This window comes from Citrobacter sp. Cf116, assembly GCF_030336505.1.
Lineage (GTDB): Bacteria > Pseudomonadota > Gammaproteobacteria > Enterobacterales > Enterobacteriaceae > Citrobacter > Citrobacter freundii.
In genome coordinates, this window is the sequence record NZ_JAOWEQ010000037.1 from 1,209,924 (window position 1) to 1,440,609 (window position 230,686).

Genomic DNA, 230,686 nt, shown 5'->3' on the forward strand with positions numbered 1-230,686 from the left:
GAAACTTTGGATAAAAAAGTGGTCGAACCGCTGAGTTACTTTCTATTTTGCAGCCCGTGACGCAGCACGCTTATGGCGAATTACTTCAATCACCCCCGGCAATACGGAAAGGACGATAATCGCCACAATCAGTAATTTCAGGTTTTCCTGGACGATCGGCAGATCGCCGAACAGGTAGCCTGCGTAGGTGAACAACAATACCCACAGCAATGCACCTACGACGTTATACATCGCAAAGTGACGGTAGGACATATGTCCCATACCGGCAACAAACGGCGCAAATGTGCGCACGATAGGCACGAAACGCGCCAGGATAATCGTCTTACCGCCATGACGCTCGTAGAACGCATGGGTTTTATCCAGGTAGCTGCGGCGGAAAATTTTGGAGTTCGGGTTACTGAAAAGTTTTTCCCCGAACAATCGGCCAATCGTGTAGTTCACTGCATCGCCCACAATCGCCGCCACAATCATCAGTGCCACCATCAGATGAACATTGAGATCATTGGTCGGCAGCGCAGAAAGCGCACCAGCAACAAACAGCAGCGAGTCCCCTGGCAGGAATGGTGTCACCACCAGCCCGGTTTCGCAGAACAGGATCAGAAACAGAATCGCGTATACCCAGATACCGTATTCCGCGACCAGCTCCGCCAGGTGCACATCAATGTGCAGGATAAAATCAATAAGAAAGTAAATCAGGTCCATAGTTATGCCTTTATACGACTCAAATTAGTCCGCCAGAAATAGCGGGCCCATAGGCGGTTTTGGCAGGTCGAACCGGTCCGGGTAATCTACTGCAACCAGATACAGTCCTTCCGCTTTCGCCGTTGCCGCTGCCAGCGTTCTGTCCTTTGCCGCTAACAGTTCTGCTATCCAGCTCTCCGGCTGGTTGTTGGCGCCAACTTCCATCAGGCTGCCGACAATATTCCTGACCATATGATGTACAAAGGCATTCGCTTTAATATCCACCACCACATATGCACCGAAACGTTCGACGTTAATGTGCATCACGTTACGCCACGGTGTGCGCGACTGGCACTGTACCGCACGGAACGAGGTAAAATCATTTTCGCCAATCAGACACTGGGCTGCACGATGCATACGCTCAGCGTCCAGCGGTTCATAATAATGGGTTACCCCTTTACCCAAAACCGCAGGGCGCAACCGATGATTGTAGATGATGTAGCGATAACGGCGAGCCGTAGCGCTAAATCTGGCATGAAAATCATCAGGTACAGCTTTCACCCAGCGCACGGCGATGTCACCAGGTAAATTCGCATTTACCCCCAGTGTCCAGGCCGCATCTTTACGCTGGGCAGTGGTTTCAAAATGCACGACCTGCCCAGTGCCATGAACGCCCGCATCCGTGCGACCTGCACAAAAAACATTAATGCGTTCGTTCGCCACCTGAGAAAGCGCTTTTTCCAGTTTTTCCTGAACGCTACGCACTTCGTTCTGGCGCTGCCAGCCATAATATTTGCTGCCGTCATACTCAATGCCCAGCGCAATTTTATGGGTTGACGGCTGTTGCTGGTCAGACATTAGTACAGGTACTCCTGCACCAGTTTTTCCGCAATTTTCACCGCCATTAACGCGCCGCCAAAGCGTACGTTGTCTGCCACAGACCAGAACTGAACTTGCTCCGGCATACCGTAATCGTTATGCACGCAGCCAATAGAAAGGTGCGGCGTGCCCGATGCATCGCCAACCTGGGTCGGGAAGTCGGTTTCTTCCGACAACACCACGTCTTCGCCGCGTGAAAACGCATCACGTGCTTCTTCCGCCGCCAACGGGCGCAGAGCCTCAAAATTCACCATCTGCGCGTGGCCATAAAACACCGGGGACTGCACGATGCTGGCTGAGATAAGCAGACCGTCATCCTGCATAATTTTGCGCACTTCATCAACAATACGACGCTCTTCACGCACGCTGCCTTCGCGATCGGGCAGCAGCGGCAGCATATTGAACGCCAGCTGACGACCAAAGAAATCATCTTCGTCAATCGGGATGCCGTTAAGCAATTTCGCGCTTTGTCCTGCCAGTGCGTCTACGGCTTTTTTGCCGTGAGCGGAAGCCGAAATAATATTGGTCACCGTAATCCGTGACAGCCCGCCGTCATCAATCAATGGTTTCAGCGCAGACAGCAACTGGCTTGTCAGGCTGTTTGGTACCGCAATCACATTGCGGTTACGGTAATCCGCCAGCACGAACGGGTTAACGTCCGGAACCACCAGCGGAACGTCTGGCTCAAGCGCGAACAGACCGCTGCTGTCAATCACCAAGCAACCCGCATTTGTTGCTTCTTCTACCCATGCGGCGGTGGCTTCAGTGCCCGCAACAAAAAATGCCAACTGTGCCTGCGTCCAGTCAAATTCTGCAACGTCCTGCACTATGACCGATTTACCGTTAAAACGCAGATGCTCACCGGCGCTTTCATTACGCGCCAGCGCATAAATTTCACCGACCGGGAACTGGCGTTCAGCCAGCGTATCGAGCAGGGCTTCGCCTACGGCGCCCGTTGCGCCCAGAATGGCAATATTCCAGCCTTCAGACATGGTGATTTACTCCAAGAAATACGTAAGCGTCCCTGTCGCATTATTCGACAGGGAGCATTAAGAAGACATTAATGTGCCGGATGATGAACAGCGTTAAAACCCAGCTTACACAATAAGGCAGCAGCCGTTGCGTCGTCACACATCACATATAAAGACGACCATTCACGACGCTCAAGGTAATTTTTACGCAGTTTATCAAACTCACCCGGAATTCTAGCGACTTTACGCAGCGGCGCATCATCGCGGCGCACATCATACACTAAATGCACCAGCCTTTTCAGCGTTGGCTGATCTAACGGGCCATGCAGGGTGATACGACCAAATTCCGGCGCGGGTAACAGGGTACTGAGCGCAACGTGCTGCTCGTGACCAATAAACTTACTATAGGCCTCAAAGACCTGCGTGGTGCCACGCGCTTTTCCTTCGAGGGTATACCCGGCAATGTGCGCCGTGCCGATATCGGCTTTCTCCAGCAACGCCACATTGAGATCCGGCTCTCCTTCCCAGACATCCAGCACAACGCTCAGCGACTGACCTGCATTCAGCCGGCTCAGCAATGCTGTATTGTCGATGACCGGCCCACGGCAGGCGTTGATCAGAATAGTGCCCGGCTTCAGTCGGCTAATCAGCGCATCATCCGCCATGTGCAGCGTTTTGTAGGGTCCGTCCTTAAACAGTGGCGTATGGAAAGTCAGCACATCGGCTTGCTCTACCAGTTCGTCCAGTGAGCGGAAATCGCCCTCGTCACCGCGATCGGCTCGCGGTGGATCGCACAGCAGCGTGCGGATCCCCAGCGCGTCCAGACGCGCCTGCAAACGCCCACCCACGTTGCCCACACCCACAATGCCTACGGTGCGATCGCGTAACGCAAACCCATCACGCTCCGCCAGCATCAGCAACGCTGAAAAAACATATTCTACGACCGCTATCGCGTTACAACCGGGCGCGGCGGAAAAACCGATCCCAGCCTGCGCAAGCCAGGCGTCATCCACATGGTCTGTGCCAGCGGTTGCCGTACCGACAAATTTAACCGGTTTGCCTCCAAGCAGTGATTCATTTACTTTCGTCACCGAGCGCACCATTAAAGCATCCGCATCATCCAGTTCAGCAACGGGAATCGGACGACCGGGAACCGCTTTGACCTCCCCCAAACGACTGAACAGTTCGCGGGCATAGGGCATATTTTCATCAACGAGGATTTTCACGTCTTTCGCACCTGTTTGAGAACGAGAGTTAACCGGGCAAGTGTGCCATAATCTCGCCGCCAGGCATACTGCGAGACCTGGTCAGCACAGATTTAAGGAACAGAGATGATGCAGCCCATTTCAGGTACGCCCGCACGCCCTCCCGGTGAAGGCCCAAATGCCCCTTCCGCTGCGGGTGAACAACCGTTATCCACGCAACAACGTACTGTGTTGGAACGACTAATTACCCGTTTGATTTCACTCACCCAGCAGCAAAGTGCTGAGGTGTGGGCCGGAATGAAGCACGATCTGGGCGTCAAAAGTGATACTCCGCTGCAGTCACGTCACTTTCCAGCCGCTGAGCAAAACCTGAACCAACGGCTGGGGGTTGCTCAGCAAAATCATGTTAATCGTCAGGTGCTTTCGCAGCTCACTGAATTACTGAGCCAGGGAAATAATCGCCAGGCGGTGAGTGATTTTATCCGTCAGCAGTATGGGCAAACGGCACTCAGTCAGCTCACGCCTGAGCAGTTGAAAAACGTGCTCACGCTGCTGCAACAAGGGCAGCTGTCGATACCACAGCCGCAGCAGCGCCCGGCAACCGATCGCCCGTTGCTCCCCGCAGAGCACAATACGCTGAACCAGTTAGTTACCAAACTGGCGGCGGCCACGGGAGAATCCGGGAAGATGATCTGGCAGTCGATGCTGGAGTTGTCTGGCGTAAAAAGCGGTGAGCTGATCCCTGCCAAACAGTTTACGCACCTGGTCACCTGGCTGCAGGCGCGCCAGACGCTCAGCCTGCAAAGCGCCCCGACGCTACAAACGCTCCAGGCTGCGCTGAAGCTGCCATTAGAGCCGAATGAGCTGACAGCAATAAAAGAGTACGCGCAGCAGACGTATCAGATCCAACCACAATCGATTCTGACCACGGTGCAGGTACAGGACTTGCTCAATCAAATTTTCCTGCGTCGCGTGGAACGAGAACGCGAGCTCAGCGATCCGCGTCATCTGCAACCCATTTACAGCCCGTTCGCGCCGATGATTGAAACGGTTAAATCTCTGTCGGCACGACCGGGACTGTTGTTTGTTGCATTGATGATTGCGTTAGCCATTTTCTGGCTGGTCGCTTAACCTTTACGCAGCGTAAGCAACGTTACAATAATCCCCACCACGGCTGATATCGCCCCGGCAAGGAACACTGAGGAATAACCGTACGCGGTAGCCAGCACCCCGGCGACCGGACCGCTTATGCCGTAGGAGATATCCTGAAATGCGGCGTAACCGCCCAGCGCCGTACCGCGAACCTGCGCGGGTACTCGCTTCACCACCTCGACGCCCAAGGCCGGGAAGATAAGCGAACACCCGGCCCCGGTTAATGCCGCTCCAAGCAGTGCAACCCAGGCTGTTGGGGCCTGCCACAACAGAATCAGTCCTGCGGTTTCCACCAGCAAAGAGACAACGGCAACCTTCACGCCGCCGAACCGGTCCGGCATCCAGCCAAACAGAATGCGCATCAGCACAAACGCCCCGCCAAACGCGGTCAGGGTGAACCCCGCCATCGTCCAGCCGTTGCTGACAAAATAGAGTGAAATAAATGTACCGATCACCGCAAAGCCAACGCCCTGCAGCGCCAGGCCCAGGCCCGGTTTCCAGATAAGCCCTACCACGCTCCATAACGAAGGACGTTCTCCTGCATGTGCAGGCACTTTACGCACGGTGCCGTTGAATGCCCATGCCAGCAGCGGTAATACCATCGTCGTCCCCGCCAGCGCCGCGAAGCCAAAGTGGCTGTGGATCAACAAGCCCAGCGGCGCACCGGCGGCCAGCGCGCCGTAAATCGCCATTCCGTTCCATGACATCACCTTACCGGAGCGTGTTGGGCCGACCAGCCCCAGCCCCCAGGTCAACGTTCCGGTGAGCAGTTGGCTTTCGCCAAAACCGAGGATCAAACGACCGACGATTAGCAACGCAAATTTTACGGGAACAGAAACAGGTAATAGCGCGGCTAAAAGCCACGCCGCACCCGCCAGCCCACAGGCAAGCATCCCCTGTAGCGCCGAGCGTTTGGCACCATATTGATCGGCTAACCGCCCGGCGTAGCCGCGTGTTAATACCGTCGCCAGAAACTGTACGCCGACGGCGATGCCGACCATGGTATTGCCATAGCCCAGCTCCTGGTGCACAAACAGAGGAATGACGGGCAAAGGTAAACCGACCGTCATATAGGTCAGGAAAACCGCAAAAGCGATGCGAAACAGCGAAACGTTCGCCGAAGGTGTTTTTTCTTGTTGGGTTACAGCTGTCATGCGTTACTCCAAAATGCAGAGTAAGGCGAGGAATGCCCACGCCCCCTCTACCTGACTATCAGGATTAAGGTGCGTTGGATAACGTTAAACGCTTACGCATTATCAAGAGGATAATGTTGAAGCTGGAGTCTGCCTGCGAGTGCCCCCGACTGTCAACTGTGAAAGCACAGGTGCGTATATCAAAATGCTGACTTCTCTACAAACAAAAAGGGAAATACCGCATCAATGCCTTTCGCTCTGAACTTCCCGGTTACCTGCTCACGTTGATGCGGCGTCAGGAGTCGGAACATCATATCCCAAATCTCTTTAGGTTCGGCTTCCTGCGCGATATTGTGGTCTGGTGCTACTGTGTTCTCATTTTCATTCAGATACGAGCGTACATACAGCGGAAACACTGAAATATGAAATTCCTCGGCCTTAGACTTCGCGCGCTTACGTTTGACACCCGCTTTTCCTTCACTGTAGGTATTTAAGCGCAAGCGTACAGCGGGTGCGCTTCTCGGAAACCCTAGCAATTCAAGACACTCCTTCACCGTGAACCACTCTTTTACCATCAGTTTCTTTCCTTTCTGCTGATGAAATAAAAATATTTTTTCTTTTCCGCGAAATTTCAAATTAATTCTGGCAATATTCCTACGATAAAAAGAAAGTAACGTTCTTTTGTCTTTCTAATTTATAACCTGAAAAATATCGGTGCCGATAACACATCTTCTTAGGATTACAGAATGGAACACAAAAGCCAAGACTGGCATCGTGCAGATATTAAAAGTGCACTGGAAAAAAGAGGTATTACGCTCAGAGAGCTTTCGCGTTCAGCGGGGTTATCTCCCGACTCTTTACGCAATGTATTTACCCGCAGTTGGCCTCGGGCGGAGCTGATCATCGCGCAGGCGCTTGAAACTACGCCGGACGTAATTTGGCCATCACGCTATCTCTCTAAATCAGAGAAACAAACCCCCAAAAAAAATAACCATCAATTATAAATAAATTAATAAAAATTCATTCAACCAATTAATTTATATTAAAGGCTAATGTATTAAAGATATTAATAGCATTATCGGTCATTTTTATCAGTTTGAATCCTGTTAAAGAAATACACGTTGTTATTACATAATCAATTAACAGGAACATCGATGAGCTGGAATAAAACAACAGCAGTTAATCACGCTAAATCACACGCGGGGTCACATTCTCAAGGACGCTGTGCGGAATTTACCCGCAAAGCCATTCAGTCAGGAGGTATCTCCCTTGGGAATACCTACCATGCTAAAGATTATGGACCACTGTTAAAAAACGCAGGATTCAGTCCCATCGGCACATTTGAACAACCCCGAGCAGGAGATGTCGTCGTCATTCAACCTTATGAGGGAGGAAACCCAAGCGGACATATGGCGATATTTGACGGTCAGGCGTGGTACTCCGATTTTAGACAACGTGACATGTGGGCCGGACCGGGCTATCGGGCGGCAAAACCGTCATTTACTATTTACAGGAAACCATAATGAAATCGCTCTCGCTGGTTGCTCTGGTTTTGTTACTTTGCGGCTGCTCTGCGGCGCGCCACGACAGCTCCCGGGATGTAAAACTATTCTATCTCGCATGGATGTCCGCTTACACACAAGAGCGGGATACATCCGCACTCATGCAACGCTATGTGGCGAAAGACGTTATCAATCGTCTGGCTCTGATTGACAGCCTTTACGAGCAGGAAATACTGAATTCGGACTACTTTATGTACGTACAGGATTACGACCCAAAATGGATCCCACTGTTACGGGTCAAATCAGCGCAATCCTTTCTCGGTGGCGAAAAGATGGAAGTACAATTAGGTGGGCCGACAGGAGAGGCGCCTATGCAGTTGGAAGTCTATACGCGTTGGGAGGACGGTCACTGGAAAATTTACCGAGTGCGGGATCTGGGTAATCAATTTGAACAGCCAATTTACAGCGCCAGCGATATCGCACACGCCAAAGAATGGTCTCTGGAAATCGCACCGGAGTACGAAAAGTTGAATAAATAAAAAAGGGAGCCATCAGGCTCCCCCTCTTGCATAATCTTTCAGTCTTACGCTTACAGCTTACGCATAACCAGCGTAGCGTTGGTGCCGCCAAAACCGAAGCTGTTGGACATCACGGTAGTCAGCGCCTGCTCGGTCGGTTTGGTCACGATGTTCAGACCCGCCGCCTGCTCGTCCAGCTCTTCAATGTTGATGCTTGGCGCGATAAAGCCGTGTTCCAGCATCAGCAGAGAGTAGATAGCTTCCTGCACGCCAGCCGCACCCAGTGAGTGACCGGTCATGGCTTTGGTTGCGGAGATTGCCGGGCTGTTGTCGCCAAACACTTCACGAATCGCACCCAGCTCTTTCACGTCGCCTACCGGAGTAGAGGTACCGTGGGAGTTCAGGTAGTCGATCGGCGTGTCTACGCCGTGCATCGCCATCTGCATGCAACGTACTGCGCCTTCGCCAGACGGAGCAACCATGTCTGCACCATCGGACGTTGCGCCGTAACCGACGATTTCCGCATAGATGTGCGCGCCACGTGCCAGCGCGTGTTCCAGCTCTTCAACCACGACCATACCGCCGCCGCCTGCAATAACGAAACCGTCACGGTTTGCGTCATAGGTACGGGAAGCTTTCGACGGATCGTCATTATATTTGGTAGACAGCGCGCCCATGGCGTCGAATTCACACGCCATTTCCCAGCACAGCTCTTCGCCGCCGCCAGCGAAAACGATGTCCTGTTTGCCCAGCTGAATTTGCTCTACCGCGTTACCGATACAGTGCGCGGATGTCGCACAGGCAGAGCTGATAGAGTAGTTTACGCCGTGGATTTTGAACGGCGTTGCGAGGCAGGCAGAAACGCCGGACGCCATCGCTTTGGTGACCACATACGGGCCAACCGCTTTCAGACCACGCGGGCTACGCATTGCGTCAGCACCGAACACCTGAAAACGCGGGGAGCCGCCGCCGGAACCTGCAATCAGGCCAACGCGCGGGTTGTTCTGGTAATCTTCTGCTGCAAGGCCGGCATCAGCCACTGCCTGTTCCATAGAAAGGAATGCATAGATGGATGCGTCGCTCATGAAGCGCACTACTTTGCGGTCAATGAGGCCAGTGGTATCCAGTTTTACGTTGCCCCATACGTGGCTACGCATGCCGGAGTCCTTCAGCTCCTGAGAGAAAGTGATCCCTGAACGTCCTTCACGCAGAGATGCCAGGACTTCCTGCTGGTTATTACCGATGCTGGAAACGATGCCCAAGCCAGTAATCACTGCACGTTTCATTCAATACCTCTGTAAGTCGCACTATTTTAAAGTTTCGAGTGGCACAATAGCGTACACTTGTACGCCGAACAAGTCCGATCAGCCATTTAATGTGGAAATTTGCGCAGCCAGGCACTCATCGCTAAGATCGGGGCACAGCCTGCCAGACGAGTAACTTACGTGAAACAATACGCTATACAACCTGCCAACCTTGAATTCAACGCTGAGGGTACACCTGTTTCCCGAGATTTTGACGATGTCTATTTTTCTAATGATAACGGGCTGGAAGAGACACGTTACGTCTTTCTCGGCGGGAATCATCTCGCCCAGCGATTCCCTGCGCATTCACGTCCCCTCTTCGTGGTGGCAGAAAGCGGGTTTGGCACCGGACTTAACTTCCTGACACTCTGGCAGGCATTTGCCGAATTCCGCGATACCCACCCTGACGCTACCCTGGAAAGATTACATTTCATCAGTTTTGAAAAATTTCCGCTGACGCGTGAAGATCTGACCTTAGCCCATCAGCACTGGCCAGAACTTGCCCCGTGGGCCACGGCGCTACAAGAGCAATGGCCGCTGCCGCTGGCGGGATGCCATCGCCTGCTCCTTGATGAAGGACGCGTCACGCTGGATCTGTGGTTTGGTGATATTAATGAACTGACCAGCAAGCTGGATGACTCCCTGAATCAAAAAGTGGATGCCTGGTTTCTGGACGGTTTCGCGCCGGCAAAAAATCCGGATATGTGGACGCCAACGCTGTTTAACGCAATGGCCCGTCTGGCTCGCCCCGGCGGCACGCTGGCGACCTTCACCTCAGCAGGCTTTGTGCGTCGGGGATTGCAGGAAGCCGGATTTACGATGCAAAAATGCAAAGGCTTTGGTCGCAAACGAGAAATGCTTTGTGGCGTAATGGATAAGACGCTGGCGCTCCCCTCCTCGGCACCCTGGTTTGCACGTACCGGAACAGATAAACGCGAAGCCGCCATTATTGGCGGGGGGATTGCCAGCGCATTGCTGTCGTTGGCGTTACTGCGCCGCGGCTGGCAGGTCACGCTCTATTGCGCCGACGATAACCCAGCCGGGGGTGCATCCGGCAATCGCCAGGGCGCTCTTTATCCGCTACTGAGCAAACATGACGCGGCCATTAATCTCTTTTTCCCCACCGCGTTTACCTTCGCCCGCCGGCTGTATGACGCCCTCCCCGTTGAGTTCGCGCATGACTGGTGCGGCGTGACGCAACTGGCGTGGGATGAGAAAAGCCAGCAAAAAATCGACCAAATGTTGTCCCTTGAATTGCCCGATGCGCTCGCCGTCGGGGTTGACGCAGAGCAGGTTTTACAAACGACCGGCGTAAAAACCGGATGCGGCGGGATTCAGTACCCCGCCGGAGGATGGCTGTGTCCGGCACAGTTAACCGCCGCCGTATTCGACTATGCCGCAACGCTGGGATTACGCACCCGGTATCAACATACGCTGGCCTCACTGTCTCGACAGACAGAAAACTGGAAATTGGCGTTTGCCAATGGAGCAACCGCCACTCACGCTGCGGTAGTGCTGGCTAACGGGCATCGCATTAACAGCGTTGAACAGACGCAGTCGCTACCGGTGTACTCCGTAGGCGGTCAGGTGAGTCACATTCCTACTACGCCTTCGCTTTCAGCGCTGCGTCAGGTGCTGTGCTATGACGGCTACCTCACGCCGCACAACCCGCAAAACCAGCAGCACTGCATTGGCGCCAGTTATCATCGCGGAAGTGAAGAAACGGTGTATCGTGCTGACGATCAGCAGCAAAACCGTCAGCGCTTAATAGATTGTTTCCCGAATGCCGCGTGGGCAAAAGAAGTAGACGTTAGTGGCAATGCCGCCCGTTGTGGAGTGCGCTGCGCCACGCGCGATCACATGCCGATGGTCGGCAACGTCGCGGATTATGACACCACGCTCAGCCAGTATGCCACTCTTGCCGAAGACAGAGAGCACGCCGTAAACGCCCCGGTTTATTCCGATTTATTTATGTTGGGTGCGCTGGGCTCGCGCGGGCTGTGTACTGCCCCGCTATGCGCAGAAATTCTGGCATCGCAAATGAGCGATGAACCTATCCCTATGGATGCCAGCACGCTGGCTGCGCTGAATCCGAATCGTCTGTGGGTAAGGAAGTTATTGAAGGGTAAAGCGGTGAAATAAGATACCATCTCATCATTGCCTGATGGCGCTACGCTTATCAGGCCAACAATCCCCGTCCACGTAGGCCGGATAAGACGCCTTCGCGTCGCCATCCGGCACAATCCACTGCAATTATTATTGCGTTGCCTTTTGAAATAAAGTGTCCCACATCTCTTTCACTAACGCCTGGTCACGCGGCGAGAGTTCGCCTGCGCTGATGGCTTTTTCCAGGCTGCTGGTCACATTGGCGTACAATGCCTCAGCGGAATGGTCCTCGCCAGCATCCAACTCAGCCACAGCCAGCGTCAGGTGCCCACGCAAATAGCCACTGGCAAACAACTCATCATCGCTGGCGTGCTCTACCATATCGTCGATTAATGCCAGAATGCGTGATTCAAACTCCGCGATCATCTTCTTTCCTCATTGTAAACGTGGCAGCGGCTTCAGTTGAGCGCTTCGGGCCACGGGAATTGTTCCGCCGTAAGTTCAGGCGTGTGATAATAATTCTGTAACGCGTTAATAAAACGCGCTGGACGTTCAGGGATCCCCTTTTCCAGGTACTCCATTACCTGAGCATGAACACGGCGCTGGAATACCACGCGGTCCGGTTCAAAGTCCCCTTCGAGGTTGTCGCAACTGACGTTAAACGGGTACCCCGCCGCCATGCAAAACAACCAGTCAAACGCCTGCGGCTTCACTTCCACATCTTCAAACTGGCATTGTGTCTTCGCGTCGCGTCCGTCCGGGCAGTACCAGTAACCAAAATCGACCAGCTCACGACGGGCTTTACCGGCGATGCACCAGTGTGAAATTTCGTGTAACGCACTGGCGTAATAACCATGCGCAAAAACGATACGGTGATACGGTAATTCCGCATCCGCAGGAAGATAGATCGGTTCGTCGTCGCCTTTAATCAGACGGGTATTAAATTCATCGGCAAAGCAGCCGTTAAAAATCTCAATTAACTGTTCGTAGTGATGCGTATTATTCATTAGTTCATCCCCAGCCAGTGGAGAATCTCCTGTCCATGATTATCATAAAGTAGCTTGGCGCTCATCACGGCGGAGACAATAACGATCATTGGCCGAATGAGTTTTTGTCCTTTGCTGAGCACCAGTCGAGAGCCCATCCGTGCGCCAATAAACTGGCCAATGAGCATCACAAAACCTGTCGCCCAAATCACTTTGCCACCGAGGGCAAACAGCAACAGCCCACCGATATTCGATGTGGCATTTAATACTTTGGCGTGGGCCGTCGATTTCGCCAGGTTGTATCCGCACAGCATGACAAAGGCCAGCGCGTAGAACGACCCTGCCGCCGGACCAAAAAAGCCATCGTAAAAACCGACGCAGCCTCCCGCCACCAGCGCGAAAGGTAAACCGTGCAATCGACGCTGTCGGTCCTCTTCCCCCACTTTCGGCATCAACAGAAAGTAAAGGCCAATACATATAACCAGAACCGGCAGGATCTGGCGCAGAACATCTGACTGCACGTGCTGAACCAATAGCGCCCCGCTCATTGATCCGACAAACGTCATGAAGATATTGAGCTTCTGATCCGCCAGATTAACCACGCCACGACGAATAAAATAGAGGGAGGAAGAGATAGATCCCCCGCAGGCCTGCAACTTATTGGTCGCCAGCGCTTGCGCAGGTGGCATCCCGGCCGCCATCAATGCCGGGATGGTGAGTAGACCACCGCCTCCGGCCAGAGAATCAATAAAACCTGCCAGCATCGCCACAAAAAACAGCACACCTAGCAGCAGTGGCGACACCATAAACAGAGAGGCAAAATGATCCATTAGAGTACATGTTCGTCCAGTAGCGCCTGGCAGGAAGGCGGCAACGGCGGCGGTGTCTTCTTCTCAGGCTTGGTGGTTCCAGGTTTTGGAGGTTCGAACCAGCTTTGCAGCTCCGCGCCACAGCCGTCACCCGGTGGCGGTAACGGTTGATCTTCGCACTCAAGGCTGTCGGCAGGGCAACGTAACCGCACGTGCATATGCGCACGATGCTGGAACCATGGCCGCACTTTACGCAACCAGTCCCTGTCGGTCCCTGCATCCAGACAAAGTTGTTGCTTAATCGCCGGATTCACGAAAATACGCGTTACTTCATTATCTTTTGCAGCCAGCCTTACCAGGCTAAAAATCTCCGGTTTCCACAGTGATGGCACAACACGTTTGCCGTCCTGTGAGACCAGATCTAACGCCTGCGGCCGCAGCAGTTGCGACTGGGTCCAGCGCGTTTTCGGCAGTTGCAGGAAAATATCAACATCCAGTCCCGTCTGGTGGCTGGCGTGACCGCCATTGAATCGCCCACCGGCCGGCATACCCATATCGCCGATTAACACCGTGCCCAGCCCCTGACTATTAGCCTGATTACTCAGACGCTGGATAAACCTCACCAGATCCGGATGGCCAAAGTAACGACGCTGATCGGTGCGCATCACCTGATAATGTTCTGACTGTACAGGCAGCGTATCTGCGCCAACAATACAGCCATTGGAAAACGCGCCGATAGACTGCGCGCTGCCCGCAACCGGATGGGTAATTTTCTGCCAGGGCGTCGCCGCCAGACAGGCGGTACTGGCAAACAGAGCCAGCGCCGCAAGTGCCGTTTTTTTCATCTCTTACCAGCGTGGAATATCGGTCTTCACGTCCGCATTTTGCGCCCGCTGACGCAGCAGGTGATCCATCAATACGATCGCCAGCATCGCCTCGGCGATCGGTACGGCGCGGATCCCAACGCACGGATCGTGACGACCTTTAGTGATCATTTCGACTTCTTCACCAAAGCGGTTAATGGTGCGCCCTGGAACGGTAATACTGGACGTCGGTTTCAGCGCCATATGAGCAATGATTTGTTGCCCGCTGCTGATCCCACCCAGAATGCCGCCCGCATGGTTACTCTGGAAACCTTCTTTGGTGATTTCATCTCGGTTCTGGCTGCCACGCAGCGCAACAACGTCAAATCCGTCGCCAATCTCAACGCCCTTAACGGCGTTAATGCTCATCAGCGCATGGGCGATGTCGGCATCCAGGCGGTCGAATACAGGTTCGCCAAGACCCGCAGGCACACCGCTTGCAACAACGGTCACCTTCGCCCCGATGGAGTCGCCCTCTTTCTTCAGCCCGCGCATCAGTTCGTCCAGCGCTTCGAGTTTATCCGGGTCCGGACAAAAGAACGGGTTAAGTTCCACCTGGGACCAGTCTTTGATCTCCAAAGGAATATCACCCATCTGCGTCAGGCAACCACGAATCTCAACGCCGAACTTTTCCGCCAGATATTTTTTGGCAATCGCTCCGGCCGCCACGCGCATCGCTGTTTCACGTGCGGACGAACGTCCGCCACCACGGTAGTCGCGCAGGCCATATTTTTGCTCATAGGTATAGTCGGCGTGTCCTGGACGAAAAACGTCCTTAATCGCGCCGTAATCCTGTGAACGCTGATCGGTATTTTCGATCAGCAGGCCAATGCTGGTGCCAGTGGTAACGCCCTCGAACACCCCGGAGAGGATTTTCACCTGATCCGGCTCACGACGCTGCGTAGTGTAGCGCGATGTGCCAGGACGCCGTCTGTCGAGATCGTGCTGCAGGTCAGCTTCTGTCAGAGAAATGCCCGGCGGAACACCATCGACAATACAACCGAGCGCCAGCCCGTGTGATTCGCCGAAAGTGGTTACGCGAAAGAGTTGTCCAATTGTGTTTCCTGCCATCACGGCTCCGTTATGAGTGTTGTGTATGTGCGCGTGTAATTAGTCTTTATAAATGCTGAAGTGCTCACGAGCAGCAACTAACTGCTCTTTGGTCAGCATGAATACGCCGTCACCGCCGTTGTCGAACTCCAGCCAGGTGAACGGTACATCCGGATATTGCTCTATCAGATGTACCATGCTGTTTCCGACTTCACAAATCAGAATACCGTTATCTGACAGGTAGTCTGGGGCGTTCCCCAGAATGCGGCGGGTAAGTTTCAGCCCATCACTGCCGGACGCCAGACCCAGCTCAGGTTCGTGACGATATTCGTTTGGCAGATCGGACATATCTTCCGCATCGACATACGGCGGGTTGGTCACAATCAGGTCATACTGGACTTTCAGCAGATCGCGGAACAGATCGGAACGGATCGGCGTGACGTGATGGATCAGGCCGTGTTCTTCAATATTGTGTTCGGTCACCGCCAGCGCGTCAGTGGAGATATCCACCGCATCAACTTCGGCTTCCGGGAAGGCATACGCGCAGGCAATGGCAATACAACCGCTGCCGGTACACATATCGAGGATATGCTGCGGCTGCTCATTAATAAGGCCCGCAAAGCGGTTATTAATAAGCTCGCCAATCGGTGAACGCGGAACCAGCACGCGTTCATCAACATAAAACTCATGCCCGCAGAACCAGGCTTTGTTGGTCAGATAAGCAACCGGAATGCGCTCGTTGACGCGGCGAATCACGCGTTCAACAATACGATGACGCTCGCTGGAGGTCAGACGCGCTGTACGCATGTCTTCCGGAATATCCAACGGCAAATAAAGTGACGGCAGCACCAGTTGTACGGCCTCGTCCCATGGGTTATCCGTGCCATGGCCATACCAGATGTTCGCCGCGCTAAAACGGCTGACCGCCCAACGCAACATGTCCTGAATGGTATGCAGTTCACTCACTGCTTCATCGACGAAAATTTTATCCACGTATTCCTCCAGGGCATGCTCGTATTAATTTCGGCGGCTAGTTTGCCACGAAGACGGCGATAAATCAGCATTCACACAGGGCCTGAGCGCGAAAATTGCGTTTTAAGCGATCGGATGCCCGCCGAGTCGGGTTAAACTAATGGAAAATAAAAGTTGAGACTCTCGAATGAAAAAGAAAACATCGCTCAGCGAGGAGGATCAGACGCTGTTTCGCCAGCTGATGACCGGCACGCGTAAAATTAAACAGGACACCATTGTTCACCGACCTCCACGTAAAAAAATTGCCGAGGTTCCGGTTAAAAGACTGCTACAGGAGCAAGCTGATGCCAGCCACTATTTCTCGGATGAGTTTCAGCCGCTGCTGAATACGGACGGTCCGGTAAGATACCTGCGTGCCGACGTCAGCCATTTCGAACTGAAGAAAATGCGCCGTGGCGATTACTCTCCGGAGCTGTTTCTCGATCTGCATGGGCTGACCCAGCAGCAGGCCAAACAAGAGTTAGGCGCGCTGATTGCCGCCTGTCGTCGTGAGCATGTATTTTGCGCCTGCGTGATGCATGGCCACGGAAAACATATTCTGAAACAGCAAACGCCGCTTTGGCTGGCCCAGCATCCGCACGTGATGGCTTTTCATCAGGCACCGAAAGAGTACGGTGGCGACGCCGCGCTGCTGGTGCTAATTGAAGTAGAAGAGTGGCTACCGCCCGAACTTCCGTGATGCAGAAAAACAGAAAGAGCCGCGTTTGCGGCTCTTTGCATTTTCGGATGACGGCTGCGCCTTATCCGATACCAACCTTTTTAAATCGCTTTTGCCATTTTCAGGTTACACGGGCTCATCTGCCAGTTAAAAGTACCCTTCCCGCTCTCATCAAGCGTTACGCTGGCAATCGCTGATGTGGTAAACATCGGCGGTGTTTCACCTGGGCAAAGCTCAGACACCAGATACCCCACTAAAGGCAAGTGAGAGATAACCAGTGCCGTGGCAATACCTTCATTGGCCAGAGCCTGTAAATAGGCACTGACCAGACCGACATCGCCGCAGGGAGTCAACTCCGGCAAAACATCCACACCGGTTGGCAGATTCATACATTCCCCCACCACATCCAGCGTTTGTTCGGCTCGTAGGAACGGGCTCACCAGAACACGTTCGATATCCACTTTTTGACCTTTCAGCCAGTTCGCCATCAGGCGAGATTCGTCACAACCACAGGAGGTTAAGGGACGAACCGAATCACTGGCGGCATCGAGGGCCGCGTCGCCGTGACGCATGATAAAAACTTGCATATTGCACCGCTTTTGTTAACCAGAATCACCAATACCTTTATTCACAGCCCCTATTGGCTGTGATAACGATATGGTGGCCGGCATTGTGCCTTATCCATTCACCGAATGAAACGCTGTTTTTTACCTCAACGGCGTAAGTATAGTCAATCTCTGTTTACATTTTGAGCGCGAGCCATACATTCAGTGCGGATTCATCCTACCTTTGACCTCATGAATTCAGGTCAGTTTCCCCAATATTCCAGAATCTTTCACTGTGTGCCGCCATCTGCAATAACTGTTCACACGGCGCAAACCGCGAGCCGTATTGCGTGGTCAGGCGTTGCAGAGTCGCAACCACTTCTCCCGCGCCGAGTGAATCCATATACCGGAACGGGCCGCCGAGGAATGGCGGAAAACCAATACCAAATACAGCGCCGATGTCGCCATCACGTGCGCTACGGACTATCTTCTCGTCGAAACAACGAGCTGCTTCATTGAGCATTAACATGACGCACCGCTCTGCTACCTGCGCAGCGGTAAGTCGGCCCTGCCCCTGGACACCAATAAGCGTATAAATTGCAGGGTCGACCTGTTTTTTGCTTTTACGCCCTTTCACACCATAAAGATAGAAACCCCGACCATTTTTTCTACCTTTGCGATCGTCATTCAAAATTGAAGCAACAACATTTGCAGGCGCGCTAAAACGTTCTCCATATGCAGCCTCAAGCACTGGTATAATTTTAGTGCCCGTATCAATTCCGACCTCATCCAAAAGTTGGATTGGCCCAACTGGAAAACCAAACTTAACCAGCGCGGCGTCTATGGTTTCGACCCGCTCGCCCTCGGTCAACATACGAATCGCTTCGTTAATGTAAGGCGCTAAAATGCGGTTAACGTAAAAGCCGGCCTTATCTCTGACCACTATCGGTGTTTTGCCCTGTTTTTTCGCTAACTTAACGGTAGTTGCAATCGTCTGCTCGGAGGTCGTGGCATGTGGGATCACTTCGACCAACGGCATTTTTTCCACCGGACTAAAAAAGTGTAAACCAATCACTTGTTCAGGCCTGGTAGCATTCGCAGCAATATCGCCAATGGGCAAAGATGAGGTGTTAGAAGCAAAAACGGTATGAGGTGCGCAATTTTGCTCAACTTCTGCCACCATCCGTTGTTTTAGCGACAAATCTTCAAACACGGCTTCAATAATCAAATCGCGATGCGCAAAGCCACGGTAGTCGATCGATCCCGAAATCAGCGCCAGTTGTTTATCGCGTTCGCTGGCTTTGATATGACGGCGACGAACCTTCGTTTCAAGCTGATCCCAGCTATACTTCAGCGCATGGTTGATTCCCTTAGCGTTTATATCTTTGATGCGCACAGGCAAGCCGCCTTTACAGGCCGTCACATAAGCAATACCGCCCCCCATCAGACCGCCGCCCAAAATGCCAACGCTGTCCAGCGGGCCGGGCTTCGCATCACTTCCCGGATCCTTTTTCACGTCGGTGTTGGCAAAAAAGATGTGCCGTAGCGCCTGAGACTGGGATGTCATCGCCAACTCACCAAACGCGCTGGCCTCTGCGTCGTAACCACTACTGCTGCCTTGCGCTAGCCCGGTTTCGATGACCTCAAGGATACGTTCTGTTGCAGGGTAGTTACCTTGCGTTTTTTGCGCCGTCTTTTTACTGGCCATGCGGAACAACAGCGCCCGCCCCAGCGGCCCCGCCAACACTCGCTCTCTCACGGGCAGTGTTCGTTGCGCAGAACTGTCCTTTTTAGCCAGTTCAACGGCCGCTTCCAGCAAAATGGAATGCGGTACAACCTCATCCACTAAACCAACTTTCAGCGCCTGTTTTGCGCGTAATTGTTTTCCGGTGAGGATCATATCCAGTGCGGTACTGACGCCAATCAGGCGCGGCAGCCGCTGCGTACCACCGGAGCCGGGCAACAAGCCAAGTTGTACTTCAGGTAAACCCAGTACGGTTTTAGCATCATCGGTACAAATACGGTTGTGGCACGCCAGCGCCATCTCCAGGCCACCGCCGAGGCATGCACCATGAATCGCGGCGATAACCGGGATCGGTAAAGCATTAATTTCAGCCATCATCTGCTGCCCCTGACGGGCCAGCGTTTCGGCTTCCTGCGCGCTGCGACAGCGACCAATCATGTTGATATCCGCCCCGGCAATGAAGTTATCGGGTTTAGCCGAAATAAACACCACACCACGCAATGCTTTGTTATCGCGGATTTGTTTCAGAATGGCCCGCACCTGAGAAGCAAACTCTGCTTTCAGGGTGTTCATTTTCTCTCCGGGCACATCAATGGTGACAACAGCAACGTTATCCAGACGTACGTTTAGTGTAAAAGCCGATGTCATTTCCATTATTCCGCCTCCAGAACCATTGCCGCACCCAGACCACCAGCTGCACAGGCTGTCACTAAACCAAAACCGCCGCCACGACGACGCAGCTCATGGAGGGTTTGAGTGATCATGCGCGCACCGGTGGCAGCAAAGGGGTGTCCATAGGCAATCGATCCGCCCAGCACGTTAAATTTACTGTCATCAACCTCGCCAGTGGCATGCCCCCTGCCCAGCACGTCGCGGGCAAAACGTTCGCTACCCAACAGCTGAAGATTCGCCAGCGTTTGCGCGGCAAAGGCTTCATGCATATCGATCAGGGTTAAATCTGCCATCGTCAGACCGGCTCTCTCCAGGGCAAGCGGTGTTGACCACGCCGGTCCCAGCAGCATGTCCTGCCAGACATCGATGGCGGTAAAAGCAAAACTACGCAAGTACCCCAGCGGCACCAGCCCCAACTCTTTCGCACGCGACTCTGTCATCATGATCACGGCGGCTGCGCCGTCCGTTAGCGGGGTACTGTTTGCCGCGGTGACGGTGCCGTGCTTGCGGTCAAACGCCGGACGTAGTTTGGCGTAATCGGCCAGCGTAGAGTTACCGCGAATGTTGTTATCTTCTGAAAAAGGATCTTTAAACGGTGGCGCGTAGGTAGTCATTACCTCATCTGCCAGCTTTCCTTCAGCCCATGCCTGAGCAGCACGCTGATGAGAGCGGTGCGCCAGAGCATCCTGCTGCTCTCGGGTAATACCATAGGTTTTGGCCATTTGCTCAGCCGTATCCCCCATACGCAAACCGGTGGAATACTCGGCGACGGCTGGCGGCACAGGCATCAGGTCACGTAAGCGCAATCGGGAAAAGAGTTTAAGGCGTTGACCGGTTGTCCGGGCCTTATTGACATCCACCAGCACCCGCGCCAGCTTTTTACTAACGCCAATAGGCAAGACTGACGAGGAGTCCGCACCACCCGCAATTCCAGCACGAATAGACCCCGCCATCAGGCTTTCCGCGACATTCGCCACCGCCTGGAAACTGGTCGCGCAGGCCCTGCTCACGCTGTATGCATCGGTATGTACATTCATGCCGGTTCCCAGCACAATTTCACGAGCAATATTTGGTGCTTCAGGCATTTGCACCACCTGACCAAAAACCAGTTGCTCGATCACATCGGCAGGAATTTCGCTGCGCGCCAGCAGCTCACCGACGACCATTTTTCCTAAATCAACGGCGGGAATGCCATGAAACGCGGTAGCCTGACGAGCAAATGGCGTACGCAATCCACTTACAATGGCAATACGGTCGCCCTGGCGGGTAACCAGCGGTAAAGCCTGACTCATAACACTCCCCTGTAAAAAAAATAAAATAAGTGGTCTGACCTGATCATAGTCTTAACCAATTTTTTACATTTAGCCAAGCGGGGAGAAAAGAAAGTGGGAGCTAAGACACAGTGAATAATCACTGACAGTTACGAAAAAGCCCTTGCTATCTGATAGCAAGGGCTTTTGCAGAGGGGGATTAACGCAGGCCCAGCTGGAAAATCAGCGTTTCAGCTTCACAGGCAAAAACAAAGTCGATATCCAGACGCACACCTTCTGACTCTTCAGTAAAAGTCGAAGTGATTTGGCAAGGCTCAGATTCCACGCCACGTGCCTTTTCAGTCAGAGCGGCCAGTGTTTCTTCTGCCTCTGCGCGATTCGCGAACACACGGCTGTAGGACGCGGTGCAATCGGAGTTGTCCATGATGGTGCCAACATCCATACAGCAGCAAACCGGGGTTTCATCAGCACTGCATTTACTCATTGTAGATTTCCTCTGTATTCGCACCTGAGGTGCCAGATAAACGATAGGGATATTTTACGCTCCCATTATTCGCCTCTCCAGTCGTTAATTGTACGAAATGCGATAAGTGACCGAAATCACACTTAAAAATGATCTAAAACAAAAATCGCCCAAACAGGTGAGTGCGCACCTCCGCAATTTTGCCAGCTGGATCGCGTTTCTCTGATCAAATTTGAAAATATTTATAAACATACTTGCAACATTCCAGCTGGTCCGACCTATACTCACGCCACTGGTCTGATTTCTAAGTCGTACCTCAGACCCTACACTTCGCGCTCCTGTTACGGTATGTAACATTGTTTGTATAAAAATAAATCTATGAGGTTATGGTCATGAGCCAGAAAACCCTGTTTACAAAGTCTGCTCTCGCAGTCGCAGTGGCAATTATCTCCACACAGGCCTGGTCTGCAGGCTTTCAGTTAAACGAATTTTCTTCCTCTGGCCTTGGCCGGGCATATTCGGGTGAAGGCGCAATTGCAGATGATGCAGGAAACGCCAGTCGTAACCCGGCACTGATTATGATGTTCGATCGCCCTACTTTCTCAGCAGGTGCGGTGTATATCGATCCAGACGTTAATATTTCCGGTAAATCGCCATACACCGGACGCAGCACTGATGCGGACAACATCGCGCCTACGGCGTGGGTTCCCAATGCTCACTTCGTGATGCCTATCAACGAACAGTTTGGTTGGGGTGCTTCCGTTACCTCAAACTATGGTCTGGCTACCGAATTTAACGACAGCTACATCGTTGGTGAATACGGCGGTAAGACCGACCTTAAAACGGTCAACCTTAACCTGAGCGGTGCCTACCGTCTGAATGATAGCTGGAGCTTCGGTCTCGGTTTTAACGCCGTTTATGCTGATGCAAAAATTGAACGTTATTCTGGTGAGCAAACGGCTGCATTACCGAAGGTCAGCAACAAAATTGCCAGCCTGAAAGGGGACGAATGGGGCTACGGCTGGAACGCCGGGATTTTGTACGAACTGGATAAAAATAACCGTTATGGTTTAACGTACCGTTCTGAAGTTAAAATTGATTTTGATGGCGATTATAAGAGTGGCATCCGTACCCAGGCGAACGCCATACCTGGCGCTGGCACTACATTCCCATGGGGAACGACCAATGCCACCGTCCCGGGTTCTCTGACGCTTAACCTGCCTGAAATGTGGGAATTGTCAGGTTATAACCGTATTGCACCACAGTGGGCTATCCACTACAGCATGGCCTATACCAGCTGGAGTCAGTTCCAGGAGCTGAAAGCAACAGGTTCCAATGGACAGACACTGTTCTATAAAGAAGAAGGCTTCAAAGATTCTTACCGCATTGCATTGGGTACGACTTACTATATGGATAAAAGCTGGACGTTCCGTACCGGTATTGCTTATGACGATAGCCCGGTTCCAGCAAGCAAGCGTTCCATCTCGATTCCGGATCAGGATCGCCTGTGGTTGAGTGCAGGTACAACTTATGCGTTCAATGACGATGCCTCTATCGACGTCGGTGTGTCTTACATGCACGGACAAAAAGTAACAGTGCAAGAAGGCAACTATACTTTCGACTCTGAAGGTAAAGCCTGGCTGTTTGGTACAAACTTCAACTACGCATTCTGATTTTCTTCATACGTAAAAAAGGTGAGCTTTTTAGCTCACCTTTTTATTTGCCCAATTCCTTACTCAGAATCGATCTCTTTTAAATCGTCCTGAATGTCTTTCGCGTTCGGGTTTTCTTCTGGTTTGAGTTTCCCACCGTTCGCAATAAAGTCATGACGCTGGAAGTAAGCTTCACGCACCATAATGTAAGGATCGGAAGACTGACGCAGCAGACCGTCAGAGTCGAGCAATTGCGCGCGAGTTTCAATCCCTTCAACCGTCCATTTGCCTATCGACAACGGCCAGGTCAGCCAGGACAGTACCGGATACAGGGTATCGACCATATCGCCGCCGTCATCACGCAGTGTGAAACTACCGTAGAACGGAAGCTGCATATACGGCCCGTAACCCACGTCATAGTGGCCTAACGTACTGCCAAAGCGGTGTGGTTCAACGCGCTGCAACTTCGGATTAGCCATACCTGCCACATCGATAAAGCCGCCCATACCTAACAGGGTATTCAGGAAAAAACGGGTAAAGTGCACCATCCCCTGATAAGGATCGCCTTGCAGGAAATAGTTGACCATGACGGCCGGTTCTTCAAGGTTCCCCGTAAAGTTGCTTAAACCATTACGCGCCGGCTGCGGAACATAATCACGCCAGGCCACTGCTACCGGTCGAACAACATAGGGATCCAACACATTAAAGTTGAAGTTGTACATGGTACGGTTGAACCCTTCAAATGGGTCCGAACGCCCCTGCTGCTCAGTACCGGAGCTCGCACACCCCACCAAAAGTGTGGTTCCCAGCGCAAGCGCCGACAGGCGAAGCTTCATAAGTATCTCCCTGTGTTTTATGGCTATCGCTGATTGCCATCCATGACGGAACGATGACGTATCCGCCTGTTTAGATGTGAGCGATTGTAACAGCACGTCAAATGATGTCTATATACCCTGTCTTACTGATTTGATCATAGCCTGGTAATACGCACTCCGCGGCGGTTCTATTCTAACTAACCCGATAAAAACAAACGTTACCATTTTTGCTATCTCAGACTTTCTCCCGCTGATTTTCAGACAAAAGCCGCTACGCTTTAGCAATACGTGCTTATTCAGGATTCGGCCATGAATGACATCAAGAAAGATAAGATTGATCGACACAGCGACGAACTCGAAGTGGAAAGCGATGAAAAACTAACAGGGAAAAAGATAGAGCTTGATGAGGACAGACTCCCCTCCCGCGCCATGGCGATCCATGAACATATTCGCCAGGATGGGGAGAAAGAGATGGAGCGCGACGCAATGGCCCTGCTGTGGTCAGCCATCGCAGCAGGACTGTCGATGGGCGCCTCGCTACTGGCTAAAGGGATTTTTCACGTACAGCTGGAAGGTGTGCCAGGGGGGTTTTTACTCGAGAACCTCGGTTATACCTTCGGCTTTATTATTGTCATTATGGCCCGCCAACAACTCTTTACCGAAAATACCGTCACCGCCGTACTGCCAGTGATGCAAAACCCTACCCTCGGCAATTTTGGCCTGTTGATGCGCCTGTGGAGCGTGGTACTACTGGGTAATATTATTGGCACCGGGGTTGCAGCATGGGCGTTTGAACATATGCCGATTTTTGATGAAGAGACCCGCGATGCTTTCGTCAAGATTGGCATGGATGTGATGAAAAACTCTCCTGTGGAGATGTTTTCCAACGCCATCATTTCTGGCTGGTTAATTGCCACGATGGTGTGGATGTTCCCCGCTGCCGGGGCGGCAAAAATTGTGGTCATTATTCTGATGACCTGGCTGATTGCGTTAGGCGATACCACGCATATCGTCGTTGGCTCCGTGGAAATTCTCTATCTGGTCTTTAATGGCACGCTGCACTGGAGTGATTTTTTCTGGCCCTTTGCGCTACCAACGCTCGCCGGGAATATCTGTGGCGGAACGTTTATTTTCGCGCTGATGAGCCATGCGCAGATCCGCAATGATATGAGCAACAAACGCAAGGAAGAAGCCCGGTTACAAGCAAAGCGTGATGAGCAAACGCAGAAAAACCAGAAAAAACAGGCCTGAATGGTGACTGTTTGAGCAGTCGGGCGGCCTGAGACTTACCGTTGTGAGTAAAAAACGCTATACTCGTGCCGCTTCGTCCCCTTAGTTAAATGGATATAACGAGCCCCTCCTAAGGGCTAGTTGCAGGTTCGATTCCTGCAGGGGACACTCTGAAATTAATGCATCCTGTTTAAATCCAATCAATTACCAGCCAGTTCATCACTGGGCCAGGCGGTAGAACGGCACATTCCTCACTGTTGCAGTAAGATTGTCGGACACCATTGTCTGCTTGGTAGCTATCCGCATCCCTGCTTTTCTCAGCCTCAACACATCAGCGGCAATACGCTGGCTGCCAAACCAGAAAAGCCCGTCCAGCGCAGTGACATCAAGGCCCGATTCAAGTGCCAGCTTCAGACGTTCGCGTGGTGCTTTTACTGTTTTAGCAATCTGCTGATATGGCGCTTCGCTTGAACCTGCAGGGCTAATGCGCCGGATTCGATGCGACAGGCGGTACTGAAATTCATCCGGTATCCCACCGAGACTCGCTTTCAGGCTGTAAACACAACCAAAGCGTTTACCGTTAAAGATGACGTTTTTCTGACTAAGCTGCAGCTCTTCACGCACGCTGGCAATCAGTTGCGGGGTACGGAGTAATAACAGGCGGAAAGGCAACTCAAAACTGGTCACGTAGTCCACATTCAATAAAGCAATACGCAGACGCTCTTGCGGTCCCGCCTTCAATTCGCGACATTCAGTAATAACATCAGCCCACTGGCCGGTAAGGCGGGAACTCTCAGTCGCCTCAGTAAAGCTGTATTTTTCAGTCTCATAATCAATACGTTCAGTCACACGGAATTCCCTTCTGGCCACATTTCGGTATCGGTTGTTCACTTTACCAGCGACAAGATTGCTATGTCAGGAATCTTTTCTTAACCCGCCCAATATTTGCTTCATACCATCACACTAAGATGACGACAACTGACCGATCCGGCGCGTTTACCGGATCGGTACAGCGGCGTCATGTCAGACAACAAAACGATTGACCAGCCCCTTCATGGTGACCGACAGATTGTCCAGCCGCTGGCTGTCGCTCGCGGCCTGAGAAACCAGCGCCGCATTTTGCTGCGTAACCTGCTCCATCGGTCGCAGAGCCTGGTTTATCTGGGTTACCCCTTGCGACTGTTCCGTCGCCACACGCGCGATATCCGCAATATATTGCTTCATACTGGTGGTATTGTCCGCTGCCGCTTCCAGCGCGGTAGCAGACGCCGTGACCCGCTCAACGCCCTCACTAATTTTAACCATATTCTGCGCAACCAGCTCGCGGATCTGGTTAGCTTCTTTGGCGCAACGCTGTGAAAGATTCCGCACTTCACTGGCCACAACCGCAAACCCCCTGCCCATCTCTCCTGCCCGCGCAGCTTCCACTGCCGCATTCAGCGCCAGTAAGTTAGTCTGAAACGAGATATCATCAATTGAGGTCACAATATTCGATATTTTCTCACTGGAAGCGCGAATATCCCCCATACTCTGGTTCGCCGCAGAGGCAACGTTACTGGCCTGTCGGACCTCTTTTTCCAGCCTGATTGTCAGATGCTCCGCTTCGCGGGCATTATCCGCTGTTTGCGTAATCGCAGTTGATAGCTGCTCCATACTGGCCACGGCTTGTACTATTGATGCAGCCTGTTCATCTGTACGTTGAGCCAAATCCTGATTTCCCACCGTAATACTGCTGCTGGCATCGGACAAAACCACGGCACCTTGTTTAATCTCCTGTACGATATGCTGAATACTTTCCAGCATCGTGTTATAGGCACGATTAAGTGAGGAAAGCTCATCTTTACCCGGCGTCGCCAGACGTTGAGTCAGATCGCCATTCATCCCCGCAATCTTGCGCAGCGTGTCGCTGAATTGGCGATGCATATTGATTGCGATGGCTCCAGCGAAGGTCAATGATGCCAGTAGCGCTAACAAGCTGACGACCATATATATTTGCCAGTTTTTTCGTGCATCCTGCGCGAGTTTTTCTGCATTCGCCAACAGAAGATTTGCCGTCACATTTTCTATCTGCCGCATCACTTCAATACGCTGGGTTTGTACTTTGAACCAGGTAGTAGGATCGACACCAAATCCACCGTTCTCGACATGATTAAACGCGGTTTCACGAAATAAGAGGGCTTTTGACGCTTCTGCAGATTGTAAGCGATTTTTCAACATGGCCGCCTGTTCCGGCGAGCTCAGGCGCAACGATTGTGCCAGCCAGACGTTCTGTTTACTGACGACATCACTGAGCTGATGTAACTGTCCGTCGGCGAAATGACCGGAGGAAAAGATATTTGATAACAGTGCCCGTTCAATACCCGCTTGTTCTTTCAAATTCAGCAGATTGTAGTAGGCGGCGAATGCGTTTGCCATTTCGCCAGAATCCGTCAACTGCCCCAACTTGCCGACAAAACTCAGCACATCAGCAATGACGTTGGTGTAAAACTTAACCACATCTGCGGCCGGAAGCCCCAACTGCGTGACATTTTCCCGGATGGTGGCGAGCGAAAGAATGTTTTTCTTAAACGCAGCGACAGAGGTAGCAACATCCCCTTCCGGTAATGCAGTATCGGACAACGAGCGCACGAATACCTCGATCTCGCGATCGGTCAAAGCCCGCTGCGCGTTTAACTCATCTTTGAACGTAGTCCCTGCAGCCCCCAGAAATCCGACACTCATTCCCCGTTCTTTTTGCAGTTCATGCACCACATTTCCGGCACTGTGTGCGAGCTCTGTCAGTTGGGCAATATTCTCCATCTGCCGTTCTGTCTCAATACGCGTCAATATTCCTGAACCTGCAAACCAACACAACGCCAGTAATAGTGGTTGTAGCGCGATTATTAACTTCATTTTCATCGGCATTCGATAAACCCACCACATGCCACTTCCCTCCATTGTCCATATTTTCATTATGGTTATCGGCGTAAAGAAGCGGCTCTTTAAATTTGAGCAATGGGCAACTGTTTGTTTTTTAGATTAAATATTTACCAAGATAACTCTATTTAATTACTTCAATCAGAATAAAACGCTGTCTAATGTGAATCTGCAAACCTATGCTCCATTTTATTAACTTATTCGGCATATTATTTTTTATTAAAAAAATCAGATAATCATCAACTGATTCAGCAAGGGAGAAAGACTCTGGACAGTGATAGCAGCCGAGATAACAACCGTGACTGCGGCCATCATTATGGCGTCCCGCCGAACGTTAAGGTTATAATCCTTACAACGATTTTTTGGATTAGAAGCGACAATGACAAAACTTACCCTACAAGAACAGATGCTTAAAGCGGGTCTGGTCAGCAGCAAAAAAATGGCGAAAGTGCAGAGAACGGCGAAAAAATCGCGCGTTCAGGCTCGTGAAGCCAGAGAAGCGGTTGAAGAGAATAAAAAAGCGCAGATCGAGCGTGATAAGCAACTCAGCGAACAACAGAAGCAGGCCACGTTGTCTAAAGAGTATAAAGCGCAGATCAAGCAACTAATTGAAATGAATAAAATCACCATTACCCGTGGCGATATTGGTTACAACTTTACTGACAATAATCTGATCAAAAAAGTCTATGTTGATAAAGTGACTCAGTCTCAGTTGATCAAGGGCCGCCTGGCTATTGCCCGTCTGACGGCTGAAAGTGGTAGCGAGAGCGAATACGCCATCATTCCGGCAGTCGTCGCCGACAAGATTGCCCAGCGCGACGCAAGCTATATTGTATTAAATTGCGAGCTGAGCCAGGAAGCGAAGGACGAAGACGATCCGTATGCTGATTTTGTCATCCCTGATGATTTGATGTGGTAAGAAAAAACCAGATATCCGTTATGTATTTCGGTGAACGCTCACGCCGCCACCGAAATACTGTCAACGTCTCTTCATCCCCACATTCCGCCTGCTAAAACTTATAGTGTTCTTTGCTCAGTCCGTATTTTCTCATGCGTAAATAGAGTTTTTTACGCGGGATTTGTAAATACTCCGCGACTTCATTAATACGCCCCTGATGGATATTTAGCGCTTCAGTAATGATCTGCCGCTCGTACTCGTCGACCCGACGATCGAGCGGTGTCGGTTGAGGCAAATGCAGTTGCGGATTCGCGGTTTCAGCCAGTGGCAATAGCCCAACGGCAAAAAGCTCGGCGGCATTGGCCAGTTCCCGAACATTGCTTAACCACACGCGACGCCGCATACCTTTTAGTAATTCCCCGTCAACCTCAGGCACAGGATGGTTCAGACGCAGGCAGGCTTTCTGCAGATAATGGCGAAACAGCGGTTCAATATCATCCGGTCGCTGAGACAACGGCTGGCAACCAATTTGCGTCATCGCAAAACAGTAATATAGTTCGGCCACAATCTGGTTGGTTGCCGCCAGTTCCACCAACGAAGTGGCGCCAATGCCAATTAAGCGAAACGGACGTCGCTCCTGGCTTTGCAAATGCACCAACTGGTGTTGCTGTTCACGCGTCAGGCACTCAATATGGCTCAGAACCAGCGTTCCCCCTTGCGCCTGGGCAATAAGGTCATTGAGTTGTTCCGAGTTCCCGGGCGTCAGTTCACCGCGAATAAACGCGCCTTCAGCGCTGCGCCCAAGTTGATGTAAATAACGGGCCCCGGTCATACGCCCGGTTCCCGGCTCGCCATAAAACCAGACGGCAATATCCGTTTCCGCCAGTTGCCGTAAACGCTGGCGATACTGATTAACCCAGTCACTGTAGCCGACCAGTTCAACTTGTAGCTTTTGCTGGCAATAGTGACGACGTGCAATCACAGATTTTCTCTGACGCAACGCATCCTCTACCAACACCAGCAGTTTGCCAGGATCAACCGGTTTTTGCAGAAAGTCCCACGCCCCTTTCTTCACCGCGTCCACCGCCATCGGAACATCTCCATGCCCGGTGATCAACAGGATCGGAAGCTGATTGTCATCCTGATGAAACAACGTCATCAGGTCGATTCCATTACAGCCAGGCATACACACATCGCTCAGGACAATCCCTGGCCAGTCGGCCTGCAACCAATTTCGGGCATCAAAAGGGTTACTGCATGCGAATACATGATATCCCTCCTGTTCAAGCAACAGGGTGTAAGCGTCGAGAACATCGGCATCATCATCAATAAGCAGAACAGAATATTCATCACTCAACATCGTTTACATCCGTCAGATTAAATTGCAGAACGACACAGGCATTGCGCCCCGGGGTTGACGCCAGGCGCAGTTCGCCGTTCATTTGCATCATTAACGATACACAAATCGATAAGCCAATACCGAGGCCAACATCCTTACTGGTGGTAAACGGTTTTAACAGTGATGGCAATAATGCCCCTGGCCAGCCGGGGCCGTTATCGCTGATAAATACGCACAACCGGCTGCCTTCGGCCTGCCAGTGAACATCTATTTTCGCCGCTACCGGACAGGCATCCAGCGCATTTGCCAGGACGTTTACCAGCACCTGCTGAATACGCACTTCATCACCAGCCACCCACACGCTCCGGTCTGGGAGCGTCAGCGTACCCTGCTGTGGCTTATGCCGCATGGACAACAGTTCCCAGGCAGCGTTGAACGTTTGTCGGAGATCGACCGGATGCAGAGGCGTACCTGGCTCGGCCCGGCGCGCAAACTGACGCAGCGAACGGATAATGGCATCAATGCGAGTAATCAGACCCTTCGCTTTGGTTAATGTGCTTCTGGCCTGAGCGGATTGCCCCTGTTCAATTGCCCTCCCCGCCGTAAACAGGTACATCGACAGCGCATTCAGCGGTTGATTAATCTCGTGCGCCAGCGTGGTCATAGTCTGGCCGACCACCGCCAGTTTTGCGGTTTGGATCAGCTCATCCTGCGTTGCGCGAAGATCGGATTCAATCTCTTTGCGCTCAGTCACTTCCTGCTCCAGCTGATTTTTTTGCGCGCTCAACTGGCCCAGAGTATGGCGCAGCAAGCCTGCGATACGCCCCAGTTCATCGCGTCCATATACCGGGATAGTGGCATCCGTTCTGCCAAGACCAATTTGCACCACGGCCTGGTTGAGCGCAGTAAAACGTTTCACCAGACGCGAACGAATGAAGTAGTGATTAAGCCCCCAGGCGAGAAGTAGCGCCAGCAGCGTCGCCAGCAGGATAAGTCCACCGCTGACACGAACAATTTGTTCCAGCCGTTGATTAAACGTCTGCATTTGCTGATGGCTACTCCCCAGTTGCGCTTCAAGCAGTGTTCGAAAGCGCCCAAGTGTGGCCTCTCTGGCATGGCTGGCATCAACGAGCGCTTTTTGCGCGGCGACATAATCGCGCATGGTATCGGGCATTTTATTTTTCATCATCCCGATTTCCAGCAGCTCATCGATAGTTTGTCGCAGTGTGATAGTGCTGGGCCAGTCATCAAGGGTACGGATATTTTCATCCGCCGTTTTCTTCAGATTTTCCAGGTAGCGGATGTGATTCTCCACCAGCATTCCGTCGTCGCTGCCCGATTTCAGTTCATTAAGCCTGTCGCGTAAATCATCAACGATCTGGTTTTCAATTCTTGCCAGGGTGTAAACCTGCTGCTGCTCGTTTTGCACCTCTCGGGCACGTTTGAGATACAGCACCGCATCACCATTTTTGGCCTCGATTTGATCCAGCAACGTCCCCTGCTGCCAGGTAAAATCCTGCACCAGTGAATTCAGCTCAGTAGTAAAATCATCATGTAGCCAATCAATGCGCGCGGAAAGTTCGCTCACTTTTTCGCGTACAAGGAACATGTTGTAGAGCACCCGGTCCAGTTCTGCCATCAGCGCCCGGCTGTCTTGCAAAATCACCGCCAGCTGCTGCTGTTCTGCTGGTTGCAACCCCCTGCTCAGCACTTCGATTTTATCCAGATGCGAGATTATCTGATTGCGCAGTTGCAGCCTTACCGTCGTATTGGGAGCCAGCAGGAATTCATTAAGCTGGTCCACAACCAGGTTGAGATTCCCTTCAATCAAAAAAGCGGAATGCACGCGCGGGAAGTAATCATCAAGCGAATAGCGTATCTGCGAGCTCTGCTCATGCCAGGAGTACAAACTGACGCAGCTTACGCTCAACGTCAGTAATGCGCCCGTCAGAAAGGCTCCTCGCAGACTGCTGCTGATGCTGAGCTGACGCAGACGGTGCAGTATCGATCCACCTTTCATTTTAATTCTTCCAGTTTTGATATCGCCTGACGCTGATTTTTAAGAAACCAGAGCTGCCACTCCATCATCTGCTGTTCGGCAACGCTTTTATTATCAAACTGCGCAAGCCAGGCTTCATCTTCGCTACTTTTGGCATCTATCGGAACGCTGGTCAGTAAGGCTCTGATTTCGGGTAGCGGGCGTTTCAGGCGAGCTTCAGCACTGTATAGCGCCCGCCATGCATCCTTTAGTTGCGCAAGACGAAAACTGATTGCGGTATCAAACATCCGCTGCACCAACTGTTGCCGCTTAAGGATCAGCCGATAATTAAGCGCAGGCTGGTTCATTAAAATGGCCTGCTGAGCAGCGCGGGGATTATCAGATGCGAGCTGCGTTACCGGGTATTTCCCCGTATTCGCATCCGCAAGGATCCGCTGTCCCTCCGGGCTTAACAAATAGCGGATAAAACGACGCGCTTCATTGGGATGCTGGCTGTTATTGAGAACAGCAACATAGGTTGGCGATACCGCCGAGCGTGGAAAATAGGTAAACGCCAGGTGAGGATCGTTAAGCAACAAGTTGGCATAATTATCAATGACCGGCCCCGCAACGCCAAGGCCGCTCTTAATTTTGTCGGCTACGCCAAAACTGCGTGATGAAATCGTCACCAGATTTCCAGCACTCGCCAGTAATGTCGCCCAGCCCTCTTCCCACCCTTTTTGCTGTAGCAACGACTCAACCATCAGATGGTTGGTATCGGAACGCGACGGGCTACTCATTAACAAAGCGTTCTGATATTTAGGATGCGTTAAATCCCCCCAGTCAGCAGGAGGCGACAAATGACGCGCCGCCAGCGCAGAACGGTTAATCAACAGGCCAAAACCAGATATCGCAACAGCCACGGAGGTAGAACGAATCGAGTCCGGCACCAGCCGCTGGCTTTCCGGCAGCACATTATCGAAGGGCGCCAGCTTCTGATGCTCCTGAAGATGCTGCAACAGCATGGGCGACGAGGTCAAAATCAAATCGACGTTCTCCGCATTGGCTGTATCAAGCAGTTGTTCCAGTGAACTGCTGGTCCGGTTTAATGTGCGAATCATCACCGACCCCGGTTCCGTCTGCCAACGCTGAATAATCCAGGCCGTTGCCCCCGGTGAAAAGGTTGTCGCCATTACCAGCTCTTTACCCTGCGCCAGATAACTCACCGACAGCGACATAAAACAGAGCAAGATCGCCCAACAACGCCCCCGGCCCAAAAGTCTGTTTGTGATCCCGTTCATAAATACCAACATGTGCAAAAAATAATATTGAGACAAAACTTACCCGTTTATCACTGCCAGAGGGAAGAATAAGGTTATTCGTAGAATAACCAAACGGAAAGTGACGGCATCGGTAAAGAATACCCGAAAACGCAGCCTGAATTTGTTAATATCCGCACACGCCGATGATAAAAACGTCCGTAAAAGAATAGAATTGAAAATCCATTATTTAAAAAGAGTCAAAATCAGCCACGCAATCCACAAATTGTGTCAATAGTGACTCATTTCATCAACTTGAGTTTCTCTGCCGCCTATTTCACTCTTCACTGCGAAAAATCCTGATATTCACATCAATATAAATTTAGGTGATGATATGTTATCAATATTTAAAACAGGGCCAGCGGCAAATAAAGTCCCGGCGGAGAAAGTCCAGGAAACGTATGGCCGATACCGCATTCAGGCATTACTCAGCGTATTTCTTGGCTATCTTGCGTACTATATTGTGCGCAATAACTTCACGCTCTCAACACCGTACCTGAAGGAACATCTGGATCTCAGTGCCACACAAATTGGTCTACTCAGCAGCTGCATGCTTATTGCTTATGGGATCAGTAAAGGCATTATGAGCAGCCTGGCAGACAAGGCCAGCCCTAAGGTCTTTATGGCATGCGGCCTGATTCTGTGCGCCATTGTAAACGTCGGTTTAGGATTCAGTACCGGATTCTGGATTTTTGCCGCTCTGGTCGTTTTCAATGGTTTGTTCCAGGGTATGGGCGTTGGCCCTTCATTTATTACCATTGCCAACTGGTTTCCGCGTAAAGAACGTGGACGCGTTGGCGCATTCTGGAATATCTCTCACAATGTTGGCGGTGGTATTGTTGCCCCGATCGTGGGTGCCGCCTTTGCCATTTTGGGGAGCGAGCACTGGCAAAGTGCCAGCTATATTGTTCCGGCCGGTGTGGCCGTCCTGTTCGCTTTTATTGTGCTAATGCTGGGGAAAGGTTCACCCCGCCAGGAAGGCTTACCGGCTCTGGAACAAATGATGCCGGAAGAAAAAGTCGTATTAAATTCCCGACACGCTGTCCAGGCGCCAGAAAATATGAGTGCCTTCCAGATCTTCTGCACTTATGTGCTGCGTAATAAGAATGCCTGGTATGTTTCACTGGTAGATGTCTTCGTCTATATGGTGCGTTTTGGCATGATTAGCTGGTTGCCTATTTATCTGTTAACCGAAAAACATTTTTCGAAAGAGCAAATGAGCATCGCTTTTCTGTTTTTTGAATGGGCGGCAATCCCTTCCACATTACTGGCGGGTTGGCTTACCGATAAACTGTTTAAAGGCCGTCGCATGCCGCTGGCCATGATTTGTATGGCGCTGATTTTCGTCTGTTTGATCGGCTACTGGAAAAGTGAATCCCTGCTGATGGTCACTATTTTTGCCGCCATTGTGGGTTGCCTGATCTATGTTCCACAGTTCCTCGCTTCTGTTCAGACGATGGAAATCGTCCCCAGCTTCGCTGTGGGGTCAGCGGTAGGTTTACGCGGATTTATGAGCTACATTTTTGGCGCGTCGCTGGGAACCAGCCTGTTTGGCGTAATGGTCGACAAAATGGGATGGCATGGCGGATTCTATCTGTTGATGGGTGGAATTGTCTGCTGCATCCTGTTTTGCTACCTCTCTCATCGTGGCGCGCTGGAGCTCGAACAACAGCGAAAAAATGCTCAGCAAGAGGAAGCCTCACTCCAGTTGGCGGATGCCCGGTAATTCATTTCGCTCTCACAAAAAAGTGCCAGCGATGCTGGCACTTCAATAACTCAGATAAATAACAAAAAGCTCAACGTGATAATTTATTGCTAAACGTAACATTCCAAATTATTGCTTACCGTAACCCACCATAAAGCGAATAATCAAACCGCAAGCAGGAGCAAGAAACAGGAATAACCCGGTTACCATTTCGTTACCATTGGTCAATCGCATAGTAAAAAAGTAAATTAATGCCGTAAGGATGGCCATGCCGAGAAAAGCGCTGATTGACGCCGCAGCGCCCATAACCTGCCAGATATAGCAACTGACGCACAAAATGCTCAGAGCGAGAAAGATCCAGAAATAGAGCATAGCGATACCTCCTGTTTGCCGTAAACTTAACGTAAGTCCTTACACTCCCTTAACTTTATATTCTAAGACAATTCCTATCCTCGTGCAATTTCAGCAACATCTTAGTTACAAAAATCCTTCACCTGCATACTATTACTCTATCGGGCAGACATTTATTTAATCTGCATAAAAACAACGGATTATATATAGGTTAATTTTTGTTCTTAATCGCCCTAAAAACATTTACGAATCTTGAGTAATTATTTCTGGCTGACATTAATTTTCGGGTGTACATTGTGCGTCCGATCATTCATGCCCCCTCGTGGTTTTGTCCTGACTCAGTTTTACACTCTTTACAGGAACCAATGTCGTTCATGGCGGCCTAACGATCAGTACAGAGTGTAAAGCGAAAGACAAAGAATCTTCGCGATACATCTATTTCGTATCAACAACAGGTGCTTATGTTCCCCCAATGTAAATTTTCACGCGCGTTTTTGCATCCGCGCTACTGGCTCACGTGGTTTGGTGTTGGAGTGCTCTGGTTACTGGTACAGCTTCCCTATCCCGTATTGTGTTTTCTTGGTACCCGTACAGGAACGCTGGCTCGTCCATTTTTAAAACGCCGTGAATCTATTGCACGTAAAAATCTCGAACTCTGTTTCCCAAATTTGTCGCAGGAAGAAAGAGAGAAACTGGTCGATGAGAATTTCCGTTCACTCGGCATGGGGCTACTTGAAACAGGTATGGCCTGGTTCTGGCCGGACCGTCGAGTGCGTAAATGGTTTGATGTAGAAGGACTGGACAACCTGAAGCGCGCCCAGTTGCAAAATCGTGGCGTGATGGTTGTCGGCGTACACTTTATGTCGCTTGAGTTGGGTGGCCGCGTAATGGGGCTTTGTCAGCCAATGATGGCGACCTATCGCCCGCACAACAATAAGTTGATGGAGTGGATCCAAACCCGTGGTCGTATGCGCTCCAACAAGGCGATGATCGGCAGAAATAATCTGCGTGGTATTGTCGGTGCTCTGAAAAAAGGAGAAGCCGTATGGTTTGCCCCCGATCAGGACTACGGTCGTAAAGGAAGCTCGTTTGCCCCCTTCTTTGCCGTCAAAGATGTGGCAACCACCAACGGTACCTACGTGCTGTCGCGTTTGTCTGGTGCAGCGATGCTGACCGTAACCATGGTGAGAAAAGCAGATAACTCTGGTTATCGCCTGTTCATCACGCCTGAAATGGAAGGTTACCCGTCTGATGAGTGCCAGGCAGCGGCCTATATGAATAAAATTATCGAAAAAGAGATCATGCGCGCCCCCGAGCAGTATCTCTGGATCCACCGTCGCTTCAAAACGCGCCCGATGGGTGAAGCCTCGTTATATATCTGAAAAGAAAGGCCGCAAGGCCTTTCTTTTTTTCTACGGCTGAATTACTTCACGCCCCATTTATTGTGGAGTTCAGTCATTCGTTCGCTATAGCTTCGGGCAATGCAGGCTGGCTCATCATCCTTCTCCTTCCAGCACTCGTTGCGTCCTTTGATCCAACCGCGCTGCTCTGCTTTTAACATCGGATCATTCTTCGATTTAGCCAGTGCCTGTTTAAAAATTTCGTTCAATTTCAGATCCATTGCAGAGAGCGATGGACTCTGGCAAATAATATCTTCCGCACTTCCCTTTTGAACAGCAGAGCAGGAGTAAGACGGACCAGCGTTGGTCGATTTTTTCGCTGGAGAGTAATCAATATTGTCCTCCGGCAGGCAAACCCCGTGCTTACGATTAGGTCCAGTCCAGGATACGTCCGGATTTCCGTCATCTTTGCGGGAGATAGAAACGGTATTTTTACCACTTGTCGCCTCCCAATAGTTTTCATTGAAAGCCTTCACCGTCGCCTTCCCGCCATCAATCCAGACATTGCCTTTACCATCACTATTCACACCACCAATACTTGCGCAGCTGAAATTGAACGCCAGCGGCGAGGCCGCCATCGACGTCAACGGCGTAAGAGCGAGTGCTAACATCATTAACCTGGTCATTTTTAACCTTTTCATTATTAAATTCCGCGAAAAATTAACCGCATTAACATCATGGCGATATGAGAACTATCCGAGTAAGCATTCCGTCGCTCAATAGCAATTTATTACCGAAAGAAATTAAACTGTCGCCGAATCACGACACTTGTAAGTTATTAAAATTAAATAAAAAAATGCCTCTTGTCTCACCTCATTTTTAGGCGTACATTAGCGCCGTCTGGAGCATTAAAGCTCAAAATTCTGAGGTGATGCAGCCAAGTAAACGAGGGGAATTCTCCATTTCGTTTATGCGTGCATCAGCTCTCTGTCAGGTAAGCATATGTTCATTTAGACATACCCAAGGTATGCGGAGAGATGAAAAGTGAAATATTTCTTTATGGGCATTTCTTTTATGGTCATCGTTTGGGCCGGTACTTTCGCCCTGATGATCTAAATTAAAAGACGCAGCAAAAAACAGGAGCCATCAGGCTCCTGTTTGCATTTTGGGGGAACATTCGGTCAGTCGGTACTTTCAGAAGTCGATTTTGCACTGGTCGGTAACAGGCCATCTGCACGGAACATTGCTTTGATACCGCGAATAGCCTGACGGGTACGGTCACGGTTTTCAATTAACGCAAAACGCACATGCGTATCACCATAATCACCAAACCCAATCCCCGGTGAAACGCATACCTTCGCTTCATTCAGCAGTTTCTTGGCAAACTCAAGTGACCCCATCCCGGCGTATTGCTCTGGAATTTTCGCCCAAACGTACATCGAGGCTTTTGGCACCTCGACCATCCAGCCAGCTTCATGCAGCCCTTTGACCAGCACATCACGACGACGTTTATATTGCTCTGCAATATCTCGCACGCACTGCTGATCGCCTTCCAGCGCGGCGATAGCCGCAACCTGTAACGGTGTAAAGGTCCCGTAATCGTGATAGCTCTTAATTCGCGCCAGCGCGTTCACCAGCGTTTTATTGCCCACCATAAAACCGATACGCCAGCCCGCCATGTTGTAGCTTTTCGACAGAGTGAAAAATTCAACTGCGACATCGCGAGCGCCCGGTACCTGCATTATCGATGGCGCTTTCCAGCCGTCATAAACAATATCAGCGTAGGCCAGGTCGTGAACCACCAGCACGTCATAGCGTTTAGCCAGAGCCACAACTTTTTCGAAGAACTCCAGCTCAACGCATTGTGCCGTCGGGTTCGACGGGAAACCTAAGATCATCATCTTCGGTTTCGGATAGCTTTCGCGAATCGCGCGCTCCAGCTCATTAAAGAAATCGACGCCTTCGACCAGCGGCACAGATCGTACCTGCGCGCCGGCAATCACCGCGCCATAAATATGGATGGGATAACTTGGGTTGGGTACGAGGACCGTATCACCGTGATCGAGCGTTGCCAGCATCAGGTGCGCAAGTCCCTCTTTGGAACCGATGGTCACAATGGCTTCGGATTCAGGATCGATCTCAACGTCATAGCGTTCCTGGTACCAGCGGGAAATCGCCCGACGCAGACGCGGAATACCGCGAGAAGTGGAATAACCGTGCGTATCCGGGCGCTGCGCCACGGTACACAGTTTTTCAACAATGTGAGGAGGCGTGGCCCCATCCGGGTTCCCCATGCTGAAGTCGATAATATCTTCGCCGCGCCGACGCGCAGCCATCTTCAGTTCAGCCGTGATGTTAAAAACGTACGGGGGAAGGCGATCAATACGCGTAAAGCGACGTTCAGGGCGGGAGTCAGCCATAATATCCTCAGATTAACGTTAGCGCCCGGACCGTCCGAGCGACGCTGCCACGATGGTGGCACGTTTAGAAAATAGCCTGAATAATTTCCTTCTGTCGAGAGGCAAAACAAAATATTTTTTCCTGACAAAAAAGAGGAACAACATAGTAAAATGAGGAAATATTCATTTTCACAACCCGCTTAAAATTACCATCATTTAACATTTTGTTGTTAAATACATTACCTTGAATGCAGCGCTGACAGGACAGGCATTGTAAATACAACAATCATGCAACAATCCCCTTTTAATATTATGGTTTTTCCTCATTAGGCACAGGCTGCGTGGGCGCTGGTCATCCTGGCCCAGGTTACCTATCATAGAGGTTTAACCCTTGCGCAAGAGTCACCCGTGCACGAAATATTCAATATGCTGCTGGCGGTATTTGACCGGGCAGCACTGATGCTGTTCTGTCTGTTTTTCCTGATTCGTATCCGTCTGTTCCGCGAACTGTTGCACAAATCAGCCCACTCCCCAAAAGAGCTGCTCGCCGTTACCGCGATTTTCTCAATGTTTGCCCTGTTCAGTACCTGGTCCGGCGTACCGGTTGAAGGCTCACTGGTTAACGTGCGTATTATCGCGGTCATGTCAGGGGGGATTCTGTTTGGCCCGTGGGTCGGTATCATTACGGGCCTCATCGCGGGTACCCACCGCTATCTGATCGACATCGGCGGCGTCACCGCCCTGCCCTGTTTTATCACCAGTATTCTGGCAGGCTGTATTGCCGGGTGGATCAACCGTAAGATCCCTAAAGCGCAGCACTGGCGAGCGGGCATTTTAGGCGGAATGCTGTGCGAATCCCTGACGATGATCCTCGTCGTCGTCTGGGCCCCCTCTACCGCACTGGGGCTGGATATTGTCTCAAAAATCGGTATCCCAATGATCCTGGGCAGCGTCTGCATTGGCTTTATCGTCATGCTAGTGCAAAGCGTGGAGGGCGAGAAAGAGGCCAGCGCCGCGAAGCAGGCCAAGCTGGCGCTGGATATTGCCAACAAAACCTTGCCGCTTTTTCGGCAGGTTAACAGCGAGTCGCTCCGCCAGGTATGCGAAATTATTCGCCATGACATCCATGCGGACGCCGTCGCGATTACCAATACCCAGCACGTTCTGGCCTACGTTGGCGTGGGGGAACTTAACTACCGTGATAACGATGATTTCGTCAGTCCTACCACGCAGCAGGCGATCAATTACGGAAAAATCATCATTAAAAACAATGATGAAGCGCATCGCACACCGGAAATACACTCCATGCTGGTGATCCCGCTGTGGGAGAAAGGTGTTGTCACCGGTACGCTAAAAATCTACTACTGTCACGCCCACCAGATAACCTCATCGCTGCAGGAAATGGCTATTGGCCTGTCGCAAATTATCTCGACTCAGCTTGAAGTTTCCCGGGCGGAACAGCTACGCGAAATGGCAAATAAGGCAGAGCTACGCGCACTACAAAGTAAAATAAATCCTCATTTCCTGTTTAACGCCCTGAACGCGATTTCATCCTCGGTACGACTTAACCCAGACACCGCACGCCAGCTCATTTTTAATTTGTCGCGTTATCTTCGCTACAATATCGAATTAAAAGACGATGAGCAGATCGACATCAAAAAAGAGCTGTATCAAATCAAGGATTACATCGCCATCGAACAAGCGCGTTTTGGCGACAAACTAACGGTTATTTATGATATCGATGAAGAGGTAAGCTGTTATATTCCCAGCCTGCTGATTCAGCCGCTGGTAGAAAACGCTATCGTCCATGGGATTCAGCCCTGCAAAGGGAAAGGTGTGGTCACCATCAGCGTGGCGGAGTGTGGTAACCGGGTACGGATAGCCGTGCGGGATACGGGCCACGGTATCGATCCAAAAGTGATTGAACGGGTCGAATCCAATGAAATGCCGGGCAATAAAATTGGTCTATTGAATGTGCACCATCGCGTTAAGCTGCTCTACGGTGAGGGATTACATATCCGCCGTCTGGAGCCCGGCACTGAGATTGCCTTTTATGTACCGAATCAGCATTCGCCCGCAGCCGCACCGGCCACATTGTTGCTTTAACCAGGAGTGAAGTCGTGAAAGTCATCATTGTTGAAGATGAATTCCTGGCCCAACAGGAACTGAGCTGGCTGATAAAAGAGCACAGCCAGATGGAGATTGTCGGCACGTTTGACGATGGTCTGGACGTGCTGAAATATCTCCAGCACAACCGCGTTGACGCCATTTTTCTGGATATTAATATTCCCTCGCTGGACGGCGTATTGCTGGCACAAAATATCAGCCAGTTCGCGCATAAACCCTTTATTGTGTTTATTACCGCGTGGAAAGAACACGCCGTTGAAGCCTTCGAACTGGAAGCTTTTGACTACATTCTGAAGCCGTACCAGGAATCACGCATTGTCAGCATGCTGCAAAAGCTGGAAGCCGCCTGGCAACAGCAGCAAACGGGAACTTCGCTCGCCAGTCCGGTGGCCCGCGAAAACGATACGATCAACCTGATCAAAGATGAGCGGATCATCGTGACCCCGATCAACGACATCTACTACGCAGAAGCCCATGAAAAGATGACGTTTGTCTACACCCGGCGCGAATCGTACGTGATGCCGATGAACATCACCGAATTTTGCAGCAAACTGCCGGCTTCGCATTTCTTCCGCTGCCACCGCTCGTTCTGCGTGAATCTGAATAAAATCCGCGAGATCGAACCCTGGTTTAACAATACCTATATTTTGCGCTTAAAAGATCTGGAATTTGAAATCCCGGTTAGTCGGAGTAAAGTGAAAGAGTTCAGACAGTTAATGCACTTATAGCGCAGAGAAAGAGCGATGAAAGAGCCAGGCCTTCCCGCAGACCAACAGTTTTTCGCCGATCTGTTCAGTGGCCTGGTGTTAAACCCACAGCGTCTGGGGCACGTGTGGTTCGCAACCCAGCCCGCCACGTTACCGACCGGCAGTTTATGTATTGATCTTCCGCGCCTTGATATCGTGCTACGTGGGGAATACAGCAACCAACTGCAAAAACAGCAGCATAACCTGGCAGAAGGCGACATGCTGTTTATCCCGGCGAAAGCGGCCAATCTGCCCGGCGGCGACAAACCCGTGATGCTGCTGAGCCTGGTTTTTTCTCCGGCATGGCTGGGACTCTCTTTTTACGATAATCGAACCGCATCGCTGCTTCGTCCGGTACGCCGTATTGAGTTACCCCATCCACAGCGCGGCGAAGGCGAGGCGATGCTCACCGCATTAACGCATTTAAGCCGCTCACCTCAGGCCCAGGATATCATTCAGCCGTTGGTGCTTAGTCTGCTGCATCTGTTTCGTAGCGTGGTGAATACCCGCCCAGACACAGAGCGCCCACGCGCTGAATTTCTCTATCATAGTATGTGTAATTGGATACAAGATAACTATGCCCAGCCGCTGACTCGCGAAAGCGTGGCGCAGTTTTTTAATATCACACCCAATCACCTGTCAAAAGTGTTTGCCCAGCACGGCACTATGGGGTTCGTCGAGTATCTGCGGTGGGTAAGAATGGCGAAGGCGCGCATTATCTTGCAGAAATACCATCTGTCGATTAGCGAAGTCGCACAGCGGTGTGGATACCATGACAGTGATTATTTCTGCCGCCTGTTCCGGCGTCAGTTTGGCCTGACGCCGGGAGAGTACGGCGCGCGTTTTCAGTCAGCGCGTTGATTATGTCAACACCTGCCAAGGCCGCCGCATCTTTGCTTTATGGTGAGTCGTTACAGCCGATGTCTGTGTGTTTAGCCCAATTGACCATTCCCTGGAAATCAACAATCACCACGGATTCATCGCCAACCACCCAGGCATCATGGCCTGGAGGAATGCGCGACAGCTCACCGGGCTTACAATCAAATTCGCTGCCATCATCCATTTTTATCCGCAGCACACCGGAAACGTGGTACTGAAAATGAGGGGCTTCGCAACTCTTCGTTCCAGCGATAGGTTGAACTGACGTAGACCACCGCCAGCCTGGTTCCAGGACCGCACGGCCGACAATTGCACCTCCCACATCGAGAAGCTCCAGTCGCCCGTGAGGGAACTCACGAACTTCGTCTGGAAGACCAAATGACTTCACTTCTGCTTTGTCCATTGCGCACCTCCTTAGGTTGATTACGCGCATGGCCGCTCTTAAATTATATCAGCAGCGGTCATTTATTGTACGATTCGTAATCTCAGCCAGGATCGTTGTAAAATAACGGCCTTTAGCTAAACCCTGCAGGCTTACTCAATAAAGTGAATATACGATGAAGAACAGACGTGCACTCTCCCTGATGTGTTTTCAGATGCTGGAATCAGGTGCGGATCGTCGGACCGTGAAAAGAGCCCTGACCTCCCGCCGTGTTAAAGGTCGCCAGGCGGTAGTGCTGCTCTGCAAACAAGAGATGACGTTGTTGAGGGCCGGGAAACTACCGTTCTCTGATTGATAATTTCCCTTTCTGACCCTCTTATCCACTCTTGCTGTCAAACTTAAAACGTCAGTTCTGCCTCCAGCAGCGCAAGAATACTCTCAGCATTTTCAGCGGCAAACAACGACTGGCGGAACTGCTTGTTCACCAGCTTGCGCGCCAGCTGCGAAAAGACCTTCACGTGGTTTATGCCTTCATCGGCACCCAGCGTCAGCATGATCACCAGTTCCACATCACCCATCTCAGACTGCCAGTCAACGGGCTGCAGAAGCCGGGCAATGCTGATGCTGGAATGGCGGATCCACTGGGATTTCGTGTGCGGAATAGCCACGCCGAAGCCGACGGCGGTGGTGACGATCTCTTCACGCTGCCAGACATCCTCTTCCAGTTCAAACGGATGTTCAGTCCGTCCATTAACGCCAAGATTGCCGCACAGGAACTGGATCACCTGCTCTTTGTTTCTCAGAGATTCGCCGACAAAGATGTTCTCCAGCGCCAGCAGCGGACGCACATCTTTCTGCGGTGCAAACTGGTTTAGCAGATCTTCTATCTCCTGAGCGCTACGGCATTCGCAGGCCTGCATGGCGAGCTCACGACATGCCCGGCCGTCCAGTTGACGAAGCTGGCTTTTTACCGCCGGAATACGTGGGCTGCTCATGCTCAGCTCATCCAGCCCGAGGCCCAGAAGCAGCGGTAAATAACGTCCTTCACCGCCCAGTTCGCCGCAAATACCCACCCATTTACCGCGTTCGTGCGCCACGCGAACAATCTGCTGTAACATACGCAGGAACGACGGCGTAATCGGGTTGTACAGCGGCGAAACGCGCGGGTTATTGCGATCAACGGCGTACAAATACTGGGTCATGTCATTTGAGCCAATACTGAAGAAATCCACCTCATCACAGAAATGGTCGATGATGTAACACACCGAAGGGACTTCAACCATAATCCCCAATGAGATTGTCGGAGCATGACGTAAGCCATCCGCTTTCAGTGCCACCAACGCTTTTTGCAGTTCGCTTTTTACCCATAAAATCTGGTCGAGGCTGTGCACCATCGGGATCATCAGTTGCGCATTGCCGAAGGTCGCCGCCCGTAAAATCGCGCGCAATTGAGTGCGAAAAAGCCCGGCAAACTCCGGATAAATCCGCACCGCGCGATAGCCCAGGAACGGATTCTCTTCCTGCGGAATATTAAGATAGCGGATGTTCTTATCGCCGCCGATATCCATGGTGCGAAAGATAACCGGCTTGTCGCCCGCGGCCAGTAAGACCTGCTGGTAGGCTTCAAACTGTTCCTGCTCATCAGGTGCGCTGTCGCGGTCCATAAACAGCATTTCAGTACGAAACAGCCCAATCCCTTCCGCACCATTGGCAAACGCTCCCGGCGCTTCCAGCGCGGTACCGATATTCGCTGCAACGTCAATACGCTGATGATCTTTGGTCAACGCAGGCTGGGCGGCATCAAGCGCCTGCCGCCGCTGGCATTCATCGGCCAGCTTCTGCGCAATCGCGTAATAGCCGCGAACGGCATCGTCTGGATTGATGGCTAATACCCCACATCGGGCATCCAGTACCGCATGCTGCCCGGAATACCGGTTAATGGCCGCCAGCGGCAAGCCGCTAAGTACCGGAATAGCTGACGCACGGGCAAGGATCAAGGTATGCGAAGTGCGCCCCGTTTTCTCCAGGATCATGCCAGACAGATGCTGCAAATCGAGGCTTAAAAACTGGCTGGGCGTCAAATCCTCAGCAACCAGAATCGTCGGTTTATTCAGCACCAGCGCATTACGCGGTCGTCTTTCAGGCCAGGTGATGTGCAGCAACTGTTCGCTGATATCACGGATATCACTGACGCGTTCGCGCAGGTAATCACTACCGGAGGCCGACAGCTTGTCGCACACCAGCTCCATATTGGCAACAATTGCCGCCCCTAGCCCCAGATGTTGCTCCAGCATTAAGCGGCGAATATTCCCGGCAAACTCGTCATCCTGAATCAGAGACAGATGCGCGCTAAGGATGGTTTTACTCTCGCCGTCGCGCTCGCGCAGCTGCTGATTGAGCTGTTCGGCAAGCGTCGCCAGACTATGCTCCAGCCGGGTATTGTCTTCCGCACTCGCCGCAATCGCACGATAACTTTCCAGGTTATCACTCTGCCAAAGCGTGAGCGTACCTGCTCCCACGCCCCCTGCCAGCACGCTGCCGTACAGCAGGTCCGGGTTGAGGCGAATCAGCGAACGCGGCAACGGGTGCGCCGCCAGTTCCGCCGGGGTCGGCTGAACGCTATCGCTGTCAATAAACCGGTGCTGCAGGTACTCCTCCAGCGCTCGCCGGGCCTGTTCTTCATCGCGACCAGTAATGGACAGGCTGCAACTGTCGTTAAAAAGCGTTCCGGTACCTATCAGCGCCAGCGAGCTTTTCGCATCCGCCCGCGCATTCTGGCGATGATTAATAAATACCACCTCACTTTGCCACTGGCTGCACTGTTCTTTCAGCTCCCACGCCGGACGCGCATGCAGACCATTGGGTAACGGGCAAAGAAATTGAATCGTTAGCATAACAACTCCTGATTAGCGCGAAATCAGCACCTGAAATCCGTCAGATGAGCCACGGTTTCGCACGTAAGATGTGAAATAAGAGCCGACAACAGCTGCTGCGTCTGGATGATGTCCCGGCAGTCGGCAATCGACGCCGCGCAATGTCCATACCGTGTGGCGGGTCCCATGACAACCGTTGGGATCCCTGTGCCGCTTACGTGCACCGCCCCGCCGTCGGTGCCGCCGTTACTGAACATATCGAGCTGCAGGGAAATACCCGCGTCAGCGGCCACGCTTTCAACCCACGCCGTCAGCTTTGGTGGTGCAATCAGCGATTTATCGCTTAACACCAGCATCGGGCCTTTACCGAGCTGTCGGTGATTGGCCGCACTGTAATCAAAGTTTTTGGCCCAGCAGGCAGTATCCAGCACAAATGCCACATCCGGTGCGACAACGCGTGCAGCCGTTTGTCCTCCGCGCAGTCCCACTTCTTCACTGGAACTGGCCACCAGCCAGACCTCGCAAGGAAGTATGGCGTTATGCCATTCACGCAGTAGCGCCACCAGCAAATAACATCCAAGACGGTCATCAAAGGCTTTGCCCATGATTCGCTGGTGCGGCAAGACCTGAAAGGTTGTGTCGAATGTGACGCGATCGCCGGGGCGTACGCCGGCCTGGAGTACCTCATCATAAGATCGCGCGCCAATATCTACCCGCAGCGTATTGACCTCATTACCGCAGCGCTCTCCGTCGAGCAGACCGGGAATTTTGCTCTCTTCACGGGTGGTGATCCGCACCGGCCGCAGTTGTCTGACCGCCATACGCACATTTCCCACCGGCAATACATCGATCGCCCCTTCGCTGGAAATACTACGCACGATAAATCCCACTTCATCCATATGCGCGCAGATCATCACCTTCGGACCGGTTGATTCATTGAGACGGATCAGCACCGATCCCAGACCATCGAAGCGCACCTCTTTATTAAGACGATCCGCCTCCTCAAGCAGGATCTGCCGCACTTCCTGTTCTGACGAGGCGATCGCGTCCGCCTCGCTCAGCGCCTTTAGTAACGATAAATCCATTACGCCTCTCCCGTGTGTAGCAATGTTTTCGCCATGGTATAGAGCACCTCGCCGCCGTCAGGCGTAACCAGCACAACATCTTCAATACGCACACCCCCCTGCCCCGGCAGATAAATACCCGGCTCAACGGTGAGCAGCATGCCAGCGACCAGAGGTGTTGTGTCGTCGGAGGAAAAACGTGGGTTTTCATGCACTTCAATACCGATAGCATGTCCGGTGTTGTGACCAAATGCATCGCCATAGCCCGCCTGGGTAATGACCCGCCTGGCTGCGGCGTCTACCTCATTGCATCGCGCACCTGGTCGAATTGCCGCCACCGCGGCACGCTGCGCCGCAAGGACAATCTGGTACACGGCAAACAGCGCGCTTTCTTCCTCTGGCTGGTTCGCATCGGGGATGCGAAAGGTTCGCGTCATATCCGAGCAATAACCCTGATACAGCGCGCCAAAATCCAGCGTGATGAACTCACCCGCCTCAACACGTTTGTCGCTGGCTTTGCCGTGTGGCAGCGCACCGCGCCAGCCGCTGGCGACAATGGTGTCAAAAGAAGCTTTATCTGCGCCGAGCGTGCGCATAAACCACTCCAGTTCAGCGGCAATTTCGCGCTCACTGAGACCGGGTTGAATAAAGCGTCGTATATGTTCCGCGCTGAGGTCAGCTATCCGGCAGGCTTCGCGGATGCAGGCTATTTCCTGCGCCGTTTTCACCTGCCGGAGCACATCCGGTACGGCGCTCACCAGTCGGGCGCGCAGTTTGTCCGACCACGCGTTCGCCGTTTCCCAGCTTACTTGCTCACCTTCGAATCCCACCGTCTGCAGCTTTTCGTGCGCAATAATGTGATTCACCTGCGAAAATAGCGTCTGCGCTCCATCGAGCCGATGGATCTGATAGCCCTGAGTACGCGTGGCAATATCGGTGTAGTAACGGGCATCAACCAGGATATGCGCACTTTCATGGCTGATAAACACAAACCCTGAACTGCTGGAGATCCCCATATGCGGCTGTTTGTTCTGCCGTGATGACAACAGCATCGCGTCGAGTTGTTGCGCCGTTAACCAGTCGCGAAGTGAAGCAAGTAAGCTCATAGTTACAATCCTTTTAATCAGAGGCTTTCAATCAGCAACTTGCCTTTGCGATACATCAGATGGCGAAGGAACACCACCATCAGCGCCGTAATCACCGCACCTAACAGGATCCCCGCCATATAGACGCCGAGGTTAGTCACCAGCGGCCACGCCCAGATAGCGGATTCCGGGAACCACTGCACGGCCCCCAGCCAGACGGCAGCCGTCGACCCAACAATGGCGCCAACCATATAAGAAGGAATTGCGGTGATGGGGCTTTCCAGTGCAAACGGGATCGCCCCTTCGCTGATTCCCATAAATGCGAGGAACATTGCCGTTTTCCCCTGCGGGTAAAGCTGTGCGCTGAACAGGCGTTTGCCGGTTAAGCGACGGTCAATAAGCGTGGCCAGTCCGAGGCCAATCGGCGGAATGACAATCGCAATAGAGCGCGCGGTGACCGGCAGAACGTGATCGGTAGTAAAGCTGAAGGCGACAAAACCTGCGGCTTTATTAATCGGGCCGCCGAGGTCAATCGCCGTTGCCGCGGAAATCCCCATCGCGTACATCAGCGTGCCTTTCTCGCCAGCCGCCGTCAGCAAAGTACGGATCCCGCCGTTAATCCAGCCGCCAAACGGCGTTATCACGTAATACATCGCCAGCATGACGAAAATGGCGGAGAGAATGGGCAGTAAAAAGGTGGTTTTGAATGCCAGCAGGAAATCAGGCAGCTGGATTTTTTGGTTCATCCACTTCACCAGATACCCGGCGACAATCGAGATAATCAGCGCACCAATAAAGGTTGACGGAACCGGAGCACTGGTTACCCATTGCAGCGTTGATGGGTCAAAATTCAGTATCTGTGTCGGCTGAGTAGACATCAGCCCGCCGATGAACCCCGCCGGAAACGCCAGCTTGCCGCCTATGGAGTTGGCAACGAACGCGGCAAACATCGGAATAGCAAAACCAAACAGCACGCCGCCAAAAGATTGCGACAGCCAGGCAAACTTCAGTAATGAGAGATTAAAACCGGTAAATTTTCCGCTGTTCAGCGCATCCATGATGCCAGTGTCAGCAGGAATATCGAGCCAGCTATAGGCGATCAGTTGCGAGAAGGCGAGAATTACCCCGCCCATAATTAACGTCGGCACCATGCGTGAAATACCCGACATCACATGTTGCGGAAGTTCGCCCCAGAAGCTATTGCGGGAGGCCGGTGGATTTTTTATTGCCGCTGCCGCACCAGATGCGCCAGGCACAACGGTTGCACTGCGTTTTTTAATGGCCATACGTAATTCCCTGTCGATGATTATTGTTGTTCAGCGGCAACCATCTCTTCGATCTCTTTAATGATGCCGGCAGCATTTTTTATCGCGTCCTGTAGCGTAATTTCGTAGACATCACGCGACTCAAAACGCTCGTTATCTTCCGGAGTTACGGCAACTGAATGGATGATTAACGTCGCCTCAGCAATATCCTGCGCCGTCAGGCGATTTTGTATTCCGTCAGCGCCTTGGGTTTCGATTTTCACTTCATAACCGGCTTCAACCGCGGCTTCTTCCAGCGCCTGAGCCGCCATAAAGGTGTGGGCCAGCCCCATTGGGCACGCGCAGACGGCAATTAATTTTTTGCTCATAATTATTTCCTCGTAATAGTTAACGAGTGAAATTATGGTCCGAGGAAAGTAACAACCGTTATCAGACAAATAATGCTTTTACTGGACAAATAATCCAGCAATCAGGAAGTGTGACGAAGGTCGGAAAGGTGGGCGGCAGGCATAAAAAAACCGCGTGATTTACGCGGTTTTGCAGATTTCTGATTGAAGAATTAAAGAATATGGCCCAGCGTCTGACGCAAATGCGCACCTGCGCCAAGTAGTCCAGGATTATCGTGCACAATCAGGTACACCGGAATATCCTGCACGTAGGCTTTAAAACGGCCTTTATCTTCAAAACCACCGCGGAAGCCTGAAGCCTTAAAGAAGTCGAGGAAGCGCGGTACGATACCACCGGCGATGTACACACCGCCAAACGTCCCAAGGGTTAACGCCAGATCGCCACCAAAACGCCCCATAATGACGCAGAACAGCGACAGCGCCCGACGACAGTCAATGCAGGAATCTTCCAGCGCCCGTGCGGTGATATCCTTCGGCTGCAGATTTTCCGGCAACCGCCCGTCTGATTTGACGATGGCGCGATACAGATTCACCAGCCCCGGACCAGACAGCACACGTTCTGCGGAAACATGACCAATTTCGGCGCGCAGGACTTCAAGGATAATTCCTTCTTCTTCGCTGTTAGGCGCAAAATCTACATGACCGCCTTCACCGGGCAGGCTCACCCAGCGTTTGTCCACGTGCACCAGATGCGCCACGCCGAGCCCGGTTCCTGCGCCATAGACGGCTATCGGTTTACCTTCAACAGGTTCCGCGCCACCAAACTGGATCAAATGCTCTTTTTTCAGCATCGGGATCGCCATCGACACGGCGGTGAAATCATTGATGATTTCCAGATGGCTAAAGCCCAGATTTTTTTTCATCTCAGCAATAGAGAATGCCCAGGTATGGTTGGTCATTGCCACCCAGTCGCCAGTAATCGGACAGGCAATGGCAATGCAGCCATCTTCGACGCTGACGCTATGCTCATCCAGGTACACGCGCACCACGGCTTCCAGACTGGGGTAATCAAGCCCGGAATAGGTTTTTGCCTGCGAAATCTCGCCGCTGGCAATATCGCACAGAGCAAGACGCGCGTTGGTGCCGCCAACATCCCCTACTAAAGCATATTTTGTCATTCTTCCACTGCTCCGCTAAAGTCAGATTAAATCTTTGCCACACTGTAAATTCATGGGGACATAACAACAACGGTCTGAAAGCTGATGCCCGTGGAAAATCGATCCAGATCACACAATTACTTTATCGTTTCAGCACCATTTGCAGCGATGCCGTCAGGCAGGCTGTGCAAACTATGTCTATGACTCTGTTTTAAGGAATAGAAAATGCTCCATCCGCGAGCCAGAACGATGCTCTTGCTATCAACCCCAGCGCTAATCATTGGCATAGCGTCCAGCCTGGTGTTGATCGTTGTGATGAAAGTGGCTTCCGTTTTACAGCAGTTTTTGTGGGAACGTCTGCCTGTTAGCATCGGTATAGCCCAGGACTCTCCGGTCTGGATTATCGGTATGCTGACGCTCACGGGGATCATGGTCGGGTTAGTTATCCGTTACAGCCATGGTCACGCAGGTCCGGATCCGGCCTGTGAACCGTTAATTGGTATGCCGGTGCCAACGTCAGCACTACCGGGCCTGCTGGCAGCGCTAATCCTTGGCCTCGCGGGTGGCGTCAGTCTGGGTCCGGAACACCCCATCATGACCGTAAATATCGCTCTGGCAGTGGCACTTGGTAGCCGCATGTTTCCCCGCATTGCGAAACTGGACTGGACCATTCTCGCCTCTGCCGGCACCATCGGCGCGCTATTTGGCACCCCCGTTGCCGCTGCGCTGATATTTTCGCAAACGCTGAATAGCTCAAACGATGTGCCCTTGTGGGATCGCCTGTTCGCGCCGTTAATGGCCGCGGCAGCGGGTTCGCTAACCACCAGCCTGTTTTTTCACCCCCATTTTTCACTGCCCATCGCGCACTACACGCAGATGCACTTGATCGATATCCTCAGCGGCGCGGTTGTTGCCGCAATCGCTATTGCAGCCGGAATGGTAGCCGTCTGGTGTCTGCCACGTTTGCACCATTTAATGCATCGATTAAAACACCCGGTACTGATCCTCGGGGCAGGCGGTTTTATCCTTGGAATTTTGGGTGTTATCGGCGGGCCGCTTACCTTGTTTAAGGGACTGGACGAAATGCAGCAGATGGCGTTTAGCCAAACGCTGGGGACATCGGATTATTTCATGCTCGCCGTAATTAAGCTGGCGGCGTTAGTAGTTGCGGCAGCGAGTGGTTTTCGCGGAGGGCGAATCTTCCCGGCGGTATTCGTTGGTGTCGCCTTGGGTCTGATGCTGCACGCCCATGTTGAAGCGGTGCCGGCTGCCATCACGGTTTCTTGCTCTATCCTCGGGCTGGTGCTGGTCGTCACCCGCGACGCCTGGCTGAGCCTGTTTATGGCAGCAGTGGTGGTACCAGATACCACCCTGCTGCCGCTGCTGTGCATCGTCATGCTGCCCGCCTGGCTGCTGCTGGCAGGCAAGCCGTTGATGGTCGCTGAGCGCCCTGATAAATAGCTATCCGCTGTTGCGAGATTCCAGCGCACGGGTCACCGTGCGCAATAATTCAGGAAGATCGGCTTTCGGTAGCACCACCTCAATTAACGATAATCGTTGCGGATGGGACAGCCTGGCCAAAACTTCCTCCAGCTGTACCGCCTGCGTCACCCGCCAGCATTCCGCCTGACATTCACGACTAAACGCCTGCGGCACCAACGTCCAACTCCAGGCGGCGATATCGTTATAGCGCTGATTTGCCCCGTGTATGGCCCGCTCCACGGTATAGCCGTCATTGTTGAGGAGTAAAATAACGGGTGATTGCCCGTCTCTGAGCATGGAGCCCAGCTCCTGAATGGTGAGCTGCGCCGCGCCATCGCCAATAATCAGGATCACCCGACGGTCCGGACAGGCCGTTTGCGCGCCGAATGCCGCCGGTAGCGCGTAGCCAATAGATCCCCACAACGGTTGGACCAGTACTTCCGCCCCGCAAGGTAATGAGAGCGCAGCCGCGCCAAAGGCGGCGGTTCCCTGATCGACGAGGATAATGTCATTAGGCGCCAGATACTGCTGCACCGTATACCAGAAGTTTTCCTGCGTCAGAGGCCCCTTCTCAACCTGAATGCGCGCAACTGGCGGACGTTCTGGCGGCAGTGAAAACGACATTTCCAGACACAGCTCCCGCAATGTGGTGACCGCCTGCTCCATCGGGATGTTAAACCAGCTGGTTCCAATCCGTGAGGCATGTGGCTGAACATCAATGGTGCGCTCCTGCGGTAGCTGTTGCGTAAACCCGGCGGTCAGGGTGTCGACAAATTGTGTGCCGACACAAAATATCGTGTCAGCATCTTCGATAGCCAGACGAACATAATCGCTACTGGCTCCGGCACTGTACGTGCCAACAAACGCCGGATGACGTTCATCGAACAGCCCTTTGCCCATCAACAACGTAGCGTGGGCCATCGGCGTTTCCGCCATCCAGCGCTGTAAAACCGGCTGCAGACCAAAACGTAGCGCGAGAAAGTCCGCGAGCAGCGCGACGCGCGGGCTGTCCAGCAATCGTTCACGGGCATGGTAGCGAAACGCTTCTGCCACACTGCTCTCCGGCTCGCTCAGAGGAACAATCAGGATGTCATTCGGTGGTGTGGCGGGCTGTTTTGCCACATCAGCAGGTAACATCAGATAGCCCGGTCTGCGTTCGATGAGCATTGCTCGCAACACGCGGTCAATTTCATAACAGGCGTTTTGTTCATCCAGTACCGCGCTCGCCGTCGTCACCGCCTGCTGCATACGGTAAAAATGTTGAAAGTCACCATCACCCAGCGTGTGATGCATCAACTCCCCACGACGCTGTGCACCGCGACAGGGCGCGCCAACAATATGCAAAACAGGAACATATTCCGCATAACTTCCTGCGATACCGTTAATCGCACTTAACTCGCCCACACCAAACGTGGTGAGCAGCGCCCCTACCCCAGAGACCCGTGCATAGCCATCTGCCGCATAAGCCGCATTCAACTCGTTCGCACACCCGACCCAACATACGTTGGGATGTTCAATCACGTGGTCAAGAAACTGCAAATTATAATCGCCTGGCACACCAAAGAGATGGCCGACGCCACAGCCTGCCAGCCTGTCCAGCAGATAATCAGCAACGGAATACGGGGTTTGCATGACAGCTATCCTTCTGACGGTAACCTCATGTTGAGTATCGAAGAACTGTGATGACTGTCCAGGAAAGTCGCTGTGAAGGGGTGGAAAGCAGGATTTACAGTTTTGGCGGTAAAAATTCATTGAAGAATAGACGGTGTAACCGTATACACTGAAAGACACACGCATTGTGGAAGGGGGTGACATGGTTTATCACGCAGATGAAAATCGTTATCAGACAATGGAGTACCGCCGCTGCGGTCAGAGCGGCCTTAAACTGCCGATTGTCTCGCTGGGTTTGTGGCACAATTTTGGCGATACCACACAGGTCGAAAACAGTCGGGCATTATTACAGCGCGCATTCGATCTGGGGATCAACCATTTTGATCTGGCAAATAACTATGGTCCACCGCCGGGTTCGGCAGAACGGAATTTTGGTCGGATCCTGCAGGAAGATTTTTTACCGTGGCGAGATGAGCTTATTATCTCCACTAAAGCGGGCTACACCATGTGGGAAGGTCCCTACGGTGACTGGGGTTCACGCAAATATCTGATTGCCAGTCTCGATCAAAGCCTGAAGCGCCTGGGACTGGAGTATGTCGATATTTTCTACCACCATCGCCCCGACCCTGAAACACCGCTCAAAGAAACCATGCGCGCACTGGATCACATCGTCCGTCAGGGCAAAGCCCTGTACGTCGGGTTGTCTAACTATCCAGCAGATCTTGCCAGACAGGCGATTGAAATACTCGACGATTTAGGTACGCCATGCCTTATTCACCAGCCCAAATATTCCATGTTTGAACGTTGGGTCGAAGGCGGTCTGCTGTCGTTGTTACAGGAAAAAGGTGTCGGCAGCATCGCCTTCTCACCGCTGGCTGGCGGACAGTTAACCGACCGCTACCTGAACGGCATTCCTGCGGATTCTCGTGCGGCAAGCGGCAGCCGTTTCCTGAACCCGGATCAAATTACGCCAGAGAAACTGGAGAAGGTGCGGGCGCTGAATGCGCTGGCAGAACGACGCGGGCAAAAGCTTTCCCAGATGGCGCTGGCATGGGTGTTACGGGATGACAAAGTCACGTCAGTGCTGATTGGCGCGAGTAAAACGGCGCAGATTGAAGACGCTGTCGGCATGCTGGCAAACCGTCACTTTACGTCTGAAGAGTGCGCGGAGATTGATGCTATCCTGAGTTGATTGAAATAAAGACACATTTATTAACAAAAAGTGCTCTCACTTACGATTTAAGAGTTAAGGCGATGAAACGGGGCTTTACTGCCCCGTAATATTACGTTAACAGGCCGGCTACGGCTCGATCGTGAAGGAGAGAAAACATGTTCAGGTCACTGATTCTGGCGGCAGTCTTATTGGCTTTTACACCGCTGGCCGCGAACGCTGGCGAAATCACCCTGCTGCCATCAATAAAATTGCAAATTGGCGATCGCGATAACTACGGTAACTACTGGGATGGCGGCCGCTGGCGCGACCGGGATTACTGGCACAATAACTATGAGTGGCGTAAAAATCGCTGGTGGCGTCATGACAATGGCTATCATCGGGGCTGGGATAAACGCAAAGCTTATGAGCGCGGCTACCGTGAAGGCTGGAATGACCGTGACGACCACCGCGGTCGCGGGCGTGGTCACGGACACCACCATTAATGTAACAAAAGGGCCTGTGGGCCCTTTTGTTTTTACAAACCGAGTGCAGTTCCTACCAACAGCCAGATATTGAGCGTCACCACCAGCACAACAATCACCCAGCCTACCTGTTTTACCCATCGGGTATTCACCAAATCGCCCATCAGCTGACTGTTGCTGGTGAAAATCAACAGCGGCACCAGCGCCAGTGCAATACCAAAACTGAGCAACACCTGGCTCATCACCAGAATACGCGTTGGATCTAATCCCATCAGAATCACAATAAAGGATGGCATCATGGTGACCGTACGGCGAACCCAAAGCGGAATGTGAAAACGGATAAACCCTTGCATCACCACCTGCCCCGCCAGCGTACCGACCACGGTAGAGGAAAGTCCCGCAGCCACCAGGCTTAAACCGAACACTGTCGCCGCAGCGTGACTCAACAGCGGTTCAAGTGTCAGATACGCTTGATCGAGATCGGCAATACCGGTATGCCCGCTAAAATGAAATGCAGCGGCAGCCGTCGCCATCATCGCCAGATTGACAAATCCGGCAATCGTCATGGCGATAGCCACATCCCATTTCGTGGCCGCATAGCGCTGTTGACGTGTTCCGCCGTGCAGATGCTGGGTTAAGGAAGAGTGCAGATAAATGACATGCGGCATGATAGTCGCACCGAGCACGCCAGCGGCGAGGAACACCGCTTCGGAATTAGGTAGGCTCGGGATAACCATCCCCTTGCTAAGTTGCGCGAAGTTCGGCTGGGAAAAGATCAATTCCACAATGTAAGCCGCAGCCACAAACAGTAGCAAGCCGCCAATCACTTTTTCCAGCGGTTTTTGCCCGCGGCGCTGCAACATCAGAATCAAAAAAGTCGCGATACCGGTGAGCACGGCACCCTGCAATAACGACACGCCGAGGATCAACTTAAAGCCAATCGCGGCACCAATGAATTCAGCAAGGTCTGTCGCCATGGCGATAATTTCGGCCTGCACCCAGTAGAACCACACCACCGGACGAGGATAGTGATCGCGAATTTGCTCCGCCAGATTTTTACCCGTGGCAATGCCAAGCTTTGCCGATAGCACCTGGATCAGCATCGCCATCAGATTTGCCCAGACCACCACCCACAACAGTTTATAGCCAAAGCTGGCCCCTGCCTGGATGTTGGTGGCGAAGTTGCCCGGATCGATATAGCCGATCGCCGCGATGAACGCAGGTCCCATTAATGCGAGCTTCAACTTGCGCGCTGCCCGTCCACTGCTACTCTCAACGCGATCGTTAGTCATTTTAGTGCCTCAGAAACATAGCCTTTGCTATGTTTCAAGCTACGCCTATTGAGAATGATTATCAAATTCATTTTGATGGGTGAAGTTGATTTCTCTGATAGTGTTTGTCTATGGATCGATAAGGATTCTGGGAAAAACGGTAAGATGTTTAATTATTGTTATAGATTAGCACAATGACATAACTTTTCACTTCGATACTAAGCATAACGGAAGTGTATCACCGATCACTAATTTTGAATCTCGTCACAGGTCCTTATTATAGTGTGTGTTTGATCTCGTTTTCTTTATGGTTGTTACATAGAATGTGCACGAAAACTAAACCTGCCTCATATTTGGAGCAAATATGGACCGCGTCCTTCATTTTGTATTGGCATTGGCCGTTGTTGCGATCCTTGCGCTGCTGGTAAGCAGTGACCGTAAAAAGATTCGCATTCGTTATGTTATTCAACTGCTTGTTATTGAAGTGTTACTGGCGTGGTTCTTCCTGAACTCCAACGTCGGCTTGGGCTTCGTAAAAGGCTTCTCCGAAATGTTCGAAAAACTGCTCGGTTTTGCCAACGAGGGGACGAACTTCGTCTTCGGCAGCATGAATGATCAAGGCCTGGCATTTTTCTTCCTGAAAGTGCTGTGCCCTATCGTCTTTATCTCCGCCCTGATCGGTATCCTTCAGCATATCCGTGTGCTGCCGGTTATCATCCGCGCAATTGGTTACCTGCTTTCCAAAGTGAACGGTATGGGCAAGCTGGAATCCTTCAACGCCGTCAGCTCTCTGATCCTGGGTCAGTCCGAGAACTTTATCGCCTATAAAGATATTCTCGGCAAAATGTCTCGCAACCGTATGTACACCATGGCTGCAACGGCGATGTCTACCGTTTCCATGTCTATCGTCGGCGCGTACATGACCATGCTGGAGCCGAAGTACGTTGTTGCGGCGCTGGTACTGAACATGTTCAGCACCTTTATCGTGCTGTCGCTGATCAACCCTTACCGCGTTGATGCCAGCGAAGAAAATATCCAGATGTCTAACCTGCATGAAGGTCAGAGCTTCTTCGAAATGCTGGGTGAATACATCCTGGCGGGTTTCAAAGTGGCAATTATCGTTGCGGCGATGCTGATTGGTTTCATCGCGTTAATCGCTGCCCTGAACGCCCTGTTTGCCACCGTGACCGGCTGGTTTGGTTACAGCATCTCCTTCCAGGGCATCCTGGGTTACATCTTCTACCCGGTTGCATGGGTAATGGGTGTACCGTCCAGCGAAGCGCTGCAGGTGGGCAGTATCATGGCGACAAAACTGGTTTCCAACGAATTCGTTGCGATGATGGACCTGCAGAAAATCGCCTCTACGCTCTCTCCGCGCGCTGAAGGCATCATCTCTGTGTTCCTGGTCTCCTTCGCTAACTTCTCTTCTATCGGTATTATCGCCGGTGCGATTAAAGGTCTGAACGAAGAGCAAGGTAACGTAGTTTCCCGCTTTGGTCTGAAGCTGGTGTACGGCTCTACGCTGGTGAGCGTACTGTCTGCATCTATCGCGGCACTGGTGCTGTAAGCGTAAGACAACATCGTAGTGATGAGGCCGGGGAATTTCCCCGGCTTTTTTATGCCTGCTATTTAGCAGAGCAGAGAGATATCGGTAAGAATCGACAGGATGCAGAAACAAAAAACCCCCGCTTTTCAGCGAGGGTTTAAATTTTGGTGGAGCTAAGCGGGATCGAACCGCTGACCTCTTGCATGCCATGCAAGCGCTCTCCCAGCTGAGCTATAGCCCCACGATGCTTTTACGTATATACCAAATTCGTTGGGATAAAATTTGGTGGAGCTAAGCGGGATCGAACCGCTGACCTCTTGCATGCCATGCAAGCGCTCTCCCAGCTGAGCTATAGCCCCATTACGTAAAGCTTGTCGAGTTGACGGGCGGCATCATATGAATTCCCTTCGCGTGTGTCAACGGCAAAATTAACTCATAGAATTCAATCGCTGAAAAAGCAATCAAATGAAGAACATTGCGTAACAACTCGCATTCAGTAGTTAAACGCGTCACGGTTTCTACTAAAATGGTGCTATAAAATGAGCCACTAATTAACCCCACGACTATTCAGGGAATCGTTATGTTCAAGGAACGGATGACGCCAGAAGAACTTGCTAATCTGACCGGATACAGCCGACAGACCATCAATAAATGGGTGCGCAAGGAGGGTTGGGCTACATCACCAAAACCAGGCGTTCAGGGCGGTAAAGCGCGTCTGGTTCACGTCACCGAACAAGTTCGTGAATACATTCGCAGTGCTGAGCGTTCAGCCGAAGGTTTATCAGATAATTTATCGTTATCAGGCGATACCTCTATCGAAGCTCTACTGATTAGGCTCGCCAAAGAGATGACTCCGTCAGAACAGAAAATGTTTACGTCACTGATCCTGCGTGAAGGCATTACGGGTTTATTACAACGCTTAGGGATCCGCGACAACAAATAATATGAAAAAATTACGCAGCAAAATGACGACCGAAGAACTGGCGGACTGTCTCGGAGTTGCCAAACAAACCGTCAATCGTTGGATCAGAGAACAAAACTGGACCACCGAAAAGTTTCCCGGCGTTAAAGGGGGTCGTGCAAGGCTGATTCATATCGACTCCAGCGTCCGCACGTTTCTGCTCAATATTCCGGCTTTTCGTAAAGTCCCTGAAATTTATCAGGCAGAGGAACCGTTGGCAGAATACAACCACGTGGTGCGTAGCCACGCCTGTCGCCAAATAATTAGCGCACTGGACAACATGTCCCCAACGGAACAAGAAAAGCTGGCAATGTATATTTCTCGCGAAGGTATTCGCACTTTCCTTACCCGTCTGGGTATTGATGAGTCTGAATAACAGGCAAAAAAAACGGCAGGATGCGCTCCTGCCGTTGTTTCATCGCTCAACCGATCTTACTGCTGGCTTTCACGCTCAGCAATAAACGCCAGCGCTTTATTAATACGCTCAATGCTGCGGGATTTACCAATCGCATGCACTGTGACGTCTAACGCCGGAGACTGACCCGCACCGGTTACGGCTACGCGCAGCGGCATCCCAACTTTACCCATCCCCACTTCCAGCTCATCAGCGGTCGCCTGAATCGCGTGGTGCACGTTTTCTGCCGTCCACTCGCTGATAACAGCCAGTTTATCGCGAACCACTTCCAGCGGCTGACGTGCTACCGGACGCAGGTGTTTCTTCGCGGCGTCCGCGTCGAACTCAGCAAAATCTTCGTAGAAGTAACGGCAGCTCTGCGCCATCTCTTTCAGCGTTTTGCAGCGCTCACCCAGCAGTTTAACCAGCTCCGACAGCTGCGGGCCGACGCGAGTATCGATATTTTCCTGCTCAATGTGCCATTGCAGATGCGTTGCCACATATTCCGGTGCCAGCGCATTAATGTAGTGATGGTTCAGCCACTGCAGTTTTTCGGTGTTGAACGCACTGGCAGACTTGCTCACCGCACCAAGGGAGAACAGTTTGATCATCTCTTCACGGGTGAAGATTTCCTGATCGCCGCTGGACCAGCCCAGACGCACCAGATAGTTCAGCAGCGCTTCCGGAAGATAACCGTCGTCGCGATACTGCATAACGCTGACCGCACCGTGACGTTTAGAAAGTTTTTTACCATCGTCGCCGTTGATCATCGACACGTGTGCATAAACCGGCACCGGCGCATTCAGCGCTTTCAGGATGTTTATCTGACGCGGAGTGTTGTTGATATGGTCTTCACCACGAATAACGTGAGTGATTTCCATATCCCAGTCGTCGACCACCACACAGAAGTTGTAGGTCGGGGAACCGTCGGTACGGCGGATGATCAGATCGTCCAGTTCCTGGTTGCTGAATTCGATCGGCCCACGGATCTGGTCATCAAAAATAACGGATCCATCCTGCGGGTTGGCAAAACGCACCACGCATGGTTCATCAGCAGCATGATGTTCATGACCGTGGCGGCAGCGACCGTCGTAACGAGGCTTCTCACCGTTTGCCATCTGCTCTTCACGCAACGCGTCCAGACGTTCTTTGGAGCAGTAACATTTATACGCGGTACCGGCTTCCAGCATCTCATCAATCACTGCGTTGTAGCGATCAAAACGTTTGGTCTGGAAGTACGGGCCTTCATCCCATTCCAGATTCAGCCAGTTCATGCCATCCATAATGGCTTCAATAGCTTCCGGAGTGGAGCGTTCGAGATCGGTGTCTTCAATACGCAGCACAAACTCACCGTCATGGTTACGTGCAAAAAGCCAGGAATATAGAGCAGTACGCGCACCACCGACGTGCAGGTAACCTGTCGGGCTTGGCGCGAAGCGAGTTTTGATTTTCATGAAATGGCCTTACGTTTATAAAGATGCCGACAACCGGCAAATCCTGGGAAGATTATCAGGCTCGTATTCTATCACTGTGGTCTGATTCCTCAATGTTGTTCAGGTTGGAACATCACGCTTTGCCATTTTCGTATACAAATCATGCTGCATGGATTGATTTGCGATCGTTTTGTTTAAATTTACGACGAACGAACAAATTCTTTAGAAAATGCGTTGACTCATTTTCAACTCTCCCTATAATGCGACTCCACACAGCGGGGGTGATTAGCTCAGCTGGGAGAGCACCTCCCTTACAAGGAGGGGGTCGGCGGTTCGATCCCGTCATCACCCACCAACTACTTTATGTAGTCTCCGCCGTGTAGAGTAAGAAATTGAGAAGTGGGTGATTAGCTCAGCTGGGAGAGCACCTCCCTTACAAGGAGGGGGTCGGCGGTTCGATCCCGTCATCACCCACCACTTTCTCGCCAGCTGGATTTCTTACAATAAAATTGAAGTACCGAAGTGGGTGATTAGCTCAGCTGGGAGAGCACCTCCCTTACAAGGAGGGGGTCGGCGGTTCGATCCCGTCATCACCCACCACTTCGGGTCGTTAGCTCAGTTGGTAGAGCAGTTGACTTTTAATCAATTGGTCGCAGGTTCGAATCCTGCACGACCCACCAATGTAAAAAGGCGCCCTAAAGGCGCCTTTTTGCTATCTGCGATTTATACAACTGCCTGATGCGCTACGCTTATCAGGCCTACCGACAATACTCCCCTCGTAGGCCGGATAAGACGTTAGTCGCCATCCGGCACAGATATCACATCGTCAATGCCGCTACCAGTTTCTCCAGCGCGGGTGTCGCCTGCTGCTGGTCATACACAATATATAAATCCGCCGGAATACGTTCCTCTAACGGTCGGAATACCACGCCTGGCCAACTCATCTGCGCATAACTGTCAGCAATTAACGTAATACCAATCCCCATGCTGATCATCGCCAGCACCGTTTGCGGCTCCCTCACCTCACGGATAATCATCGGGGAAAATCCAGCGCTCAGGCAAACTCGCTGCAAAAATGCCCAGTCGGTATGAATGGAGGGCATCGTGACAAAATATTCATTTCTCAACGCTTCCAGCGGTACGGATTCACAGGCGGTAAGAGCATGTTCTTCTGGTATGGCCACTAAAAATGAGGACTCATGTAAGCGCAGGCTGGTAAATCCGGGAGAGGGTTCAGTAGCCATGCGCCAAATCCCCGCATCCAGTTCACGTCTTTCCAGCATCGTCATCTGCATTGCGGGCATGTTCTCGCGAAACTGCACCTCAACGTTGGGATTTTCCTTCAGAAAACGCCGCATCACCGGACGCATTTTTCCCCACATTGCGGTACCAATGACGCCTAGCTCAATTCGCCCTGCCTCACCGCGACCAATCTGTTCCACTCTTGCCAGCGCCTGATTAGCACTAGATAACAGTCTGCGCGATTCTTCCATCAAAATTTTTCCGGCGTGGGTTAACGCCACGCTGCGGGAATGACGGATAAATAGCAACGTGCCGAGCTGTTGTTCCAGCTCTTTAATATGCGTACTGAGGGGCGGTTGCGACATATTCAGGCGAGCAGCAGCGCGTCCAAAATGCAGTTCTTCTGCGACGGCAAGAAAATAACGCAGTAACTTCAGATCGATGCGGTGCGTGCGTTCCATGGATAATGCGCTCCTGAGTGAAGATTAATGCGCAAAGTTACCACATTGCATCGCAGAAAATGAAACGGCGGGTATCAGAACCCGCCGCTAAAGGAGCATTAATGTGCCAGTGATTTCTGCGCCAGTCGTTCAGGCTCATGCTTATATTTAAAGAACAATGCAAAGATAACTGCCAGGACCAGCGCGTAAGCGGCAAACACCAGCCAGATAGTTTGCCAATCCTTGACGCCATCGACAGAAAAATAGTCCACCGCCATCCCGCTCAGGATTGAACCCACCCATGCGCCAATGCCATTTACCATCGTCATAAACAACCCTTGGGCGCTGGCGCGAATGCTTGAGTCAACTTCCTGCTCGACAAATACCGATCCGGAGATGTTGAAGAAATCAAACGCGCAGCCGTAAACGATCATCGACATCAGCAGCAGCACAAAGCCAAACGGAGACGGATCGCCAAAGGCAAAGAAGCCAAAGCGCAGCGTCCACGCCAGCATACTCATCAGCATCACTATTTTAATGCCAAAGCGTTTAAGGAAGAATGGAATAGTGAGGATAAAACCCACTTCCGCCATCTGCGAAACTGACAGCAAAATGGAGGGATATTTCACCACAAAGCTGTTGGCAAACTCAGGGTTACGGGCAAAATCATGCAGGAACGGATTGCCAAAGACGTTGGTGATTTGCAGCACCGCCCCCAGCATCATGGCAAACAAAAAGAAAATTGCCATACGCGGATTTTTAAACAAAACAAACGCATCCAGCCCCAGTTTACTGGCCAGCGTGGCGGACTCTTTTTTCTCCGCAACCGGTATTTTTGGTAACGTCAGCGCATACAGAGCCAGCAGCAGCGATGCGCCTGAAGCGATATAAAGCTGTGCGCTGCTCAGTTCCAGTCCCATTAAGCTGACCGTCCACATCGCCACAATAAAACCTATCGTGCCAAATACACGAATTGGCGGGAACGCGGTGGCCGGATCCTGACCCGATTGTGCAAGGCATGAATATGAGACGCTGTTCGATAACGCAATCGTCGGCATATACGCCATCGCGTTAACCAACATTACCCAGAACATAGTCTGTGGATCGGTAACGGTTGTGGCGTACAGCAACACGCCAGCACACACCAGATGGCACAGCATATAAGCGCGCTCGGCACGCAGCCACTTATCGGCGATGATCCCCATAATGCCCGGCATAATAATCGCTGCCAGCCCTTTCGAGCTGTATACCATACCCACGTTCGCGCCGGTAAAATCCAGGGTGTTAATCATGTAAGAACCCAGGGTTACCAGCCAGCTTCCCCAGATGAAATATTGCAAAAACGACATGAGCTTTAAGCGAGATGCGATACCCATTTTTCCGTTCCTTGCCATAAAGTAAGACCCCGCAAGCGGGGTCATGTTTTAATTATTCAGGCCAGTTTGCGCAAGAAGCCACAGATCAGATTGATGAAGTTCTGCCGGGAGAGTTCCGCTGCAGCCAACGTCTGTGCGTGAGATAACTTCACATCCCCCAAACCTTCAGCCAGGTTGGTGATGGCAGCCACCGCAACCACTTTCAGACCGCAGTGGCGCGCGGAGATAACTTCAGGCACTACCGACATCCCCACCACGTCGCCGCCAATAATTTGCATCATGCGAATTTCTGCCGCCGTTTCAAAGTTCGGTCCCGGATAAGAAACAAACACCCCTTCGCTCAGCGGAAACCCTTCTTCTGCGGCGACGGTTTGCAGGATCGCACGATAGTCAGCATCATAGGCATTCGCCAGCGAAAAGAATCGCTCACCAAAACGCTCATCGTTTAGTCCGACCAGTGGTGTACCTGGCATCGTATTAATGTGATCGCTAAGCGCAACGAGACTACCTGGTCCGACTTCGGGGCGCAAAGAACCTGCGGCATTAGTACAAAATAACAGTTCGCAGCCCAGCAGCTTCAGGGTGCGAATGGCGTCGGTCATCACCGTCATGCCGCGACCTTCATAAAAATGCCCACGCCCTTTCATACAAGCCACCGGAATACCCGCCAGATTTCCCAGCACCAGCTCACCGGCATGACCATGTACAGTACTGACAGGGAATCCCGGCAATTTTTCGTAAGAGATGGCCACTGCATCCTCGATTTGATCCGCCAGAGCACCGAGGCCAGAGCCAAGAATAAAGGCTACGCGCGGGGTGAAATCGGGTTTGTAACTACGAATGATGTCGGCGCTATACCAGGGATTTTGCGAGAAAAGAGAGTGACTCATGAGATATCCTTAATACTGAGTAGTCGAAAATAATGTCGCGTACCGCACTGTTATAGCGAGACTACGCAATCGATTACCAATACCGTTTATCCCGACAACCGATAGTAAATCGGTATCGATGAGTCGCCCTAAACCAGCCTGAAATCACATTTTTTTCGGGCCAGAAATGGCACAGGAATAGAGATACATGAAGATTTGGAACTTTTATTATTAAACTCTGCTCCACCATATTGTAACTGAAGTTCTGTTCACTAATGCCGATACTCATGTTTTATGGCGTGAGGAATCCGTATGACAACGATTAACGTTTCCACCCCAACTGTTCAAAGCAGTAGTGGTGGTGGAAAAGCCCCAGCCGGGAATGACATCTCCGCTCAGATTGCACAAGTCACCCAAAAGATAACCAAGCTAACTCAGCAGCTCAAAGATATTCCCAATAGTAGTGGCAGTGTTGAGCAGAAGCGCGAACAGCAGGAACTTATTCAGACACAAATCAAGATGTTACAAGCACAGCTGGCTCAACTGTTGCGAAGGCAGGCCGAGGAGTCACAGCAAAAGCAAAGCGCCGATCAGAGAAAAGCTGAGGGCATCAACACGGCTTCCGACCAACATCAGGTCGATATTTATATCTGATACAACGGATCACGGGCACGACCAGCGGTTAATTCACTGGCCTGCATACGCACCACGTCCCACAGCGCCTGAGCCGCGGTTGATAAAGAGCGGTTTTTACGTCGAGCCAGCATCAGTTGCCGTTCAACTACCGGCGTCAGGCGCTTAACCTGCAAGTGACTGCCCTGTGGTAAGGGGAGCGCCAGTGCGGGCAGTACGCTGATGCCAATCCCCGCCTCCACCATCGGGAACAGCGTGGCGGGATGACCAATCTCCTGAACGATGTTGGCATCAATGGAAAAATGGGCCAACGCCGCATCGATCAGCGGTCGACTACCGGAAGCGTAATCCTGTAACACCAAACGTTCGTGATACAAATCCTGCCAGTTCACCCACTCACGTTGGGCTAACGGATGATCCTGGCGACACAGCAGCAGGAACGGTTCGGACAGTACGGCTTCACACTGCAGATCGGTCACGGCACCAGGATCTATCACAATGCCAAAATCGACTTCTCCCTGGCGAATACTTTCCAGCACCCACTGCTGGGGCCTGTCGTGCAGCACAAAATCGATCGCAGGATAAAGCTCATTACTCTGGGCAATACACTGTGGAATAAGGTGAGCAGAGATTGTCTGGCTGGCGGCAACCCGTACCGTTCCGGTTAACTGTGTCCCCACCTGACCTGCTTCACGCAGCGTGCTGTGCAGCTCATCCAGAATACGTTCCAGGCGCGCCGCCAACTGGTGCCCCGCTTCCGTCAGCACCACTTCCCGCGTTGTTCTATCTAACAACCGCACACCCGTCTGCCCTTCAAGCTCTTTAACGCTGTGGCTGACCGCAGACTGGCTTAAGCCAATGATATCCCCCGCCCGGCTAAAGCTTTTGGCCTGAGCGACGGTAACAAAGATACGGAGCTGACGCAGAGAGTAATTCATCTATTCGATTCATATATGGATGCAATAAATCAATTTTATTTCTCAAATGGAAAAACGCAAAATGTTGCTACTGAATTTCAGGAGCTTTTATGAAACTTTTTCGTATCCTTGATCCGTTCACGATTACGTTGATTACGGTCGTATTACTGGCGTCCTTTTTCCCAGCCGAAGGTGGCTTTGTGCCTTTCTTTGAAGGCTTAACCACCGCCGCCATTGCCCTGCTGTTTTTTATGCACGGGGCCAAGCTCTCTCGTGAGGCAATTATTGCCGGCGGTAGTCACTGGCGTTTGCATCTGTGGGTGATGTGCAGCACGTTTGTTGTTTTCCCGGTGCTGGGCGTTCTGTTCGCCTGGTGGGCGCCGGTTAACGTTGATCCGATGCTGTACACCGGTTTTCTGTACCTGTGTATTTTGCCAGCCACGGTGCAGTCGGCAATCGCCTTTACGTCGCTGGCGGGGGGTAACGTTGCCGCCGCCGTGTGTTCCGCTTCGGCCTCCAGCCTGCTGGGTATTTTTCTCTCACCGTTGCTGGTTGGCCTGGTCATGAATATGCATGGCGCAGAAGGCAGCCTGGAGCAGGTGGGGAAAATCATGCTGCAGCTGCTGCTGCCGTTCGTACTGGGACATCTTTCGCGTCCGTGGATTGGTAACTGGGTGTCCCGACATAAAAAATGGATTGCAAAAACGGATCAATCATCCATTTTATTGGTGGTTTACTCCGCCTTCAGTGAAGCCGTGGTTAATGGGATCTGGCACAAAGTGGGGATTGGCTCACTGCTGTTTATCGTAGTGGTCAGCATCGTATTGCTGGCAATTGTGATTGGCATCAACGTCTTTGTTGCGCGTAAATGCGGCTTCAACAAAGCCGATGAGATCACCATTGTCTTTTGCGGATCGAAAAAGAGCCTGGCGAATGGGATCCCAATGGCAAATATTCTGTTCCCGACGTCCGTGATAGGAATGATGGTGCTGCCGCTGATGATCTTCCATCAAATTCAACTGATGGTTTGTGCGGTGCTGGCACGTCGCTACAAGCAACAGACGGACGCATTGCAGGCGCAGCAGAAAAGCCGCGCCGCAAAGGCTTAAAGCGGGCGTTTCAGGGGCTGCACCAGTTGCGTCAGCCCTTCAGTTTTAATCAGCAGCGTGATTTGCATCAGTTCGCCGAGCTTGCCCGGCGGGAATTCATCCTTACGGGCAAACCACAGCAGATACTCTTCCGGTACATCAATCAGCCGACGCCCTTTATATTTGCCAAAGGGCATCACGGTATTGGCGATTTCAACCAGCTGCTCTTTTTCCATCTCAGGCACCCAGTAAGCGGATCATTTCAGCTTCGTCGATCACTTCAATGCCCAACTCCTGCGCTTTTGCCAGTTTAGAGCCCGCCGCTTCCCCCGCAATCACTAGATCGGTTTTCTTCGACACGCTACCGGCCACTTTTGCCCCCAGCTCGGTCAGTCGTGCTTTGGCATCATCGCGTGACATCAGGCTCAGGCTCCCGGTCAGCACCACCGTCTTACCCGCGAAGGGGCTGTCGATTTCTTCAGCGTTGATAACCACCGGCGCTGGCCAGTGAATCCCCTGCTCCAAAAGCTGGACGATCACCTCGCGGTTACTCTCTTCGGCAAAGAAATTAAACACGTGGGTCGCCACCACGATGCCGACATCCGGCACTTTTTGCAGCTCTTCAACAGAGGCGGCTTCCAGCGCGTCGAGCGTGCCGAAATATGCCGCCAGACCTGCAGCCGTCGCTTCGCCGACTTCACGAATACCCAGCGCATAGAGGAAACGGGCAAACGTGGTCTCTTTCGCTTTTTCCAGCGCATTCACTACGTTTTGCGCCGACTTCGGCCCCATGCGATCAAGACCGGTCAGCTTACCTGCGGTCAGCGTGAAGAGATCCGCTGGCGTATGGACATACTCTTTCTCGACCAGTTGATCGATAATTTTGTCGCCCATGCCGTCGACATCCAGCGCACGGCGGGAAACGAAGTGTTTCAATGATTCCTTCCGCTGTGCCCCGCAGATTAAACCTCCGGTACAACGAGTAACCGCTTCGCCTTCCACACGCTCAACGTCAGAGTTGCATACCGGACAGTGGGTGGGAAACTCGATTTCGCGGGTATTGTCCGGGCGCTCGGAAAGCACGACGTTCACTACCTGCGGGATGACATCGCCCGCACGGCGAATGACGACTTTATCGCCAATACGCAAACCAAGACGCTCAATTTCATCCGCATTGTGCAAGGTGGCGTTACTGACCAACACCCCTGCAACCTGAACTGGCTCAAGGCGGGCGACAGGCGTAATCGCCCCTGTACGTCCAACCTGAAACTCAACATCGCGGACAAAGGTCATCTGCTCCTGCGCCGGGAACTTAAAGGCCACCGCCCAACGCGGCGCGCGGGCAACAAAACCCAGTTGTTCCTGCAAGGCCATAGAGTTGACTTTGATCACCACACCATCGATATCGAATCCCAGCGTCGGTCGGTCTTCTTCAACCTTATGATAGTAAGCAAGTACTTCCTCCGGAGAGTCGCAAAGCGCCACTCTGTCGCTCACCGGCAATCCCCACTCTTTAAATTGCAGCAGACGGCCCAAATGGGTATCGGGCAGCACACCACCTTCCAGCACACCAACGCCATAGCAGAAGAAAGTAAGCGGTCGCTTCGCAGTGATACGCGGATCGAGCTGGCGTAATGACCCAGCCGCCGCATTACGCGGGTTAGCAAACACTTTGTTGCCAGTACGGCGGGCCTCTTCGTTGATTTTTTCAAACCCGGCCTGCGGCAGGAACACCTCGCCGCGCACTTCCAGACGCGTCGGAATGTTATCGCCGCGCAGTTTTAACGGGATCGCACGAATGGTGCGCACGTTCGAGGTAATGTCTTCCCCGGTGGTGCCATCGCCGCGCGTTGCGGCGCTAACCAGCACGCCGTTTTCATAGAGAATACTCACCGCCAGCCCGTCAAGCTTCAGCTCACAGCACCAGGTTAGTTTGTCCGTACTCTTCAGTCGGTCCTGTACGCGCTTGTTAAAAGCGAGAAAACTCTCTTCATCAAACACGTTATCCAGCGACAGCATCGGCACTTCATGGCGAATCTGACTGAACGCCGTTAACGGGGCGGCGCCAACGCGTTGGGTTGGCGAGTCAGGGGTAATAAGGTCCGGATGCTGCGCTTCCAGCTCGCGGAGTTCGCGCAGCAGACGATCGTATTCCGCATCGGGAATTTCCGGCGCGTCCATCACATGGTAGAGATACTCATGATGGCGAAGCGTGGTTCGCAGTTCTGTCAGTTGTTGTTCGATTGATTCCATATCGCACCATCAATGATAAAAAACCCCCGACAGGCGGGGGTTTAGCAAGGAGATGTCACGCCTAAGGAGAATCAGGCGCGAGATTCTTTAACTTCGCGGATGCGGTCCTGATACTCGCGCAGTTTCTGCGGCGTCATCATGCGACGTTGATCGTCAAGCACCACACCACCCACTTCATCGGCGATGTGCTGTGCGGACTGCAGCATCAGCTTAAAGTTTTGCAGCTCGTCCCCATAGGACGGAACCTGCATAAAAATAGTTACGCCAGGGGTGCTGAAATCACCCGTCATTTCGGGATCAAACGTTCCTGGGTTAACCATATTGGCAAGGCTGAACAGCGACGGACCGCTGCCATCCGGGCTCAAATGACGATGGAAAATATTCATATCGCCAAATTTAAAACCGGCTTGCTGAATGCTATTGAGCAGCACTTCACCGTTGAGCTCGCTACCGTGATGCGCCGCAACGTTCATAATAATGACCGCTTCTTTACGCTGCGGTTTTTCAGCAGCAGGCGCTTCTTCAACTACCGGCTCAGGCTGCGGCTGATGTTCAACGGCAGGCTCTGCGGGCTGGAAAGTCTGCGGCGCAGGTTGCGGTGCTTGCTGCACGGGCTGCTGAACCTGCGGAGCAACGGGCTGATGCTGCATCGGCTGCTGTACAGGTTGTTGCTGAACAGGCTGATGTTGCACCGGCTGCTGCGGTTGTACAGGCTGCGGCTGAGCATGCGGCGGCGGTACCGGCGCTTGTGCAGGCTGCTGCGCGGGTTGACGCGGCTGAGCCGACGCATAAGGCGGCTGGTACTGGTGTTGCGGCGACTGAGGAGGAACACCATGTTCCTGCGCGTTACCGGGAGCATGATTCACACGATGAACGCGAACTTCGCCCACGCCTTCGTCTTCCTCGACGTTGTCGTCGAACGAATCCTCGTCTTCACGTTTAGACTTCATGCGTTTCAGTGGGCGATCGCGGAATATAGAAGACCGCTCTTTACGGCTAGTCCAAAAACCATGTACCAGTAAAGCGATTATGGCGATCGCGCCAACAATGATTAATATCAGACGCAAATCCTGCATCATTATATTCTCTGTTGTTCTAACACCTTGCCACCACGGCAAACATTTACTCACTAAGAGTATTTGTCGATTACGCCAAGTGCAAGTGCACTCTTGGCTTTCACGGCATAAAGATGAACAAAATTGTGCTTTTTGCTGTTTTTTCGAACATTTCTGAACAGCTTAACGCTCAACAACCCGGTAAGATACGCAAAGTTTACCAGAGCTTATATAACAAGGAGTATGTCCTGACCATGGTTTCATCATCTGCAGTCGTACCTCGCAGCGGCCTTTATTACTTTTCACAGGGATGGAAGCTCATCACCCAACCGGGCATTCGTCGCTTTGTCATCCTGCCTTTGCTGGTGAATATCCTGCTGATGGGCGGCGCATTCTGGTGGCTATTCACACAACTCGATAGCTGGATCCCCTCGCTGATGAGTCACGTCCCTGACTGGCTTCAGTGGCTCAGCTACTTGCTGTGGCCGATTGTCACTATCTCCGTACTACTGGTGTTCGGCTACTTGTTTTCCACCATAGCCAACTGGATTGCCGCGCCGTTTAACGGTCTGCTGGCTGAACAACTGGAAGCGCGCTTAACGGGCGCAACACCGCCTGACACCGGTGTTCTTGGCATCATGAAAGATGTTCCCCGTATTATGAAACGTGAATGGCAAAAGCTGGCGTGGTATCTCCCGCGCGCCATCGTATTGCTGATCCTTTATTTCATTCCGGGTATTGGGCAGACCGTCGCCCCGGTGCTGTGGTTCCTGTTCAGCGCATGGATGCTGGCCATTCAATACTGCGATTATCCGTTTGATAACCATAAGGTGCCTTTTAAGGAGATGCGCGTCGCGCTGCGCACACGCAAGGTGACCAATATGCAGTTCGGCGCGCTAACCAGCCTGTTCACCATGATTCCAGTGCTCAATCTGTTCATCATGCCGGTCGCGGTTTGTGGTGCCACGGCGATGTGGGTAGACTGCTATCGTGCTAAGCACGCGTTATGGAAGTAATGCAAAAATGTGTAAAAGCGGGCTGGCTTATGCCCGCTCTTATTCCATACTGCAAGGCATTATTTCCCATCAGCATATAGATATGCGATTTCCTTACTTCCCCATACTTTCTCAACAGGTATGCTGAAGCGGTATCCCAATTTCATACAGTTAAGGACAGGCCATGAGTAAGATTTTTGAAGACAACTCGCTGACTATCGGTCATACGCCGCTGGTTCGACTGAACCGTATCGGTAACGGACGCATTCTGGCGAAGGTGGAATCTCGTAACCCGAGCTTTAGCGTCAAATGCCGTATCGGTGCCAATATGATTTGGGATGCCGAAAAACGTGGTGTACTGAAACCGGGTGTTGAGCTGGTAGAACCGACCAGCGGCAACACGGGGATTGCGCTAGCCTACGTTGCCGCAGCCCGCGGTTACAAACTGACTCTGACCATGCCGGAAACGATGAGCATTGAGCGCCGCAAGCTGTTGAAAGCTCTGGGTGCGAACCTGGTGCTGACCGAAGGCGCAAAAGGGATGAAGGGTGCAATCCAGAAAGCGGAAGAAATTGTCGCCAGCGATCCGGAGAAGTTCCTGCTGCTGCAGCAGTTCAGCAACCCGGCGAACCCGGAAATTCACGAAAAAACCACCGGCCCGGAAATCTGGGAAGATACCGATGGCCAGGTTGATGTCTTTATTTCCGGCGTAGGTACCGGCGGTACATTGACTGGTGTGACCCGTTATATCAAAGGCACTAAAGGCAAAACCGATCTGATCACCGTCGCGGTTGAACCTACCGACTCCCCGGTTATCGCCCAGGCGCTGGCGGGTGAAGAACTTAAACCGGGCCCACATAAAATTCAGGGGATTGGCGCGGGTTTCATTCCAGGCAACCTTGATCTGAAACTTATCGATAAAGTCGTCGCCATCACCAATGATGAAGCAATCTCTACTGCGCGTCGCCTGATGGAAGAAGAAGGTATTCTGGCGGGCATTTCTTCCGGCGCTGCTGTTGCTGCCGCGCTTAAGCTGCAGGAAGATGAAACCTTTACCAATAAGAATATAGTGGTTATTCTACCGTCATCGGGTGAGCGTTATCTGAGCACTGCACTGTTTGCCGATCTCTTCACAGAGAAAGAACTGCAACAGTAATGCCAGCATGTTAAAAACGCGTAAAAAAGCACCCATTTGGGTGCTTTTTTGTGGCCTGCTTCAAAGTTTCAACTCGCCTGGCATTGATTCAACCCACCAGAACTGGTATTTAACCAAGCTAATTATTTTGATGCGCGAAATTAATCGTTACAGGAAAAGCACTAGCTGAATCGATTTTATGATTTGGTTCAACTCTTCCTTTCGCGGCATAATGTTTAATGACGAACGAAACGTCAGCGGCAAGAAGTTGCCAGCAACGGATTGCACCGAACTCCTTTTGTGTCGCGTCCAGTTTACGCCGATGCTAACAATACAGGCTAAAGTTGAACCGCCAGGCTAGACTTTAGTTCCACAACACTAAACCTATAAGTTGGGGAAATATAATGTTCCAGCAAGAAGTTACCATTACCGCTCCGAACGGTCTGCATACTCGCCCTGCTGCTCAGTTTGTTAAAGAAGCAAAAGGCTTTACTTCTGATATTACTGTGACTTCCAACGGCAAAAGCGCTAGCGCCAAAAGCCTGTTTAAACTGCAGACTCTGGGCCTGACTCAGGGTACCGTTGTTACCCTGTCCGCAGAAGGTGAAGACGAGCAGAAAGCAGTTGAGCATCTGGTTAAACTGATGGCTGAACTCGAGTAAGTTCAACGAGTTCTTTTAAATATCAGTCACAAGTAAGGTAGGGTTATGATTTCAGGCATTTTAGCATCCCCGGGTATCGCTTTCGGTAAAGCATTGCTACTGAAAGAAGACGAAATCGTCATTGACCGGAAAAAAATTTCTGCCGACAAGGTTGATCAGGAAGTTGAACGTTTTCTGAGCGGTCGTGCCAAGGCATCTGCGCAACTGGAAGCGATCAAAACCAAAGCTGGTGAAACGTTCGGTGAAGAAAAAGAAGCCATCTTTGAAGGGCATATCATGCTGCTCGAAGATGAGGAGCTGGAGCAGGAAATCATAGCCCTGATTAAAGATAAGCACATGACGGCTGATGCAGCCGCGCATGAAGTTATCGAAGGTCAGGCCACAGCCCTGGAAGAGCTGGATGATGAATACCTGAAAGAACGTGCGGCTGACGTACGTGACATCGGTAAACGCCTGCTGCGTAACATCCTGGGTCTGGCAATTATCGACCTGAGCGCTATTCAGGAAGAAGTTATCCTGGTAGCCGCAGACCTGACCCCGTCAGAAACCGCACAGCTGAACCTGAACAAGGTGCTGGGTTTCATTACTGACGCGGGCGGACGTACTTCCCATACCTCTATCATGGCGCGTTCTCTAGAACTGCCTGCCATCGTCGGTACGGGTAGCGTCACCTCTCAGGTTAAAAACGACGACTATCTGATTCTGGATGCCGTAAACAATCAGGTTTACGTCAATCCGACCAACGACGTTATCGAGCAACTGCGTGCCGTTCAGGAGCAGGTTGCAACCGAGAAAGCGGAACTCGCTAAGCTGAAAGATCTGCCGGCTATCACGCTGGACGGACATCAGGTTGAAGTTTGCGCCAATATCGGTACCGTTCGTGACGTTGAAGGCGCTGAACGTAACGGCGCTGAAGGTGTGGGTCTGTACCGCACCGAATTCCTGTTCATGGACCGTGAATCGCTGCCAACTGAAGAAGAACAGTTTGCTGCGTATAAAGCCGTTGCTGAAGCCTGTGGCTCTCAGGCGGTCATCGTTCGCACCATGGACATCGGCGGCGATAAAGAACTGCCGTACATGAATTTCCCGAAAGAAGAGAACCCGTTCCTGGGCTGGCGTGCCGTGCGTATCGCCATGGATCGTAAAGAGATCCTGCGTGACCAGGTTCGCGCGATTCTGCGCGCCTCTGCTTTCGGTAAACTGCGCATTATGTTCCCAATGATCATCTCTGTTGAAGAAGTGCGTGCACTGCGCAAAGAGATTGAAATCTACAAACAGGAACTGCGCGACGAAGGTAAAGCATTTGACGAGAGCATTGAGATTGGCGTGATGGTGGAAACACCGGCTGCGGCAACAATTGCGCGTCATTTAGCCAAAGAAGTTGATTTCTTTAGTATCGGCACCAATGATTTAACGCAGTACACCCTGGCAGTTGACCGTGGTAATGATATGATTTCACACCTTTACCAACCGATGTCGCCATCTGTGCTGACGCTGATCAAGCAAGTTATTGATGCTTCTCATGCTGAAGGCAAATGGACTGGCATGTGTGGTGAGCTTGCAGGCGACGAACGTGCTACACTTCTGTTGCTGGGGATGGGTCTGGACGAATTCTCTATGAGCGCCATTTCTATCCCGCGCATTAAGAAGATTATCCGTAACACGAACTTCGAAGATGCGAAGGTGTTAGCAGAGCAGGCTCTTGCTCAACCGACAACGGACGAGTTAATGACGCTGGTTAACAAGTTCATTGAAGAAAAAACAATCTGCTAATCCACGAGATGCGGCCCAATTTACTGCTTAGGAGAAGATCATGGGTTTGTTCGATAAACTGAAATCTCTGGTTTCTGATGATAAGAAAGACACCGGAACTATTGAGATTGTTGCTCCGCTCTCTGGCGAGATCGTCAACATCGAAGACGTGCCGGATGTAGTTTTTGCTGAAAAAATCGTTGGTGATGGCATCGCTATCAAACCAACCGGTAACAAAATGGTTGCTCCTGTTGACGGCACCATCGGCAAAATCTTTGAAACCAACCACGCTTTCTCTATCGAATCCGACAGCGGCATTGAGCTGTTTGTTCACTTCGGTATTGATACCGTTGAACTGAAAGGCGAAGGCTTCAAACGCATCGCTGAAGAAGGTCAGCGCGTGAAAGTGGGCGACCCGGTTATTGAATTCGATCTGCCGCTGCTGGAAGAAAAAGCCAAGTCTACCCTGACTCCGGTTGTTATCTCCAACATGGACGAAATCAAAGAACTGATCAAACTGTCCGGTAGCGTGACCGTGGGTGAAACCCCGGTTATCCGCATCAAGAAGTAATTCTTGCCGCAGAGAAAAATGGCGCCGATTGGCGCCATTTTTTTATACACTTCATCCGCCATTAAATGTGTGCAGTCACTGGGCGATAACACGCCTCGCGCATCAGGATTTTCATGCCCTCCGGCCCGCTCTCCAGCATCCGTCGTTCCGAATCCGCCACTAACAACTCACAGTCGTAACCACCCGCAATGCCGAACATAGCCCGCGCCACGCAGATATCTTCCAGTGCCGCTGTCCCGCAGGTATCAAAGTGTCCAACCATACGCCCATTCTGGCGAACTACCAGCCGGTAACTCTTCATCGCGCCTCCCCTGCCGGTGGCAGAATTAATTCATCACAACCGCACTGGTGCGTCCACGTCATCACGTCCAGCACCCGCTGTGCAGCATCGTGCGTCGCGGTCGTCAGCGCTTTCCCCATCACAAGGCCGCTCACCAGCTCGGCACAGAACAGATCGCCAGTCCCCTTCAGATCCGTTTTCACTCGCGGATGAGCTAACACCTCAACCGTTTCAGCCGTCACCACCGCAACATGAATAATCTCTTCCGTATCCCCCGGCGCACTGGTGATCACCACCCATTTCAGGGTGTCGGTGAGCAGTGATTGTGCCGCCGTAATGGCTTCATCAAGCGTACGACACGGCTTTCCGCTCAGCATTTGCAGCTCGAACACATTTGGAGTCAGCCCCTGAGCCAGCGGTAGCAGGTGCTGACGATAAGCCTCCGGAATTTCGGCTTTAACATACATACCGCTATCCGTATCGCCAATCACGGGGTCGACCAAAATGCACAGGTCCGGATGCGTGGTCAGAACAGTTTTCAGCCACTGTGCCAGCAAGGCGATTTGTTCCGCGCTGCCCATGTACCCTGTCGTCACCGCCTTTAGCTCGCGCAAGGCATCACGCTCGTTTAAGGCGCGGAGATAACCGCTAAACCAGTCTGCTGGAATAACGCCGCCGTAGAAGGTTTCATAATGCGGGGTATTACTGAACAGCACCGTAGGTACTGCCGTCACGCGTAACCCCTGCGCTTTAATGGCTGGGACGGCGATGCTGTTACCTACGCTGCCATAAACCACCTGTGACTGAACGGCGACGATATCGGTCTGTAACGCCCGATGCGTGTCGTCGAAGAGCACTGACTGGATATCACTCTCCTGCTCCATAAATTTCTCCTCTCGCTGGACAGCGGGTCTACGCCTCACTATTATCGTCATATGCTAAAATTCATTTTGTCATAGGTCAATAATGATCGACGGAAAAACCGCTAACGAAATTTTTGACAGTATCCGTCAACATGTCACTACAGGCACGCTGGCAGTGGGAGAAACGTTACCGCCAGTGCGGGAACTGGCAACGGAATTAAACGTGAACCGCAATACTGTCGCGGCGGCTTACAAACGCCTGGTCTCCTCCGGGTTGGCACAGAGCCTGGGACGCAACGGTACGGTGATTAAGGGGATTACTGCCCCCGTAGCACTGGAAGGTGGTAATCCGGATACCCCGCTTATCGATCTTTCCGGCGGTAATCCAGCGCCCTCGCGACTTCCTGAGCTGAGTAATTATTTTGCGAAGATAAATAAGAGTCCGCGCTTGTACGGCGATGCCGCTGTGTCACCTAGACTTAAGGTGTGGGCATCACAATGGATGCAAAATGCAATCCCCGGCAAAGGGGAAATTGATATTACCAGCGGTGCCATTGATGCTATCGAACGGCTACTGTGCGCCCATTTGCTGCCTGGTGATAGCGTTGTCGTAGAAGATCCATGCTTTTTAAGCAGCATCAACATGCTGCGCTATGCCGGATTCTCAGCAAACCCGGCCAGCGTTGACCGCGAAGGCATGCTGCCGGGCCAGCTGGAACTCGCGCTACAGAAAGGCGCGCGGGCAGTAATTCTGACACCGCGCGCGCATAACCCGACAGGATGCAGCCTGAGCGCCTCACGCGCGGCGCAATTGCAGGAAATTCTGGCCCGCTATCCGCAGACGCTGGTGATCGTCGACGACCACTTTGCGCTGCTATCTGCCTGCCACTGGTATCCGGTGATTGCGAAGGAAACCACGCACTGGGCGGTTGTCCGCTCGATGTCAAAAACGTTAGGACCAGATTTACGCCTGGCCATTGTGGCCAGCGATCCGCTCACTTCAGGGAAGCTACGTTTAAGGCTTAACTCCGGCAGTCAGTGGGTCAGCCATCTGCTGCAGGATTTGGCCTGCGCCTGCCTGAATGACGAGACTTACCAACACACGCTGGCGCAAACTCAGCAATTTTACGCTGCCCAGCAGCAAAAGTTGACGGCAGCTCTGCGGCGACATGGCATTGAGTTGCCCGTTGGTGACGGTCTGAATATGTGGCTACCGCTGGAAGATAACAGCCAGGCGATCGCTTTTGCGCTGGCAAAGTCCGGCTGGCTGGTACGCGAAGGCGAAGTGTTTGGCGTCAATACGCCTGCCCACGGCCTGCGCATTACGCTGTCAACATTATCAGACAGCGACATTGATAAGCTGGCGACTGATATCCATCAGGCGCTAAAGCGCTAACAGGAGAGAAAAAGTGCGAGTTCATTTTGTTATTCATGAGTCTTTTGAATCTGCTGGCGCGTATCTGCCGTGGGCTGAATCACGCGGCTATACCATCACCTGGTCGCACGTTTACGCCGGGGAAACGGTCCCTGCGAACGCGGATGGCTTCGATATGTTGGTGGTGTTTGGCGGTCCGCAGTCCCCCCGGACCACGCTGGCAGAGTGCCCGTACTTTGATTCTCAGGCCGAGCAGCATCTGATCAACAAGGCGATTGCGGCACGTAAAATTGTGGTGGGGATCTGCCTGGGTTCACAGTTAATCGGCGAAGCGCTGGGTGCGAAGGTGTGCCAGAGTCCGGAAAAAGAGATTGGTCACTACCCGATCACCCTGACCGAAGCAGGCCAACAGCATCCGTTGTTCAGCCATTTTGGTTCACCGCTTACCGTCGGTCACTGGCACAACGATATGCCTGGATTAACCGACCAGGCGACAATTCTCGCCACAAGCGAGGGCTGCCCGCGACAAATCGTACAATACGGTAATTTCGTCTATGGTTTTCAGTGCCATATGGAATTTACGGCTGATGCTATAGAAGGGCTTATTCAACACTCCGAACAAGAACTGGCGGAAGCTAAAGGCAAGCGCTTCATCCGCTCCGTTGAAGAGATGCGTGCATGGGATTATCAGCAGATGAATGAGAAGCTGTGGCAATTCCTTGATAAGCTTGTGGAAAAACGTAACGATTGATTATGGCAGGCCGGATAAGACGCTTTACGTCGTCATCCGGCGATCGTGCCGTACGTTTGCCTGATGGCGCTATGCTTATCAGGCCTACAAACTAAATCCCTGATCCCTGGTTAAAGTGCTCTTCGCCAAACACGCCGGTTGAAAGGTAGCGATCGCCGCGATCGCAGATGATCGCCACCACCACCGCTCCCGGATTTTGTTCGGCCACGCGAATCGCTCCGGCTACCGCGCCGCCGGAACTAACGCCGCAGAATACACCCTCTTTCACCGCCAGCGCGCGCATGGTGTTTTCCGCATCGTTCTGATGAATATCCAATACCTCATCCACCAGCGAGGCGTTAAAAATGCCCGGCATATATTCCGCAGGCCAGCGGCGAATTCCCGGAATACTACTGCCCTCTTCCGGCTGCAGGCCCACGATGGTAACCGCTTTTTCTTGCTCACGTAGAAAACGCGACACACCGGTAATGGTGCCTGTTGTTCCCATACTGGAGACAAAGTGGGTAATACGACCTGACGTCTGCTGCCAGATTTCCGGTCCGGTGGTGGTGTAATGCGCGTACGGGTTATCCGGATTATTAAATTGGTCGAGAAGTTTACCTTCTCCGCGCTGCGCCATTTCAAGAGCTAAGTCACGCGCGCCTTCCATCCCCTGCTCTTTGGTCACCAGAACCAGTTCAGCCCCGTAAGCACGCATCGCCGCTCGGCGCTCCTGGCTCATGTTGTCTGGCATCAGCAGCTTCATGCGGTAGCCCTTCAGCGCGGCGATCATTGCCAGAGCAATTCCGGTATTACCGCTGGTAGCCTCGATCAGCACATCACCAGGCTTAATTTCTCCACGTTTTTCCGCTTCGACAATCATCGACAGCGCAGCCCGGTCTTTCACCGAACCCGCGGGATTATTGCCTTCCAGCTTGACCCAAATTTCACTGCCGTTATCCGGCGCCAGACGTTGTAGTTTCACCAGAGGCGTATTGCCAATTGTTTGTTCTAATGTGTTCACGTTTTGAGCTCGTAAAAAAGCCCGGGGGCGCAGCGCTTACCGGGCGATAAACATACTTTTTAACCTATCAGGCACTTTGCGCCAGAGCAAGTTCCTCTTCACGCGTTTCAATGCGCTGGTCGCCGTTATACAGACGCGCATTTTGCAGCCCGACAAACAGCCGCTCGCCGCGGCTTGGGGAATCATCGCCCTGCATGATGACCGTCAGCGGTTCGTTATACCACCCCAGCGGTTGCACAACTAATTGGGTGTAGTGTCCTTTCGGGCTGGCTTCCAGTACCTGTACCGGCAACGGCGAATCCAGGCTGGTACGACGGCTGACGTCCACTTCCCACGGACGCAGAAACAGATCCACCGGTCCCTGATAACCAGGCGTATAACCCAGCGGCCAGCGGTGTGCGCCCACGTGGAATTGTCCACCGCGAATCGTCCCCTGCAGGCGGTTAACCTCCCCCATAAACTCCAGCACAAAACGGGTAGCCGGTTCGCGCCAGACTTGATCCGGCGCATCAGCCTGCTCGATATGACCCTGACTCATCACCACCACGCGATCGGCAACTTCCGTCGCTTCTTCCTGGTCGTGGGTAACAAACACGCTGGTGAACTTCAGCTCTTCATGCAGCTGACGCAGCCAACGACGCAGCTCTTTACGCACCTGCGCATCGAGCGCGCCAAACGGCTCATCGAGCAGCAGGATCTGCGGCTCTACCGCCAGCGCACGCGCCAACGCCACACGCTGCTTTTGCCCACCAGAAAGCTGCGCCGGGAAGCGGTCCGCCAGATGAGCCAATTGAACCATCTCCAGCAGTTTGGTGACTTTTGCTTTGATGGCCGCCGCATTTGGACGCTCACGCCGTGGCAGGACCGTCAGACCAAACGCGATATTGTCGAAAACGGTCATATGACGAAACAGCGCATAGTGCTGGAATACGAATCCCACTTTACGGTCGCGAGCATGCAAACGACTGACGTCGGTGCCGTGAAAACGGATATGCCCGCTGGACTGATGCTCCAACCCGGCAATAATGCGCAGCAGCGTGGTTTTGCCCGAGCCGGATGGCCCCAGCAGCGCGACCATCTGACCTGAAGGAATATCCAGCGAGATATCGTTCAGCACCTGGGTGCGACCAAAAGACTTCTTAATATTGGCAATCTCAATGCTCATGATTTTCCTCCTGCTGCGCGCGTTTCTCCTGGTTCTCCAGACGCCATTGCAACATGCTCTTCAAAAACAGGGTAATAATCGCCATCAGCGTTAATAGCGCCGCGGCGGTAAAAGAGCCGACCGTGTTGTAGTCCTGCTCCAGTAATTCAATTTGTAGCGGTAGCGATAGGGTTTCGCCGCGAATCGAGCCGGAAACCACCGACACCGCGCCAAACTCGCCAATCGCACGGGCGTTGGTCAACACCACGCCGTACAGCAGCGCCCAACGGATATTTGGCAGCGTAACGCGGCGGAACATCTGCCAGCCGGACGCGCCCAGCAACACAGCCGCTTCATCTTCATTGCTGCCCTGGCTTAACATCACCGGCACCAACTCTCGCACCACAAACGGACAGGTCACGAATACCGTCACCAGCACCATCCCCGGCCAGGCAAACATAATTTGCAGGTTATGCTCATCCAGCCATCCACCCAGCGGACCGTTAGAGCCGTAAAACAGCAGATACACCAGGCCGGCAACCACCGGCGAGACGGCAAACGGAATATCCAGTAAGGTCAGCAACAACTGGCGTCCTGGGAAGTTAAAACGGGTCACCAGCCAGGCCAGCAACACACCAAACACCAGGTTCACCGGCACCGCAATCAGCGCAATCAGCACCGTCAGCCAGATGGCATGCAGCATGTCCGGATCCGCCAGGTTCTGTAATACCGGCATTAATCCCTTGCTGAACGCCTGCACGAAGATGTAAATCATCGGCACCAGCAAAATAAACGCGGAGACCAGCATGCCCGTGCCGATCAGAAACCATTTCCCCCAGTTGATGCGGGGCGCGCCATAGCGTTTCAATTGGGTAATGTCTGCCATTAGTGACCTACCACACGTCGACCAAAGCGACTTTGCAGGGTGTTAATTGAAAACAGCAGCAACAACGAAGCCCCGAGGATCACAGAAGCAATCGCGCTGGCGGCCGGGTAGTCAAACTCCTGCAAGCGAACAAAAATCATCAGCGAGGTCACTTCCGTTTTCCATGCGATGTTCCCAGCGATAAAGATAACCGCGCCAAACTCACCGAGGCTGCGGGTAAACGAAAGCGCAACGCCCGCCACCAGCGCGGGGGACAGCTCCGGCAGCACCACTTTACGGAAACTCTGCCAGCGCGTAGCACCGAGCGTTTCCGCCGCTTCTTCATATTCGGGACCTAATTCTTCCAGCACCGGCTGGACGGTACGCACCACAAACGGAATGCTGGTAAACGCCATCGCCACCGCGATACCAAGCCAGGTGTAGGTCACCTTGATATCCAGCTTCGCCAGCCACTCGCCGTAGAAGCCATTAACCGAAAACAGCGACGCCAGCGTCAGACCCGCCACCGCCGTAGGCAGCGCAAACGGCAGATCCATCAGTGCATCCAACAGCGTACGGCCAGGAAAGCGATAGCGGGTTAAGATCCACGCCATCAGCAAACCGAACACGCCGTTAAAAATCGACGCCACAAACGCCGACAGCAGCGTCACTTTATAAGCCGCCACCACCTGCGGATTGGTAATCACATCCCAGTATTGCGCCCAGCTCATTTGCGCCAGTTGCATCACCAGCGCGCTCAGCGGCAGCAGCAATATCAGGCAGACAAACAGTAAGCTTGTACCCAGGCTCAAAGTGAAGCCGGGCAGCACGCGTCGGGAAGAAACAGCAAACATTTACTTACGCCCCGCCGCCAGCAGTTTGTCCAGCTCTCCACCGCTGACAAAGTGTGTTTTCATCACTTCAGGCCACGAACCAAACTTATCTTCCACACGGAACAATTCGGTCTGCGGGAATTTATCTTGCTGTTTGTCCATCACCTGCGGGTTATTCACGCGGTAGTAGAAATCGGTAATAATGGTTTGCGCCTGCGGGCTGTACAGCCAGGTCAGGTACGCTTTAGCTGCTTTTTCAGTACCGTTGGCTTGCACATTTTTATCTACCCAGGCCACCGGGAATTCGGCGAGGATATTGGTTTTCGGGATAACCACTTCAAAACCCTGCGCTTCATACTGTTTACGAATGTTGTTCACTTCTGATTCGAAGCTGATCAGCACATCGCCCAGACCGCGCTCTGCAAAGGTGGTGGTAGCACCGCGACCGCCGGTATCAAACACTTCGACGTTTTTCAGAAACTGGGTCATGAACTGTTCGGTTTTGGTTTTATCACCACCGTCAGCTTTATCCGCAGCACCCCACGCCGCCAGATAGGTATAGCGCGCGTTACCGGAGGTTTTTGGGTTCGGGAAAATCAGTTTCACATCAGAACGCACAAGGTCATTCCAGTCATGAATGTTTTTCGGGTTCCCCTTACGCACCAGGAAACCCATGGTGGAATAGAACGGCGAGCTGTTATTCGGCAGGCGGCTTTGCCAGTCGGCGGGGATCAGTTTGCCTTTGTCATGCAGGATCTGCACGTCGGTGACCTGGTTATAGGTCACCACATCGGCTTTCAGCCCCTGCAGAATCGCCAGCGCCTGTTTTGATGACCCGGCATGAGATTGTTTAATCGTCAGTTTGTCACCGCCGTTATCCTTCGCCCATTGCTGTTCAAACGGCGGATTAAGGGCGGCAAAAAGCTCACGGGAAACATCGTATGAACTGTTCAGCAGTTCCGTTGCCTGCGCCTGCCCCACCAGCAACAGCATGGCTGCCAGCGTCAGTGTTCTTTTTTTCAGTAAGTTAACGGCCATTGCGCACCCTTATAAATTTAATGACTTTCTTATGGTCATCATATTTATAACCAGTGCTAAAGGAGTAACGGTTTTATATACCGTTTGATGATTTGAAAGTTGAAAAGAGAATAAGAGAATCCCTCCCCACACCGAGTGAGGAGGAGACCGGCATCAATCAGACGCCGACGCTAACGCTTTCAGGCAGGGTGCTACCGCCATCAATCACGTTTTGCGTGCCAGTTAAGTAACTGGACTCATCCGACGCCAGGAACGCCGCCAGTTCACCGACCTCAAGCGGACAGGCCAGACGACGCATCGGGATCGCTTTCGCCATTTCGACTAAAACGGATTCAGGATCTTCCGGGTTAGATTGACGCGCAATGCTTTCCGCCATCGGCGTACGAACGTAGCCTGGGCAAATGGCATTAACGCGAATGCCTGACTGCGCATATTCTACCGCCAGGGATTTGGTCAAACCGATGATTGCGGCTTTCGACAGTGCGTAGGCCGTTTCGCCCGGGTCGGCAACCATATCGCCGGTCACTGATGACATCATCACGATGCGCCCGTCTTTGCGCGCAATCATCTCCGGCAGAACGGCTTTCGTCACATTCCAGACGCCTTTAATGTTGATATCAATGTGGAAATCGCGATCTTCATCGCTCATATCAAGGAAGTTGCCGAGGCGGCATACGCCGGCATTGTTCACCAGAATATCGATTTTGCCTTCAATCTGCTTCGCGCGCATCACCGCTTCCTTGACCGACGCAAAATCTCTGACGTCAGCGTGAACGGCTGTGCAACGGTGCCCTCGCCCAGCCAACTCATCCGCCAGTTTTTCAATCTCATCGGAGATATCCAGCAGAATTAAGTTCGCACCATGGCGGGCAAACGTTCTGGCGATACCCTCGCCAATACCCTGAGATGCGCCCGTAATCAATGCTGTTTTGCCCGTGAGTTTTCCCATTTCAATATTCTCCTTTTGAATATGAAGCCTTCGCTTCATTCACGCAGAAGATACAGCAATAACAAATTAGTGCTGAGGAATAGCTCACTAAATCAGGTTAATCTCAGGTAAAAAAATCCCCGACGATGCGGGGATGTCTATTTCGTGGCCGATAACAGGATCAGGTCGCCATTACAACGCCATTAAACGGTCCAGCGACGGTGCAAAGTAATAGCCGCCGGTTACCGGTTTGGTGAAGCGCAGCATTGCATCACGCTTACCGTCGGTGTCACCAAACATGCTCAGCAACTGTTGTTCAATGTTGTGCAGACGGGCGCAGTAGGCGCAGAAATAGAGACCATGCGTGCCGCTGGCAGTGCCGTATGGCAGGCTCTGGCGTACAATTTTCAGCCCTTTACCGTCTTCTTTGAGGTCAACACGGCTCAGGTGAGAGGTGACCGGACGGTCATCACCGTCGATCTCTTCGTTGGCTTCCTTGGTTCGGCCAATCATCATTTCCTGGTCATGGATGCTCATGCGATTAAGCTGCTTCAGGTTATGTTCCCAACGCTGCACAAACACATAGCTGCCACCGGCATCCACACCATCTTTGATAACGGCGACTTCACGGCGCGTTTCTTCGCCTGCCGGGTTTTCCGTACCGTCAACAAAGCCGCTGAGATCGCGCTCTTCGACCCAACGGAAACCGTGGATTTCTTCTTTGACTTCAATACAGTCGCCAAATGCTTCCATTGCCGCCTGCGCAACGGAGAAATTCACGTCATGACGCAAAGAGAGAATATGGATCAACACGTCATATTGGGTTGCAGGTGCCAGACCTTTACCGTAAGGGATAAAGTCTTTTAACTCTTCAGCACCGACGCCGCCGCTCAATGCACGCCAGGTGTTGTTGCCAAAAGCGACAACCGCGCCCAGATGCGCATCCGGGAACTTAGCTTCAAAGGTCGCCAGCTTATCGGCGAAGGTTTTGCTGGCCGCACGCAGGGCCTCAACGTCGCCTTTAACATTGGCTTCAATCCAAATCGCCGCACGGCAATGTTCTGGCAAAATGCCACTCTGAACCTGAGACATTGTTCCTCCTGAAAAAAAGATGCCACGACATCGTGGCATTGATTGGCGCTATTCTACCTGTTTTTTTAACAAGCCGATTTGTTCAGACGCAAATTAACGCCGCCAGATAATTTTGCTTACTTTCCACGCTTTCAGCGTGTCGTCAGACGGCATTATATCCTCAGGCCCGCTCCATTCACCGGAAAAAATATAGCTAATATGTTGACTTCCTTCAGCTTTACACTCAACGCCCGCGCTGTCATCGCCGGTTGCCTTTTGGCAATTACCGAAAGCTTTAGTGTAAAGGTCGCTAAACGGTGTACCGATTTCGACACCCGCGACTGACGAAATATCGTGGTCTAACACATCAATACGACTAATGGTTACCTGGCTGCCATTGATGACTATCGCCAGCTTGTCGTCTTTCATCGCTTCATAGAAGCGCACCACATTTCCGTTATCAGTCTTCATCCCGCTACGCAGGCGGTAATCACCGTCCAGCGCATCAGCAATGGCTTTTTCATCCAGCGGTGTCGCGCCCGTTAACGCTCCGACGCCCTGCTCTGTGACCTGCGTTGAAGAACCAAACCAGTTCCACGGATTAGCGGCAGACCAGTTCGCCGAGGACAACGTTGAACACCCGGCCAGTAGCAGCGGCATCGCGCATAAAGTCAAACGCAGTGATTTCATTTCACTTCCTTCCTTATTTATCAACGTTGCTTGGAGTCCGGTTTCCCCAAAAAGTGCCGTTATTCTTTCTCAAGGGAAAAACAGGCGCGCAGACGTTGATTGGTTAACAGCCAGATCAGTGCGACGATATCCGCCACCAGCAGCGCCAGCCCGACACCGTTGAGCGGATCGCCTGTCAGCCACATCACCGGCTGCCAGCACAGCAGCACCAGTTGAGCGAGAATCAATAATCCGCGCAGCCAGCGCCAGATTACCGGAAACGCAAAGCGTCGCCCGCTGAGTAAAAACGCCAACACGGCGGGAACGCCGGGGAGCAAACCCAGCCAGAATGCGTCATGATCGGGATAAAACAGATTCAGCAACGTGTTGCCCTGCTCACGAGAAGAACCGGCTATCACAAACAAAACCCAGGTGCGTGCCTGTAACAACAGTACGCACCAGAAGAGAAAAGGCAGGCGCAGACGCCCATGACCGTCATAGTCGGCCGGATGAAACTCAGTACTCTTCATCTTCAATCAAACGCTTGCCCAGATTGAGTACATCCGCATGTTCATAGCCCAGACGTTCATACATGCCCTGTACGACATCGTTATCGTCACGCACCATGATTTGAATCTTCGGGCAACCGCGGGCAATGAGCTTTTTCTCCAACCGGTTGAGTAGCGCATTAGCGATACCGCGACCGCGAAACTCAGGATGCACGCCCAGGTAATAGGCGGAACCGCGATGCCCGTCGTATCCGCCCATCACCGTACCGACCACCTCACCGTTCACTTCAGCGACGAGGAACAAGCTGACGTCATGATTGACTTTACGTTCGATGTCCATTTCAGGGTCGTTCCATGGACGCAGCAAATCACAACGCTCCCAGAGGGTGATCACCTCTTCGAAATCTTCCTGGCGAAAAACGCGTATTTCCATGGTATTGGTTACCTTTTCAGGACGTTAAAAAGCGATTATGGCGCGAACGGCTGATTTAGCCAATATCTGACGCGAAGCGGCGGAAAAAATGGCATAATACGGAATTGTCACGTATTGAAATGAAAAGTAAAACAATTCTTATCTCGATCCGTCGCAACGGACTACGCGATACGATATAACGTTTAGAACCTTTTTTTTACAACTCAGGCCGTATGAGCACTTTTAAACCACTAAAAACACTCACATCGCGCCGCCAGGTGCTGAAAGCCGGGCTGGCCGCCCTGACACTGTCAGGCATGTCGCAAGCCATCGCTAAAGAAGAAGCGCTAAAGACCAGTAATGGACACAGTAAACCGAAAGCGAAAAAATCAGGCGCTAAGCGTGTTGTTGTTCTTGATCCGGGGCACGGCGGGATTGATACCGGCGCAATTGGTCGCAACGGATCGAAAGAAAAGCACGTGGTGCTGGCGATTGCCAAAAACGTGCGCTCAATCCTACGCAACCAGGGGATTGATGCACGCCTGACCCGCTCCGGCGATACGTTTATTCCGCTCTACGATCGCGTCGAGATCGCCCACAAACATGGCGCAGATCTTTTCATGTCGATCCACGCCGACGGTTTTACCAATCCTAGCGCTGCGGGTGCTTCGGTCTTTGCCTTATCCAATCGCGGTGCCAGTAGCGCCATGGCGAAATATCTGTCCGATCGTGAAAACCGGGCCGATGAAGTCGCCGGGAAGAAGGCCACCGACAAAGATCATTTGTTGCAGCAGGTGCTGTTCGATCTGGTGCAAACTGACACCATTAAAAACAGCCTGACGTTAGGCTCGCATATTCTTAAGAAGATCAAGCCGGTACACCGTCTGCACAGTCGTAGCACGGAACAAGCCGCCTTCGTGGTGCTAAAATCACCTTCGATTCCGTCGGTCCTGGTCGAAACCTCGTTCATCACCAACCCGGAAGAAGAACGATTACTGGGGACGGCTGCGTTTCGTCAGAAAATCGCCACCGCTATCGCCAATGGCATCATCAGCTATTTCCACTGGTTTGATAACCAGAAAGCACACTCGAAGAAACGTTAACCATGAAGCCCGATGTACAACGCGTAAAACAGTTCCTGCTCAACCTGCAGGATGAGATTTGTCAGCAGTTATCCACCATAGACGGCACCGAATTTGTTGAGGATAACTGGCAACGCGAAGCGGGCGGCGGCGGGCGCAGTCGAGTGTTGCGTAACGGCGGTATTTTCGAGCAAGCAGGCGTCAACTTCTCTCATGTCCATGGCGATGCAATGCCGGCCTCGGCTACTGCACATCGCCCGGAGCTTGCCGGGCGTAGCTTTGAAGCGATGGGCGTCTCGTTGGTGGTGCATCCGCAGAATCCTTACATTCCGACCAGCCATGCCAACGTACGTTTTTTTATCGCGGAGAAACCGGGCGCCGACCCGGTGTGGTGGTTTGGCGGCGGCTTTGACTTAACGCCCTACTACGGCTTTGATGAGGATGCAGTTCACTGGCACCGCACGGCGCGGGATCTATGCCAGCCGTTCGGCGAAGATGTTTATCCCCGTTACAAAAAGTGGTGCGATGACTACTTCTTCCTCAAGCACCGCAACGAGCAGCGCGGCATTGGCGGGCTGTTCTTCGATGATTTGAATACGCCAGATTTCGAGCACTGCTTCGCCTTTATGCAGGCTGTTGGAAAGGGTTATACCGAGGCGTATTTGCCCATCGTCGAGCGCCGCAAAGCAATGAGCTGGGGCGAGCGTGAACGCAATTTTCAGCTTTATCGTCGCGGACGCTATGTGGAATTTAACCTGGTGTGGGATCGCGGCACATTATTTGGTTTGCAAACCGGCGGGCGCACGGAATCGATTCTGATGTCGATGCCGCCGCTGGTACGCTGGGAGTATGACTGGCAGCCAGAAGCGAACAGCCCGGAAGCCGCCCTTAGCGAGTTTATTCAGGTCCGCGACTGGGTGTAATGGCCTGATAGCGACACAATTCGTAGGTCGTAGGCCGGATAAGACGCAAGGCGTCGCCATCCGGCAGCGCAGCAAGCACAATTGCCTGATGGCGGCTAACGCCTTATCAGGCCTACTCAAGCTATACCATCACGCCCACTGGCGCATACGCTGATGCAGCGTCAACGACGGTTTCTCCGCAAACAGTTGCTGGTAGTCGGTAGCAAACTGCCCTAAATGCCAGAATCCCCACTGCATGGCGGCGTCTTTCACCGTCGCACTCTGCGACCACGGGCTTATCAACTCACGGCGCACGGCGTTCAGGCGAATACGTTTCAACCAGGCATTCGGGCCAATACCGAGGATGGCGTGAAAGGCATTTTGCAACGTCCGGCGGCTAACGTGCAGTTGATTGCATAAATCGAGCACGGTCAGCGGCTCTGACATATTTTCCAGCACATATTCGCGCGCACGCGACAGCAAGCGACGATAGCTCTGATGGCTGATGCTCTCCGCAGTCATAATCGGCTGCGCTTCTTCCAGCATAGTCCCCATCGCCAGCAGCAGGTTATCGCCCAACACTTTGCGTACCGCAGGTTGGCGAAGGTTTTCCGGGTTTTCGCTAAACGTCGCCAGCGCCTGCTGCACAAAGCCCCATAGCGCGGCTTTGTGTTGTTCTTTCACTTCCAGCGCCGACTGGTTGCGCAGCATATGCAACACCCTTTCCGGGTTATGCAGGAAGTTGGCCTGACGGGCAATGGCCTCTTCAGAAATGACGACCCCCAAAATGGTGTAGTCATCCGGCGTACTTAGTTCAAACTCCGTCCCGCCTGGGCGGGTGGCAATTTCAGCGTTACCCAAACACTGGGTACCAATAAATCCCTGCTCGCCGCGCGTGGCCGGAATGCCAAACCAAAATGAGTTTGGCCAGACAAGGCATGACTGACGCAGCGCCAGTCCGGTGTATTCACGGAACACCTGAATATCATCGAGCAGGATTTCCGTGAACTCGCCATGAAATTTTCCCGGATGCAGCTGGTCGTAGATCTGCTGCCAGGCTGTAATCGTCAGCGCGTGCTCATACACATCCGTTGTTCGCCGTTGATGAACGTTGTCCACTTCCACTTTCGGCGTCAATTTAACGTCTTCGGGTAATACTTCATGATAAAGATGGTGCAAGTTTGCAGTACGGTTCTTTTTCATGATCTTTTAAGCCGGAAGCTTCAACGAAGCCCCCGGCCCTCCGACAGGTTAATTTTTTAAGCGATAGCGACTACTGCGTTTACGCAACGCTCCGTCAGAAAAGAGCTGTTCCAGCGCATTTCTGGCTTCATCAAGTGACCAGCCAAAGTGGGCAGCCACTTCCCCTGCCGTCATTCCTTGACGGGCCGATGTTAACAGCGCCAGCAATTCATCAGAGGATTCAGATGACACAGGTGCTTCCTGTGTCTTCTCTGGGGCCACATCTGACTTCACTTCAGGCTTCTGCTCTGGTTTCTTCGGTTCTGGTTTCTTCGGCTGGCGCTTAAAACCGCCGATCAGCCACTGGGTGTCATCGTCCGGCCGGCCTATTTCCTTACGGCTGATAACACGGCCTGTACGCGCTGCAGCTGCACTGCCAGCATCCAGCGCTGCTCGGCATGCCGCCAGATCGCCTTCCACCACCAGCGTCAGCCGACCAGGATCGAGCACTTCGTGGCTAAGCAGGCGCACATTCGCGGCTTTCAGCATGGCATCGGCCGCGTCCACGGCAGCCACCATGCCATCCACTTCCAGTAATCCCAGTGCATTGATCATCACTACCTCTCTTACGCGCGCTGGATTGGATTACGGGCAATATCCAGAACGGCATCGGCAAAGGCGTTACATGCGGCTTTACAAGCGGCCTGGCTACCGGTCAAAAACGCTGCTGAATAGTTGGTTTCTGACGGCGGTGGTACATAGGTTACCAGTTGTACATCGGCAGATTTCAGCGCGGCATCAATACCAAATGTCGCTTCCAGCGGCGGTGCTACCAGATACGCCATCGGATCGCCCAGTCGGCATCCCGCGGTCGCGGAAAGATACGAACCGGTACGCGAAACCACATGCGCCAGGAAGGCGGTATCTTCTGCGTCATTCGCCCACTGGAATGCCGCACCGCTTTCAATATTGGCGACCATCGCGTCCAGACCCGCGCGAACTTCGGCCGGGTTTGGTCCACCGAGCATAATCAGCACTTCGCCCGAGGTTGGAGAGGGACTGTGCGCCGCACCGGCATACAGCGAGCGGCCATAAACCACTTCCACCATCGCCTGTTTTGTCGCTTCATCTGCGGCAATATACGCCACGTCATCAGAGTCTGCTGTGATGAGTCCGAGGCTACGTATATGTGGCGGCAATTTAAGTTCGCGGGCAAAACCGTCATTTACCGAGGCAATCACACGCATCGCGGTGACTGAAGGTCTAATCAAATCTAATGCTGGCATGATGCCTCCTTAACGGGTCATATTGATGCCGGATGCTTTTTGCTCCAGCATGCGCTTGGCCAAATCCACAATCACCGCCGCCGCTTCAACCGGTGGCGTACCGCCCTGGTGAATGTTCGAGATGCAGGTACGGTCAGCCTCAACGGTGGTTGCCACACGCGGCGAATAGACGGCGTAGCAAGAAAGACTTTCCGACTGGCCGAGGCCCGGACGCTCACCAACCAGCAGGATCACCGCTTTTGCACCCAGCAGTTCGCCGATCTGATCTTCAATTTTCACGCGCCCATAGCGAACAAAGAACGGCGTCCCGACCTTCAATCCGGCCTGTTTTAAGCCCGACAACAACGGCGGCAGGATCTCTTCGTAGTTGGCGGTGATGGCGTCAGTAGACAGACCATCAGAAATAATCACCTGCACATCCGGATTCATTACACACTGTGATTTCAGTGCTTCAATGGCTTCCGCACTCAGACGACGTCCCATGTCCGGGCGCGTCAGATACAAGTTTTTGTCGCTGATTTCCGAGCGCACTTCCAGTAGTCCCTGGGCTTTTACCCACTCTTCCGGCACTTCTTTCAATACCGTATCTTTCGAACGCGAGTGGTCAGCCAGGAAGCGCAGCAGCGCCTGGGTACGCGGACGTGGACCGGCACGGCCGGTACATACACGCGCAGCGGTGCTACGGCGCAGTTCGGTCAATACCTCTGCGCGATGCGGATTCTCAACGCCAATCCACGCTTTCGCTTCGGCTGAACCTAAGTCCATCGCACAGCTTTCACCGGTCGGCGCAGCGCACTGCGTAGTGCTGCATTTCACTTCCGCTGATGGCGCTTGAACCTGCGGCTCTCCCATTGACGCCATTACGCTGCGTACAATTTCTTCAATCTGTTTTTGATCCATCGTGTGTCATCCCCGCGTCATCAGAAGAACAGTGACGGATCGCCCGCCCGTTTGGTCAGGCGACCGTTTGCCATAATGCCCATGGTTTCCAGCCAGCGTTCAAACTCCGGCGACGGGCGCAGGTTCAGCAACTGGCGCACGGTCGCGGTGTCGTGGAAGGCGGTGGTCTGGTAGTTGAGCATGATGTCGTCACCGAGCGGCATGCCCATGATGTAGTTGCAGCCAGCGGTGGCGAGCAGAATCATCAGGTTTTCATTGAGGTTCTGGTCAGCATCAGCATGGTTGGTGTAACAGCAGTCGCAGCCCATTGAGATGCCGCTCAGTTTGCCCATGAAGTGATCTTCTAAGCCAGCGCGAATAATCTGACGGTCGTTGTAGAGATATTCCGGCCCGATAAAGCCCACCACGGTGTTCACCAGGAACGGATCGTAGTGACGCGCCAGCCCGTAGTTACGCGCTTCCATCGTCACCTGATCGGCACCAAAGTTAGCGCCAGCGGAGAGCGCAGACCCTTGCCCGGTTTCAAAGTACAGGCAGTTTTCCCCGGCGATACGGTTGAATTCAGCACCCACTGCACGCGCTTCATCCAGCATGGCCAGCTCAACGCCAAACTCTTTTAAGCCTTTTTCGCTACCGCAGATACTCTGGAAAATCAGCCCGCCCGGCGCACCGCGACGAATCGCTTCAATCTGGGTGGTGACGTGCGCCAGTACGCAGCCCTGGGTCGGAATATTGAACTTGTCAATAACGCCATACACGGTATCGAGCACACGGCTTAAGTTTTCCACGTCATCCGTGACCGGGTTGACACCGATCACCGCATCGCCCGCACCGAAAGACAGTCCTTCATAGATTTGCGCCGCAATACTCTGTACATCGTCACGGGTATCGTTCGGCTGCAAACGGCAGCTAAAGGTGCCCGGTAGACCTATGGTGGTGTTAGCCTTTTTGATCACCGGCATTTTCTTACCGCCATAGATCAGGTCCGCGTTAGAGCAGATTTTTGCTACCGCAGCGACCACTTCCGACGTTAACCCTTTACGCGTAAACGCAATGTCATCAACAGAGGTTTCATCGCTCAGCACGTACTCGCGCAGCTCGCTGATACTCCAGTTTTTGATGCGGTTATAGGCCGTTTCGTTGACGTCATCCTGAATCAGACGCGTCACGCAGTCCTCTTCATAGGAAATCACCGGGTTATTACGGATATCCGCTACCGTCATTTCCGACAATACCTGCTTAGCCGCCACGCGCTCTTGCGAACTGGTTGCAGCGACACCTGCCAGCACATCCCCCGAACGCAGTTCGTTGGCTTTTGCCAGCACCTCTTTAACATCCTTAAACTGATAAACATTGCCGAACAATGTGGTCTTTAGTTTCATAAGTCGTTCCCTCAGGAAGGAAATGCGAGTGATTTCACCGTCACCGGCACAACCGATCCGCCAAAAAGAGGCGTACCAATGTCGATATAGTCCCCCGCCCGGACAACCACCTCATCGATGACCGCCAGCGGGTGTTGCTGTAACTGTGGGCGTAACAGCATGCCCAGGGCTTTACCAAAATCCTGCTCGGCTACCACCAGCAGGGGATGCGGATTCGGATAGCGCGCGACAAAGGCCAGCAACGCATCAATCACCGTTAACAGCGCGGCGTAGCGCACCGGCAGAGAAGCGGGCAGCGCCAACACGTAGGCGTCCGTTTGCGGGTCCAGATCGAGCTGCATTAGTGCCTGTTGCCAGGCGGCCACCAGATCAGCCTCATCAACCGGAATCGCCACCGGCAGATTGCGCAGCGGAAGCGCCACACCTTCCAGCCAGATAGTGCTGCCCGAAAGCGACAGCGTATGCGCACCGGCGCCAATCACTGTGGCGCGCACGGTTTGCGCCGGGAACTGCACGTTCATCTCACGCAGGCGCGGATGTTCATGCAGCGCCGTCGCTAACAGCGGCCCAATGTCGGAAAAACAGAACGGATCGGCAGGTTGGTTGCGGTAGCACTCGCCCACCCCGCCGGACAACGTAATCACTTCCGGCTTCACGCCCGCCGGTAACAGAGCGGTTTGCATCAGCGCCTGTGCCAGCGGTGATAACGTGCCGTCAATCACCTCCACAATCAGCGCCGCCATCCGTCGGGCCACCTGAACAAGCTGCGCCGCATTGAGGGTTCGGGCATCAGTGCCTGGACCAAATACGTCATCCACAATCATTTGTCCCGGCTGATGCGCATGCACCACGCGCCCCTGACCGTCCGTTTCCAGTAGCCGTCCGCCGACGTTCAGACAGGCCGATCCGCTGACTTTTCCGGCATCGAACAGAACGTAGTTCGACGTACCGCCGCCGATGTCGATATTCAGTACGCGGCACAACTTCTGCTCGGACAGGGTTTGTGCCCCCGCACCGTGACCAGCAATCACCGATTCCAGATGCGGACCGGCGCTGGCAACCACGAAATCCCCCAGCGACTGGGAGAGCGCCATCACCGCCGGGCGCGCGTTGCGCGTTTTGGCACTTTCCCCGGTAATGATGATCGCGCCGGAATCAACCGTTTCCGGCGCAATGCCCGCCGCCTGATACTGGGCGAGGATCAGTGCTTTCAGTTCGGCCTCTTTCAACCCGCCCTGCTTATCAACGGGGGTAAAGAACACCGGGCTTTGCCAGCTAATTTCGCGTTTGATGAATTCGTAGCGCGGCACCTGCGACACTGCCGCACGGTTAACCAGCTCAAGGCGCGAGAAGATCACCTGAGTGGTGGTGGTGCCGATATCGATACCGACGCTGAGTAGCTGGCGAGTATTCACGATTGCGCCTCCGGATTGGTTTCTGCTGGTGCCGGAACATCTTCGTCTTTCGGTACTAACAGCATAGCCACGCCAATCGCCGTCACGCCGCCGATCAGCTTGCCGACAATCATCGGGAAGATCATGGCGTTCATGTTGGCAGCGGCGAAACCTAAGTGGTCACCCAGAGCGAAGGCCGCGGAAACCGCAAAGGCGCAGTTGATCACTTTGCCGCGGGTATCCATGTTTTTCATCATGCCGAACATTGGGATGTTATTGGCAAGCGTTGCCACCATACCCGCAGCCGCAATGTTATTGACTTTTAACAGGTTGCCGACGCTCATCAGCGGTTTTTCAAACCAGCGGGTCAGCAGCAGCACCATCGGGTAGGCACCCAGCAGCACACAGGAGATAGAACCGATAACTTCGATGGCGCGCATCACTTCACCCGGCTTGTCGCCTGGCGCCATGAAAATAGGATCAAGACCTGGGATCAGCTCCCAGCCGAGCAGGAACTTGATGACTGCCGCAGCCAGACCGAGGGTGATCAGCGCTACCAGGAACTTGGCGAAGATCTGGAAGCCGTTGATCATTTTTTCCGGGATGAATTTCAGTCCCAGCGCCACCAGCACGGCTACGATCAGCACCGGGATCATGTTCATCAGGATCAACGCAAAGGTGAACTCCACCGGCTGACCGTTGATTTCCACACCGGAGTACATCGCGACCAGACCACCCGCAATACAGCCAATCGGAATGGTGACAATACCGGCCAGCACGCCCAGCGCCAGATAACGACGGTCAGACGGTTCAATAATTCCCAGCGCAACCGGAATGGAGAACACCAGCGTCGGCCCCATCATCGCGCCGAGAATCAGGCCAGAGTACAACCATGCCGCCACGTCGCCGCCCGCCAGTTCTTTCGCCAGGAAGAAGCCGCCCATATCGCACGCCAGCAGCGTTCCGGCAAACATCGACGGGTTCGCGCCCAGCATTTCATACAGCGGAATAATTACCGGCCCGAGCACATGCGCCAGTACTGGCGCCAGCGCGGTCATACCGACCATCGCCAGACCCAGCGCGCCCATTGCCATAAAGCCTTCTTCAAACTGACCGCCCGATCCCTCAATACTCTTACCGAACTTACCGAGGAAGCGCGCCGAACCGCCGAACTGCGACAGGATCCTGTCCACGGCGGCAATCAGCATAAAGAACATCATGATGTACATGATGATTTCGTTAATTCCCATAGCCCCTACTCCCTGTCATTTGTGATTTGTAGGCCGGATAAGACGTTTACGTCGCCTCCGGCATTAACGCCGTGTTATTGCCGGATGGCGGTGCGAGCACCTTATCCGGCCTACAGGCATTACCCGGCAGCCGCGTACAGGTCGATAATCTGTTCCTGCGTGGCGGTGCGTGGGTTACTGCGAATACAAATATCCTCCAGCGCGGCGTGTGCCCATGCGCTGTAATGTTCGGGTTTTGCTCCAACGTCTGAGAGCCGTTTGGTCTGGCCCACTTCGCTAATCAACTCGCTGACCGCGTTGATAGCATCACGATCGTCCGATTTCTTGTTGGTTAACGCGCGTCCGATATGGCTGAAGCGCTCACGACACACCATGCGGTTGAACCCCATTACCGTAGGAAGCAGCATGGCGTTAGCCTGTCCGTGTGGGATATGCAACGTCGCTCCCGGCTGGTGCGCCATCGCATGGCACAGGCCCAGCCCTGCGCTGGAAAACGCCATCCCGGCCATACAGGAAGCCAACAGCATGCTTTCGCGCGCCGCCAGATCCTGACCGTAGCCGACGGCCTTCGGCAGCGATTTACCTATCATCGCAATCGCGCCAATCGCCAGACTGTCGGTAAACGGCGTCGCGTTCAGCGCGCTATACGCTTCAACGGCGTGCGTCAGTGCATCAATCCCGGTCATCGCCGTTACATGTGCAGGCACGCCTTCCGTCAATGCAGCGTCCAGGATCGCCACATCCGGCATCAGGGTTGCGTGGGCCAGCACTTTTTTGAGTCCAGTCGCGGCGTCGATTATTACCGTGACGTTGGTGGTTTCTGAGCCCGTTCCGGCGGTAGTCGGTACGGCAATCAGCGGCAGACGTGGGCGTAACGCGCTGCGCTCGTCCATGTCTGCCAGCGTCTGAGTGGGGTTGGTCACCAGCAACGCCACTGCCTTGGCGGCATCGAGTACGGAGCCACCGCCGAAGGCCACAACGCCATCGCACTTCGATTCACGCAATTGCGCGACCGCCGCGCAGACGTCCGTAATGCACGGTTCGCCCACCGGACATGGCCACAGCGTCATCGCCACGCCTTTCATCGCCAGACTGCGCTCCAGTGCGGCGGTCATCCCCGCCTGATGCAGGAAGCTGTCCACCATGACGAACATATGCGTCAATCCGCGCGTTTGTGCTTCCTGTCCGCAGGTACTGAGCGCTCCCAGCCCACAAAGGGTGACCGGTGGAACGCTAAACGTTTTTACGCGTTGCAGATTCAGGGTATCGAATGCCTGAAAGAGCGCGGTCTGCAATTCAGCTTGCATAGATTCCTTCCGCTTTTTCTTTTCCGCTGTTGGCAATCGCCAGCGGGGTCATAAACAGGCTGTGCTGGGGTAAATGCACCTGCAGTTCCGGGAAACGCTTACGGAACAGCTCATCAACGCCCGGCTGCATGCAGGAACCACCGGCCAGCCATAAATCGGTAACGCCCTGACCCGCAATATGATGAGCCACGATTTCCGCCATTTTTTCGTAGACAGGCTTCACCACCGGCCAGATTTCTTTGCCGTTGCTACGCTTGTACTGCTCGGCTTCTTCTAACTGGATACGACGGTTCCCGGCCAGCGTCAGAGAGATATGATGCCCACCGGTTGCTTCATCAGCGGAGTAGGTCACCTTGCCTTGTTTAACGATCGCAATCCCGGTAGTGCCACCACCAATATCCACCACGCCGGCGTTATCGAGCTGCAACAGATCCGCCACCGCTGTCGGTTCGTCGAGCACATGGCTCACTTCAAGCCCGGCAGACTCCAGCACGTTAATAGAGATGCGAGGGTCAGTTCCCGGTGGAAATGAGGTTGCCGCATGGGTAAAGCGGCAACCCAACTGTTGTTCGAGCGTATCGAGATGGCGACGAACGATGGTCACCGCACCAAAGAAATCCCAGACGATTCCATCGCGCACGACATCGGCCCAGTCCAGGCAAACCGCGACCGGCTGTCCGTCACTGTCCACAACCATCGACACCACATCACACGTTCCCAAATCAATGCCCAACCACAGCGGTGAATCGCTCTTAGTGGGCGTCTGGTTACATAGCGTTGCCGCTTTTAGCAGTCTGGGTGTCAACCAACGTTGTTCGTCGTGCGCCATCTCATTTACTCCTTATACAATTCTGAAGGCGTCTACCAACACACAGCGACGCAGACGCACAAACGTACGCGCACTGGTCACCCCTTCCCCGGTTGGTGTGGTAATGGTCATCGTGGTCCAGCCTTCGCCGCCGAGTCCAAGACCGGCAATGCACGGTCCGTTCTTAACGAAGATGCTGGTATCAATGGCGTTTGCCATACGGTTCATGTTGTCGATATTGCGCGAGTGCATCGCCGCCGTATGGTGGCAACCGCCTTCAAGCTTGACCGCCAGTTCAATGGCTTCATCGACGTTAGCGACCCGCACGACCGGTAGAACCGGCATCATCAGTTCGGTGACGGCAAACGGATGCGTCGCGGAGGTTTCGACGAATAACAGACGGGTTTGCTCCGGTACGTTCAGACCAATCGCCGCAGCAATTTTGCCTGCGTCACGACCTACCCAGTCACGACTGACCGTGCCTTTACCGCGCTCATCGATATTTTTCAGCAGCACCGGCTGCAGCTGTTCGGCCTGGGCCGTGGTGAGTTTCACCGCATGCTGGCTTTCCATCAGACGCATCAGTTCATCAGCAACGCTATCGACCACGATCAGCACTTTTTCGTCAGCGCAGATGATGTTGTTGTCAAACGATGCACCTTTAACTACCGACTGCGCCGCGCGTGCCAGGTCAGCCGTTTCATCAACCACCACCGGCGGATTACCTGCGCCAGCGGCAATCAAACGTTTGTTGGTGTGCTTACGCGCGGCATCTACTACGGCTTCACCACCGGTCACCACCAGCAGGCCGATACCTGGGTACTTGAACAGACGTTGGGCAGTCTCGATATCTGGGTTGGCAACCGTCACCAACAGGTTTGCCGGACCACCTGCGGCAACTACCGCCTGGTTAAGCAGAGTGATAGCGCGCTGAGAGACTTTTTTCGCCGCCGGATGCGGTGCGAAAACCACGCTGTTTCCAGCGGCAATCAGGCTGATGGCGTTGTTAATGACGGTCGCGGCCGGGTTGGTAGATGGGGTTACCGAGGCCACCACGCCCCACGGCGCGTTTTCAATCAGCGTCAGACCGTTATCACCAGTCAGAACCTGTGGAGACAGGCATTCCACACCCGGCGTGCCGCGCGCCTGCGCCACGTTTTTGGCAAATTTATCTTCGACGCGTCCCATGCCGGTTTCAGTGACGGCAAGTTCCGCTAATTCTCTGGCGTGCTTTTCGCCCGCCTCACGTAGCGCCGTGATAGCCAGTTGGCGCATAGCGACGCTTTTCAGCCCCTGCTGGGCCAGTTTTGCTGCCGCCACTGCGTCATCCAGGGAGGCAAAAACGCCCATTTCTTGAACGGCACTGACGGGTTGGCTGCTGTCTTTCATTTTCAGCAGTACCGCTTTCACGACCTGTTCAATATCCTGTTGATTCATGATTTTCTGCCTTATTTATGGAAGATCACCTGACCACCTGCCACCACTTCATCGACAATGCCAATCACGCACAGATCGACAGGCGATGATTCATTGCGGTGCGCCTGACGGGCGGAGCTTCCGCTGACCAGCAGCACCCACTCTCCGGTTCCCGCCCCGATGCTGTCGATAGCAACAGCACATTGCCCGTCGGGATTTCCCTGGGCGTCAATCATTTCCACCATCAGCAACTTGTCGTGCGCGAGCCCCTGATGGCGTACGGTACAAACAATTTGTCCTGTAACGATTGCCAGTTTCATACGCGCCTCCGTGGCATATTTCAGGTAAAACCTCCCCCTACCCTCCGCAGAAGGTAATGTGAAAAGGAGAGAGGGTGACGCCAGCAATGAAGTCTGTGGCGTCACATGGACGACTTACATGTCGTTGCTGTCGCCTTTAAAGCTGATCGGGAACACTTCTTCCAGATCGCCGTGCGGACGCGGGATCACGTGCACTGAAACCAGCTCGCCAATACGCTGTGCTGCCGCAGCACCTGCGTCCGTTGCAGCTTTACATGCCGCTACGTCGCCACGGACCATGGCAGTGACCAGACCGCCACCGATCTGCTTCACACCAACCAGTTTCACGCGTGCCGCTTTAACCATTGCGTCAGAAGCCTCAATCAGTGCAACCAGGCCCCGGGTTTCAATCATTCCTAATGCTTCCATTGTGTTTTCCTCTCATTAAGGGGTCCTGAACGGGACCTTATACAACCAGTGTGTGCGAGGCGTTTTCACGACTCATGTCAGTCTGGCGCGGCACTGCTGCCACCAACGCCAGTTCGATAATTTCCTGTACGCTACAGCCACGAGAGAGATCATGAAGCGGTGCGGCAAGCCCCTGAATCAATGGCCCTACTGCGCGATACCCTCCCAGACGCTGAGCGATTTTGTAGCCAATATTGCCTGCCTCCAGCGATGGGAAGACCATCACATTGGCATTGCCCTTTAACGGACTGGCGGGCGCTTTTTGCGCAGCGACATCCGGAACAAAGGCGGCATCAAATTGCAGTTCACCGTCCACTGTAAGCTGCGGGGCACGCTCACGAACGATCTCGGTCGCCTGCTGCACGTTAGCGACGTTAGGATGGCGAGCACTGCCATTACTTGAAAACGACAGCATGGCCACGCGCGGCTCTTCACCTGTGATCGCTTTCCAGGTTTCAGCGCTGGCGATGGCGATATCCGCCAGCTGTGCAGCGGAGGGCTGCGGCACAACACTACAGTCTGCAAATCCTAATGACGGCCCGAGATACTGCGGCAGCATCAGAAAAATTGACGACAGCGTTTTGCAACCAGGCTGTAATCCAATAATGCGCAATCCTGCACGAAGCACGTTTGCCGTTGATGACAGGTTGCCCGCAATACACACATCGGCTGTACCGGCACTGACCATCGCGGCGGCGAACATCAGCGGATCGTTGAGCTTCTCCCGCGCATCCGGCGGCGTTTTTTCGCCCGCCGTTGCCCGCCAACGCAGGGCAAACTCTTCACGCATCTGTACATTGCTTTGTGGATCAATAACCTGAATACCGTCCATGGCTACGCGATGGCTGAGCGCAAACTGGCGTAGCGCAAACGGGCTGGCGACGAGAATGGGGCGTGCCAGACCGTGCTGATGCAGGTAATTGGCCGCCTTCAGCACCCGGACATCCAGCGCATCCGGGAACACTACTCGTGCAGGTGAGCGTTGGGCGAGTTGACGAGCACGTTCAATGATCATTGCTTCTCCCCCAGTCTCTGTTGAATTTGACTAACCGTCAGCGGATGCTTTGCAACACTCAGAATCATCATCACGTAGACCGTACTGGAAAGGCGGTTGAGCGCCTGCATAATGTCCGGTCGCATAACCTCAAAACTGCGAGTGATGAATACCTGGGCCGCCACCGTCTCCGTTTCACGGACTTTGGTACGCAGCAGATTAAGTAACGCGCAATCACGTCCATGGCTGGCTTCAGGCACCAGATGGTCGTGGTCCAGATAGCGCAGCGGTTGATGCGAAAGACGGTGTAAATCTTCGTCACTTAAACCCACGACAGCTTGTGCTGCCAGCGGCTCATCCATGGCGTCTGCGCGCATAATATTGCCCAGGCGCGAGCGGATATCCGCCAGCCACGGCTGCCATGGTTCTGCCATCTCAATCTGCAACCACACGGCCAGGGCGATGGTACTGTCCAGCGCGGCGCGAAATCCCAGCCGAGGGTCACTTTTGGCGACCATCTTGTCCGCCGTCAGATGCGTCAGGGTGTCCGGTTTCTTCGCCACCGGTTGATGGCACAGTTCGCAGCTGGCCTGTGGATGCGTATCACTGCTGGTTAATCCATGAACCGGCTGCGGCTGCTGTTCTTCGTCATCAATAAACAGGCTGCCCTGCTCGTCAATAAACTTAATGCGCAGATGTCGGCTTTCCAGTAATTCCCGGGCAGACGGCGTCAGGCGAGCGTCAGCGGGGAGATGAATTTCAGCCCCTTCGCTGAGCGTATGATTCGCTCTGAGCCATGCTTCGGTAATGAAATCCTTCATACATCCGCCTTAGCAGGACTGCCAGTTCGCAGGCCAGGCCACATACAGAAACTTCACCGTCGATGGCGTACCAAATTCGATGCTGGAGCCTTTCGGGATAAACATCACGTCCCCGGCTTTTGCAATCATGGTTTCGCCTTCGTGGCGAACATGCAGCTCTCCTTCCAGAATCATGTCGATTTCGTCGTAGTTCAGCGTCCATGGGAAAAAGGCGTTATCCCACTGCATAAACCCGGCGGCCATGCTGCTACCGTCCTGGTCGGTCACCAGATCGGTTAAGCCCACGCAGTGCGGCTGCGCGCCGTCAAAACGACCAAACTTCACGCTGCTGCCGTCGATGACTTTCACACCGCCTTTGCCGGTCACCGAGTTAAAGCTCGGCTGCATTCCGCCCTGCTCCAGCGACTGCTTTTCCTTCATGACTTTGTCCATCAGCTGCGCGACCAGGCTTTCGGTAAACTGCCCTTCCGGTAACTGCGCAATGATGGTTTCGCGAATACGCTGGCTTTCCGTTTTGCCATCAATCACCGCAGCCGGAGCAGCAGCGACGGCGCCTGGCGCGGATTCATCGCATTCACTGATGGTAACGCCCAGCAGCTCCGCAACTTCGCGCGCCTCCGGGGTGATGATGCTGGCGCGCAGAACAACCGACATTTCCTGTTCGCCGCGTGCGTGGGCCGCACGAATATCGTTAGCTGTGATGAGTTTTTTCACCTGCCCTTTCCTCCTTTTGGCTGAGCTCAGTCAGATAATCCACCAGGTGCTGCACACTGCGCGGGTCATGGCTATTGAGCTCAAAAATCGGCTCCTGAAACCCCATCCCGCGAAGTAGTTGTCGCGTTGCGGCGACGTCGGCATCCGGCATGTCCGTTTTACTGATAACGGCGATTTGTCGTTTACTGGCACCGATATCCAACAGCCCGGCAGGTAAGCGACTTTCTTTATCATTTGCCGCGTGTATATAAATCAACGTATCAACATCCTGCAGCGTGGTAATTAAGGCGTGATACCAGCGCGGATGGCTAAAATATTCCCCTGGCGTATCGATATCGCCATTTTCATTAAACTCCACGGCCTGTGTTTTTCTGGCGAGGGAATAATTCCCCTGTAGCGCATTAAAGAGCGTTGTTTTCCCCGCCCCCACCGTACCGACAAACGCAATACGTTTCATCGCCGCCTCTGATTAACTTTTTGTCAGGTTGCACAAAGTGAAATTTAATAATCGACCCAGACCGCTTACCGTCTGTAATAACGCTTCTTCTACTGCGCCTACCGAGCCGTAGATCACCAGTGCGCCGCTGAATCTATCGAGAAAACCGATATGTACATCCGCCGCCTTCATGGCTAAGTCACCGGCAATCATCGCGGTTTCGCCTGGAGTCAGCGTCATGATGCCGATAGCGCCCGCTTCGGGAACGCCGATCTTTTTCGCTAATTCCTCGCCGGGGTGCGCAATGAGATGCGCCAGCGTGACCTGTTTCCCCGGCACAAATTCCTGAATAATGCGTTCTTTTTCCATTGCTCACCGCCTCCGCTAAAACTGCCCTTATCGTGGCAATTTTTTGTCAGAGTAAATAACAAAATTCGGCAACCAGGTTTAAAAGGTGAAGTAGATCACTAAGAAAAGGAAAATAAAAAGGCGCGAGAGAAACCCGCGCCGGAAATTAATTAAAGTGAAATTACAGCGGCTGCGTTTGGGCTTCTACAACCGCCAGCGCCACCATATTAACGATACGACGAACAGAGGCGATCGGCGTTAATACATGAACAGGTTTCGCAACCCCCATCAGCACCGGGCCAACCGTTACGCCTTCAGAACTGGAAACGCGTAGTAAGTTGTAACTAATACGGGCCGCTTCCATATTCGGCATCACCAGAATATTCGCTGAGCCTTTCAGCGGACTGTCCGGCATGCGGTCATTACGGATACTTTCCACCAGCGCGGCATCGCCGTGCATTTCGCCGTCAATCATCAACTCTGGCGCGCGCGCCTTAATCAGCTCCAGCGCTTCGCGCATTTTGCTGGCCGACGGGCAGTCAGAGGAACCAAAGTTGGAGTGCGACAGCAACGCCACCTTCGGTTCAATACCAAAGCGACGCACAGTCTCTGCCGCCATCACAGCGATTTCCGCCAGTTGCTCAGGCGTAGGATCGTCGTTGACGTAAGTATCGGCGATAAAAGTGTTACCGCTTGGCAGCAGCAAGGCGTTCATCGCCCCGGCAGTATGCACGCCGTCACGATGACCAAACACCTCTTTCACCACGCTGAAGTGCTCGTGGTAGTCGCCGATCGTACCGCAGATCATCGCATCCGCTTCGCCACGCTGCACCATGATTGCACCGATCACCGTAGTGTTGGCAATCACCGCACGCTGCGCCTGCTCCTGGGTGATCCCACGGCGCTTCATGATCTGATAATACTCACTCCAGTACTCTTTAAAGCGCGGATCGGATTCGTTGTTGACGATCTCAAAATCGACGCCCGCTTTGATCTGCAGCCCCAGTTTCTGGATACGCATTTCAATAACGCTCGGACGACCGATCAGGATTGGTTTTGCCAGCCCTAAAGTAATCAGCTCCTGAGTAGCATGCAGTACGCGCGCTTCTTCCCCTTCCGTCAGCACCACACGCTTCGGCGCTTTGCGTGCCAGGGAGAAAATTGGCTTCATGAACAGGTTGGTTTTGTAGACGAATTCAGTCAGCTTATCGATGTAAGCGTCAAAGTCGGCAATCGGACGCGTTGCCACACCAGAGTCCATCGCTGCTTTCGCCACAGCAGGGGCGATTTTGACGATCAGACGCGGGTCGAACGGTTTCGGAATGATGTATTCCGGGCCGAAGCTCAGGTCCTGATCGCCATAAGCAGAGGCCACCACTTCACTCTGCTCGGCATGCGCCAGCTCAGCAATGGCGTGCACCGCCGCCAGTTTCATCTCTTCGTTGATGGCCGTTGCACCGACATCCAGCGCACCGCGGAAGATGAACGGGAAGCACAGGACGTTGTTAACCTGGTTCGGGTAGTCTGAACGGCCAGTACAAATGATTGCGTCGGAACGCACCTCTTTTGCCAACGGCGGCAGGATTTCCGGTTCCGGGTTAGCAAGTGCCAGAATCATTGGCGCACGCGCCATCTTCTTAACCATTTCCTGCGTCAGCACTTTCGGACCGGAGCAACCGAGGAAAATATCTGCGCCGTCAATGACATCATCCAGCGTACGCTTACCGTCATCCACCACCGCATAAGCCGCTTTGGTTTCCGCCATGTTCGGTTCGCGGTCTTTGTAAATCACGCCTTTGGAGTCACAGACCACAATATTGTGTTTCTGCATACCCAGCGCTACCAGCAGGTTCATACAGGCAATCGCCGCCGCGCCTGCGCCAGACACCACCATGCGCACGTCGGAGATATTTTTCTCAACCACCCGCAGACCGTTCAGAATTGCGGCAGTACTGATGATTGCTGTACCGTGCTGGTCATCGTGGAAGACCGGAATATTCATGCGTTCGCGCAGCTTTTGCTCAATGTAGAAGCACTCCGGCGCTTTGATATCTTCGAGGTTGATACCGCCAAACGTGGGTTCCAGGGCCGCAACCACATTGATAAATTTATCCGGATCGAGTTCATCGACTTCAATGTCGAACACGTCGATCCCGGCGAATTTCTTAAACAGAACGCCTTTACCTTCCATCACCGGTTTGCCGGCCAGTGCGCCAATATTGCCCAGGCCCAGCACCGCCGTACCGTTGGAAATAACCGCAACCAGGTTGCCGCGCGCGGTGTATTTGTAGGCTGCCAGCGGGTCCTTTTCAATTTCAAGACACGGTGCAGCCACGCCCGGCGAGTAGGCCAGCGCCAGGTCGCGCTGCGTTGCCAGAGGCTTGGTCGGAGAAACCTGGATTTTACCGGGTACCGGAAATTCGTGGAAATCGAGGGCGCTTTGTTTTAACTGGTCATCCATCTTGTTGTTCCTTTCACGTATCTATCAAAAAAGTGGCGCGGGTAACCATTCTACTGAGCCGCACATTATCACCTCAGTCAACGGCACAAACTTTGAAGGTCCCCAAACTCTCACCATTCAAAGAAAGAATTTGTTATCAATTTATAACAGCCATGTTACCTGCTTAATCCAGCAATACCATGCCTGTCTGCTATGCTTTTTGCTGACAACGCCCGCAATTTTCCCAAAAGTGTGAATCACAACACGCATCTAACACTTTACTTTTCAAGGAGTATTTCCTATGACCCGTAAAGAGCTTGCCAATGCCATTCGTGCGCTGAGTATGGATGCCGTCCAAAAAGCTAACTCCGGCCACCCAGGAGCACCAATGGGGATGGCCGATATCGCCGAAGTGCTGTGGAACGATTTTCTACGCCATAACCCGACCGATCCCACCTGGTACGATCGTGACCGGTTTATTCTGTCCAACGGCCACGCCTCAATGCTGCTTTACAGCCTATTGCATCTTTCCGGTTACGACCTGCCGATCGAAGAATTAAAGAACTTCCGTCAGCTCCATTCGAAGACGCCAGGTCACCCGGAAATTGGCTACACGCCGGGCGTGGAAACCACCACCGGACCGCTGGGCCAGGGTTTGGCCAACGCCGTCGGCATGGCCATTGCCGAGCGCACGCTGGCAGCGCAGTTTAACCAGCCGGACCATGAGATTGTTAACCACTTTACCTGGGTCTTTATGGGCGACGGCTGTCTGATGGAGGGTATTTCACACGAGGCTTGTTCGCTGGCGGGCACGCTGGGGCTTGGCAAACTCATCGGCTTCTACGATCACAACGGCATCTCAATTGATGGCGAAACCGACGGCTGGTTTACCGACGATACTGCAAAACGCTTTGAGGCTTACCACTGGCATGTAGTGCACGACATTGACGGTCATGACCCTGAGGCGGTGAAAAAAGCCATTCAGGAAGCGCAGGCTGTTACCGATAAACCGTCGCTGATTATCTGCCGCACGGTGATTGGTTTTGGCTCACCGAATAAAGCCGGGAAAGAGGAAGCGCACGGCGCTGCGCTGGGCGAAGAAGAGGTGGCGTTGACCCGGCAGAAACTGGGGTGGCATCATCCTGCTTTTGAAATCCCCAAAGAGATTTACCGGGCGTGGGACGCACGCGAGAAAGGCGAAAAAGCGCAACAAGGCTGGAAGGAGAAATTCGCAGCTTACGAACAAGCCTACCCGGAACTGGCGGCAGAGTTTACTCGCCGGATGAGCGGCGGACTGCCTAAGGAGTGGGAAGCAACAACCCAGAAATATATTACCGACCTGCAAGCCAACCCAGCCAAAATAGCCACCCGTAAAGCTTCGCAAAATACCCTGAATGCCTATGGGCCGATACTGCCAGAACTGCTCGGCGGCTCGGCGGATCTGGCACCCAGCAACCTGACCATCTGGAAAGGCTCCTCCTCTCTTAAAGAGGATCATGCAGGAAACTACATCCACTACGGCGTGCGGGAATTTGGCATGACCGCCATTGCCAATGGTATCGCGCACCACGGGGGCTTCGTACCTTACACTGCCACGTTCCTGATGTTTGTCGAATATGCCCGCAATGCCGCGCGCATGGCGGCGCTGATGAAAGCCCGACAAATCATGGTTTATACCCACGACTCGATTGGCCTGGGGGAAGATGGTCCCACGCACCAGGCCGTCGAACAACTCGCCAGTCTACGCCTGACGCCTAATTTCAGTACCTGGCGACCATGCGATCAGGTTGAGGCGGCAGTAGGCTGGAAGCTGGCGGTCGAACGCCATGACGGGCCAACGGCGCTGATCCTCTCGCGGCAGAATCTGGCGCAGGTTGAGCGCACGCCTGAGCAAGTGCAGCAAATTGCCCGCGGCGGCTATGTGCTGAAGGACGGCGGCGGTAAGCCGGATGTTATCCTGATTGCTACCGGTTCAGAAATGGAAATCACGCTGCTGGCGGCGGAAAAACTGACCGGCGAAGGCCGTAACGTGCGGGTAGTTTCTCTGCCTTCAACCGATATCTTCGACGCCCAGGATGAGACGTACCGGGAGTCGGTCCTGCCGGCAAACGTCAGCGCGCGCGTGGCGGTAGAAGCCGGTATTGCCGACTACTGGTTCAAGTATGTTGGGCTGAAAGGGGCGATTGTTGGGATGACGGGCTATGGGGAGTCGGCTCCGGCGGACAAGCTGTTCCCGTTCTTCGGCTTTACGGTAGATAACATCGTCGACAAAGCACACAAGGTGCTTAACGTGTGATCCACAGTGTGGGCCAGGCATCTGGCCCATGCCAGTTATCACAACTTGGCTCCTGGGCATAGCGCACCAGGCGAAAACGCTGACCATCGTAGCGCCAGCGAGTCTGGATACCGCAATCTGCCAACCCTCGTCCTTTAGCGAGGGTAACCAGCTCCCGCGACTTTTCGTCAAACGCAGCGTTGGTCAGCTCCATATCGCGACTTTCCGCATCCGTTTTAAAAGGCAGACTTAACCGTACCGCGCGTGAAGTCAGCGGGGTTGTACGTGAAACCACCCACGCCAGATCGATAGTGTTATACGCTCCGGCCTCACAGCCAATCATCAGCAGCGCTTTATCATCCGTTAGGGCCGTGACGCGCATCTCGCGACGCAGCGGATCGATAGAGCAACGAATACCGTTGATTCGCCAGTTACCATAGTCCAGCAGTTCACTGCGCTCTTGCTGTGTGAGAGGCGTTGGCGTTGGGTTAATGACCGCTACGCCTTTCAGCGCGGGGGCAGGAGGTACACTGAGCGGAGGCTCGTCACCTTTTTCGATCCATGCGGTTTCGCTGCCAACCCGTTTTTGCTGGGCATCGATAAACAACAATGCGGCTTTTAGCCCGACCAGCGAAAGATTTTGCGCACCTTTTTGCAGGGTAATCGCCTTCGCGTCCTGTACGGTTCGTAAAAATGCGCTAATGGTGGCCGGATCATCGGTCATCAGTTGCCATGGGGTAACACGCCAGTGCTCGCCGCTCAGCGAGAACGGCGCACCATCCAACAACAGACGCGGCGCAATATCGCTCTCTTTGACGTTGGACGATTCCAGCCCACCCAGCTCAATACGCAACACGGCGTCAGTATGTGCCCCGGCGCTGCGGCTCAAGGTCATGACCAGGCCGTGGTGCTCTCCGGTATTGCGCGCCACGCAAAAATTTTGGTTATTACACGTCACCTGCCAGTCAGAAAACGCCTGTTGCGCGGGCGCAGCCCAGAGCAATCGGGCTGGTAGCAACCCGAGCAGGAAAAGGAGAATAACGCGATAGCGCATGGACGGTACAACCCCGAAGTCAAAACACACAGCCTAAGCGGTATCTTCCTTGCGCGACTGATGTGGCTCAATAAGAATTGTCGGATTGGCCGTAAATTTGTAAAGAAATATAAATTCCACGCATTAGTCCATGAGATGCGACGACTGCAAATAGTTCAACAATAGCACCGTTTTACCGTCACGGATCTCACCCGTTTTGATCATTTCCAGCGCCTGTGTGAACGGCAGTTCCAGAACTTCAATATCTTCATCTTCCACACCGCCACCCCCGTTTGCTCGCTGGCTGTCACTGTATTGTGCAATGAAGAAGTGGATTATTTCCGTCACGCCGCCCGGCGACATGTATAACTCAAACAGTTTGCGCACTTCGCCCACTTCAAATCCGGTCTCTTCAATGGCCTCTTTGCGAATGCACGCTTCCGGTTCGTCGTTATCCAACAGCCCAGCGCAGGTTTCAATCAGTTGACCATCTTCATTACCGTTGACCCAGGTGGCGACGCGGAACTGGCGAATTAAGACCACCGTTTTCTTCTCCGGGTTATACAGCAGGATTGTGGCACCGTTACCGCGATCGTAAACCTCGCGTTTATGACGAATCACCTCCCCAGTGCTACGGATCAGGTCATAGGTGATATTGCGCAGGATGAAGTAGTTATCGGAGAGGACTTTATCTTTGATGAGGGTAATTTTTTGCGACATACCGGCTCCACAGCAAGAAGTGAGAAATAATACTACGCCGTGAAACCGGGTTTGTCTTGGAACAATGTAGGCCTGATAAGCAAAGCGCCATCAGGCATTCATGCGGCACATTGCCGGATGACAACGCTAACGCGTTTTATCCGGCCTGGACGCCGATTAGTGAGATTTGACTGATTTTACGCCCAGCCAGTCGACGATCCCCTGGGCGGCGTGCCGCCCCTCCGCCATGGCCGTCACCACCAGATCCGCACCGCGTACCGCGTCGCCACCGGCAAAGATTTTCGGGTTACTGGTTTGGTAACGGTATGCGCTTTCAACATCGGCGGCAATGCGCCCCCAGTTATCGACCTTAACGCCATGCGACTCCAGCCACGGCATGCCGTGTGGGTGAAAACCAAACGCCATGATCACCGCATCTGCGGGCATCACAAACTCACTCCCGGCGATGGGAACCGGGCGACGACGCCCCTGCGCATCAGGTTCGCCAAGTTGGGTACGTAAGAAACGCACGCCGCTGACTCGCCCATCGGCATGCAACACCAGCTCAACCGGCTGGACGTTAAACTCGAAGTTTGCCCCCTCTTCCCGGGCGTTCTTCACCTCTTTTTTCGAACCCGGCATGTTGGCTTCATCACGACGATAGGCGCAGGTCACCTGGCTTGCACCGTGGCGCAGCGCGGTACGTACACAGTCCATGGCCGTATCGCCTCCGCCCAGAACCACCACGTTCAGTCCAGCGGTATCGATAAACGGTTCTTCAGGCAACTCATCCAGCCCCATCACCTGCTTGGTATTGGCAATCAGGAACGGCAGCGCATCATATACGCCTGGCGCGTCTTCATTTGGCAGGTCCGCCTTCATGGAACGATAGGTTCCCACCCCCACGAACACGGCATCGTAATCCTCCAGCAACTTTTCAAGTGCGACGTCCTTACCCACTTCACAGTTAAGTTCGAAATGAATCCCCATAGCGCTGAAGATTTCACGGCGACGCGTCAGCAGCGATTTGTCCAGCTTGAAGGCCGGAATACCGAACGTCAACAAACCGCCAATTTCAGGATGGCGATCGTACACGGTGGCACTGATACCGCTACGCGCCAGCACATCCGCGCAGGCCAGACCCGCCGGACCCGCGCCAATAATGGCAACACGCTTGTCCACTTTCTGCACATGGCTTAAGTCCGGCCGCCATCCTTTACTCAGCGCCCGATCGGAGATGTAACGCTCAATATTACCGATGGTGACTGCGCCATGCTCACTACGCACCGTGCATGCCCCTTCGCAGAGTCGATCCTGCGGGCATACACGCCCGGTCACCTCCGGCAAGCAGTTGGTTTGATGTGAAAGCTCAACCGCGGCATCGATGTTTCCGGCTTTGACCAGCTCAATCCACTGCGGAATGTGGTTATGCAACGGACAGGTCCATTCGCAAATACTGTGGTCGCCGCATTTCAGGCAGCGAGAGGCTTCCCGCTCCGCCTGCGCCGTACGAAACGGCAGATAGATCTCTTCAAAGCTGGTTTTCCGGGCATCAATCGCCAGTTTATCCGGTTCACCACGCGCAGGCGTCGCCTGCATTTGCTCACGTTTGGTGATGACATGTGGAACAAAATCGGTAGTGCTGGCGTGCCATGGCTGGCTTTCCAGACTTGCGGTACGCAGCCTACGCGCTTTTGACAGACCGGTAAGCGAATTTTCCGTCACCAACTGTACCGCCTGCGCCGGGCAGTTCTCTACGCAGGCGGGCCCCTGTTCACGCCCCTGGCACAGATCGCATTTGTGCGCGGTGGCTTTCACCTTCCCTTTGGCGACAGGAGTGAGTACGATCTGCATCGTGCCGAAAGGACAGGCAACGACGCACGATTTACAGCCAATGCACTTTTGCGGGTTCACCTGAACGCTGTCGTTATCATGGCTAATTGCCCCATTTGGGCAACTTCTGGCGCAGGGTGCATCTTCGCAGTGGTGACAGGTCACCGCGCTGCGCTGCTGCTGATGTTTAATGACGGTAATTCGGGGCTGAAAATGCCGTTGGCTCAGGACATGCTGTTCGCCATTGTGAGCCATGACGCAGGCGACCTCACAGGCATGGCATCCCAGGCACTGCTGGCTATTGACCATAATAAAACGATTCATGGCTTCCTTCTTTTTTGGTTGCAAAAACCTTATTCTTTATAAGAGTGTTATTAACCGACACGGAAGGAAGCGGCAATGTTCATTTGCCCAGGAAGCACAACTATTTATGCAGAACCTGTGGCAGATCAATTTATTTCATCGCATATGAAATTGTGTTTCAGTTACCATCCAGTTTCATGGCGTTTTATTAACCTTTATCAAATACACCGCATCGTTCACGCTGTTTTCAGGCGCGACGTGTATTGTGTGAGGATGCACAAGTGACGGTAAAGCGTCCGGTCTCGGCCAGTCTGGCTAAAGCTTTTTTCTACATAGTGCTGCTGTCAATTCTCTCAACAGGTATTGCGCTGCTCACGCTGACCAGCAGCTTGCGAGATGCCGAAGCCATCAACGTTGCTGGCTCATTGCGCATGCAAAGCTACCGTCTGGGTTACGATCTGCAAAGCCAGAGCCCGCAGCTTAACGCCCACCGCCAGCTTTTCCAGCAGGCGCTAAACGCACCGGCATTACAGAATCTGAATGCGTGGTATGTGCCACAAGCGGTAAAAAGCCGCTATGGACGTCTGCATGCTAACTGGCTGGAAATGAATGCCCGCCTGATCGACGGCGATTTAAAATGGTACCAGGCCAATATCAACAACTACGTCGATCAAATCGATCTCTTCGTGCTGGCGTTGCAACATTATGCCGAGCGTAAAGTCATGCTGGTATTTGGCATCTCGCTGGCAGGCGGGATCGGCATATTCACCCTCGTCTTCTTTACCCTGCGGCGCATTCGCCAGCAGGTAGTGCGTCCGCTGAATAAACTGGTGATGGCCAGTCAGCAAATTGAACACGGTCAGTTTAATATCCCACCGCTGGATACCGGTTTGCCCAATGAACTGGGGTTGCTGGGCAAAACGTTTAGCCAGATGTCGAGTGAATTACACAAGCTGTATCGCTCGCTGGAAGCGTCTGTTGCCGAGAAAACTCACGATCTCCATGAAGCCAATCGCCGTCTGGAGGTGTTGTATCAGTGCTCCCAGGCGTTAAATACCAGCCAGATTGACGTGCACTGCTTCCGCCATATTTTACAGATCGTCCGCGAACATGACGCCGCGTATTTCCTTGAGCTCACCGTCGGTGATAACTGGCGGATTAGCGAAGGGACTAAAAGCCTGGAGCTGCCGATGCAGATCCTGCCGGTCACTATGCAGGAAACCGTCTACGGCGAACTGCACTGGCAAAGTCCAAACGTCAATGCTTCTACTCCGCTGCTTAACAGCGTTTCCTCAATGCTGGGACGCGGGTTGTACTTCAACCAGGCACAAAAACATTTTCAGCAACTGTTGTTAATGGAGGAGCGAGCGACGATTGCACGCGAACTGCACGACTCGCTGGCACAGGTGCTCTCTTATTTACGCATTCAGTTGACGCTGCTGAAGCGTTCAATTCCGGAAGATAACGCCCCAGCGCAAAGCATCATGGCGGATTTCTCCCAGGCGCTGAACGATGCCTACCGTCAGTTACGCGAACTGCTCACCACCTTCCGTCTGACCTTACAACAGGCAGACTTACCCTCCGCCCTGCATGAAATGCTGGAAACGCTGCAAAATCAAACCTCAGCTAAACTCACACTCGACTGTCGGTTACCCACGCTGGCGTTGGATGCGCAAATGCAAGTGCACCTGTTGCAGATCATCCGCGAAGCGGTGCTGAACGCCATTAAGCATGCCAGTGCGAGCGAAATTGCCGTCAGTTGCGTAACGGCTCCGGACGGCAACCACACGGTTTATATCCGCGATAACGGCATCGGCATTGGCGAGCCGCATGAGCCTACAGGACACTATGGACTAAATATTATGCGTGAGCGGGCGGAAAGACTAAGCGGCACGTTGACCTTCTCTCAACCTTCCGGAGGAGGAACGTTGGTAAGCATCAGTTTCCGTTCGGCTGAATCAGACAGTGATCTAACGTAAAGAACCGCAAAGCGCCGTCGGGTCTGGATCCAGGCCTGACGGCGTTGGCACGAAAGGTATGCTGTAAACGGGCATGATAATTTACATTATCTTCTTTTTTTCTCCACGTTTGACCCGTACCTTGCCGCTAAAGTGAAGCAAGCCATACCCATAACGATACGCAGAAACACGAGGTCCTCTTTTAATGGCGAATTTTTTCATCGATCGCCCCATTTTTGCCTGGGTGTTAGCTATCCTGTTGTGCCTGACAGGAGCCCTGGCTATTTTTTCACTGCCCGTTGAACAATATCCCGATCTGGCGCCGCCAAACGTACGGGTCACCGCCAACTATCCTGGTGCCTCGGCTCAGACTCTGGAAAACACCGTCACTCAGGTGATCGAGCAGAACATGACTGGTCTCGATAACCTGATGTACATGTCGTCGCAGAGCAGCGGGACAGGCCAGGCATCAGTTACGCTGAGCTTTGTCGCCGGGACCGATCCTGATGAGGCCGTCCAGCAGGTGCAAAACCAGCTGCAATCGGCAATGCGTAAACTGCCGCAGGCGGTACAGGATCAGGGGGTCACGGTGCGTAAGACCGGGGACACCAATATTCTGACAATCGCCTTTGTCTCCACCGATGGCTCAATGGATAAGCAGGACATCGCCGACTATGTCGCCAGTAACATTCAGGATCCGCTCAGCCGTATTAACGGCGTGGGGGATATTGACGCTTACGGCTCACAGTACTCCATGCGTATCTGGCTTGACCCGGCCAAACTGAACAGTTTCCAGATGACCGCTAAAGATGTGACCGACGCTATCGAGTCACAGAATGCGCAGATTGCGGTCGGACAACTTGGCGGTACGCCTTCGGTGGACAAGCAGGCGCTGAACGCGACGATCAACGCCCAGTCGCTACTGCAGACTCCGGATGAATTCCGCGCCATTACTCTACGTGTCAACCAGGATGGCTCAGAAGTTAAACTGGGCGATGTGGCGACGGTCGAAATGGGTGCTGAAAAGTATGATTACCTCAGCCGCTTTAATGGAAATCCTGCCTCCGGTCTGGGCGTGAAGCTGGCTTCAGGCGCCAATGAAATGGCGACGGCGGAACTGGTCATTAACCGTCTGAACGAGCTGTCGCAATATTTTCCACATGGGCTGGAATATAAGGTGGCATATGAAACCACCTCCTTTGTCAAAGCCTCAATCATCGACGTGGTAAAAACCCTGCTGGAAGCGATCGCGCTGGTATTCCTCGTGATGTACCTGTTCCTGCAAAACTTCCGCGCCACGCTGATTCCCACCATCGCCGTTCCCGTCGTCCTGATGGGTACCTTCTCCGTGCTTTACGCCTTTGGCTATAGCGTTAACACCTTGACGATGTTTGCGATGGTGCTGGCGATCGGCCTGCTGGTCGATGACGCCATTGTGGTAGTGGAAAACGTCGAGCGTATTATGAGTGAGGAAGGGCTCACACCGCGGGAAGCGACGCGGAAATCGATGGGGCAAATCCAGGGCGCGCTGGTTGGTATTGCCATGGTGCTGTCGGCGGTATTTATCCCGATGGCCTTCTTCGGCGGCACTACCGGGGCTATTTACCGCCAGTTCTCGATTACTATCGTCTCCGCAATGGTGCTGTCTGTTCTGGTGGCGATGATCCTCACTCCTGCTCTGTGCGCCACCCTGCTCAAACCGCTGCATAAGGGCGAGCATCACGGACAAACCGGTTTCTTCGGCTGGTTTAACCGAATGTTTAATCGCAACGCCGAGCGCTACGAAAAAGGCGTTGCCAGGATCCTGCACCGCAGCCTGCGCTGGATACTGATCTACGGCCTGCTGCTCGGCGGAATGGTTTTCCTGTTCCTGCGCCTGCCAACCTCCTTCCTGCCGCTGGAAGACCGCGGCATGTTTACCACCTCGGTACAGCTGCCCAGCGGCTCCACACAGCAGCAAACATTGAAAGTGGTTGAGGAAGTAGAGAAGTATTACTTCACCCATGAGAAAGACAACATTATGTCGGTCTTTTCCACGGTCGGTTCAGGCCCTGGCGGGAACGGTCAAAACGTGGCGCGTATGTTTGTCCGTTTAAAAGACTGGGATGAGCGCGACACCACTACCGGAACCTCTTTCGCCATCATTGAACGTGCGACCAAGGCCTTTAATAAGATTAAAGAAGCCCGCGTCTTCGCCAGTAGCCCTCCGGCTATCAGTGGCCTCGGAAGCTCTGCCGGTTTCGATATGGAGCTGCAGGATCACGCTGGTGCGGGGCATGACGCGTTAATGGCCGCGCGCGACAAGCTGATTGAGCTGGCCGGGAAGGATTCTTCCCTGACCCGCGTTCGTCATAACGGTCTGGACGACAGCCCGCAGTTGCAAATTGATATCGATCAGCGCAAAGCCCAGGCTCTGGGCGTTTCCATCGACGACATCAACGATACATTGCAAACGGCCTGGGGTTCCAGCTACGTCAATGACTTTATGGACCGTGGTCGCGTGAAGAAGGTTTACGTGCAGGCGGCAGCAAAATATCGCATGCTCCCTGACGACATCAATTTGTGGTACGTCCGTAATAACAACGGTGGCATGGTGCCTTTCTCGGCCTTTGCCACGTCGCGCTGGGAAACCGGTTCACCGCGTCTGGAACGCTACAACGGCTACTCCGCGGTCGAGATTGTCGGAGAAGCCGCGCCCGGCGTCAGTACCGGTACAGCGATGGACATAATGGAATCGCTGGTGCGCCAGTTGCCGACCGGATTCGGCCTCGAATGGACTGCGATGTCTTATCAGGAACGGCTGTCGGGTTCTCAGGCCCCCGCCCTGTACGCCATTTCTCTGCTGGTGGTATTCCTGTGTCTGGCGGCCCTGTATGAAAGCTGGTCAGTTCCCTTCTCCGTCATGCTGGTTGTGCCGCTGGGGGTCATTGGTGCTCTGCTGGCGACCTGGATGCGCGGTCTGGAAAACGACGTGTACTTCCAGGTCGGGTTACTTACCGTTATCGGGCTATCGGCGAAGAACGCAATCTTGATTGTTGAATTCGCCAATAAGATGAACGAGAAAGGACACGATCTGCTCGATGCCACGCTCCACGCCTGTCGCCAGCGCTTGCGTCCGATTCTGATGACCTCGCTGGCGTTTATCTTTGGGGTTCTGCCGATGACCATCAGCAGTGGCGCAGGTTCTGGCGGTCAACATGCGGTGGGGACAGGCGTAATGGGTGGAATGATTTCAGCCACTATCCTGGCGATTTACTTCGTGCCCCTGTTCTTTGTGCTGGTACGCAGACGCTTCCCGTTGAAACCGCGCCCGGAATAATCGGGCACAAAAAAGGCGACTTACGTTGAGTCGCCTTTTTTTATCCTTTACAGGATATGAATTTCTTCCAGAAAATTATTTACGAAGCATCACTTCGATAAAGTCTTTCCAGTTCCCCAGTTCACGTTCAATCATAACAACCTCTCTTATTATTATGAGCATTCTACAAAATCATCATCATCAAAAGAAGAACATTTAACCGATGGTTGTGATTACATCCTCCCGTGTTTGGGGTTTATGTGATCACTATGCGCCATACCCATAAATTTTATGTGACTTACTGCAATATTTTGAAATATTCATACATCATCTACTACTTTTGCAATTCTGATGGAAAAACAGGCTGATGCAAACAGGCAGATTCTGATTTTTAGTTATACGGTATTTTTGGAGCTTTCAGGAATCATTATTCACTGTTGTTCAACAATGTTATATTTTTCTATAACGATTGAATGACAATATGTATTATTCATTGCCACATAATTAAAGAATAAATATTCAAATTACGTCAATAAGGATTCAAATGATCACCCTCTACGGCATTAAGAATTGCGACACGATTAAAAAAGCCAGACGCTGGTTGGAAGCACAAGGTATTGACTATCGCTTTCATGATTACCGCATCGACGGTCTTGACAATACGCTATTACAGTCCTTTATCAGCGAATTAGGTTGGGAAGCGCTGCTCAATACACGTGGAACCACCTGGCGTAAACTCGATGAATCCACGCGCAGTCAAATCACCGATGCGGCTTCCGCCGCCGCATTGATGATTGAAATGCCAGCAATTATCAAACGCCCATTGCTCTGCGCGCCGGGTAAGCCTATGCTGCTTGGTTTCAGTGAATCCAGTTATACTCTGTTTTTTAATGAGGTGTAGTCTATGTCGTGCCCGGTTATTGAGCTGACACAGCAGCTTATTCGCCGTCCTTCCCTGAGCCCGGATGATGCCGGGTGCCAGGCGTTAATGATTGAACGCCTGCGCGCGGTAGGTTTTACCGTTGAGCGTATGGATTTTGGTGACACACAGAATTTTTGGGCATGGCGCGGTAAAGGTGAGACCCTGGCATTTGCCGGTCACACCGACGTAGTGCCCGCCGGCGATGTCGATCGTTGGATCAATCCACCGTTCGAACCGACCATTCGCGATGGCATGCTGTTTGGGCGTGGCGCTGCCGATATGAAAGGCTCACTGGCAGCGATGGTCGTGGCCGCAGAGCGTTTTGTCGCCCAGCATCCAAACCATCAGGGTCGTCTGGCATTTTTGATAACGTCCGACGAAGAAGCCAGCGCCAAAAACGGCACCGTAAAGGTGGTTGAAGCACTGATGGCGCGTAATGAGCGACTGGATTATTGTCTGGTTGGCGAGCCGTCCAGCACGGAAATCGTTGGCGACGTGGTCAAGAATGGACGTCGTGGTTCACTGACCTGCAACCTGACCATTCATGGCGTGCAGGGGCACGTAGCCTATCCGCATCTGGCCGATAATCCGGTACACCGCGCGGCGCCAATGCTCAACGAACTGGTGGCGATTGAGTGGGACCAGGGTAACGAGTTCTTCCCGGCGACCAGCATGCAGATTGCCAATATTCAGGCAGGTACCGGCAGCAACAACGTTATCCCCGGAGAACTGTTTATCCAGTTCAACTTCCGTTTCAGCACTGAGCTGACCGATGAGATGATTAAAGCACGGGTTCACGCGCTGCTGGAGAAACATCAGTTGCGCTATACCGTCGACTGGTGGCTTTCCGGTCAGCCGTTCCTGACTGAACGCGGTAAACTGGTGGATGCAGTAGTGAACGCCATTGAGCACTATAATGAGATTAAACCGCAGTTACTGACTACAGGCGGGACGTCCGACGGGCGCTTTATTGCCCGCATGGGGGCACAGGTAGTCGAACTTGGGCCGGTCAACGCCACTATTCATAAAATAAATGAATGTGTTAATGCCGCCGACCTGCAGCTGCTTGCCCGTATGTATCAACGTATCATGGAGCAACTCGTCGCCTGATGAGTGTTCCTGCAAGAGGAAAAATACATGGACTGGCTAGCAAAATATTGGTGGATTCTGGTGTTGGTGTTTCTGGTAGGCGTGCTGCTTAACGTTATCAAAGATCTCAAGCGCGTCGATCCAAAGAAATATCTGGCCAACAAACCGGAGCTTCCCCCGCATCGTGACTTTAACGATAAATGGGATGACGACGACGATTGGCCGAACAAGGATCAACCGAAGAAATAATTTCCAGGCCAATAAGTCACGTAGGCCCGGTAAGCGTTAGCACCACCGGGCGTTAAGTGCCGGATGGCAACGCTTCGCGTTTTATCCGGCCTACGGTTATCAATCAGATCATCTCAATCACATCATCATCGTGAGGCTTACCGCCGCTCAGCGCTTCATCAAAATAGTGCTTCGGTACGGTAAAACGCAGATGATCGAGCGCAAACTGCATGCTGCGTTCATCAATGGCGTGCCCCAGGTTTTCGACGATATCCAGCGTCACATCCCCACCCGCAGCAATTAATGCCTCCTGCGCGGCAACGGCATGGGAGAGCTCTATCACCCGGTCTTCACCACCGTGAATCAAATGCACCGTCGTTGCGGTAGTTGCAACCTCCGGTAAGGTGGCATAGCGACCATTGAAGGCAATGACCCGCGACGCCAGCCCCGGCTCGGCTTTGATGCTCTCAAGCGACATGATGGAACCCTGAGAAAAACCAATCAGCGCGGTAGCCTGCGGTGAAACGCCGCTTTGCTTCTGCCAGTAGCGCACGGTTTCGATAAACACCGGCATAATCGCGTCGATACGCGCCTGACGGTTCTCTTCCGTTACGCCCTGTACCGAAAACCACTGACGTCCGGAAGTCGTACCGTAAGGCTCTGCCCCGCCAATGCTGACGATTAACGCATCCGGAAACAGCGGCGCAAACCAGGAGCCAATTTCACCCATGGCAACCGGGTTATCCCCGACGCCATGAAACAGCAGCAGTAGCTGTTGAGCGGGTTTATCGGGACTTTGAACAACAAAATGGTCATGTTTCATGGCGATCTCCTTAACTGATGAGAATCATTCTACGCCGCTTAACCGCAATGACCATGCCAGGAAATTGAAGATGTTAGTGAAAAAATTGCCATTGCATAATGCGATTATGTAGCCGCTGTTCACGTTCAGCATCCAGCTGATTTAACGCTTGTGCCGCTTCGGCGCGCTGAACGACCAGCAGCGCTTTACGACCTGAGATCTTCAGCTGTTGGCACAATTCGGCGTCGCTGCGTTTAGCCTGTATACGTCCGCGCAATGCCGGAAGAGGTAATTCACTGTGCTCAAGCAGACGACTCAGACAGCCTAGCGACGTCAATAATGGCCGATGCGCGAAGGCAAACCCAGCCAGCTCAGCCCAGTCATCCTCATTAAGCGTAGTCTCTTTCAGCGGGACCAGCGGAATGCTCTCACCATTCCATCGCGCAAGGATTTCCGCATCACGCCGCAAATGCTGGTGCTCCCGCTCGGCAAGGCGCTTTCCCGCTTCGCTGATGGGCAGCAACGCCATGGCGGTATAACAGCCGCTGCTGGCTTCCCGGTGATTTCCCATTCGCACCAGCACAAAACCGCAGCGCTGCCAGAAACGCCATAGTTCAGCCGTATACCCAAAACTGACCGAGAGATAGTCACACGATGTGGAATAGTGGTGGGCCAGCACAATCAGCTGTTGCCCAATACCTTCTCTTTGGCGCGCAGGATGAACCGCAATTCGACTGACTCGTCTCCCGACGAGCGTCGCCGCCAACGGGTCACCACCGTGCGCCGCCAGCGACTGTGCAACCAGATTCCCCCTCGGTCGACGATATCCGGCCCAGACGGCCTGGCTTAATTCTGCGGATAGTCCCCCTTCATCGACCAGCCAGACAGCACCCGCCACTGAGTCAGCGGGTGATGCCTGAAGAAAATGCTGACCAGGCGCGTCCATCATTCGCCGCAGGTCTAATGGCGAGGTGCGATAATGCGCTCCGGAGAGCAACTGGTATACCGCTAACGGCAGCGCCGGGCTAGCATCCCAGGACTGTTGCTCAAATGCCGAGAAGTGAAGCTCCCCCAATGGGGCATGCGTGAACGTTTCATCATCAAACACCAGCGCATCGCTGACAATTTGCTCCAGCGGACATCCCTGCGCCCAGCGTACGGGTTGTTGCAACTCATAGCGTCGAAGATTGGGGAAGCGGGCGCAGAATTTCAGCAAGAAGCCTCTACCCGTTCCCTCGTAGCCTTGTACTGTAGTGGTTAACAGCGTACGAGGAAAACGCGCCACCAGTTGGTGTAGCAGCGGCGCGGGGATCGCGGCGGCTTCATCCACAATCAGCCAGTCTGCGGTTTCAGAACTGCTTAATAGTGCATCCGGCGCCATAAAGCGGTAACGCTCTGCGGCAAATTGTGCCAGCACATCCGTTGCAGCTTTGGCAGGTGCGGTCACAATCGCAGTGCCGTTAATCCGCGCTATGAGTTGCCCTGCCAGAGCGGATTTGCCCCGACCCCGTGCGGCCGTCACCGCAACCACACCGGGAGGCATAGCCAGCAAATGATTTAATATCATCGCCTGTTCTGGTTGGGGTTCGCCGGTTGCCGCGAGCCAGGCTGCGCGAGCAGGAAAGTGCGGATAGGAAACCGGCTGATGCTGCTGCCAGTGCAGAGCCTGTCTATCGCGGGAAATCACCCGTTTGACGTGCTCAACAAAGTGCGGTGTGGGAATGGGCTCAGCACAATCGCTCCAGCGTAGTGAATCCACGTCCGGATGCGTGTGCCAGGAATGCCAGGGTGGGGTCAGCAAAACCAGCCAACTGCCGGCAAGCAGTGTACCGCTTAAGGCGGCAAACGCCGCAGCGTCAAATCCCTGCCCGGCGTCGAAAACTGCATGACGAAACTCGCGCCCCAGTAACGTTTGCAGCGCCTGTGGCGTACAGTTCGGTTCAGCAGGGGCATTCGCCCCTACCCACAACCAGTCGCCGGGTAATATGTCGCGTAGCGCTAACGCCTGCCCCTGACACCAGTTCTCCTCGCCGCTGATAATCAGCAAACGACGGATCCCCTCACGAGCCATCTGTTCGGCTAACGCCCTCAGCGCCGTGTTATCGGACATCCCTGCCTCTGTATCTTAAATACCTTTACCAAAGGTATTACATTGTCCCGGATCGCCGCTATCAAAACCGCGTTTGAACCAGGTAAAACGCTGTTCAGAGGTTCCGTGAGTAAAGCTGTCCGGTACGACGCGTCCTTGTCCCTGCTGTTGCAGGCGATCGTCACCAATGGCCTGTGCGGCGTTTAGTGCCTCTTCCAGGTCACCAGACTCCAGCACGCCCTGCTGCTGCATGCTGTGGCCCCAGACACCGGCAAAGCAGTCCGCCTGCAGTTCCATACGAACGGAAAGACGGTTCACCTCAGCTTGTGAGGCGTTCTGCTGCATCTGGCGAACCTTCGGTTCAATACCCAGCAGTTTCTGCACGTGGTGACCCACTTCATGGGCGATAACATAGCCCTGCGCAAAATCACCATCAGCGCCCAGCTTGTTTTTCATGTCATCATAGAATGAAAGGTCGATATATACCGTACCATCTGCCGGACAATAAAACGGTCCCATCACGGACTGGCCCGCGCCGCAGCCGGTGCGCGTCGCGCCCCGGTACATCACCAGCTTCGGCTGTTGGTAGGTGCGGCCCATTTTTTCAAACTGCTGTCCCCAGGTATCTTCTGTTGTAGCCAGAATCACCGAGGTAAATTTTGCCGCTTCATCATCGTTTGGGCTGATGGAGCGTGATGATTGTTGTTGGGAGACCGGCTGGCCGGTCATTAATCCGGTGAGATCCACGCCATAATAACCCGCCACCAGCACCACAATCAGCAGGATGATACCGCCTTTACCACTGGGCAGACGAAAACCAGGCCCACCCATAGAGGGGCCGCCGCCAGAGCTGTTTCGTCTGTCTTCCACGTTGTCACTTTCACGACGCCCTTGCCAGCGCATAATCACCTCAACTTTTTATTCATTATGATGATGATCGTAGGCGGTTCGGAACAGGATTACCATAAGAAATAGTAATCAAATCAGGTGGGGTTAATGAGCCGGAGAGCGATCGCCGGCTCAGGGGAAGATTAGTCTAACTTCACACCCAGGCGATGCGCGACGGCTTCATAGGCTTCGATCAGGCCGCCCAGACTCTGGCGGAAGCGATCTTTGTCCATTTTATCCAGAGTTTCTTTGTCCCACAGGCGGCTACCGTCCGGTGAGAATTCATCACCCAGGACGACTTCACCTTTATACAAACCAAACTCAAGTTTGAAGTCGACCAGAATCAGACCAGCATCATCAAACATCTTTTTCAGCACGTCGTTAGCTTTGTAGGTCAGCTCTTTCATACGTGCCAGATTCTCTTTGCTCACCCAACCAAAAGTTTCGCAATAGGAATCGTTAATCATTGGATCGTGCATAGCATCGTTTTTCAGGAACAGATCAAACAGCGGCGGATTCAGTTCAATACCTTCCTCAACGCCTAAACGCTTAACCAGAGAGCCTGCCGCGCGGTTACGTACCACACATTCAACCGGTACCATATCCAGCTTTTTCACCAGACATTCGGTATCAGAAAGCAGTCGCTCCATCTGGGTAGGAATACCCGCTTCTTGCAGTTTAGTCATAATGAAATGGTTGAATTTGTTGTTCACCATGCCTTTACGGTCAAACTGTTCAATGCGCGCGCCATCCCCTGCTGACGTATCATTGCGGAATTCGAGCACCAACAGGTCCGGGTTTTCCGTGCTGTATACGGTCTTCGCTTTACCACGATACAACTCAGCTTGCTTTTGCATCTTTATTACTCCTGGGTGTGAATTAACGATAAATATTGCGTTTTTCTGCCGACGCACACGTTTGCGTATCATATCAGAAAAAAAGGGCTGGAGTTATCCAGCCCTTTATTTTTACTTACTGAACGCTGCCTGGAAGACGGCGACCAGCGCGTCGTTCTGGCTTTGCGTCAGGGTATGCCCCTTCGGATCGATAAACTGCAAGCTACTGCGGTTGTCTAAATCACCGACCTGCAGTTTATAGTCGCCGGATACCAGACCTGGGTCACTTGCGCCCAGCTCCTGCCAGCTGCTATCAGACAGAGGTTTGTAGGTCACCGCGATGCTACCCTGAGAACGGGTGCTGTCGGTTACCTTCATCCCCACTTTCTCAAGCGCTGCTGGCAAACGCTGCCACACCACGTTGAACGGCCCGCGTACCACCAGCATTGGTAAACCGGTGTCATCGGCTGCGCTCTGAACATCCATGGTGGCTGCAGAGCGGTTCTGCGCGGCATTCGCGGCGTCGGTGGCGTTCTTATCCAGACCAGCAGAGATAACGTTCATCATCTCAGCGCTGTAACGCTGCATTGATGCCGCATCGGCTACGGGTTTACCCGCCTGCTCGAGGTTAATCAGTTTCACCGTTACCGCTTGCTGATAGCCCTGCGGTTTAACCGAGATTTGATAACGTCCACGGTACTGCTCGTCTTCATCCAGACGGTTCCAGTCAACCCAGTCGGTGGTCAGCGTCTGGCTGGCATCATCACGTTTGGTGATCGTGTAGTTTTTAGACTGAATGACGCTCACGACCTGCGGCCACAGCGTGTTACCACGACCATTTTCCACCAGCAACGTTGAGGTATCGCCTGCGATTTGCGTGCGAGCGCCAGTGACTAACGCTAACGGCTGAGCCGGTGGACGAATATCCAGCGCTTTACCCACGGCACCACTGCCGTTGGTTACCGGGATATTATAGTCGCCCGACATAACCGGCAAAATCATCCCAGCTGGAGCATGAAGCTCAGCAAGCGGTGCGGCCTCCAGATAGGATTCATCACCGCTCACCTGGCGCTTATAGCGCGAGTCAGAGCTACAGGCCGCGAGCAACATAACAAGCGAAACACCCGCAACCTTGGCCAGGCGCGACTTTTGTACTGAGTAAGCCATCAAATCTCCCTAAACTTTACAGCAAACCGGCATGCTTAAGCGCCGCTTTGACGATTTCACGAGCATTGTCCGTGATTGGCGTCATCGGCAGACGTAGCGTATCGGTCGCCACAAGTCCCAATTCCTTACACGCCCATTTCACGGGAATAGGATTGGGTTCGACAAATAGTTTGTTGTGTAACGGCATCAGACGCTGGTTAATCACCCGCGCCTCGGCAAATTGCCCGGCTGCCGCCAGTTTGCACATTTCAGCCATATCACGTGCCGCAACGTTAGACGTTACGGAAATCACGCCATGACCACCGAGCTGCATAAAATCCAGTCCGGTCGCGTCATCACCGCTGAGCAGAATAAAGTCGTCCGAAACCAGCTCTTTGATCTGGTGAACGCGACTTAAGTTCCCCGTGGCCTCTTTAATAGCGATAATATTTTTAACTTTCGCCAGACGACCAACGGTTTCCGGCAGCATATCGCAGCCAGTACGGGACGGCACATTATACAGAATTTGCGGCAGGTCAGTATGCTCAGCGATGGCTTTGAAATGCTGGAACAAACCTTCCTGGGTTGGGCGGTTGTAGTAAGGCGTCACCGTCAGGCAGCCAACAACACCGCTGTCGTTGAAACGCTGCGTCAGACTAATGGCTTCCGCGGTCGCATTGGCGCCGGTTCCGGCAATAACCGGAATACGCCCGTCAGCCAGCTCCAGCGTCATCATCACCACATCGCCATGTTCATCATGACTCAGGGTGGCGGACTCACCGGTGGTGCCAACAGAAACGATCGCCGAGGTGCCGCTGGCGACATGATAATCAATCAGTTTTTTCAGGCTCGACCGGCAGACTTTACCTTTCTCATCCATCGGCGTAACAAGCGCGACAATACTTCCCGTGAACATGGGCCATCCTCTGTGCAAACAAGTGTCTCAATGGTACGTTTGGTACGACAATAAAAGCAAGCGACCAGAGCCGTTCTGATTGTTGTATGCATGTTTTTTTTATGCTTTCCTTATGATTACCTCACCGCTCAAAGGAAGAACAGGTTTGACATCGTCATCGCAACACTATCTGGTCATTACTGCGCTGGGTGCCGACCGCCCAGGAATTGTGAACACCATCACACGTCATGTCAGCAGTTGCGGCTGTAATATCGAAGACAGCCGACTGGCCATGCTGGGTGATGAGTTCACGTTTATCATGTTGCTGTCGGGCACCTGGAATGCCATCACCCTGATTGAATCAACCTTGCCATTAAAAGGCGCAGAGCTGGATTTACTCATTGTGATGAAGCGCACGACCGCGCGCCCTCGTCCGGCGATGCCTGCTACGGTATGGGTGCAGGTCGATGTCCCTGATTCTCCCCATTTGATTGAACGCTTCACCGCACTGTTTGACAGCCACCAAATGAATATTGCGGAACTGGTTTCACGCACGCAACCGGCTGAGAATGGAAAGGCGGCGCAGTTGTTTATTCAAATTACCGCACATAGTCCTGCGTCACATGATTCGGCAAATATTGAAGATGCGTTTAAAGCACTCTGTACAGAACTCAATGCGCAAGGCAGTATTAACGTCGTCAATTACTCACAGCATGATGAACAGGATGGAGTTAAGTAATGAACCCACTGAAAGCCGGTGATATCGCACCGAAATTTAGCTTGCCGGATCAAGACGGAGAACAAGTAAATTTAACCGACTTCCAGGGACAGCGTGTTCTGGTTTATTTTTACCCGAAAGCCATGACACCCGGCTGTACCGTACAGGCCTGCGGCTTGCGCGATAACATGGATGAGTTAAAAAAAGCTGGTGTTGAAGTGCTGGGGATCAGCACCGACAAACCAGAGAAGCTTTCCCGATTCGCGGAGAAAGAAGTCCTGAATTTCACGCTCCTGTCCGATGAAGATCATCAGGTTTGCGAGCAGTTCGGCGTCTGGGGTGAGAAGTCATTTATGGGCAAAACCTACGATGGCATCCACCGCATCAGCTTCCTGATTGATGCCGAAGGCAAAATTGAGCACGTGTTCGATGACTTCAAAACCAGCAATCACCACGACGTGGTACTGAACTGGCTGAAAGAGAACGCCTGATTTACGTTTTGCTGGAAAAAGCCTGATGGCGCTTCGCTTATCAGGCCTGCGCAGCTTATTAATATTGCGAAACTTGTAGGCCGGGTGAGGCGTAGCCGCCACCCGGCATAAACGTGAATCTGTACTTTTTCAGGCTGACATCCGCATAAACGTTTATTCAAACGTCCCTTTTACGCAGGCCTTCTTCTCTCTGACCACGGCTTTTCCCTTCGCCCAAAGGTGATTAACCTCCAACGCATCGTTAAGCACCAGAATGTCCGCATCGCATCCCACCGCCAGGCGCCCCTTATGTTCGAGCCCTAAAAATTCTGCGACCGTACGCGTCAGCGGACAGAGCGCCTGTTCCAGCGGTATGGCATGAACTTTCACCAACTGGCGCACCGTTTCAGCCAGTGATTCAAACCCCGCGACACCGATACCGATGAGATTACCTAACTCATCAAATTCCGGCTGGCTGCCGTTGCCATCCGAGCTAAGGGTAATGCGCGACAGTGGCACGTTCTGCCGCAGCGCCGTGGCGATAGCCGTGGCGGGATCGACGGGCTCATCAATGCTGCTGGTAATGTCGATATAACCACCTTTACGAGCATACTCCAGCGCCGCCTGGAACAACGGTTCCGCACGGTTAACGTGTGTCGGCAACAGTTTAGTAATCGGCACATCGCAGCAGTTGAGGATCTGGTACAACGGTTCCAGCATGCGCGGGCTATCGCCCATATGGAATACACTGATCCCCGGTTTGCGTCCTAACAATCCACCGACGCGTGACTGCGCTGCCATGTTTGCCAGCACCGAGGTATCTGGGGCTGAGGAACGATGGTCCGAAATCGCACATTTTACGCCAATGATTTTATCGATCAGCGCCACGTCGCGATCGATGCTGCCGGTGATGGTCGGGGAAGGCAGAGAATACGCCCCAGTAAGCATCCATGCACTGATGCCTTCAAACTCCAGCGCGCGGGTTTTTGCCAGCAGCGATTCCGGGTGACGGGTAATACCATCGGTACCCAGCAAACCGACTACCGAAGTTACACCAGCTTCAACCAGGCGTGACAAGCGTACTTCCGGCGTGCGGGTATGCGGCCCTGCTTCCCCGCCGCCGCCAATCAGATGGACGTGTTGATCGATAAATCCTGGGCACACAATCGCGCCGTCAAGATTGATACACTCGCAACCGGGAAAGTCTCCAGGAGAAATTGACGGGGCGATGGCAACAATTTTACTGCCGGAGACCAGTATATCCTGTCGCCCTAAATCTTCCGGTGCGTACACGTGTCCCTGCTAGAACAACGTCAAATTAAGAATTGAACAGTTCATAACCTTCCTTGTCAGGCAATTACCTGCATAACCCAAATAGAGAGCAGCGCATTAATGACGCATACCGCAATAATCAGCGGGTAGTAACGGGGATGGACCCCCGCAGTTCCCAGGCAGCGTCCCACATTTTGCACCGGATTGCCCATCAGGTAGATTGCCGGTAGCAATACAGTCGCATCATGTCCCGAAAGCGTACCAGCAACAACCAGACTCGCACAAACGCCGACGCCGCCTCCCATACTCATCACCGCCGCCAGCAGCACGGTGGCAGATTCCCCTGGTAGCCCCCACAACGCCATCACCGGTTCGCACACCCGCCCGACAATCTCGAGCAATCCCGTCACCTTCAGCGCCTGAATAATCACAAACGCCATCACCACGTTAGGTAACAGGCTGGTTGTAGCAATTGTAAACCCGCGCCGCGCGCCATCGATAAACATATCCATGACGTTTTTACGTACCTGCGTTGTCATCTCAGACCTCCTGCTGCAGACGGCGATTTTCCAGCTGCGCAATCCACAAACGCAGCAGGTTCGCTCCCACAAATTTGAAGACAAGGATCACCGCCAGCGGCGTAATCACCGGAACGGTAACCACCGTAAACAGCGCAGCGCCAGAGGAAAAATAGTTGGTAATACACGCGCTGCCGCTGGTTTGCCAGCAGGCAAAAATGGCACGCTCCTGTTCAGTAATAATGCCCTCTTCCGCCATCTCTTTGGTCATCCCGGCCGCGGCATCGGTATTTTGCAAATTCGCAATTAGCGCCAGCGAACAAACTCCCGGAATACCGAGTAACGGGCGCAGGACCGGCGTCATCAGCTGTTGTGCCGCACGTACCCCCCCCAATCCTTCGGTGACGGAAATAATCCCGAGTGAAAGAATGACGGAAGGTGCCAGCTCAAGCGCGAATAAGAAGCCGTCTTTGGCTCCCATCCCTCCAGAGCCGCGAAAAGAGACCGCCGTATCGCCTGTGGCATTAATCTGCCCAAACGCGCCGTTGAGGACGGTGAAGTCAAAGACCCGCCACCATTCGGTACTTTTCGCAAACATGCCGGAAAAAAGGATAATCGTAATAAAAAAAGCGAGATAACCGCCCCATCCTACCTTTTGCTGCGTGTGTGTGTTGTGACCCATTTTGTTCTCCTGTTGGTCTTATTCCTTGCGTGACAGAAAGACATCACGCAGGTCAAGTTAAAGACAAATGCGGAGAAAAACGACAGCAGAAGAGATTATTCAGAAAGTGTGGATAGAGGTCAGACAAGTTCGGATCCGGCGACATGATATCGCCGGATCTTGCAGATTAGGGTTCGTCAACGACCTGACCATCCGGCCAGGCGTGCATTACCGCTTTGATTAACGTCGCCAGAGGGATCGCAAAGAATACGCCCCAGAATCCCCACAGACCACCGAAAATCACCACGGAGAGAATAATCACCAGTGGATGCAGATTGACCGCCTCGGAGAACAGCACGGGAACCAGCAGATTGCCGTCCAGCGCCTGGATAATCAGGTACACGGCAAAACAGCTCCAGAACTCGGTGCCAAGCCCGAACTGAAACAGCGCCACGCCAACTACCGGAATCGTCACCACAAAAGCGCCGATATACGGGATCAGCACAGAGAACCCTACCAGCACCGCCAGCAGCAGCGAATAGTTGAGACCAAACAGCAGGAAGCCGAGCCAGGTCGCCACGCCGACCACCACCATTTCCAGCACCTTTCCGCGGATATAGTTGGTGATTTGCTGGTTCATCTCTTTCCACACCTGCCCCGCCAGCCCACGATTACGCGGCAGCACCCGGCGCACGGCGTTCAGCATCTGTCCTTTATCTTTGATCAGGAAGAACACCATCAATGGGACGAGAACCAGATAGACCGCCAGGGTCAGCAATCCAACCAGTGAGGCTAACGAATATTTCACCACCGAATCGCCCATGGTGAGCATTCGCGAGCGCATATTTTCCGCCATCGCATCAATGATGCCCGCATCCATCAGCGCCGGATAACGCCGCGGCAAGGTGGCAGCAAAATCAGACAATTTATTAAGCATGCCGGGCATGTCGCGGATCAGATAGATCCCCTGCTGCCATGCAACGGGCATCACCACAAACGCCATCAGCAGCAAAATACCGACAAACACCACCAGCACAATCGATGTCGCCCAACGCCGTGAACACCCAATATGTTCCAGCCGCACAGTCGGCCATTCAAGCAGGTACGCCAGCACTATGGCGACCAGTAGCGGCGCCAGAAGACCGCTAAAAAAGAACAGGATGCCAAAACCGGCAACCAGAATAATCAGCAGGGCGATGGCTTCGGGGTCGCTAAAGCGGCGACGATACCATTGCATCAACATTTCGAGCATAAAACCCTTCCATGAACCCAATAGCGGGATTGCGATCCCGAATTGTATCGAAATGTCACAAAAAAGACTTCGCTTTTTATGGCTGATTACGCAAAGTGAAAAGACATTTTTCCTGGGTGTTCATCGTCAGGTTTCGCAGTTACACTCCGTAAGCTTGCGGAGTGTGAACGATACTTCACAGCATTGGTCAAATGGCTATCTCAAAAAAGAATACAGGACAGAGGTTATGTTCAGGCAGTTGAAAAAAAACCTGGTTGCTACCCTCATTGCCGCACTGACTATCGGTCAGGTTGCGCCCGCATTTGCTGATACTGCGGACACCCTGCCTGATATGGGAACGTCGGCAGGCAGTACGCTTTCCATAGGACAGGAAATGCAGATGGGCGATTATTACGTACGCCAACTGCGCGGCAGTGCGCCATTAATTAATGATCCATTGCTCACCCAATACATTAATGCGCTGGGGATGCGTCTGGTCTCGCACGCCGACTCGGTAAAAACACCCTTCACATTCTTTTTGATTAACAACGATGAAATCAACGCCTTTGCTTTCTTTGGCGGCAACGTTGTCTTGCACTCCGCACTGTTCCGCTATTCCGACAACGAAAGCCAGTTAGCATCGGTCATGGCGCACGAAATCTCCCACGTCACTCAGCGCCACCTGGCGCGTGCAATGGAAGATCAGAAACGCAGTGCGCCGCTAACGTGGGTAGGTGCGTTAGGTTCAATTTTATTAGCGATGGCTAGCCCGCAGGCGGGTATGGCGGCGCTGACCGGTACGCTGGCGGGAACACGTCAGGGGATGATTAGCTTTACGCAACAAAACGAACAGGAAGCAGATCGCATCGGTATTCAGGTGCTACAACGCTCGGGATTCGATCCCCAGGCCATGCCGACGTTCCTCGAAAAACTGCTCGATCAGGCCCGTTACTCTTCGCGTCCGCCGGAAATTTTGCTGACTCACCCTCTGCCTGAAAGCCGTCTGTCGGATGCCCGTAACCGCGCCAACCAGATGCGTCCGGTGGTCGTCCAGTCGTCAGAAGATTTTTATCTGGCTAAGGCACGAACCTTGGGCATGTACAACTCTGGTCGTAACCAGTTGACCGATGACCTGCTGAGTAACTGGTCGAAAGGCAACGTACGTGAGCAACGTGCGGCGCAATATGGTCGGGCATTGCAGGCGATGGAAGCCAGCAAATATGACGAGGCGCGTAAAGCGCTGCAACCGCTGCTGGCAGCAGACGCGAACAATGCCTGGTATCTCGACCTGGCAACGGATATCGATCTCGGCCAGAAAAAAACCAGTGATGCCATTAACCGCCTGAAAAACGCCCGCGACCTGCGCACTAACCCGGTACTGCAGCTCAACCTGGCGAATGCGTATCTACAGGGCGGGCAAGCCAAAGAGGCGGCAACCATCCTGAATCGCTATACGTTTAACCATAAGGACGACCCTAACGGCTGGGATCTGTTAGCTCAAACGGAAGCCAACCTGAACAACCGCGATCAGGAGCTGGCGGCGCGGGCGGAGGGGTATGCCCTCGCTGGACGTCTGGATCAGGCGATTTCGATGCTCAGCAGCGCAAGCTCTCAGGTGAAACTGGGTAGCCAGCAACAGGCCAGATACGATGCTCGTATCGACCAGCTACGCCAGCTGCAAGAGCGCTTTAAACCGTACACCAAGATGTAACAGGAAAGAAAAATGTCAGACGCGATTAAAATCTACCATAACCCACGCTGCTCCAAGAGCCGTGAAACGCTGGAATTACTGAAGTCCAATGGCGTGGACCCGGAAGTGGTGCTGTATCTGGAAACCCCGGCTGACGCCGCGACCCTGCGTGAACTTCTGCAGATGCTGGGTATGTCCAGCGCGCGTGAGCTGATGCGCCAGAAAGAGGATCTCTATAAATCGCTTAACCTGGCGGACAAAAATCTGAGTGAAGATGCGCTGATTCAGGCAATGGTGGAAAACCCAAAACTGATGGAGCGCCCGATCGTAGTTGCCAAAGGTCAGGCTCGAATTGGACGTCCGCCGGAGCAGGTACTGGAAATCGTCGGTTAACCGAAACCTGCCGCAGTCATTTGGCTGCGGCGCTTACAACTTCAGAATTTCTTTTACGAACGGAATGGTCAGCTTACGCTGGGCGGTGATCGATGCGTGATCAAGCTGATCCAACGTCATAAACAGCGTACGCATTTCCCGATCCAGACGCTTAAGCAGAAAGCGGCCCACATCTTCCGGCAGTTCAAATCCGCGAAGTCTGGCGCGTAATTGCAACGCCTGCAGCTTATCTTCATCGGAAAGTGGTTGCAGCTTGTAGATTTGCCCCCAGTCCAGACGCGAAGCGAGATCCGGCAATCCCAGATTCAACTGTCTTGGTGGACGATCGCCGGTGATCAGCAGGCGTGTTTTCCCCGACTCCAGGATACGGTTGTAGAGATCAAAGATCGCCATTTCCCACAGCGAATCACCGGCCACACATTCGATGTTATCGATGCATACCAGCGATAAATGCTCCATCCCGTCGAGCACCTCGGGGACGAACCAGGTGCGTTTGTCGAGCGGCACGTAGCCTACCGCATCGCCGCGCGCGGACAGTTCCGCACAGGCTGCATGCAGCAAATGACTACGGCCTGCGCCTTCACGCGACCAAAGATAAATATACCCGCTATGTTCCTGACGCAGCACGTTTTGCAGTGCAGCCAGTAAAGAGGAGTTATCCCCCGGCCAGAAACTTGCGAAAGTTTCGTCGTCAGGAAGATAAAGTGGCAAAGAGAGCTGTGCCGGTGTGTTCAGAGATACCTCAACCCAGGATTTCATAAAATCGCGTTGAGTTTAACACAGAAATGCGTCGCGATAGAACCGGGCAGCATCGCCACCCGGTCAAAGGTTTACTGTTGCTCAGTGTCGGCATCTTTGGCGTCGAGCACCACTTCTTCTGGACGCAGCAGGCTGATAACTTTGAAAATCAGGCTCAGACAGACACCCACAATGGTCGCCAGCGCCATGCCTTTCAGCTCAGCAGCACCGATGTGAACTTTCGCGCCGCTGACGCCGATGATCAAAATGACCGAGGTCAGGATCAGGTTCTGTGCTTTGTTGTAGTCAACTTTTGACTCGATCAGCACGCGAATACCGGAAGCGCCAATCACGCCGTATAACAGCAGAGATACACCGCCCATGACCGGCAGCGGAATGATTTGGATCGCCGCAGCCAGTTTACCCACGCAGGAGAGCAGAATGGCGAAAATCGCCGCACCGCCAATAACCCAGGTACTGTAAACGCGGGTAATCGCCATGACGCCGATGTTCTCGCCGTACGTGGTGTTCGGCGTAGAACCGAAGAAGCCGGAGATCACCGTCGACAGGCCGTTAGCAAACATAGAACGATGCAGGCCAGGATCGCGAATCAAATCTTTTTTCACGATATTCGCCGTTACCACCAGGTGGCCGACGTGTTCAGCAATAACCACCAGCGCCGCAGGCAGAATAGTCAGAATAGCGACCCATTCAAAGCGCGGTGTGTAGAACGTCGGCAGAGCAAACCAGTGAGCCTGCGCTATCGGCGTGGTGTCCACGACCCCCATCACGAAGGAGAGCGCGTACCCGGCCAGCACCCCAATCAAAATCGGGATAATCGCCATAAAGCCACGGAACAGCACGGAACCAAATACCGTCACCGCCAGCGTCACCATTGAGATGATGATGGTTGTTGAGTCTGGCGCTTGTCCTTCCGCAGGCAGCAATCCCGCCATACCCGCAGCGACACCCGCCAGCTCCAGACCGATAACGGCAACGATTGCGCCCATCGCCGCAGGCGGGAACATTACATCCAGCCAGCCAGTACCGGCTTTCTTAACGATGAACGAAACCAGGCAGAACAGGATGCCACACATAATGAAACCGCCCAGCGCCACTTCATACCCTAGCGGCAGCAGCAGCAGAACCGGGGAAATGAACGCAAAGCTTGAACCGAGGTAAGCCGGAATTTTACCTTTACAAATAAAGAGATACAGTAAAGTACCAATACCGTTAAACAGCAGAACGGTAGCTGGGTTGATATGAAACAGGACTGGCACCAGTACCGTTGCGCCAAACATGGCGAACAGGTGCTGTAAACTAAGCGGGATTGTCTGTAAAAGCGGCGGTCTTTCACTCACCCCGATAGCACGGCGCGTCATAGTGTTTTCCTCTGAGTGTTGTTTGTTATTAGCGATTGGGTTGTTTTATTCAAAAAAAAGCCGACTCTTAAAGTCGGCTTCTTTTCACTTATTCGTTTACTTGGTACCAAAAATCTTATCGCCGGCATCGCCGAGCCCCGGAATAATGTATCCGTGCTCGTTCAGTCCCTGATCGATGGAGGCAGTATACAGCTCAACATCCGGGTGCGCTTTTTCCAGCGCCGCGATACCTTCCGGCGCTGCAACCAGCACCAGGACTTTAATGCTGCTGCAGCCTGCTTTTTTCAGCAGGTCGATGGTAGCGATAACGGAACCGCCGGTTGCCAGCATCGGGTCAACGATCAGCGCCATACGCTCATCAATGTTAGAAACCAGCTTCTGGAAGTACGGAACCGGCTCCAGCGTCTCTTCATTACGGTACATACCGACCACGCTGATACGCGCGCTCGGAACGTTTTCCAGAACGCCTTCCATCATGCCCAGGCCCGCACGCAGGATTGGCACAACGGTGATTTTTTTACCTTTGATTTGGTCAACTTCAACCGGGCCGTTCCAGCCTTCAATGGTCACCTTTTCGGTTTCCAGACCGGCGGTTGCTTCATAAGTCAGCAGGCTGCCAACTTCCGAGGCGAGTTCACGAAAGCGTTTAGTGCTGATGTCGTTTTCACGCATCAGTCCCAGCTTGTGTTTGACGAGTGGGTGTTTGACTTCCACGATCTTCATACTCTTCTCCTTTCCTCAGACGAGTGGCAACCACAAAAAAATCGCCGGATTATACCGCTTTTCGTCTCTGGCGCAACACTGCATACGCTTGATATGGATCAACCAAAATCGTTTGCGTCTGGATGATGAGTATAAAACAACCCCCACAATAAGTGCGGGGGTTGTTATCAATGCTATGAATTTTATAGATTTTCAGCATTACTCTGGATGACGTTTTGATACCATGAAAAAGATTTCTTCGGCGAGCGTGCTAATGTCCCACTCCCGTCATTATTTTTATCAACATAGATAAAGCCGTAGCGTTTTTTCATCTCCCCCGTCCCGGCCGAGACTAAATCAATACAGCCCCACGGGGTATAACCCATCAGATCCACGCCATCTTCCACCACCGCTTTTTTCATTTCGCGGATATGTGCGGCCATATAGTCAATACGATAGGAATCATCCACCGAGCCGTCGGCCTGCTGCACGTCAATCGCCCCAAAGCCGTTTTCAACAATAAACAGCGGCAACTGATAATGATCCCAGAACCAGTTCAGCGAATAGCGCAGACCGACGGGATCAATCTGCCAGCCCCAGTCCGACTTCTGCACGTACGGGTTAGAAACCAGGCTTTTCGACTCGTCGTAATCCAGTTGTGGGTTGTCCGCCGTTGCCTGGGTCGCGAAAGACATATAATAGCTAAAGCCGATGTAATCAACGCAGCCCTCGGTCAGCGCCTGACGGTCTTCCTCGGTGATATCCAGTTCAAAGCCACGACGGGTAAAGTAATTGAGAAGATGCTGCGGGTATTTGCCGCGCACATGGACGTCAGTAAACCAGTAACGCCGGTGCATAGCATTCATCGCCATCATCATGTCGTTCGGCGCACAGGTCAGCGGATAAATTGGGCACATCGCAATCATGCAGCCAATTTGCAGCGCCGGGTTAATTTCACGCGCGACCTTCACCGCCAGCGCGCTTGCCACCAGCTCGTAGTGCACAGCCTGAAACATGACCGGCTCGCGGTCTTCACCAGGCAGATATTTCAGGCCAGAGTTAGTAAAGGGCGCGAAGTCTTCGTGATAATTTGCCTGATTGTTAATCTCATTAAACGTCATCCAGTACTTCACTTTGTGCTGGTAACGAGTGAAAACCACCCGGGCAAAACGGACAAAAAAGTCGATAAGCTTACGGTTGCGCCAGCCGCCGTACTCCGTCACCAGATGGTAGGGCATCTCGAAGTGCGACAACGTAATCACCGGCTCAATGCCATATTTCAGGCATTCGTCAAACAGGTCATCATAGAACTGCAGGCCAGCTTCATTGGGTTGCGCTTCATCACCTAAAGGGAAAATCCGCGTCCAGGCAATAGAAGTGCGAAAACATTTAAACCCCATTTCGGCAAACAGCTTGATGTCGTCTTTATAGCGATGATAAAAATCGATGGCATCGTGGTTAGGGTAGTTTTTACCGGCAATCACACCGTCAGTAATTTCACGCGCCACGCCATGCGCCCCCGCCGTCATGACATCGGCAACGCTAATTCCTTTACCGCCCTCCTGCCAGCCACCTTCCAGTTGATGAGCGGCGACAGCGCCACCCCACATGAAATCTGCTTTAAATCCTGACATCCCCTTCCCCTATCGTGATGACTCTGCGCAAAACGCTCCAAATGAGGCCCGCAACAGAAAACAGAAACCGGTTTCAGTACGATACTGTGCATTCGGCTGGCAGGTTTCAAGCACAAGGCTGTACCCGGTTTCATTTTCGTGGCGCAGTTCAAACAAATAGATAAATGATTGTAAAATGCTGAAAAAACCAGCAGATAAAACTTGATGCAGAGCAGGCTCGCAAACGTTTGCTTTCCCTGTTAGAATTGCGCCGAATTTAACTTTTACTGCAAGTAAACATGTGGGGAAGCAGGCAGTGACCGATAAAACCTCTCTTAGCTACAAAGATGCCGGTGTTGATATTGATGCAGGTAATGCTCTGGTTGATCGAATCAAAGGCGTAGTAAAGAAAACGCGTCGTCCGGAAGTTATGGGTGGTCTGGGTGGCTTCGGTGCGCTGTGCGCATTGCCGCAAAAATATCGTGAACCGGTACTGGTTTCCGGCACTGATGGCGTTGGTACAAAACTGCGTCTGGCGATGGATCTGAAACGCCACGACACTATCGGCATTGACCTCGTCGCAATGTGCGTCAACGACCTCGTGGTTCAGGGCGCTGAGCCGCTGTTCTTCCTCGACTACTATGCAACCGGCAAACTGGATGTGGACACCGCAGCCAGCGTCATTAACGGGATTGCCGAAGGCTGCCTGCAGTCTGGCTGTGCGCTGGTCGGTGGGGAAACAGCTGAAATGCCGGGGATGTACCACGGCGAAGATTACGACGTGGCAGGTTTCTGCGTTGGCGTCGTCGAAAAATCAGAGATTATCGACGGTTCTAAAGTGGCTGACGGCGACGTACTGATTGCGCTCGGCTCCAGCGGTCCGCACTCCAACGGTTACTCTCTGGTGCGTAAAATCGTTGAAGTCAGCGGTTGTGACCCGGAAACCACCGAGCTTGAAGGCAAGTCGCTGGCCGATCACTTGCTGGCTCCGACCCGCATTTACGTAAAATCCATTCTGGAACTGATCGAGAAGGTTGATGTGCACGCCATTGCCCACCTGACCGGCGGCGGCTTCTGGGAAAATATTCCACGCGTTCTGCCAGACAACACGCAGGCCGTGATCGACGAGTCTTCCTGGCAGTGGCCAGCCGTCTTCAACTGGCTGCAAACGGCGGGTAACGTCAGCCAGCATGAGATGTATCGCACCTTTAACTGCGGCGTAGGTATGGTTATCGCCCTGCCAGCTTCGGAAGTGGACAAAGCCCTGGCTTTGCTCAATGAGAAAGGTGAAAACGCATGGAAAATCGGTATCATCAAAGCTTCTGATTCCGAACAGCGTGTGGTCATTGAATGAAAAACATTGTGGTGCTCATTTCCGGTAACGGAAGCAATTTGCAGGCGATAATAGACGCCTGCGAACAGAAAAAAATCAATGGCACCATACGTGCAGTATTCAGTAACAAGGCCGATGCGTTCGGCCTTGAACGCGCACGCGAAGCGAATATTCCAGCGTACTCGCTGGAAGCCGCCCAGTTTGCAAGTCGCGAAGCCTTCGACCGCCAACTGATACAAGAAATTGACGCCTGGGCGCCGGATGTCGTGGTGCTGGCCGGTTATATGCGCATTCTCAGCCCGGCGTTTGTCGCGCACTATTCTGAACGATTGCTGAATATCCACCCGTCTTTATTGCCAAAGTATCCCGGCCTGCATACGCACCGCCAGGTACTGGAAAACGGCGATGAAGAGCATGGTACCTCAGTCCACTTCGTCACTGATGAACTGGACGGCGGACCGGTTATTCTCCAGGCCAAGGTTCCGGTATTTGAAGGCGACAGCGAAGATGATGTCACGGCACGGGTTCAGGCCCAGGAACATACCATTTACCCACTGGTGGTAAGCTGGTTTATTGATGGTCGCCTGAAGATGCGTGATAACGCTGCATGGCTGGATGGCATCCGCCTACCGCCACAAGGCTACGCCGCCGACGAATAATAAAATTCAACCTGTAAGCCGCATGTCACCATCCGGCTTACAGGCATAACTACCTTTTCCGGTTAATACCACCGGTATTCATCTACGCTCCCCCTTTCTCTTTGCTATCAGACGGTTTATTGTCATATTTTTCTGGCACAGTTGGACATCTGAGAGCAATGCTCGCCATAATAAATCGGTAGTGTCCCGTGAATGAAACGGAGTAAAAGTGGTAATGGGTCAGGAAAAGCTATACATCGAGAAAGAACTCAGTTGGTTAGCGTTCAACGAACGCGTACTCCAGGAAGCTGCTGATAAGTCAAACCCGTTGATCGAACGGATGCGTTTCTTAGGCATCTATTCCAATAACCTCGACGAGTTTTATAAGGTTCGTTTTGCCGAACTGAAGCGCCGAATCATTATTAGCGAAGAACAGGGTTCAAACTCTCACTCCCGCCATCTGTTAGGCAAAATCCAGGCCCGCGTATTAAAAGCCGATCAGGAATTTGACGGTCTGTACAACGAGTTGCTGCTGGAGATGGCGCGCAATCAGATTTTCTTAATCAACGAACGTCAGCTATCGGCCAATCAGCAGAGCTGGTTGCGTCATTACTTCAAGCAATATCTTCGCCAGCACATCACGCCGATCCTGATTAACCGCGAGACGGATTTAGTCCAGTTTTTGAAAGATGACTACACCTATCTGGCGGTAGAGATTATCCGCGGCGATACAATCCGCTACGCGCTGCTGGAAATCCCTTCCGACAAGGTTCCCCGTTTTGTGAATTTGCCGCCGGAAACCCCGCGGCGTCGCAAACCGATGATCCTGCTGGACAACATCTTACGCTACTGCCTGGACGATATTTTCAAAGGGTTCTTTGATTACGACGCACTTAACGCCTATTCGATGAAAATGACCCGTGACGCCGAATACGATTTGGTGCACGAGATGGAATCGAGCCTGATGGAGCTGATGTCCTCCAGCCTGAAACAGCGTCTGACCGCAGAGCCTGTACGCTTTGTCTATCAGCGCGACATGCCCAATGCGTTGGTCGAGGTGCTACGTGAAAAACTGACGATTTCTCGCTACGACTCAATTGTTCCCGGCGGGCGTTACCATAACTTCAAAGACTTTATTAACTTCCCCAACGTTGGCAAAGCCAACCTGGTGAATAAACCGCTGCCGCGTCTGCGCCACATCTGGTTCGACAATGAGAAATTCCGTAACGGATTTGATGCAATCCGCGAGCGCGATGTGCTGCTGTATTACCCGTATCACACCTTTGAGCACGTTCTTGAACTGTTGCGCCAGGCGTCTTTCGACCCGAGCGTGCTGGCGATAAAGATCAACATCTACCGTGTGGCAAAAGACTCGCGCATCATCGACGCGATGATCCATGCCGCGCATAACAGTAAAAAAGTCACCGTGGTAGTGGAATTGCAGGCGCGCTTTGATGAAGAAGCCAACATTCATTGGGCCAAGCGTCTGACCGAAGCGGGCGTTCACGTCATCTTCTCCGCGCCGGGTCTGAAAATTCACGCCAAACTGTTCCTTATCTCGCGTAAAGAAGGTGATGAAGTCGTGCGCTATGCGCATATCGGGACGGGCAACTTCAACGAAAAAACGGCGCGGCTGTACACCGACTACTCGTTGCTGACCGCTGATTCACGCATCACCAACGAAGTGCGTCGGGTGTTCAACTTCATCGAAAACCCGTATCGTCCGGTGACGTTCGATTATCTGCTGGTTTCTCCGCAGAACTCACGCCGTCTGCTGTACGCGATGATCGACAAAGAGATCGCCAATGCGCAGCAAGGCCAGCCTTCCGGTATCACGCTAAAACTGAACAACCTGGTCGATAAAGGCCTGGTTGATCGTCTCTATGCGGCCTCAAGCTCAGGCGTACCGGTTAATTTGTTGATTCGCGGAATGTGCTCACTGATTCCAAACCTGGAAGGCATTAGCGACAATATTCGTGTTATCAGCATCGTTGATCGCTATCTTGAACATGACCGGGTCTACATCTTCGAGAACGGGGGCGACAAGCAGGTGTATCTCTCCTCCGCAGACTGGATGACAAGAAACATCGATTATCGTATCGAAGTTGCTACACCGCTTCTTGACCCGCGCCTTAAGCAGCGCGTGCTGGATATTATCGATATCCTGTTCAGCGACACGGTGAAGGCCCGCTTCATCGATAAAGAACTCAGTAATCGCTACGTACCGCGCGGAAACCGCCGTAAGGTTCAGTCACAATTGGCGATTTACGACTACATCAAATCACTCGAGCAACCTGACTAAAGATATGCCAATACACGACAAGACTCCACGACCGCAGGAATTTGCTGCGGTCGACCTTGGTTCAAACAGTTTCCATATGGTCATTGCCCGCGTGGTTGATGGCGCAATGCAGATTATCGGGCGGCTGAAACAGCGCGTTCATCTGGCGGATGGTCTCGGCGAAGATAACAAGCTGAGCGAAGAGGCAATGGAACGCGGATTAAGCTGCCTGTCGCTGTTCGCCGAACGCCTGCAGGGCTTTCCCCCGTCAAGCGTATGCATCGTGGGAACCCATACTTTGCGTCAGGCGCTGAATGCGACCGATTTTCTCAAGCGAGCGGAAAAAGTCATCCCCTACCCGATTGAGATTATCTCCGGTAACGAAGAAGCCCGACTGATTTTTATGGGCGTGGAGCATACTCAGCCGGAAAAAGGCCGCAAGCTGGTTATCGATATCGGCGGTGGCTCAACAGAACTGGTGATCGGCGAAGATTTCGAACCCAAGCTGGTCGAAAGCCGCCGTATGGGCTGCGTCAGTTTTGCCCAGATGTATTTCCCGGGCGGTGTTATCAGCCGGGAAAACTTCCAGCGTGCCCGCATGGCGGCAGCGCAAAAGCTTGAAACTTTAACGTGGCAGTTTCGCATTCAGGGCTGGAACGTCGCAATGGGCGCGTCAGGCACGATTAAAGCGGCACACGAAGTGCTGCTGGAGATGGGTGAAAAAGACGGTTTTATCACCCCCGAACGCCTGGACAAACTGACATCTGAAGTGCTGAAGCATGCGTCATTTGATGCGCTCAGCCTGCCGGGGCTGTCAGAGGAGCGAAAAGCGGTATTTGTTCCTGGGCTCGCGATTCTGTGCGGCGTTTTTGACGCGCTGGCTATCCGCGAACTTCGCCTTTCTGATGGCGCGCTACGCGAAGGCGTACTGTACGAGATGGAAGGACGTTTTCGCCACCAGGACGTTCGTAGTCGTACTGCCAGTAGTCTGGCGAACCAGTACAACATTGACAGTGAACAGGCCCGACGCGTGCTGGAAACAACGATGCAAATGTACGACCAGTGGCATACGCAACAGCCCAAACTGGCCAATCCTCAACTGGAAGCATTACTGCGCTGGGCAGCGATGCTGCATGAGGTTGGGCTGAACATCAACCACAGCGGCTTACATCGCCACTCTGCTTATATCTTACAAAACAGCGATTTACCGGGGTTTAATCAGGAACAACAACTGATGATGGCAACATTAGTTCGTTATCATCGCAAAGCGGTGAAACTGGATGACTTGCCCCGCTTTACACTGTTCAAGAAAAAACAGTTTCTGCCGTTAATTCAACTGTTACGCCTGGGCGTGCTGCTGAATAATCAGCGTCAGGCGACCACCACGCCGCCAACCCTGACTCTGATAACCGACGACAACCACTGGACCTTACGTTTCCCGCATGACTGGTTTAGCCAAAATGCGCTGGTGCTGCTCGATCTGGAAAAAGAGCAGCAATACTGGGAGGGCGTAACCGGCTGGCGTCTCAAAATTGAAGAAGAAACCTCACCCGATATCGCCGCATAAACTCAGAACAGGTGCCAGCGCGTCTGGCGCCTGTTCTTCCAGCGTTTCATGCAATGGCTGTGGTTTACCAATCAAGTACCCCTGCATGTAGTCAATCCCCAGCGAAATTACCGCACTGCGTATTTCTTCACTTTCGACGTACTCTGCAACCACCAGCATTCTTTTCATCCGAGCCAGATGGCAAATAGAGGCCACGATTTGGTAGTCGAGGCTATTCGAAACGATACTGCGAATAAAGCTGCCATCAATTTTCAGGATATCGGCACTCACATTCTTCAGCCGCGCATAGCTGGCGTAACCCGTCCCAAAATCATCAATCGCAATCTGACAGCCCAGTGATTGCAGCTGCAGTAACGTTGCCTGTGCCTGTTCCGCATTGGTTAAGGCGTTGCTTTCCGTGACTTCAAAAATCAACTGCCACGCTTCAACCTTGTACTTAACCAGTAGCTGGTTGATGTCATGCGGAAGTCGGGCGCGACATATCGACGTGGGTGACAAGTTAATGGCAAACCGACGGGCGGGCATTTTTTCCCGATTCTGTGCCATAAACTTCAGCGTATTTTCAATCACCCACATATCGATGCTGGACGACAAGCCAAACTCATGCGCGATCGGCAAGAAGCAATCAGGCGGGATGGTTTCACCGTCATCTCCCTCAAGGCGCAGCAGGATTTCATGATAAACGTCGCCGCGTACGCCAAAAATCGGCTGCGCCATCAGGAAAAAACGATTGTGCTCCAGCGCCAGCTGTAGACGATTCATCATCGCAACCTTATCTTTCAGGTCACGTTGCAAGTGCATGACGCCTCGGCGCTGCAAGTTCTCTGGTGAATTGGTCGCCAGAGAAAGCTCGGCAATGGTGCTTAACTCTCCCAGTAACAGATAGATATGGTTAACAGGAGAACGGATACAGCAAAAACTGATCCCCACCTGCGGCTGTAAAAGCATGCCATCCCAAATAAAACGGAACTGCTTGATATGCCTGTCCAGGGCTTCAATGCGCTCCTGATACGACTCAGTGTTAAAACGCAAAACTAAGTCATTACCCGATAACTGATAGACATGCTCATCCTGTGCCAACAGTGGCGTTATCCACTGTGAGAGTTTTTGCTTGTACTGGATACGCAGCATAATGCCGTAATTTTTTACCAGTAGCTCCATGCCCGGAACACGCAAAAAGCAGAGCACTGACCATGGCATTTTTTTCAAATCCCGGTTCAATGCGCGCAAATTTGGCAGATGCACCATCGGATCAAAGAATGCCAGACGATGGTTGCGCCGGGTAACAAAGCGTTGGCGCGTTGCCAGTACGGCAATGAAGTTCACGATGAAGGAGAAAACAAGATAACTCGATGAGGTAATGGCAAGCTGGGTATCATAGCCAGAATACCAGGGCATATAGCGCTGGTAATAATGAATTGCGGTAATAAGTACGACAGACCATATCAGCGAAATAAATCTGTAACCGTAACGCATTGCTCCCCAGAGCATGACAGGTAGCAACAACGACAGAGTATAATTTGTGCTGAATATTGAGCTTTGTTCATTTAACGGCATACACAGCAATGCCATAAGTACAGCCAATATAATCAGCCAGACCGCAAACTCAGTTTTGGTAACTTTGGTATCAAACTGCTGCTTTAATTGAGAAAAATAGCCTCTGACATGCAAAGGGTTGCGGATCGTGCGAATAATAAAGTAGCACAAAGGAACCCCAATCAGATTCCCGACCAGCATAGCCTGATAGTTGATCAACGTGCCAGTATTAAAGGGCATAACCCCCACCATGCCGGATTTACTCTCATAAACGCCCACAAATGCGGCAAACTGGAAGAGGATCAGAAACAGCGTCGCCGGGCAGAAGACCTGCCAAAACATGCGCTGAAACATCAGGTGGGAGTTACCGTGAGATACGTTGTTCCGCCGGGGTGCAAATACTTTATACCCTCCCCAACTCAGCACTATCGTTACAATAAAGTGCGAAATTATTGAGAGCGTTTCAAATAACCCAACCTGCGGATATTTGTAGCAGATAATGGAAATGATAATTCCCGGCAATGCCGCCCAGCCAAAAAATAGCATCAGGCTAATCATCAACGCCAAAGGCATGTAGAAAAGAATTACGGTCCCAGTACTAATATGGGCATAGGTATTGGCAGTGCTCAATATAGGCAACAGCAAAGATGGTATGATGAGAGGTAACGCCCACCATCTATCTCTCATACAAATATAATTTTTATTGAGTTTCATAGATGCTCAGTAGAATCCCGCACATCCTGCAGGGGGTATTCAGACAGGCATCCCACCTGACTCTAAAACGATGAAGTTAAATACATTACTATGTCTCATCGATTTTAGTTATCAGTAAAGGGTGACGTTTGATATATATCAAAAAAAAAGCCCCTCATTAATCAATTATTACTATTTTCATCGTTTCTTATCGTTAATTCATTATTAATGCAAATAATAATATTAATTTTCATAACATATGAGGATAAAACAACTGAAGCAATTTTACATAACGAAAAATTGACCATTACCTCACAGTATGCCTTAATGTGAGTATCGCCCTCAGTTGGGTACACTACAAGGAACCTTTTGTGAGCCAGGTTACCAGCCTACGCAAACGACACCGATTTAATAGTCGCATGATCCGGATCGTACTGCTTATCAGCTTTCTCTTCTTCTTCGGACGCTTCGTCTACTCCGCTATAGGTGCGTGGCACCACCACCAGAACAAAAAAGACTCTCAGCAGATCACCCAGCCGCAACAGGCATCTCCTGCTCAAACCGACGTGCGCTGATCGCTCGCGCCTGTAATATCTCAGCATTAAGATTCCTTACCGGATGGCTAATCGCCTGACATTTAACCATCCGGTAAGGGATTTGAGTGATGAAACAATACGCTGCCTTACCCACCACACGCACGGAGTTATCGGATAATAGACCGTGTTTTTCGCACAAATTCACAATCTTTTAATCCCACTTCACCGCACCATTCGCGTTCATTTTTACGTTCCGATTTACTGGGTATAAAAAGACACACTGTGTTCAAATAGACGTCAATTAATATCACCAGAAAATATCACAGGTGAAAGCATTAATATTGTGTATGAAATTAAATGCTTATTTGAATCATTACCATTTTAAATTCTACAGGGTAATACCATGAGTGGTTTTTCATTATTTCCGAAAATAAGCAGCGGTCTTGAATGGATCGCTGGACACAGCGATGCGGTTATTCAATTCGGCTGGAATATCGTTGCCGCCGTAATTTTACTGTTTGTCGGTAAATTTGTCTCTCGCCTGATCTCCAGTGGTCTGGAAAAATTACTGTTAAAACGTAAAGTTGACCGAACCATTATCCAGTTCTTCACCGCGCTGGTACGTTACATTACCCTAGCCTTTGCCGTTGTTGCCGCATTGGGTCGCGTCGGTATCGAAACATCCTCCATTATTGCCGTCATTGGTGCCGCCGGGTTGGCCATTGGACTCGCGCTACAAGGATCGCTTTCCAACTTTGCCGCTGGCGTATTATTGGTCTCCCTGCGTCCATTCCGCGCCGGAGAAGTGGTACAAATTGGGGCAGTTACCGGAACGGTGGAAAAGGTGCATATTTTCTCCACTACCTTGCTCACCGCCGACAGCAAAGAAGTGGTCATTCCAAACGGTAAGATCATCGCTGACAATATCATTAACTATTCCCGCCACCCTTTCCGCCGAATCGATCTGGTGATTGGCGTCGGCTATCAGAGCCGGATAGCCGACGTTAAGCGCGTGATTAACCATATTATCGAGCAAGATACCCGCATCGATAAGCAACGTGGGGTAACCGTTCGTCTGGGCGAACTGGGCGCTTCAGCATTGAATTTTTACGTCCGCGTATGGGTGCCCAACATCGAATACTGGAATACCTATTACGATCTGCTGGAAAACATTAAAGAAGCCCTGGACGCCAACCATATCTCCCTGCCGTATCCGCAGATGGATATTCGCGTTGAGAACGTAGCCCCCCAATCTCAACCCCAGCTACAGTTGGTTGATTAATTCACAGCGCTTCGGTATGAGCGCAATAAAAAACCCTCTATAAAAAGAGGGTTTTTTTACATATTACCGATTCAGAAACCGCTAACAGAAAGGGCTATTATTCCCACTCAATGGTAGCCGGTGGCTTACCGCTGATATCATAAACGACGCGGGAAATGCCGTTCACTTCGTTAATGATGCGGTTAGAGACACGGCCTAAGAAATCATACGGCAGGTGCGCCCAGTGCGCGGTCATAAAGTCGATGGTTTCTACTGCACGTAGGGAAACAACCCAGTCGTACTTACGGCCATCGCCCATGACGCCAACGGAACGTACCGGCAGGAACACGGTGAACGCCTGGCTGACTTTGTTGTACAGGTCAGCTTTGTGCAGTTCTTCAATGAAGATAGCATCCGCGCGACGCAGCAGGTCGCAGTACTCTTTCTTCACTTCGCCAAGCACACGTACACCCAGCCCCGGTCCCGGGAACGGGTGACGGTACAGCATGTCGTACGGCAGGCCCAGCTCCAGACCAATCTTACGCACTTCGTCTTTGAACAGCTCACGCAGCGGCTCAACCAGACCCATCTTCATCTCTTTCGGCAAACCGCCCACGTTGTGGTGAGATTTGATAACGTGCGCTTTACCGGTGGCAGATGCCGCGGATTCGATCACGTCCGGATAGATAGTTCCCTGTGCCAGCCACTTAACGTCTTCCAGCTTCAGCGCTTCTTCGTCGAACACTTCAACGAATACGCGGCCGATGATCTTACGTTTCGCTTCAGGATCGTTCTCGCCTTTCAGCGCGTCGAGGAAACGCTGTTCGCCTTCAACGTGAACGATGTTCAGGCCGAAATGGTCACCAAACATATCCATTACCTGCTGGGCTTCGTTCAGGCGCAGCAGACCGTTGTCGACGAACACGCAGGTCAGGTTTTTTCCGATTGCACGGTGCAGCAGCATCGCAGTCACAGAGGAGTCAACGCCACCGGACAGACCGAGGATAACTTTGTCATTGCCAACCTGCTCACGAATGCGGGCAACGGCGTCATCGATAATTTTTGCCGGCGTCCACAGCGCTTCACACTGGCAGATATCGCGCACAAAACGCTCCAGCATGCGCATGCCCTGACGGGTGTGGGTAACTTCCGGGTGGAACTGCACGCCGTAGAAGCGTTTTTCTTCGTGCGCCATGATAGCAAACGGGCAGCTGTCGGTGCTGGCAACAGTCACGAAACCTTCCGGAATGGCAGTCACTTTGTCGCCGTGGCTCATCCACACATCCAGCAACGGTTTGCCGTCTGCGGTCAGGGAGTCTTCAATACCGCGGACAAGCGCGCTGTCGGTCTGCACTTCAACCTGCGCATAGCCGAATTCACGTTCGTTAGAACCTTCAACATGACCACCGAGCTGCATTGCCATGGTCTGCATGCCGTAGCACACGCCGAACACCGGCACGCCCGCATTGAAAACGTATTCCGGCGCACGCGGGCTGTTTTCTTCGGTGGTACTTTCCGGGCCACCGGAAAGGATAATGCCGCTTGGGTTGAATTCGCGAATTTGTGCTTCCGTAACATCCCATGCCCACAGTTCACAGTAGACGCCCAGTTCACGTACGCGACGTGCAACCAACTGAGTGTACTGCGAGCCGAAATCGAGGATGAGAATGCGATGTTTATGAATATTGTCTGTCATTGACGCTAATTCCGAGGCAAGTGAAACAAATTCGCCCGGCATATAGCCGGGCGCGGAAACTTATCAGGAGCCCATGCGGTAGTTAGGGGACTCTTTGGTGATGGTCACATCGTGAACGTGACTTTCCTGAATACCCGCACCGCTGATGCGTACAAACTCTGCTTTCGTTCGCAGCGCGTCGATAGTACCACAGCCGGTCAGCCCCATACAGGAGCGCAGGCCGCCCATCTGCTGGTGAATGATCTCTTTCAGGCGGCCTTTATAGGCTACGCGGCCTTCGATACCTTCCGGGACCAGTTTGTCAGCGGCGTTATCGCTCTGGAAGTAACGGTCAGAAGACCCTTTGGACATCGCGCCCAGAGAACCCATACCGCGGTAAGATTTGTAAGAACGGCCCTGGTACAGTTCGATTTCGCCCGGGGATTCTTCAGTACCCGCCAGCATGGAACCAACCATCACTGCGGCAGCACCAGCGGCAATCGCTTTAGCGATGTCGCCGGAGAAACGAATACCGCCATCGGCGATAACTGGAATACCGGTGCCTTCCAACGCTTCAACGGCATCAGAAACGGCGGTGATCTGCGGAACACCGACGCCGGTCACGATACGGGTAGTACAGATGGAGCCAGGGCCGATACCCACTTTAACAGCGCTGCAGCCAGCTTCAGCCAAAGCGCGAGCACCTGCGCCCGTAGCAACGTTACCGCCGATAATCTGCAGATCAGGATATTTAGCGCGAGTTTCACGAATACGCTGCAGTACGCCTTCAGAGTGGCCGTGAGAGGAGTCAATCAGCAGTACGTCAACGCCCGCGGCAACCAGCGCGTCAACACGCTCTTCGTTACCAGCACCTGCGCCTACAGCTGCACCAACGCGCAGACGACCATGCTCGTCTTTACAGGCGTTAGGTTTACGTTCAGCTTTCTGGAAATCTTTAACGGTGATCATACCGAGCAGATGGAAGCTGTCATCAACAACCAGCGCTTTCTCAACGCGTTTTTCGTGCATTTTGGCAAAAACGACATCGCGCGCTTCGCCTTCACGAACGGTCACCAGACGCTCTTTTGGCGTCATATATACGCTAACCGGCTGGTTCAGGTCAGTCACAAAACGCACGTCACGGCCGGTGATGATACCGACCAGTTCGTTATCTTCAGTCACCACCGGGTAGCCTGCAAAGCCGTTACGCTCGGTCAGTTCTTTCACTTCGCGCAGAGTAGTGGTTGGCAGTACGGTCTGTGGGTCAGTTACCACGCCAGATTCGTGTTTTTTCACGCGGCGAACTTCTTCAGCCTGGCGCTCGATGGACATGTTTTTGTGGATAAAACCGATGCCGCCTTCCTGGGCTAGGGCAATTGCCAGGCGCGCTTCCGTCACGGTGTCCATTGCTGCGGAGAGCATAGGAATGTTCAGGCGAATGGTTTTCGTCAACTGGGTGCTGAGGTCAGCAGTATTCGGCAGAACGGTAGAATGAGCGGGAACGAGGAGGACGTCGTCAAACGTCAGGGCTTCTTTTGCGATACGTAGCATGGGCAATATCTCACCTGGGAGGTTATTAAATATTGCCGCGGCATTATACAGAGCGTAACCGATTGCATCCACACTTTTTTGCAAAAAAACCTTGCGCTCCTCTGTGAGCATGTTACTTTCGACTGAATAACCTGCTGATTTAGAATTTGATCCCGCTCACATGTTATCCTCTCAGACCACCTCAATTTTTACCGTAAGCCGCCTGAATCAGACGGTTCGTTTGCTGCTTGAGCAGGAAATGGGGCAAGTGTGGATCAGCGGTGAAATCTCCAATTTCACTCAGCCGTCCTCGGGTCATTGGTACTTCACGCTCAAAGATGACACCGCTCAGGTTCGCTGCGCGATGTTTCGCAACAGCAACCGCCGGGTAACGTTCCGCCCGCAGCACGGGCAACAGGTGCTGGTGCGCGCCAACATTACATTGTATGAGCCGCGTGGGGACTACCAGATAATTGTTGAGAGTATGCAGCCTGCGGGTGAAGGTCTGTTGCAACAGAAGTATGAGCAACTGAAGGCCAAACTGCAGGCTGAAGGGCTGTTCGACCAGCAGCACAAAAAACCGCTGCCCTCACCGGCCCACTGCGTCGGGGTGATCACCTCGAAAACCGGGGCAGCGCTACACGATATTCTCCATGTATTGAAACGCCGCGACCCTTCCCTGCCCGTTATTATCTATCCAACCGCTGTCCAGGGCGACGATGCACCGGGGCAGATCGTTCGCGCAATTGAGCTGGCAAACGCCCGTGGCGAGTGTGACGTATTAATCGTCGGGCGCGGCGGCGGCTCGCTGGAAGATTTGTGGAGCTTTAACGACGAGCGCGTAGCACGGGCGATATTTGCCAGCCGTATTCCGGTGGTGAGTGCCGTCGGCCATGAAACCGATGTGACCATTACCGATTTTGTCGGCGACCTGCGCGCGCCAACGCCGTCGGCGGCCGCAGAAATTGTCAGCCGCAATCAGCTTGAACTGCTGCGTCAAATTCAGCATGGTCAGCAACGTCTGGAAATGGCGATGGATTACTATCTCGCCAACCGAACTCGCCGATTTACCCAGCTTAATCACCGCTTGCAACAGCAGCATCCGCAGCTGCGTCTGGCCCGCCAGCAGACCGTGCTGGAACGACTGCGTCAGAGAATGAACTTCGCACTTGAGAATAAAATTAAACAGGCCAATCAGCGTCAGCAGCGCATGCTGCAGCGGCTGAACCAGCAGAACCCACAGCCGCGCATTCATCGCGCGCAGTCACGGGTGCAGCAACTGGAATATCGACTGGCGGAAAATATCCGCGCGCGGCTAAGCGAGCAGCGCGAGCGTTTCGGCAACGCGGTCACCCATCTGGAAGCCGTCAGCCCGCTGGCAACATTAGCGCGCGGCTATAGCGTCACGACAACAATCGATGGCGCAGTGCTAAAGAAAACCAAACAGGCCAGACCCGGCGACCTGCTCACCACCCGACTGAACGACGGCTGGGTGGAAAGCGAGATAAAAACGGTAACGGCTGCCGGGAAAAAGCGCCAGCCAAAAGCTAAGTAGCCCGCTGCCGCTTGCCTATTCGCATCTATCGCGGGGGAGATACCGTCATCATCGCAGCGGAAGCGTGCGGGTTCGCCAGGCAAACCAGTGCCTGATTATCGTTTGCCGTTTTCGTTGCATTCACATAGCCGCTGGTAAGATCGATGGTCTGGTAGTTCTGGCCCACTCTGTCGAATACCCACCAGGCAATATTTGAGCGATCGATCGGCCAGCCAAAACGTTCACCTAATTGACCGCCCGGGTAATCACTGTAAAGTCTTTGCATTTCTTTCAGCGTCGGCTGATGATCATCGGAACAGCCAGATTTACTTGCCAACCCTGCGCCACCATGGTTAAACAATGACCAAGTTTCATTGCCAATGCTGTAAGAACCAAAGGTGTTATCATGCGACGGCGCTTCATTCATCAATAGTGGTCGCTTAAAGACTACGCCATCGCTGCTGGTCACCGTTTCCGGCATATGCCCCCAGTATTGAGCCTTGTCACTATCGGGGCTGGAAATTACGGTAAAGATCACGTTAAGCGAAGAGGTCAAATTAGGATAATCGTCCATCTTCGCCGAAATCGCCGTTTTCAGCCCCATCGCAGTGTCCTGACGCAGGCTAAACGTCGCCTTACCGCCCGCCCCCGTCACGCCGTGATAGACATCAATATGATCATCCAGTAGCACCGTTGTCGCCACTGGCGTCAGTTCCTGCAGAAAAAGATCGTCCGTCACGCCGCCGTTCCCGGTAGTTTTCGCTTCCCCCCGGCGAGACAGACCTTGACTACGCGAAATCGTAAATGCCGCATTCGCAGACGGATTGCCGCTGCTGTCTTTCATGGTGACGGTGAGCGGGATCTCTTCTCCTTTTTTGACTTTCACCGCATCGCTTACCGTATCGAGGGCAATACTGGAAGTCAGTTCAATCGTCGCCGGTACCGGTGAATGCGGGTCGACCAGGCAAACCTGCGCCCCTGTTACACTCCCTGAACTACTTGATGACGATACGTTCCCCACATCCAGCCGCATAGACTGATAGTTCCCGGTATTCGCCGCGCGATCTACCGCAAACCAGAACCATTTTTCATTCACCGGCCAACCATAACGTTCAAACAATGCGCCGCTGGGATTATCTGCATACAATGTTTGTAGATCGCTTAATAAAGGCTGATACGCCTCATCACAGTCGGACTTCCCGGCCGTCAGCGTGGTGGATTGCAACCTCAACGGCCAGCGTTCATTGCCGCTGTTGACGCTGGAAGCGTAACCCGACGTCTCCGCAGCAAGATAAGGGCGATGGAATGTAACGCTAGCGCTGTTAGTCACCGTTTCCGGCATATGGCCCCACATGGCGGCCTTATCGCTGTCCGGGCTGGTGAGAACGGAAAAGATTACGTTTTTACTCACCGTGGCTAAACTGTCTCCCTCCACCGTGGCGGTTACAGTCGTTTTCAGGCCGCTCGAATTGTCCTGCGCTAACGCCAATTGCGCTTTACCATCAGCATCCGTCATTCCATACCATTTCGACGAACCGGAATTGAAACTCGTCGCACTCCCCTCAGGCGTAACGGGCGTCAAGGTCATGTAAGCCTGGTTGTTTGATATCACCGTACTGGCTCGCGTGGTCGATGAAGAACGCCCCAGCACCACCACGGTATTGGCCTGTGGGATGCCGGCAGCATTTTTTACGCTAACCGTTAGCTGTAACGTTTCGCCTTTCTTACCCATGAAGCTTGCGTACGTCTCATTCCATGGCATGGAAGAGTCAAGCGTAATAGCATACTCACGTTGTGCCGTCAGACACAGCTGCGTTACGTTGGTCGGGGACGAAGATGCCGTTGTGTTCATGACACCATTACGAAAATTAATGTATTGATATAATGACGTTTGCCCGCTTAGCGTCTTATCACCTGCCCACCATCCATACGAGGCGATCATCGGAAGACCGTAATCAGCGGTTAATGCACTATCCGGGTGATCGTTATACAGCGACGTTAAATCGGCCGCCGTCGGCATTTGGCTCATAGTGCAGGCCCCGCGCCCGCTATTTACATTTTTCACCGTATACCACATTTCATTGTTTTGTATGACCCCCTCCGTATCCGTGGTTGAATTCAGCTCATACCTCAGCCTTGGGCGCATAAATTCCGCGCCGTTGCTGGCGGTGAAGGTCTCCGGCATATGCCCCCACATCTGGGCTTTACTGCTGTCAGGGCTGGTGAGCACGGTAAACACTGTCGACAGCGACGAGGTTGCCGCTGGGGTTTTATACAAGCTGGCGTTCAACACCGTTTTCAACCCCGGCCCAGTATCTTCACCTACATCAAGAGACAGCGTGCCGTCCGGACCAGTGACCCCATAATAGGTGCCGTTATAAAGCCAGGTCTGCGGCGCCTGTCCGGTCAGCACCAGCTCCATGGTTGGTATGGTCCAGGAAGTAAGCGCACTGCTGCCGCGTATCGAACCTCGGTCACGCGTCAGGGTAAACGCAGCGTTCCCTACCGGGTTACCGACAGCATCCGTGGTGGTGATCGTTAACGGCACTCTTTCACCCGTCTTCACTTTCACCGCTTGCGCGGTTTCGTCTATTGCCACCGTCGAGGTCAGCGCGATCGTCGTGGCCTGTGCAGCCCCCGTACTCGTACAAATCTGGTACTGCATGGCGCTGGTATCCGTCGCCGACACCGAATGATGACTGCCATCATCCAGATCGACGACATAAAAATCGATGGGCGCTTCAGAAGAAAACTTACTCACATAGCTACCACTCCAGTAGGAGTAGTCTATCGGCCAGCCCTGTGCCGTCTTGATGCTTCTGTCCGGGTATTGGCGATAAAGCGCGTCCAGAGCGTCGATGGCAGGGTAATACCCGGACGCGCACATCTCCGCATTGTTCTTGCGGCCATCAGGGCCGTAAAAACGGGACCACGCCTCGTTATCTTCCGTATAGCTCATCACATTGAGAGTATTACTCAACTCCGCGTACAGCAGCGGCCGGTGGTAGCTCGTACCGTCTGCCGCCGTCAGCGTGTCCGTCATATGCCCCCACAGCGTCGCCTTGTCCGAGTCGGGGCTGGTGACCACCGTAAAGATGGTGTCGAGGCTGGCACTCACGCTGGCATTGCCGTACAGCGCCGCCGTTATCGCCACTTTAGTGCCGTGCGTATCCGGGCGGGTCACATTGACGATTTTGCTGCCGTCCACGCCCGTCAGGCCGCCGATTTTCGTCGCCGTATCGTTAACAGATTCGCCGTCAATGACCACCGGCGACACAATACCATCACCGCTGCCAGCGGCATGTTTAACATTCTGTCGGGTAAAACCATCACCACGGCTCATGACAAAAGGCGCTTGCGGCACAGGGTTTCCATTGGCGTCTTTCACCGTGACCTTCAGTTGTAGCGTCTCGCCTTTCTTCACTCTTACCGCATGTACGCTATTAACGTTGTTGTCATACCACTGCGATGCATCCACCGGTTCAATGGTGATGGACGCCGCCGCTGGGTTATCGCTGGTCAGGCAACTGACGTAATCCGAAACATCGCCCCCCGCCGTCACCTCACCACCCGACAACGATATCTGCTGCCAGCTGGACTGGCTGGCGTACGTGACGGACCAGTAGTCAAGCCCCACAGGCCATCCGGCAACCGTATGTATCTCTCCGTCATTGTTGGCATTGTACAAAGTGGTAAGCTGGTCGATACGCGGCAGACGATTAAGTGCACATCCCCCGGCTGCGGTATTTCCCAGCGCATCGGCATGTGTGAGGCGAGCCCAGGTTTCATTCGCTTCATCCTGGGTTCGGGTTGCCCCTGACTCTGCCGCCAGTTTCGGGCGTTCAAACGTGAGATTATCCACTGTTACGGCGTCCGCCATATGCCCCCACATATGGGCTTTTGGCGTATCCGGGCTTGTCGGAACGGTAAACTTCACGCTACGCGAGATAGGCGAGTTCAGCAGTGAATCAATCGGTACTACGCTTAGCGGTGTGATTAACCCCACGCCGCGTGGCTGCTCAAGAATAATTTGCGCGTCACCGTTTGCATCCGTCATCCCCTCATACGTCATTGAAGATGTACCCGCGCCATAGGCAACGCTGTCAAACAGCAATTCCCCCTGGCTTGGGTCAGTAAAGCCGGTGGTCATCCCGCTGCGATTTTTGCCGAGCCCCATGGTGACTGAAAACTTCACATTCGCTATCGTTGCTCCGTTCAACGCATTTTGTGAATGGACGTTCATTTTTATTTGCTCGCCAACTTTGGCGACGGGCAGTCGTAACGAGACATCGTCATTGAAATAGACGCTCAGTTGAGCAACCATTTCATTGGCTGAACAGGTCAGATAATGGGCCACTCCGCCGATACCTTTACTGCCATCGCCCAGATTGAAATACGCCATCTGCATGGCATCATCGGCAATATAGGTCCCCGATGCCGTCGGCCAGCCGTATTCGGTCAGGAGCTTATTATCAGGATGCTCGCCGTAGAGCGTTGCAAGCGACCCCGTATCAGGTACCTGCCCTGCGCCGCACTGATTCGTGGCAGAGATCAGAGAATCGAAGGTGGCCCATTCTTCGCTATTTTCATTTTGCTGACCGGTTTTATGACTTGTTTCGGACGCCAATAGCGGACGCTTGTAGAGATTACCCTTCTCCACAATACCCCGTTGCATATGGCCATACATATTCGCCCCGTCAACGTCCGGGCTGGTTATCACCGTAAAAATCACATTAAAGGGGAACGAGATGCTTGCGCCTTCATCATCCGCCATCATAATGCGGATCGGCGTTTCTACCCCCACCCCACTGTCATGACTTAACGACAAATGTACCTGACCGTTCGCGTCCGTTACCCCGGTATAGTGTTCCGGGGACGATGCACGCATATCATCACTACGGACAACGACCCGCAGATTATCCCACTCATCTTTATGCTCCCCTTTACGGTTAGAGGCGGGGTCGACAAACAGTTCAAGATAACGATAAGGCAACGGTTTATTGGTATTCCGGTCAACCACGCTGGCTATCACATCAATCATCTCGCCGACTTCCGCCTTGTATGGCGCATCGGGAGAAAGCGTGATTTGTGGATACGCTAAAGGCAGCGCTTTATCCACGCAACTCACCAGTAAAGCCGTACTGTTGCTTTCTCGTATCACCGCCCCGCTCCCCATACTGGTGGCGTAGTGATAAATATCGAGCTGATCTTTCGTGGACGACCAGTAGGTATCAATCGGCCAGCCGGGGTAGGTCGCCGCAGTGTTATGGGCGGCTCTCATCGCCACCAGTTGTTCGGCATCCGGTAGAATAGCGCAGTGATTATCCGCACCATCCCAGGTGAACTGGGCCCAGCTTTCATTGCTGGCAACAAAGGTACCGCTGACGCCGCTTGTTTCCGCCGCCAGTTTTGGACGCGTGAAGGTATAGGTGACGCCATCGACGTTTGCCGTGGCGCTTTCTGCCATATGCCCCCACATCGCAGCTTTGTCGCTATCCGGGCTGGTCTGAGTGGTGAAAATGACATCCACCGTGTCCTTCAGCGCCGTATTGCTTGCCGGCATCACTGTCAGCGTAGTTTTCACGCCGGGGCTGTTTGCCTGGGTGACGGTTACTGTTGCCTTGCCGTCAGCATCCGTGACGCCGTGATACTCCGTCGCCGTGGTGGTCAGTTCCGTATCGCCGACGTGTACCGGCGCGGTATTGTTGACCACGTCCTGGCGGTTAACCGCATCATTACGGGTGATGACAAACGCCGTATTGCCGACGACGTTGCCGGAGCAGTCGTGGGTGGTAATGGTCAGCGTGACGCTTTCCCCCGCTTTGACTTTTGCTGCCTGGAGCGCCTCGTCCATGTTGCTGGCGCTCACGGAAAGCGGTTCACCCACGGCGGTAGCTACGTCAATCGCCACTTTTTGTTCGGTTAAAGCAACCGTATTGCTGTTCGGTGTTCCCGTCGACGTAATGAGGTAAAGCGCGGGTAGCGCACTGCTATCTTCCAGCTGCGGCCAGACCACGTAATGCCCGCCGGCCATATTCTGCGCACAGAACGTTTTATTGGCGACCGGCTGCGGGTTAAGCGGTTCATCCGGTGTGGCGGCATCTGCCCAAACTAAACTGATAACGGGCGCCTGTTCGCTTTCCCAGCGCAGCGGCGGTATGGCGAACAGATCGCCCTCGGTATCGAGCGGATTAGCCAACTGCAGTGCGCTGGCTGAATCGTCAACGCTGAAGTCGCGGGGCATCGCGCTGAAGGCCACAGCGTGCGCTTCACCGGGAGAGAGCACAACGCTGCCCTGATAAACCGGAACGAACGCGCTGTCCGCCGTCGGCGGGGTGCCGTTTATCGCATCCGTAGCTGTGCGCAACTCATGCCATGCCCCACTTTTTAGTGCAGAAAGTACCGGCACTGCACCCATTAACAGAGCTAACGCCAGTAAAGAGCGATAAACTTTATTCACCTGCCAGATCCCCCATCCTTGAGCAGTCACTACCCATTTATTTTGTGTTCGCGTTTCAACACACTTTGCTTAACCCCAAGCTAAACAAAGGGCGCGGAAAAACCGCTCCCCAAGGAAGCGGTCTTGCACGGTTTTATTTACGTTGATAGTCGATAGACAAGCCATAGCCCTGGACGCCATCGTTGCCGAGGGTAACGCCATCGGCATTATCGAAGGCAGCCTTCGCTTCGGCGTTGGTAAGCGGAATAACCAGATCGCTATTGTTGTAGGTAGCGTTGACAATCCCACCCACAGTGCCCAACTGCAGACTGTTACCGGTGAATTTCCAGCGGTAGTTGTAATCACTGGTAACTTCTTCACCTGCATCGTAAGAGCGACTGGCGTTTTTATCTTTCCACAGCAGCACTTTATAGGTGGTGTTGGTTTTAAGTTTGGTGCTCGTGCCCAACAGATTGGTTGTTGTACCCGCCTCGTAGATGACGACGTGGACATTTTCATCGACCACCGGACCTTCCGGAATGTCATCATCGTCAGAACCACCGCCAGCGTTGGTCGACAGATCGTTTAGCAGCAATTCTGTGGCAACATTTGGATCGCCGGTAGTTGTGGTAGGCGTAATTTTAATACCGATGTAGCGATCGGCATCCGCAGCCTGAATTTCATAGGTGTCGCTGCCTTTTGTACCTATCTCTTGTGCATCGCCGCCATTCTGATCGCTATAGCTCATCCACTGCACAGTCGCTTTGGTCGCCGTGTTATCCGCATCCAGGTCACCTTCCGCATCGCCGATAGCCCAGTTGACCGTCACTTTGTCGCCCGCGTGAAACTGCCGGTCACCTTCAGTTGCCACGGTTCGACTACCACGGTCAATCGTCACCGTGACATGTGCTTTATCCGTTTCCGCCGTTTTATCTGCAGCCCGTGTAATCCACGGGATAGTCCCTTGAATAGTACCGGTACTTTCTGTCGCGCTTTGCCACTGACCGGCTTTCAGACTCCCATTAGCCGCGACTGCAGGCACAGCACAATACCCTGCCACAGCCAACGCCAGTGCGACCTCCGTCAGCCGCCGTTTTAATACTAATTGCATCAAGACTCTCCTTTTTCTTCAACATTCAGCGACTGGCTGGTCCGCCACTACGCTGACACTATTTCTGGCTATACACCACGCGTATGCCATAGCCCTGAATACCATCCTGCTCATGAGCAGCGAATTTTTGCGCAGCCTCTCTATTTGTTGCTGGCAACACCAGATCTTCATTGCGGGTATTGGCTTGTGCTCCGGTATTTCCCGTCGCGCTTTGCCCGGTAAATTCCCATTGATAGTCATAAAGCGACATTTCATCTTCTGTCAGTTGTTCTGACATCTGGAAAACGCCGTCTTTATTGGCATCACGCCACAGTACAAATCGATAGGTATTATTGACGACAGGATGTCTATCTTGTTTGCCGCTCAAATTAACGGGAGAAGATGTGTTCATTTGATAAATGAGCGCATTCAACGCATCAAGCGCATCACCGGTAAACGTCACGTCAACATAGTTACTGTCGCCGTAGGCGTCTTCCTTCGCTTTCCAGCGAAACGTACCAGGAAGCGTACTGGAGAGCGTGACGGTTCCCGCCTTTTTGTCACGGCTGGCAATGAAGACGCAGGGCAATTCGGCGGTACAAGCGCTGGAGGAAAGCGACACCTTTTTGTCATTGCTGTCATAGAGTTCAGGCGCCATAGCCTCATCCACCAGCGCTTTGCCGTTACGATCGGTCGTATCCCCAAATGAATCGGTCAGCACCAGGTCCATCACAACACCATCGACGCCATCCGCCAAAGCGCTGGCCTCATGGCTATGATCGGTACGATCGGCGTCAGCGACGTTATCGACAATCAATTCGATTTTACGATCCTGCTGGACGGTAATTTCCACAGCACCCGAGTTTTGCTTATTCCCCTTTTCATCTTCCAGGGTCATGCGCACTTTCCAGGTATTTAACTCTGTACGCTGTGCTTCTGTATCCGCATTGACCCACGCAGGGAGGATCAGATTCCAGCGATTATTATTCCCTTCAGTGAGGGCATCAGCTTTTACCACTGGCATCACTAATGTGCGATTGGCATTATTTTTTGCCTGCCAGGAGGCGGAGATGATTTTGTAGTGATGAGAGACAAGCGCATTGATCGTCCACTTACATTTCTCCAGTCCCACCGCAGACTCAGGCGTGTCTTCAATTACGCATTCAGGATGGACATTGGTCGCATCGGCTTTGAGCCATAACGCAACATCAAGGGGATCCTTTTCACGGTATTCAAGAACGATAAAATTATTACGCTCGACAAAATCGGTACGACTGCCCATTAAAGAGCGCTGAATTTTTACGTTTTCCGGATCAAGCTGAGCCGCCAGGGGCGTACCTAACTGATAAGTGACGGTTGCGTTGATGCTAAGGTCGGCATTATCTCCAGTGCCGGCTTTGTAATCTGTACCCAACGTGACCATCGGCACAGGCATGTAATTGAGACCAACGGTTACCGCATGGGGATTTTTTTGTAAATTGTCGGTACCAAATAATGCCACTTCATCGCCATAGTACTGCTCGTAGACTAATTTCCCACCGAGCTGTGGATAAAATGACAGCCAGCTTTCAGCCCGAATATCCCATCCCCGGGCGGGGCGCTCTTCATAAAACTCGAAATCCTCAGACTCTTTCCAGTCAGAAAGTGGATGGTAATAGTTGCCAGAGAGCTTCAGATAATCTGTCCATGCCTCAGTGCCCAAACCTAAGCGACGGTGCCCACGGGTAAAATCGTAGTCATAAAAAGCGTTGCCGCCGAGTAACCAATCCCCCACATTTTGACGCAAGCCAAAACCGATATTTCCAATGGTCCGATCCTCTTTACGCTGCGCGGAGATTTGGCTAAAAATCAATGTATATTGGTTGTCGTATAAGGGAACAAAATAGTCGAGAGAGCTACCATCAAGATCGCCCCCTTCGCCAACAGATAAACTGGTCCGTACTTTTCCGTACGGTGACATTAACCCTTCTATATACGATTGCGTGGAGGAGGTAATTTGATTTTGCAAATAGCTTTGCGCCTGTGATTTCAACGCGTCAGGCGTCAGGTTTTCAAAGCCTTGTGTCGCAGAATTAATAAAATAGTCGGCACCTTTCTCTTTAATAGATTGATCTTCGTTATTATGCTGTTCTTTTTGTACCGATTCACTGCCGAGATCGGGCAACGTAGACTCGCTTATGTCATTTGCTGCTGCAGGCGCAACAATATTGTCCCCGGCAATAACTGCGCCAGAAACGGATAGCACGAGCAAGATAACAAAGCGCACCCTTCGGGCCATAACATGTTCCTGTATTAACAAAGTTGCTGTACAACAGGAACATTATATTTATGATTTACCCTAATGAATGCCTTTACAACCTAAATATAATCCTAAAAAATCAGCCGAATTATCAAAGCAAGATAAAACATTTGTAATAATAGTTAAAGCTGATTAGTATTCATAAAAATATTAATCAGCAAAAATCATTCATAATATAATTTATATTACGGCATTATATTCCACGCGTTTCTTCGAAATCAGTCCATGACCATTCTGACAGAAATAATCCACCGCTCCGCAGGCTTTTAATACTTGCAGTGGCAGATGGCATTCCGGACAACGCGCTTCCAGTTGAATATCTTTGTGACAATGCTCGCAGTGCGCCACACCATTTTGTGGCTCCAGCTCTGCATGACAATCCGGGCAGGTAATCGACATATCGTGTCCTTATACAGAAAATGTATTGCTGATTTTATTTTAACACCATGCGCTTAATGTGGCCCACGTAACTGCTGCTGCAATGTTAACAGGCACTCCACTTCTTCCAGCCTGCGCAGTGTCGTTTGGCTCACCTCCTGCGGACAACGTTCAAACAAACTTTGCGCTCCCAGAATTTGCTCAGCGAGGCAATGGGCGTAAATCGTACCGGTAATGCTCCAGCTTTGTACCGCCTCGCCGTCAATCACTTCCAGTACATCTTCTGTACCGCGTCGGTCATGGCTGATAATACGTCCGTCACGCAGATAAAGCCGCAGACCTTTTTGCCCACCAGCTGGCCCCGCATATTTGTTGAGCCAGATATCCAGTGGAATGCCGCTAATCTGCCCCTGAAGATGCGCCTCGCCTTCTGCCGTGGTCAGGTCACTCCGGGGGATCTCACGTCCCAGACGGTCTTTAGCACTCACTAACCGCAGCACCATCTCATTATTCCCTCCCAGATACCGTACCGTTTCCCGCAGCATTGCTAACACGTGCGTACCGATATCCAGAATCACGCCATCAGGGTGGCGAAGTTCACGCGTGTCCGGTTCACCGGTGGCAAAGTTAAGCGCTATCGGCTCCCCTGCGACGTTAAATCCACTTGGCTCCTGCAAAAAACCTTCGATTTTCACAATCTCGGCAAAAGTGCTGACCACCCCTCGTTTCACCATTTCGATGCGCGCCATCCAGTGGTCGAGTGCCAGTACACGGTCGGCGGCTCCTGGTTGAGCCAGCAGCATTTTCAGTTTTTCAATTTGGGAGAGCGTGGCGACAATAGGTTTTTCAACCACGATACGTGTGATGGGAGAGGCCAGGGCTTGTTCAAGCACCTCAAGGTGATGCAAGGATGCGGTCGTGATGAACAGGGTATCAAGAGGCTGAGTAAACAGCTCTTCGAGCGACGTACAACACGTCACACCTGCTGGCTGTTTTGTGGGTTGAACATCAAACCCCACACAGCGTAATGAATCACCGAAGAGGCTACGTAATGCGGGCAAGTATGCCGTTTCAACGACTGCGCCCAGCCCAACAAATCCTAACAGCATGTTCTCACCTCAAAAGTTGAATTACCGGGGCATAACGTCTGCCCCGGCATCATCGAGGTGCTATCAGGCGCTAGTTGCCGGTTTAGTCTGTGTATTCTCCAGCATGCGACGAATCGGAACAATGAGAACGATCAGTACCGCGGCGCAGATAAGCAGCGCAATCGAGCAGCGCGCGAAGAGATCTGGCAGCATATCAAGCTGGTCGGCCTTCACATGACCACCAATCAGACCCGCGGCCAGGTTACCCAGCGCACTGGCGCAGAACCACAGACCCATCATCTGTCCACGCATTCTTTCCGGTGCCAACAGCGTCATGGTCGCCAGACCAATTGGGCTCAGACACAGCTCGCCGAGCGTAAGCATCAGGATACTGCCAACCAGCCAGAATGGAGAAACACCCGCGCCGCCATTTGCCAGCACGTCTTGCGCCGCGAGCATCATCACACCAAAGCCCGCCGCTGCGCAGAGAATGCCGATGACAAACTTGGTGATACTGCTTGGGCGAATATTCATGCTCGCCAGTTTTGGCCACGCCCAGCTGAATACCGGGGCCAGCAGAATGATGAACAAAGCGTTAATCGACTGGAACCATACTGCCGGGATTTCAAAATCGCCGATCATACGGTTAGTGTAGTCGTTGGCGAACAGGTTGAACGAGGTAGGTTTCTGCTCAAAGGCAGACCAGAAGAACGCAGCGGAAACCAGCAGGATAAAGCAAACCAGCAGCCTGGCGCGTTCTTTACGGTTCAGCCCCGCAAAGACGAACAGATAGATAAAGTAAAGCGCAACTGACGCGGCAATCACGTACACCAGCATGCTGGCAACCGCGACCGGGTTAATCACAATCACTCCCTGCGCAATCAGGGTAACAACAATTGCTACACCAACTGCCAGCGCCAGCAGCCACGCGCCCACACCATTACGTTTCACAACCGGGCTGTTCCAGGTCGAGTCCAGGCCCACTTCGCTATCGTAGCGTTTCATCGCCGGAACGGCAAAGATACGGAAGATGAGCAACGCCACCAACATTCCGATACCACCGATACCAAAACCCCAGTGCCATCCGTGAGTTTTAATCAGCCAACCGGAGATCAATGGCGCGATGAAGGAACCCAGGTTGATACCCATGTAGAACAGCGAGAAACCGCCGTCACGGCGCGCATCGCCTTTTTTATACAGCGTACCCACCATCACCGAGATACAGGTTTTGAACAGGCCAGAACCGAGCACAATGAACATCAGGCCAATAAAAAACAGGTTGTCACCCATGATGGCCGAGAGTGCAATCGACAGGTGACCAAGTGCTATCAGGATGGAGCCATACCATACCGCTTTTTGTTGACCAAGCCAGTTATCCGCCAGCCAGCCACCTGGCAGCGCAGCAAGATACATGGTACCGGCAAAGATACCGACAATCGCCGAGGCATTTTCACGCGCCAGTCCCATGCCGCCGTCATAAACGGTAGCCGCCATAAACAGGATCAGTAACGGACGAATGCCATAAAACGAAAAACGCTCCCACATCTCAGTAAAGAACAATGAGCCGAGCGGATAAGGATGACCGAAGAAAGTTCGGCTTTCTTTTTGATTAACAGAGGATTGCATAATTCTCCCGAAAGTTATGTCGTCGTGCGTGTAAACACCGCGATGTACGCCGACCAGTTACGTAGCTGGTCGATTTTTTACATGCGGCGAAGATTTATTTAACCATTTGATAACCTGGCAGTAGTTTTGTCTAGTACCAACCGGGGGACTTTAAGATGAAAACTCGACAATTGTCTACTTTCTTAGATTTAAACTTGGTAAAAAACGAATAGTGATTGACATTGCGCGGGCTGAGGTTGACGTTGGAATAACGAAAAAAAACCCGCGACAAGCGCGGGTTTTCATCTGCATCAGCAACGATTACTTGCTTTTTTTAATGTGTTTAATCAAACGCTTACGTTTACGCATCTGAGTCGGAGTCAGCGTATTGCGTTTGTTGGCAAACGGGTTTTCCCCTTCTTTGAACTGAATACGGATCGGCGTCCCCATTACGTCCAGAGATTTGCGGAAATAGTTCATCAGATAACGCTTGTAGGAATCCGGCAGGTCTTTGACCTGGTTGCCGTGAATCACCACGATTGGCGGGTTATAACCGCCCGCGTGGGCGTATTTCAGCTTCACACGACGACCACGCACCAGTGGCGGCTGATGATCTTCTACTGCCATGGTCATAATGCGCGTCAGCATCGCGGTGCTCACGCGACGGGTGGAGCTGTCATAAGCTTCACGGACCGATTCAAACAGATTACCCACACCGCTGCCGTGCAGCGCAGAGATAAAGTGTACGCGTGCAAAATCAATAAAGCCCAGACGGAAGTCCAGCGTCTCTTTGACCTGCTCTTTTACTTCCTGCGTCAGACCATCCCACTTGTTCACAACGATAACAAGTGAGCGCCCACTGTTGAGGATAAAGCCCAGCAGCGACAGGTCCTGATCGGAAATCCCTTCGCGTGCGTCAATCACCAACATCACCACGTTGGCATCTTCAATCGCCTGCAGCGTTTTGATAACTGAGAATTTTTCTACCGCTTCGGTAATTTTGCCGCGCTTACGCACGCCCGCGGTATCGATAAGCACATATTCGCGCTCATCGCGCTGCATCGGAATATAAATACTGTCACGCGTGGTCCCCGGCATGTCGTAAACCACCACACGATCTTCGCCAAGAATACGGTTAGTAAGTGTGGACTTACCTACGTTCGGGCGACCCACGATCGCCAGTTTGATCGGCAAATCCTGCGGATTGAAATCATCTTCAGGCTCTTCTTCGCCATTTTCTTTGGCTTCCAGCTGCGCCCAGTATTCCGCGTCTTCGTCGACTTCTTCCTGCGGAGCAACGTCGTCCATCCACGGCAGCAGTACATGCTCCAGCAGGCTGAGAACGCCACGACCATGGGACGCCGCGATCGGATAAATTTCACCCAGACCCAGAGAGTAGAAATCAACAACCGCCTGGTCAGGATCGAGTCCGTCAGTTTTGTTGGCTACCAGGAACGTCGGTTTCTGGCGCGAGCGCAGATGTTTCGCAATAGCTGCATCCGCTGGCATCAGGCCAGCACGCGCGTCCACCATGAACAGCACAACGTCCGCTTCTTCGATAGCCAACAGCGACTGTTCCGCCATACGGGTTTCAACACCGTCTTCGGTGCCATCAATACCGCCGGTATCAATACAGATAAACTCGCGGCCTTCAATTTCCGCACGACCGTACTTACGGTCACGAGTCAGACCCGGGAAATCCGCAACCAGCGCATCTCGGGTGCGAGTTAGACGGTTAAATAACGTGGATTTGCCAACGTTAGGGCGCCCGACAAGCGCGACCACAGGTACCATGTTTAAAGCCTCATTTAAAAAATCATCAGACAACGGGCACATTTTTGCTCCGTTGTTAAAAACAGTAAAACGGCCCCTGCACCAGGAGCCGTTTTTCAAAGCGAGCGGCCGCGACGATTAACGCGTAATAGAGTACAGCGTACCGTCTTTCGCCTGGATCAGCAGTTTACCATCAGCAGAGACCGGCTCGGTCAGGAAACCTGAGCTGTCAACTTTCTGCTGGGCAACAAAACGGCCATCGTCAACGTTAATCCAGTGCAGGTAGCCTTCGCTATCACCGACGACCAGATTGCCGTTATACAATACCGGGGACGTCAGCAGACGGTGCAGCAGATCGCTTTGCGTCCACAGCGTCACGCCGCCATCGGTGGTCAGTGCCAGCACGCGGTCGTTCTGATCAACCAGGTAGATACGGTTACCGTCGACGATGAAATCATTCACCGAGCCCAGTTCGCGTTTCCACATGATCTGACCACTGCGCAGATCCAACGCCGTCAGGTTACCATTATAAGCCAGCGCGTAAACAACGCCATTGACGATAACCGGCGTGGTATCAACGTCGCTAAGACGATCGATTTCCGTTGGGCCTGTCGCCTGAGAGATACGCTGCTGCCAAATCATCTGGCCCTGCTGCATAAGCACGGCGCTTACGCGACCGTTATCACCGCCAACAATAGCTGCGCCAAAGGCGGTTGCCGGAGCGGATTCGCCACGCAGAGACAGAGAAGGCATGTCGAGGTTAACGGTCCATTTGATGGCGCCGTCGGCTTCGTTTAAGGCCTGCAACTGACCGTTGCTGGTGTGGATCAATACCACGCCATCGCTCACAACAGGACGAGACAGCGCTTCACCAGCGACTTTCGTCTGCCATGCGGTAGTACCGTCACTGGTGTTCAGCGCATAAACCTGTGCTTTTTCACTGCCGATATAAACATGACCGCCGGACACGGTTACACCGCCAGAAAGCTGTGCAGATGCACGGGAGAACCAGCCATCTTTCTCACCCAGATTCACAGACCAGACTTCTTTGCCGTCGCCTGCGTTCAACGCTTTAACTACACCAGCGCGAGAGGCAGCATAGACAACGTTATCCGCCAGCGCAGGATGAAGATTGGAATAGAAATCACCAATACCGTTTCCTACAGAGGTGCTCCATTCCGTAGACGGAGTAAACTGGTTTTCAACCACCGGTAATGGGGACATCTTAACGACATCTTCTTCGCCACTAAACAGTGAACAGCCGCTCAATAGGGTAACGGAAAGCAGCCCTGGCAGAAGTAATTTACGCAATTGCATCGGGTCCCTCTCAGATGGACAAATTATTGATTTTCATCTGCATCATTTCGCTCAGAGCAGGAGAGGCATCGCTTTTCACACCCGCTTCCCATGCGCTACGCGCACCTTGTTTGTCGCCTTTACTCAGCAACGCTTCACCACGCAGATCGGCAACAATGGCCGCCCACCCTTCACCTTTAATGGTTTCGAGTGTTTTCAGCGCGGTATCAGCCTGTTTAAGCTGAACCTGAACACGAGCCAGACGCAGGTTTATCACTGCTTTGAGATTTTCATCGCTGGTCGCAGCCAAGCCTTGTTGCAGCTGGCTTGCGGCTTTCTCAAGTTCATTTTGGTCAACAAACTGCTGCGCCAGTTCCAGTGAAGCCAGCGCGCCATAGGTATTTTTATTCTCTGCAGCAAATTTCTCAGCGGCAGGAATGCTGTCCGGTTTACCCGCGCTAACCGCAGTCACCGTATTTTGATACGCCAGAGAAGCAGAGCGTGCGGACTCCGTCTGATGGCTGGTCCAGTAACGCCAACCAACCAGCGCGCCAACCCCTAAAATGATCCCAACAGCCAGCGCCTTGCCGTTTTCAGCAAAGAAGCGTTTTACCGCATCAACCTGGTCGTGTTCGTTCTCGTAAATTTCCACGCTGTCCTTCTCCTTAGCCCAGTAAAGTGCGCAAATGCGCGGCAACGCTATCCTGCGCTACTGCCGTTTGCTCACCAGAGCGCAAATCCTTCACTACAACAGTACCGTCAGCCACTTCGGACTCGCCCAGTACCAGTGCAACGCGGGCGCCCCACTTATCGGCACGGGCAAACTGTTTCTTAAAGTTGCCGCCACCGTGGTTTGTCATCAGTTTCACACCAGGAACTTCATCGCGCAGACGTTCTGCAAGCGTCATTGCTGCCGACTGCGTGTCCGCCCCTGAAGCGACCAGGTATATATCGACAACAGGATCTGCGTTAAATTCCGGATTAACTGCCTGAACTAACAAAACAAGTCGTTCCAGACCCATAGCAAAGCCCACGGCAGGCGTTGCACGACCGCCAAGTTGCTCTACCAGACCGTCGTAACGACCACCGGCACACACGGTACCCTGAGAGCCCAGGCTGCTGGTGACCCACTCAAATACGGTGCGGTTGTAGTAATCAAGACCACGAACCAGACGCTGATTGACGGTGTAGGCAATGCCTGCGGACTCCAGCAGTTTGCACAAACCCGCGAAGTGCTCGCGCGAGTCGTCATCCAGATAGTCGCCCAGTGCAGGCGCGTCGTTGAGCAGCGCCTGTACTTCCGGGTTTTTGGAGTCGAGAACGCGCAGCGGGTTGGTGTACATACGGCGCTTGCAGTCTTCGTCCAGTTTCTCTTTGTGCAGTTCCAGGTAGGCAACCAGCGCATCACGGTAGTTAGCGCGGGCTTCAAGCGAACCGATTGAGTTCAGCTCCAGGCTGACATGCTGAGAAATACCCAGCGCGCGCCACCAGCGAGCGGTCAGCATAATCAGTTCCGCATCGATGTCAGGGCCTTGCAGGCCAAACACTTCGACACCCAACTGATGGAATTGACGGTAGCGTCCTTTCTGCGGACGTTCGTGGCGGAACATCGGCCCGATATACCACAGACGCTGTTCCTGATTGTACAGGAGACCATGTTCGATGCCGGCGCGTACGCAGCCCGCAGTCCCTTCAGGACGCAACGTCAGACTGTCGCCATTACGGTCCTCAAAGGTATACATCTCTTTTTCAACCACGTCGGTGACTTCACCGATCGCGCGTTTGAATAACGGGGTCTGCTCTACAATCGGCAAGCGGATTTCACTGTAACCGTAGCTGCCGAGCACGTTTTTAAGAGTGCCTTCAATGCGCTGCCAGATGGCGGTTTCGCCAGGCAGATAATCGTTCATGCCGCGAATGGCTTGAATGTTTTTTGCCACGTTTATTCTCTTTATGAATATAAAAATGAACCCTCAGCGCTAACCCGAACAATGCGGGCGCCATGCGGGTTCAATCATACACGGGAAGCATGCCGCTTCCCATCACGTTGTTATTTTTCAAGCTGCTGCACGTCGATACGACGCGCTTCGTCCAGAATACTTGCTTTGGCACGAATGCGGGCTTCAAGCTGCGTAATCATGTCGTCGTTATCGAGTCTGTCCTTACGCACGCCGTCTTCATACAGGCCGCTTTTCTTGTTACCACCCGTCACGCCCAGCGTAGAAACCAGCGCTTCACCAGGGCCGTTTACTACGCAGCCGATGATCGAAACGTCCATTGGCGTAATGATATCCTCCAGGCGTTGCTCCAGCGCGTTAACCGTACCGATAACGTCAAACTCCTGACGCGAACAGGTTGGGCAAGCGATGAAGTTGATCCCGCGCGCGCGAATGCGCAACGATTTCAGGATATCGAATCCAACTTTGATCTCTTCCACCGGATCGGCCGCCAGAGAAACACGCAGCGTATCGCCGATCCCTTCAGATAACAGCAGGCCAAGGCCGATCGCGGACTTCACCGAACCACTACGCAGGCCACCAGCTTCGGTGATCCCCAGATGCAGCGGTTGATCGATCTGTTTCGCCAGCAGGCGATAGGATTCTACGGCGAGGAAAACGTCAGACGCTTTAACACTAACTTTGAATTTATCGAAGTTCAGACGATCGAGGTGATCCACGTGGCGCATAGCGGATTCCAGCAGCGCTTGAGGCGTCGGTTCACCGTATTTTTCCTGCAGATCTTTTTCCAGCGATCCGGCGTTGACGCCGATACGGATAGGAATATTTTTATCACGAGCGCAATCCACCACCATGCGAATACGCTCTTCACTGCCGATATTACCTGGGTTAATACGCAGGCAATCAACGCCGTATTCCGCCACCTTCAGTGCGATACGATAGTCGAAGTGTATATCGGCAACCAGCGGGACGTTAACCTGCTGTTTGATAAGCTTGAACGCTTCTGCGGCATCCATTGTCGGTACAGAGACACGAACAATGTCTGCGCCTACGCGTTCCAGCGCTTTAATCTGATTAACCGTCGCTTCCACGTCCGTGGTACGCGTATTAGTCATAGACTGTACGGCGATGGGCGCACCATCGCCGATCGGCACGTTCCCAACGTAAATGCGTGTCGATTTTCTACGTTGAATTGGAGCCTGGTTATGCATTAAAAAATCTCCCGCATTGCCGTCTGTTACTGAGCCGGTGATTGTTCGGCATTAACGGTCAGACGCGCAACCTGGTTAGTTCTGATAAAACGACTCAGATCGACAGGTTTACCCTGGAACTGAATCTGCACTGCCGCCGGAGCACCAATCTTCAGTTTGTATGGTGCCTGACCGGTCAAATTCAGATTGCCGTCTTTACGCTGCATCCCGCTGAACAGTTTTTTACCGGTCGCATCGGTGACTTCCAGCCAGCAATCGGCGGTAAAGTTCATCACCAGCGCGTTAGGATCGGCTGCAGGTGTAGTCACACCTGCCTGATCGGTCGGCAACGGTGCCGCGGTAGCTGGCGCTGCGGTTGCAGTATCGACGTTAGCCTGAGAAGGGGCAACGACGGCGTTTTGTTGCGCATCAGCAGCCGGGGCCTGAACCGCTGCGGTATCTTGTTGCGCTGGCGCTGAATCCGTTACCGCGCCATTTTCAGCAGCCGACGTGGTATCCGGGCTTGCTGCAGCGCTGGTATCTAACGGTACATTCTGCGCACCCTCTTTACCGGCATTCAACTCAGCGGAGGATTGATCGGCCATGGTGGTGATCTCTTCCTGCTGCGCTTTATGGTTCTGCCACCACCAGGCGCCAGTCAGTCCGACAACGACAAACAGTACCAGCCAGGTAAAGGTCATTAACCAGCCGTCGCGTTTCTTACGACGCTTACCGAGCGAGAAGCTCTGCATCGGTGCGACTTTGGCAGGACGAATCGGAGCCTGTTTTTCCAGCCCTGGCAACAGTTCTTCTTCAGGAATATGCACCAGACGCGCATAAGAACGGATATACCCGCGCAGGAATGTTGAAGCGAGATCGGCTGGCGCCTTATCTTCTTCAATATCGCGTACCGTGGAGACCTTCAGGCAAAGTCGCTCCGCGACTGCCTGCTGGCTGAATCCGAGTTGTTCACGGGCATTGCGCAGACGAATGCCGGTGGATAGTGTTTCATTTTTGTCGTGCGTGGCTTCAGTATTCATTCGCTACAGCTGCGTAATATTTGGGTTCTGATGCCGGCGAGCCACAATGCTCACCCACACCGCGAAACATCTGGTCAGTTAACCTTCGTCAGACAGTATAAAACGGTCAGACTATCAATGACAAAACGGCGTAAACCTGAGGGCTAAACACTTGTTACGCCGTTACATACTGCCTTAAAGTCGACAAAAACGCACCGTTATTATTGACCTGACGACGACAACAAAAAACCTCATATGGCTTACGTTGCACTACGGTACAGGAATTATACCGTAGTGCGCCAACATCAAACGGTCTTAATGTCGATAGCGTCGCCCTGCATACGCTTACGCAAAGTACGCTTGGTACGGTCGATAACGTCGCCCGCCAACTGACCACAGGCTGCATCGATGTCATCGCCACGTGTTTTACGCACAATGGTGGTGAAACCATAGCTCATCAACACTTTGGAGAAACGATCGATACGGCTGTTAGAACTACGGCCATACGGCGCGCCCGGGAACGGGTTCCACGGGATCAGGTTGATCTTACACGGCGTATCTTTCAGCAGTTCTGCCAGCTGATGCGCGTGTTCAGTGCCATCATTGATGTGATCTAACATCACATACTCAATGGTCACACGGCCCTGGTTAGCGTTGGATTTCTCCAGATAACGACGAACCGCGCCAAGGAATGTTTCGATATTGTACTTTTTGTTGATCGGTACAATTTCGTCACGAATTTCATCGTTCGGCGCATGCAGAGAAATCGCCAGCGCGACGTCAATCATATCACCCAGCTTATCCAGCGCAGGGACAACGCCCGAGGTGGAGAGCGTGACGCGACGCTTGGACAACCCAAAACCGAAGTCATCCAGCATGATTTCCATCGCCGGCACTACGTTGGTCAGGTTGAGCAGCGGCTCACCCATCCCCATCATCACCACGTTGGTGATAGGACGCACGCCCGTTGCTTTGACCGCGCCGACGATTTTCGCCGCGCGCCAGACCTGACCAATGATCTCCGATACCCGCAGGTTACGGTTAAAGCCCTGTTGCGCCGTAGAGCAGAATTTACACTCTAATGCGCAACCGACCTGTGAAGAAACACACAGGGTCGCACGATCGTCTTCCGGGATATACACCGTTTCAACGCGCTGATCGCCAACAGCGATAGCCCATTTGATCGTACCGTCAGAAGAACGCTGCTCTTCCACCACTTCCGGGGCGCGAATTTCAGCCACTTCTTTCAGCTTGTTACGCAGCACCTTATTGATGTCAGTCATGTCATCAAAGTTGTCGCTGCAATAGTGGTACATCCACTTCATGACCTGATCGGCACGAAACGGTTTTTCGCCCATCTCTTTGAAGAATTCGCGCATTTGCTGACGGTTCAGATCCAGCAGGTTAATTTTTCCATTTTTATTTGGAACCGCAGGAATGACGACTTCAGAGGTGTTAACTAATTCAGACATAATTTTTTCCGGCCTCGTTGTTACACGTTGTGGCCCGTGGAGGGTTAAAAAGAAACGCCCCGGCAAGCGATCTGCTCTTCCGGGGCGTTGCATTGTACAAAGTCTGGCGCAGGGATGCCACGTTTGCACGAAGCATTAGCGAAAATAATATGTAAATCGCTAATTCATCTCCAAAGGATTTCGCGTCGCAGGAAGGCGGCAAGTTCAAGCATCCCCGGGAGCATAGAAAACTATGTGACCGAGGTAAACGAATGCAGCCAACGCATCTGCGACGTGAAAGACGCGGGAGATTAGCGAGTGCGCGGGCAAACCTCACCTTCACCAAAGAAATAGGCGATTTCGCGCGCCGCTGACTCAACGGAGTCGGAACCGTGAGTACCGTTCTCGGTGAAGCTGTCAGCATAGTCTGCACGCAGAGTACCGGCCAGCGCATTCGCCGGGTTGGTTGCGCCCAGCAGATCACGATGACGCTGTACGGCATTTTCGCTTTCCAGAACAGAAACAACGATCGGACCGGAGGTCATGAATTCAACCAGACCGTCAAAGAACGGTTTGCCATCGTGCTCAGCATAGAAACCACGCGCCTGCTCAACGGTCAGGTGCAGCATTTTAGTCCCGACGATTTTGAACCCTGCTGCTTCAAAGCGCGCAAAGATGCTCCCAATAACGTTTTTTGCCACCGCGTTTGGTTTGATGATGGAAAAAGTACGTTCAATAGCCATGATAACCTCTGTAATGTGTTCTGTTGTTGTCTATATAGATGTACGACCTGGCGCGGATTATAAAGAGCATCCCGGCAATTGACTATTGATGAAGGTAACATTTCTTTAAAATAAGATGAATTTTAGCAACAAACAGTCACCAACTGGTCTACTGCATCGAAAATCTCACCGTCGCTACCTGGCCTGCATCATCCATCACCAGCAGTTGATAATCCCCTTTAGTCGCCAGCAGTAGCGTAAGACGACGTCCGCGTTCATCCAGCCTTTCACCGTTAAGAAACCACCAGCGTTCACCGCTCCCACCGCTGGTTTGCACCGGCAATGAGGCTTGAGCAGAACCGGGTAAACGCTTCACAATCGCGCCATCACGAATGCCTGTCAACTGCAACGGCTGCGAAGCGTCTTGTCCCAGCGGTGGACATGTGGCAGAAACTGGCGGTAATCTCGCCCCACGACGTTCTGATTCCGGTAGCCATGGCTCCAGCGGCAACGGCCAAACGATTAACGTTTGCTCGTGCGCCTGCGGGCAATCCGCCGCCACACGTTTGCCTTCATCATCCAGCCAGACAGGAAAACGAATGCCATTAACCCCTTCCTGCTCGGGCAATAATAACGTTGGCGGCTGACTGTCATCCAGTAACCAGGTTGCCAGACGGCGACGGCAGTTGCTGTCACCGGGGGCAAGAGATTGCCCGCCCGGCCAGCACACCACACCGCGACTCACGGATTCAGGGCGTGGATCTTCCGGCTGATTTGTCCCGCGAGAGAGCAAAAGATTGTTGACCTGATTGAGTAACGGCACTGCACTGGCGAAACCAAACTGTCCCACCACCGGCGTACCGTCTGGCCTCCCAGTCCAGATGCCAATCACATAACGCGCATTAACGCCAATCGCCCAGGCATCGCGATAGCCATAGCTGGTACCCGTTTTCCACGCCAGAGGGACCACTCTGCTCAGCGCGTTATCCGGCAGCGGTTGCGCTTCGTCGGCCATAATGCGGCGAATAATCCACGCCGCGCCCGCCGACATCAACGGACGTTCCAGTAGTGGATCACCCGGCTGCAGACGCAGTTTTCCCGCTTTTCCCTGGCGGGCAAAGGCGCTGTACGCTGCGGCCATATCTTCCAGCCTTGCCCCCGCGCCACCTAAAATCAGCGACAGATTCGGCGCAGCCCCTGCGGGCAGATACAGCGGTACGCCGACGTTACGTAACGATGCGGCAAAACGCTTCGGGCCATAGGCTTCGAGTACCTGCACGGCGGGTAAATTCAGCGAGCGCACCAGCGCTTCGCTCATGCTCACCGGGCCATGAAAACCGCTGTCAAAATTCCCCGGTCGATAGTCCCCGGTTCGCCGCGGGACATCCTGCAATAACGAAGCTGGATGAATGAGTCCGTCATCCAGCGCCAGGCCATAAACAAACGGCTTCAGCACCGAGCCAGGCGAACGGATCGCATTCACCATATCCACATGACCAAAACGGGAGTCGTCATTCATATCTACCGACCCCACCCAGCCACGCACGCTCATATCGGTGTGATCGACCACGATCATCGCCAGCGAACTGCGCGCAGGTAAGCGCCCCTTCCAGTTTTGCGCCAGCTCTTCCAGTTGACGCTGCAATCCGGCATCAAGGGTAGTCACGATTTTATCGCTTCGGCTTTTTCCCAGCATCATGCGCGAGAATAACGGTGCTAACTGCGGCATTTGCCGGGGTGCCAGCCAGACCGGTTCTTCACGCGACTCCTGCACCTGTCTGGCAGGCCAAATGCCCTGGGTCGCCATACGTTCGAGCACTTTATTACGCGCCGCTTCAGCACGGTCCGGCCAGCGATCCGGACGCAGACGGCTCGGCGTCTGTGGCAAAACAGCCAGCAGCGCGGCATCGGAGTAACTCAATTGCGCGGGTGATTTACCAAGATAAGCCCAGCTTGCCGCCCCCACGCCCTGCAGCGTACCGCCAAACGGCGCGCGGTTGAGATACAGTGTCAGGATGTCGCGTTTGGAGAGATGCCATTCCAGCTGCAATGCGCGCCAGAGTTGGCGAAACTTGCCGCCAAAGGTTCGCGGATGGGGATCGAGTAATCGTGCGACCTGCATGGTGAGCGTACTGCCGCCAGAAACCACACGCCCAGAGGAGAGGTCTTGCCATGCCGCGCGCAGTACTGAAAACGGATTGACGCCGGGATGCTTCCAGAACCAGCGGTCTTCGTAGTTAATTAACGCCTCAAGGTATCGGGGCGACACCTCATCAATCGTTACCGGATACCGCCAGATACCATCCGCATCGGCGAAGCGCCACAGCGGCGTACCATCATGCGCCACCACGACCCGCGCCGGATCGACTTCGTGCAGCGGCAGCGGCCAGATTTTATCTGCCGCCCAAACCGCCGCCACAAACAATAGTGCAACGGCTGCCAGCCAGAGCCAGCAGCCGCGTTTACCCAACCCGCGTATCATTTACGGTCTGACAATCAAAAGTCCCTCTGTCGCACCGGTCGCGCGCCACTGCGGAACATACATTGATTCCACCTGCGGGACAGGAACCTGGTAGGTCCCCGGCGTTACCGCCCGCGCCAGATACACCAACGTAACTGGCTGTCCTTCGTTGACCGCCACCGCGGCGACAAAGCGATCGTCACGGAACTCAACGTGCTGGATATCTGCCTGCTGCATCTGATTAAGCAGATTCGCCACTTCGCTGCCGCTATCCTGCAGGCTGGCGCTGCCGTTGGCCAGATTCTGGTTTTCCAGTTCCAGTCCTGCTGGCAGTAAATCGACCACCAGCGCATCCGGCACGTTCTGGCTGGCTTTTACCTCCAGCCAGACCAGCACCAGTTCGCCGCTACGCAGCGAATCCAGCGATTTGCTATTTCCGTCAGTTCCCAGGATTTGCCGCTCAATATGCAGAACGTTGCTGGCAGGCGTCGGTGCGGTTTGTGGATAACCACTCACATCCAGACGCAACCACAGCGGTAGATTACCGGTATTGGTGACGCTCAGCGTAGACAGCGCATCGGCATCCAGATTGCGGGTGAGCGATTTATCCCCTGCTAATGGTTGTTCCGAGAGTGACGTTTGCGCCTGCCACGTACCAGGCAAATCCTGTAACGTCCGCGCGGCAAGGAACAACGCATTATTTTCCTGAGTCGAGAGCCAGCGCTGTCCAAAGGCCTGTTCTGACAACGTGTTCAGCAGCGTATTCTGCACGTCAGGTTTGATCTTGTTCTCTTCGAGCAAGGCCAGCATCAACGCGTTATCCCGTAAGGCACTGCCGTAATCCGCCATCCACTGTTGCGTATCGCGGCGCGGTGTATTCAGGGCCAGCGTCAACGCCTGTTCACTGCGATTGGCATCGCCCATATTTTTCAGCGCGATCCCCAGTTGTAACAGCGGTAAACCAGAGGCTGCTTGCGCACGACGCTCCCAGATCTCACGCAATGCGCCGAGCGGAGCTTTTTGCTGATGTGCCAGAACCAACGCGGCGTAGGCTTGTACGGCAAACCGGCTTGCTGAAGAGTCGTCGGTATAGCGAATCGACATCATGCCCGGATCCTGCAAATAGCGCAGTAGCCGCTCGTTGCCCCGGTTAATCACCTCTACCGGGACACTGTAGCCCTGTTCATTTGCCCGGACGAGGAAATCCATGACATACGCGGTCAGCCAGTACTCTTCCGACCCGTTTTTATCCCACAGCGCAAAACCGCCGTTATCACGCTGCATCTGCACTAAACGGGAAATCCCAATATCAACTGCCGCGCGACGTTTTTCATCGCTGTCGCCCACAATACCTAACGCCTTCAATTGCGCAGCGTTGGTGTATAAGGATGGGAACAACCCGCTCGCCGTTTGCTCCAGACAACCGTAAGGGTACGCTTTCAGTTCGCGGATATAGCGCGCCAGATTTAGCGGCGGCTTACCGCTGAACAGCAGTTGCCCCTGCATCGTCACAGGGGAGAAATTGGTCAGTTCTTCGCCCGGAAGCTGCCAGGTCGCGCCCGGCTGAAGTGCGACACCGTTATTAACGGTTTGCGCCGGGAACGCCGGACGCACGCCAATCTTCCACTGTTTATGCTGAACAGGCAGCGTTTCACCCGGTAAAATCAGACCGCTAATTTCTGCCTGAATTTCGCCATCGCCAAAACCCTCCCGCGCGCGCACCGGAATAAACAGCGTAGTCCTTACGCCTGGCGCCAGATTTACCGGCGCGGGATCTTGCCCCATCAGCTCCAGTAAACCATTGGCCGCGAGCTTAATATTCAGCGTTTGCGGTTTGTCAGTCAGGTTAGTCACGTCCAGCGTCAGGCGCGAGGTATCGCCTCCCGCCAGAAAACGCGGCATATTCAGTTCAGCAATCACCGGCGCCGCAACAATCACTTTGCTTTCGCTGCTGCCAAAGTCATCCGTCGTCCAGGCCTGCGCCATTACCCGCAGCTCGCCGTTGAAATCACCAATAGGTAACGTCACCGTACCTTCGCCCTGCTCGTTAAGCGTGACCGGCAGCGCCTGTTGCGCCACGATATTGACGTGATTAACCGGTGGCTTACCGCCGCGTTTTAATTCATCGCCATCACCACCAAAGCGCAGCGCCGCCAGGCGTCCTTGCCCTTCGATCACCTGGCCGTAAATATCATAAATATCTGCGCCATAGCGTTTTTGCCCGAAAAACGCCTGCCACGGATCCGGCGTGGCGTAATCGGTAATGTTCAGCACCCCGCTATCAACGGCAGAGACCAGCACGTTAACCTGTTTTGGTACGTCGCCATTTTTGACGCTGGCTTTAATCTTGACGGTCAACGGCTGGTTTGGACGTATTTTCGCCGGGTTTTCCAGCGCCAGCGCCAAACGACGGTTTTCGTCACCTAACGGCAAATGCAGTAAACCGACCGCCCGTTTTGGCGTTGCCGAACGGGACTTGTCGCCAGGACGAACCACCAGCGCACTAAGATACAAATCGTGGCGATTCCAGGTTTTATCGATTGGGATGGAGATATCAAGACCATCCGCCGGTACGTCTATTTCTTGCCACCACAGCGGGCCTTCGCTGGATTCCACCATCGCATAACCTTTGCCAGCAGCGGGAGCGGCAACGTGCAGCTTCATGGTATCACCGGGACGATAGCTGGGTTTGTCCAGTTTCAGCGTCACGCGATCGGGACGCACAGCCCCACTGCCGTCGCTGTTATCCTGCCAGCTATAACCGGCCCAGAAGCGTACGCTGCTCACCGCATCATTCGGAGCTTTCACTTCCAGACGATAGGCGCCCCACTCAACCGGGAAGCTGACTTTACCGGTTTCATCGGCCTTAAGATCCAGGGTCTGCTCACCTTCAACCAGATCCTTTTGATCGAACTGTGATTGCCAGCCCTCGCCTTCAGACCAGTTCCAGTAATAATCTCGTCGCTCGCGGATCAAACGCACCTGCAAACCGGACACCGCTTTTTTCTCGCCTTGCGCATCGGCATACACAATGTCGAAAGCGGCGTTGCTGTTTTCATCAACGATAGGCTGATTCACGGTGGTATCGGTGCGGTAGTCATAGACGGCTTTCGCTGCAAACTGCGGACGAATGCCCGGCAGCATATCCGCAGGCCAGATGGCTTGCTCAACCCGACGCGTCACCGGGCGCCCCCCCGACTCCAGCAGACTGGCTTGCAAAACCACCTGTAACGGGGAATGCGTCTCCTGCCACTGGCTGTTGGTGGTCACTTCGCCGCGTCCGTGGTCATCCAGCGTGAGCTGAACTTCATCGAGGCTGCGGGAAAGGTTTTCTTCGGCGATATTCCCAAACTGGAAGCCCGGCAATGCCTGAACGGCATCTCGTAATGGACGCAGATAAAGCTGCCCTTGCAGAGCATTACCGCTAGCGGGCGCGCCGTACAGGTAGTAGCCCACTACCGAAAACTTCACGTCATCAGTTGGTGCCACCGGGATCTTATTGGCGGAGAGATTGAGCGCCATCCGCTCAGGCATAAAATCTTCGACGTGGAAATCCCACATCCGCGACTGGTTATCACCGGTATTAGCCCGAATATGCCACATACCCGTTGGCGCGTTGGTGTCCAGCGGCCAGCTAAAGCGGTACAGACCGTTCTCCGGCTGGCTAACCACCGAGCGTAACACTTGTCCGTCGGGCTTCACGACCTCCAGCTTCACCGGCTGGTCGGGCAACGTTTTGCCATCGCTGTCACGCAGTAATCCGTTGAGGATCACCGTTTCGCCGGGACGATAGAGATCGCGTGGGCCGAACATAAAGAACTGCTTGCTGTATCCCGGCGCACCGGCAATATCAAATTCAGCCAGATCCAACGCTGGGAGCTTCAGATCCAGCAGCGTGGTTTGCCCGTCTTTGCGGGCCAGCAATAAAGCCGCGTCTTTATCAGTCTCCAGTTTTACATGACCCTGAGCGTCGCTGGTAGCCTGCGCCAAAGTCTGTCCTTTTTCATTGAGTAACGTGACCTCAATCCCCTGCTGCGCGGCGCCGTTTTCCAGACTCTGCGTAAAGACATCCAGTTGATTATGGTAACGGTGTGCAGACACACCAATATCGCTGAGCGTGAACAGCGTAGCGGCATTACTGTAGTTGTATTGTCCAGCCTGATTCATCACCGCGATGTAAACACCTGCTTGCTGCAACGGCTTGATATCGCTCAGCGGCAACAGCAGCTTCTCACGGGTGTTGCGCGCAGGATTGAGGTCAAAGCGTCCGGTATACACCAGTTCCGCCATTTTCAGCAGATTGTCAGATTCCCAGTTAGTCAACGAATTGCGGTATTCCCACTGGCTGACAAACGCACCGAGTGACTCAGGCTTCACGCGAAAGAAGTTCACATCTACGCTATTAACGTTAAGGGCCATCACCGGCAGCCCTTCAATCACTTTTCCCGGCAGCAGCGAGCCGCGACTGGCAAACCCTACGCTTGGCTGGACGTCGCGAGTGGTAATGTTTTTTTCATAATCAATAGCGAACGTCGCTTTATTCAGCGCCAGCAAATCACGCTCAATGGTAACGACCAGTTCCCGGTTAGGTTCCAGATGGCGTAAGCGTAGCTCTTTCAGATTTGGCGCCAGCTCCCAGGCACCATCCACTTTGCCGCTTTTTTTATCAACAACGTGCACGACGCGGGAAAAATCTTGTTCCGGATCGAGGGGAATGGAGAAGGTCAACACGAGCGTTGCCGCACCGTCGAGCTGGACCTCTGAGGCATCCAGCAGCGTCAGCGACTTGCCCTGGCTTTGCTGCATCAGTTTTTGTAATTGAGCCTTATCTTTTGCTGGCGCTGTCTGTGGCGCAGGCGCATCAGGCTTCGCAGCCGTCGGTGATTTTTCGTTATTATTATCGCACCCGACCAGTGCCAGCATCAGCATGCAGGCCGCTACGCGTAAATGTTTCATTTTTCATCCCTGGCCGTAGTGGCCCGTTAGCTACGTAGAACAACTATTATGCGTCAGATTTCCGGCGGTGGAAGTCAGTAACTGAACAACGTTGTCTTAATTTTAGTGATTAATGTGGATTCACCTGACAAATCAGCCTGTTTTACTTGTCGCTTTACGGTAAACATCCGACAATTTGCCAAAACCTGGTAAAAATGGAGATGCCTATGACCACCGCCTTCTTTGTCGCTGCCGACTGGCTTGCCGAACACATTGACGACCCGGAAATACAAATTCTTGATGCCCGAATGGCACCTCCAGGACAGGAAGATCGCGACGTTGGCGAGGAGTATCGTGCGGGCCATATTCCTGGCGCAGTCTTTTTTGATATTGAAGCGCTTTCCGATCATACCTCACCGCTACCGCATATGATGCCGCGCCCGGAAGCTTTTGCCGTTGCGATGCGCGAACTGGGCGTTGATCAAGATAAGCATCTGGTTATCTACGATGACGGTAATCTGTTTTCCGCGCCACGCGCATGGTGGATGCTGCGGACATTTGGCGTCGAAAATGTCTCCATTCTGGCGGGCGGTCTGGCAGGCTGGAAGCGCGATGATCTAATGCTCAAGGAAGGCGATGAGGATTTACCTGAAGGTGAATTTAACGTGGCCTTTACGCCTGGCGCTGTTGTGCGTGTTACCGATGTACTGCTGGCCAGTCATGAAAAAACCGCACAGATTGTCGATGCGCGACCGGCTGCGCGTTTTAACGCAGAAGTTGACGAACCTCGCCCGGGCCTGAAGCGTGGTCATGTGCCCGGTGCGCTTAATGTACCGTGGACAGAATTGGTTCGTGACGGCGAGCTGAAAACTACCGACGAACTGGATGCTATTTTCTTCAGCCACGGCGTGAGCTTTGACCGCCCGATTATCGCCAGCTGCGGCTCCGGCGTAACGGCTGCCGTGGTGGTGCTGGCACTTGCCACGCTGGGCGTTTCTAACGTCGCATTGTATGACGGCGCATGGAGCGAGTGGGGTGCTCGCAACGATTTACCGGTAGAACCATCTGAGGCTAAATAAAATCTGATTTATTCATCTTTTTCGTCCACAAAAAAACCGCTCAAATGAGCGGTTTTTTTGTGCTGGTCCGGTTCGCGGCCTTTCCAGCAGGCTATGTCACCATAGCAATGCAAGCGTACATCAGTGGGCAAATAGTCCCTTTTAAGGGAGTGAATGTCAAGTTAATTAGCTGCGAAACTATTCACTATTTGAGGTATTATCTTTTCCGGCCCTTTTCGCCGCCTCGCAAGCGGGCACTGGTTTCAGGAAAGGATGTCCCATGGCCGTATATGCAAGCGTACATCAGTGCTTGCTATCACGGCATTATCGCCAGTGGTGCTGTCGTGATGCGGTCTTCGCATGGACCGCGCAATGAAGATACGATACTTCTGTATCGTGCTTGTTGTATCTGGTGCATTGTGTCTTCACGGTGATCGGAGTTACTCAGGTAATTCTGCACGCGTGATGTTCAGCGCCCAGAGCAAGTAAGCCAGGTAGCCGCCTTTCGGGGCGGCTTTCCTTCACTCAGATAATCCGATTCTGTTTAAAGTCGCGCAGGAAACCGCCCCATCGACGTTCATAGAACGGTGCGATGTGCTCAGTGATAAAGTGGCTCACGCCCTTCTCACCTTTCCTCACCTGGCAGATGTCAATGGGTTCATCACCCGGCAGTGTATCGGTCGCGACGCTGCCCGCAGCGTGGATGATCTCTTCAATATCCCCTTCCGCTTCAATACCAATCAGCAGATTCGGCTGGGCTTCCGCGCTTTCTTTGATTGAGCAGAGAAACGCGCGTTTTACCGGCTTAATGGTTTTAAACAGCGTAGTCAGCGAGTCAATCATCTGCGCCGGAGGTTCAGCGACTTCAGAGAGGATCAGCGATTCTCCGCCTTCCAGTACTTCCTGGGTGCTGAGCGGATTCCCTTCTTCCCCCATCAGCAGGCTGATTTCACGCGGCATAAACTCTTTGCCGGTCGGCAGTTTCGCGTTGAGAAACAGCGTTTCGCCGAGCGTCATTTCAAACAATGTACGCACCGGCATGACGACAAATGCCTGCTCATCTTCAACCGCCTGCTGAAGAGCTTCCAGGGAGGTGAAGAACGGGATCACGGTCGTGCCGTCTTCTTTTTCCCAGTGCTGAAGATCGAGGGCGCTGTCTTCAACCACCGCCTCGCCTTCTGCGGCTGTACCCGGCACCCAGACGGTAGACTCCAGTAAAGTACGGAAAAATGCCGGACGATGCGCAGGCTCTGTCGCCGCTTGCTCCAGCAGGGTTTCTAATTCGTTTTTCGTTTCGGACATAGAGATCACAAATTATGTATATGGGTTGTAGGCCTGATAAGACGCACGGCGTCGCCATCAGGCAAAATGCCGGGTGGCACTTCGCTTACCCGGCCTACAAAAACACCGTTCAGGCAATCAGCAGATTTGCAATCGTGCGCACACCCAGACCAGTTGCGCCCGCAGACCACTGCTCAACTGGCGCTTTGCGATAGGTTGCAGAGCAGTCGATGTGCAGCCAGCCTTGCTGATAGTTTTCCACGAAATGGGACAGGAAACCCGCCGCGGTGCTAGCACCCGCCGGATAGGCCGCACTGCCGGTATTATTCAGCTCGGCAAAGTTAGACGGCAGCTGGCTACGGTGGAACTCTGCCAACGGCAGACGCCAGAACGGCTCGTTTTCTTGCGCCGCGCTTGCCAGCAGACGGGCAGCCAGTTGATCGTCAAAGCTAAACAGCGCATGGTAATCGTTGCCCAGCGCAGTTTTCGCCGCGCCGGTCAGCGTGGCGGCATCAATGATCAATTCTGGTTTTTGCGCGCTGGCGTCGATCAGGCCATCGGCCAGTACCAGACGCCCTTCGGCATCGGTATTCATCACTTCAACTTTTTTACCGTTGCGATAGTGAATAATATCGCCGAGTTTAAAGGCGTTGCCGCTAATCAGGTTATCCGCGCAGCACAGATACAGCTTCACGCGCTTGTTCAGACCACGGGTGATGGCGAACGCCAGCGCGCCGGTCACCGTTGCCGCGCCGCCCATATCAGACTTCATCGAGTCCATAAATGCGCTTTGCTTGATGCTGTAACCGCCGGAGTCAAAAGTAATTCCCTTACCCACCAGGCAGGCATAAACCGGGGCTTCTTTATCGCCAGTTGGATTGTAATCCAGCGCCAGCAGTACCGGAGGACGTTCGGAGCCACGACCTACGGTATGCAGTCCCATGTAGTTCTGCTCGCGCAGATCTTCGCCTTTAGTGATGCGGTAAGAGACGTTATCGCAGGCAACCGAGCACAGCAGGTCTACTGCGCGTTGCGCCAGCTGTTCCGGGCCCAGCTCTTCTGCCGGAGCGTTAATGGTATCGCGCACCCAGTCAATAATTTTCAGGCGGTTATCCAGCTCTTTGCGCTGCGCCTCATCCAGAGCGGCCCACTCAACTTTGCGGGTACCTTTTGGTCCTTTGTAGCCCTGCCAGAACGCCCAGCTACGTTCGGTATCCCAGCCTTCACCATCCAGTTGGACATGTTTAATACCCAGGCCGTCAATTTTACGGGCGGCGCGCTGGATAAGGCCGAGGTCATCTTTTCCGTTCAGGTGCAGGGTAATGCCATCATTATTAATGCTGTATATCGCCTTTTCACCCCAGCGGGCATCAGCGGGTTGCGTGGAAAGCGTAATTTTCATGGCTTCTGTCATTTTATTTATCCTTATTTTCGCGCATACAGGAAAACGGGCCACCCGTGGGCAGCCCGTTGACTTATTCGGCTTCGTCCAGCCAGACCAGCAAAATGGCCTCAAGGATTTTTTCGTTCGATGCCTGTGGATCATCATCGAACTCTTCCAGGTCACAGATCCACTGGTGCAGATCGGTGAAACGAACGGTCTTGGGGTCGAGATCGGGGAACGCGTCGTACAGCGCCTCGCCGATTTCACGGCTATCGGTCCACTTCAGTCCCATACTACCCTCTGTTAATGCTCACGTGCATGATTGATTGTGTAACGTGGGATTTCGACCACTAAATCGTCCTCGGTGACACGTGCCTGACAGCTTAAACGGCTCTCCGGCTCCAGTCCCCAGGCTTTATCCAGCATGTCGTCTTCTTCTTCTGTGCTTTCCGGCAAAGAATCAAAACCTTCACGTACGATGCAGTGGCAGGTTGTGCAGGCACAGGATTTTTCACAGGCGTGTTCAATCTCGATACCGTTACGCAGGGCAACGTCAAGAATGGTTTCGCCGGTCTCAGCTTCCAGAACTGCGCCATCGGGACAGAGATCCTGATGAGGCAAAATAACAATCTTTGGCATATTAAACCTCGTCCACGGAATGGCCTTTCAGCGCGCTACGGACGGACTTGTCCATGCGGCGAGCGGCGAATTCCTGGGTTTGTTTGTCTACGTTTTTAATGGCTTGTTCTATCGCGTCAACATCGTCACCCTGTGCAACCTCGCTCAAATGCGCGGCGGCGGTGTCGATAGCCTGACGTTCTGCGGCGCTTAACAGCGCGGCATCAGCGTTCAACGCACCGGATAAACTTTCCAGTACGCGTGCCGCTTCGACTTTCTGTTCTGCCAGCATACGGGCTTTAACGTCCTGCTCGGCAAAACTCATCGAATCCTGAATCATGGAGGCGATTTCACTGTCGGTCAGACCGTAGGACGGTTTAACCTGAATTGAGGACTCAACGCCGGTGGATTTTTCCATGGCGGTGACGCTCAGCAGGCCATCGGCGTCCACCTGGAAGGTCACGCGGATGTGTGCGCCGCCAGCTGGCAATGCCGGGATGCCGCGCAGCGCAAAACGCGCCAGTGAACGGCAGTCCTGCACCAGCTCACGCTCGCCTTGCATTACGTGAATGGACATCGCGGTTTGGCCATCTTTAAAGGTGGTAAAGTCCTGCGCGCGCGCCACCGGAATCGTGGTGTTACGTGGGATCACTTTCTCCACCAGACCGCCCATGGTTTCCAGTCCCAGGGACAGCGGGATAACGTCCAACAGCAGCATTTCGCTGTCCGGTTTATTTCCGACCAGAATATCTGCCTGGATTGCCGCACCAATAGCGACCACTTTGTCCGGGTCGATAGAAGTCAGCGGCGTACGGCCAAAAAATTCACCGACGCGTTCACGCACCAATGGCACGCGAGTTGAACCACCGACCATCACCACTTCCAGCACATCCTGCGGCTCCACGCCCGCATCTTTCAGCGCGCGACGGCAGGCCAGCAGCGTACGCTTGACCAGTGCGGAAATGAGTTCATTAAAGGTTTCACGGGTGATTTCACCCTGCCATCCCGCCACGTTAACCGTTACAGAATCAGCGTCGCTAAGCGCGATTTTCGCGGCAATCGCGGCATCCAGCAGTTCACGCTGTACGCGGTTATCGCTACGATCGGCCACGCCAGCCTGCTCACGAATATAATCGGCCAGCAGATGGTCAAAATCGTCGCCGCCGAGCGCGGAATCACCGCCGGTCGCCAGCACTTCAAACACGCCGCGGCTCAGGCGCAGAATAGAAATATCAAAAGTACCGCCGCCAAGATCGTAGACCGCAATCACGCCTTCCTGACCGGAGTCCAGACCATAGGCAATCGCAGCTGCGGTCGGTTCGTTCAACAGACGCAATACGTGCAGGCCCGCCAGACGCGCGGCGTCTTTGGTCCCCTGACGCTGTGCATCGTCAAAGTAAGCCGGAACGGTGATTACCACGCCGTCCAGTTCGCCGGACAGTGATTCGGTTGCCCGCGCGGCCAGCGCTTTCAGAATATCCGCGGAGACACGCACCGGATTAAGCAATCCGGCAGCAGTTTCAATCATCGGCAAGCCGTTTTCGCTTGCCTGGAACGTATATGGCAGATGCGGGTAACGCGCCTGGATATCCGCCAGAGAGCGGCCCATCATGCGTTTTACCGAACTGACGGTGTTTGCCGTATCCAGCGCAGCATTGGCGCGGGCATCGTAACCGACAGAATAACCCTGCTGCTGATAGTGAACCACTGACGGCAACAGGTGGCGACCTTCATGGTCTGCCAACGTTTCGGCCTGGCCGCTGCGTACGGTCGCAACCAGGGAGTTGGTGGTGCCTAAATCGATACCTACCGCCAGACGACGCTGGTGCGGCGCGGCGCTCAGACCAGGCTCACTAATTTGTAATAAGGCCATTTTCGCTTCCGGAAATTAAAAATCGAGCAGTTTTTCTTCGAGTTGTTCTGCACTGCTTCGCAGTTTATCGAGAAAACGCAGCTTACGCACGGTATCTGCTGCTGCGTCCCACGTCTCGCTATCCAGCTGTTCCACCATCAGTTGATGACGAACGTTATACATTTCGCTGACGCGTTGCATAAACGCATCTAAACGTTGACTGTCTTTTGCCTGTTCAATTTCGTCCAGCTCTTCCCGCAGCTCCAGTTGTTCCATCAGAAACGCGGTATCGCGCACCGTGTGCTGCTCGCTACGGATGTCAAAGCCGTGTAAAGACAATAAGTATTCGGCGCGCATCAAAGGATGACGCAGCGTTTGCCAGGCCTGGTTGATAGTGGCGGACTGCGAAACCGCAGCAAGTTGTTCCGCCTGGGAACTGCTGGCAAATTTATCAGGATGATACTGACGTTGTAGATCCTGAAAACGTAGGCTCAGCGCCTGAGTATCGAGCTGATAACGGGCCGGTAAGCCAAAGAGGGTGAAGTAGTCCATAACATTCTCAGGGCATCGATTCTCTGTTGTTCACGGGAGCAAAACCAGAGAGTCAGGTAAAACAAACCCCACGCGCAGGCGACCACGGTGGGGTTATCGGTAAGCGCGTTACACGTGGAAGCTTTCGCCGCATCCACATTCGTCTTTCACGTTCGGGTTAGTAAACTTAAACCCTTCGTTCAGACCTTCTTTGACGAAGTCTAACTGCGTACCGTCGAGGAATTGCAGGCTCTTACCGTCGACCACAACTTTAACGCCTTTGTCTTCAAACACGGTATCTTCAGCCGCCGGCTCGTCAACAAATTCCAGTACATAGGCCATACCTGAGCAGCCGGAGGTTCTCACGCCCAGACGCAGACCAAACCCTTTACCGCGGTTTGCCAGGAAGGTATTTACACGCGCTGCTGCACTGTCGCTTAAGGTAATCGACATAATAAAACCTCAACTCTTAATTATTTTGCTTCACGTTTGCTTTTGTAATCCGCAATCGCGGCTTTAATCGCGTCTTCAGCCAGAATAGAGCAGTGAATTTTCACCGGTGGCAGTTCAAGCTCGTCGGCGATATCGGTGTTTTTAATCGCCTGTGCTTCGTCCAGAGATTTCCCTTTTACCCATTCGGTAACCAGAGAGCTGGAAGCAATAGCGGAACCGCAGCCGTAAGTCTTGAAACGCGCGTCCTCAATGATACCCTCATTGTTGACTTTGATCTGCAACTTCATCACGTCGCCACAGGCCGGTGCACCCACCATGCCGCTGCCCACGTTCTCGTCGCTGTTGTCAAAAGAACCCACGTTACGTGGATTCTCGTAATGATCGATTACTTTTTCGCTGTAAGCCATGCTGAATTCTCCTTATCGGTACCGATTAGTGATGTGACCATTCAATGCTGTTCAGATCCACGCCCTGTTTGAACATTTCCCACAGCGGAGAAAGGTCACGCAGGCGGCCGATGGAGTTGCGAACCAGATTAATGGCGTAGTCAATCTCTTCTTCGGTAGTGAAACGACCTAAAGAGAAACGAATTGAGCTATGTGCCAGCTCGTCGGTCATCCCCAGCGCGCGCAGCACGTAGGATGGCTCCAGGCTTGCAGAAGTACATGCAGAACCGGAGGATACAGCCAGATCTTTCAGCGCCATAATCAGCGATTCGCCTTCAACATAGTTGAAGCTAACGTTGAGAATGTTCGGTGCACCCTGCTCGAGATCGCCGTTAAGATACACTTCTTCCATATCTTTCACGCCGTCCCACAGACGGTTACGCAGACTGCGCAGGCGCGCCATCTCGGTTTCCATCTCTTCTTTGGCAATGCGGTAGGCTTCACCCATGCCGACGATCTGGTGCACAGGCAGCGTACCGGAACGCATACCGCGCTCGTGACCGCCACCATGCATCTGCGCTTCAATACGAATACGCGGTTTACGACGCACGTACAGCGCACCGATACCTTTCGGACCATAGATTTTGTGGCCGGAGAAGGACATCAGATCAACTTTCAGTTGGCTCAGATCGATAGGCAGTTTGCCCACGCTCTGGGTCGCATCAACGTGATAGATGATGCCGCGCGCACGGCACATTTCGCCGATAGTCGCGATATCCTGCACCACGCCGATTTCGTTATTCACGTGCATGATGGACACGAGGATAGTGTCGTCACGCATTGCCGCTTCAAGTTCTTTCAGGTCGATAATGCCGTTACGCTGCGGGGCGAGGTAGGTGACTTCAAACCCTTCGCGCTCCAGCTGACGACAGGTGTCCAGCACGGCTTTGTGTTCGGTTTTGCTGGTGATGATGTGCTTGCCTTTTTTCTGATAAAAGTTGGCTGCACCTTTAATCGCCAGGTTATCGGATTCAGTCGCACCGGAAGTAAAGACGATTTCACGCGGGTCAGCGCCCACGAGGTCAGCAATCTGGTTACGGGCGATATCTACCGCCTCTTCAGCCTGCCAGCCGAAACGGTGTGAACGAGACGCTGGGTTACCAAAGTTTCCGTCCAGGGTCAGACACTGCATCATTTTCTCGGCAACACGCGGGTCCACCGGCGTGGTTGCGGAGTAGTCGAGATAGATCGGTAATTTCATTGCTCTATAAACTCCGTACATCGCTTCAATGCAAGGAATCAGGCAACCGGCTGGATGTACGACCGAGTTAACGGGGTGTGTAGCACCCCGGCCTGATTCTAAAATACTTTTATTATGCGCGTAACTTAACGTCGATCGCGTCTTGTGCACGATTAGTGCGTGGAGCGTCATGCGTGTGCTGGCGACCAGACACATCCAGGACTTCCTGATTATTCACCAGTTCGCCCAACGTAATGTTGTTGAGGAAACCGGTCAGACGATCGCTCAGATCGCGCCACAGCGCGTGGGTCAGGCATTTATCGCCGCCCTGACAACCGCCCTTGCCCTGGCAACGGGTCGCATCTACAGACTCGTCCACAGCGCTGATTACTTCACCTACTGCGATGCTGCCGGCATCTTTACCCAGCAGATACCCGCCGCCTGGTCCACGTACGCTGGAAACCAGACCGTTTTTACGCAAACGGGAAAACAGCTGCTCCAGATATGACAGGGAGATTCCCTGACGTTCAGAAATATCAGCCAACGGTACCGGGCCCGTTTCGGAGTTGAGCGCAACGTCCAACATTGCGGTCACGGCATAACGCCCTTTTGATGTCAGTCTCATGTCTTACTTAGCCTCAAACTCGCCCCTGCCCGGGGTTTTTTATTGTAAAATGGGGGTATTGCATAGCAGGGGCAAGTCTGACATTCCCGACTAAATCAGTCAACTATTTACTTGACTAATTTAGTCGGGTATTTAACCTTCAGTGCCATTTTTACTTGCCGGAGGCGTTACGTTTACTTGCCTTTATTCTGTTGCTCAATTGAAGCTAAAATTCCGCGCAAAATGTTCAGCTCCTGGCTCTCAGGACGCGCACGCGTAAACAGACGGCGCAGCTTGTTCATCACCTGTCCCGGATGCCCTTCACGGATAAACCCGGTCGACAGCAGCGTTTGTTCCAAATGACCGTAAAAACGCTCTAAATCATCGACCAGCGGATACTCAGCTTCTTCGTATTCTGCGGTCTTCTCGCTTTCCTGCGTTGCCAGCCAGGCCATGCGCACTTCATAAGAGATGACCTGCACCGCCATCGCCAGGTTCAGCGAACTGTATTCCGGGTTCGCGGCAATAGCGACGTGGTAATGGCACTTCTGCAGTTCTTCATTCGTCAGGCCAACACGTTCACGACCAAACACCAGCGCTACGGGCGAATTCGTCGCTTCAGAGACGCTTTTTAAACCGCATTCACGCGGATCCAGCATCGGCCACGGTAGCGTACGGGAGCGCGCACTGGTGCCTACTACCAGGCTGCAACCTGCCAGCGCTTCATCAAGAGTATCGACGATCTGTGCGCTGCCGATTACATCACTGGCACCTGCCGCCAGAGCGATGGCCTGAGAGTCCGGTTTAACCAGTGGATTTACCAGCCACAGATTGGTTAAACCCATGGTTTTCATTGCGCGGGCTACAGAGCCCATGTTGCCAGTGTGAGAGGTTTCCACCAGCACGATTCGAATATTTTGCAGCATTGTATTTCTTCGGCTAAAGATTATTCGGGCATATTATCATAAAACGAAGACATATTCCGAACTCGCTGCTATACTCTGCGCCGTTTTCCCGTTCTTTAACATCCAGTGAGAGAGACCGATGCATCCGATGCTGACCATCGCCGTGCGCGCAGCGCGCAAGGCGGGTAATGTAATTGCCAAACACTACGAAACCCCAGACTCTGTAGAAACCAGCCAGAAAGGCAGCAATGATTTCGTGACTAACGTCGATAAAGCCGCCGAAGCGATTATTATCGAAACTATTCGCAAATCTTACCCACAGCACACCATCATCACCGAAGAAAGCGGTGAGCACGCAGGTGAAGATCAGGATGTTCAATGGGTTATCGATCCACTGGATGGTACTACCAACTTCGTAAAACGTCTGCCGCACTTCGCGGTATCTATCGCAGTACGCATTAAAGGCCGTACTGAAGTCGCCGTTGTTTACGATCCAATGCGTAACGAACTGTTCACCGCCACTCGCGGCCAGGGCGCACAGCTGAACGGCTATCGTCTGCGTGGCAGCACCGCCCGCGATCTGGACGGCACCATCATCGCCACCGGTTTCCCGTTCAAAGCGAAGCAGCACGCCGCTTCTTACATGAAAATTCTTGGCAAAATGTTTACCGAGTGCGCTGACTTCCGCCGCACAGGTTCTGCTGCGCTGGATCTGGCTTACGTTGCCGCTGCGCGCGTTGACGGTTACTTCGAAATCGGTCTGAAACCATGGGATTTCGCAGCAGGTGAGCTGATTGCGCGTGAAGCTGGCGCACTGGTTTGCGACTTCACCGGTGGTCATAACTACCTGGCAACCGGCAACATCGTTGCAGGTAACCCGCGCGTTGTTAAAGCCATGCTGGCTAACATGCGTGACGAACTGAGTGATGCGCTGAAGCGTTAATCTGCTGTGGTGCCGGATGCGACGCTTTCGCGTCTTATCCGGCCTACAAGTCATACCATTCCGCTCACTAACCTAAAATGGTCTTATCCCTCGCCCTACCGGCACCGCGCTCATCCACATCACTACCGCAGCAACAATAAGCACCGCACCACCAGCTAACGCCAGCGTCGTCCAGCCAATCTGTCGCCACAGCACCGGCGCTTTATGCCCGCTAATTTTCACCGCCAATGAGCGAAAGCTATGAACCAGCAAAGCCAGTGACGTGATCGTCAAAGAGGTTCCTGCCGCCATCGCCAACGCCGACGCCATACCCCAGCTAAAGACGCCAACCACTTTACTGAACAGCAGCACCATAATTGCGCCAGAACAGGGACGCATGCCCATAGAGAGAATAATCATCAACCGGGCGCGCCAGTCATCGCCGCTTTGCAGTTGTTCCGACTTGGGCAAATGCTGATGCCCGCAGCCGCAGCCCTCGTGATGCACATGGTGCGGCGTAAAGGCGGTGAATTTCGGGCGCATCAGCAGCTGGCGCAATTTCTTTAGTGCACGGACACACAATAAAACGCCCAACATGCCAACCAGCGCATAACTTCCTTTCTCCAGCCAGAAACTGCTCATATGCAGCTGTCGGGCAGGCAGTTGCAGCACCGTGAGCACTACAACCACCAGTCCTATTGCCACCAGCCCCTGCAATAGGGAAGACGCCAGCGTCAGCCCTATGCTCGACTTGAGCTTCGACGGATGCGTCGCAAGCCAGGTCGTGATGACGATTTTGCCGTGCCCCGGCCCCAATGCGTGCAATACCCCATATATAAAGCTAAACAACAGCAGAGATCCGCCCGCACGTGTGGGGTTCGCGGCAACCGCTTTCAGCAACCCGCTCATCTGCTGGTTAACGTCACGCTGCCAGACGACACTTTGCATCATTACCTGAGGCCAGGCCTGCCACAACCACAGCACCCCGCCTGTCGCCAGCAACAAAAAGACCGCCAGTGGCCATAGCGTGAGCCAACGGCGTCTGGCTGCGCGTTGTTGATAAACTACTGACATTGCAGCGTCACCGTCTGTGCAAACTGTTTACCCAACTCCATATCCTCCGGCGGTGCGTCTTCTTTATCCAGCGACTGCGCAAAACTCAACATGTGTTCATTCGGTGTCGGCGTATGCATTGAAATATGGCATTGCTGGCTTATGGTCTGCGAAAGCCGGGCGTCGCTGTCTTTGTCATAGCTCATATCGACGTAGTAGGTCGGATCGAAGGTTGAAATAGTATATTTTTGACCGCTCAGTGGTTGAGCTTCGGCCAGCGGCAGAACGAACGTCAGCACCGCCTGGTGTTCTTCACGCTCCATGCCATATTCCGTCGGTCTGTTTTTAAACTTTACCTTTTTCCCATCGTGCCACACTTCGGTGAAATAGTGCTGCCCGAGAACGTTGGCCATCACTTCCGCCGCCAGTTTTTTCCAAATTTCATCACCAGGTTTAGCATTCCCCGCGTCGTAAAGCAGATCCGCCGACGTGATTTCATCCATCGTCCAGCGCATTTTTAGCGCGACGAACCGATCATTTTCGCTCACAACTTCGGTTTTCAGATGAATAAAGCTGTGGGGATGCGCACCTGCGCCAAAAGACAGGACAGCGAGAAACAACGTCATAAAGATACGTTTAACGCCTTGCATGAGTTCTCCACGATAAAAATCAACACCGCCATAAATAATGATGCCGTATTTGGCGCAAGTGTGCCGAGGATATCATTGAACGAAAAAAAGTTGAGCACCCTTTTCCGGTATCGATTCAGTTCTCAATTTCGATAATTTCTTCTTCGGGAAATTCCACCCAAACATCTTTTCGGCGTCAAATCTTAAGTTAAATGATAACAAAATGTTAATTAAAAGTTTAATTTTAATGTTTTATTAACACTTGATTTGAATGTCTGAATCTAAAATCATGTAAATTTAACCAATTATTAACCACTTCATTTCCATAAATTAACAATAATGGGCATATATCACATTCTCCAAACTTATGATTCATTCCCTCTTCCATTCGTTGTTAACTTCACGCCGTGACATGTCCTGCCCCCTACGAAAGGTACAACTATGAAATTCAAACTCGCATTACTCAGTGCAACCCTGGTTTCTGCATGCATGTTGTCCGGCACGTCCTTTGCGGCGGAAAAATATGAAATTGCTGTGGTTGCCAAAGTCACTGGTATTCCCTGGTTTAACCGCATGGAAACCGGTGTTAACGAAGCAGCAAAAAAACTGGATGTGAACGCTTACCAGACCGGTCCATCTACGCCGGACCCGGCACAGCAGGTCAAAGTGATTGAGGATCTGATCGCCAAAAACGTCAACGCGATCATCGTGGTACCAAACGATGCCAAGGTTCTTGAGCCGGTACTGAAAAAAGCGCGCGATAAAGGCATTGTGGTCCTGACGCACGAATCCCCGGACGAGCAAATCGGTCAGTGGGATATCGAAACCATCGATAGTGAAAAATACGCACAAGCCAACGTCGATGAGTTAGCGAAAAATATGGGCGGCAAAGGCGGGTATGCAATCTATGTTGGTTCGCTGACGGTCCCACTGCATAACGCGTGGGCTGATTATGCAATTAAGTACCAGAAAGAAAAATATCCGGAAATGTTCGAGGTCACTTCACGCCTGCCGGTCGCGGAAAGCATTGATAAATCCTACGCCACAACGCTGGATCTGATGAAAACCTATCCGCAGATGAAGGGCATTATCGGCTTCGGCTCACTGGGTCCAATTGGTGCTGGTCAGGCTGTGCAGAAAAAACGCGCCAAAGATAAAATTGCCGTTGTCGGGATCGCCATGCCAGCGCAGGCTGCGCCTTACCTGATGCGTGGAGATATCAAAAAAGCGCTGCTGTGGGATCCAAAAGATGCGGGCTATGCGCTGGTAACGGTTGCCGATCAGCTGTTGCAGGGCAAAGAAGTCAATGCAGATCTGAGTATCGACGGTTTAGGGAAAGCCGATATCGACACGGAGAAGAAAGTGATCCGCTTTAACAAGATCCTCGAAGTCACCAAAGACAACGCACAATCACTTGGTTTCTAAGGCTTTAGCCAACACCAGGGAACCTTAACGCCGACCGTCTGGTCGGCGCTATCAACCAAACTAACACTCAGCGTCCGTCAGGGCGCTCGCAGGGGTATTGTCCATGGCAGACACCACCGCATTTATCACTCTTGAGAATATCAGCAAACAATTCCCGGGCGTGCTGGCGCTGGATAACGTGAATCTGACGCTGAGAAAAGGCGAAGTTCACTGTCTGGCGGGTCAAAACGGCTGTGGTAAAAGTACCATTATTAAAGTGATCTCCGGGGTTTATCACCCGGAAAAAGGCGCGCAGATTTTACTCGACGGAAAATTGTTCCATCACCTGACGCCGCAGCTCTCTTCCCATTATGGCATTCAGGTTATTTATCAGGATCTGTCGTTGTTCCCCAACTTTAGCGTCGCAGAAAATATCGCGGTCAACCGCTATCTGCCGGGCGGAGATATCTGGGTGCGTCGTGGTGCCATGAAACAGCAGGCGCTGGCAGCCATGAAACGTATCGGGGTGAATATCGATCCCGATAAAAAAGTAGAAAAACTCTCGATTGCCGACCGACAGTTGGTCGCTATTTGCCGGGCAATTGCCGCAGATGCGCGTCTGGTGATTATGGACGAGCCCACCGCCTCGCTAACCCGCCAGGAGGTCAATGGCCTGCTGAAGGTGGTTAACGAACTGAAAGCGGCCGGCATTTGCGTGGTGTTTGTCAGCCATCGTCTGGATGAAGTAATGGAAGTGGCAGACCGTATCAGCGTCATGCGCGACGGCAAACTGGTGGGTACATATCCTGCCAGCGAACTCGACAGTCACGAGCTGGCTTTCCTGATGACCGGACAACGCTTCCACTACAGCCCGCTGCCGGAGAAATCATTCGACGATCGAGAACCCCTGCTGGAGCTGCGCAATCTCAGCCGCAGAGGCAAATACCAGAACATTAATCTGTCGCTGCATGGCGGCGAGATTGTCTCGATTGTCGGCCTGTTGGGCGCCGGGCGTACCGAGCTTTGTTTGAGCCTGTTTGGCATGACGCACCCGGAAAGCGGCGAGATGCGTATTAACGGTCAGCCGGTCACGCTTCGTAATAACCACGACGCCATTAAGCACGGGATCGGCTACGTCTCAGAAGATCGCCTGACGCAGGGGCTGATCATGGAGCAGTCGATTTACGACAACACCATCGTCACGGTGTTTGATCAACTGCACACCGGTAGCGGCTTGCTCGATCATCGTAAAGCGCAAAAGCTGGTCGCCGATTTAATCCGCGAACTGAATATCAAAGTGTCCGATCCGCACCTGCCGGTCAAAACGCTTTCCGGCGGCAATGCCCAGCGTATCGCCATTGCCAAATGGGTGGCGACCAATCCCCGCATCCTGATCCTCGACTCGCCTACCGTCGGCGTGGATATCGCCAACAAAGAGGGCATTTACCAGATAGCCCGCGATTTGGCGGAACAAGGTATGGCGGTGCTGATGATTTGCGATGAAATTCCGGAAGCATATTACAACAGCCACCGCGTGCTGGTGATGCGTCGCGGCAGACTGGTGGCGGAATTTAATCCTCATCACTGCCGTGAAGAGGAGATTGCTGAAGTGGTCGAGGTAATCAATGAATAAGATGCATCTGTCCCGTTTAATCGGGCAACATGAATTCTGGCTGGGCCTGCTGGTCGTAGCGCTCGCGGTTGGGCTAAGTGTCAGCACCGATGAGTTCCTCTCGCTCGGCAATCTGACAGATGTGGCCACCAGCTACTCGATTCTCGGCATTCTTGCCTGCGGGTTGTTTGTGGTGCTGATTTCCGGTGGGATCGATATCTCCTTTCCGGCGATGACCGCGATTGCCCAGTATGCGATGGCCAGTTGGGTGATCGGCCACGGCGGCAACTTCGCTCTGGCGTTAACCATTGCGATTGCGGTGGGCCTGCTGCTTGGGCTGATTAATGGCTTCCTGGTCTACTGGCTGCGCGTTCCGGCAATCATCATTACCATCGCCACGCTGAACGTCTACTACGGCCTTCTGGTTTACGCCACCAAAGGCACCTGGCTGTACGGTTTCCCTGACTGGTTTATGAACGGCATTAACTGGTTCTCCTTCACCGCGGCAGATGGCTACGACTACGGCCTGACCCTGCCCCTGCTGTGCCTGGCGGCGGTGATCGTCTTTACCGCAGTGCTGATGAACTATACCCGTCTTGGCCGTCAGGTTTACGCCATGGGCGGCAACCGCGACGCGGCCTCACGCCTGGGGCTGAATCTGCTGAAACTGCATTTCTACGTCTATGGCTATATGGGCATTCTGGCAGGTGTTGCCGCCGTGGTTCAGGCGCAAATCACCCAGTCAGTTGCACCCAATTCGCTGCTCGGCTTTGAGCTGACGGTGCTGGCGGCGGTCGTGCTCGGCGGAACCAGCATGAGCGGCGGGCGCGGTACGTTGACCGGAACCCTGCTCGGCGTTGTCTTGCTCGCCTTCTTACAAAATGGTCTGACGCTACTCAGCGTCTCCTCTTACTGGCACACCGTATTCAGCGGCGCCATTATCCTGGTCAGCATCAGTGCCACGGCCTGGAACGAAAAACGCAAACTGGCAAGGGAGCTTTGAGATGAAAACAATCGCCAGATTTTTACCCGGTGATGCCATCATTCGTCTGCAATGCGTCATTATTGTGGTCGTCGCCCTGGTTTTCTCAGCCCTGCTCGGCAGCCGTTTTTTTAGCGTCGCTAACTTCCAGTCGATAGGCTCACAGTTACCGATCCTCGGCATGCTGGCCCTCGGGATGGGTATGACCATGCTGACCGGCGGCATTAACCTGTCAATTATTGCCGGGGCGAACGCCTGCTCGCTGGTAATGGCAGCGATTATCGTTACCCATCCGGATAACCCGCTGTTTCTGGTGCTGGCGCTGCTGGCAGGCGCAGCCGTGGCGGTGGCTATCGGTACGCTCAACGGCGCGCTGATTGCCTGGGTCGGCGTCTCACCGATTCTCGCCACCCTCGGCACGATGACACTTATCTCCGGGCTGAATATTCTGCTCTCCAACGGGACGGTGATTTCGGGTTTCCCGACCGCCATTCAGTACCTTGGCAACGCCACGATTGCGGGTATTCCGGTGGCGCTGTTGCTCTTTTTCCTGGTGGCAATCCTGCTATGGGTACTGCTGGAGCACACCACGCTGGGGCGCAGTCTTTATCTCGTCGGCTCCAATGAACAGGCTACCCGCTACAGTGGTGTGAATACCGTACGGGTACAAATTTCCGTGTACGTGATTTCAGCCCTGCTCGGCTGGGTCGCCGCCATTCTGATGATGGCGAAATTCAACTCGGCAAAAGCCGGATACGGTGAGTCCTACCTGCTGGTCACCATCCTTGCCTCCGTACTCGGTGGCATCAATCCGGATGGCGGCTTCGGACGCATTATCGGCCTGGTACTGGCGCTGATTGTGCTGCAAATGCTGGAAAGCGGCCTTAACTTGCTGGGGGTCAGCAGCTATCTGACGATGGCGCTGTGGGGCGCGGTGCTGATCCTCTTTATCGCATTACAGAATCGTAAAGCCTGATTTCAGGAGAAAAAATTATGGCAAGTTACTTTATTGGTGTGGATGTCGGAACCGGAAGCGCCCGTGCTGGCGTGTTTGATCTCAACGGCAGAATGGTCGGCCAGGCCAGTCGGGCCATCGAGATTTACCGTCCGCAGGCCGATTTTGTTGAGCAGTCTTCCGATAACATCTGGCAGGCAGTGTGTAACGCGGTTCGCGATGCGATTAACCAGTCGGATATCAACCCTATCCAGGTGAAAGGTCTGGGCTTTGACGCGACCTGTTCACTGGTGGTGTTGGATAAAGAAGGTAAACCGCTGACCATTAGTCCGTCCGGGCGCAGCGAACAGAATATCATTGTGTGGATGGATCACCGCGCCATTACTCAGGCTGAGCGCATTAACGCCCTGCATCATCGGGTGCTGGACTACGTTGGCGGTATTATCTCCCCGGAAATGCAAACGCCCAAACTGCTGTGGTTGAAGCAACATATGCCCAACACCTGGGCCAATGCGGGATACTACTTTGACCTGCCCGATTTCCTGACCTGGCGCGCAACGGGCGATGACACGCGCTCACTGTGCTCGACGGTGTGTAAATGGACCTATATGGGCCATGAAGACAAATGGGATGCCAGTTATTTCCGTCAGATTGGGCTGGAAGACTTGCTGGAACATGATGCCGCCAAAATTGGTCGCTACGTGAAAACTATGGGCGAACCGCTCGGTCATGGTCTTTCTGCGCGCGCCGCCAGCGAAATGGGGCTGATTCCGGGGACCGCTGTCAGCGTCTCGATCATCGATGCCCACGCCGGTACGCTCGGTACGCTCGGCGCGAGCGGTGTTTCCGGCGAGGTAGCGGATTTCGATCGCCGCGTCGCGCTGATTGGCGGCACCTCTACCGGACACATGGCGATTTCCAAAGAGCCGCGTTTTATCGGCGGTGTTTGGGGGCCTTACTACTCAGCAGTGCTGCCAGAATACTGGCTTAACGAAGGTGGACAGTCGGCAACCGGGGCGTTAATCGACCACGTTATTCAGTCGCATCCTTGTTACGAAACCTTGTTGACCCAGGCGAAATCTCAAGGGCAGACCATTTATGAAGTGTTGAATGCGCTGCTGCGTAAAATGGCCGGTGAGCCGGAAGATATCGCATTTTTAACCCGCGATATGCACATCCTGCCCTATTTCCACGGCAACCGTTCACCGCGCGCCAACCCAACGCTCACAGGCGCTATCACTGGACTGAAGCTGTCGCGCACGCCGGAAGATATGGCGTTACAGTACCTCGCGACCATTCAGGCCATTGCGCTGGGAACCCGTCATATCATTGAAACGATGAATCAAAGCGGCTACACGATCGATACCATTATGGCCAGCGGCGGCGGGACGAAAAACCCGATCTTCGTTCAGGAGCATGCCAACGCCACCGGCTGTGCGATGCTGCTGCCTGAAGAGAGCGAAGCCATGCTGCTGGGTGGCGCCATGATGGGAACTATCGCCGCGGGCGTGTTCGATACCTTCCCGGAAGCAATGTCAGCGATGAGCCGGATTGGTAAAACGGTTACCCCGCAGACTAATCGCATTAAGCAGTACTACGATCACAAATATCGGGTATTCCACGAGATGTATCAGGATCATATGAAATACCGCCAGTTGATGCAGGAGGACGCATGAGTAACTCCTGGTCTCAGGCCAGCGGCGTATTCCAGCTCTATAGCGATGCCCTGGCGGGGTTGGGGCAGCACCTGACTGAACCGCTCTGGCTGTCGCTGATGGCGGAGCTGCGCGGTTGTCAGGGCAAAATCGTCGTCACCGGCGTCGGTACCTCTGGCATTGCAGCGCGTAAAGTCGCACATATGCTTGCCTGCGTGGAACGTCCGGCGATTTACCTCAACGCGACGGACGCAGCACATGGCGATCTCGGTTTTTTACGCGCCGACGACCTGGTGATTATGCTGTCACGCGGGGGTAATTCGGACGAGCTCACCCGGCTGCTGCCCGGGTTGGCTGCGAGGAATGTGCCCATCCTGAGCGTGACTGAAAACGCCGATTCGGCCATTGCTAAAGCCTCGAGGCTAGTGATTTCCACCGGTGTACAGCGCGAGGCCGATCCGCTGAACATGTTGGCTACCACCTCTATTTTACTGGTGCTGGCTATCTTTGACGCCGCCTGTGCCTGTCTGATGAGCGAGAGCGGATACTCAAAGGAAACGCTGCTGGCGGTACATCCGGGCGGCGATGTGGGATTAACGCTGAGTCGTGAGAAGTAACGCCAGACAGCTGTTACGGAGGTAATGAATCTGTTGCCTCCGTCGTATTGCTACGTTCACTTTAGGTTTTTCACTTCTCTGAGATAGCATTTTCATACCTCCCTCCGCCAGCATTCCCCCCTCTGGCATTTTTTATATCTCAACAAAAAGATAAAACAGTGAAAAAACGGATTAACGCGCTGCGTTCCACTCCCGCTATCTGTTCCGCACGTTAAAAATTCTGTGACGCTCTCCAGCATTCCTGGTGGAAAGCATTCCATTCCTCAAATCTATGAGCAAACTTTAGCTATTCTTATCAAACATACTTACGGGAGACCCTACAGATGATGTCAACGCTTGCTCCGCCATCTGTACTTTCCGCTCCCCAGCGCCGTTGCCAGGTTCTGCTGACACTTTTCCTGCCGGGGCAAATCGCGACTACACAAACCTTCAGCAGCCTCAACGGTGTCGATGATGCCACGGTTCAGGAAGATATTATTGGCGCAGGGCTCGAAATCCAGCGCTATCACCGGCTCACGATAGCCACCGCGCAGAATGGTGGCTATGCGATCGAAGGAACCCCGCTAAATCAGCGTCTGTGTCTGTTGCAGTGGCTGCGCCGTGGCCTGCGGATTTGCCCTACTTTTATCGCTCAGCATTTCACGCCCACTTTAAAAATTGCTCTTAAACAACAAGGTATCGCACGTACTCTGTATGACGACACCAATCTGCATGCGCTCATCAATCTGTGCTCCCGGCGCTTACAGAAGCCGTTTGAGTGTCGTGACATCCAGTTCCTGCGCTTGTATTTACAATATTGTCTGCTACAGCACCACGCGGGGATCACCCCGGAGTTTAATCCACTCCAGCAACGGTGGGCGCAATCCTGCGCGGAGTATCCGCTCGCCGAGGAAATTGGCCGCCACTGGCAGCGCCACGTCATGCAAAGTGCGCCGCTGGGCGAATCGCTGTTTATGGCGTTGTTATTCTCAATGATCCGCATCCCCGACCCGATCCGCGATAATCACCAGCAGGATCGCCGCTTGCGCCTTGCTATTGCGCGGCTGGTGTTGCGTTTTCGCGAGTATGGCAACGTGCGCTTCAGCGACGAGCAAGGGCTGAATGACCAGTTGTATATCCACCTGGCCCAGGCACTGAACCGCAGCGTATTTGCCATCGGCATTGATAACACGCTACCGGAGGAGTTCAGCCGACTTTATCCCCGGCTGGTTCGAACTACCCGCGAGGCGATTCACGGCTTTGAAGCGGAATACGATGTCCAGTTTTCAGAAGAAGAGATCGGCCTGGTCGCCGTTATTTTCGGCGCCTGGCTGATGCAGGAGAAGGATTTGCACGAAAAGCAGATTATCCTGCTGACCGGTAGTAACGAACAACTTGAAGCGCATATAGAGCAACAGCTGCGCGAACTGACGCTGCTGCCGCTCAACGTAAAGCATATGCCGATGCAGGATTTTCAAAAAGAGGGAGCGCCGCGTGGCGTAACGCTGATTATTACACCGTACACCACGCCGCTACCGCTGTTTTCTCCCCCGCTGATTCATGCGGATCTGGCGCTTACGTCTCACCAGCAGCAGCAAATCCGCAAAATCCTTGAATCATAACGTCGCAGGCTGCGCCACCACTTTCGGGCGCAGAACGATAGCTGGTAGCGCCACCAGCGCCATCACCCAGAATACGCCGCTGCCCAGGTTCTGGTACAGATAGCCGGCGAAAACGGTCATGATGGCGATACTGCCGCCCATCGCCACCGCAGAATATACCGCCTGCAGACGAATCACTTCACTGCCCTGTCGCGCAGCAATGTAACGCATCGCCGCCAGGTGGCAGACGGTAAACGTTCCGCAATGCAGGATTTGCACCACAATCAGCCATGGCAGCTCTGTGCTCCAGCCCATCAGACCCCAACGCGCCACGCCGCAAACGGCGGAAAGCAGCAGAAGATCGCGAGCGCTAAAGCGGCGGAACAGCTTGTGGCTGAGCGCAAAAATAATCACTTCCGCCACCACGCCTAATGACCATAAATAGCCCACCGCCGAAGCGGAATACCCGGCAGACTGCCAGTAAATGGCGCTGAAACCGTAATAAGCTGCATGCGCGCCCTGCAGCAGACTCACGCAGGCCAGAAAGCGCCAGCTTTGGGTTATTAGCGCGCGCCAGGCGGGCCATCCTGCGCTCTCCTGCTGACGGTTTTCACCCGCTGGTTGCACGCTCGGGCGAATCATCATGCCCAGCAGCATTGAGGCGGCGCCAAGCGATAACAGGACCAGGATCACCCGATAGTCGAACAGGCTCACCAGTTTGCCGGTCAACGCAGAGCCGATCACAAAGGCCACGGATCCCCACAGTCGCACCCGACCGTAATCCATGGTTATCTGTTTTTGCCAGGTGTTGGCCAGCGCATCCGTCAGCGGTACCAGCGGTGAGAAAAACAGGTTAAAGCCGACCATCACCACCATCAGCCACGCCACGTTAGTCCCCGCCCAGAAGGCCAGCGCAAACACCAACGTCAATAAGGCCAGAATACGTAACGCTGAGATCAGCCGAGAGGGATCGCTCACACGCGGCGCAATCAGCAAGCTACCGAGAAAACGGGCAATCAGCCCCGCACCCAGCAGTAAACCGATGGTTTCCGGCGTCAGCCCTAACCCTTCGAGCCAGACGCTCCAGAAAGGCAGAAAGATACCGTAGCTAAAAAAGTAGGTGAAATAACCGAGCGCCAGCCAGCGCGTGGAATGCAAAGCCATGAATCCCTCCCGTTTGGAGGCGATAGTCTGGCGACAAACGCAGGCTGGCGCAAGAGAGCATTAACAGGCAGATAACATGATTTTTGCCCTATTCGACGCTAATTTGCATTGCAAAATGGCAGCGTTCTCCCTGCGCTAAAACCTGCAATCCCGGCTGCCCCTGCATGTTGTGGGCATTCACCGGATGCGTTTGCGGCTCCAGGCACAGGAACTCCTCACCCGACATTCTGAACAGCATCAACCACGGAGTTTGCGCTAAAATCGTGACTTTCATCACATCCCGCTGAATAACGGCCCGCCCGCTCCAGCCAGAATATCCGACATTCAGCCAGCTATCCTCACCGTATTGCGCATGCATGAAATCCGCCGCTGAAGGGATATCGCATTGCCATTCCAGCGGCAGATGCTGTTCCCCCTCCGGCCAGTAACCGCTGGCAGTGAACTGCGCCGTGCTGCGCTTATCAAAGGCGAAAAACGGATGGAACCCGCAGCCATAGATCATTGGCTGTTCACCGCAATGAGTGAGCGTCAACGAGGCGTGCAGGCTTGAGGTTTCCAGTTGATAGCAAAGCCGCGCCGTATAGTCGTAGCCGCAGGGGTGCCAACTGCGCAACTGCAGCAAACAGCCGCTTTGGGTAGCGGTAATAATCTGCCAGCGTTGCAGCCAGCCGTCACCGTGCAGGAAGAAAGTGTCGTCTGCGCCATGCTGAGGTAAAACCACCTCTTCACCGCGCAGCATAAAACGATTTCCCGCCACCCGATTCGCGACCGGCAGCATCGGGAACAGGCCGCAATCACCAGGCCGCTGACCATGACCTTCGCGTAAAATGGCCTGTTGATGTTGTAACGAAACCAGGCTTAATAGAGAACCGCCCTGCGGATCGACGCACATCCGCAGATGTGCGTTTTGTAGCGTCAGCAGACCATCCATTAGCGGGCGCTTCGCGGTTGGGTTGATGCACCAACTTTTGTATGCTGCGCCGCCAGCTGTTCTTCCAGCGCTTCCAGCGTCACGCCTTTGGTTTCCGGTACATTACGCAGAACATAGATGAAGCCCATCGCGCAAATCACACCGTACAGCAGGAAGCTTCCCGACGCGCCCAGACTCGCATTGAGCAGCGGGAAGGTATAGGTCAGCAGGAAACAAGCAATCCACAGCGCCAGCGTCCCCAGCGACATTGCCAGCCCGCGCACGCGGTTGGGAAAAATTTCTGATAGCAGCACCCAGGTCACCGGCGCCAGCGTCAGAGCATAAATCGCGATTGCCGCCAGCACCAGAACCAGAACCGGCCAGCCCATAATGCCCAACCCGTACGCCCCGGCAATCAGTACGTAGATAACCGTCAATCCTGACGCGCCGAACAGCATCAATTTACGACGGCCAATTTTGTCCACTAACGGCAGAGCAGCAAGGGTAAAGACCAGATTGATGATCCCTGTCGCCACGATCGATTTTAACGTACCGTTGATGTCGAATCCGGCAGAGGCGAAGATCTCCTGCGCATAGTTGAAAATAACGTTGATCCCACACCACTGCTGGAACACTGCCAGCACCATGCCAATAATCACGATCGGTTTGATCTGCGGTTGTAACAGCGTTGACCACGCGACCTTGTGATTATCTTTTTGCAGCGTATGTTCAATCTCTTTCAGCGTTTGCCCGGCATATTCCGCCGAACCAATGCGCTGCAGCATGGCACGCGCACGATCGGCTTTGCCCGCTTTCACCAGCCAGCGCGGCGATTCAGGTACAAAGAACATCAGCACCAGGAAAATTACCGCAGGCACTAATTCAGCACCAAACATCCAGCGCCAGCCTGTCTGACCGTTCCAGCTTTCAACAATGGCCTGCTGCGTAGCGCCTGTGGCAACAGGTTCGGCAATCATCAGGTTGATAAGCTGCGCCGCCAGTACGCCAATGACGATGGTGAGCTGGTTAACGGCAACAAAGCGACCTCGCTTTTCCGCCGGGCTGACCTCGGCGATATACAGCGGACTTAGCGCAGACGCCAGACCAATCCCCACGCCACCCACAATGCGATAGACAATAAACATATCGAAGTTACTGGCGACGGCAGTTCCCCATGCAGAAGCGCTAAAGAGGATCGCTGAAAGAATCAGCGGCATTTTTCGGCCAAATTTATCGGCGCACCAGCCGGAAATCAGCGCGCCAAAGATACAACCAACCAGCGCGGAACTCATCGCCCAGCCGGATTGCGCCGGATCGGTAATCGAGAAATATGCTTCATAGAAGGGTTTTGCCCCGCCGATCACCACCCAGTCATAGCCAAACAGTAAACCTCCGCAGGCCGCAACCAGGCAGATAGTCCAGACGTAACCAATCTTTAAATGTGTCTGCGCGTTATTCATTATGATTCCTCTTTCAGGGAAACGCAGGGTACAGTAGGTTTCGGGTGAGGTTATCCCCCACCCGTTTCGGGTGTTACTGGAAAAGCCTTACGTTAATGGCGTGACGCAGCAGTAATGCCTTGTCATGTGCCGGATTGAGTTGCAGGAGTTCATCAAGTTCACGCTGACAGGCGGCGCTATTTCCTAGCCCCAGATGCCCGAGCGCATTGATAAACAGGCAGTGTTGCTGGTGTTTTGCTTGTGCTGAGGTATCCAGCACCACCAGGTCGGGTAGCGATACGGCAAAGAAATCGACATCCGGCACGTTGTCGTGATGCGACTCAACCCATTGCAGGAAGCTATTGAACAGAGCGTCCGCCTCTGCATCATCGCCAAGTTTTCTCTGCGCCATACCCTGCCAGAAGAGATAGTCCACTGGCTGGTCGTTGTAGTAACGTCCGGCATCCAGTGAGCTTCCGCCTCGCGTCGCACGGGAGAAGTAGCGCTGAGACTCTTCGAAATGGCCTTGCAGCTGCGCGCAATACCCCAGCAAATACCAGATGTCGTTATCCGTTTGCCCTGGCAAACGGCCTTCCCCGAGGTTTTGCGGATAGTGCAGCGCCTGTTGCAGTTGCGTAATAGCAGTTTGCGGGTCGCCGGACTGCACGGCAGCCAGCGCACGATGTAATTGATTAAGCAGATATTGCCCGGTGGCTTTACCTTCACCGCCTTCCCACGGATGGAACACCCGCTCACGTAATACTGCGGCGGCATCGTCATAGCGCCCCAACCCATTCCACAAGCTGAGCAGTTCCACCGTCAGATCATCACGCTGGAAGACAATCTCTTTGCTGGCTTCCAGCCGCTGCAGACGCTGTTCAGCCGGTTGTGCCATCAGCTTGTTGAGATAGTCGAGTTCAAACAGGAAGCGGGCATTTTGCGGCTCCAGCGCCACGGCTTGCGACAGATACTGTTTCGCCTGCTGCGCATCGTGCAGTTTGTTCCAGGCGTAAATCCCCAGTAAACGATGCGCCGGAGCGAAATCCGCTTCCTGCGCAAGCGTGAACTGCCAGCAGGAAACCGCCTCGGCATAACGCCGTTTGCTGTACCAGAAACAGCCGAGTAAATAGCGGGCAAAAGCGCTTTGCTCAAGAGTTTGCAGCATCTGCACTTCATCCAGCGTATTGGGGAAACGCACGCGGTTTTGCAGACACTCACGAGCACGTTCAATGAAGGGTTGTGGATTATCGCTCAGCGAGGCGCGCCACAGCATCGGCAGCGTTTCCTGGCTGTCGAGCAGTTCCAGCACGCCACGGGCAGCATCCTTTTGCCCCAAAGAGGTCAGCCAGCCTGCCAGTTCACACGCGTTGGTCCCGCGACGCCCGGTAATCGAGATCAGCGCAAGCGCTGTCGCCTCGTCCTGGCAGATAGCCCAGCGCGCATAGTGCAGGGTATAGCTCAGCGGATAATCCACCAGCTGTTGGCGAATGTAGTCCAGCGCTTGCGCATTGCGATCAAGCTTTGCCAGCGCCAGCGCTTTCAGCCCCATGGCCAGGTTATTACTGCCGTTAAAGAGCAGGCTCTGCTCCACCTTTTCCAATGCGCCAGCGTAGTCCTGACGCTTCATCGCCAGACGCGCTAACGACCAGAAAGCCGCATCCCGGCAGTTGCCGCTCCAGCTGGCCTTATAATAATTATCCCACGCGCTGTCATCATCGCCCTGACGTTCCTGTGCGGCGGCCAGCAGCATACTCGCCTCGCCATCACGCGGATTTTTATTGAGCTTATGCGCCCGCTCCAACGCCTTGCCGGCACATTGTGCCGCCAGCGCCCAGTCGGCGCGGTTTAGCGCCAGCGTCCCCAGGGCCACATTATTGCGGTAGTCCAGCGGATCAACGTCCAGCGCGCGGCGATAATAATCTTCGGCATAGCGGCTGGCATGGTTGTACTGCTCCAGATGCTGACCAATAAAATAGAGTTCATCGGTATTAGAAAGCGCTTCTGGCAGCGCTGGCGCGACGGCCGCCGATGGCAGTGGTAACTCTTGCGCGATGTGCTCTTCGTACTGCAAAAGCGTAGTGCCATCGGCGCCAGTGACAGTCATCGTTACCCGCGCATGGTTATCGTCAGACACATCAGCCAGCCAGCTTTGTCCGGGCTCCAGGGTCAGCGTATGCTCATAGAACGGTTGTCCATCGGCAGAAAGCGTAATCTGCACGTCGTGCAGCGGCGCAATCGCATAAACGCCCACAGAAAGCTGGTTACTCTCACGTACCAGACGAAGCGCCAACTGCGTACTGGCGTTTTGCACCATGCCCAGTTCGCTGTAGGGCAGGAAGTTTTGTACGAAGACTTTCTCTTCGTACGGCGCAAGCCAGGTGAAATCCGGCTGGTTGTCGGTAAAGACCCCGGTCATCAGTTCAATATAAGGACCGTTGTCATCGGTAAGGTTACGATCCCAGGCAACGCCAAAGTCGCCATAGCCCCAGGTCCACTGTTTTTTCCCTGGCGAAACGTGGTGGTCAGCCACATGTAGCAGCCCGCCTCGCTCACCGTGATGCCATGCACCAACAAAATCATAATCTGATTTTTCAGCCATGTAGGAGGTCGGTACCGGCACGTTTTTGTAGCGCGAGATATCCACGCCAGCCGAGTAGTCCACTTTATAGTATGTGCCGGTGGCGATAGGAAACGCAGAAACATCACGCTTACCGTGGTCAAATACTGCGGTCACATCCGGCGGAAACACGCTCTGGTGGTCGTCGCCGCCCTTCACCGCTGGATTCGCCCACCATAAAAAATGGCGCGGCGTAGCGTTACCGTTAAACACCTTCCCGGTTATCTCGATCAGGGCGCGATCCGGATACAGCGTAAATCCGGTCATCACCTGTAAACCGCGCATAGGTTCTACCTCACCCATCCATACGGTATATTCGCCGTGTTCACCCTGTTGCTGCGTAAAATCCACCGGCATAAAAGTGGTTGGGCGATGATGCTGCGGCCAGTTAAATTCAATGCCACCAGAGATCCACGGCCCAAGCAAACCAACCAGAGCGGGCTTCACCACTTCGTTGTAGTAGACAAAATCGCGTTGCTGTACTTTGTCATACGCTCGATGAATACGCCCGCCTAACTCCGGCAACAGCATGACGCGAATGAAGTCATTCTCCATCCACACCGCCTGATAGTCGCGCATTTCACGTTTGCCGGTCAGCGTATCAATCACGCCATACGGATACACCGCGCCAGAAGATCCCTGGTAAACCCGCTTTTCCAGAAACATTGGGTTGGCATCTTCTTCACCCGCCGTCCACGTTGGGAGGGTTATCGTTTCTTGCCAGACTTTAACTGAACCGTACATGCCGCTCTCCACTCAATAAGCAAAAGTAAAAATTCAACTTGATGCTATTCTGCGGCAGTTAAGTGGCGCTAAAATGCGCAATGCTCACGCAATATAGTTAAGGGAGTTAAGTGAATGCAGCGTTCGGGGTTCAACAACGCCAGGGTTCGTCAGGCGAATAAGCAGATCTTTTTGTCGCACCTGTGGCGGGAAAAGCAGCTCAGCAAGTCACAACTGGCGCAGCTCACCAGCCTGTCGATCCCGGCGGTCAGCAATATCCTCGAAGAGCTAATGGATGAGGGGAGGATCAGTCATTCGCGAAAAACCTTAAGCCAGCGCGGTTTGAGCAGCGGCAGCTATCATTTGCCAGAAAAAGGCGCATGGACGCTATGTATCAACGTCACCCCTACCAGTATCACCAGCCAACTGGCGGACGCACGGCTGGTTGCCATCGGCGACTGGCGTCATGAGGTCATTAAGCCGGAAACCCCCAAAGCGCTGCTGTCAGCCCTGGCTGCACACTGGCGGGAATACCGTCGACAATTTCCCGAGGTCACGATTAATCTGGCGCTCGGCGTTCACGGCCAGGTTGATCCGATCACCGGCGCATCAAAAACCATGCCCCAGGCCCCGTGGAAAACACCGGTGGAAATAAAATATCTGCTGGAAGAGATGCTTGGCGTACAGGTCCGCCTGGACAATGACTGTGTGATGCTGGCGCTGGCCGAAAAATGGCAAAACCCAGCGGCTAACGGTGATTTTTGCGTGATTAACGTTGATTACGGTATCGGCTCATCGTTTGTGATTAACGACAATATCTGGCGCGGTAGTCTGTATGGCAGCGGCCAGATTGGACACACCATCGTTCATCCCGATGGAATTGCCTGTGACTGCGGTCGCTATGGCTGTCTGGAAACGGTGGCATCATTGAGCGCGTTGAAAAAACAGGCCCGCGTGTGGATGAAATCGCAGCCGACGTCCCTTTACGATCCGGAAACACTCACCACCGACCAGCTTATTACTGCCTGGCAGAACGGTGATGTTCGTATTCAGGCCTGGGCCGAGCATGCCGCCAGCGCCATTGGGCTTAGTTTATATAACTTTCTGAATATACTGAATATTAATCAGATATGGTTGTACGGTCGTAGCTGTGCTTTTGGCGATAGCTGGCTCAATACCTTGGTGCAGCAAACTGGGTTTAACCCGTTTGATCACGGTGATAACCCGCGCGCCAGAGCGACTCAGATAAGCTTCGGCCAGCTCAATCGTGCCCAGCAACTCATGGGAATTGGCTATCTGTATGTCGAGTCACAGCTCAGCGAGTTGTAACCATTACACCGTCAGACTCACGGCCAAACGTTCATGTACCGTGGCGATAAAATCGGTCAGTGCCGGTTTGAACGATCCTTTTTTCCACGCCATCAGCAACGCGATGGTTGGGACATCACCAATAATTGGCCGAAAAACCACCTGTCCGGTATTAAAATTATTCATATAACCGGGTATCAAAGTCACCCCCAACCCCATGCCGACCAGGTTCATGGTCACCAGAATGTTGGTTGCCACTTGCACAATGTTAGGCTGGCTTTTTTGCTGCTGAAACCAGTTTTTGACAATCATCGCTAACGCGCCGGAATAGGCCGGATCGGTGCTGACAAAATTCACGCCGTGTAGTTGTTCTGCGGAGATTGCCTGCTCATCAGCTAACGGATGATTCACCGGTAACACAACTACCAACGGCTCATGAATCAGCTCCAGATAATCGAGATCCGGGCTGTACACCGGGTGGCGCATTAAGCCAACGTCCAGCTCTCCGCTGAGGATCTTCTCTTCCTGCTCGGTGGTGATCAGACTCACCAGTTCAATGTGCGTATCCGGTTGTTTTAAACGAAACAAAGGCAGCACCTTCGGCAACAGATTGACCTCTGCGGAAGGGACAAAGCCAATGGAGAAATGATTATCTTCCTGCACCGTTCTACGGGCACGAACTTTGGCGTTTTCCGCCTGTTCGAGGATCGCCAGCGCATCCTGTAAAAAGCACTCACCGGCCGCCGTCAGCGCAACTTTTCGTTTATCTCGCACCAGCAACGGAACGCCCACGCAGGTTTCAAGATCGCGGATCTGGCTGCTTAATGACGGCTGAGAGGTATGCAGCTTTTCTGCCGCTCGGGTGAAATTCAGCGCCTGCGCCACTGCTACGAAATAGCGTAAGTGCCTCAGTTCCATGCCCTGCTCCTTGTTATCGAAAAAATGTCTCAACTGGTAGAAATTTACTATTTCACAGATTGATAACTAACCAGCAACATCCTTAGGGTACAAAAAAAGAAGGTCAATACATCTTAGCTTTCAGGATTAAAAAATATGACCACACCCTCAAATTTAGACATCTACCAACTGATCGACACGCAAAACGGTCGCGTAACCCCACGAATTTATACCGACCCTGAAATTTACCAACTGGAGCTGGAACGCATCTTCGGACGCTGCTGGCTATTTCTCGCCCACGAAAGCCAAATCCCCAAACCCGGTGATTTTTTTAACACCTACATGGGCGAGGATGCGGTGGTGGTGGTTCGCCAGAAAGACGGCAGCATCAAAGCGTTTCTCAACCAGTGTCGCCACCGTGCGATGCGCGTCAGCTACGCCGACTGCGGCAATACCCGCGCCTTCACCTGCCCGTATCACGGCTGGTCTTACGGTATTAACGGCGAGCTGATCGACGTCCCGCTGGAGCCGCGCGCTTATCCGCAAGGTTTATGCAAATCGCACTGGGGGCTGAACGAAGTGCCTGGCGTAGAGAGCTACAAGGGACTGATTTTCGGTAACTGGGATACCTCCGCGCCTGCGCTTGGCGATTATCTCGGCGACATCGCCTGGTATCTCGACGGCGTACTCGATCGTCGTGAAGGCGGCACCGAAATCGTCGGTGGCGTACAAAAGTGGATCATCGACTGCAACTGGAAATTCCCCGCCGAACAGTTTGCCAGCGACCAGTATCACGCGCTGTTCAGCCATGCCTCTGCGGTGCAGGTGCTGGGAGCGAAAGACGACGGTAGCGATAAGCGCCTCGGCGATGGTCAGACCGCCCGCCCGGTGTGGGAAACCGCCAAAGACGCGCTACAGTTCGGTCAGGACGGGCACGGCAGCGGATTTTTCTTTACTGAGAATCCCGATGCCAACGTCTGGGTCGATGGTGAGGTCTCCAGCTACTACCGCGACACCTACGCGGAAGCCGAACAACGCTTGGGCAAGGTTCGCGCCCTGCGTCTGGCCGGTCACAACAACATTTTCCCAACGCTTTCCTGGCTCAACGGTACCGCCACGCTGCGCGTCTGGCACCCGCGTGGGCCGGACCAGGTTGAGGTGTGGGCGTTCTGTATTACCGATAAAGCCGCCTCTGATGAAGTGAAAGCCGCGTTTGAAAACAGCGCCACGCGGGCTTTTGGCCCCGCCGGGTTCCTGGAGCAGGACGACTCGGAAAACTGGTGTGAAATTCAAAAACTGCTGAAAGGTCATCGCGCACGCAACACGAAATTGTGTCTGGAAATGGGGCTTGGCCAAGAGAAACGTCGTGAAGACGGCATTCCGGGGATCACCAACTACATCTTTTCTGAAACCGCCGCGCGTGGCATGTACCAATGCTGGGCCGATTTGCTCAGCAGCGAAAGCTGGCAGGAAGTGCACGAGAAAACCGCCGCCTACCAGCAGGAGGTGATGAAATGAGCGCTTTAGTTTCTCTTGAACTGCATCATCGCATCAGCCAGTTTCTGTATGAAGAAGCGCGTATGCTCGACGACTGGCAGTTTCGCGACTGGCTGGCGCAGCTGGATGACGACATTCGCTACACCATGCGTACCACGGTGAACGCCCAGACGCGCGACCGTCGCAAAGGCGTGCAGCCACCAACCACCTGGATTTTCAACGACAACAAAGACCAGCTCGAACGTCGTATCGCGCGGCTGGAAACCGGCATGGCCTGGGCGGAAGAACCGCCGTCGCGTACCCGTCATCTGATTAGCAACTTACAAATCAGCGAAACCGGGGTTCCCGACGTCTTTGTCGTGCGCCTCAACTATCTGCTGTATCGCGCGCAAAAAGAGCGCGACGAGACCTTTTACGTCGGCACGCGCGTGGACAAAGTCCGTCGTTTGCCCGGCGATGAGTGGCGCTTACTGGCGCGTGAGATCGTGCTGGATCAAGCGGTGATCACCTCCCATAACCTGAGTGTACTGTTCTGATGAGCCGTGTATTTGCCTGCCCTGTAGGGGCTTTGCCGGAGGGTGAAGCGCTCCGGCTTGATACCTCGCCCGTCATCGCGCTGTTCAATGTTGGCGGCGAGTTCTATGCCATTAACGATCGCTGTAGCCACGGTAACGCCTCGATGTCGGAAGGCTATCTGGAAGAAGACGCTACGGTGGAATGCCCACTGCATGCCGCCAGCTTCTGCCTGAAAACCGGCAAGGCGTTGTGTTTACCCGCCACCGATCCGCTAACCACCTACGCAGTATATGTGGACGGTAGCGATGTGTTTGTTGATATTCCGGAGGACGCCAGATGAGCGATTTACGCGATAACGTGGTCTTTATCACTGGCGGCGGCTCCGGTCTTGGCCTGGCGCTGGTCGAGCGTTTCATCGAAGAAGGTGCGCGGGTCGCCACGCTGGAACTGTCGCCAGCTAAAGTTGCCAGTCTGCGTCAGCGCTTTGGCGAACATGTGCTGGCTGTGGAAGGCAACGTCACCTGCTACGCCGACTATCAGCGCGCGGTGGATCAAATCCTGATGAATTACGGTACGTTGGACTGTTTTATCGGTAATGCGGGCATATGGGATCACAACGCCTCGCTGGTCAATACGCCTGCAGACGCACTGGAGAGCGGCTTTCATGAGCTGTTTAACGTCAACGTGCTGGGTTATCTGCTAGGGGCGAAAGCCTGCGCCCCGGCACTTATCGCCAGCGAAGGCAGCATCATCTTTACCCTGTCCAATGCGTCGTGGTATCCCGGCGGCGGCGGGCCGTTGTATACCGCCTCTAAACATGCAGCTACCGGGCTGATTCGCCAGTTGGCCTACGAGCTGGCGCCAAAGGTACGTGTTAACGGTGTCGGTCCGTGCGGTATGGCAACAGATCTACGCGGCCCGCAGGCGTTGGGACAAAACGATACATCGATTATGCAGTCGCTGACACCAGAAAAAATCGCCGCTATTTTGCCGCTACAGTTCTTCCCTGAACCTGCGGATTTTACCGGCCCGTATGTGATGCTGGCGTCAAAACGCAACAACCGCACATTAAGTGGCGTAATGATCAATGCCGACGCCGGTCTGGGTATTCGCGGTATTCGTCACGTTGCCGCCGGACTGGATCTCTGAGGAGGCGTTATGAACCAAAAAACTATCGCTATCGTCGGCGGCGGTCAGGCTGCTGCTATGGCTGCCGCCGCACTGCGCCAGCAGGGATTTGACGGTGAATTACACCTGTTTTCCGATGAGCAGCATCTGCCCTATGAACGCCCACCGCTCTCCAAAGCGATGCTGCTGGACGACAATCCGCAACTTCAGCCGATACTCCCCGCTGGCTGGTGGCGGGAACACAACGTACAGCTGCATCTGGGTGTTACTGTACAGACGCTCGGCCGCCAAACGCATCAGTTGGTGCTGGCTGATGGGCAGAGTTATCCGTGGGATCGGCTACTGATTGCGACGGGCGCTGCGGCACGCCCCCTTCCGCTGTTGGATAAGCTGGGCGATCGATGCTTTACTCTGCGTCATGCCGCTGATGCCGAGCGCCTGCGCGACACTTTGTTGCCGGGTAAGTCGATTGTCATTGTCGGTGCGGGCACCATTGGTCTGGAACTGGCGGCCAGCGCGACTCAACGAGGCTGTCAGGTGACGGTGGTGGAGCTGGCACCAACGGTCATGGGCCGTAACGCGCCTGCTCCGGTGCGCGACTACCTGCTTGCCCGCCAACAGCAGGCGGGCGTGCGGGTGTTACTCAACAGCGCCATTGAACACGCCGAAGCGGGAGAGTTTCTCTCGCTGACGCTGCAAAACGGCGAGACGCTACTGGCCGATGCAATGGTTTACGGCATCGGTATCGTGGCCAATGATGCGCTGGCCCGCGAAGCGGGGCTGGAGACGGCGAACGGCATTATCGTTGATAGCGCCTGCACCACCTCCGATCCGGACATTTTCGCCGCCGGTGACGTAGCGATAACGCGCAAGCCCGACGGTTCGTTAGTACGCATGGAAAGCTGGGAAAACGCCAATTTTCAGGCACAGATTGCCGCCGCCGCAATGCTAAATCTGCCGTTGCCGGAGAAGACACCTGGCTGGTTCTGGACCGACCAATTTAATGACAACCTACAATTTGTTGGCGATATGCAGGGAGAAAGCTGGTTCATACGCGGCAATTCAGATGCGCATAAAGCAATATGGTTTAACCTGCAGGATGGCGTGATTGTCGGCGCAGTAACGTTGAATCAGGGCCGAGAAATACGTTTATTGAGAAAATGGATTCAGGCAAAGAAAAAGCCACCAATGGCGGCTTTAGTCGATGAAACAATCTTGCTTAAGTCAATATAACTGCCGGATGGCACTTCGTTTATCCGGCCTACATGTGAGTTACCTGTAGGCCGGATAAGGTGTTTACACCGCCATCCAGCAATCAGTATGGCTTACGCGTAAACAGGGAAGCGTGCGCAGATATCCAGAACTTTACCTTTGACGCGCTCGATTACGGCTTCGTCATTGATGTTGTCCAGCACGTCACACATCCAGCCAGCCAGCTCTTTCGCTTCCGCTTCTTTGAAGCCACGGCGAGTGATTGCCGGAGAACCGATACGGATACCGGAAGTCACAAACGGGCTCTTCGGATCGTTCGGTACGCTGTTTTTGTTAACGGTGATGTTAGCGCGGCCCAGTGCGGCGTCAGCTTCTTTACCGGTCAGGTTTTTATCAACCAGATCCAGCAGGAACAGGTGGTTTTCAGTCCCGCCAGAAACCACTTTGTATCCACGGTTCAGGAACACTTCCACCATCGCTTTGGCGTTTTTAGCAACCTGCTGCTGGTAAACCTTGAACTCAGGCTCCATCGCTTCTTTCAGTGCCACGGCTTTCGCTGCGATCACGTGCATCAGCGGGCCGCCCTGCGCGCTTGGGAACACAGCAGAGTTCAGTTTTTTGTACAGCTCTTCGTCACCGCCTTTCGCCAGGATCAGGCCACCGCGTGGACCCGCCAGGGTTTTGTGGGTGGTGGTGGTCACAACGTGTGCGTGTGGAACCGGGTTCGGATAAACACCTGCGGCAATCAGCCCCGCAACGTGCGCCATATCGACGAACAGGTATGCGCCGATGCTGTCGGCGATTTCGCGCATTTTTGCCCAATCAACAACGCCGGAGTAAGCAGAGAAGCCACCGATGATCATCTTCGGTTTGTGCTCTTTGGCCTGCTTCGCCATGTCTTCGTAGTCAATTTTGCCGGACTCATCAATACCGTAAGGGATGATGTTGTACAGTTTGCCGGAGAAGTTAACCGGGGAGCCGTGAGTCAGGTGGCCGCCTTGTGCCAGGTTCATACCCAGAACGGTATCGCCCGGTTGCAGCAGAGCGGTGTAAACAGCGAAGTTAGCCTGAGAACCAGAGTGCGGCTGTACGTTAGCGTAGTCAGCGCCAAACAGCTCTTTTGCACGATCGATAGCCAGTTGCTCAACGATATCAACGTACTCGCAACCGCCGTAGTAGCGTTTGCCCGGATAACCTTCAGCATATTTGTTGGTCAGCTGAGAACCCTGCGCCTGCATAACACGCGGGCTGGTGTAGTTTTCGGAGGCGATCAGTTCGATGTGCTCTTCCTGACGTACTTTTTCCTGCTCCATAGCCTGCCACAGTTCGGCATCATAATCGGCAATGTTCATTTCACGCTTTAACATCCGCATCTCCTGACTCAGCTAACAATAGAATTTCGGCCTAAAAAGGCAGTCCCGTTGGACGACGGCCAACAGTATAACCGAATCATTCTTCGATAACAGGTCTTGACAAAGGATTTTACGCAAACGATTACCTTCACGGCACGCAAGGCTTTGGAGAACAAAGGTCTGCTGAATTTCAACGGATTTCTTTTCAGGTTTGTGATGCAGATTTTTCACGATGTAACCTTTACAACGCAAAGTTACAAAGAACCATTTACAATGCAGGGGTATTTTTTATAAGATGTATTTGACATACATCATTAAAGTCTCAGATAAAGGAAGACCGTATGCTTGACGCACAAACCATCGCTACAGTGAAAGCCACCATTCCCCTGCTGGTTGAAACAGGTCCGAAGCTGACCGCACATTTCTATGATCGCATGTTTACGCATAACCCAGAGCTGAAAGAAATTTTCAACATGAGTAACCAGCGTAATGGCGATCAGCGCGAGGCGCTGTTTAACGCGATTGCCGCGTATGCCAGCAATATCGAAAACCTGGCGGCGCTGTTGCCAGCGGTTGAGAAAATCGCGCAAAAGCATACCAGTTTCCAGATTAAACCAGAGCAGTACAACATCGTGGGTGGTCATTTGCTGGCAACGCTGGACGAAATGTTCAGCCCAGGCCAGGAAGTTTTGGATGCGTGGGGTAAAGCGTATGGCGTACTGGCGAACGTTTTCATCAACCGTGAAGCGCAAATCTATAGCGAAAATGCCAATAAAAATGGCGGCTGGGAAGGTACCCGTCCTTTCCGCATCGTGGCAAAAACCCCACGCAGTGCACTGATCACCAGCTTTGAGTTTGAACCTGTCGATGGTGGCGCAGTAGCTGAATATCATCCGGGACAATACCTGGGCGTCTGGCTGAAGCCGGAAGGTTTCCCGCATCAGGAAATTCGTCAGTACTCACTGACCCGTAAACCTGATGGCAAAGGCTATCGTATTGCCGTTAAGCGTGAAGACGGTGGTCAGGTTTCCACCTGGCTGCACAACTATGCGAATGTTGGCGACGTTGTTCACCTGGCCGCACCTGCGGGCGATTTCTTTATGGACGTCGCGACCGACACCCCGGTATCTCTGATCTCCGCAGGCGTGGGACAAACCCCAATGCTGGCGATGCTGGACACGTTGGCGAAAGCGAAGCATACGGCGCAGGTTAACTGGTTCCACGCGGCAGAAAATGGCGATGTACATGCCTTCGCTGATGAAGTAAATGAACTCGGCAAAACGCTGCCACGCTTTAGTGCGCACACCTGGTATCGTGAGCCAACCGAAGCCGATCGCGCGAAAGGTGCGTTTGATAGCGTAGGTCTGATGGATTTGAACAAGCTGGAAAGCGCAATCAGCGATCCGGCGATGCAGTTTTATCTGTGCGGTCCGGTTGGTTTCATGCAGTTCGCCGCGAAGCAGCTGGTCGGCCTGGGCGTGAAAAACGAGAACATTCATTACGAATGCTTCGGTCCGCATAAAGTCTTGTAATGTATTACGCGAGTAGGCCGGATAAGGCGTTTACGCCGCCATCCGGCAATCACTCGGCCTGATGCGCTACGCTTGTCAGGCCGACAAATTAACGGCGCGGCTTAGATTGCCGCGTCGTCTTCTTCACCGGTACGAATACGAATAACGCGAGCCACGTCGAAGACAAAAATCTTACCGTCGCCGATCTTGCCGGTCTGGGCAGTACGGATAATGGTGTCGACGCAGGTATCGACGATGTCGTCGGTAACCACAATTTCAATTTTTACCTTCGGCAGAAAATCCACCATATATTCCGCGCCACGGTACAGCTCGGTATGGCCTTTCTGACGGCCAAAGCCTTTCACTTCCGTTACCGTCATCCCGGTGATACCGACTTCTGCCAGCGCTTCGCGGACGTCGTCCAGCTTGAAGGGTTTAATAATCGCATCAATCTTTTTCATGCTATTCCTTGAAAAGGTCGCCTGTCTTTTGATCGAATAAAGCTAACATAATCCGCAGATTTATTCTTTGAAATCGTTTGCATCCAGCTCGTGTCGAGAAAGCAACTTATAGAATTCGGTGCGGTTGCGCCCCGCCATTCTTGCCGCGTGAGTCACATTGCCCTTGGTGATTTGCAGCAGCTTACGCAGATAGTTAAGCTCAAACTGGTTACGCGCCTCAACAAATGTCGGCAGCGCGGTGTTTTCCCCTTCCAGCGCCTGCTCCACCAGCGCGTCGCTGATCACCGGCGAAGAGGTCAACGCCACGCACTGCTCAATTACGTTGACCAGTTGACGCACGTTGCCCGGCCAGCTGGCGGTCATTAACCGCTTCATGGCATCGGTTGAAAAGGCGCGTACGAACGGTTTGTGCCGTTCAGCAGACTGGCGCAGCAGATGGTTCGCCAGCAGCGGAATATCTTCCGTACGCTCGGCCAGCGCAGGGATCTTCAGGCTCACCACGTTGAGGCGATAGTACAAATCCTCGCGAAATTCGCCCCGAGCCATCGCTTTGGGTAAATCGCGGTGGGTCGCAGAAACGATCCGCACATCAATGTCGATATCGCGGTTACTGCCCAACGGTCTGACTTTTCGTTCCTGCAATACGCGCAGCAGTTTCACCTGTAACGGCGCAGGCATATCGCCAATCTCATCGAGAAAAAGCGTGCCGCCTTCCGCGGCCTGAAACAGCCCTTCACGATTACTCACCGCGCCGGTAAAAGCGCCACGCGCATGACCAAACAGTTCCGACTCCAGCAGTTGTTCCGGCAGCGCGCCACAGTTAATGGCAATAAAGGGCTTGTGGTTGCGCGGGCTGGCGTTGTGAATAGCCTGGGCGAAAACTTCTTTCCCGGTTCCGCTTTGGCCGTTGATCAAGACACTAACATCCGATTGCGCCACCATTCGCGCCTGTTCCAGCAGACGTAGCATCAGCGGGCTGCGGGTGACTATGGACTCACGCCAACTGTCATCAGTAGCAGGCGCAGACTGTTCCAGCGCCCCGTCAATCGCGTGATATAACGCGTCCTTATCGACAGGCTTAGTGAGAAAACTGAACACTCCTTGCTGGGTCGCCGCAACGGCATCCGGGATGGAGCCGTGAGCGGTCAGGATAATCACCGGCATGCCCGGCTGCACTTTCTGGATTTCAGTAAACAGCTGCATGCCGTCCATTTCATCCATGCGCAGATCGCTGATAACCAGATCCACTTTTTCACGGTTCAGTACCCGTAACCCTTCCTGCCCACTTTCCGCGGTCACGACGCTGTAGCCTTCGCTGGTTAGTCGCATTCCAAGTAATTTCAACAGGCCCGGATCGTCATCCACCAACAGCAGATGCGCGGGCTTACGGCTTATCATGGCGTGACCTCATCGGCAGACGGCGCTGCGCCTTCTTCGTTATCAGGCGTAGTGAGTTTATCGTTCCCGTGCGGCGCATCAGGATTGTAGTTACCGGCGGGTTTGCGCGTTGAAAGCTGGCGCTCAATATCGGTCAGATTCTCCAGCTTGCGGGTCGTGAGATCGAGCTGGGACTGCAAATGCTGTTGCTGTTGCCGCAGCGTATCGAGATCGCTGTCTGACGACTGCTGGAGCTTACTGTAGCGCAGGCGCTCTTCGGCAAGCTGTAACTGCAACATTTGATTACGGAACCAGGCCTGATAAAGCGGTCGAACCTGACTCGGAATTTGTGGGCTTAACGCGTCGAGACGCGTAACTGCCTCTCGCCGTTCAGGCGGGGTAATGCGGGCGTTATCAAGCAGGATCCCGCGTTTGAAAGCGCCCTGCCAGGTATCCGTGAGCTGAGCACTGGCTTCACTGCGCGCCTGTACCGGCATCATGCGATCGGCACAGTCCATCGCCCGCAGCCAGTACAACGGGTTGGTTTCTGTGGACTGGCCAGATAGCGACCAGATATCCGTACAGTCGGTTGCAAGGTAGTCCGCCAGTTGATTAGGCGGAATTTTCTCCTGCGAAGGATCGCCGATAATATGATTCACCGCGTTCGGGACGCAACCAACCAGTGCCAGGCACGGCAGGCTTGCAAGGATGACGCGATGAAGAAAATGTCGTTTAAGCATTCGGGCAACAACGTATGGCATACTCACCAGACTTAGGTTTATTTTAGTGATTTTTCGCAGCAGCTAGCGGCAGTTCTATGCGAAAACAAACGTTTTGCGCATGGTCATCAACCAGATACAGTTTGCCCCGCATACGGCGAATGCAATCTCTGGCAATGCTTAGCCCCAACCCGCTTCCTTTTACCGCCCCTTTTCGCTGATGGCTACCCTGGAAAAAAGGCTCGAAGATCATGGTCTGTTCTGCTTCTGGGATCGGTGTGCCGGTATTCATTACATCGATGTATACCATTGATCCATGCAAACTGCTGCGGATCCAAATGTTACCGGATTCAGCGCCGTAGTGCACCGCATTGGAATAAAGATTGTCCAGCACGCTCATCAACAGCATCGGTTCTGCCAGGCAGCCGTTCACCGCAAGCGCAACATCAGTATGTATCATTTTGGCGCGAGCGGGCAGGCTATGCGCAGAAACAACGCTTTCCACCAGCGGCGCGATTTCCACACTTTCAAGCTCAGCCTCGTCATCCGCCAGCTTGCGGTTGTAATCGAGAAGCTGCTCAATCAGTTTTTGCAAGTTGCGGCTGCTGTCATCGAGGATGCCGACCACCTCTTTTTGCTCCGGTGTTAACGGGCCCACTACCTGATCGGCCAGCAATTCAGTACCTTCACGCATACTCGCCAGCGGTGTTTTCAGCTCATGAGAAAGATGGCGTAAAAACTGATGCCGCTGCGACTCAAGCCAGGAGAGGCGTTCGCTTAACCAAATAATACGCTGCCCCACGGATCGCAGCTCACGGGGCCCAGTTAATAATACGCTATCGCCCAGCGAGCGCCCTTCTCCCAGACGATTGATCATCCGTTCGATGCCCTTCACCGGACCGATAATCATACGGGTAAACAACAGCACCATCGCCAGGCTAAGGAGAAACAGCACCAGTGCCTGCCAGCCAAAAAACTGCCCGCGTTCGGCTATTTCCTGCTGTAACTGCTGGCCACGAGAAAAGACGACGGTACGCGTCGCTTGCACCATCTCGGTATTGGCATTGGCGAACGCTTCCAGCCGTGCAGCCGACACACTGTCAGGACCGCTGTTTTTACACTGCAACTGCGCGAGATCGTTAAGATCCTGACGCAACGCCTGGTAGAGCTTGGTATCTGGCAACACCCCCGCATGCGCATCCAGCATATCACTGTAGCGTTTACGCTGATTTTGGTAGACCTTGGCCAACGTTGAGTCATCAAGCACACAGTATTGCCGATAGCTGCGCTCCATCTCCAGCGCAGCATTGGTCATCGCTTCACTGCGTCTGGCGTCAATCAGCGTGGTGCGGTTCGTCAGCGCAGCTTGCGCGCTCAGGGCATTCAGACTTTGCCACGCCTGCCAGGCCAAAACTAACAACGGCAACAGGATCAGCAAAAATGCCAACATCACCAATTGACGTAAAGATCGGGGGAAAACTGACCAGCGCTTCAAGGCGTTACTCTCAATGGACAGGAATAGGTTGATGCTAACTGAGGGGAACGCCAGATACAACAAAGCCGGGATTAACCCGGCTTTGTTGTGGAATAAGGCGGTGCCTAACTCGACGTTTCGCCCGGAGGTTGATATGAGCTTCGCTAATATCAGATGTTGGACGGCAGGCACCTTGTTGTGCGTCATTCGAAGTTTATGTAGCACGTCCCGAAGGGGCTGACATAAGAAGGTGAATGAGCCACTGGTTAATATTATGCAGCATCTGTGCCAATACTCAAAACACTTTGTTAACACAATGATAAATATAGAAAATATGATTATTTATATGAGAAATGATATTGTCTATTTTTCACCCACACCGTCGCCAATCAGCAACACCCGTAACACTTAAAAATAAATTCGTTTTAAATCAAATAATTAAATGTCTCTTTTTGGCGACAATGTAACCTTACCTATGTCGGCATTTCCCGACACTTTACTTTTAGGTGCAAGCGCTGAGTTTATTGCCGGATAGCGGCGTGAACGCCTTATCCGGCCTACAACCGCATTTCCCCGTAAGCCTGATAAGCGTAGCGTTATCAGGCGGCAGACAAAAAAAAAGCCCCTCACAAGAGGGGCTTGATGATCATAGGCTAATTATCCAAGCTGTTTACGCGCGTTGCGGAAGATACGCATCCACGGGCTGTCCTCGCCCCAATTTTCCGGGTGCCAGGAGTTGCTCACGGTACGGAACACACGTTCTGGGTGCGGCATCATAATGGTGACGCGACCATTTTCAGTGGTCACAGCAGTAATACCATTCGGCGAACCGTTCGGGTTAGCCGGGTAAGCCTCGGTCACCTTACCGAAGTTATCGACGTAGCGCAGTGCCACCAGACCTTTGCTCTCAAGCTGAGCCAGATGCGCACCGTCACGCACTTCCACACGACCTTCACCGTGAGAAACGGCAATCGGCATCATCGACCCCACCATATCGGCAAGCAGTAAAGACGGGCTTTGCGTCACTTCGACCAGGCTGAAGCGGGCTTCAAAGCGGTCGGAGTGGTTACGCACAAAGCGCGGCCACAGGTCGCTTCCGGGGATTAGCTCACGCAGGTTAGACATCATCTGGCAACCGTTACACACCCCGAGCGCCAGGGTTTGCGGGCGATGGAAGAAGGTTTCGAACTCATCACGCACGCGGTTGTTGAACAAAATTGACTTCGCCCAACCTTCCCCTGCGCCGAGTACATCGCCGTAAGAGAAGCCGCCGCAGGCTACCAGCGCCTGGAAGTTACCCAGGCCGATGCGTCCCCCCAGCAGATCGCTCATGTGTACATCGATGGCGTCAAAGCCCGCACGGTGGAAAGCTGCCGCCATTTCGACGTGGGAGTTCACGCCCTGCTCGCGCAGCACGGCCACTTTCGGACGCGCACCGGTGGCGATATACGGCGCGGCAACATCGTCGTTAATATCGAACGTCAGTTTGACGTTGAGACCCGGATCGGCATCGTTGGTTTTAGCGTCGTGTTCCTGATCGGCGCATTCCGGGTTATCGCGCAGACGCTGCATCTGCCAGGTGGTTTCCGCCCACCACATACGCATCGTGGTGCGACTTTCGCTGAACACCACATGACCATCTGCTTCGACCACGAAGCGGTCGCCCTGCACGGCTTTCCCCAGATAGTGCACGCAATCGGCCAGGCCATGTTGAGCCAGCAACGCCTCAACCGCTTCACGATCACCTGCGCGAACCTGAATCACCGCGCCCAGCTCTTCGTTAAACAGCGCCGCCAGACGATCTTCACCCAGAGAGTGGATATCAGCTTCAATACCGCAGTGACCAGTGAAGGCCATTTCCGCCAGCGTCACCAGCAAGCCACCGTCGGAGCGATCGTGGTAGGCCAGCAGCTTACGCTGTGCGACCAGCGCCTGAATGGCGTCGTAGAAGCCTTTCAGTTGCTCTACGTTACGCACATCGGCAGGCTTATCCCCCAGTTGACGGTAAACCTGCGCCAGCGCCGTCGCACCAAGCGCGTTGTGACCCAGACCAAGGTCAATCAGCAACAGGGCGTTGTCTTCAGTAGAAAGCTGCGGGGTAATGGTGTGGCGCACATCTTCCACGCGGGCAAAGGCGGTGATCACCAGCGACAGCGGCGAGGTCATTTCACGCTGTTCGTTGCCTTCCTGCCAGCGGGTTTTCATCGACATAGAGTCTTTGCCCACCGGAATGGTCAGGCCAAGCGCCGGACATAATTCTTCCCCAACGGCTTTTACCGCTTCGTACAGTCCGGCGTCTTCGCCAGGGTGACCTGCAGCCGCCATCCAGTTGGCCGACAGTTTAATGCGTTTGATATCGCCAATCTGCGTTGCCGCAATGTTGGTCAGCGCCTCACCTACAGCCAGACGCGCAGAGGCTGAGAAGTCGAGCAATGCGACTGGCGCGCGCTCGCCGAGAGACATCGCTTCGCCGTAGTAGCTATCGAGGCTTGCGGTAGTGACCGCGCAGTTGGCGACCGGGATCTGCCATGGACCAACCATCTGGTCACGCGCCACCATACCGGTAACGGTACGGTCACCGATAGTCACGAGGAACGTTTTCTCCGCGACAGTCGGCAGATGCAGCACGCGGTTGACCGCATCTGCAATCGAGATTTCACTACGATCCAGTGCATCGCCTTTGGCTTTCAGCGTCTGCACATCGCGGGTCATTTTCGGTGTTTTACCCAGCAGCACATCGAGTGGCATGTCGATCGGCTGGTTGTCGAAGTGGCTGTCGCTCAAGGTCAGATGCTGTTCTTCGGTTGCTTCACCGATGACCGCGTACGGCGCGCGCTCGCGCTTACACAGTTCGTCAAACAGCGGCAATTGATCGGCAGCAACCGCCAGCACGTAGCGCTCCTGGGACTCGTTACACCAGATTTCCAGCGGGCTCATACCCGGCTCATCGCTGAGGATATCGCGCAGCTGGAACTTACCGCCGCGACCGCCATCGCTTACCAGCTCCGGCATGGCGTTAGACAGACCACCCGCGCCAACGTCATGGATAAACAGAATTGGGTTCGCATCGCCCATCTGCCAGCAACGGTCGATAACTTCCTGGCAACGACGTTCCATTTCCGGGTTATCACGCTGTACAGAAGCGAAATCAAGATCGGCATCAGACTGACCGGAAGCCATAGAGGAGGCTGCCCCGCCGCCAAGTCCAATGTTCATCGCCGGGCCGCCGAGGACGATCAGCTTGGCGCCAACGACGATCTCGCCTTTCTGCACGTGATCGGCACGGATGTTACCGATCCCGCCTGCCAGCATGATCGGTTTATGGTAACCGCGCAGCTCTTCGCCATTATGGCTGTTGACCTTTTCTTCATAGGTACGGAAGTAGCCGGTCAGCGCCGGGCGACCAAATTCGTTGTTAAACGCCGCGCCGCCCAGCGGGCCTTCGGTCATGATGTCGAGCGCGGTGACAATACGATCCGGCTTACCAAAGTCCTCTTCCCAAGGCTGTTCAAAGCCAGGAATACGCAGGTTGGAGACGGAGAAGCCTACCAGCCCGGCTTTCGGTTTTGCACCACGACCGGTTGCACCCTCATCGCGGATTTCTCCGCCGGAGCCGGTTGCCGCACCTGGCCACGGAGAGATAGCCGTCGGGTGGTTATGAGTTTCTACCTTCATCAGGATGTGGGCTGGTTCCTGATGGAAATCGTAGCGGCCGGTTTTGTGATCGGCAAAATAGCGGCCCACTTCAGAACCTTCCATTACCGCGGCGTTGTCTTTATAGGCAGACAGCACGTGGTCCGGCGTGGTTTCGAAGGTATTCTTGATCATCTTGAACAGCGACTTAGGCTGTTGTTTACCGTCGATAACCCAGTCGGCGTTAAAAATCTTGTGGCGGCAGTGCTCGGAGTTGGCCTGCGCAAACATGTACAGTTCAATGTCGTTCGGGTTGCGCCCCAGTTTGGTGAACGCATCCTGCAGATAGTCAATTTCGTCTTCCGCCAGCGCCAGACCCAGACGCAGGTTAGCGTCGATCAGCGCCTGACGTCCCTCACCCAGTAGATCAACGCTGGAGACCGGCGCCGGTTGGTGATGGACAAACAGTTTTTCGGCATCGTTCAGCGCAGAGAAAACCGTTTCCATCATGCGGTCGTGCAGTTCGTCGGCCACCATCTGCCATTGCTCAGCGGTCAGCGTAGAGGCTTCTACATACCAGGCAATGCCACGTTCCAGGCGGCTAATCTGATGCAGACCGCAGTTGTGGGCAATATCAGTCGCTTTAGAAGACCACGGGGAGATGGTGCCAGGGCGAGGCGTAACCAGCAGCAGTTTTCCTTCCGGGGCGTGGCTTTGCAGAGCAGGACCATATTTCAGCAGGCGTGCAAGCTGCGCGTGCTCATCTTCATTTAACGGTGCATTCAGATCGGCAAAATGGACGTACTCGGCGTAAATATTGTGGACCTGGAGGTTGGCAGCCTGAAAACGTGCCAGCAGTTTGTTAATACGGAATGCAGACAGTGCAGGTGAACCACGCAGAATTTCCATCATAAGTCTCTCGTCTTCTAAGCTTTCGGTGTGCCCAAGTGGGGAAACGGGCGTCATTATAAAGAATCTACCGCGCCGACGAAACCGTTTGCGTCGAAATAAAATCACGACCGTCACTTATCATCAAATGCGGTCAGATTTCTGAATAAGTTGCCAACTGACGCAAGTTTAAGCAAAATGCCGTTCATTAATGACGACTTCACTTCTTAATCAGCACCACAGCAGGCAGAGAAAACGTACGGTTCA

Annotated in this window: 202 protein-coding genes and 7 tRNA genes; 72 read left to right on the forward strand and 137 right to left on the reverse strand. The window is 53.3% G+C overall.

Going from position 1 to position 230,686, the window contains the following annotated elements; translation table 11 throughout:
- Window positions 1-42 precede the first annotated feature (42 nt).
- The 4 genes from OGV74_RS15165 to pdxB all read right to left on the reverse strand — a co-directional run bounded on the left by OGV74_RS15165 (window position 43) and on the right by pdxB (window position 3,757).
- Window positions 43-702 (reverse strand): DedA family protein, encoded by a 660-nt coding sequence (locus OGV74_RS15165; protein ID WP_003028140.1) that lies wholly within the window; start codon window positions 700-702, stop codon window positions 43-45.
- Between the two features lie 24 nt (window positions 703-726).
- Window positions 727-1,539, reverse strand: coding sequence for a tRNA pseudouridine(38-40) synthase TruA (gene truA, locus OGV74_RS15170; RefSeq protein ID WP_003028142.1), 813 nt, complete (start codon window positions 1,537-1,539; stop codon window positions 727-729).
- Entirely contained in the window at window positions 1,539-2,552 is a 1,014-nt protein-coding gene (locus OGV74_RS15175; protein ID WP_003839313.1) for an aspartate-semialdehyde dehydrogenase, read from the reverse strand. Before OGV74_RS15175 ends, truA begins: the two co-directional genes overlap by 1 nt.
- 68 nt (window positions 2,553-2,620) lie before the next feature.
- A complete protein-coding gene (gene pdxB, locus OGV74_RS15180) occupies window positions 2,621-3,757 on the reverse strand; it encodes a 4-phosphoerythronate dehydrogenase PdxB (RefSeq protein ID WP_086504385.1) in 1,137 nt (378 codons plus the stop codon).
- Window positions 3,758-3,865: 108 nt separating this feature from the next.
- On the opposite strand from pdxB, the gene flk reads away from it, so the two are divergent.
- Window positions 3,866-4,867, forward strand: a complete 1,002-nt coding sequence (flk, locus tag OGV74_RS15185) for a flagella biosynthesis regulator Flk (RefSeq protein ID WP_003028147.1) — start codon at window positions 3,866-3,868, stop codon at window positions 4,865-4,867.
- Here flk and OGV74_RS15190 read toward each other — a convergent pair.
- Both OGV74_RS15190 and OGV74_RS15195 read right to left on the reverse strand, forming a co-directional pair.
- Window positions 4,864-6,042 (reverse strand): MFS transporter, encoded by a 1,179-nt coding sequence (locus tag OGV74_RS15190; protein WP_286521048.1) that lies wholly within the window; start codon window positions 6,040-6,042, stop codon window positions 4,864-4,866. The two genes, flk and OGV74_RS15190, sit on opposite strands and share 4 nt — an antisense overlap.
- Before the next feature lie 179 nt (window positions 6,043-6,221).
- A complete protein-coding gene (locus tag OGV74_RS15195; protein ID WP_286521050.1) occupies window positions 6,222-6,596 on the reverse strand; it encodes a hypothetical protein in 375 nt (124 codons plus the stop codon).
- 171 nt (window positions 6,597-6,767) lie between these two features.
- Between OGV74_RS15195 and OGV74_RS15200 the strand changes: the two genes are divergently transcribed.
- The 3 genes from OGV74_RS15200 to OGV74_RS15210 all read left to right on the forward strand — a co-directional run bounded on the left by OGV74_RS15200 (window position 6,768) and on the right by OGV74_RS15210 (window position 8,062).
- Window positions 6,768-7,025 (forward strand): helix-turn-helix domain-containing protein, encoded by a 258-nt coding sequence (locus OGV74_RS15200; RefSeq protein ID WP_003028153.1) that lies wholly within the window; start codon window positions 6,768-6,770, stop codon window positions 7,023-7,025.
- A 150-nt stretch (window positions 7,026-7,175) separates the two neighbouring features.
- Window positions 7,176-7,544 (forward strand): CHAP domain-containing protein, encoded by a 369-nt coding sequence (locus OGV74_RS15205; protein ID WP_003028155.1) that lies wholly within the window; start codon window positions 7,176-7,178, stop codon window positions 7,542-7,544.
- Window positions 7,544-8,062 (forward strand): YqhG/Tai3 family protein, encoded by a 519-nt coding sequence (locus tag OGV74_RS15210; protein WP_003028158.1) that lies wholly within the window; start codon window positions 7,544-7,546, stop codon window positions 8,060-8,062. Before OGV74_RS15205 ends, OGV74_RS15210 begins: the two co-directional genes overlap by 1 nt.
- A 50-nt stretch (window positions 8,063-8,112) precedes the next feature.
- Here OGV74_RS15210 and fabB read toward each other — a convergent pair whose 3' ends face one another.
- Window positions 8,113-9,327 carry a beta-ketoacyl-ACP synthase I gene (fabB, locus tag OGV74_RS15215; RefSeq protein ID WP_003028160.1) on the reverse strand — a complete coding sequence of 405 codons (1,215 nt, stop codon included), beginning with the start codon at window positions 9,325-9,327 and terminating at the stop codon, window positions 8,113-8,115.
- Window positions 9,328-9,486: 159 nt separating this feature from the next.
- Here fabB and mnmC point away from each other — a divergent pair, with 159 nt between their 5' ends.
- Complete coding sequence (gene mnmC / locus OGV74_RS15220; RefSeq protein WP_199880188.1) at window positions 9,487-11,487, forward strand: bifunctional tRNA (5-methylaminomethyl-2-thiouridine)(34)-methyltransferase MnmC2/FAD-dependent 5-carboxymethylaminomethyl-2-thiouridine(34) oxidoreductase MnmC1; 2,001 nt, start codon at window positions 9,487-9,489, stop codon at window positions 11,485-11,487.
- 114 nt (window positions 11,488-11,601) lie between these two features.
- Here the strand turns inward: mnmC and OGV74_RS15225 are convergent, their stop codons facing one another.
- From OGV74_RS15225 to prmB, 6 genes are read right to left on the reverse strand one after another with little or no spacing between them, the layout of a single operon-like run.
- On the reverse strand, window positions 11,602-11,877 hold the full coding sequence (locus OGV74_RS15225) for a YfcL family protein (RefSeq protein ID WP_003028163.1): 276 nt from the start codon (window positions 11,875-11,877) through the stop codon (window positions 11,602-11,604).
- A gap of 32 nt (window positions 11,878-11,909) precedes the next feature.
- Window positions 11,910-12,458, reverse strand: coding sequence for an elongation factor P hydroxylase (locus tag OGV74_RS15230; RefSeq protein WP_003834819.1), 549 nt, complete (start codon window positions 12,456-12,458; stop codon window positions 11,910-11,912).
- A complete protein-coding gene (locus OGV74_RS15235) occupies window positions 12,458-13,267 on the reverse strand; it encodes a sulfite exporter TauE/SafE family protein (RefSeq protein WP_003028167.1) in 810 nt (269 codons plus the stop codon). The genes OGV74_RS15230 and OGV74_RS15235 overlap by 1 nt, the downstream gene beginning before the upstream one ends.
- Window positions 13,267-14,091, reverse strand: a complete 825-nt coding sequence (gene mepA, locus OGV74_RS15240) for a penicillin-insensitive murein endopeptidase (RefSeq protein WP_003028168.1) — start codon at window positions 14,089-14,091, stop codon at window positions 13,267-13,269. Before mepA ends, OGV74_RS15235 begins: the two co-directional genes overlap by 1 nt.
- A 3-nt stretch (window positions 14,092-14,094) precedes the next feature.
- Window positions 14,095-15,180, reverse strand: a complete 1,086-nt coding sequence (gene aroC, locus OGV74_RS15245) for a chorismate synthase (protein WP_003028170.1) — start codon at window positions 15,178-15,180, stop codon at window positions 14,095-14,097.
- A 39-nt stretch (window positions 15,181-15,219) separates the two neighbouring features.
- On the reverse strand, window positions 15,220-16,152 hold the full coding sequence (gene prmB, locus OGV74_RS15250) for a 50S ribosomal protein L3 N(5)-glutamine methyltransferase (RefSeq protein WP_003028173.1): 933 nt from the start codon (window positions 16,150-16,152) through the stop codon (window positions 15,220-15,222).
- A gap of 166 nt (window positions 16,153-16,318) precedes the next feature.
- Here prmB and smrB point away from each other — a divergent pair, with 166 nt between their 5' ends.
- Complete coding sequence (gene smrB, locus OGV74_RS15255; RefSeq protein WP_003839296.1) at window positions 16,319-16,870, forward strand: endonuclease SmrB; 552 nt, start codon at window positions 16,319-16,321, stop codon at window positions 16,868-16,870.
- 80 nt (window positions 16,871-16,950) lie between these two features.
- On the opposite strand, the gene sixA is transcribed toward smrB, so the two are convergent.
- The 4 genes from sixA to OGV74_RS15275 all read right to left on the reverse strand — a co-directional run bounded on the left by sixA (window position 16,951) and on the right by OGV74_RS15275 (window position 21,565).
- Window positions 16,951-17,436: a phosphohistidine phosphatase SixA gene (gene sixA / locus OGV74_RS15260; RefSeq protein ID WP_003028179.1), complete on the reverse strand. Its 486-nt coding sequence runs from the start codon at window positions 17,434-17,436 to the stop codon at window positions 16,951-16,953.
- Between the two features lie 208 nt (window positions 17,437-17,644).
- Window positions 17,645-19,792 (reverse strand): fatty acid oxidation complex subunit alpha FadJ, encoded by a 2,148-nt coding sequence (gene fadJ / locus OGV74_RS15265; RefSeq protein WP_086504387.1) that lies wholly within the window; start codon window positions 19,790-19,792, stop codon window positions 17,645-17,647.
- On the reverse strand, window positions 19,792-21,102 hold the full coding sequence (gene fadI, locus OGV74_RS15270; protein WP_003028183.1) for an acetyl-CoA C-acyltransferase FadI: 1,311 nt from the start codon (window positions 21,100-21,102) through the stop codon (window positions 19,792-19,794). The genes fadJ and fadI overlap by 1 nt, the downstream gene beginning before the upstream one ends.
- A 178-nt stretch (window positions 21,103-21,280) precedes the next feature.
- A complete protein-coding gene (locus OGV74_RS15275) occupies window positions 21,281-21,565 on the reverse strand; it encodes a YfcZ/YiiS family protein (protein WP_003834838.1) in 285 nt (94 codons plus the stop codon).
- Window positions 21,566-21,936: 371 nt separating this feature from the next.
- On the opposite strand from OGV74_RS15275, the gene fadL reads away from it, so the two are divergent.
- Entirely contained in the window at window positions 21,937-23,217 is a 1,281-nt protein-coding gene (gene fadL, locus OGV74_RS15280) for a long-chain fatty acid transporter FadL (protein WP_003028188.1), read from the forward strand.
- Between the two features lie 59 nt (window positions 23,218-23,276).
- On the opposite strand, the gene mlaA is transcribed toward fadL, so the two are convergent.
- The gene (mlaA, locus tag OGV74_RS15285; protein ID WP_003028190.1) at window positions 23,277-24,032 is read right to left on the reverse strand and encodes a phospholipid-binding lipoprotein MlaA; all 756 of its coding nucleotides are present in this window, start codon (window positions 24,030-24,032) and stop codon (window positions 23,277-23,279) included.
- Between the two features lie 288 nt (window positions 24,033-24,320).
- Between mlaA and OGV74_RS15290 the strand changes: the two genes are divergently transcribed.
- Complete coding sequence (locus tag OGV74_RS15290) at window positions 24,321-25,262, forward strand: formate/nitrite transporter family protein (RefSeq protein ID WP_003839292.1); 942 nt, start codon at window positions 24,321-24,323, stop codon at window positions 25,260-25,262.
- A 75-nt stretch (window positions 25,263-25,337) separates the two neighbouring features.
- Window positions 25,338-25,409 (forward strand) — tRNA-Arg (locus OGV74_RS15295).
- Between the two features lie 51 nt (window positions 25,410-25,460).
- Here the strand turns inward: OGV74_RS15295 and OGV74_RS15300 are convergent.
- Window positions 25,461-26,090, reverse strand: a complete 630-nt coding sequence (locus OGV74_RS15300) for an ECs1377 family protein (RefSeq protein ID WP_003028217.1) — start codon at window positions 26,088-26,090, stop codon at window positions 25,461-25,463.
- Window positions 26,091-26,264: 174 nt separating this feature from the next.
- Complete coding sequence (locus tag OGV74_RS15305) at window positions 26,265-28,163, reverse strand: methyl-accepting chemotaxis protein (protein ID WP_086504389.1); 1,899 nt, start codon at window positions 28,161-28,163, stop codon at window positions 26,265-26,267.
- 373 nt (window positions 28,164-28,536) lie between these two features.
- Here OGV74_RS15305 and OGV74_RS15310 point away from each other — a divergent pair, with 373 nt between their 5' ends.
- Entirely contained in the window at window positions 28,537-29,076 is a 540-nt protein-coding gene (locus OGV74_RS15310) for a DUF2058 domain-containing protein (protein WP_003839289.1), read from the forward strand.
- Between the two features lie 91 nt (window positions 29,077-29,167).
- Here OGV74_RS15310 and pgtA read toward each other — a convergent pair whose 3' ends face one another.
- The 3 genes from pgtA to pgtC are packed head-to-tail and all read right to left on the reverse strand — an operon-like array spanning window position 29,168 to window position 33,610.
- A complete protein-coding gene (gene pgtA / locus OGV74_RS15315; protein WP_003028223.1) occupies window positions 29,168-30,415 on the reverse strand; it encodes a two-component system response regulator PgtA in 1,248 nt (415 codons plus the stop codon).
- Entirely contained in the window at window positions 30,405-32,399 is a 1,995-nt protein-coding gene (gene pgtB, locus OGV74_RS15320; protein WP_286521171.1) for a two-component system sensor histidine kinase PgtB, read from the reverse strand. Before pgtB ends, pgtA begins: the two co-directional genes overlap by 11 nt.
- A gap of 11 nt (window positions 32,400-32,410) precedes the next feature.
- Entirely contained in the window at window positions 32,411-33,610 is a 1,200-nt protein-coding gene (pgtC, locus tag OGV74_RS15325; RefSeq protein ID WP_103414868.1) for a phosphoglycerate transport regulator PgtC, read from the reverse strand.
- Window positions 33,611-34,025: 415 nt separating this feature from the next.
- On the opposite strand from pgtC, the gene pgtP reads away from it, so the two are divergent.
- Window positions 34,026-35,417 (forward strand): phosphoglycerate transporter PgtP, encoded by a 1,392-nt coding sequence (gene pgtP, locus OGV74_RS15330; protein WP_032949709.1) that lies wholly within the window; start codon window positions 34,026-34,028, stop codon window positions 35,415-35,417.
- Window positions 35,418-35,525: 108 nt separating this feature from the next.
- On the opposite strand, the gene OGV74_RS15335 is transcribed toward pgtP, so the two are convergent.
- A complete protein-coding gene (locus OGV74_RS15335; protein WP_003028231.1) occupies window positions 35,526-35,768 on the reverse strand; it encodes a YfdY family protein in 243 nt (80 codons plus the stop codon).
- Between the two features lie 440 nt (window positions 35,769-36,208).
- On the opposite strand from OGV74_RS15335, the gene lpxP reads away from it, so the two are divergent.
- Entirely contained in the window at window positions 36,209-37,129 is a 921-nt protein-coding gene (gene lpxP, locus OGV74_RS15340) for a kdo(2)-lipid IV(A) palmitoleoyltransferase (protein ID WP_032949710.1), read from the forward strand.
- Between the two features lie 41 nt (window positions 37,130-37,170).
- On the opposite strand, the gene OGV74_RS15345 is transcribed toward lpxP, so the two are convergent.
- Entirely contained in the window at window positions 37,171-37,788 is a 618-nt protein-coding gene (locus OGV74_RS15345; protein ID WP_003839265.1) for a lysozyme inhibitor LprI family protein, read from the reverse strand.
- Window positions 37,789-38,131: 343 nt separating this feature from the next.
- Between OGV74_RS15345 and ypdK the strand changes: the two genes are divergently transcribed.
- Window positions 38,132-38,203: a membrane protein YpdK gene (gene ypdK, locus OGV74_RS15350; RefSeq protein WP_010723117.1), complete on the forward strand. Its 72-nt coding sequence runs from the start codon at window positions 38,132-38,134 to the stop codon at window positions 38,201-38,203.
- 65 nt (window positions 38,204-38,268) lie between these two features.
- On the opposite strand, the gene alaC is transcribed toward ypdK, so the two are convergent.
- Window positions 38,269-39,507: an alanine transaminase gene (alaC, locus tag OGV74_RS15355; protein ID WP_003028236.1), complete on the reverse strand. Its 1,239-nt coding sequence runs from the start codon at window positions 39,505-39,507 to the stop codon at window positions 38,269-38,271.
- A gap of 387 nt (window positions 39,508-39,894) precedes the next feature.
- Between alaC and OGV74_RS15360 the strand changes: the two genes are divergently transcribed.
- Genes OGV74_RS15360 through OGV74_RS15370 form a run of 3 tightly spaced genes read left to right on the forward strand, consistent with a single transcriptional unit; the run spans window position 39,895 to window position 43,220 of the window.
- Window positions 39,895-41,592, forward strand: coding sequence for a sensor histidine kinase (locus OGV74_RS15360; RefSeq protein ID WP_003028239.1), 1,698 nt, complete (start codon window positions 39,895-39,897; stop codon window positions 41,590-41,592).
- A gap of 14 nt (window positions 41,593-41,606) precedes the next feature.
- Entirely contained in the window at window positions 41,607-42,341 is a 735-nt protein-coding gene (gene ypdB, locus OGV74_RS15365; RefSeq protein ID WP_003028240.1) for a two-component system response regulator YpdB, read from the forward strand.
- Window positions 42,342-42,356: 15 nt separating this feature from the next.
- A complete protein-coding gene (locus OGV74_RS15370; RefSeq protein ID WP_286521053.1) occupies window positions 42,357-43,220 on the forward strand; it encodes an AraC family transcriptional regulator in 864 nt (287 codons plus the stop codon).
- Between the two features lie 37 nt (window positions 43,221-43,257).
- Here OGV74_RS15370 and OGV74_RS15375 read toward each other — a convergent pair whose 3' ends face one another.
- On the reverse strand, window positions 43,258-43,641 hold the full coding sequence (locus tag OGV74_RS15375; protein WP_080953243.1) for a cupin domain-containing protein: 384 nt from the start codon (window positions 43,639-43,641) through the stop codon (window positions 43,258-43,260).
- Between the two features lie 154 nt (window positions 43,642-43,795).
- Here OGV74_RS15375 and OGV74_RS15380 point away from each other — a divergent pair, with 154 nt between their 5' ends.
- On the forward strand, window positions 43,796-43,975 hold the full coding sequence (locus OGV74_RS15380; RefSeq protein ID WP_071524306.1) for a hypothetical protein: 180 nt from the start codon (window positions 43,796-43,798) through the stop codon (window positions 43,973-43,975).
- 43 nt (window positions 43,976-44,018) lie between these two features.
- On the opposite strand, the gene ptsP is transcribed toward OGV74_RS15380, so the two are convergent.
- The 6 genes from ptsP to glk all read right to left on the reverse strand — a co-directional run bounded on the left by ptsP (window position 44,019) and on the right by glk (window position 51,432).
- Window positions 44,019-46,514 carry a phosphoenolpyruvate--protein phosphotransferase gene (gene ptsP / locus OGV74_RS15385; RefSeq protein WP_086504391.1) on the reverse strand — a complete coding sequence of 832 codons (2,496 nt, stop codon included), beginning with the start codon at window positions 46,512-46,514 and terminating at the stop codon, window positions 44,019-44,021.
- 23 nt (window positions 46,515-46,537) lie between these two features.
- The gene (gene ypdE / locus OGV74_RS15390) at window positions 46,538-47,578 is read right to left on the reverse strand and encodes an aminopeptidase (protein ID WP_086504392.1); all 1,041 of its coding nucleotides are present in this window, start codon (window positions 47,576-47,578) and stop codon (window positions 46,538-46,540) included.
- Window positions 47,578-48,663, reverse strand: a complete 1,086-nt coding sequence (gene ypdF, locus OGV74_RS15395; protein WP_086504393.1) for an aminopeptidase — start codon at window positions 48,661-48,663, stop codon at window positions 47,578-47,580. Before ypdF ends, ypdE begins: the two co-directional genes overlap by 1 nt.
- Before the next feature lie 17 nt (window positions 48,664-48,680).
- A complete protein-coding gene (locus OGV74_RS15400; protein ID WP_003028252.1) occupies window positions 48,681-49,928 on the reverse strand; it encodes a PTS fructose transporter subunit IIC in 1,248 nt (415 codons plus the stop codon).
- Window positions 49,929-49,948: 20 nt separating this feature from the next.
- Window positions 49,949-50,275, reverse strand: coding sequence for a PTS fructose transporter subunit IIB (locus OGV74_RS15405; protein WP_003028254.1), 327 nt, complete (start codon window positions 50,273-50,275; stop codon window positions 49,949-49,951).
- 191 nt (window positions 50,276-50,466) lie between these two features.
- Window positions 50,467-51,432, reverse strand: a complete 966-nt coding sequence (gene glk, locus OGV74_RS15410; protein WP_003028256.1) for a glucokinase — start codon at window positions 51,430-51,432, stop codon at window positions 50,467-50,469.
- Between the two features lie 204 nt (window positions 51,433-51,636).
- On the opposite strand from glk, the gene OGV74_RS15415 reads away from it, so the two are divergent.
- Window positions 51,637-52,872 carry an ion channel protein gene (locus OGV74_RS15415; protein ID WP_016150726.1) on the forward strand — a complete coding sequence of 412 codons (1,236 nt, stop codon included), beginning with the start codon at window positions 51,637-51,639 and terminating at the stop codon, window positions 52,870-52,872.
- Here the strand turns inward: OGV74_RS15415 and OGV74_RS15420 are convergent, their stop codons facing one another.
- Window positions 52,873-54,525, reverse strand: a complete 1,653-nt coding sequence (locus OGV74_RS15420; protein WP_086504394.1) for an alpha-keto acid decarboxylase family protein — start codon at window positions 54,523-54,525, stop codon at window positions 52,873-52,875.
- A gap of 181 nt (window positions 54,526-54,706) precedes the next feature.
- On the opposite strand from OGV74_RS15420, the gene mgrA reads away from it, so the two are divergent.
- Both mgrA and ypeC read left to right on the forward strand, forming a co-directional pair.
- Window positions 54,707-55,696 (forward strand): L-glyceraldehyde 3-phosphate reductase, encoded by a 990-nt coding sequence (gene mgrA / locus OGV74_RS15425; protein ID WP_003839244.1) that lies wholly within the window; start codon window positions 54,707-54,709, stop codon window positions 55,694-55,696.
- A 137-nt stretch (window positions 55,697-55,833) separates the two neighbouring features.
- The gene (gene ypeC, locus OGV74_RS15430) at window positions 55,834-56,160 is read left to right on the forward strand and encodes a DUF2502 domain-containing protein YpeC (RefSeq protein ID WP_003028268.1); all 327 of its coding nucleotides are present in this window, start codon (window positions 55,834-55,836) and stop codon (window positions 56,158-56,160) included.
- Between the two features lie 32 nt (window positions 56,161-56,192).
- Here the strand turns inward: ypeC and OGV74_RS15435 are convergent, their stop codons facing one another.
- Both OGV74_RS15435 and OGV74_RS23415 read right to left on the reverse strand, forming a co-directional pair.
- Window positions 56,193-57,431, reverse strand: a complete 1,239-nt coding sequence (locus tag OGV74_RS15435) for an Nramp family divalent metal transporter (RefSeq protein WP_003028272.1) — start codon at window positions 57,429-57,431, stop codon at window positions 56,193-56,195.
- On the reverse strand, window positions 57,428-57,502 hold the full coding sequence (locus OGV74_RS23415) for a hypothetical protein (RefSeq protein WP_418219455.1): 75 nt from the start codon (window positions 57,500-57,502) through the stop codon (window positions 57,428-57,430). Before OGV74_RS23415 ends, OGV74_RS15435 begins: the two co-directional genes overlap by 4 nt.
- 272 nt (window positions 57,503-57,774) lie before the next feature.
- On the opposite strand from OGV74_RS23415, the gene nupC reads away from it, so the two are divergent.
- Window positions 57,775-58,977, forward strand: coding sequence for a nucleoside permease NupC (nupC, locus tag OGV74_RS15440; protein WP_003028275.1), 1,203 nt, complete (start codon window positions 57,775-57,777; stop codon window positions 58,975-58,977).
- A gap of 144 nt (window positions 58,978-59,121) precedes the next feature.
- On the opposite strand, the gene OGV74_RS15445 is transcribed toward nupC, so the two are convergent.
- Together OGV74_RS15445 and OGV74_RS15450 are read right to left on the reverse strand one after the other, a co-directional pair.
- Window positions 59,122-59,197, reverse strand: a tRNA-Ala gene (locus OGV74_RS15445).
- Window positions 59,198-59,239: 42 nt separating this feature from the next.
- A tRNA-Ala gene (locus OGV74_RS15450) sits at window positions 59,240-59,315 on the reverse strand.
- A 221-nt stretch (window positions 59,316-59,536) separates the two neighbouring features.
- Here OGV74_RS15450 and OGV74_RS15455 point away from each other — a divergent pair.
- Complete coding sequence (locus tag OGV74_RS15455; protein ID WP_003028277.1) at window positions 59,537-59,899, forward strand: YfeC-like transcriptional regulator; 363 nt, start codon at window positions 59,537-59,539, stop codon at window positions 59,897-59,899.
- A 1-nt stretch (window position 59,900) separates the two neighbouring features.
- Window positions 59,901-60,293 carry a MerR family transcriptional regulator gene (locus OGV74_RS15460; RefSeq protein ID WP_003028279.1) on the forward strand — a complete coding sequence of 131 codons (393 nt, stop codon included), beginning with the start codon at window positions 59,901-59,903 and terminating at the stop codon, window positions 60,291-60,293.
- 56 nt (window positions 60,294-60,349) lie between these two features.
- On the opposite strand, the gene gltX is transcribed toward OGV74_RS15460, so the two are convergent.
- Window positions 60,350-61,765 carry a glutamate--tRNA ligase gene (gene gltX, locus OGV74_RS15465; protein ID WP_032949732.1) on the reverse strand — a complete coding sequence of 472 codons (1,416 nt, stop codon included), beginning with the start codon at window positions 61,763-61,765 and terminating at the stop codon, window positions 60,350-60,352.
- Between the two features lie 258 nt (window positions 61,766-62,023).
- Here gltX and OGV74_RS15470 point away from each other — a divergent pair.
- The 4 genes from OGV74_RS15470 to OGV74_RS15485 all read left to right on the forward strand — a co-directional run bounded on the left by OGV74_RS15470 (window position 62,024) and on the right by OGV74_RS15485 (window position 62,424).
- Window positions 62,024-62,099: transfer RNA gene (locus OGV74_RS15470), tRNA-Val, on the forward strand.
- Window positions 62,100-62,145: 46 nt separating this feature from the next.
- Window positions 62,146-62,221, forward strand: a tRNA-Val gene (locus tag OGV74_RS15475).
- Window positions 62,222-62,268: 47 nt separating this feature from the next.
- Window positions 62,269-62,344, forward strand: a tRNA-Val gene (locus OGV74_RS15480).
- Window positions 62,345-62,348: 4 nt separating this feature from the next.
- Window positions 62,349-62,424, forward strand: a tRNA-Lys gene (locus OGV74_RS15485).
- Between the two features lie 138 nt (window positions 62,425-62,562).
- Here the strand turns inward: OGV74_RS15485 and OGV74_RS15490 are convergent.
- The 3 genes from OGV74_RS15490 to xapA all read right to left on the reverse strand — a co-directional run bounded on the left by OGV74_RS15490 (window position 62,563) and on the right by xapA (window position 65,692).
- Window positions 62,563-63,447, reverse strand: coding sequence for a LysR family transcriptional regulator (locus OGV74_RS15490; RefSeq protein ID WP_003838579.1), 885 nt, complete (start codon window positions 63,445-63,447; stop codon window positions 62,563-62,565).
- A gap of 98 nt (window positions 63,448-63,545) precedes the next feature.
- Window positions 63,546-64,802: a nucleoside permease gene (locus tag OGV74_RS15495; RefSeq protein ID WP_086504395.1), complete on the reverse strand. Its 1,257-nt coding sequence runs from the start codon at window positions 64,800-64,802 to the stop codon at window positions 63,546-63,548.
- A gap of 56 nt (window positions 64,803-64,858) precedes the next feature.
- The gene (gene xapA / locus OGV74_RS15500) at window positions 64,859-65,692 is read right to left on the reverse strand and encodes a xanthosine phosphorylase (RefSeq protein ID WP_003038112.1); all 834 of its coding nucleotides are present in this window, start codon (window positions 65,690-65,692) and stop codon (window positions 64,859-64,861) included.
- A gap of 291 nt (window positions 65,693-65,983) precedes the next feature.
- On the opposite strand from xapA, the gene OGV74_RS15505 reads away from it, so the two are divergent.
- On the forward strand, window positions 65,984-66,325 hold the full coding sequence (locus OGV74_RS15505; protein WP_003038109.1) for a FlxA-like family protein: 342 nt from the start codon (window positions 65,984-65,986) through the stop codon (window positions 66,323-66,325).
- On the opposite strand, the gene OGV74_RS15510 is transcribed toward OGV74_RS15505, so the two are convergent.
- Window positions 66,316-67,242 (reverse strand): LysR family transcriptional regulator, encoded by a 927-nt coding sequence (locus OGV74_RS15510; RefSeq protein WP_003038106.1) that lies wholly within the window; start codon window positions 67,240-67,242, stop codon window positions 66,316-66,318. The two genes, OGV74_RS15505 and OGV74_RS15510, sit on opposite strands and share 10 nt — an antisense overlap.
- An 89-nt stretch (window positions 67,243-67,331) precedes the next feature.
- Here OGV74_RS15510 and OGV74_RS15515 point away from each other — a divergent pair, with 89 nt between their 5' ends.
- Entirely contained in the window at window positions 67,332-68,330 is a 999-nt protein-coding gene (locus OGV74_RS15515; protein WP_003038103.1) for a bile acid:sodium symporter family protein, read from the forward strand.
- Here the strand turns inward: OGV74_RS15515 and OGV74_RS15520 are convergent.
- The 3 genes from OGV74_RS15520 to zipA form a co-directional block, all read right to left on the reverse strand.
- Window positions 68,327-68,545 carry a DUF3820 family protein gene (locus tag OGV74_RS15520; RefSeq protein ID WP_003038102.1) on the reverse strand — a complete coding sequence of 73 codons (219 nt, stop codon included), beginning with the start codon at window positions 68,543-68,545 and terminating at the stop codon, window positions 68,327-68,329. The genes OGV74_RS15515 and OGV74_RS15520 overlap by 4 nt on opposite strands.
- Before the next feature lies 1 nt (window position 68,546).
- Entirely contained in the window at window positions 68,547-70,562 is a 2,016-nt protein-coding gene (gene ligA, locus OGV74_RS15525; protein WP_032949736.1) for an NAD-dependent DNA ligase LigA, read from the reverse strand.
- A 71-nt stretch (window positions 70,563-70,633) separates the two neighbouring features.
- Window positions 70,634-71,641 carry a cell division protein ZipA gene (gene zipA / locus OGV74_RS15530; protein WP_003038097.1) on the reverse strand — a complete coding sequence of 336 codons (1,008 nt, stop codon included), beginning with the start codon at window positions 71,639-71,641 and terminating at the stop codon, window positions 70,634-70,636.
- Between the two features lie 230 nt (window positions 71,642-71,871).
- On the opposite strand from zipA, the gene cysZ reads away from it, so the two are divergent.
- From cysZ to crr, 5 genes are all read left to right on the forward strand, one after another.
- Window positions 71,872-72,633 (forward strand): sulfate transporter CysZ, encoded by a 762-nt coding sequence (cysZ, locus tag OGV74_RS15535; protein WP_003038094.1) that lies wholly within the window; start codon window positions 71,872-71,874, stop codon window positions 72,631-72,633.
- Between the two features lie 163 nt (window positions 72,634-72,796).
- Window positions 72,797-73,768: a cysteine synthase A gene (gene cysK / locus OGV74_RS15540; RefSeq protein WP_003038091.1), complete on the forward strand. Its 972-nt coding sequence runs from the start codon at window positions 72,797-72,799 to the stop codon at window positions 73,766-73,768.
- Between the two features lie 383 nt (window positions 73,769-74,151).
- Entirely contained in the window at window positions 74,152-74,409 is a 258-nt protein-coding gene (gene ptsH, locus OGV74_RS15545; RefSeq protein ID WP_003038086.1) for a phosphocarrier protein Hpr, read from the forward strand.
- A 45-nt stretch (window positions 74,410-74,454) separates the two neighbouring features.
- Window positions 74,455-76,182 carry a phosphoenolpyruvate-protein phosphotransferase PtsI gene (ptsI, locus tag OGV74_RS15550; RefSeq protein ID WP_003038080.1) on the forward strand — a complete coding sequence of 576 codons (1,728 nt, stop codon included), beginning with the start codon at window positions 74,455-74,457 and terminating at the stop codon, window positions 76,180-76,182.
- A gap of 40 nt (window positions 76,183-76,222) precedes the next feature.
- On the forward strand, window positions 76,223-76,732 hold the full coding sequence (gene crr, locus OGV74_RS15555; RefSeq protein WP_000522253.1) for a PTS glucose transporter subunit IIA: 510 nt from the start codon (window positions 76,223-76,225) through the stop codon (window positions 76,730-76,732).
- Window positions 76,733-76,793: 61 nt separating this feature from the next.
- On the opposite strand, the gene OGV74_RS15560 is transcribed toward crr, so the two are convergent.
- Both OGV74_RS15560 and pdxK read right to left on the reverse strand, forming a co-directional pair.
- Window positions 76,794-77,033 (reverse strand): hypothetical protein, encoded by a 240-nt coding sequence (locus tag OGV74_RS15560; RefSeq protein WP_003038077.1) that lies wholly within the window; start codon window positions 77,031-77,033, stop codon window positions 76,794-76,796.
- Entirely contained in the window at window positions 77,030-77,896 is an 867-nt protein-coding gene (gene pdxK, locus OGV74_RS15565; protein WP_003838557.1) for a pyridoxine/pyridoxal/pyridoxamine kinase, read from the reverse strand. The genes OGV74_RS15560 and pdxK overlap by 4 nt, the downstream gene beginning before the upstream one ends.
- A gap of 82 nt (window positions 77,897-77,978) precedes the next feature.
- Here pdxK and ptsJ point away from each other — a divergent pair, with 82 nt between their 5' ends.
- Window positions 77,979-79,271: a MocR-like B6 salvage transcription factor PtsJ gene (gene ptsJ, locus OGV74_RS15570; protein ID WP_086504397.1), complete on the forward strand. Its 1,293-nt coding sequence runs from the start codon at window positions 77,979-77,981 to the stop codon at window positions 79,269-79,271.
- A gap of 13 nt (window positions 79,272-79,284) precedes the next feature.
- Entirely contained in the window at window positions 79,285-80,001 is a 717-nt protein-coding gene (locus OGV74_RS15575; RefSeq protein WP_086504398.1) for a type 1 glutamine amidotransferase, read from the forward strand.
- Window positions 80,002-80,092: 91 nt separating this feature from the next.
- Here OGV74_RS15575 and cysM read toward each other — a convergent pair whose 3' ends face one another.
- From cysM to OGV74_RS15625, 10 genes are all read right to left on the reverse strand, one after another.
- Window positions 80,093-81,004, reverse strand: a complete 912-nt coding sequence (gene cysM / locus OGV74_RS15580; protein WP_003838552.1) for a cysteine synthase CysM — start codon at window positions 81,002-81,004, stop codon at window positions 80,093-80,095.
- A gap of 67 nt (window positions 81,005-81,071) precedes the next feature.
- Window positions 81,072-82,169: a sulfate/thiosulfate ABC transporter ATP-binding protein CysA gene (gene cysA, locus OGV74_RS15585; RefSeq protein WP_003038066.1), complete on the reverse strand. Its 1,098-nt coding sequence runs from the start codon at window positions 82,167-82,169 to the stop codon at window positions 81,072-81,074.
- Window positions 82,159-83,034, reverse strand: a complete 876-nt coding sequence (gene cysW / locus OGV74_RS15590) for a sulfate/thiosulfate ABC transporter permease CysW (protein ID WP_003038064.1) — start codon at window positions 83,032-83,034, stop codon at window positions 82,159-82,161. Before cysW ends, cysA begins: the two co-directional genes overlap by 11 nt.
- Window positions 83,034-83,867, reverse strand: coding sequence for a sulfate/thiosulfate ABC transporter permease CysT (gene cysT, locus OGV74_RS15595; RefSeq protein WP_003038061.1), 834 nt, complete (start codon window positions 83,865-83,867; stop codon window positions 83,034-83,036). Before cysT ends, cysW begins: the two co-directional genes overlap by 1 nt.
- On the reverse strand, window positions 83,868-84,884 hold the full coding sequence (gene cysP, locus OGV74_RS15600; RefSeq protein WP_003038059.1) for a thiosulfate/sulfate ABC transporter substrate-binding protein CysP: 1,017 nt from the start codon (window positions 84,882-84,884) through the stop codon (window positions 83,868-83,870).
- 157 nt (window positions 84,885-85,041) lie between these two features.
- Window positions 85,042-85,833 (reverse strand): SDR family oxidoreductase UcpA, encoded by a 792-nt coding sequence (gene ucpA / locus OGV74_RS15605; protein ID WP_003038057.1) that lies wholly within the window; start codon window positions 85,831-85,833, stop codon window positions 85,042-85,044.
- A gap of 171 nt (window positions 85,834-86,004) precedes the next feature.
- Window positions 86,005-86,904, reverse strand: a complete 900-nt coding sequence (gene yfeX, locus OGV74_RS15610) for a porphyrinogen peroxidase (RefSeq protein ID WP_003838547.1) — start codon at window positions 86,902-86,904, stop codon at window positions 86,005-86,007.
- A 93-nt stretch (window positions 86,905-86,997) separates the two neighbouring features.
- Window positions 86,998-87,573, reverse strand: coding sequence for an RpoE-regulated lipoprotein (locus tag OGV74_RS15615; RefSeq protein ID WP_286521063.1), 576 nt, complete (start codon window positions 87,571-87,573; stop codon window positions 86,998-87,000).
- Window positions 87,574-87,632: 59 nt separating this feature from the next.
- Window positions 87,633-88,082: a DUF2919 domain-containing protein gene (locus tag OGV74_RS15620; RefSeq protein WP_003038050.1), complete on the reverse strand. Its 450-nt coding sequence runs from the start codon at window positions 88,080-88,082 to the stop codon at window positions 87,633-87,635.
- Window positions 88,069-88,494, reverse strand: a complete 426-nt coding sequence (locus tag OGV74_RS15625; RefSeq protein WP_003038048.1) for a GNAT family acetyltransferase — start codon at window positions 88,492-88,494, stop codon at window positions 88,069-88,071. Before OGV74_RS15625 ends, OGV74_RS15620 begins: the two co-directional genes overlap by 14 nt.
- 212 nt (window positions 88,495-88,706) lie before the next feature.
- Here OGV74_RS15625 and amiA point away from each other — a divergent pair, with 212 nt between their 5' ends.
- Together amiA and hemF are read left to right on the forward strand one after the other, a co-directional pair.
- A complete protein-coding gene (gene amiA / locus OGV74_RS15630) occupies window positions 88,707-89,576 on the forward strand; it encodes an N-acetylmuramoyl-L-alanine amidase AmiA (protein WP_003038046.1) in 870 nt (289 codons plus the stop codon).
- Window positions 89,577-89,578: 2 nt separating this feature from the next.
- The gene (gene hemF / locus OGV74_RS15635) at window positions 89,579-90,478 is read left to right on the forward strand and encodes an oxygen-dependent coproporphyrinogen oxidase (protein ID WP_016150736.1); all 900 of its coding nucleotides are present in this window, start codon (window positions 89,579-89,581) and stop codon (window positions 90,476-90,478) included.
- A gap of 129 nt (window positions 90,479-90,607) precedes the next feature.
- Here hemF and eutR read toward each other — a convergent pair whose 3' ends face one another.
- From eutR to maeB, 18 genes are all read right to left on the reverse strand, one after another.
- The gene (eutR, locus tag OGV74_RS15640; RefSeq protein ID WP_003038041.1) at window positions 90,608-91,660 is read right to left on the reverse strand and encodes an HTH-type transcriptional regulator EutR; all 1,053 of its coding nucleotides are present in this window, start codon (window positions 91,658-91,660) and stop codon (window positions 90,608-90,610) included.
- A gap of 48 nt (window positions 91,661-91,708) precedes the next feature.
- On the reverse strand, window positions 91,709-92,254 hold the full coding sequence (locus tag OGV74_RS15645; RefSeq protein ID WP_061547545.1) for an ethanolamine utilization microcompartment protein EutK: 546 nt from the start codon (window positions 92,252-92,254) through the stop codon (window positions 91,709-91,711).
- Window positions 92,255-92,265: 11 nt separating this feature from the next.
- The gene (gene eutL, locus OGV74_RS15650; RefSeq protein WP_003838537.1) at window positions 92,266-92,925 is read right to left on the reverse strand and encodes an ethanolamine utilization microcompartment protein EutL; all 660 of its coding nucleotides are present in this window, start codon (window positions 92,923-92,925) and stop codon (window positions 92,266-92,268) included.
- Between the two features lie 9 nt (window positions 92,926-92,934).
- Window positions 92,935-93,825 (reverse strand): ethanolamine ammonia-lyase subunit EutC, encoded by an 891-nt coding sequence (gene eutC / locus OGV74_RS15655; RefSeq protein ID WP_003038033.1) that lies wholly within the window; start codon window positions 93,823-93,825, stop codon window positions 92,935-92,937.
- Between the two features lie 20 nt (window positions 93,826-93,845).
- Complete coding sequence (gene eutB / locus OGV74_RS15660) at window positions 93,846-95,207, reverse strand: ethanolamine ammonia-lyase subunit alpha (protein ID WP_003038029.1); 1,362 nt, start codon at window positions 95,205-95,207, stop codon at window positions 93,846-93,848.
- Between the two features lie 11 nt (window positions 95,208-95,218).
- Window positions 95,219-96,622, reverse strand: coding sequence for an ethanolamine ammonia-lyase reactivating factor EutA (gene eutA / locus OGV74_RS15665; protein ID WP_003038026.1), 1,404 nt, complete (start codon window positions 96,620-96,622; stop codon window positions 95,219-95,221).
- Window positions 96,619-97,851 carry an ethanolamine utilization protein EutH gene (eutH, locus tag OGV74_RS15670; protein ID WP_003038023.1) on the reverse strand — a complete coding sequence of 411 codons (1,233 nt, stop codon included), beginning with the start codon at window positions 97,849-97,851 and terminating at the stop codon, window positions 96,619-96,621. Before eutH ends, eutA begins: the two co-directional genes overlap by 4 nt.
- A gap of 119 nt (window positions 97,852-97,970) precedes the next feature.
- Window positions 97,971-99,158 carry an ethanolamine utilization ethanol dehydrogenase EutG gene (gene eutG, locus OGV74_RS15675; RefSeq protein WP_003038020.1) on the reverse strand — a complete coding sequence of 396 codons (1,188 nt, stop codon included), beginning with the start codon at window positions 99,156-99,158 and terminating at the stop codon, window positions 97,971-97,973.
- A complete protein-coding gene (eutJ, locus tag OGV74_RS15680; protein WP_003838530.1) occupies window positions 99,148-99,987 on the reverse strand; it encodes an ethanolamine utilization protein EutJ in 840 nt (279 codons plus the stop codon). The genes eutG and eutJ overlap by 11 nt, the downstream gene beginning before the upstream one ends.
- Window positions 99,988-99,999: 12 nt before the next feature.
- Window positions 100,000-101,403, reverse strand: coding sequence for an aldehyde dehydrogenase family protein (locus tag OGV74_RS15685; RefSeq protein ID WP_003038014.1), 1,404 nt, complete (start codon window positions 101,401-101,403; stop codon window positions 100,000-100,002).
- 11 nt (window positions 101,404-101,414) lie between these two features.
- Window positions 101,415-101,702, reverse strand: a complete 288-nt coding sequence (gene eutN, locus OGV74_RS15690; RefSeq protein ID WP_003038011.1) for an ethanolamine utilization microcompartment protein EutN — start codon at window positions 101,700-101,702, stop codon at window positions 101,415-101,417.
- Between the two features lie 114 nt (window positions 101,703-101,816).
- Complete coding sequence (gene eutM, locus OGV74_RS15695) at window positions 101,817-102,110, reverse strand: ethanolamine utilization microcompartment protein EutM (RefSeq protein WP_003835054.1); 294 nt, start codon at window positions 102,108-102,110, stop codon at window positions 101,817-101,819.
- Window positions 102,111-102,147: 37 nt separating this feature from the next.
- A complete protein-coding gene (gene pta, locus OGV74_RS15700) occupies window positions 102,148-103,164 on the reverse strand; it encodes a phosphate acetyltransferase (protein WP_086504400.1) in 1,017 nt (338 codons plus the stop codon).
- On the reverse strand, window positions 103,161-103,964 hold the full coding sequence (eutT, locus tag OGV74_RS15705; RefSeq protein ID WP_003038004.1) for an ethanolamine utilization cob(I)yrinic acid a,c-diamide adenosyltransferase EutT: 804 nt from the start codon (window positions 103,962-103,964) through the stop codon (window positions 103,161-103,163). The genes pta and eutT overlap by 4 nt, the downstream gene beginning before the upstream one ends.
- 9 nt (window positions 103,965-103,973) lie before the next feature.
- Window positions 103,974-104,678: an ethanolamine utilization acetate kinase EutQ gene (gene eutQ / locus OGV74_RS15710; RefSeq protein WP_003038001.1), complete on the reverse strand. Its 705-nt coding sequence runs from the start codon at window positions 104,676-104,678 to the stop codon at window positions 103,974-103,976.
- Complete coding sequence (eutP, locus tag OGV74_RS15715; RefSeq protein WP_003037998.1) at window positions 104,656-105,135, reverse strand: ethanolamine utilization acetate kinase EutP; 480 nt, start codon at window positions 105,133-105,135, stop codon at window positions 104,656-104,658. The genes eutQ and eutP overlap by 23 nt, the downstream gene beginning before the upstream one ends.
- 12 nt (window positions 105,136-105,147) lie before the next feature.
- On the reverse strand, window positions 105,148-105,483 hold the full coding sequence (eutS, locus tag OGV74_RS15720; protein ID WP_003037995.1) for an ethanolamine utilization microcompartment protein EutS: 336 nt from the start codon (window positions 105,481-105,483) through the stop codon (window positions 105,148-105,150).
- 160 nt (window positions 105,484-105,643) lie between these two features.
- Window positions 105,644-107,923, reverse strand: a complete 2,280-nt coding sequence (gene maeB, locus OGV74_RS15725; protein WP_003838520.1) for an NADP-dependent oxaloacetate-decarboxylating malate dehydrogenase — start codon at window positions 107,921-107,923, stop codon at window positions 105,644-105,646.
- 280 nt (window positions 107,924-108,203) lie between these two features.
- Here maeB and tkt point away from each other — a divergent pair, with 280 nt between their 5' ends.
- Complete coding sequence (gene tkt, locus OGV74_RS15730) at window positions 108,204-110,198, forward strand: transketolase (RefSeq protein WP_048217281.1); 1,995 nt, start codon at window positions 108,204-108,206, stop codon at window positions 110,196-110,198.
- Here the strand turns inward: tkt and OGV74_RS15735 are convergent.
- The 3 genes from OGV74_RS15735 to aegA form a co-directional block, all read right to left on the reverse strand.
- Entirely contained in the window at window positions 110,188-111,231 is a 1,044-nt protein-coding gene (locus tag OGV74_RS15735) for a DUF1176 domain-containing protein (protein ID WP_086504966.1), read from the reverse strand. The two genes, tkt and OGV74_RS15735, sit on opposite strands and share 11 nt — an antisense overlap.
- Window positions 111,232-111,354: 123 nt before the next feature.
- Entirely contained in the window at window positions 111,355-111,930 is a 576-nt protein-coding gene (gene nudK / locus OGV74_RS15740; protein WP_086504402.1) for a GDP-mannose pyrophosphatase NudK, read from the reverse strand.
- Between the two features lie 156 nt (window positions 111,931-112,086).
- Window positions 112,087-114,066: a formate-dependent uric acid utilization protein AegA gene (gene aegA / locus OGV74_RS15745; RefSeq protein WP_048218376.1), complete on the reverse strand. Its 1,980-nt coding sequence runs from the start codon at window positions 114,064-114,066 to the stop codon at window positions 112,087-112,089.
- 260 nt (window positions 114,067-114,326) lie between these two features.
- Between aegA and narQ the strand changes: the two genes are divergently transcribed.
- Window positions 114,327-116,024 (forward strand): nitrate/nitrite two-component system sensor histidine kinase NarQ, encoded by a 1,698-nt coding sequence (narQ, locus tag OGV74_RS15750; protein ID WP_003037982.1) that lies wholly within the window; start codon window positions 114,327-114,329, stop codon window positions 116,022-116,024.
- A gap of 184 nt (window positions 116,025-116,208) precedes the next feature.
- Window positions 116,209-119,322, forward strand: a complete 3,114-nt coding sequence (gene acrD, locus OGV74_RS15755) for a multidrug efflux RND transporter permease AcrD (protein WP_286521071.1) — start codon at window positions 116,209-116,211, stop codon at window positions 119,320-119,322.
- A gap of 75 nt (window positions 119,323-119,397) precedes the next feature.
- Here acrD and ypfM read toward each other — a convergent pair whose 3' ends face one another.
- Window positions 119,398-119,457 (reverse strand): protein YpfM, encoded by a 60-nt coding sequence (gene ypfM, locus OGV74_RS15760; protein WP_001386977.1) that lies wholly within the window; start codon window positions 119,455-119,457, stop codon window positions 119,398-119,400.
- A 388-nt stretch (window positions 119,458-119,845) separates the two neighbouring features.
- Between ypfM and OGV74_RS15765 the strand changes: the two genes are divergently transcribed.
- The 3 genes from OGV74_RS15765 to OGV74_RS15775 are packed head-to-tail and all read left to right on the forward strand — an operon-like array spanning window position 119,846 to window position 121,561.
- Window positions 119,846-120,202, forward strand: coding sequence for an ArsC family reductase (locus tag OGV74_RS15765; RefSeq protein WP_086504403.1), 357 nt, complete (start codon window positions 119,846-119,848; stop codon window positions 120,200-120,202).
- Between the two features lie 3 nt (window positions 120,203-120,205).
- Complete coding sequence (gene dapE, locus OGV74_RS15770; RefSeq protein ID WP_003037976.1) at window positions 120,206-121,333, forward strand: succinyl-diaminopimelate desuccinylase; 1,128 nt, start codon at window positions 120,206-120,208, stop codon at window positions 121,331-121,333.
- A gap of 27 nt (window positions 121,334-121,360) precedes the next feature.
- Window positions 121,361-121,561, forward strand: coding sequence for a membrane protein (locus OGV74_RS15775; RefSeq protein ID WP_003037974.1), 201 nt, complete (start codon window positions 121,361-121,363; stop codon window positions 121,559-121,561).
- A 103-nt stretch (window positions 121,562-121,664) separates the two neighbouring features.
- Here OGV74_RS15775 and ypfH read toward each other — a convergent pair whose 3' ends face one another.
- The 6 genes from ypfH to dapA form a co-directional block, all read right to left on the reverse strand.
- Window positions 121,665-122,363 (reverse strand): esterase, encoded by a 699-nt coding sequence (gene ypfH / locus OGV74_RS15780; RefSeq protein ID WP_003037972.1) that lies wholly within the window; start codon window positions 122,361-122,363, stop codon window positions 121,665-121,667.
- Between the two features lie 73 nt (window positions 122,364-122,436).
- Complete coding sequence (locus tag OGV74_RS15785) at window positions 122,437-124,452, reverse strand: tRNA(Met) cytidine acetyltransferase TmcA (RefSeq protein ID WP_086504404.1); 2,016 nt, start codon at window positions 124,450-124,452, stop codon at window positions 122,437-122,439.
- A 15-nt stretch (window positions 124,453-124,467) separates the two neighbouring features.
- On the reverse strand, window positions 124,468-125,334 hold the full coding sequence (ypfJ, locus tag OGV74_RS15790; protein WP_003037967.1) for a KPN_02809 family neutral zinc metallopeptidase: 867 nt from the start codon (window positions 125,332-125,334) through the stop codon (window positions 124,468-124,470).
- 128 nt (window positions 125,335-125,462) lie between these two features.
- Window positions 125,463-126,176 carry a phosphoribosylaminoimidazolesuccinocarboxamide synthase gene (purC, locus tag OGV74_RS15795; RefSeq protein ID WP_003037964.1) on the reverse strand — a complete coding sequence of 238 codons (714 nt, stop codon included), beginning with the start codon at window positions 126,174-126,176 and terminating at the stop codon, window positions 125,463-125,465.
- A 111-nt stretch (window positions 126,177-126,287) separates the two neighbouring features.
- The gene (gene bamC, locus OGV74_RS15800; protein ID WP_003037961.1) at window positions 126,288-127,322 is read right to left on the reverse strand and encodes an outer membrane protein assembly factor BamC; all 1,035 of its coding nucleotides are present in this window, start codon (window positions 127,320-127,322) and stop codon (window positions 126,288-126,290) included.
- Window positions 127,323-127,338: 16 nt separating this feature from the next.
- On the reverse strand, window positions 127,339-128,217 hold the full coding sequence (dapA, locus tag OGV74_RS15805) for a 4-hydroxy-tetrahydrodipicolinate synthase (protein WP_003037957.1): 879 nt from the start codon (window positions 128,215-128,217) through the stop codon (window positions 127,339-127,341).
- Window positions 128,218-128,362: 145 nt separating this feature from the next.
- Between dapA and OGV74_RS15810 the strand changes: the two genes are divergently transcribed.
- Both OGV74_RS15810 and bcp read left to right on the forward strand, forming a co-directional pair.
- Window positions 128,363-128,935 carry a glycine cleavage system transcriptional repressor gene (locus OGV74_RS15810; protein ID WP_003037954.1) on the forward strand — a complete coding sequence of 191 codons (573 nt, stop codon included), beginning with the start codon at window positions 128,363-128,365 and terminating at the stop codon, window positions 128,933-128,935.
- Window positions 128,935-129,405 carry a thioredoxin-dependent thiol peroxidase gene (gene bcp / locus OGV74_RS15815; RefSeq protein WP_003037951.1) on the forward strand — a complete coding sequence of 157 codons (471 nt, stop codon included), beginning with the start codon at window positions 128,935-128,937 and terminating at the stop codon, window positions 129,403-129,405. The genes OGV74_RS15810 and bcp overlap by 1 nt, the downstream gene beginning before the upstream one ends.
- A gap of 153 nt (window positions 129,406-129,558) precedes the next feature.
- Here bcp and iadA read toward each other — a convergent pair whose 3' ends face one another.
- The 4 genes from iadA to OGV74_RS15835 all read right to left on the reverse strand — a co-directional run bounded on the left by iadA (window position 129,559) and on the right by OGV74_RS15835 (window position 133,087).
- The gene (iadA, locus tag OGV74_RS15820; protein ID WP_286521075.1) at window positions 129,559-130,677 is read right to left on the reverse strand and encodes a beta-aspartyl-peptidase; all 1,119 of its coding nucleotides are present in this window, start codon (window positions 130,675-130,677) and stop codon (window positions 129,559-129,561) included.
- A gap of 56 nt (window positions 130,678-130,733) precedes the next feature.
- Entirely contained in the window at window positions 130,734-131,195 is a 462-nt protein-coding gene (locus OGV74_RS15825; RefSeq protein ID WP_003037948.1) for a YjiG family protein, read from the reverse strand.
- Window position 131,196: 1 nt separating this feature from the next.
- Window positions 131,197-131,856 carry a nucleoside recognition domain-containing protein gene (locus OGV74_RS15830; protein WP_286521077.1) on the reverse strand — a complete coding sequence of 220 codons (660 nt, stop codon included), beginning with the start codon at window positions 131,854-131,856 and terminating at the stop codon, window positions 131,197-131,199.
- Between the two features lie 166 nt (window positions 131,857-132,022).
- A complete protein-coding gene (locus OGV74_RS15835) occupies window positions 132,023-133,087 on the reverse strand; it encodes an AI-2E family transporter (protein WP_003037941.1) in 1,065 nt (354 codons plus the stop codon).
- A 226-nt stretch (window positions 133,088-133,313) separates the two neighbouring features.
- On the opposite strand from OGV74_RS15835, the gene bepA reads away from it, so the two are divergent.
- Window positions 133,314-134,777: a beta-barrel assembly-enhancing protease gene (bepA, locus tag OGV74_RS15840; protein WP_003037939.1), complete on the forward strand. Its 1,464-nt coding sequence runs from the start codon at window positions 133,314-133,316 to the stop codon at window positions 134,775-134,777.
- 12 nt (window positions 134,778-134,789) lie between these two features.
- Window positions 134,790-135,149 (forward strand): arsenate reductase (glutaredoxin), encoded by a 360-nt coding sequence (gene arsC, locus OGV74_RS15845; protein ID WP_003037937.1) that lies wholly within the window; start codon window positions 134,790-134,792, stop codon window positions 135,147-135,149.
- A gap of 33 nt (window positions 135,150-135,182) precedes the next feature.
- Here arsC and OGV74_RS15850 read toward each other — a convergent pair whose 3' ends face one another.
- From OGV74_RS15850 to OGV74_RS15865, 4 genes are all read right to left on the reverse strand, one after another.
- Window positions 135,183-135,884, reverse strand: coding sequence for a DnaA inactivator Hda (locus OGV74_RS15850; protein WP_211924219.1), 702 nt, complete (start codon window positions 135,882-135,884; stop codon window positions 135,183-135,185).
- A 95-nt stretch (window positions 135,885-135,979) separates the two neighbouring features.
- Window positions 135,980-137,269, reverse strand: a complete 1,290-nt coding sequence (gene uraA, locus OGV74_RS15855) for a uracil permease (protein WP_003037932.1) — start codon at window positions 137,267-137,269, stop codon at window positions 135,980-135,982.
- 96 nt (window positions 137,270-137,365) lie between these two features.
- Entirely contained in the window at window positions 137,366-137,992 is a 627-nt protein-coding gene (gene upp / locus OGV74_RS15860; protein WP_003037929.1) for a uracil phosphoribosyltransferase, read from the reverse strand.
- A 182-nt stretch (window positions 137,993-138,174) separates the two neighbouring features.
- Window positions 138,175-139,605 carry a 6-phospho-beta-glucosidase gene (locus OGV74_RS15865; protein ID WP_086504407.1) on the reverse strand — a complete coding sequence of 477 codons (1,431 nt, stop codon included), beginning with the start codon at window positions 139,603-139,605 and terminating at the stop codon, window positions 138,175-138,177.
- A gap of 295 nt (window positions 139,606-139,900) precedes the next feature.
- Between OGV74_RS15865 and purM the strand changes: the two genes are divergently transcribed.
- From purM to ppx, 4 genes are all read left to right on the forward strand, one after another.
- The gene (purM, locus tag OGV74_RS15870) at window positions 139,901-140,938 is read left to right on the forward strand and encodes a phosphoribosylformylglycinamidine cyclo-ligase (RefSeq protein WP_057063104.1); all 1,038 of its coding nucleotides are present in this window, start codon (window positions 139,901-139,903) and stop codon (window positions 140,936-140,938) included.
- Entirely contained in the window at window positions 140,935-141,576 is a 642-nt protein-coding gene (gene purN / locus OGV74_RS15875) for a phosphoribosylglycinamide formyltransferase (RefSeq protein ID WP_086504408.1), read from the forward strand. Before purM ends, purN begins: the two co-directional genes overlap by 4 nt.
- A 214-nt stretch (window positions 141,577-141,790) precedes the next feature.
- On the forward strand, window positions 141,791-143,857 hold the full coding sequence (gene ppk1 / locus OGV74_RS15880) for a polyphosphate kinase 1 (protein ID WP_003037917.1): 2,067 nt from the start codon (window positions 141,791-141,793) through the stop codon (window positions 143,855-143,857).
- 4 nt (window positions 143,858-143,861) lie between these two features.
- A complete protein-coding gene (gene ppx / locus OGV74_RS15885) occupies window positions 143,862-145,403 on the forward strand; it encodes an exopolyphosphatase (RefSeq protein WP_003037914.1) in 1,542 nt (513 codons plus the stop codon).
- Here ppx and OGV74_RS15890 read toward each other — a convergent pair.
- Window positions 145,383-147,653: a bifunctional diguanylate cyclase/phosphodiesterase gene (locus OGV74_RS15890; RefSeq protein WP_286521083.1), complete on the reverse strand. Its 2,271-nt coding sequence runs from the start codon at window positions 147,651-147,653 to the stop codon at window positions 145,383-145,385. The two genes, ppx and OGV74_RS15890, sit on opposite strands and share 21 nt — an antisense overlap.
- A gap of 350 nt (window positions 147,654-148,003) precedes the next feature.
- Between OGV74_RS15890 and OGV74_RS15895 the strand changes: the two genes are divergently transcribed.
- Both OGV74_RS15895 and mscS read left to right on the forward strand, forming a co-directional pair.
- Window positions 148,004-148,207 carry a YfgG family protein gene (locus OGV74_RS15895; RefSeq protein ID WP_071524479.1) on the forward strand — a complete coding sequence of 68 codons (204 nt, stop codon included), beginning with the start codon at window positions 148,004-148,006 and terminating at the stop codon, window positions 148,205-148,207.
- Between the two features lie 364 nt (window positions 148,208-148,571).
- Window positions 148,572-149,450 carry a small-conductance mechanosensitive channel MscS gene (gene mscS, locus OGV74_RS15900; RefSeq protein WP_032937867.1) on the forward strand — a complete coding sequence of 293 codons (879 nt, stop codon included), beginning with the start codon at window positions 148,572-148,574 and terminating at the stop codon, window positions 149,448-149,450.
- A 97-nt stretch (window positions 149,451-149,547) separates the two neighbouring features.
- Here the strand turns inward: mscS and guaA are convergent, their stop codons facing one another.
- The gene (guaA, locus tag OGV74_RS15905; RefSeq protein ID WP_003037760.1) at window positions 149,548-151,125 is read right to left on the reverse strand and encodes a glutamine-hydrolyzing GMP synthase; all 1,578 of its coding nucleotides are present in this window, start codon (window positions 151,123-151,125) and stop codon (window positions 149,548-149,550) included.
- A gap of 63 nt (window positions 151,126-151,188) precedes the next feature.
- Window positions 151,189-152,655, reverse strand: a complete 1,467-nt coding sequence (gene guaB / locus OGV74_RS15910; RefSeq protein WP_003037756.1) for an IMP dehydrogenase — start codon at window positions 152,653-152,655, stop codon at window positions 151,189-151,191.
- Window positions 152,656-152,815: 160 nt separating this feature from the next.
- Here guaB and xseA point away from each other — a divergent pair, with 160 nt between their 5' ends.
- A complete protein-coding gene (gene xseA, locus OGV74_RS15915) occupies window positions 152,816-154,189 on the forward strand; it encodes an exodeoxyribonuclease VII large subunit (RefSeq protein WP_086504410.1) in 1,374 nt (457 codons plus the stop codon).
- A gap of 25 nt (window positions 154,190-154,214) precedes the next feature.
- On the opposite strand, the gene OGV74_RS15920 is transcribed toward xseA, so the two are convergent.
- The 16 genes from OGV74_RS15920 to OGV74_RS15995 form a co-directional block, all read right to left on the reverse strand.
- The gene (locus OGV74_RS15920) at window positions 154,215-160,628 is read right to left on the reverse strand and encodes an adhesion domain-containing protein (RefSeq protein ID WP_286521085.1); all 6,414 of its coding nucleotides are present in this window, start codon (window positions 160,626-160,628) and stop codon (window positions 154,215-154,217) included.
- Window positions 160,629-160,761: 133 nt separating this feature from the next.
- Window positions 160,762-161,718 carry a SinI family autotransporter-associated protein gene (locus OGV74_RS15925; RefSeq protein WP_086504412.1) on the reverse strand — a complete coding sequence of 319 codons (957 nt, stop codon included), beginning with the start codon at window positions 161,716-161,718 and terminating at the stop codon, window positions 160,762-160,764.
- Window positions 161,719-161,776: 58 nt separating this feature from the next.
- Complete coding sequence (gene sinH, locus OGV74_RS15930) at window positions 161,777-163,975, reverse strand: intimin-like inverse autotransporter SinH (protein ID WP_003037745.1); 2,199 nt, start codon at window positions 163,973-163,975, stop codon at window positions 161,777-161,779.
- 201 nt (window positions 163,976-164,176) lie between these two features.
- Window positions 164,177-164,395 carry a zinc ribbon domain-containing protein gene (locus OGV74_RS15935; RefSeq protein ID WP_003037742.1) on the reverse strand — a complete coding sequence of 73 codons (219 nt, stop codon included), beginning with the start codon at window positions 164,393-164,395 and terminating at the stop codon, window positions 164,177-164,179.
- Between the two features lie 53 nt (window positions 164,396-164,448).
- A complete protein-coding gene (locus tag OGV74_RS15940; RefSeq protein WP_086504413.1) occupies window positions 164,449-165,483 on the reverse strand; it encodes a Gfo/Idh/MocA family oxidoreductase in 1,035 nt (344 codons plus the stop codon).
- A gap of 63 nt (window positions 165,484-165,546) precedes the next feature.
- Window positions 165,547-167,088: a peptide MFS transporter gene (locus tag OGV74_RS15945; RefSeq protein WP_003037736.1), complete on the reverse strand. Its 1,542-nt coding sequence runs from the start codon at window positions 167,086-167,088 to the stop codon at window positions 165,547-165,549.
- Between the two features lie 300 nt (window positions 167,089-167,388).
- Window positions 167,389-168,861 carry a ribosome biogenesis GTPase Der gene (gene der / locus OGV74_RS15950; RefSeq protein ID WP_003037733.1) on the reverse strand — a complete coding sequence of 491 codons (1,473 nt, stop codon included), beginning with the start codon at window positions 168,859-168,861 and terminating at the stop codon, window positions 167,389-167,391.
- A 117-nt stretch (window positions 168,862-168,978) separates the two neighbouring features.
- On the reverse strand, window positions 168,979-170,157 hold the full coding sequence (gene bamB, locus OGV74_RS15955) for an outer membrane protein assembly factor BamB (RefSeq protein ID WP_003037730.1): 1,179 nt from the start codon (window positions 170,155-170,157) through the stop codon (window positions 168,979-168,981).
- A 10-nt stretch (window positions 170,158-170,167) separates the two neighbouring features.
- Window positions 170,168-170,788 (reverse strand): YfgM family protein, encoded by a 621-nt coding sequence (locus OGV74_RS15960; protein ID WP_003037727.1) that lies wholly within the window; start codon window positions 170,786-170,788, stop codon window positions 170,168-170,170.
- 13 nt (window positions 170,789-170,801) lie between these two features.
- Window positions 170,802-172,076 (reverse strand): histidine--tRNA ligase, encoded by a 1,275-nt coding sequence (hisS, locus tag OGV74_RS15965; RefSeq protein ID WP_003835173.1) that lies wholly within the window; start codon window positions 172,074-172,076, stop codon window positions 170,802-170,804.
- A gap of 110 nt (window positions 172,077-172,186) precedes the next feature.
- Window positions 172,187-173,305, reverse strand: a complete 1,119-nt coding sequence (ispG, locus tag OGV74_RS15970) for a flavodoxin-dependent (E)-4-hydroxy-3-methylbut-2-enyl-diphosphate synthase (protein WP_286521090.1) — start codon at window positions 173,303-173,305, stop codon at window positions 172,187-172,189.
- Window positions 173,306-173,331: 26 nt separating this feature from the next.
- Entirely contained in the window at window positions 173,332-174,324 is a 993-nt protein-coding gene (gene rodZ, locus OGV74_RS15975) for a cytoskeleton protein RodZ (RefSeq protein WP_086504414.1), read from the reverse strand.
- A 284-nt stretch (window positions 174,325-174,608) separates the two neighbouring features.
- Window positions 174,609-175,775: a dual-specificity RNA methyltransferase RlmN gene (gene rlmN, locus OGV74_RS15980; RefSeq protein WP_003037713.1), complete on the reverse strand. Its 1,167-nt coding sequence runs from the start codon at window positions 175,773-175,775 to the stop codon at window positions 174,609-174,611.
- Window positions 175,776-176,065: 290 nt separating this feature from the next.
- The gene (gene ndk / locus OGV74_RS15985; RefSeq protein ID WP_003037710.1) at window positions 176,066-176,497 is read right to left on the reverse strand and encodes a nucleoside-diphosphate kinase; all 432 of its coding nucleotides are present in this window, start codon (window positions 176,495-176,497) and stop codon (window positions 176,066-176,068) included.
- Window positions 176,498-176,645: 148 nt separating this feature from the next.
- Window positions 176,646-178,958: a peptidoglycan glycosyltransferase PbpC gene (gene pbpC / locus OGV74_RS15990; protein WP_086504415.1), complete on the reverse strand. Its 2,313-nt coding sequence runs from the start codon at window positions 178,956-178,958 to the stop codon at window positions 176,646-176,648.
- Window positions 178,959-183,893 (reverse strand): alpha-2-macroglobulin family protein, encoded by a 4,935-nt coding sequence (locus OGV74_RS15995; protein WP_086504416.1) that lies wholly within the window; start codon window positions 183,891-183,893, stop codon window positions 178,959-178,961.
- 206 nt (window positions 183,894-184,099) lie between these two features.
- Between OGV74_RS15995 and sseA the strand changes: the two genes are divergently transcribed.
- Both sseA and timP read left to right on the forward strand, forming a co-directional pair.
- Window positions 184,100-184,951, forward strand: coding sequence for a 3-mercaptopyruvate sulfurtransferase (gene sseA, locus OGV74_RS16000; protein ID WP_003037701.1), 852 nt, complete (start codon window positions 184,100-184,102; stop codon window positions 184,949-184,951).
- Between the two features lie 351 nt (window positions 184,952-185,302).
- On the forward strand, window positions 185,303-185,419 hold the full coding sequence (timP, locus tag OGV74_RS16005) for a small toxic inner membrane protein TimP (RefSeq protein WP_247750981.1): 117 nt from the start codon (window positions 185,303-185,305) through the stop codon (window positions 185,417-185,419).
- A 36-nt stretch (window positions 185,420-185,455) separates the two neighbouring features.
- Here timP and sseB read toward each other — a convergent pair whose 3' ends face one another.
- The 11 genes from sseB to trmJ form a co-directional block, all read right to left on the reverse strand.
- Window positions 185,456-186,232 carry an enhanced serine sensitivity protein SseB gene (gene sseB, locus OGV74_RS16010; protein WP_003037698.1) on the reverse strand — a complete coding sequence of 259 codons (777 nt, stop codon included), beginning with the start codon at window positions 186,230-186,232 and terminating at the stop codon, window positions 185,456-185,458.
- 109 nt (window positions 186,233-186,341) lie between these two features.
- On the reverse strand, window positions 186,342-187,625 hold the full coding sequence (gene pepB, locus OGV74_RS16015) for an aminopeptidase PepB (protein ID WP_086504417.1): 1,284 nt from the start codon (window positions 187,623-187,625) through the stop codon (window positions 186,342-186,344).
- Window positions 187,626-187,686: 61 nt separating this feature from the next.
- Window positions 187,687-187,887, reverse strand: a complete 201-nt coding sequence (iscX, locus tag OGV74_RS16020; RefSeq protein WP_003037694.1) for a Fe-S cluster assembly protein IscX — start codon at window positions 187,885-187,887, stop codon at window positions 187,687-187,689.
- 11 nt (window positions 187,888-187,898) lie between these two features.
- Entirely contained in the window at window positions 187,899-188,234 is a 336-nt protein-coding gene (gene fdx, locus OGV74_RS16025; RefSeq protein WP_003037690.1) for an ISC system 2Fe-2S type ferredoxin, read from the reverse strand.
- Between the two features lies 1 nt (window position 188,235).
- The gene (gene hscA / locus OGV74_RS16030) at window positions 188,236-190,086 is read right to left on the reverse strand and encodes a Fe-S protein assembly chaperone HscA (RefSeq protein WP_003838439.1); all 1,851 of its coding nucleotides are present in this window, start codon (window positions 190,084-190,086) and stop codon (window positions 188,236-188,238) included.
- Window positions 190,087-190,101: 15 nt separating this feature from the next.
- Window positions 190,102-190,617 carry a co-chaperone HscB gene (gene hscB / locus OGV74_RS16035; RefSeq protein WP_003037683.1) on the reverse strand — a complete coding sequence of 172 codons (516 nt, stop codon included), beginning with the start codon at window positions 190,615-190,617 and terminating at the stop codon, window positions 190,102-190,104.
- Between the two features lie 108 nt (window positions 190,618-190,725).
- Window positions 190,726-191,049, reverse strand: a complete 324-nt coding sequence (gene iscA, locus OGV74_RS16040) for an iron-sulfur cluster assembly protein IscA (RefSeq protein ID WP_003037681.1) — start codon at window positions 191,047-191,049, stop codon at window positions 190,726-190,728.
- 20 nt (window positions 191,050-191,069) lie between these two features.
- Complete coding sequence (gene iscU, locus OGV74_RS16045; protein ID WP_002913991.1) at window positions 191,070-191,456, reverse strand: Fe-S cluster assembly scaffold IscU; 387 nt, start codon at window positions 191,454-191,456, stop codon at window positions 191,070-191,072.
- Window positions 191,457-191,481: 25 nt separating this feature from the next.
- A complete protein-coding gene (gene iscS / locus OGV74_RS16050) occupies window positions 191,482-192,696 on the reverse strand; it encodes a cysteine desulfurase (protein WP_003037677.1) in 1,215 nt (404 codons plus the stop codon).
- A 112-nt stretch (window positions 192,697-192,808) separates the two neighbouring features.
- Entirely contained in the window at window positions 192,809-193,300 is a 492-nt protein-coding gene (gene iscR / locus OGV74_RS16055) for a Fe-S cluster assembly transcriptional regulator IscR (protein ID WP_003037674.1), read from the reverse strand.
- Window positions 193,301-193,473: 173 nt separating this feature from the next.
- Entirely contained in the window at window positions 193,474-194,205 is a 732-nt protein-coding gene (gene trmJ, locus OGV74_RS16060; protein WP_003838431.1) for a tRNA (cytosine(32)/uridine(32)-2'-O)-methyltransferase TrmJ, read from the reverse strand.
- 118 nt (window positions 194,206-194,323) lie between these two features.
- Between trmJ and suhB the strand changes: the two genes are divergently transcribed.
- Window positions 194,324-195,127 carry an inositol-1-monophosphatase gene (suhB, locus tag OGV74_RS16065; RefSeq protein WP_003037670.1) on the forward strand — a complete coding sequence of 268 codons (804 nt, stop codon included), beginning with the start codon at window positions 194,324-194,326 and terminating at the stop codon, window positions 195,125-195,127.
- A gap of 72 nt (window positions 195,128-195,199) precedes the next feature.
- Here the strand turns inward: suhB and OGV74_RS16070 are convergent, their stop codons facing one another.
- Both OGV74_RS16070 and OGV74_RS16075 read right to left on the reverse strand, forming a co-directional pair.
- The gene (locus tag OGV74_RS16070) at window positions 195,200-196,180 is read right to left on the reverse strand and encodes a nickel/cobalt transporter (RefSeq protein WP_286521092.1); all 981 of its coding nucleotides are present in this window, start codon (window positions 196,178-196,180) and stop codon (window positions 195,200-195,202) included.
- Window positions 196,171-196,809 (reverse strand): DUF1007 family protein, encoded by a 639-nt coding sequence (locus tag OGV74_RS16075; protein WP_054528651.1) that lies wholly within the window; start codon window positions 196,807-196,809, stop codon window positions 196,171-196,173. Before OGV74_RS16075 ends, OGV74_RS16070 begins: the two co-directional genes overlap by 10 nt.
- A gap of 420 nt (window positions 196,810-197,229) precedes the next feature.
- Between OGV74_RS16075 and OGV74_RS16080 the strand changes: the two genes are divergently transcribed.
- From OGV74_RS16080 to csiE, 7 genes are all read left to right on the forward strand, one after another.
- A complete protein-coding gene (locus tag OGV74_RS16080; protein ID WP_003037665.1) occupies window positions 197,230-198,213 on the forward strand; it encodes an autoinducer 2 ABC transporter substrate-binding protein in 984 nt (327 codons plus the stop codon).
- Between the two features lie 103 nt (window positions 198,214-198,316).
- A complete protein-coding gene (locus OGV74_RS16085) occupies window positions 198,317-199,825 on the forward strand; it encodes a sugar ABC transporter ATP-binding protein (RefSeq protein ID WP_016150762.1) in 1,509 nt (502 codons plus the stop codon).
- On the forward strand, window positions 199,818-200,807 hold the full coding sequence (locus tag OGV74_RS16090) for an ABC transporter permease (protein ID WP_086504418.1): 990 nt from the start codon (window positions 199,818-199,820) through the stop codon (window positions 200,805-200,807). The genes OGV74_RS16085 and OGV74_RS16090 overlap by 8 nt, the downstream gene beginning before the upstream one ends.
- 1 nt (window position 200,808) lies before the next feature.
- Window positions 200,809-201,762 (forward strand): ABC transporter permease, encoded by a 954-nt coding sequence (locus tag OGV74_RS16095; RefSeq protein ID WP_003037658.1) that lies wholly within the window; start codon window positions 200,809-200,811, stop codon window positions 201,760-201,762.
- 17 nt (window positions 201,763-201,779) lie between these two features.
- Complete coding sequence (locus OGV74_RS16100; protein ID WP_086504419.1) at window positions 201,780-203,417, forward strand: FGGY-family carbohydrate kinase; 1,638 nt, start codon at window positions 201,780-201,782, stop codon at window positions 203,415-203,417.
- Window positions 203,414-204,013 carry a KpsF/GutQ family sugar-phosphate isomerase gene (locus tag OGV74_RS16105; RefSeq protein WP_048218402.1) on the forward strand — a complete coding sequence of 200 codons (600 nt, stop codon included), beginning with the start codon at window positions 203,414-203,416 and terminating at the stop codon, window positions 204,011-204,013. The genes OGV74_RS16100 and OGV74_RS16105 overlap by 4 nt, the downstream gene beginning before the upstream one ends.
- Window positions 204,014-204,336: 323 nt before the next feature.
- Window positions 204,337-205,614, forward strand: a complete 1,278-nt coding sequence (csiE, locus tag OGV74_RS16110) for a stationary phase inducible protein CsiE (protein ID WP_003037652.1) — start codon at window positions 204,337-204,339, stop codon at window positions 205,612-205,614.
- On the opposite strand, the gene OGV74_RS16115 is transcribed toward csiE, so the two are convergent.
- From OGV74_RS16115 to OGV74_RS16130, 4 genes are all read right to left on the reverse strand, one after another.
- A complete protein-coding gene (locus OGV74_RS16115; RefSeq protein WP_003037650.1) occupies window positions 205,609-206,757 on the reverse strand; it encodes a 3-phenylpropionate MFS transporter in 1,149 nt (382 codons plus the stop codon). The genes csiE and OGV74_RS16115 overlap by 6 nt on opposite strands.
- Before the next feature lie 88 nt (window positions 206,758-206,845).
- Window positions 206,846-207,688 carry an aldose 1-epimerase gene (locus OGV74_RS16120; RefSeq protein WP_003037649.1) on the reverse strand — a complete coding sequence of 281 codons (843 nt, stop codon included), beginning with the start codon at window positions 207,686-207,688 and terminating at the stop codon, window positions 206,846-206,848.
- The gene (locus OGV74_RS16125; protein WP_003838420.1) at window positions 207,688-209,127 is read right to left on the reverse strand and encodes a sugar porter family MFS transporter; all 1,440 of its coding nucleotides are present in this window, start codon (window positions 209,125-209,127) and stop codon (window positions 207,688-207,690) included. The genes OGV74_RS16120 and OGV74_RS16125 overlap by 1 nt, the downstream gene beginning before the upstream one ends.
- A 73-nt stretch (window positions 209,128-209,200) precedes the next feature.
- Entirely contained in the window at window positions 209,201-212,467 is a 3,267-nt protein-coding gene (locus tag OGV74_RS16130; RefSeq protein WP_286521096.1) for a DUF5107 domain-containing protein, read from the reverse strand.
- A 114-nt stretch (window positions 212,468-212,581) separates the two neighbouring features.
- Between OGV74_RS16130 and OGV74_RS16135 the strand changes: the two genes are divergently transcribed.
- A complete protein-coding gene (locus OGV74_RS16135; protein WP_003037640.1) occupies window positions 212,582-213,775 on the forward strand; it encodes an ROK family transcriptional regulator in 1,194 nt (397 codons plus the stop codon).
- A 3-nt stretch (window positions 213,776-213,778) separates the two neighbouring features.
- Here OGV74_RS16135 and hcaR read toward each other — a convergent pair whose 3' ends face one another.
- Window positions 213,779-214,672: a DNA-binding transcriptional regulator HcaR gene (gene hcaR, locus OGV74_RS16140; RefSeq protein WP_086504421.1), complete on the reverse strand. Its 894-nt coding sequence runs from the start codon at window positions 214,670-214,672 to the stop codon at window positions 213,779-213,781.
- 135 nt (window positions 214,673-214,807) lie between these two features.
- On the opposite strand from hcaR, the gene hcaE reads away from it, so the two are divergent.
- From hcaE to hcaD, 5 genes are read left to right on the forward strand one after another with little or no spacing between them, the layout of a single operon-like run.
- Window positions 214,808-216,169, forward strand: a complete 1,362-nt coding sequence (gene hcaE / locus OGV74_RS16145) for a 3-phenylpropionate/cinnamic acid dioxygenase subunit alpha (RefSeq protein ID WP_086504422.1) — start codon at window positions 214,808-214,810, stop codon at window positions 216,167-216,169.
- Entirely contained in the window at window positions 216,166-216,684 is a 519-nt protein-coding gene (gene hcaF / locus OGV74_RS16150; protein WP_086504423.1) for a 3-phenylpropionate/cinnamic acid dioxygenase subunit beta, read from the forward strand. The genes hcaE and hcaF overlap by 4 nt, the downstream gene beginning before the upstream one ends.
- Complete coding sequence (gene hcaC / locus OGV74_RS16155; RefSeq protein ID WP_086504424.1) at window positions 216,684-217,004, forward strand: 3-phenylpropionate/cinnamic acid dioxygenase ferredoxin subunit; 321 nt, start codon at window positions 216,684-216,686, stop codon at window positions 217,002-217,004. Before hcaF ends, hcaC begins: the two co-directional genes overlap by 1 nt.
- A complete protein-coding gene (gene hcaB / locus OGV74_RS16160) occupies window positions 217,001-217,813 on the forward strand; it encodes a 3-phenylpropionate-dihydrodiol/cinnamic acid-dihydrodiol dehydrogenase (protein WP_016150771.1) in 813 nt (270 codons plus the stop codon). The genes hcaC and hcaB overlap by 4 nt, the downstream gene beginning before the upstream one ends.
- Before the next feature lie 9 nt (window positions 217,814-217,822).
- Window positions 217,823-219,025, forward strand: a complete 1,203-nt coding sequence (gene hcaD / locus OGV74_RS16165) for a phenylpropionate dioxygenase ferredoxin reductase subunit (protein WP_086504425.1) — start codon at window positions 217,823-217,825, stop codon at window positions 219,023-219,025.
- Between the two features lie 92 nt (window positions 219,026-219,117).
- Here the strand turns inward: hcaD and glyA are convergent, their stop codons facing one another.
- Window positions 219,118-220,371: a serine hydroxymethyltransferase gene (gene glyA, locus OGV74_RS16170; RefSeq protein WP_003037627.1), complete on the reverse strand. Its 1,254-nt coding sequence runs from the start codon at window positions 220,369-220,371 to the stop codon at window positions 219,118-219,120.
- A 326-nt stretch (window positions 220,372-220,697) separates the two neighbouring features.
- Between glyA and hmpA the strand changes: the two genes are divergently transcribed.
- The gene (gene hmpA / locus OGV74_RS16175) at window positions 220,698-221,888 is read left to right on the forward strand and encodes an NO-inducible flavohemoprotein (protein ID WP_049002473.1); all 1,191 of its coding nucleotides are present in this window, start codon (window positions 220,698-220,700) and stop codon (window positions 221,886-221,888) included.
- A gap of 101 nt (window positions 221,889-221,989) precedes the next feature.
- On the opposite strand, the gene glnB is transcribed toward hmpA, so the two are convergent.
- The 5 genes from glnB to purL form a co-directional block, all read right to left on the reverse strand.
- Window positions 221,990-222,328, reverse strand: a complete 339-nt coding sequence (glnB, locus tag OGV74_RS16180) for a nitrogen regulatory protein P-II (RefSeq protein ID WP_002914032.1) — start codon at window positions 222,326-222,328, stop codon at window positions 221,990-221,992.
- Window positions 222,329-222,388: 60 nt separating this feature from the next.
- On the reverse strand, window positions 222,389-223,723 hold the full coding sequence (gene glrR, locus OGV74_RS16185) for a two-component system response regulator GlrR (RefSeq protein ID WP_305764162.1): 1,335 nt from the start codon (window positions 223,721-223,723) through the stop codon (window positions 222,389-222,391).
- Window positions 223,723-224,466, reverse strand: coding sequence for a two-component system QseEF-associated lipoprotein QseG (qseG, locus tag OGV74_RS16190; RefSeq protein WP_044714650.1), 744 nt, complete (start codon window positions 224,464-224,466; stop codon window positions 223,723-223,725). The genes glrR and qseG overlap by 1 nt, the downstream gene beginning before the upstream one ends.
- A gap of 22 nt (window positions 224,467-224,488) precedes the next feature.
- Window positions 224,489-225,919 carry a two component system sensor histidine kinase QseE/GlrK gene (gene qseE / locus OGV74_RS16195; protein WP_199880212.1) on the reverse strand — a complete coding sequence of 477 codons (1,431 nt, stop codon included), beginning with the start codon at window positions 225,917-225,919 and terminating at the stop codon, window positions 224,489-224,491.
- Between the two features lie 636 nt (window positions 225,920-226,555).
- Window positions 226,556-230,443, reverse strand: a complete 3,888-nt coding sequence (purL, locus tag OGV74_RS16200; protein WP_086504428.1) for a phosphoribosylformylglycinamidine synthase — start codon at window positions 230,441-230,443, stop codon at window positions 226,556-226,558.
- Between the last annotated feature and the right edge of the window lie 243 nt (window positions 230,444-230,686).

What these genes read in the sequence shown, in the direction of transcription:
- OGV74_RS15165 (WP_003028140.1), bottom strand. Translation starts at nt 702, where the DNA reads ATGGACCTGATTTACTTTCTTATTGATTTTATCCTGCACATTGATGTG.
- truA (WP_003028142.1), bottom strand. Translation starts at nt 1,539, where the DNA reads ATGTCTGACCAGCAACAGCCGTCAACCCATAAAATTGCGCTGGGCATT.
- OGV74_RS15175 (WP_003839313.1), bottom strand. Translation starts at nt 2,552, where the DNA reads ATGTCTGAAGGCTGGAATATTGCCATTCTGGGCGCAACGGGCGCCGTA.
- flk (WP_003028147.1), top strand. Translation starts at nt 3,866, where the DNA reads ATGCAGCCCATTTCAGGTACGCCCGCACGCCCTCCCGGTGAAGGCCCA.
- OGV74_RS15190 (WP_286521048.1), bottom strand. Translation starts at nt 6,042, where the DNA reads ATGACAGCTGTAACCCAACAAGAAAAAACACCTTCGGCGAACGTTTCG.
- OGV74_RS15195 (WP_286521050.1), bottom strand. Translation starts at nt 6,596, where the DNA reads ATGGTAAAAGAGTGGTTCACGGTGAAGGAGTGTCTTGAATTGCTAGGG.
- OGV74_RS15200 (WP_003028153.1), top strand. Translation starts at nt 6,768, where the DNA reads ATGGAACACAAAAGCCAAGACTGGCATCGTGCAGATATTAAAAGTGCA.
- OGV74_RS15205 (WP_003028155.1), top strand. Translation starts at nt 7,176, where the DNA reads ATGAGCTGGAATAAAACAACAGCAGTTAATCACGCTAAATCACACGCG.
- OGV74_RS15210 (WP_003028158.1), top strand. Translation starts at nt 7,544, where the DNA reads ATGAAATCGCTCTCGCTGGTTGCTCTGGTTTTGTTACTTTGCGGCTGC.
- fabB (WP_003028160.1), bottom strand. Translation starts at nt 9,327, where the DNA reads ATGAAACGTGCAGTGATTACTGGCTTGGGCATCGTTTCCAGCATCGGT.
- OGV74_RS15225 (WP_003028163.1), bottom strand. Translation starts at nt 11,877, where the DNA reads ATGATCGCGGAGTTTGAATCACGCATTCTGGCATTAATCGACGATATG.
- OGV74_RS15230 (WP_003834819.1), bottom strand. Translation starts at nt 12,458, where the DNA reads ATGAATAATACGCATCACTACGAACAGTTAATTGAGATTTTTAACGGC.
- OGV74_RS15235 (WP_003028167.1), bottom strand. Translation starts at nt 13,267, where the DNA reads ATGGATCATTTTGCCTCTCTGTTTATGGTGTCGCCACTGCTGCTAGGT.
- mepA (WP_003028168.1), bottom strand. Translation starts at nt 14,091, where the DNA reads ATGAAAAAAACGGCACTTGCGGCGCTGGCTCTGTTTGCCAGTACCGCC.
- aroC (WP_003028170.1), bottom strand. Translation starts at nt 15,180, where the DNA reads ATGGCAGGAAACACAATTGGACAACTCTTTCGCGTAACCACTTTCGGC.
- smrB (WP_003839296.1), top strand. Translation starts at nt 16,319, where the DNA reads ATGAAAAAGAAAACATCGCTCAGCGAGGAGGATCAGACGCTGTTTCGC.
- sixA (WP_003028179.1), bottom strand. Translation starts at nt 17,436, where the DNA reads ATGCAAGTTTTTATCATGCGTCACGGCGACGCGGCCCTCGATGCCGCC.
- fadJ (WP_086504387.1), bottom strand. Translation starts at nt 19,792, where the DNA reads ATGGAAATGACATCGGCTTTTACACTAAACGTACGTCTGGATAACGTT.
- fadI (WP_003028183.1), bottom strand. Translation starts at nt 21,102, where the DNA reads ATGAGTCAGGCTTTACCGCTGGTTACCCGCCAGGGCGACCGTATTGCC.
- OGV74_RS15275 (WP_003834838.1), bottom strand. Translation starts at nt 21,565, where the DNA reads ATGAGTAAATGCAGTGCTGATGAAACCCCGGTTTGCTGCTGTATGGAT.
- fadL (WP_003028188.1), top strand. Translation starts at nt 21,937, where the DNA reads ATGAGCCAGAAAACCCTGTTTACAAAGTCTGCTCTCGCAGTCGCAGTG.
- mlaA (WP_003028190.1), bottom strand. Translation starts at nt 24,032, where the DNA reads ATGAAGCTTCGCCTGTCGGCGCTTGCGCTGGGAACCACACTTTTGGTG.
- OGV74_RS15290 (WP_003839292.1), top strand. Translation starts at nt 24,321, where the DNA reads ATGAATGACATCAAGAAAGATAAGATTGATCGACACAGCGACGAACTC.
- OGV74_RS15305 (WP_086504389.1), bottom strand. Translation starts at nt 28,163, where the DNA reads ATGTGGTGGGTTTATCGAATGCCGATGAAAATGAAGTTAATAATCGCG.
- OGV74_RS15310 (WP_003839289.1), top strand. Translation starts at nt 28,537, where the DNA reads ATGACAAAACTTACCCTACAAGAACAGATGCTTAAAGCGGGTCTGGTC.
- pgtA (WP_003028223.1), bottom strand. Translation starts at nt 30,415, where the DNA reads ATGTTGAGTGATGAATATTCTGTTCTGCTTATTGATGATGATGCCGAT.
- pgtC (WP_103414868.1), bottom strand. Translation starts at nt 33,610, where the DNA reads ATGTCGCTGTCGGTGAGTTATCTGGCGCAGGGTAAAGAGCTGGTAATG.
- pgtP (WP_032949709.1), top strand. Translation starts at nt 34,026, where the DNA reads ATGTTATCAATATTTAAAACAGGGCCAGCGGCAAATAAAGTCCCGGCG.
- OGV74_RS15335 (WP_003028231.1), bottom strand. Translation starts at nt 35,768, where the DNA reads ATGCTCTATTTCTGGATCTTTCTCGCTCTGAGCATTTTGTGCGTCAGT.
- lpxP (WP_032949710.1), top strand. Translation starts at nt 36,209, where the DNA reads ATGTTCCCCCAATGTAAATTTTCACGCGCGTTTTTGCATCCGCGCTAC.
- OGV74_RS15345 (WP_003839265.1), bottom strand. Translation starts at nt 37,788, where the DNA reads ATGAAAAGGTTAAAAATGACCAGGTTAATGATGTTAGCACTCGCTCTT.
- alaC (WP_003028236.1), bottom strand. Translation starts at nt 39,507, where the DNA reads ATGGCTGACTCCCGCCCTGAACGTCGCTTTACGCGTATTGATCGCCTT.
- OGV74_RS15370 (WP_286521053.1), top strand. Translation starts at nt 42,357, where the DNA reads ATGAAAGAGCCAGGCCTTCCCGCAGACCAACAGTTTTTCGCCGATCTG.
- OGV74_RS15375 (WP_080953243.1), bottom strand. Translation starts at nt 43,641, where the DNA reads ATGGACAAAGCAGAAGTGAAGTCATTTGGTCTTCCAGACGAAGTTCGT.
- OGV74_RS15380 (WP_071524306.1), top strand. Translation starts at nt 43,796, where the DNA reads ATGAAGAACAGACGTGCACTCTCCCTGATGTGTTTTCAGATGCTGGAA.
- ptsP (WP_086504391.1), bottom strand. Translation starts at nt 46,514, where the DNA reads ATGCTAACGATTCAATTTCTTTGCCCGTTACCCAATGGTCTGCATGCG.
- ypdE (WP_086504392.1), bottom strand. Translation starts at nt 47,578, where the DNA reads ATGGATTTATCGTTACTAAAGGCGCTGAGCGAGGCGGACGCGATCGCC.
- ypdF (WP_086504393.1), bottom strand. Translation starts at nt 48,663, where the DNA reads ATGAGCTTACTTGCTTCACTTCGCGACTGGTTAACGGCGCAACAACTC.
- OGV74_RS15400 (WP_003028252.1), bottom strand. Translation starts at nt 49,928, where the DNA reads ATGGCCATTAAAAAACGCAGTGCAACCGTTGTGCCTGGCGCATCTGGT.
- OGV74_RS15405 (WP_003028254.1), bottom strand. Translation starts at nt 50,275, where the DNA reads ATGAGCAAAAAATTAATTGCCGTCTGCGCGTGCCCAATGGGGCTGGCC.
- glk (WP_003028256.1), bottom strand. Translation starts at nt 51,432, where the DNA reads ATGACAAAATATGCTTTAGTAGGGGATGTTGGCGGCACCAACGCGCGT.
- OGV74_RS15415 (WP_016150726.1), top strand. Translation starts at nt 51,637, where the DNA reads ATGCTCCATCCGCGAGCCAGAACGATGCTCTTGCTATCAACCCCAGCG.
- OGV74_RS15420 (WP_086504394.1), bottom strand. Translation starts at nt 54,525, where the DNA reads ATGCAAACCCCGTATTCCGTTGCTGATTATCTGCTGGACAGGCTGGCA.
- mgrA (WP_003839244.1), top strand. Translation starts at nt 54,707, where the DNA reads ATGGTTTATCACGCAGATGAAAATCGTTATCAGACAATGGAGTACCGC.
- ypeC (WP_003028268.1), top strand. Translation starts at nt 55,834, where the DNA reads ATGTTCAGGTCACTGATTCTGGCGGCAGTCTTATTGGCTTTTACACCG.
- OGV74_RS15435 (WP_003028272.1), bottom strand. Translation starts at nt 57,431, where the DNA reads ATGACTAACGATCGCGTTGAGAGTAGCAGTGGACGGGCAGCGCGCAAG.
- nupC (WP_003028275.1), top strand. Translation starts at nt 57,775, where the DNA reads ATGGACCGCGTCCTTCATTTTGTATTGGCATTGGCCGTTGTTGCGATC.
- OGV74_RS15455 (WP_003028277.1), top strand. Translation starts at nt 59,537, where the DNA reads ATGTTCAAGGAACGGATGACGCCAGAAGAACTTGCTAATCTGACCGGA.
- OGV74_RS15460 (WP_003028279.1), top strand. Translation starts at nt 59,901, where the DNA reads ATGAAAAAATTACGCAGCAAAATGACGACCGAAGAACTGGCGGACTGT.
- gltX (WP_032949732.1), bottom strand. Translation starts at nt 61,765, where the DNA reads ATGAAAATCAAAACTCGCTTCGCGCCAAGCCCGACAGGTTACCTGCAC.
- OGV74_RS15490 (WP_003838579.1), bottom strand. Translation starts at nt 63,447, where the DNA reads ATGGAACGCACGCACCGCATCGATCTGAAGTTACTGCGTTATTTTCTT.
- OGV74_RS15495 (WP_086504395.1), bottom strand. Translation starts at nt 64,802, where the DNA reads ATGGGTATCGCATCTCGCTTAAAGCTCATGTCGTTTTTGCAATATTTC.
- xapA (WP_003038112.1), bottom strand. Translation starts at nt 65,692, where the DNA reads ATGAGTCACTCTCTTTTCTCGCAAAATCCCTGGTATAGCGCCGACATC.
- OGV74_RS15505 (WP_003038109.1), top strand. Translation starts at nt 65,984, where the DNA reads ATGACAACGATTAACGTTTCCACCCCAACTGTTCAAAGCAGTAGTGGT.
- OGV74_RS15510 (WP_003038106.1), bottom strand. Translation starts at nt 67,242, where the DNA reads ATGAATTACTCTCTGCGTCAGCTCCGTATCTTTGTTACCGTCGCTCAG.
- OGV74_RS15515 (WP_003038103.1), top strand. Translation starts at nt 67,332, where the DNA reads ATGAAACTTTTTCGTATCCTTGATCCGTTCACGATTACGTTGATTACG.
- OGV74_RS15520 (WP_003038102.1), bottom strand. Translation starts at nt 68,545, where the DNA reads ATGGAAAAAGAGCAGCTGGTTGAAATCGCCAATACCGTGATGCCCTTT.
- ligA (WP_032949736.1), bottom strand. Translation starts at nt 70,562, where the DNA reads ATGGAATCAATCGAACAACAACTGACAGAACTGCGAACCACGCTTCGC.
- zipA (WP_003038097.1), bottom strand. Translation starts at nt 71,641, where the DNA reads ATGATGCAGGATTTGCGTCTGATATTAATCATTGTTGGCGCGATCGCC.
- cysZ (WP_003038094.1), top strand. Translation starts at nt 71,872, where the DNA reads ATGGTTTCATCATCTGCAGTCGTACCTCGCAGCGGCCTTTATTACTTT.
- cysK (WP_003038091.1), top strand. Translation starts at nt 72,797, where the DNA reads ATGAGTAAGATTTTTGAAGACAACTCGCTGACTATCGGTCATACGCCG.
- ptsH (WP_003038086.1), top strand. Translation starts at nt 74,152, where the DNA reads ATGTTCCAGCAAGAAGTTACCATTACCGCTCCGAACGGTCTGCATACT.
- ptsI (WP_003038080.1), top strand. Translation starts at nt 74,455, where the DNA reads ATGATTTCAGGCATTTTAGCATCCCCGGGTATCGCTTTCGGTAAAGCA.
- crr (WP_000522253.1), top strand. Translation starts at nt 76,223, where the DNA reads ATGGGTTTGTTCGATAAACTGAAATCTCTGGTTTCTGATGATAAGAAA.
- OGV74_RS15560 (WP_003038077.1), bottom strand. Translation starts at nt 77,033, where the DNA reads ATGAAGAGTTACCGGCTGGTAGTTCGCCAGAATGGGCGTATGGTTGGA.
- pdxK (WP_003838557.1), bottom strand. Translation starts at nt 77,896, where the DNA reads ATGGAGCAGGAGAGTGATATCCAGTCAGTGCTCTTCGACGACACGCAT.
- ptsJ (WP_086504397.1), top strand. Translation starts at nt 77,979, where the DNA reads ATGATCGACGGAAAAACCGCTAACGAAATTTTTGACAGTATCCGTCAA.
- cysA (WP_003038066.1), bottom strand. Translation starts at nt 82,169, where the DNA reads ATGAGCATTGAGATTGCCAATATTAAGAAGTCTTTTGGTCGCACCCAG.
- cysW (WP_003038064.1), bottom strand. Translation starts at nt 83,034, where the DNA reads ATGGCAGACATTACCCAATTGAAACGCTATGGCGCGCCCCGCATCAAC.
- cysT (WP_003038061.1), bottom strand. Translation starts at nt 83,867, where the DNA reads ATGTTTGCTGTTTCTTCCCGACGCGTGCTGCCCGGCTTCACTTTGAGC.
- cysP (WP_003038059.1), bottom strand. Translation starts at nt 84,884, where the DNA reads ATGGCCGTTAACTTACTGAAAAAAAGAACACTGACGCTGGCAGCCATG.
- ucpA (WP_003038057.1), bottom strand. Translation starts at nt 85,833, where the DNA reads ATGGGAAAACTCACGGGCAAAACAGCATTGATTACGGGCGCATCTCAG.
- yfeX (WP_003838547.1), bottom strand. Translation starts at nt 86,904, where the DNA reads ATGTCTCAGGTTCAGAGTGGCATTTTGCCAGAACATTGCCGTGCGGCG.
- OGV74_RS15615 (WP_286521063.1), bottom strand. Translation starts at nt 87,573, where the DNA reads ATGAAATCACTGCGTTTGACTTTATGCGCGATGCCGCTGCTACTGGCC.
- OGV74_RS15620 (WP_003038050.1), bottom strand. Translation starts at nt 88,082, where the DNA reads ATGAAGAGTACTGAGTTTCATCCGGCCGACTATGACGGTCATGGGCGT.
- OGV74_RS15625 (WP_003038048.1), bottom strand. Translation starts at nt 88,494, where the DNA reads ATGGAAATACGCGTTTTTCGCCAGGAAGATTTCGAAGAGGTGATCACC.
- amiA (WP_003038046.1), top strand. Translation starts at nt 88,707, where the DNA reads ATGAGCACTTTTAAACCACTAAAAACACTCACATCGCGCCGCCAGGTG.
- hemF (WP_016150736.1), top strand. Translation starts at nt 89,579, where the DNA reads ATGAAGCCCGATGTACAACGCGTAAAACAGTTCCTGCTCAACCTGCAG.
- eutR (WP_003038041.1), bottom strand. Translation starts at nt 91,660, where the DNA reads ATGAAAAAGAACCGTACTGCAAACTTGCACCATCTTTATCATGAAGTA.
- OGV74_RS15645 (WP_061547545.1), bottom strand. Translation starts at nt 92,254, where the DNA reads ATGATCAATGCACTGGGATTACTGGAAGTGGATGGCATGGTGGCTGCC.
- eutL (WP_003838537.1), bottom strand. Translation starts at nt 92,925, where the DNA reads ATGCCAGCATTAGATTTGATTAGACCTTCAGTCACCGCGATGCGTGTG.
- eutC (WP_003038033.1), bottom strand. Translation starts at nt 93,825, where the DNA reads ATGGATCAAAAACAGATTGAAGAAATTGTACGCAGCGTAATGGCGTCA.
- eutB (WP_003038029.1), bottom strand. Translation starts at nt 95,207, where the DNA reads ATGAAACTAAAGACCACATTGTTCGGCAATGTTTATCAGTTTAAGGAT.
- eutH (WP_003038023.1), bottom strand. Translation starts at nt 97,851, where the DNA reads ATGGGAATTAACGAAATCATCATGTACATCATGATGTTCTTTATGCTG.
- eutG (WP_003038020.1), bottom strand. Translation starts at nt 99,158, where the DNA reads ATGCAAGCTGAATTGCAGACCGCGCTCTTTCAGGCATTCGATACCCTG.
- eutJ (WP_003838530.1), bottom strand. Translation starts at nt 99,987, where the DNA reads ATGGCGCACGACGAACAACGTTGGTTGACACCCAGACTGCTAAAAGCG.
- OGV74_RS15685 (WP_003038014.1), bottom strand. Translation starts at nt 101,403, where the DNA reads ATGAATCAACAGGATATTGAACAGGTCGTGAAAGCGGTACTGCTGAAA.
- eutN (WP_003038011.1), bottom strand. Translation starts at nt 101,702, where the DNA reads ATGAAACTGGCAATCGTTACAGGACAAATTGTTTGTACCGTACGCCAT.
- eutM (WP_003835054.1), bottom strand. Translation starts at nt 102,110, where the DNA reads ATGGAAGCATTAGGAATGATTGAAACCCGGGGCCTGGTTGCACTGATT.
- pta (WP_086504400.1), bottom strand. Translation starts at nt 103,164, where the DNA reads ATGATCATTGAACGTGCTCGTCAACTCGCCCAACGCTCACCTGCACGA.
- eutT (WP_003038004.1), bottom strand. Translation starts at nt 103,964, where the DNA reads ATGAAGGATTTCATTACCGAAGCATGGCTCAGAGCGAATCATACGCTC.
- eutP (WP_003037998.1), bottom strand. Translation starts at nt 105,135, where the DNA reads ATGAAACGTATTGCGTTTGTCGGTACGGTGGGGGCGGGGAAAACAACG.
- eutS (WP_003037995.1), bottom strand. Translation starts at nt 105,483, where the DNA reads ATGGAAAAAGAACGCATTATTCAGGAATTTGTGCCGGGGAAACAGGTC.
- maeB (WP_003838520.1), bottom strand. Translation starts at nt 107,923, where the DNA reads ATGGATGACCAGTTAAAACAAAGCGCCCTCGATTTCCACGAATTTCCG.
- tkt (WP_048217281.1), top strand. Translation starts at nt 108,204, where the DNA reads ATGACCCGTAAAGAGCTTGCCAATGCCATTCGTGCGCTGAGTATGGAT.
- OGV74_RS15735 (WP_086504966.1), bottom strand. Translation starts at nt 111,231, where the DNA reads ATGCGCTATCGCGTTATTCTCCTTTTCCTGCTCGGGTTGCTACCAGCC.
- nudK (WP_086504402.1), bottom strand. Translation starts at nt 111,930, where the DNA reads ATGTCGCAAAAAATTACCCTCATCAAAGATAAAGTCCTCTCCGATAAC.
- aegA (WP_048218376.1), bottom strand. Translation starts at nt 114,066, where the DNA reads ATGAATCGTTTTATTATGGTCAATAGCCAGCAGTGCCTGGGATGCCAT.
- acrD (WP_286521071.1), top strand. Translation starts at nt 116,209, where the DNA reads ATGGCGAATTTTTTCATCGATCGCCCCATTTTTGCCTGGGTGTTAGCT.
- OGV74_RS15765 (WP_086504403.1), top strand. Translation starts at nt 119,846, where the DNA reads ATGATCACCCTCTACGGCATTAAGAATTGCGACACGATTAAAAAAGCC.
- dapE (WP_003037976.1), top strand. Translation starts at nt 120,206, where the DNA reads ATGTCGTGCCCGGTTATTGAGCTGACACAGCAGCTTATTCGCCGTCCT.
- OGV74_RS15775 (WP_003037974.1), top strand. Translation starts at nt 121,361, where the DNA reads ATGGACTGGCTAGCAAAATATTGGTGGATTCTGGTGTTGGTGTTTCTG.
- ypfH (WP_003037972.1), bottom strand. Translation starts at nt 122,363, where the DNA reads ATGAAACATGACCATTTTGTTGTTCAAAGTCCCGATAAACCCGCTCAA.
- OGV74_RS15785 (WP_086504404.1), bottom strand. Translation starts at nt 124,452, where the DNA reads ATGTCCGATAACACGGCGCTGAGGGCGTTAGCCGAACAGATGGCTCGT.
- ypfJ (WP_003037967.1), bottom strand. Translation starts at nt 125,334, where the DNA reads ATGCGCTGGCAAGGGCGTCGTGAAAGTGACAACGTGGAAGACAGACGA.
- purC (WP_003037964.1), bottom strand. Translation starts at nt 126,176, where the DNA reads ATGCAAAAGCAAGCTGAGTTGTATCGTGGTAAAGCGAAGACCGTATAC.
- bamC (WP_003037961.1), bottom strand. Translation starts at nt 127,322, where the DNA reads ATGGCTTACTCAGTACAAAAGTCGCGCCTGGCCAAGGTTGCGGGTGTT.
- dapA (WP_003037957.1), bottom strand. Translation starts at nt 128,217, where the DNA reads ATGTTCACGGGAAGTATTGTCGCGCTTGTTACGCCGATGGATGAGAAA.
- bcp (WP_003037951.1), top strand. Translation starts at nt 128,935, where the DNA reads ATGAACCCACTGAAAGCCGGTGATATCGCACCGAAATTTAGCTTGCCG.
- OGV74_RS15825 (WP_003037948.1), bottom strand. Translation starts at nt 131,195, where the DNA reads ATGACAACGCAGGTACGTAAAAACGTCATGGATATGTTTATCGATGGC.
- OGV74_RS15830 (WP_286521077.1), bottom strand. Translation starts at nt 131,856, where the DNA reads ATGGGTCACAACACACACACGCAGCAAAAGGTAGGATGGGGCGGTTAT.
- OGV74_RS15835 (WP_003037941.1), bottom strand. Translation starts at nt 133,087, where the DNA reads ATGCTCGAAATGTTGATGCAATGGTATCGTCGCCGCTTTAGCGACCCC.
- bepA (WP_003037939.1), top strand. Translation starts at nt 133,314, where the DNA reads ATGTTCAGGCAGTTGAAAAAAAACCTGGTTGCTACCCTCATTGCCGCA.
- arsC (WP_003037937.1), top strand. Translation starts at nt 134,790, where the DNA reads ATGTCAGACGCGATTAAAATCTACCATAACCCACGCTGCTCCAAGAGC.
- uraA (WP_003037932.1), bottom strand. Translation starts at nt 137,269, where the DNA reads ATGACGCGCCGTGCTATCGGGGTGAGTGAAAGACCGCCGCTTTTACAG.
- upp (WP_003037929.1), bottom strand. Translation starts at nt 137,992, where the DNA reads ATGAAGATCGTGGAAGTCAAACACCCACTCGTCAAACACAAGCTGGGA.
- OGV74_RS15865 (WP_086504407.1), bottom strand. Translation starts at nt 139,605, where the DNA reads ATGTCAGGATTTAAAGCAGATTTCATGTGGGGTGGCGCTGTCGCCGCT.
- purN (WP_086504408.1), top strand. Translation starts at nt 140,935, where the DNA reads ATGAAAAACATTGTGGTGCTCATTTCCGGTAACGGAAGCAATTTGCAG.
- ppk1 (WP_003037917.1), top strand. Translation starts at nt 141,791, where the DNA reads ATGGGTCAGGAAAAGCTATACATCGAGAAAGAACTCAGTTGGTTAGCG.
- ppx (WP_003037914.1), top strand. Translation starts at nt 143,862, where the DNA reads ATGCCAATACACGACAAGACTCCACGACCGCAGGAATTTGCTGCGGTC.
- OGV74_RS15890 (WP_286521083.1), bottom strand. Translation starts at nt 147,653, where the DNA reads ATGAAACTCAATAAAAATTATATTTGTATGAGAGATAGATGGTGGGCG.
- mscS (WP_032937867.1), top strand. Translation starts at nt 148,572, where the DNA reads ATGAGTGGTTTTTCATTATTTCCGAAAATAAGCAGCGGTCTTGAATGG.
- guaA (WP_003037760.1), bottom strand. Translation starts at nt 151,125, where the DNA reads ATGACAGACAATATTCATAAACATCGCATTCTCATCCTCGATTTCGGC.
- guaB (WP_003037756.1), bottom strand. Translation starts at nt 152,655, where the DNA reads ATGCTACGTATCGCAAAAGAAGCCCTGACGTTTGACGACGTCCTCCTC.
- xseA (WP_086504410.1), top strand. Translation starts at nt 152,816, where the DNA reads ATGTTATCCTCTCAGACCACCTCAATTTTTACCGTAAGCCGCCTGAAT.
- OGV74_RS15925 (WP_086504412.1), bottom strand. Translation starts at nt 161,718, where the DNA reads ATGCAATTAGTATTAAAACGGCGGCTGACGGAGGTCGCACTGGCGTTG.
- sinH (WP_003037745.1), bottom strand. Translation starts at nt 163,975, where the DNA reads ATGGCCCGAAGGGTGCGCTTTGTTATCTTGCTCGTGCTATCCGTTTCT.
- OGV74_RS15935 (WP_003037742.1), bottom strand. Translation starts at nt 164,395, where the DNA reads ATGTCGATTACCTGCCCGGATTGTCATGCAGAGCTGGAGCCACAAAAT.
- OGV74_RS15940 (WP_086504413.1), bottom strand. Translation starts at nt 165,483, where the DNA reads ATGCTGTTAGGATTTGTTGGGCTGGGCGCAGTCGTTGAAACGGCATAC.
- OGV74_RS15945 (WP_003037736.1), bottom strand. Translation starts at nt 167,088, where the DNA reads ATGCAATCCTCTGTTAATCAAAAAGAAAGCCGAACTTTCTTCGGTCAT.
- der (WP_003037733.1), bottom strand. Translation starts at nt 168,861, where the DNA reads ATGGTACCTGTGGTCGCGCTTGTCGGGCGCCCTAACGTTGGCAAATCC.
- bamB (WP_003037730.1), bottom strand. Translation starts at nt 170,157, where the DNA reads ATGCAATTGCGTAAATTACTTCTGCCAGGGCTGCTTTCCGTTACCCTA.
- ispG (WP_286521090.1), bottom strand. Translation starts at nt 173,305, where the DNA reads ATGCATAACCAGGCTCCAATTCAACGTAGAAAATCGACACGCATTTAC.
- rodZ (WP_086504414.1), bottom strand. Translation starts at nt 174,324, where the DNA reads ATGAATACTGAAGCCACGCACGACAAAAATGAAACACTATCCACCGGC.
- rlmN (WP_003037713.1), bottom strand. Translation starts at nt 175,775, where the DNA reads ATGTCTGAATTAGTTAACACCTCTGAAGTCGTCATTCCTGCGGTTCCA.
- ndk (WP_003037710.1), bottom strand. Translation starts at nt 176,497, where the DNA reads ATGGCTATTGAACGTACTTTTTCCATCATCAAACCAAACGCGGTGGCA.
- pbpC (WP_086504415.1), bottom strand. Translation starts at nt 178,958, where the DNA reads ATGATACGCGGGTTGGGTAAACGCGGCTGCTGGCTCTGGCTGGCAGCC.
- OGV74_RS15995 (WP_086504416.1), bottom strand. Translation starts at nt 183,893, where the DNA reads ATGAAACATTTACGCGTAGCGGCCTGCATGCTGATGCTGGCACTGGTC.
- sseA (WP_003037701.1), top strand. Translation starts at nt 184,100, where the DNA reads ATGACCACCGCCTTCTTTGTCGCTGCCGACTGGCTTGCCGAACACATT.
- timP (WP_247750981.1), top strand. Translation starts at nt 185,303, where the DNA reads ATGAAGATACGATACTTCTGTATCGTGCTTGTTGTATCTGGTGCATTG.
- sseB (WP_003037698.1), bottom strand. Translation starts at nt 186,232, where the DNA reads ATGTCCGAAACGAAAAACGAATTAGAAACCCTGCTGGAGCAAGCGGCG.
- pepB (WP_086504417.1), bottom strand. Translation starts at nt 187,625, where the DNA reads ATGACAGAAGCCATGAAAATTACGCTTTCCACGCAACCCGCTGATGCC.
- iscX (WP_003037694.1), bottom strand. Translation starts at nt 187,887, where the DNA reads ATGGGACTGAAGTGGACCGATAGCCGTGAAATCGGCGAGGCGCTGTAC.
- fdx (WP_003037690.1), bottom strand. Translation starts at nt 188,234, where the DNA reads ATGCCAAAGATTGTTATTTTGCCTCATCAGGATCTCTGTCCCGATGGC.
- hscA (WP_003838439.1), bottom strand. Translation starts at nt 190,086, where the DNA reads ATGGCCTTATTACAAATTAGTGAGCCTGGTCTGAGCGCCGCGCCGCAC.
- hscB (WP_003037683.1), bottom strand. Translation starts at nt 190,617, where the DNA reads ATGGACTACTTCACCCTCTTTGGCTTACCGGCCCGTTATCAGCTCGAT.
- iscA (WP_003037681.1), bottom strand. Translation starts at nt 191,049, where the DNA reads ATGTCGATTACCTTAAGCGACAGTGCAGCAGCGCGTGTAAATACCTTC.
- iscU (WP_002913991.1), bottom strand. Translation starts at nt 191,456, where the DNA reads ATGGCTTACAGCGAAAAAGTAATCGATCATTACGAGAATCCACGTAAC.
- iscS (WP_003037677.1), bottom strand. Translation starts at nt 192,696, where the DNA reads ATGAAATTACCGATCTATCTCGACTACTCCGCAACCACGCCGGTGGAC.
- iscR (WP_003037674.1), bottom strand. Translation starts at nt 193,300, where the DNA reads ATGAGACTGACATCAAAAGGGCGTTATGCCGTGACCGCAATGTTGGAC.
- trmJ (WP_003838431.1), bottom strand. Translation starts at nt 194,205, where the DNA reads ATGCTGCAAAATATTCGAATCGTGCTGGTGGAAACCTCTCACACTGGC.
- suhB (WP_003037670.1), top strand. Translation starts at nt 194,324, where the DNA reads ATGCATCCGATGCTGACCATCGCCGTGCGCGCAGCGCGCAAGGCGGGT.
- OGV74_RS16070 (WP_286521092.1), bottom strand. Translation starts at nt 196,180, where the DNA reads ATGTCAGTAGTTTATCAACAACGCGCAGCCAGACGCCGTTGGCTCACG.
- OGV74_RS16075 (WP_054528651.1), bottom strand. Translation starts at nt 196,809, where the DNA reads ATGCAAGGCGTTAAACGTATCTTTATGACGTTGTTTCTCGCTGTCCTG.
- OGV74_RS16080 (WP_003037665.1), top strand. Translation starts at nt 197,230, where the DNA reads ATGAAATTCAAACTCGCATTACTCAGTGCAACCCTGGTTTCTGCATGC.
- OGV74_RS16085 (WP_016150762.1), top strand. Translation starts at nt 198,317, where the DNA reads ATGGCAGACACCACCGCATTTATCACTCTTGAGAATATCAGCAAACAA.
- OGV74_RS16090 (WP_086504418.1), top strand. Translation starts at nt 199,818, where the DNA reads ATGAATAAGATGCATCTGTCCCGTTTAATCGGGCAACATGAATTCTGG.
- OGV74_RS16095 (WP_003037658.1), top strand. Translation starts at nt 200,809, where the DNA reads ATGAAAACAATCGCCAGATTTTTACCCGGTGATGCCATCATTCGTCTG.
- OGV74_RS16100 (WP_086504419.1), top strand. Translation starts at nt 201,780, where the DNA reads ATGGCAAGTTACTTTATTGGTGTGGATGTCGGAACCGGAAGCGCCCGT.
- OGV74_RS16105 (WP_048218402.1), top strand. Translation starts at nt 203,414, where the DNA reads ATGAGTAACTCCTGGTCTCAGGCCAGCGGCGTATTCCAGCTCTATAGC.
- csiE (WP_003037652.1), top strand. Translation starts at nt 204,337, where the DNA reads ATGATGTCAACGCTTGCTCCGCCATCTGTACTTTCCGCTCCCCAGCGC.
- OGV74_RS16115 (WP_003037650.1), bottom strand. Translation starts at nt 206,757, where the DNA reads ATGGCTTTGCATTCCACGCGCTGGCTGGCGCTCGGTTATTTCACCTAC.
- OGV74_RS16120 (WP_003037649.1), bottom strand. Translation starts at nt 207,688, where the DNA reads ATGGATGGTCTGCTGACGCTACAAAACGCACATCTGCGGATGTGCGTC.
- OGV74_RS16125 (WP_003838420.1), bottom strand. Translation starts at nt 209,127, where the DNA reads ATGAATAACGCGCAGACACATTTAAAGATTGGTTACGTCTGGACTATC.
- OGV74_RS16130 (WP_286521096.1), bottom strand. Translation starts at nt 212,467, where the DNA reads ATGTACGGTTCAGTTAAAGTCTGGCAAGAAACGATAACCCTCCCAACG.
- OGV74_RS16135 (WP_003037640.1), top strand. Translation starts at nt 212,582, where the DNA reads ATGCAGCGTTCGGGGTTCAACAACGCCAGGGTTCGTCAGGCGAATAAG.
- hcaR (WP_086504421.1), bottom strand. Translation starts at nt 214,672, where the DNA reads ATGGAACTGAGGCACTTACGCTATTTCGTAGCAGTGGCGCAGGCGCTG.
- hcaE (WP_086504422.1), top strand. Translation starts at nt 214,808, where the DNA reads ATGACCACACCCTCAAATTTAGACATCTACCAACTGATCGACACGCAA.
- hcaF (WP_086504423.1), top strand. Translation starts at nt 216,166, where the DNA reads ATGAGCGCTTTAGTTTCTCTTGAACTGCATCATCGCATCAGCCAGTTT.
- hcaC (WP_086504424.1), top strand. Translation starts at nt 216,684, where the DNA reads ATGAGCCGTGTATTTGCCTGCCCTGTAGGGGCTTTGCCGGAGGGTGAA.
- hcaB (WP_016150771.1), top strand. Translation starts at nt 217,001, where the DNA reads ATGAGCGATTTACGCGATAACGTGGTCTTTATCACTGGCGGCGGCTCC.
- hcaD (WP_086504425.1), top strand. Translation starts at nt 217,823, where the DNA reads ATGAACCAAAAAACTATCGCTATCGTCGGCGGCGGTCAGGCTGCTGCT.
- glyA (WP_003037627.1), bottom strand. Translation starts at nt 220,371, where the DNA reads ATGTTAAAGCGTGAAATGAACATTGCCGATTATGATGCCGAACTGTGG.
- hmpA (WP_049002473.1), top strand. Translation starts at nt 220,698, where the DNA reads ATGCTTGACGCACAAACCATCGCTACAGTGAAAGCCACCATTCCCCTG.
- glnB (WP_002914032.1), bottom strand. Translation starts at nt 222,328, where the DNA reads ATGAAAAAGATTGATGCGATTATTAAACCCTTCAAGCTGGACGACGTC.
- qseG (WP_044714650.1), bottom strand. Translation starts at nt 224,466, where the DNA reads ATGCCATACGTTGTTGCCCGAATGCTTAAACGACATTTTCTTCATCGC.
- purL (WP_086504428.1), bottom strand. Translation starts at nt 230,443, where the DNA reads ATGATGGAAATTCTGCGTGGTTCACCTGCACTGTCTGCATTCCGTATT.